A 230686-nucleotide genomic window follows, 5' to 3' on the forward strand; every position below is an offset into this window, starting at 1 on the left:
TAAAAAATTTAAAAAGTGCTGCGGCCAATAATGGTTGACGGTACGGTTTAGCAAACACTCTCAACAAGGTTTTTCCAGCAATGCATTCACTCCAACGTAAAGTTCTGCGTACTATTTGTCCGGACCAAAAAGGTCTGATCGCACGTATTACCAATATTTGCTACAAGCACGAGTTAAATATCGTACAGAACAATGAATTTGTTGATCACCGTACCGGGCGCTTTTTTATGCGCACGGAACTGGAAGGGATTTTTAATGATTCCACCCTGCTGGCGGATCTCGATAGCGCATTGCCAGAAGGCTCCGTGCGTGAGCTGAATCCTGCCGGTCGTCGCCGGATAGTGATTCTGGTCACTAAAGAAGCGCATTGCCTTGGCGATTTGTTGATGAAAGCCAATTACGGCGGCCTGGATGTCGAAATCGCGGCAGTTATTGGTAACCACGATACTCTACGTTCTCTGGTTGAGCGTTTTGATATTCCGTTTGAGCTGGTAAGCCATGAAGGGTTAAGCCGCAACGAGCACGATCAAAAGATGGCGGATGCCATTGATGCTTATCAACCTGACTACGTGGTGCTGGCGAAGTATATGCGGGTATTAACGCCGGAATTTGTGGCACGCTTCCCGAATAAGATCATCAATATTCACCATTCATTCCTGCCAGCGTTTATTGGCGCACGTCCTTATCACCAGGCCTATGAACGTGGTGTGAAGATTATTGGCGCAACCGCTCACTATGTGAATGACAATCTGGACGAAGGCCCAATCATCATGCAGGACGTTATTCATGTCGATCATACCTACACAGCTGAAGATATGATGCGCGCAGGTCGTGACGTCGAGAAAAACGTCTTAAGTCGTGCACTATACAAAGTACTGGCACAGCGCGTCTTTGTTTACGGTAATCGGACGATTATTCTTTAATCGCCAGCAAAAATAACTGGTTACCTTTAATCCGTTACGGATGAAAATTACGCAACCAGTTCGTTTTTCTCAACGTAACACTTTACAGCGGCGCGTCATTTGATATGATGCGCCCCGCTTCCCGATAAGGGAGCAGGCCAGTAAAAAGCATTACCCCGTGGTGGGGTTCCCGAGCGGCCAAAGGGAGCAGACTGTAAATCTGCCGTCATCGACTTCGAAGGTTCGAATCCTTCCCCCACCACCATAATTCACCACAGCGATGTGGTAACTTCGGTGAGATTGTGAAAGTTTGCACTCATCGGGGAAGGGTGAGAACCTTCGACTAAGGTTCGATTCGAGCGAAAGCGAGAGAACGTTGCCACAGGCAACGGCCCGAAGGGTGAGGAGCGAAGCGACGAATAATCCTTCCCCCACCACCATAATTCACCACAGCGATGTGGTAACTTCGGTGAGATTGTGAAAGTTTGCACTCATCGGGGAAGGGTGAGAACCTTCGACTAAGGTTCGATTCGAGCGAAAGCGAGAGAACGTTGCCACAGGCAACGGCCCGAAGGGTGAGGAGCGAAGCGACGAATAATCCTTCCCCCACCACCATCTCAAGCATTACCTCGAAATTTGAATTACCCCTGGTGGGGTTCCCGAGCGGCCAAAGGGAGCAGACTGTAAATCTGCCGTCATCGACTTCGAAGGTTCGAATCCTTCCCCCACCACCATCACTTTCAAAAGTCCCTGAACTCTCAAACGAATCCGTAATTAAATATTCTGCCCAAGCGGGGAAGGATGAGAAGCTTCGACCAAGGTTCGACTTGAGCGCCAGCGAGAGAGCGTTGCCGCAGGCAACGACCCGAAGGGCGAAGCGCGCAGCGCTGAGTAATCCTTCCCCCACCACCATCACTTTCAAAAGTCCCTGAACTCTCAAACGAATCCGTAATTAAATATTCTGCCCAAGCGGGGAAGGACGAGAAGCTTCGACCAAGGTTCGACTTGAGCGCCAGCGAGAGAGCGTTGCCGCAGGCAACGACCCGAAGGGCGAAGCGCGCAGCGCTGAGTAATCCTTCCCCCACCACCATCACTTTCAAAAGTCCCTGAACTCTCAAACGAATCCGTAATTAAATATTCTGCCCAAGCGGGGAAGGATGAGAAGCTTCGACCAAGGTTCGACTTGAGCGCCAGCGAGAGAGCGTTGCCGCAGGCAACGACCCGAAGGGCGAAGCGCGCAGCGCTGAGTAATCCTTCCCCCACCACCATCACTTTCAAAAACCCCTGAATTCCCTTACAAATCCATAATTAAATATTCTGCCCATGCGGGGAAGGACGAGAAGCTTCGACCAAGGTTCGACTCGAGCGTCAGCGAGAGAGCGTTGCCGCAGGCAACGACCCGTAGGGCGAAGCGCGCAGCGCTGAGTAATCCTTCCCCCACCACCATCACTTTCAAAAACCCCTGAATTCCCTTACAAATCCATAATTAAATATTCTGCCCATGCGGGGAAGGACGAGAAGCTTCGACCAAGGTTCGACTCGAGCGTCAGCGAGAGAGCGTTGCCGCAGGCAACGACCCGTAGGGCGAAGCGCGCAGCGCTGAGTAATCCTTCCCCCACCACCATCACTTTCAAAAGTCCCTGAACTTCCCAACGAATCCGCAATTAAATATTCTGCCCATGCGGGGAAGGATGAGAAGCTTCGACCAAGGTTCGACTCGAGCGCCAGCGAGAGAGCGTTGCCGCAGGCAACGACCCGAAGGGCGAAGCGCGCAGCGCTGAGTAATCCTTCCCCCACCACCATCACTTTTCAAAAGTCCGTAAACTCTCAAACGAATCCGCAATTAAATATTCTGCCCAAGCGGGGAAGGATGAGAAGCTTCGACCAAGGTTCGACTTGAGCGCCAGCGAGAGAGCGTTGCCGCAGGCAACGACCCGAAGGGCGAAGCGCGCAGCGCTGAGTAATCCTTCCCCCACCACCATCACTTCCTGAAATACTCAAAACCTGTTACTCCGAGCTAATTTTGCCCGATGGCACCGCGTTTACCGGACCTACAATATCCTCCCCTGTAGGTCGGATAAGCGAAGCGCATCCGACAACTCACCCCGCACCGTGCCCATAAAAAACCCCGCCGAAGCAGGGTCTATGTGAACTAAAATTCGCTTAGTGACGAGCGCGCACCAACTGATACTTACGTGTCAGATACTCCACCGGTACGCTCCAGATGTGCACCAGACGCGAGAACGGGAACAGCAGGAATAACGTCATCCCCAACACCAGGTGCAGACGGAAGATAAACGCCACACCATCGAGGTGTTGAGAAGCGCCACCGTGGAAGGTCACCACCGACTGCGCCCAGCCAACCAGTTTCATCATCTCGCTACCGTCCATATGCTGAGCGGAGAACGGAATGGTCAACAGGCCCAGCGCGCACTGGATAACGAGCAGCGACAGGATCAGGATATCCGCTCCGGTAGTGGTTGCACGCACGCGTGGGCTGAACAGACGACGCTTCAGCAACAGCACGCCGCCAATCAGACACAGCACGCCGCTGGCACCACCAGCAAACATCGCCATTTTCTGTTTCACTTCAATCGGCAGCCAGGCTTCATACATCCAGTGCGGCGTCAGCATACCGAAGAAGTGACCAACAAAAATCCCCAGAATACCGATATGGAACAGGTTCGACGCCAGGTTCATCCCTTTGCGATCCAGCATCTGGCTGGACGCCGCGCGCCAGGTGTACTGCCCGTAGTCATAACGCAGCCAGCTACCAATCAGGAAGACCGCCCCGGCTATGTACGGGTAGATATCAAAGAAGAACATATTCAGGAATTGCATTAGTGCTGTCCTCCGGTGGTGATATTCAGATATTGCGGCGCGACGGCACCGGCAAAGCGACGCTGATGAGCAGTGATTGCTGAATCACCGCAGCCTTTGTCAGCAAAGAATTTAACCTGCTCTTCTTCCCAGACAGCATCCAGCGCCTGCGGCGTATCATCGCGCGCTTCGTCGGCAATTTTTTCCGCCACTTTGTCGCTGTCGATAGCGGTATTGGCCAATTTCAGCAGCAGATCAAACATCACGGCATAACGGCTTTCACGCTGTTGCAGACGCGCGCTCAGCAATGCCAGAATCGGCGCGATATCTTTCAAACCTTCCACGGCTTCGCTTTGCGGCAGCTGCGACAGGTACTCCAGATACAGCGGCAGATGGTCCGGTAATTCGCGGCTGTTTAACTGCAAACCGTGCTGCTCGTACTGCGCCAGCAGGTCCACCATCGCCTGGCCGCGGTCACGGGATTCACCGTGAACATGTTCAAATAGCAACAGTGACGTGGCGCGGCCACGGTCGAACAGTTCGCTGTACTGGGCCTGGGCATCGAGCGGATCCATCGCCGTTAAATCGCGCAGGAAAATGCCCAGCGCATGGGCATCTTCTTTCGACAGATTTTTCGACGCAGCAATCGCCTCAAACATCTCTTGTTGATGCTGCCATAAGGCAGCATCCGGATATTCAAGGAGACGCGATACAATCACGAGTTCGATCATGGATGCGGCTCCGTTTTGCTGGTCACATCGATGGCATCGATACGACGGCTGTTGAACAGATTGAATTTGGTATCTGAACCGTGGCAGCCATCACCAAAGGTAAAGCCGCAGCCATTTTTCTCCGGGAAGGCTTCCCGTGCCAGTTCACGATGACTACTCGGCACCACAAAGCGATCTTCGTAGTTAGCAATCGCCAGATAACGGTACATCTCCTGTGCCTGGGCTTCGGTCAGACCGACCTCTTCCAGCGCACGGGTATCAACTTTACCGTCAACGGTTTCAGCACGTTTGTAATGACGCATCGCCAGCATACGTTTCAGTGCGCGCAGTACCGGTTTGGTATCACCGGCGGTCAGCAGATTCGCCAGATACTGTACCGGAATACGCAAGCTTTCGACGTCTGGCAGAATGCCGTTGCTACCCAGCTCACCCGCGTCTGCTGCAGACTGAATCGGAGACAGAGGCGGCACGTACCAGACCATCGGCAGTGTGCGATATTCTGGATGCAGCGGCAGCGCCAGTTTCCATTCCATTGCCATTTTATAAACCGGCGACTGCTGTGCGGCTTCAATAACGCTCAGCGGAATACCGTCTTTAATCGCCTGCTCGATGACTTTCGGATCGTTCGGATCGAGGAACACCTCCAGCTGACGCTGGTAAAGATCTTTCTCGTTCTCGGTGCTGGCTGCACGTTCAATCGCGTCGGCATCGTACAGCAGCACGCCAAGATAACGGATACGACCGACACAGGTTTCTGAGCACACGGTCGGCTGACCCGCTTCAATACGCGGATAGCAGAAGATGCACTTCTCAGACTTACCGCTCTTCCAGTTGAAGTAGATTTTTTTGTACGGGCATCCGGTGATGCACATACGCCAGCCACGGCATTTATCCTGGTCGATCAGGACGATGCCATCTTCTTCACGCTTGTAAATCGCACCGCTCGGGCAGGTCGCCACACATGCCGGGTTCAGGCAGTGTTCGCACAGGCGCGGCAAATACATCATAAAGGTGTTTTCGAACTGGCTATACATCGCCTTCTGGATGTTGTCGAAGTTCTTGTCTTTCGCCAGTTTGTCAAACTCACCACCCAGGTCATCTTCCCAGTTCGGCCCTTTTTCGATTTTCGCCATCCGTTCCCCGGTAATCAGCGAACGCGGACGGGCAATCGGCTGCGATTTGCTGCCTTCCGGCGCGGTATGCAGGTTCTGATAATCAAAATCGAACGGCTCGTAATAATCGTCGATCCCCGGCAGATGCGGGTTAGCGAAGATTTTACCCAGCAGCATGGCGCGGTTACCCATGCGCGGCTGCAGTTTGCCATTGATTTTACGGATCCAGCCGCCTTTGTATTTTTCCTGGTTTTCCCAGTCAGTCGGGAAGCCCTGACCCGGCTTGGTTTCCACGTTGTTGAACCACGCGTATTCCACGCCTTCACGGCTGGTCCAGACGTTTTTACAGGTAACTGAACAGGTGTGGCAGCCGATGCACTTATCGAGATTCAGCACCATGCCGACTTGTGAACGAATTTTCATTTTACGCTCTCCTGTACCTGGTCATTGCCTTCGCCATCTAACCAGTCAATGTTCTTCATCTTACGCACTACAACAAACTCATCGCGGTTAGAACCTACGGTGCCGTAGTAGTTAAAGCCGTATGCCAGATGGGCATAGCCGCCGATCATATGCGTCGGTTTCGGCGTGATACGGGTGACCGAGTTATGGATACCACCACGCTGTTGGGTAATTTCCGAACCAGGCAGGTTAACGATACGTTCCTGCGCGTGGTACATCATGGTCATCCCTGCCGGAACACGCTGGCTGACAACCGCACGGGCAGTCAGAGCACCGTTGCTGTTGAATACTTCAATCCAGTCGTTATCGGCGATACCCAGATCTTTGGCATCGGCTTCACTCAACCAGACCACCGGACCACCGCGACCTAAAGTCAGCATCAGCAGGTTGTCGCTGTAGGTGGAGTGGATACCCCACTTCTGGTGCGGCGTCAGGAAGTTGAGCGCTTTTTCCGGGTTGCCGTTGGATTTCTGGCCTATCACTTCTTTCACCGAACGGGTGTCGATCGGCGGACGATAAACCAGCTGGCTTTCACCGAAATCACGCATCCACTGGTGATCCTGATACAGTTGCTGACGACCAGAGAGCGTACGCCATGGGATCAGCTCGTGAACGTTGGTGTAACCGGCGTTGTAAGAAACGTGTTCATCTTCCAGACCAGACCAGGTCGGGCTGGAGATAATTTTGCGCGGCTGTGCCTGAATATCGCGGAAGCGGATCTTCTCGTCTTCTTTATTCAGCGCCAGATGCGTATGGTCACGACCGGTAAATTCGCTCAGGGCAGCCCAGGCTTTCACGGCTACCTGACCGTTGGTTTCCGGTGCCAGTGTCAGGATCATCTCTGCCGCATCAATTGCGGTGTTCAGCATCGGCTGGCCTTTCGCCGGACCTTCCGCTTTGGTGTAGTTGAGCTTACGCAGCAGATCCATCTCGCTCTGGGTGTTCCAGGCAATCCCTTTACCGCCGTTACCGATTTTCTCCATCAGCGGGCCGATAGAAGTAAAGCGTTCGTAAGTTGCCGGATAATCGCGCTCTACGACCATAATGTGCGGTGCAGTTTTGCCTGGGATCAGGTCGCATTCGCCTTTTTTCCAGTCTTTCACATCCAGCGGCTGCGCCAGTTCAGCGGCAGAGTCATGCTGGATAGGCAGCGTGACGATGTCGGTTTCTTTACCCAGATGGCCGACGCACACTTCGGAGAATTTCTTCGCGATGGCTTTGTAGATTTCCCAGTCGCTTTTCGCTTCCCAGGCCGGATCGACCGCCGCAGACAGCGGGTGAATAAACGGATGCATATCCGAAGTATTCATGTCGTCTTTTTCGTACCAGGTCGCCGTCGGCAAAATGATGTCGGAATAGAGACAGGTGCTCGACAGACGGAAGTCCAGCGTAACCACCAGATCCAGCTTGCCTTCCAGACCATTGTCCTGCCAGTCCACTTCTTCCGGCTTCACGCCGCCCTGTTGCCCCAGATCTTTACCCTGGATACCGTGCTCCGTCCCCAGCAGGTACTTGAGCATAAACTCATGACCTTTACCGGAAGAACCGAGCAGGTTAGAACGCCAGATGAACAGGTTGCGCGGGTGGTTTTTACCGTTTTCTGGTTGTTCTGCCGCAAAACGGATGGAACCCTCTTTCAGGGATTTCACCGTATAGTCCACCGGATTCATCCCGGCTTTTTCCGCTTCGCCAGCGATAGTCAGCGGGTTAGTGCCTAACTGCGGTGCAGACGGCAGCCAGCCCATGCGTTCCGCACGGACGTTAAAGTCGATCAAGTGTCCGGTATAGCGGGATTTGTCCGCCATCGGTGACAGCAACTCTTCCGCCGTGACGGTTTCATAACGCCACTGGCTGGAGTGGTTATAGAAATAAGAAGTGCTGTTCATGTGACGCGCCGGACGCTGCCAGTCAAGGGCAAACGCCAGCGGCTGCCAGCCGGTTTGCGGACGCAGTTTTTCCTGACCTACATAGTGCGCCCAGCCGCCCCCGCTCTGACCGACACAGCCGCAGAAAATCAGCATGTTGATCAGACCACGATAGTTCATATCGAGGTGATACCAGTGGTTCAGCCCCGCACCGACGATAATCATCGAACGACCGTGCGTTTTATCAGCGTTATCGGCAAATTCACGGGCGATGCGAATAATCTGGCTGCGAGAAACGCCGGTAATCTGCTCGGCCCAGGCCGGGGTATAAGCTTTCACATCGTCATAGCTGGTTGCACAGTTAACGTCGTTCAGGCCACGTTCCAGACCGTAGTTTGCCAGCGTCAGATCATAAACGGTGGTCACCAGGGCGGTGCTGCCATCAGCCAGTTGCAGGCGTTTCACCGGCAGTTTGTGCAGCAGCACGTTTTCCAGTTCCACTTTGTTGAAGTGTTCCGTGCCGTCGCCACCAAAGTACGGGAAGCCTACCTCAGCGATCTCATCCTGACTACCCAGCAGGCTCAGTTGCAGCTCGGTTTCTTCGCCAGTTTTGCCGTCGCGCTGCTCAAGATTCCATTTGCCCTTCTCGCCCCAGCGGAAGCCAATAGAACCGTTCGGCGCAACCATTTCGCCATTGGTATTAAAGGCGACAGTTTTCCATTCCGGATTGTTTTCCTGGCCCAGCGCATCAACCAGATCAGCAGCGCGCAACATACGACCTGCAGCGTAGTAACCGTCGCGTTCTTCCAGCATCACCAGCATCGGCATGTCGGTGTAGCGACGCACATAGTCGGTGAAATACTGGCTTGGGTTGTCGAGGTGGAATTCACGCAGCATTACGTGGCCCATCGCCAGCGCCATTGCCGCATCGGTGCCCTGTTTCGGTGCCAGCCACAGATCGCACAGTTTGGCGATTTCAGCGTAGTCTGGTGTGACGGCAACAGTTTTGGTGCCTTTGTAACGCACTTCAGTAAAGAAGTGAGCATCCGGGGTACGCGTCTGCGGCACGTTTGAACCCCAGGCGATGATGTAGCTGGAGTTATACCAGTCAGCAGATTCCGGTACGTCAGTTTGCTCGCCCCAGGTTTGCGGAGACGCAGGAGGCAGGTCGCAGTACCAGTCGTAGAAGCTTAAGCAAGTACCGCCAATCAGCGAGAGATAGCGTGCACCCGATGCGTAAGAAACCATCGACATTGCCGGAATTGGCGAGAAACCAGCAACACGGTCCGGGCCGTAGTTTTTGATGGTGTAAACGTTAGATGCGGCGATCAGTTCGTTCACCTCCTGCCAGGAAGAACGAACAAATCCACCGCGTCCACGCGCCTGCTTAAAGCTTTTCGCTTTATCGGCGTCTTCAATGATAGAAGCCCATGCCTCAACCGGATCGCTATGCAGCGCCTTCGCTTCACGCCACATTTTCATCAGGCGTTTGCGCATCATCGGGTATTTCAGGCGGTTGGCACTGTAAAGATACCAGGAGTAGCTGGCACCGCGCGGGCAGCCGCGAGGTTCATGGTTTGGCAGATCCGGACGGGTACGCGGATAGTCAGTCTGCTGGGTTTCCCAGGTGACCAGACCGTTTTTGACGTAGATTTTCCAGCTGCAGGAGCCGGTGCAGTTTACCCCGTGGGTAGAGCGGACGATTTTGTCATGCTGCCAACGCTGGCGATATCCATCCTCCCAGTCACGGTTGGTATTGAGAAGCTGGCCATGCCCATCGGCAAAGGTTTCACCCTTCTGTTTGAAGTAGCGAAACCGGTCCAGGAATTTACTCATCGGTTTTCTCCTGTGGGAGCCTGTCGGCCCTCTGATAAATCGACATTGCTAATGTTTAAGGGCAAGGTAACGCTCTGAAACAGCGTGGGAATTGATAACGATCAAGAGTGATGGGGATGAAAAATAAAGTAAATTCCTAAGATACCCCTTTAGGATAATTAACAGCCACCACATAACATACTGTAAATTAAGACGTTTTATACCTGTAGTTATTTAAACTATTAAGATTTTTATGCAGATGGGTATTAAGGAGTATTCCCCATGGGTAACATATTAATGGCTCTTAATGAAATCCGGCGAAATAAACCATATAACATTAGTATGTTGTAACTAAATAACGCATAAAAAAAGCGCGACATCATGCCGCGCAAAGGATAATCAAATATTTTACTCTATATAATTCGGTTTACAGGAAGGCGGCAAGTGAATGAATCCCAGGAGCTTACTAAAGTAAGTGACTGGGGTGAATGAACGCAGCCGCAGCACATGTAACCCGAAGTATGACGAGTAACGGTTTATTTTTTAGAATGCCGACCATATACCGCCCAGGTAATCACTACGCAGGCGATATAGAAAATCAAAAATACCTTCATTGCGCCGACTGGCGAACCCGTTAATGCCAGCGAGCTACCAAACGCTTTCGGGATAAAGAAGCCACCAATCGCGCCAATCGCAGAGATGAAACCCAGCGCCGCCGCCGTGTCGGTTGCCGCTTCACGCATCGCACGTTCGTCAGAACCCCCTTCTGCTTTCACGCGATCCATTGTCAGTTTACGGAAGATCACTGAAATCATCTGGAAAGTGGAACCACTACCCAGCCCAGCTGTCAGGAACAGCGCCAGGAAGACCGCGAAGAACGCCATGAAGCTTCCGCCCTGCCCGTCAGTCGGTAAGGTCAGGAACAGCAGGCCGCTGAAAATCGCCATCAGAATAAAGTTCACCAGCGTGACACGAGTTCCGCCCAGACGGTCAGATAATGCACCACCTGCAGAACGCGCCAGCGCACCAATAAACGGCCCGAAGAAAGCGTATTGCAGAATCTGAACATCCGGGAACTGCGTTTTTGACAGCATTGCAAAGCCCGCGGAGAAGCCGATGAAGGAGCCGAAGGTTGCCAGATACAGCAGGCTCATAATCCACAGATGACCCCGTTTGAGTACCGGCAACTGCTCCTTGATGGAGGCTTTCGAGGTAGCAAGATCGTTCATGCCAAACCACGCCGCAATGGTGAAGATGGCAAGGAACGGCACCCATATCCAGGACGCATTCGCCAGATACAGCTCAGTCCCATCCGGCTGTTTGACGCCCTGGCTACCAAATACTGCGAAAATCGACAGTGATACCACCAGCGGAGCAACCAACTGCATGACGCTGACGCCCATGTTTCCCAGACCACCATTCAGACCCAGCGCGCCACCCTGCTTCTGTTTCGGAAAGAAGAAGCTGATGTTTGCCATACTGGATGCGAAGTTCGCGCCAGCAAAGCCGCATAGCAGAGAGATGATGATGAAGACGCTATAAGGCGTGGAGGTATCCTGCACGGCAAAACCCAGCCAGACGCAAGGAATAATCAGAATACCGGTGCTGAACGCCGTCCAGCGACGACCACCGAAGATAGGAACCATAAAGGAGTATGGAACACGTAATAACGCGCCAGAAACCGAAGGCAGCGCAGTCAACATAAATAGCTGATCGGTCGTAAAATTAAAACCGACTTTCGGTAAGTTCACCGCAACAGCGCTGAACAACATCCATACGCAAAACGCCAGCAGCAGACAGGGAACGGAAATCCACAGGTTGCGGCTGGCAATACGTTGACCGCGTTGTTGCCAGAACGCAGGATCTTCCGGTCGCCAATCTGTAATGACAGCTCCAGTAGCCCTTTCGGGGGCGGATGAGTGACTCATAGACACCTCTGATACTCGTTTCGATGTCTGCCACCTTAGTGTCTGGAGCTAAAGGCAATTTGATGTAAATCAAACGATAAGATAACTTTATCTATCATTGATATTTATCATTACCCATAGTGAGTACAGTGATTTCATAAAAATTATGAGATTTTTCACGGTGCTGTAAAATCCCTACCCTTACCGATGTAAAGCGACTAACCACACGGCAAATAAGGAGTAACTCTTTCCGGGTATGGGTATACTTCAGCCAATAGCCGAGAATACTGCCATTCCAGAATGTATCGTCACATTCATTAAGGTTATTGCTCATTTAAAGCCTGAAGGAAGAGGTTTACATGCTTAAACGTTGTCTCTCTCCGCTCACCCTGGTTAATCAGGTTGCGCTTATTGTGTTGCTTTCTACTGCTATTGGACTGGCAGGGATGGCGGTTTCTGGCTGGCTGGTGCAAGGCGTTCAGGGCAGCGCCCATGCGATCAACAAAGCGGGATCGCTGCGCATGCAAAGTTACCGTCTGTTGGCAGCAGTGCCATTAAGCGAGAAAGACAAGCCCTTAATTAAAGAGATGGAACAAACGGCATTTAGCGCCGAGTTGACTCGAGCAGCAGAACGAGACGGACAACTGGCGCAATTACAGGGTTTACAAGATTACTGGCGTAATGAACTGATCCCTGCACTGATGCGTGCACAAAACCGCGAAACGGTGTCAGCGGATGTCAGCCAGTTTGTTGCCGGGCTTGATCAGCTGGTATCTGGTTTTGACCGCACCACGGAAATGCGCATTGAGACAGTGGTACTGGTCCATCGGGTAATGGCGGTATTTATGGCACTTTTACTGGTGTTCACTATTATCTGGTTGCGGGCGCGACTGCTACAACCGTGGCGGCAACTGCTGGCAATGGCGAGTGCCGTCAGTCATCGCGATTTTACCCAACGCGCGAACATCAGCGGGCGCAACGAAATGGCGATGCTTGGAACTGCATTGAACAATATGTCTGCAGAACTGGCCGAAAGTTATGCCGTACTTGAGCAGCGGGTTCAGGAGAAAACCGCCGGGCTGGAGCATAAAAATCAGATCCTCTCTTTTTTATGGCAGGCTAACCGCCGTTTGCATTCCCGCGCCCCGCTGTGTGAACGCCTGTCACCTGTACTCAACGGCTTACAGAATTTAACCCTGCTACGTGATATCGAATTGCGGGTGTATGACACTGATGATGAAGAGAATCATCAGGAGTTTACCTGCCAGCCAGATATGACTTGTGATGATAAAGGCTGCCAGCTCTGCCCGCGCGGCGTATTACCCGTTGGCGATCGCGGCACAACCCTGAAGTGGCGGCTGGCTGACTCACATACGCAGTACGGTATTTTGCTGGCGACCCTACCGCAGGGGCGTCATCTTAGCCATGATCAACAACAACTGGTGGATACCCTGGTTGAACAACTCACCGCCACGCTGGCGCTGGATCGGCATCAGGAACGTCAGCAACAGTTGATCGTGATGGAAGAGCGTGCCACCATTGCGCGCGAACTGCATGATTCTATTGCCCAATCTCTCTCTTGCATGAAGATGCAGGTGAGTTGTTTACAGATGCAGGGCGATGCGCTGCCAGAAAGCAGCCGCGAACTGTTAAGTCAGATCCGTAACGAACTGAATGCATCCTGGGCGCAGTTGCGTGAATTGCTCACCACATTCCGCTTGCAGCTCACCGAGCCTGGATTACGTCCGGCGCTGGAAGCGAGTTGCGAAGAGTACAGCGCCAAATTTGGCTTCCCGGTGAAGCTGGATTATCAATTGCCGCCTCGTCTGGTGCCTTCACATCAGGCAATCCACTTGTTGCAAATTGCCCGTGAGGCATTAAGTAACGCCCTCAAACATTCGCAAGCGAGTGAGGTCGTGGTGACGGTGGCGCAAAACGATAATCAGGTCAAACTGACCGTCCAGGATAACGGCTGCGGCGTGCCTGAAAATGCCATCCGCAGCAATCACTACGGCATGATAATAATGCGCGACCGTGCGCAAAGTTTACGAGGCGATTGCCGCGTCCGCCGTCGTGAATCAGGTGGCACCGAAGTGGTGGTCACCTTTATTCCCGAAAAAACTTTCACAGACGTCCAAGGAGATACCCATGAGTAATCAGGAACCGGCTACTATCCTGCTGATTGACGATCACCCGATGCTGCGAACTGGCGTAAAACAGCTTATCAGTATGGCACCAGATATCACCGTGGTTGGCGAAGCGAGTAATGGCGAACAGGGTATTGAACTGGCGGAGTCTCTTGATCCCGATCTGATCCTGTTAGATCTCAATATGCCCGGCATGAACGGTCTGGAAACGCTGGATAAACTGCGCGAAAAGTCCCTCTCAGGGCGCATTGTGGTATTCAGCGTCTCTAACCATGAAGAAGATGTGGTCACCGCACTGAAACGCGGCGCGGATGGCTATCTGTTAAAAGATATGGAACCGGAAGATCTGCTGAAAGCATTGCATCAGGCAGCTGCTGGCGAAATGGTATTAAGCGAAGCATTAACGCCTGTTCTGGCCGCCAGCTTGCGCGCTAACCGTGCCACTACTGAGCGCGATGTTAACCAGTTAACCCCACGCGAGCGCGATATTCTCAAGCTGATTGCCCAGGGTTTGCCGAACAAGATGATTGCCCGCCGCCTGGATATCACCGAAAGCACAGTAAAAGTGCACGTCAAGCACATGCTGAAGAAAATGAAGCTCAAGTCTCGCGTGGAAGCAGCGGTATGGGTGCATCAGGAGCGCATTTTCTGATTACGGTTCCCAGCGTAGTTCGTCGTTTGACAATGCGTCGAACGGTTCGACAAGCGTTAGCGTGATCTCATTGGAGGAGACACGCTGCCCCTGGTTATCTTCCACCACCACCGACAATCGCCAGTGATTGCTCGCCCCTTCCCCGTTCTGCCAGTCAGGCATGATCAGCGTCCAGCCCTCCGCGCTGTTGGCTTGTGCGCCTGGCGTCAAACTTAATATCTGCGTATCGCCCTGCCAAATCAGTTGCCGAATACCGTAACGACTGCGGATTTGTAATTTCAGCGGCACTGTTTCGCCAGGTTTTAGATCCCACGGCGGTGTCGCCAGAAACACCGTTAACGTTTTTCGCTGTCGGTACTCAAGAGTCGGTAGATTATTTCGCTGCGGATTATCATAGCGACTACCACGTAACGACTGACTTTCGGCAACCTCGCCCGCAGAAAGTTGTTTTTTGAGCGGTACACCAAAGCGGTAATTAAGATTCAGCCCGAGGTTATTTTGATTCTCGCCACTTTCACCCTGTTTATGCTGGGCCGTCACAGTGACTAATGGCACAGGGGTGTAATTTAATCCCAGACTCAACGCGACGGGATTGTGATAACCCGTACCAGAGTTAAACAAATCAACACGATCACCAAAATACTGTTCTACGCTGACACTGGTATTGAGGTGTTGATAGAACGGCATGCGCATCCGGGCTGTCAGGTCGTACCCGCGCGCCATCCGTTGTTCCTGCGTGGCTGTCTGTTCATGCCATGCAGCAAATGGCTGATAAAAGTTTGCCGATAGTCGCAAATATTCGCCCCACGCTTCGGCACCAAAGCCCGCTCGCTGAAGATTTTCGTCCAGCAAGTTGTCATAAAAAGTGTTATAACCCACCAGCCAGTTGCCGCGCGCCCAGCGTTGCCCAACGCCCACATTGCTCACCAACCCATCATCCTGCTGAGTAAGACCAAGCTGGCTCCAGGTGAGATAACGATCATTATCTTGTAACGGCACAAACCAGCTTCCACGACTGCCGGTAAAATGACCTTCGTTATCCACTTTGACATCAACACTGGCATTTCCCCACGGTGATAGCCAGGACTCTACGTGCTGATTAACCTGTTGACTAAGCGCGTCGCGGACTTTTCCCAATGCGAAAGCTTTTGCCTGCTCGCCAGTATCCAGCCCGTTATCATTCATACTGGTTTCGCCGAAATCTTTCACAATTTCAGCAAAGTGTTTTTCCCCATCATGATTTTCAGGTGCCATGCCTAAATCCGGCAGACCATCATTGTTATTATCAAAGGGATTTGCCGCTTTTTGCTCGAAGGTAGATTGTGCGTTAGCTGTACCGCCTGCCGCCAGCAAGAGTAAATAAAACGAAATAATGCGAGGAACGAAACGGCTCAAAACGTCGGTAACTTCCGGTAAAAAATGAAAAACCATAGCCTTTAAGAATAACGATTACTGGCAACTTTTGTCGTATTTTCTCGCGCTTTCAGGAAAATCCTTAAAAATGTGACCGATTGGTCAGACGCTGCAGAAGCAGTAAGATAGAAGATGAGTGTCTAATTCCCTGAATACAGGAGTAAATAATGCAAAAAATCGTGATCGTTGCCAATGGCGCACCTTACGGGAGCGAATCCTTGTTTAACAGCTTGCGGCTGGCCATTGCGTTACGAGAGCAGGAGAGCAATCTGGATCTGCGTCTGTTCCTCATGTCTGATGCGGTCACAGCCGGGTTGCGCGGGCAAAAACCAGGGGAAGGCTACAACATTCAGCAAATGCTGGAGATCCTTACCGCTCAGAATGTACCGGTGAAATTGTGCAAAACCTGTACCGACGGGCGCGGGATTAGCACACTTCCTCTTATTGATGGGGTGGAAATCGGTACTCTTGTGGAACTGGCGCAATGGACGCTGTCAGCCGATAAAGTGCTCACATTTTAATGTTTGAGGGGGCGTCTGACGCCCCACTATGAGGGAAGTTTACTCAGGCGAATCCCGGCCGTAACACACCATCCGGATAATTCTCCGCCAGCAGTTTTTTTACCGATACCAGCAAATCATTCAGCCCATCGTCCTGCATTCCCAGTTTGATAAGCTCCTGTTCCAGTGAAAACAGGTATTGTGCGTTGGTTCCCAGCGGACCGCTCGCCGCCGCAATCAACGGCGCGATGACCTGAGCGCGAGTGTCAGATTCATATTCTGGATGTCGCGGGTCCATAATAAACACAATGGCGTTTACTGTGCATCCATCATCAAGATCAAGCTGACACCAGGTTGGCAGATAACAGCCGGTAATCATCTCGCGCTTCCACAACAGGGTTAGTTCCTGCTCCAGCGTCTCTTCTGGCAGTCGATAGGCGACGCCTGTAGTGCGTCCGCCCTCTTTCAGTGCAAGCATCCGTCCCGGCTGGTGCGCAGTCCCGCGCCCGGCGGTCAGGCGCAGGTAAAACGCGCGATGCCATCCAACCAGTGTACCGGTGCACGACTCGGTAAACTCCAGTGCCGGATTCCACATCAACGATCCATAACCGAAGATCCACACCGGTCCCTCATCAGGTCGACAAGCCAGCGTCGCCGCCAGCGAAGCCGCCCGTTGCTCTGCTGACCATAAGAGTGATTCTTCAATGGCACCAAATGCCGTTTTACAATCGGCATTCATCAAGAAATCACGCGTTATCACCTTACACCTCCGCCACTGCATACTTCCCTGCGACAACTTTTTGGTGTCTTCCGGACATTTTTACTGCTCATTTTGAAACCACTAACGGGACAATATGCAATCCACGGACCACTTGCAAGGCAACACCGCACGAATAGCTTTAACTAAGCTACCGGTTTTACGATTTTTTATGCCATTTATCATCATCCCCTTTGGCATATTCATGCTTCACAGCAGCCCAGGCCACTTTATGCGCGGTTTCTTCGCGACTGGCGTCATCACGCCGATCCTCTTTATCTTTATATTGATCCCACGCGCTGTTGAACGCTTCTTTATAGATATCCTGGGCATGAGACGGTAGAACGTGCTTTACGCTTTCCGGCAGATCGCTTTTCGTTTTATACGGCATCGTTGACTCCTTTTACAAAGTTGAACATTAAGTGTGGTCAACAATATCTACTCTTGCCAAAACATAAGAATTTTCATGTCAGACTGTTCTTAAGAAACGCTAAAACAAACATTGTCTAAACGTAATACTTATTTTTATGTCCCAATGAGTAAAAAATCGACAGTGGGGTAAAAATTCGTAAAATGTTACCGATATCCAGACACTTTCTGTTATTTTTCCTACCTATTTTTTACATTTTCGATAAATTCATCTGCAAAGGGATAACCATAATGTCAAATGCTCAAGAGGCGGTAAAAACCCGCCACAAGGAGACTTCGCTTATTTTCCCGGTTCTGGCGCTGGTAGTGCTGTTCCTGTGGGGAAGCAGCCAGACACTACCAGTGGTCATTGCCATCAATCTTCTTGCGCTTATTGGTATTTTAAGTAGCGCCTTTAGTGTTGTCCGTCATGCGGACGTATTAGCCCATCGCCTGGGAGAACCTTACGGTTCGCTTATTCTTAGCCTTTCAGTGGTTATTCTTGAAGTCAGTTTGATTTCAGCTTTAATGGCAACCGGCGACGCCGCGCCAACGCTAATGCGTGATACGCTCTATTCAATCATTATGATTGTTACCGGTGGGCTGGTTGGCTTTTCATTATTGTTGGGCGGTCGTAAGTTTGCCACCCAATATATGAATCTGTTTGGTATCAAGCAGTATTTAATTGCGCTGTTCCCCCTGGCGATAATCGTACTGGTATTTCCAATGGCTCTGCCTGCGGCGAATTTTTCAACCGGTCAGGCGTTACTGGTAGCATTAATTTCTGCGGCAATGTATGGCGTATTTTTGCTGATCCAGACCAAAACGCATCAAAGTTTGTTTGTCTACGAGCACGAAGATGACAGTGATGACGACGACCCGCATCACGGTAAACCGTCTGCCCATAGCAGCGTGTGGCATGCTATCTGGTTGATTATCCATCTGATTGCCGTTATTGCAGTCACCAAAATGAATGCCAGCCCGCTGGAGACATTGCTCGACAGCATGAATGCCCCTGTCGCCTTTACTGGCTTCCTGGTGGCTCTGTTGATTCTGTCGCCGGAAGGTTTAGGTGCGTTAAAAGCAGTGTTGAACAACCAGGTCCAGCGCGCGATGAATCTGTTCTTTGGTTCAGTGTTAGCAACCATTTCGCTTACCGTACCTGTCGTCACGCTAATTGCCTTTATGACGGGTAACGAATTACAGTTTGCACTTGGTGCGCCAGAAATGGTGGTGATGGTGGCCTCTTTAGTGCTGTGCCATATCTCCTTCTCCACCGGACGTACTAACGTGCTCAATGGCGCAGCGCATCTGGCACTGTTTGCCGCCTATTTGATGACGATATTTGCCTGACAGTTATATCTCCTCCGATGACGGAAATCGGGGGAGATAAGATAAATTCCTGCTTATTGTATTTCTTCATACTACCTGGACAGCTCGTTAATCAGAATTGCGAGCCTGTACCACAACCTGCACGAAACCACTGCAACAGCTGTTGAAAAGCCGGAATGTACTCTTTATTGCAAACATTTCAGGGATGAAGTGAAGATGAATTGAGAAGTAGTATCCACACCAAGCCGGAATTATCCGGTGAGGCGCAATGTTGCGGGGGCTTTATCCCTGGTGGCATTGGTTGCTGGAAAGAGAAAACCCCCGCACGTTGAGAGGTAAAACCTGACAACAAAACGGGGGCTAATCTTGAAACCAGACACTTCAAGAATAGCCGCAAAATGTTGTCATTACAACAAGGCGGCTATATGACGCTCGCGCAGTTTGCCATGACTTTCTGGCACGACCTGGCAGCACCGATCCTGGCGGGGATTATTACCGCAGCGATTGTCAGCTGGTGGCGTAACCGGAAGTAAGGTGAAAACGGGCGTCAGGCTGCCGTGATGGCAATATGCGCCCGAAACCGGCCGCAGGGGTAACAGCCTGCGGCCATTTTTGTCTTTATCTCTTCCACAAGTAAATATTGGCAACCCGAGCTGGAAGCATCATCCAGAGCACTCATGAAACGACTGCAACAGCTGTTGAAAAGCCGGAATGTACTCTTTATTGCAAACATTTCAGGGATGAAGTGAAGATGAATTGAGACGTAGTATCCACACCAAGCCGGAATTATCCGGTGAGGCGCAATGTTGCGGGGGCTTTATCCCTGGTGGCATTGGTTGCTGGAAAGAGAAAACCCCCGCACGTTGAGAGGTAAAACCTGACAACAGAACGGGGGCTAATCTTGAAACCAGACACTTCAAGAATAGCCGCAAAATGTTGTCATTACAACAAGGCGGCTATATGACGCTCGCGCAGTTTGCCATGACTTTCTGGCACGACCTGGCGGCACCGATCCTGGCGGGAATTATTACCGCAGCGATTGTCGGCTGGTGGCGTAACCGGAAGTAAGGTGAAAACGGGCGTCAGGCTGCCGTGATGGCAATATGCGCCCGAAACCGGCCGCAGGGGTAACAGCCTGCGGCCATTTTTGTCTTTATCACTTCCACAAGTAAATATTGGCAACCCGAGCTGGAAGCCTCATCCAGAGCACTCATGAAATGACTGTAACAGCTGTTGAAAAACCGGAATGCACTCTTCATTGCAAACATTTCAGGGATGAAGTGAAGATGAATTGAGTCGTAGTATCCACACCAAGCCGGCGTTATCCGGTGAGGCGCAATGTTGCGGGGGCTTTATCCCTGGTGGCATTGGTTGCTGGAAAGAGAAAACCCCCGCACGTTGAGAGGTACAACCTGACAACAGAACGGGGGCTAATCTTGAACCAGAACAATTCAAGAATAGCCGCAAAATGTTGTCATTACAACAAGGCGGCTATATGACGCTCGCGCAGTTTGCCATGATTTTCTGGGACGACCTGGCAGCACCGATCCTGGCGGGAATTATTACCGCAGCGATTGTCGGCTGGTGGCGTAACCGGAAGTAAGGTGAAAACGGGCGTCAGGCTGCCGTGATGGCAATATGCGCCCGAAACCGGCCGCAGGGGTAACAGCCTGCGGCCTTTTTTGTATCCGGCACCCATAAAAAAGTCTTAACGCACAACGCTAAGTCTTTATTTTTCAAACAAAAAGATTACTTGCTGGTATCCAGTTCTTCGAAACCTTTCACCAGATCATCAATCGCTTTCATCTGCTTGAGGAACGGTTCCAGTTTAGCCAGCGGCAGCGCGGATGGACCATCACATTTCGCATGTTCCGGATCCGGATGCGCTTCAATAAACAGCCCTGCCAGACCTACCGCCATACCGGCTCGTGCCAGCTCAGCCACCTGAGCACGACGACCGCCGGAAGCTGCGCCAAAAGGATCGCGGCATTGCAGTGCGTGGGTCACGTCGAAAATCACCGGCGAGTTACCAGACACTTTCTTCATAATGCTGAAGCCCAGCATATCGACAACCAGGTTGTCATAGCCGAAGTTAGCACCGCGATCGCAAAGAATCACTTTTTCGTTGCCGCCTTCTTTGAATTTATCAACGATATTACCCATCTGTCCCGGGCTGACAAACTGTGGTTTCTTGACGTTAATTACCGCACCGGTTTTCGCCATGGCTTCAACCAGGTCAGTCTGGCGAGCAAGAAACGCCGGCAACTGAATCACATCCACGACATCAGCAACGGGCTGTGCCTGACTTGGTTCGTGAACGTCGGTGATAATTTTCACGCCAAAAGTCTGCTTCAACTCCTGGAAGATTTTCATCCCTTCTTCCAGGCCCGGTCCACGATAAGAGTGGATGGAGGAGCGGTTGGCTTTGTCAAAAGAGGCTTTGAACACGTAAGGGATACCCAGTTTCTGGGTCACGGTTACGTAGTGCTCGCAAATGCGCATCGCCAGATCGCGAGATTCCAGCACGTTCATACCGCCAAACAGTACGAACGGCAGGTCATTTGCTACGTTGATGTCGCCAATGCTAACCACTTTTTGTTTCATAGGATCGCCTTAATCTTGAGTAAAATGTCGATTAATTAATGCAGCACAATATGTTTATGCGCGATGTTATTTATTTGCGCACGGATCATTTCGCTGATCGGGTCTTCCGGACACTGTTCAACGAAATAACTTAAATCGTTCAACGCAACGTGTTCGCAATCCAGTTGCGCATAAATCAACCCGCGATCGCGAATTTCATAGGGATCTTCAGGGTTGAATTGTAATAAAGCTTCGCTGGTGCGTAACGCCAGCTCCATCTGATTTTCTTCCATCAACGAGGCTTTGAGTGTATCCAGCAATTTGCGAATTACCTCAATGTTATCAGCTTCATCAAGGTCTTCATAAAACAGTTCCGCCGACGGGCTGATATTTCCCTTTAACCATACGTCCAGCATATGTTCGCTTAACGATTCACCGTTAAAAGGATTAATCAGCCAAATTTCGCCATCCGGACATTCAATGCGCAATATCAGCTGCGTAGGGAAAATCACCGGCAGCAGCGGCAAATCGAGACGATTCGCGACCCATAATAAAACCGCACCTAATGATACCGCACTGCCCTGTCGATTCTTTAACACCTGGTCCAGCCATAATGCATCGGAAAGACGATAAACGCCGCGTGAGGCTTTAAATCCCCAGTCGCCGTAAAACAGCGCGATCAGTTTTTCCAGCTGCTCTTCTAAAGGCAGAAGCTGGCTGATTTCTTCCTTCGCCAGACTAACGAGACGCTCCAGTTCGTCGTAAACATCTTGCGAGGGAAAATCGCGGCGGATTGCTTCGCAAGCCAGGATCATGCCTTCGCACAATGGCGCTTTATTAAATTCGAAATCAGCTAACGATCTCATGACTTACCCCAGTAACGGTACTTTTGTGGTGGCGAGTTTAATGATGATGTACAGAACCACCAACGCCAGCGGGAAGGCAAAAATGCGCGCCTGCTGACTGTGCATACGACGATAATCGAGTGCAATAAAACCCAAAACGATATAAATGATAACTCCAAACAGCTTTTCAGTCAGCCACTGTGCCTGCCCGGAAAATGGCAGGATGTGCGCTTTAGCCATCAACGCAATGCCGCTTAACAATAACACCGTATCGACAACCGGCGGCACAATGCGCGTCCAGCGAGCAAATGCCTGTGGATGCTTCTGATAACGTAGCCAGAAACGTAAGGTTAATAGCCCAACAGAAAGCGCGATACTAATAAGATGAACACTAAGCAGTGTAGAAAAACTTGTCATTGATAATAGCGGCCGAGCGTTACGCGCTCGTTATCACCATAGTCACGGCAGGTTTCGACGTCATGATACCCCGCGAGGATAAATGCTTGTCGCACCGCTTCGCCCTGCTGCCAGCCATGTTCCAGAAGCAGAAAGCCGCCGGATACCAGCGCGTTACGCGACTGTTCGATGATATGCACGATGTCTGCCATTCCACTGTCTGCCGCAACCAGCGCAGTGAGCGGCTCAAAGCGGACATCGCCTTGTTGAAGATGTGGGTCCTGCTCGTCAATATACGGCGGATTGCTGACAATCATCGTAAACTGCTGCCCGGCCAGCGCACTAAACCAGTCGCTTTGCAGAATGCGGATATTTTTGATCGCCAGATGCTGGGCATTACGTTGTGCCAGAGCGACAGCATCGGGCATACGATCTACAGCGGTAATTTCGCAGTCCGGGCGCTCGCTAGCCAGCGCAAGCGCAATCGCCCCGGTACCCGTCCCGAGATCGAGAATACGGCAAGGTTGTTCAGGCAACCGCGCCAGTGCCTGCTCCACCAGACACTCCGTATCCGGGCGCGGAATTAAGGTCGCTGGCGAAACAAATAACGGCAACGACCAGAATTCTCGCACCCCGGTTAAATGAGCAATGGGTTCACCATCGCGACGACGTGTCAGTAGCGCATCAAGTTGCTGACATTGTTCGTCAGTCAGCTGCGTTTCACCAAAGGCGAGGATAAAAGTACGCCCTTTGCCGGTAACATGTTCCAGCAGGATTTCAGCATCACGCCGCGGGCTTTCGCTCGCCTGAAGTTGGCTTATTGCTTCACGTAACCAGTGTTGATATTCCATTATTCCTGCTCGGACAACGCCGCCAGTTGGTCGGCCTGATGTTCCTGGATAATCGGTTCAATCAGCATATCCAGCTTACCTTCCATCACTTCATCCAGGCGGTAGAGCGTCAGGTTGATGCGGTGATCGGTAACGCGCCCCTGTGGGAAGTTGTAAGTACGGTTACGGTCGCTGCGATCGCCACTCCCCAGCAGGTTACGACGGGTAGACGCTTCGGCCTGTTGACGTTTTGCCATTTCAGCAGCGTGGATGCGAGCACCGAGTACAGAAAGTGCTTTAGCTTTGTTTTTATGTTGTGAACGTTCGTCCTGACATTCAACAACAATCCCGGTCGGCAAGTGAGTAATACGAATTGCCGAATCGGTGGTGTTAACGTGCTGACCACCCGCCCCTGACGAGCGGAAAGTATCAATGCGTAAATCTGCTGGGTTGATGTCCGGCAGTTCTGCGTCAGGCAGCTCTGGCATTACCGCAACGGTACAAGCAGAAGTATGAATACGCCCCTGCGATTCCGTAGCAGGAACACGCTGCACGCGATGACCGCCAGATTCAAATTTCAGACGACCATACACACCATCACCGCTAATTTTGGCGATGATCTCTTTATAACCACCATGTTCACCCTCGCTGGCGCTCATGATTTCTACCCGCCAGCGGCGGGCTTCGGCATAACGGCTGTACATACGGAACAGATCGCCTGCGAACAGCGCCGCTTCGTCGCCGCCGGTTCCGGCACGGACTTCGAGGAAGGCGTTACGTTCGTCATCAGGATCTTTTGGTAGTAACAGAACCTGTAATTGCTGTTCCAGTTGCTCGCTTTTTTCTTTAGCTTCGCGCAGTTCATCCTGCGCCATCTCACGCATTTCAGGATCATCGAGCATCATCTGTGCGGTTTCGATATCTTCCTGAACCTGTTGCCAGTCGGTAAAACAGCGCGAAACATCACTTAACTGCGCATATTCGCGTGATAATGCGCGAAAACGTTCCTGGTCGGCGATAGTTTGCGCGTCACCCAGCAACGCCTGAACTTCTTCATGGCGTTCATGCAGGGCTTCCAGTTTGGCAACGATAGAAGGCTTCATAGGCGTAAATGCACCCTGTAAAAAAAGAAAATGATGTACTGCTACTCCAGCCCGAGGCTGTCGCGCAGAATATTCAGGCGTTCGTTATCCCCGTCACGGGCGGCCTGTTGAAGTGATTTCGTTGGCGCATGGATCAAGCGGTTAGTCAGTTTCCATGCCAGATCCTGCATAATGGCTTGCGCGTCGCCGCCCTGCTCAAGGGCCGCTAACGCTTTGGCGGTTAACTCATCGCGAACTTGCTCTGCCTGGCTGCGATACTCGCGAATGGTTTCGCTGGCGCTTTGTGCTCGCAGCCACGCCATAAATTCGCTGGTTTCCTGAGCGACAATAGTTTCCGCCTCAACCGCTGCGGCTTTACGCTGCGCCAGGTTGTGCGAAATGATGCTTTGCAGATCGTCCACGCTATAAAGATAAGCATTCGCCAGTTTGCCAACTTCCGGCTCAACATCGCGCGGAACGGCAATATCCACCAACAGCATTGGTTGGTTGCGACGGCTTTTTAATGCGCGCTCCACCATGCCTTTCCCGATAATCGGTAACGGGCTGGCGGTGGAACTGATGATGATATCGGCTTCGCGCAGACGTTCGTCGATCTCACTCAGGGCAATCACTTCCGCGCCAACTTCATCTGCCAGTATTTGGGCACGTTCGCGAGTGCGGTTGGCGATAATCATCTTCTGTACTTTATGTTCGCGCAGATGACGCGCTACCAGCTCGATGGTTTCGCCCGCGCCTACCAGCAACACTGTGACCGTAGAGAGCGATTCAAAGATCTGCCGCGCCAGCGTACAAGCCGCAAAAGCGACAGACACAGCGCTGGCACCGATATCTGTTTCAGTGCGAACGCGTTTCGCTACAGAGAAAGATTTCTGGAACATGCGTTCCAGTTCGCTGGCCTTCATATGGCCTTTTTGCGAATCGGCAAACGCTTTTTTAACCTGACCGAGGATCTGCGGCTCCCCAAGAACCAATGAATCCAGGCCGCTGGCAACACGCATTAAATGGCTAACCGCGTCGTTATCCTGATGCCAGTAGAGGCTTTTACGCAGATCTTCTTCATTAAGATTGTGATAATCGCAAAGCCAGCGGATTAACGCCTCTTGCAGGTTATCCTGCTCTTCAACGCTAAGATAAAGTTCCGTGCGGTTGCACGTCGACAGCACCACGCCGCCCTGCACCATCGGTTGCGCAAGCAGGCTGTCAAGCGCCTGATCGAGCTTATCCGGCGAAAACGATACACGTTCTCGCAGCGATACAGGTGCCGTTTTATGGTTGATACCGAGTGCTAAAAGGGTCATGTCTGCGGGAAATAATACCAACGTTGATAGGGTTAGTCTGCTTGCATCATACAGGATGCGTAAGATCAATAAAAGAGAGCGCCCCCTTTTGGAGTAATTGCCGAAAGCCGTTAGATTCTGGCAATTAAGACAACTTGAACATAGACGATAGCGGACGGTAACGCTAGCATTAAGGGTTATAACTGCAACGTATCTCAAGGACTTGTCATCACTATGCCCCTGCCCGATTTTCGTCTTATCCGCCTGCTACCGCTGGCTGCTCTTGTGCTCACTGCCTGTTCCGTTACCACGCCCAAAGGTCCTGGCAAAAGCCCGGATTCGCCACAATGGCGTCAGCATCAGCAAGACGTGCGCAATCTTAATCAGTATCAGACTCGCGGCGCGTTCGCTTATATTTCTGACCAACAAAAAGTGTACGCCCGCTTTTTCTGGCAGCAAACCGGCCAGGATCGCTACCGTCTGCTGCTCACTAACCCATTGGGCAGCACGGAACTGGAGCTGAATGCTCAACCGGGTAACGTGCAGTTAGTCGACAATAAAGGTCAGCGTTATACCGCCGATGACGCCGAAGAGATGATTGGCAAATTGACCGGAATGCCAATTCCGCTCAACAGCTTGCGCCAGTGGATTTTAGGTTTACCGGGTGATGCAACCGACTACAAACTGGACGACCAGTACCGCCTGAGCGAAATTACCTACAGCCAGAATGGCAAAAACTGGAAGGTTGTTTATGGTGGTTATGACACCAAAACGCAACCTGCGATGCCAGCCAATATGGAACTCACCGACGGTGGTCAACGCATCAAGTTAAAAATGGATAACTGGATAGTGAAATAATGCGGACACAGTGGCCCTCTCCGGCAAAACTTAATCTGTTTTTATACATTACCGGTCAGCGTGCGGATGGTTACCACACGCTGCAAACGCTGTTTCAGTTTCTTGATTACGGCGACACCATCAGCATTGAGCTTCGTGACGATGGGGATATTCGTCTGTTAACGCCCGTTGAAGGCGTGGAACATGAAGATAACCTGATCGTTCGCGCAGCGCGGTTGTTGATGAAAACTGCGGCAGACAGCGGGCGTCTTCCGACGGGAAGCGGTGCGGATATCAGCATTGATAAGCGTTTGCCGATGGGCGGCGGTCTCGGCGGTGGTTCATCCAATGCCGCGACGGTCCTGGTGGCATTAAATCATCTCTGGCAATGCGGGCTAAGCATGGATGAGCTGGCGGAAATGGGGCTGACGCTGGGCGCAGATGTTCCTGTCTTTGTTCGGGGGCATGCCGCGTTTGCCGAAGGCGTTGGTGAAATACTAACGCCGGTGGATCCGCCAGAGAAGTGGTATCTGGTGGCGCACCCTGGTGTAAGTATTCCGACTCCGGTGATTTTTAAAGATCCTGAACTCCCGCGCAATACGCCAAAAAGGTCAATAGAAACGTTGCTAAAATGTGAATTCAGCAATGATTGCGAGGTTATCGCAAGAAAACGTTTTCGCGAGGTTGATGCGGTGCTTTCCTGGCTGTTAGAATACGCCCCGTCGCGCCTGACTGGGACAGGGGCCTGTGTCTTTGCTGAATTTGATACAGAGTCTGAAGCCCGCCAGGTGCTAGAGCAAGCCCCGGAATGGCTCAATGGCTTTGTGGCGAAAGGCGTTAATCTTTCCCCATTGCACAGAGCCATGCTTTAAGCCGGGCAAGCTGAGTTTCGGTGACAACGTCACCTTGTTCCAGACGTTGCATCGCGCTCTTTAATACACCGCCTGGAAAGGATCATGCCTGGCCCGCACAGTTTTCGGCAGATTCTTTCCACCAATGGACGCATGCCTGAGGTTCTTCTCGTGCCTGATATGAAGCTTTTTGCTGGTAACGCCACCCCGGAACTAGCACAACGTATTGCCAACCGCCTGTACACTTCACTCGGCGACGCCGCTGTAGGTCGCTTTAGCGATGGCGAAGTCAGCGTACAAATTAATGAAAATGTACGCGGTGGTGATATTTTCATCATCCAGTCCACTTGTGCCCCTACTAACGACAACCTGATGGAATTAGTCGTTATGGTTGATGCCCTGCGTCGTGCTTCCGCAGGTCGTATCACCGCTGTTATCCCCTACTTTGGCTATGCGCGCCAGGACCGTCGCGTCCGTTCCGCTCGTGTACCAATCACTGCGAAAGTGGTTGCAGACTTCCTCTCCAGCGTCGGTGTTGACCGTGTGCTGACAGTGGATCTGCACGCTGAACAGATTCAGGGTTTCTTCGACGTTCCGGTTGATAACGTATTTGGTAGCCCGATCCTGCTGGAAGACATGCTGCAGCTGAATCTGGATAACCCAATTGTGGTTTCTCCGGACATCGGCGGCGTTGTGCGTGCCCGCGCTATCGCTAAGCTGCTGAACGATACCGATATGGCAATCATCGACAAACGTCGTCCGCGTGCGAACGTTTCACAGGTGATGCATATCATCGGTGACGTTGCAGGTCGTGACTGCGTACTGGTCGATGATATGATCGACACTGGCGGTACGCTGTGTAAAGCTGCTGAAGCTCTGAAAGAACGTGGTGCTAAACGTGTATTTGCGTACGCGACTCACCCGATCTTCTCTGGCAACGCGGCGAACAACCTGCGTAACTCTGTAATTGATGAAGTCGTTGTCTGCGATACCATTCCGCTGAGCGATGAAATCAAATCACTGCCGAACGTGCGTACTCTGACCCTGTCAGGTATGCTGGCCGAAGCGATTCGTCGTATCAGCAACGAAGAATCGATCTCTGCCATGTTCGAACACTAATCGAACCCGGCTCAAAGACCCGCTGCGGCGGGTTTTTTTGTCTGTAATATCCATTTGTATGACCTATGCCTCCTTCACCTGCCATTTAGTTGACAGATGATGCGCTCACGGATGAAACATTATTGTGAACAAAATATTTTCCTCACATGTGATGCCTTTCCGCGCTCTGATCGACGCTTGCTGGAAAGAAAAATATACTGCCGCACGGTTTACCCGTGACCTGATTGCCGGGATAACCGTCGGGATTATTGCTATCCCGCTGGCGATGGCGTTGGCTATTGGTAGTGGTGTGGCACCCCAGTACGGTTTATATACCGCAGCTGTTGCGGGGATTGTCATTGCTCTGACGGGTGGGTCACGCTTTAGCGTTTCCGGTCCGACTGCGGCATTTGTGGTAATTCTCTATCCCGTGTCGCAACAGTTTGGACTGGCAGGACTGCTGGTTGCGACCTTGCTGTCGGGGATCTTTTTGATTCTGATGGGTCTGGCACGCTTTGGTCGCCTGATTGAGTATATTCCGGTTTCCGTCACCTTAGGTTTCACCTCGGGTATCGGGATCACCATCGGTACCATGCAGATTAAAGATTTTCTCGGTCTGCAAATGGCCCATGTCCCGGAACATTATCTACAAAAAGTCGGCGCATTATTTATGGCGCTGCCGACCATTAATGTGGGTGATGCTGCCATTGGCATTGTGACGCTAGGTATTCTTGTTTTTTGGCCGCGTCTGGGCATTCGTTTACCCGGTCACCTTCCGGCCTTGCTGGCTGGTTGCGCGGTGATGGGGATTGTTAACCTGCTCGGCGGACATGTTGCTACCATCGGTTCGCAATTCCACTACGTCCTGGCCGATGGTTCTCAGGGTAACGGTATTCCGCAACTGCTGCCGCAACTGGTGCTGCCGTGGGATCTGCCTAATTCAGAATTCACGCTAACCTGGGATTCTATTCGCACACTGCTGCCTGCGGCATTCTCAATGGCAATGCTCGGCGCAATCGAATCTCTGCTCTGCGCCGTGGTACTGGATGGTATGACCGGGACGAAACACAAGGCGAACAGCGAACTGGTTGGACAGGGACTGGGGAATATTATCGCTCCGTTCTTTGGTGGTATTACCGCTACAGCTGCCATCGCGCGTTCTGCCGCTAACGTCCGTGCCGGGGCAACTTCCCCTATCTCGGCGGTGATCCACTCTATTCTGGTTATTCTTGCCCTGCTGGTACTGGCACCGCTGCTCTCCTGGCTGCCGCTTTCCGCTATGGCAGCCCTGCTGTTGATGGTGGCGTGGAACATGAGTGAAGCGCATAAAGTGGTCGACTTGCTGCGTCATGCACCGAAAGATGACATCATTGTCATGCTGCTGTGCATGTCGCTGACCGTGCTGTTTGATATGGTTATTGCCATCAGCGTGGGGATCGTGCTGGCATCGCTGCTGTTTATGCGTCGTATCGCACGTATGACTCGCCTGGCACCGGTAGTCGTAGATGTTCCAGACGATGTTCTGGTACTGCGCGTTATTGGCCCGCTGTTTTTTGCTGCTGCTGAAGGCTTGTTCACGGACCTGGAGTCACGTCTTGAAGGCAAACGGATTGTGATTCTGAAGTGGGATGCCGTTCCGGTACTTGATGCTGGTGGTCTTGATGCGTTCCAGCGTTTTGTGAAGCGTCTGCCCGAAGGATGTGAACTGCGCGTGTGCAACGTGGAATTCCAGCCACTGCGCACTATGGCTCGCGCAGGCATTCAACCGATCCCGGGACGCCTCGCGTTCTTCCCGAATCGTCGCGCGGCGATGGCGGATTTATAAGTACGAGATTGACCAGTCAGCGCAAACTGACTGGTCAGCAAACTGCATTATTTGTTAGCTATGACGGCGATTATCGCTACGGCGGCAACGTTTGTCATAGTGACGAACCCACCAGTAACGGTCGCACACCTGTTCATGCCCGCCAACACGGGCACCCGCCAGCCAGAGAATGGCACCGACGAAAATACTTAGCACTGCACCATGTGCGAAATACTGGGGCATATTAAACTGTGGTAACTGGTTGAGGATTGAATACCCCACGCCGACCACCATTACCACCAGACCCAACCCCATGAGCACGTTACCGAGTAACGAAGCGTTTTTGCGTTTCATATGTCACCTCCGGAACTTTCTGGGTTGTAACAGGGAATACCCCTCTTCCTTATGTGTAAAGTATAGACAACACCCAGTGGGTTATGTGCGGGCGTGATCACAATTACAACCCTTATTTCAACAAAACTTTACAAATAAACGCCTGAACACCTTGACTTTCTAATAGTCCACTCAGGCAATTATTACGTTATCTGCATTTGATACGCAGTTTTTTGTCAAGCGGGGCCGCAACCAGTAAACTACGCGCCAGTTATGTACACACTCAGGACAAAAAAACGTGACGATTAAATTGATTGTCGGCCTGGCGAACCCCGGTGCTGAATACGCCGCAACGCGACATAATGCTGGTGCCTGGTTCGTTGACTTACTGGCAGAGCGTTTGCGCGCTCCGCTGCGCGAAGAGGCTAAATTCTTTGGTTATACTTCGCGAGTCACTCTTGGAGGCGAAGATGTCCGCCTGTTAGTCCCGACTACATTTATGAATCTCAGCGGCAAAGCCGTTGCGGCGATGGCCAGTTTTTTCCGCATTAATCCGGACGAAATTCTGGTGGCCCACGACGAACTGGATCTGCCTCCTGGCGTCGCCAAATTTAAATTGGGCGGTGGCCATGGTGGTCACAATGGACTGAAAGACATCATCAGTAAATTGGGTAATAACCCTAACTTTCACCGTTTACGCATCGGAATCGGTCATCCGGGCGATAAAAATAAAGTTGTCGGTTTTGTGTTAGGCAAACCGCCTGTTAGTGAACAGAAGTTAATTGATGAAGCCATTGACGAAGCGGCGCGTTGTACTGAAATGTGGTTTACAGATGGCTTGACCAAAGCAACGAACCGATTGCACGCCTTTAAAGCGCAATAAGTCGTTGTCTGCGGCATTTTTGCCGAGTGCCGTGTATAATAGGCAAAGTTATTTCCATTTCTGCAATCTGTTAGCAATAACAGGTTGATTATTAAGATATTAAGGTGATTTAAATCATGGGATTCAAATGCGGTATCGTCGGTTTGCCCAACGTCGGGAAATCTACCCTGTTCAACGCGCTGACCAAAGCCGGTATTGAAGCGGCCAACTTTCCATTCTGCACCATTGAGCCGAACACAGGCGTCGTACCAATGCCTGATCCTCGCCTGGATCAACTGGCTGAAATCGTAAAACCGCAGCGTACGCTTCCCACGACCATGGAATTTGTCGATATCGCCGGTCTGGTAAAAGGCGCATCGAAAGGCGAAGGTCTGGGTAACCAGTTCCTGACCAACATCCGTGAAACCGAAGCGATCGGTCACGTTGTTCGCTGCTTTGAAAATGACAACATCATTCACGTTTCCGGCAAAGTTAACCCGGCTGACGATATTGAAGTTATCAACACCGAACTGGCGCTGGCAGACCTCGACACCTGCGAACGTGCGATTCATCGCGTACAGAAGAAAGCCAAAGGTGGCGATAAAGACGCGAAAGCTGAGCTGGCGGTCCTGGAAAAATGCCTGCCCCAGTTGGAAAATGCAGGTATGCTGCGCGCGCTGGATTTAAGCGCTGAAGAGAAAGCGGCTATTCGTTACCTGAGCTTCCTGACGCTGAAACCAACAATGTACATCGCCAACGTCAACGAAGACGGTTTTGAAAACAACCCATATCTTGACCAGGTGCGTGAAATCGCGGCGAAAGAAGGTTCTGTTGTGGTTCCGGTTTGTGCTGCTGTTGAAGCAGACATTGCCGAACTGGACGACGAAGAACGTGACGAGTTTATGCAGGAGCTTGGGCTGGAAGAGCCGGGCCTGAACCGTGTGATCCGTGCCGGTTATAAACTGCTGAACCTGCAAACTTACTTCACCGCTGGGGTGAAAGAAGTGCGTGCATGGACCATTCCGGTTGGAGCAACCGCGCCGCAGGCAGCGGGCAAAATCCATACTGATTTTGAAAAAGGCTTTATCCGTGCACAAACCATCTCGTTTGAAGATTTCATCACTTACAAAGGTGAACAAGGCGCGAAAGAAGCAGGCAAAATGCGTGCAGAAGGTAAAGATTACATCGTGAAAGATGGCGATGTGATGAACTTCCTTTTCAACGTCTAATTAATTTATTGTCTCATGAGGTTTCGCTAAATCTCATGAAGAGCGCAAAAGTATATAAAATCCACGCAATTGCGTGGATTTTTCATTTCACCGAGTCCTAATCATTCTTGTAACATCCTACACTTTTGTGCTTATTGCCTATAGTGAACCACGAGAATAATTAAAGACATAAGTGTTCAGATGACGGATATCTCATTAGCAGTGATATAACGTAAGTTTTTGTATCACTACACATCAGCCCCCTTCACAGCTGATCAAAATTGATCACGCTCCAATATGCTGGCAAGATGAAAATGATAACCAGTAGCACAATAACAACGATAGGCCAGAAAACCCATTGACCAAAAATGAATATCGATGTTTTTTGCTTTTTCTTATTAGTAATGCAAAAATGGCGCATATTGTTTTTGTTATGCAGATACATCAAGCGAAATTCCCATAACTAATTAGGATTATTACAAAAAATCTTCACCAAATTTTTTAACCGCTGTTTGTTGTAATATTTTTGCCATATTTATAGTAACGAATTGGAATAAGTAACGACAACTTAGGGAATAACTCGATATAAACTCACCTTTGTAAGGGGGATGTTAAATATATATTAACTCCTGTGTTCCTGATTTTGCCCGGTAATAGAGAATTATTCTCTGAGAAGCTCATCATGATTGCACCATACAAATATCATGATGATAAGAGGATATTATTCATTGATTTAAACAAAATGACAAAATCCATAGACCCATAGTCTGGGTACTATATAGGAGTGGTATGGGCATCAAACAACACAATGGGAATACCAAAGCAGATCGTCTCGCTGAATTAAAAATCCGTTCGCCCTCAATTCAACTGATAAAATTTGGCGCTATTGGTTTGAATGCAATTATATTCCCCCCCCTGCTGATAGCTGCTGATACAGGAAGTCAATATGGCACCAATATTACTATTAATGATGGTGACAGAATTACAGGAGATACCGCCGATCCATCAGGAAACCTCTATAGTGTAATGACCCCAGCAGGAAACACGCCTGGCAATATCAACCTGGGTAATGATGTCACCGTCAATGTCAACGACGCCTCTGGATATGCAAAAGGAATCATTATTCAGGGCAAAAACAGCTCCCTGACAGCTAACCGACTCACAGTAGATGTTGTTGGTCAAACCTCTGCCATCGGCATTAACTTAATTGGTGACTATACCCATGCTGACTTAGGCACAGGCAGCACCATTAAGAGTAACGATGACGGCATCATTATTGGGCATAGCTCAACACTAACAGCCACTCAATTCACCATTGAAAACTCGAACGGTATAGGCCTAACCATCAATGACTATGGCACCAGTGTCGATCTTGGAAGCGGAAGTAAAATCACGACCGATGGAAGTACAGGTGTTTATATCGGTGGTCTCAACGGCAATAACGCCAATGGTGCTGCGCGTTTTACGGCTACAGACCTGACAATCGATGTTCAGGGCTACAGCGCCATGGGGATAAACGTACAGAAAAACTCTGTTGTCGATCTCGGAACAAACAGTACCATTAAAACCAATGGCGATAATGCTCACGGCCTCTGGAGCTTTGGCCAGGTTAGCGCGAATGCACTCACTGTTGATGTAACTGGAGCCGCGGCCAATGGCGTCGAAGTTCGTGGTGGTACAACCACTATCGGTGCAGATAGCCATATTTCTTCCGCGCAGGGCGGTGGCCTCGTCACCAGTGGTTCAGACGCGATAATCAATTTTACTGGCACGGCAGCGCAACGAAACAGCATCTTTTCCGGCGGTTCTTATGGTGCCTCGGCCCAGACGGCAACGGCTGTTGTCAACATGCAAAATACCGATATTACAGTTGATCGTAATGGCAGTCTGGCGCTGGGTTTGTGGGCTCTCAGCGGCGGTAGAATAACCGGAGACAGTTTGGCTATCACCGGCGCGGCAGGAGCCAGGGGAATTTATGCCATGACCAACAGCCAGATCGACCTCACGAGCGATCTGGTCATTGATATGAGTACACCCGACCAGATGGCCATCGCAACGCAACATGACGATGGTTATGCCGCCAGCCGCATCAACGCCTCGGGTCGTATGCTTATCAACGGTAGCGTTCTTTCCAAAGGTGGGCTAATCAATCTGGATATGCACCCTGGGTCGGTTTGGACAGGTTCCTCCCTCAGCGATAATGTCAATGGCGGAAAACTGGACGTTGCAATGAATAACAGCGTCTGGAACGTAACAAGTAATTCTAATCTCGACACGCTGGCGCTGAGCCATTCAACTGTCGATTTTGCCAGCCACGGGTCAACTGCCGGCACATTTGCCACATTAAACGTAGAGAACCTGAGCGGTAACAGTACCTTTATTATGCGTGCTGATGTTGTTGGCGAGGGTAATGGCGTTAATAATAAAGGGGATTTATTGAATATCAGCGGGAGTAGTGCTGGTAATCACGTATTGGCTATCCGCAACCAGGGCAGCGAGGCCACAACGGGAAATGAAGTTCTGACAGTGGTAAAAACCACTGACGGCGCGGCCTCGTTCAGCGCGTCTTCTCAGGTTGAGTTGGGGGGATATCTGTACGATGTGCGTAAAAATGGCACTAACTGGGAGCTTTACGCTTCCGGGACAGTTCCGGAACCGACTCCTAATCCTGAACCCACACCAGCTCCCGCTCAGCCTCCCATAGTCAACCCCGATCCTACGCCTGAACCCGCTCCCACGCCTAAACCCACCACGACCGCAGATGCTGGCGGCAATTATCTCAATGTCGGTTACTTATTGAACTATGTTGAAAACCGTACGCTGATGCAACGGATGGGTGACCTGCGAAATCAGAGTAAAGACGGTAATATCTGGTTGCGCAGTTATGGGGGAAGCCTGGACTCCTTTGCCAGTGGCAAACTGAGCGGCTTTGACATGGGTTACAGCGGTATCCAGTTTGGTGGGGATAAACGTCTCTCTGATGTAATGCCGTTGTATGTCGGTCTGTATATTGGCTCAACACATGCATCGCCGGACTATAGCGGAGGCGACGGTACCGCACGTTCAGACTACATGGGAATGTACGCCAGTTACATGGCACAAAACGGTTTTTACAGCGATCTCGTTATAAAAGCATCGCGCCAGAAAAATAGTTTCCACGTACTGGACAGTCAGAACAACGGCGTTAACGCCAACGGCACTGCGAATGGAATGAGCATCTCCCTGGAAGCCGGGCAGAGGTTCAACCTGTCCCCTACTGGTTATGGGTTCTATATAGAGCCGCAAACCCAGCTTACATACAGCCACCAGAATGAGATGACTATGAAGGCGAGTAATGGCCTCAATATACATCTGAATCACTACGAATCGCTGCTGGGGCGTGCCAGCATGATACTGGGGTATGACATCACCGCAGGCAACAGCCAGCTGAATGTCTATGTGAAGACTGGCGCTATCCGCGAGTTTTCAGGGGATACCGAATATCTGTTGAACAACTCCCGGGAGAAGTACAGTTTCAAAGGTAATGGCTGGAATAACGGCGTGGGAGTCAGTGCACAGTATAACAAACAGCACACATTCTATCTCGAAGCGGATTACACGCAGGGTAACCTCTTTGATCAGAAGCAAGTCAACGGAGGATATCGCTTCAGCTTTTAAGTGCGGGATAGACAAGCCCTTAAACGATGCTGAAAATTGTTAGCGTGCGCCGGAATGAAATACAGATCACTCTGATGTATCAGAAATCGTTTCTGTCTTTCATACCCGGCGCTTAAACTGCCCTGCATCAATGCCATGTTGCTTCATTTTCCGCCACAGCGTAGTGCGGCCGATCCCAAGTAAAGCCGACATTTCCTGAATGCGACCGCCTGTGACCTGGGCTGCGTTAATAATTGCCTCTTTTTCAACTTCCGCAAATGACAGACTGGTGGAAAGGCGGGTGGCGCTGACATCATCTGTCGCCTGCTCGGTAAACAGATGTTCCGGCAAATCACTGACGCGAATGCGCCCGTTATCACTACTCAGAGCAAGATTCTCGATGACGCTGTAAAGTTCAAAATCGTTGCCTGGCCATGCACAAGAAACCAGGCGAGCGAGGGCATCGTCATCAATTTTCAGCCGCGTAGAGAAGCGTTTTTCAAGACTGCGTAATTTGTTATTCACCAGCGCCGGAATGCTGCCACGCCGCATACGCAGAGGCGGGATGGTAATTTCAAATGCATGCAGCGCGTAATACAGCTGGCGACTAAAACGATTTTGTTCCACCAGCATTGCGAGGTCCGCGGTCGTTGTTGCAATCACTTTGACATCAATTGGTATTAAACGCCGCGCATCCAGTCGCGTGATAACCCCCTGCTTGATAACCTGAAGCAAAGCAGACTGTAACTCCACCGCCAGATATTCAATCTTTTCAAGAAACAGCGTGCCGCCGTGTGCCAGTTCCAGCCGACTCAGACGGCCATTTTCATTGTCCGTGCGATCGCCACCAATAAATTCTTCCGCCAGCGCAGCATCACCATATAACTCACAATTGACGGCGATATAAGGACCTGCAGCACGCTCGCTTTCATTATGAATTGCCTGACTTAGCAGTGCCTTGCCCACGCCCTCTTCTCCACAAAGCAGGACAGGAAAGCTACTGCGCGCCGCCTGGCGACCAAAATGAATCAAGCGGCGGGTTTGCGGATCGTCCTGTGGCATATGAGCGAAGGTATGGCTGACTTTTCCTAATTGACTGGTCATCAACTGCCGCATCTGTTCCACAGGATGGAGCAACAAAATAAAGCTGGTTCCCTGCGTTTCTATTATCGGTTTAAGGGTTATCACCGCATCAATAAACTGGTGCTGGCTTTCAAAGGTTGCTTCTACGTGTTTGAGCGGATGTGCCTGTTTTATTGCTTGTTGCAATACGGCGGGTAACGTTAAGAGTTCAGTGATTGCCCGTCCCTGACTTGCCGTCGCGTCAAGGCGCAAGACCCGCGCCGCCTGGGCATTAATAAATTGCAAATTACCCTGCTCGTCCCAGCTAATCACGCCATCATCCATACTTTCTAACAGGGCATTAAGTTGATTTAAATGACGGTTAGTTTCAGCGAGCAAACTGTCCGTCAGCAGTAAATTTCCGACCTCGCGGGCGATTGCCAACGTCAACGGCAAATCAGCTGCGGTAGTTTGCTCAACCGGACACGCCAGCGCTATTGTTCCCGTCAATCGGCCCTTGCTGTCAAACAACGGCGTTGCACAAAAGGCCCAGTTCCAGAGTGCCTGTTTGAAATGTTGATCGGCCATCGTTTTCACGGCCTGACCAGAGATAGCCGCTAACGATAGCGCACAAGTACCAATAATTCCCTCGGCGCAATACGTGCCGTCATTGAATCCCAGTGCACTTAGCTGCTGCAAGGTTTGCGGATCGCCATTACGGCTGAGAATGCAGGCGGTTTCATCGAGGATAAACAGCGCACACTCTCGCGGTGCCATATATTCCCAGGCATCTTCCAGCGCAGCCTGCCCGAGCGTCAGCATCGCTTTCTTACGCCGATAAATAGAAGCAAATGTCACGCCCTGGGCCTGATGTGGTACGTTCCATGTCTCCCGTTTCATCAGCTTATTGCATCGCTTCCAGGAGGTTGCAATTAAGGGAGATATGCCCCGACCATCGTTGTTAAAAGCGCCACTCATATCCCGCATCCCTTATGACAAAAGGTGTTCCGGCTCGCAATTTTAAGTATTAATACACGTAAAAGTTTCAATATGGAACATTCATTAAAGCATATGTTTCACTATGAAACATAATTTGGGCTAATTTTCTTTTCCCTTGCCTGATGCACAATGGATTCATCGGCAGTCAGTGGTCGCCGTGTCGTTGAACATCATCCATGCCCTACCGTAATTGCTGGAGCAAAATAATGAAAAAATTGATCAATGATGTGCAAGACGTACTGGACGAACAACTGGCAGGACTGGCGAAAGCGCATCCATCGCTGACACTGCATCAGGATCCGGTGTATGTCACCCGAGCTGATGCCCCTGTTGCAGGAAAAGTCGCCCTGCTGTCGGGTGGCGGCAGCGGACACGAGCCGATGCACTGTGGTTATATCGGTCAGGGGATGCTTTCGGGGGCCTGTCCGGGCGAAATTTTCACCTCACCGACGCCCGATAAAATCTTTGAATGCGCCATGCAAGTTGATGGCGGCGAAGGTGTACTGTTGATTATCAAAAATTACACCGGCGATATTCTTAACTTTGAAACAGCGACCGAGTTACTGCACGATAGCGGCGTAAAAGTGACCACTGTGGTCATTGATGACGACGTTGCGGTAAAAGACAGTCTTTATACTGCCGGGCGACGCGGCGTTGCCAACACCGTATTAATTGAAAAACTCGTAGGCGCAGCGGCGGAGCGTGGCGACTCACTGGACGCCTGTGCGGAACTGGGGCGTAAGCTGAATAATCAAGGCCACTCAATAGGTATCGCTCTCGGTGCCTGTACCGTTCCTGCCGCGGGCAAACCTTCTTTTACCCTGGCGGATAATGAGATGGAGTTTGGCGTCGGCATTCATGGTGAGCCGGGTATTGACCGCCGCCCCTTCTCTTCCCTTGATCAAACCGTCGATGAAATGTTCGACACCCTGCTGGTAAATGGCTCATACCATCGCACTTTGCGTTTCTGGGATTATCAACAAGGCAGTTGGCAGGAAGAACAACAAACCAAACAACCGCTCCAGTCTGGCGATCGGGTGATTGCGCTGGTTAACAATCTTGGCGCAACTCCGCTTTCTGAGCTGTACGGCGTCTATAACCGCCTGACCACACGTTGCCAGCAAGCGGGATTGACTATCGAACGTAATTTAATTGGCGCGTACTGCACCTCACTGGATATGACCGGTTTCTCAATCACCTTACTGAAAGTTGATGACGAAACGCTGGCACTCTGGGACGCCCCGGTCCACACCCCGGCCCTTAACTGGGGTAAATAAGGAGAAAGCAATGTCACTGAGCAGAACTCAAATTGTTAACTGGCTCACTCGTTGTGGCGATATTTTCAGCACCGAGGGCGAGTATCTTACCGGACTGGATCGCGAAATTGGCGATGCTGACCACGGGCTAAATATGAACCGAGGCTTTAGCAAAGTGGTGGAAAAACTCCCTGCTATCGCAGATAAAGATATCGGTTTCATTCTCAAGAATACCGGTATGACGCTGCTTTCCAGCGTCGGTGGTGCCAGTGGTCCGCTGTTCGGTACCTTCTTTATCCGCGCCGCACAGGCGACCCAGGCACGGCAAAGCCTGACACTGGAAGAGCTTTATCAGATGTTCCGCGATGGCGCGGACGGCGTAATCAGTCGCGGGAAAGCCGAACCTGGCGATAAAACCATGTGTGATGTGTGGGTGCCGGTGGTGGAATCGTTACGTCAGTCCAGCGAGCAAAATCTCTCTGTTCCGGTGGCGCTCGAAGCTGCCAGTAGCATCGCCGAATCCGCTGCACAAAGTACGATTACGATGCAAGCCCGCAAAGGCCGCGCCAGTTATCTCGGTGAACGCAGTATTGGTCACCAGGATCCCGGCGCGACCTCGGTGATGTTTATGATGCAAATGTTGGCGTTAGCCGCAAAAGAGTAAGGAATTGGTGATGGTAAACCTGGTCATAGTTTCACATAGCAGCCGACTGGGAGAAGGTGTCGGTGAATTAGCCCGTCAGATGTTAATGAGTGATAGTTGTAAAATCGCCATTGCCGCGGGAATTGACGATCCACAAAATCCCATTGGTACCGATGCCGTCAAAGTGATGGAGGCCATCGAATCTGTTGCTGATGCCGACCATGTGCTGGTCATGATGGATATGGGTAGCGCATTATTGAGTGCTGAAACTGCGCTGGAATTGCTGGCTCCCGAGATCGCCGCAAAAGTACGTTTGTGTGCTGCGCCGTTGGTCGAAGGTACACTGGCAGCAACGGTCAGCGCGGCCTCGGGGGCGGATATCGACAAAGTTATCTTTGACGCCATGCATGCGCTGGAAGCCAAACGTGAACAACTGGGTTTACCGTCCTCCGACACTGAAATCTCTGACACATGTCCTGCGTACGATGAAGAAGCCCGTTCTCTGGCGGTGGTCATAAAAAACCGTAACGGCCTGCATGTACGTCCGGCCTCCCGGCTGGTTTATACCTTATCGACATTTAATGCCGATATGTTGCTGGAAAAAAACGGCAAATGCGTCACACCAGAGAGTATTAACCAGATTGCGTTACTACAAGTTCGCTATAACGATACGCTGCGCCTGATTGCGAAAGGGCCAGAAGCTGAAGAGGCACTGATCGCTTTCCGTCAGCTGGCTGAAGATAACTTTGGTGAAACGGAGGAAGTCGCTCCACCTACTCTGCGTCCCGTTCCGCCTGTTTCGGGTAAAGCCTTTTATTATCAACCAGTTTTATGTACGGTACAGGCAAAATCAACCCTGACCGTGGAAGAAGAACAAGATCGATTACGCCAGGCTATTGACTTCACGTTATTAGATCTGATGACGTTAACAGCGAAAGCAGAAGCCAGCGGGCTTGACGATATTGCCGCAATCTTTTCTGGTCACCATACACTGTTAGATGATCCGGAACTGCTGGCGGCGGCAAGCGAACTCCTTCAGCATGAACATTGCACGGCAGAATATGCCTGGCAGCAAGTTCTTAAAGAACTTAGCCAGCAATACCAGCAACTGGATGATGAATATCTACAAGCTCGCTATATTGATGTGGACGATCTTCTGCATCGCACCCTGGTCCACCTGACCCAAACGAAAGAAGAACTCCCGCAGTTTAACTCGCCAACTATTCTACTGGCGGAGAACATTTATCCTTCCACAGTACTGCAACTGGATCCGGCGGTTGTAAAAGGTATCTGCCTTAGCGCCGGAAGTCCGGTATCCCACAGCGCCCTAATCGCCCGTGAACTGGGGATTGGCTGGATTTGCCAGCAGGGTGAGAAACTGTATGCGATACAACCAGAAGAAACGCTAACGCTGGACGTTAAAACGCAACGTTTCAACCGTCAGGGTTAAGCCACTGTTCGGATGGCATCGTTCTGATGTCATCCGGCAATTTACTCAGCACTAATGGTTTTTAACTACCTGTTATATTTTTCACCAATTTATGATGATTTTTCTTCGCTAATCACGAACCCAACGCCGCTGGCTGGCTAATAAACAGACGTTATTTGATCACTCTATTTCGCCGTTATTTATCCCTTTAATTCCCTTTTCTAAAATGCCTGACAGTTCGCAGAATGAGATTTCGATCATGCAGCTAGTGCAATCCTGAACTAAGGTTTTCTGATACTTGAATACCGTTTTATTCGGTTTCGCCAAAGGAGAATGATTGATGAAATCCCCCGCACCTTCTCGCCCGCAAAAAATGGCGTTAATTCCAGCCTGTATCTTTTTGTGTTTCGCTGCGCTATCGGTGCAGGCAGAAGAAACACCGGTAACACCACAGCCGCCTGATATTTTATTAGGGCCGCTGTTTAATGATGTGCAAAACGCCAAACTTTTTCCGGACCAAAAAACCTTTGCCGATGCCGTGCCGAACAGCGATCCGCTGATGATCCTTGCTGATTATCGGATGCAGCAAAACCAGAGCGGATTTGATCTGCGCCATTTCGTTAACGTCAATTTCACCCTGCCGAAAGAAGGCGAGAAATATGTTCCGCCAGAGGGGCAGTCACTGCGCGAACATATTGACGGACTTTGGCCGGTATTAACGCGTTCTACCGAAAACACCGAAAAATGGGATTCTCTGTTACCGCTGCCGGAACCTTATGTCGTGCCGGGCGGACGCTTTCGCGAGGTATATTACTGGGAGAGTTACTTCACCATGTTAGGACTTGCCGAAAGCGGTCACTGGGATAAAGTCGCGGATATGGTGGCCAATTTTGCTCATGAAATAGACACTTACGGTCATATTCCCAACGGCAACCGCAGTTACTATTTAAGCCGCTCGCAACCGCCCTTCTTTGCCCTGATGGTAGAGTTACTGGCGCAGCATGAAGGCGATGCCGCGTTGAAGCAATACCTGCCGCAAATGCAAAAAGAATATGCTTACTGGATGGACGGTGTTGAAAACCTGCAAGCCGGACAACAGGAAAAACGCGTTGTCAAACTTCAGGATGGTACCCTTCTCAACCGCTACTGGGACGATCGCGATACGCCACGACCAGAGTCATGGGTGGAAGATATTGCCACCGCCAAAAGCAATCCGAATCGACCTGCCACTGAAATTTACCGCGACCTGCGCTCTGCCGCTGCGTCTGGCTGGGATTTCAGCTCGCGCTGGATGGACAACCCGCAGCAGTTAAATACCTTACGCACCACCAGCATCGTACCGGTCGATCTGAACAGCCTGATGTTTAAAATGGAAAAAATCCTCGCCCGCGCCAGCAAAGCTGCCGGAGATAACGCGATGGCAAACCAGTACGAAACGCTGGCAAATGCCCGTCAAAAAGGGATCGAAAAATACCTGTGGAACGATCAACAAGGCTGGTATGCCGATTACGACCTGAAAAGTCATAAAGTGCGCAATCAGTTAACCGCGGCCGCCCTGTTCCCGCTGTACGTCAATGCGGCAGCGAAAGATCGCGCCAACAAAATGGCGACGGCGACGAAAACACATCTGCTGCAACCCGGCGGCCTGAACACCACGTCGGTGAAAAGTGGGCAACAATGGGATGCGCCAAATGGCTGGGCACCGTTACAGTGGGTCGCGACAGAAGGATTACAAAACTACGGGCAAAAAGAGGTGGCGATGGACATTAGCTGGCACTTCCTGACCAATGTTCAGCACACCTATGACCGGGAGAAAAAGCTGGTGGAAAAATATGATGTCAGCACCACCGGAACGGGGGGCGGCGGTGGCGAATATCCATTACAGGATGGCTTTGGCTGGACCAATGGCGTGACGCTGAAAATGCTGGATTTGATCTGCCCGAAAGAGCAACCGTGTGACAATGTTCCGGCGACGCGTCCGACCGTTAAGTCAGCAACGACGCAACCCTCAACCAAAGAGGCACAACCCACACCTTAACCAGCGCTTACTCCGACAACGTCATTCGGCTTCTCCGGATGGCGTTGTCGGCAGATAACACCATAGCTATGGTTTTTTCTACACAGACGGTTTTTCAAGTCCTGGCGGGAAGTATTGCGCAAATGTTTGCCATACGTGGTTGCCGAAGATAGCGTCATTTCTACGGGTAAGTGTTTCACTTTCATCACCCGGCGATTTACGCCGACGTTGGCTATATAAAGCATCAATTGCTACCTGAATATTGTTACGGTGTTCACTCATCAACGTTTTTTTGCTTTCTGGAGTTAAATTAATAATCACATAATCCAGACACTCCAGAGAATTTAGCAACCAAAAAAAGAATTCAGACCATTCCTCTTCGCGTAACTGAAGCATTGCCGAACGGGTATTTTGGCTTAATCTGCCAGAAGGATTGATCAATTCTAAATGTTCAATAAGCGCAGCCAAAACCGCCTCACTATCCGCCCCATTTTTAACGCCTGACTGGCTACTGTCTAAAATATTTATTTTCTGAATCACACCAAAAACAACGAAACAATAATTAAAAAAGGATTCTGTTGTTGTTACCGGGAACCGACTTTATCGGATATCGAAGTGCTATATTGATTTTTTTCACCCGTAAAGCAGGTGTCGAGTATACGTTCTGATGTGAAAGCGGATAGCGGCATCTGTATCGCTATCCGCCTTATGAAAATCTTATTCTCTTCGCAGGAGGCGGAATATGCCCAGAACGAGAATAGCTCCCACCACCGCCACCAGGAAGCTGTGCAGATTAAAACCACTGATGGAGCCGCCAATGCCAAACATGGTCGCCAGCCAGCCGCCGACCACCGCACCGACTATCCCGAGAATACAGGTCAGGAAAAATCCACCACCATCACGCCCCGGCATGATTAGCTTGGCGATAATGCCGGCTATCAGGTCAAAAATAATCCAGGCAATAATTCCCATGTTCAGGCCCTCGTTTCGATGAATCGGACGCAAGAAATGCTTACATCAACGCTCTAAGTATAGGCAAGGGCGGGATCGATGCTGGGCGTATGTCGGCTGATTTAAGAACAACATGTAAAAAATATTCACGCATTTGTATTAAGTTTTGTTAACTGTGACCGATAAACCAAAGACAGTTTGTCAGTCAGGAGTTTTTCCGCGTGAGTCATTACCATGAGCAGTTCCTGAAACAAAATCCGTTAGCCGTCCTGGGCGTGTTACGCGATTTGCACAAAGCCGCAATTCCTTTGCGTCTCAGTTGGAATGGCGGGCAGCTGATCAGCAAATTACTGGCAATAACCCCGGATAAACTGGTGCTGGATTTCGGCAGTCAAGCCGAAGACAACATCGCCGTGCTAAAGGCACAGCACATTACCATTACCGCCGAAACTCAGGGTGCGAAAGTCGAGTTTACTGTTGAACAACTACAGCAGAGTGAATACTTGCAGCTTCCGGCATTTATTACCGTACCGCCTCCCACCTTATGGTTTGTACAACGACGCCGATATTTCCGCATCTCCGCCCCACTCCATCCGCCTTATTTTTGCCAGACCAAACTGGCGGATAACAGTACGTTACGTTTCCGCCTGTATGATTTGTCGTTAGGCGGCATGGGCGCATTACTGGAAACAGCAAAGCCTGCCGAATTACAAGAAGGCATGCGCTTCGCTCAGATTGAAGTCAACATGGGGCAATGGGGTGTTTTTCACTTTGACGCCCAGTTAATCTCCATCAGCGAGCGCAAAGTGATTGATGGCAAGAATGAAACCATCACCACTCCCCGTCTGAGCTTCCGTTTTCTTAACGTCAGCCCGACGGTGGAGCGGCAATTACAGCGGATTATTTTCTCTCTCGAGCGAGAAGCCCGGGAAAAAGCGGACAAAGTGCGCGACTGATTTACATCGCGTCCAGTGCCTGCTCAAGTTTGTAGATATAGCGCGGAGCCTGCGGCGCAGGGTGATTTCGCGCTACGTGTTCGAGGAACTCGTCAGCATCCAAATCGTTGATTTTGCTGATCGCCTTTTTCCGATCTGACGAGAAAGTCCGTAGCAGCGCACCTGCCCCGTTAGCGTATGACACCACCAGCGCATATTGCAGTACCTTCGGATCTTCAATGCCTGCCAGCGGGCCGGTTTCCAGAATATTCAGGTAAGCCGCCCCCATTGAAATATTACGCTCTGGATTTTTCAGCTCGCTGGTCGTCGGCTCACCACTCCAACCCATACGGCGATAAACATCACGTCCGGAGGTTGAAGCTTTTAACTGCATCAAACCAATGGCATTCGATTTACTCACCGCGTTCGGATTACCACCCGATTCGATAGCGATAATCGCCGTGATCAATTGTGGATCGACGCCCCAGGCTGCACCGGCTTTCTGGCTTATTGGCATCCACTGCATCGCACGTTGCACCGGAACTTTCGCGTTCCACGGCGGGTTCGTATAGTCATGCTTTGATGAACAACCCGCTAATAACACAATCAAAAAGGCAAACCATCTCAATTTCACTTCTTCTATCCTTATAGCCTGGAATCGCCGTTGAGGTGACAACGGCACACCTAAGCGGCATGATATACATTTCGTTTCTGTTGTCAGCAAGGAATTGCCATGTCTCTGTTTCACTTAATTGCCCCATCGGGTTACTGCATTAAACAGCACGCCGCGCTGCGTGGTATCCAGCGCCTTACCGACGCGGGGCATCAAGTCAATAACGTCGAGGTTATTGCCCGTCGTTGTGAGCGTTTTGCGGGTACGGAAACAGAGCGTCTGGAAGATCTCAATTCCCTTGCCAGACTGACTACCCCCAACACCATCGTGCTGGCTGTACGCGGCGGTTACGGTGCCAGTCGTTTACTGGCAGATATTGACTGGCAGGCACTGGTGGCTCGCCAACAACATGACCCGTTGCTCATTTGCGGACATAGCGATTTTACCGCCATTCAGTGCGGTCTTCTGGCGCATGGCAATGTCATCACCTTTAGCGGCCCCATGCTGGTAGCAAACTTTGGCGCGGATGAACTGAACGCCTTTACCGAGCACCATTTCTGGCTGGCGTTACGCAATGAAACCTTCACCATTGAATGGCAAGGGGAAGGCCCGACATGTCGGGCCGAAGGCACGTTGTGGGGAGGCAATCTTGCGATGCTGATTTCACTGATCGGTACACCGTGGATGCCAAAAATTGAGAACGGTATTCTGGTGCTGGAAGATATTAACGAGCACCCTTTCCGGGTCGAACGTATGCTATTGCAGCTCTATCATGCGGGAATTTTGCCACGTCAGAAGGCGATTATTCTCGGTAGCTTTAGCGGCAGCACGCCCAATGATTATGACGCAGGTTACAACCTGGAGTCAGTGTACGCGTTTTTGCGTTCCCGCCTGTCGATTCCACTCATTACCGGCCTCGATTTTGGTCATGAACAACGCACGGTTACGCTGCCGTTGGGCGCACATGCCATTCTGAATAACACCCGGGAAGGCACTCAGTTGACGATTAGCGGTCATCCTGTTCTTAAAATGTAAAAAAATCACGCTTCAGGGCTAAGTAAAACGCTGTCTCTGCCGCTAATATGGTAGGGTTTATATAAGAGACAGCGTAATCAGGAGTAACCGACCGTTGGATGCCACAACAATAATTAGCCTTTTCATCTTAGGATCCATCCTTGTCACCAGCAGTATATTACTTAGTTCATTTTCTTCCCGTCTTGGCATTCCTATTCTGGTTATTTTTCTGGCGATCGGCATGCTGGCAGGAGTCGATGGCGTCGGCGGTATCCCGTTTGATAATTACCCCTTCGCCTACATGGTAAGTAACCTGGCACTGGCGATTATTTTGCTCGACGGCGGGATGCGCACTCAGGCCAGTTCCTTTCGTGTGGCGTTAGGACCGGCACTGTCGCTGGCGACGCTGGGCGTGCTTATCACCTCTGGTTTAACCGGCATGATGGCGGCGTGGCTGTTTAATCTTGATTTGATTGAAGGCTTATTAATCGGCGCTATCGTCGGCTCTACCGATGCTGCAGCGGTCTTTTCTCTGCTGGGTGGTAAGGGGCTTAACGAACGTGTTGGCTCGACGCTGGAAATTGAATCCGGCAGTAATGATCCAATGGCGGTCTTTCTGACGATTACCCTGATTGCGATGATCCAGCATCATGAGAGCAATATTAGCTGGATGTTCATTGTCGATATTCTGCAACAATTTGGTCTGGGCATTGTAATAGGTCTTGGCGGCGGTTATTTACTACTGCAAATGATCAACCGCATCGCCCTGCCCGCCGGATTATATCCATTGCTGGCATTAAGTGGCGGTATTCTGATTTTCTCATTAACTACTGCGCTGGAAGGTAGCGGTATTCTGGCGGTGTATCTGTGCGGTTTTCTGCTGGGTAATCGCCCTATTCGCAACCGCTACGGCATCCTGCAAAATTTCGACGGCCTCGCCTGGCTGGCGCAAATCGCCATGTTCCTGGTGCTGGGGCTGTTGGTTAACCCAAGCGATCTGCTGCCTATTGCCATTCCGGCGCTCATTTTGTCCGCATGGATGATATTCTTCGCCCGTCCCCTTTCGGTATTTGCTGGATTGCTCCCCTTCCGCGGTTTCAATCTGCGTGAGCGCGTGTTTATCAGCTGGGTAGGATTACGCGGCGCGGTGCCAATCATCCTGGCCGTGTTCCCGATGATGGCGGGGCTGGAGAATGCACGTCTGTTCTTTAATGTCGCCTTCTTTGTGGTTCTGGTTTCACTGCTCTTGCAGGGAACATCACTCTCGTGGGCGGCTAAAAAAGCCAAAGTGGTGGTTCCGCCAGTGGGACGTCCGGTGTCACGCGTTGGCCTGGATATTCATCCGGAAAATCCGTGGGAGCAGTTTGTTTATCAATTGAGTGCCGATAAATGGTGCGTGGGCGCGGCACTGCGCGATTTGCATATGCCAAAAGAGACGCGTATTGCGGCACTGTTTCGTGATAACCAGTTGCTTCATCCTACCGGCAGCACCCGACTGCGCGAAGGCGATGTGTTGTGTGTAATTGGTCGGGAACGCGATCTTCCGGCGCTCGGTAAACTGTTCAGCCAGTCGCCGCCGGTCGCGCTGGATCAACGCTTCTTTGGTGACTTCATTCTCGAAGCCAGCGCCAAATATGCTGATGTTGCGCTGATATATGGCCTGGAAGACGGGCGAGAATATCGTGATAAGCAGCAAACGCTGGGTGAAATTGTCCAGCAGTTGTTAGGCGCGGCACCGGTTGTCGGTGACCAGGTAGAGTTTGCCGGGATGATCTGGACGGTGGCCGAGAAAGAAGATAATGAAGTGTTGAAGATTGGCGTACGGGTGGCTGAAGAGGAAGCTGAATCTTAAATTTAATGAAGCATCTATCGCCGGTTGCGATGCTTTGCTGAACGCAGCCTGAGCCTGCAATTGTTTGTCGTCCATAATTTAACCTTCATTTGATGTTGAATTGAACATATCAAAATCAGGCAATTACACAAATCTATGTACAGGCTCCATCAAGGGTAAAGCGTGATTTATCTGAAGTCGAGTTCGAGTCAACAATGAAGCGTAAGCGTTTTATGTAGAACGCCTGTGCGGTGAGTTCAGGTTCCGGGGAAATAGTGTCCATCCTTTTAATGGACACTATCATGGGCAATGGCTCTGTCACATTAACAACTACAGTTGCTGACCAGCCGGATGGATGATTTTTTTGCACCCAGAAGACGTTGCCTCCGATCCGGCTTACAACAAGTTACACCGTCACAACCGGGACGCGTAGCGCCAGCGCGCACATCAACTCATAGCCCACCGTTCCGGCAGCGGCGGCGACATCATCAATTTTGATCTCCTTGCCCCACAGCTCAACCGGCGTACCAATACCCGCCTGCGGGCAAGGCGTTAAATCGACCGCTAGCATATCCATCGAGACGGTCCCCACCGTCATGGTGCGCACGCCGTCCACTAAAACAGGGGTACCGGTAGGCGCGTGGCGCGGATAACCGTCGGCGTACCCTGCGGCGACAATGCCGATTCGCTGTTCATCGCGCGCAGTATAGCGACCGCCGTAGCCCACACGCTCGCCCGCTTTTAGCGTCTGGACACCAATAATCTCACTGCTTAGCGTCATCACCGGACGTAATCCGGTATTGGCGATATCACGCCACTGACCGGACGGCGAAGCGCCATACAAAATAATGCCAGGCCGAACCCAGTCAAAATGCGCTTCCGGGTGCCACAGAGTCGCCGCCGAATTGGACAACGAACGCCGACACTCCAGCCCCTCCGCCGCCTGCTCAATACGCGCCATCGCGCCGGAAATTCCATCAGGATGTTCCGCTTCGGCAAAATGCGACATCAGGGTCATTTCGCCAACATTCGCCATTGCCCGCAACTGCTGCCAGACGGTAAGCACGCGATCGGGCTGGAAGCCCAACCGATTCATCCCACTGTTCACTTTAAGATAAATATCCAACGGTGCTTTTAGCCGCGCATTTTGCAGTGCTTTGAGCTGCCAGTTGCTGTGTACGCAGGTGGTCAGGCGGTGCTGGTCATAAATCTCCAGATCCTGAGCATGGAAAAATCCTTCCAGCATCAGGATCGGTCCTTTCCAGCCGCGCTCACGTAACGTTATTGCCTCTTCCAGGTTAAGCAATGCAAAGCCATCGGTGGCCCCGAGCGCGCTCCAGATACGCTCAATACCATGCCCGTAAGCGTTCGCTTTTACCACCGACCAGACGCGCGCGTGCGTCGCGGCCTGGCGGGCAATGGACAGATTCTGTTTTAATGCCTGCAGATCGAGGCTGGCCTGTATCGGACGGGTCATCTCGTTTCCTTAGCTGTGTGCGCCATGTAAATGGCCCGGACGTGATGGCGTAAATCCACGGCTGTAGCGCGCTACGCTTAGATCCTCATATGGGATCGCTGGCGTGCGACCAGAGAGCAGATCGCTTAACAACTGACCGGAACCGCAAGCCATCGTCCAGCCGAGCGTGCCGTGACCGGTATTCAGCCACAGATTTTTAAAGCGTGTACGCCCGACAACCGGCGTGCCGTCTGGCGTCATCGGGCGCAGACCAGTCCAGAAAGTCGCCTGCTCGACATGACCGCCGCGTGGATAGAGATCGCGAACCACCATCTCCAGCGTTTCACGACGCGGTTGCAACAGCTCGGTATTAAAACCAACAATCTCCGCCATTCCGCCAACACGAATGCGGTTATCGAAACGGGTAATGGCGATTTTGTAGGTTTCATCAAGAATGGTGGATACCGGCGCACCATCTTCCTGCGCAATTGGAATGGTCAGCGAGTAGCCTTTCAGCGGATACACCGGAATATCAACAATGCCTTTGAGCATCGCCGTCGAGTAAGAACCAAACGCCATCACATACGCATCGGCCTTAATCACTTCATCGCCACACTTCACGCCGTAGATTTGCTCGCCGTCGCAAAGCAGTTGGTCAACGGGCGTATTAAAGCGGAATTTAACCCCCGCCTGCTCCGCCATCCGCGCCAGATTCTGGGTAAATAGCTGACAGTCTCCGGTTTCATCATTGGGTAACTGCAGGCCGCCCGTCAGTTTGTGCGCCACTTCTGCCAGCGCGGGCTCCACTTCCGCCAGGCGGCTGGATTCCAGCAGCTGATACGGTACGCCGGCATCTTCCAGCACGGCGATATCGCGGGTCGCATTTTCATACTGTTGTTCGGTACGGAACAGTTGCAGCGTCCCACCCTGACGCCCTTCATACTGAATATTGGTTTCGGCGCGCAATGCTTTCAGGCAATCACGGCTGTATTCCGCCAGACGCACCATCCGCCCTTTGTTTTCCATGTAGTGGCTGGTGTCGCAGTTACGTAACATTTGCCACATCCATTTCAACTGGAACTGCGTACCGTCGAGACGAACCGCCAGCGGCGCATGGCGCTGGAACATCCATTTAATCGCTTTTAAAGGCACACCTGGTGCCGCCCACGGTGCAGCATATCCGGGGGAGATTTGCCCGGCATTCGCGGCACTGGTTTCCAGGGCGGCCCCCGGCTCCCGATCAATGACGGTGACCTCATGTCCTGCCTGATTTAAGTACCAGGCGCTGGCAACGCCTACCACACCACTTCCCAGTATGACAACTCGCATAGCCACTCCGATAACGGTAGATACAGTAAAAGAATAATAATCTAATCACATCTTGATAACTCAGTTGAAAATATTATTCAACATACGGCTTTTTTATGGTGAGCTGGCTCACATCTCCCTGACTCTGCGGCAATATGGCGTCTTTAGTATCTCCTGCTGAACGCCCTTTTTATCCAGCATAAAATTCCGTTCAGAAGCGGATTAGTGGCACTCTGATAATAAGAAATCGCAAAGAAAAAAATTCTCCGGCGACGCGGTTTTTAACAGGTGTTCTATGCTTGAAATGAGGTGCTCCACACAGAGAGCGCCGACAACAATGAGGTGCGCGTATGGCGACGATCGATTCTATGAATAAGGACACCACACGTTTGAGCGATGGACCCGACTGGACGTTCGACCTGCTGGATGTTTATCTGGCAGAGATAGACCGGGTGGCGAAACTCTACCGGCTGGATACCTACCCGCACCAGATTGAAGTGATAACCTCAGAACAGATGATGGATGCCTACTCCAGCGTCGGCATGCCAATTAACTATCCGCACTGGTCATTCGGTAAAAAGTTTATCGAGACTGAACGGCTGTATAAGCACGGTCAGCAAGGACTGGCCTATGAAATCGTCATTAACTCTAACCCGTGTATCGCTTACCTGATGGAAGAGAACACCATTACCATGCAAGCGCTGGTGATGGCTCATGCCTGCTATGGGCATAACTCTTTCTTCAAAAACAATTACTTATTCCGTAGCTGGACCGACGCCAGTTCGATTGTCGATTATCTGATTTTTGCCCGTAAATATATTACCGAGTGCGAAGAGCGTTATGGCGTTGATGAAGTAGAACGGCTTCTGGACTCGTGCCACGCGCTGATGAACTACGGCGTGGACCGGTACAAACGCCCGCAAAAAATCTCGCTGCAAGAAGAGAAAGCCCGGCAGAAAAGTCGCGAAGAGTATCTGCAAAGTCAGGTCAATATGCTCTGGCGTACCCTGCCGAAGCGCGAGGAAGAGAAAACGGTTGCTGAAGCGCGCCGCTATCCGTCCGAACCACAAGAAAACCTGCTCTATTTTATGGAGAAAAATGCGCCACTGCTGGAATCATGGCAGCGTGAAATCCTGCGTATTGTGCGTAAGGTGAGCCAGTATTTTTATCCGCAAAAACAGACTCAGGTGATGAACGAAGGCTGGGCGACCTTCTGGCACTACACCATCCTTAACCATCTGTATGATGAAGGGAAAGTAACGGAACGTTTTATGCTGGAGTTTTTGCACAGCCACACCAATGTGGTCTTCCAGCCCCCCTATAACAGCCCGTGGTACAGCGGCATCAACCCGTATGCCCTCGGGTTCGCCATGTTCCAGGATATTAAACGGATTTGTCAGTCGCCAACGGAAGAAGACAAATACTGGTTCCCGGATATCGCCGGTTCCGACTGGCTGGAAACGCTGCATTTCGCGATGCGTGATTTCAAAGATGAGAGTTTTATCAGCCAGTTCCTGTCACCGAAAGTGATGCGTGATTTCCGCTTCTTCACCGTGCTGGATGACGATCGGCATAATTATCTGGAGATTTCCGCTATTCATAATGAAGAAGGTTATCGGGAGATCCGTAACCGGTTATCGTCGCAATATAACTTAAGTAATCTGGAGCCGAATATTCAGATCTGGAACGTGGATTTGCGCGGCGACCGTTCGCTGACGCTGCGTTATATTCCACATAATCGCGCACCGCTGGATCGGGGGCGCAAAGAAGTCCTGAAGCATGTGCATCGCCTGTGGGGATTTGATGTGATGCTCGAACAGCAAAACGAAGACGGCAGCATCGAGTTGCTGGAACGTTGCCCGCCAAGAATGGGAAATCTGTAAAAACAACAAAAAACCCCTCGTTTGAGGGGTTTGCTCTTTAAACGGAAGGGATTATCGCCCCTGAATGGCTAAATCACCCGGCAGATTTTTCTGCATCCGGTGCCAAATCTCGCCACTCTCATGCCCATAGCGACGCACTGTTTCGTACACCTGATCGTGCGCGCCTTCACTGCACAACGCCGACAGTTTGTGGTAGAAGCCCAGCGCCAGACTGCGCGCTTCCGGATTGGCGAAATAGTGACGACCAATACGCGTATACAGCCCTTTCATCCCGTTAAGAATCAGACCGTAAATCGGGTTGCCGGAAGCAAACGCCAGGCCGCGGAATATGTTGTAATCCAGCTCGGCAAAGGCATCGGCGTGATCGGCCACTTCATTAGCGGTAGCCAGCACTTCCTGCGCTTTATCGGGATGCTGACGAAACGCGGTGCGAATAAAAATAGTGGAAATATTGGTACGCACCGACAGCAAATTATCAATAAGCTGCGGCACACTTTCGTGATCCAGTCGCGCCAGTGTTTCAAGGATATTTAAACCGGAAGTTTCCCAGAAATTATTCACCTTCGTCGGCTTGCCATGTTGAATGGTCAACCAGCCATCTCGTGCCAGACGCTGTAACACTTCACGTAACGTAGTACGCGTTACGCCAATTAATTCTGAAAGTTCACGTTCTGCGGGCAAAATAGTCCCGGGAGGGAAGCGGTTATTCCAGATACTTTCAATAATGTACTCTTCCGCGAAACCCGCCGGGCTTTGCGCCTTAATGACCATAGTGAGATTTCCATAACACAGCAAAACAAAGTTGGACTCATCATACCAGAGGGCTAACTACGCTGATAGCAGACAAAAAGAAGAAAAAGGGATCAAGGCTTCATTTTCCGCATCTCTTTCCCCTTGACTATCAAGACTTGCCTCACTCCTGCCTGACCGTTAAGCTTTGCGTTTAAACATAAAAACATCATTGATTATTTGTAAGGTAAGGGAAACCATCATGGAGATCTCCTGGGGCCGCGCGCTATGGCGCAATTTTTTGGGCCAGTCCCCCGACTGGTACAAACTCGCCCTCATCATTTTCTTAATCGTAAACCCGTTAATTTTCCTCATCAGCCCTTTCGTCGCGGGCTGGTTGCTGGTAGCGGAATTTATTTTCACTCTGGCGATGGCCCTGAAATGCTACCCGCTGCTCCCCGGTGGTCTGTTGGCTATCGAAGCGGTATTCATCGGCATGACCAGCGCGGAACACGTCCGTGAAGAGGTGGCGGCAAATCTTGAAGTCTTGCTGTTACTGATGTTTATGGTGGCGGGTATCTATTTTATGAAACAGCTGTTGCTGTTCATATTTACCCGTTTGCTGTTAAGCATTCGCTCCAAAATGCTGCTGTCGCTCTCTTTTTGCGTGGCGGCTGCGTTCCTCTCCGCGTTCCTCGATGCCTTAACCGTCGTGGCGGTGGTGATCAGCGTTGCAGTCGGTTTTTATGGTATTTATCACCGCGTAGCCTCTTCCCGTACCGAAGACACCGACCTGCAAGACGATAGTCATATCGACAAGCATTACAAAGTGGTTCTGGAACAGTTCCGTGGCTTTCTGCGTAGCCTGATGATGCATGCCGGTGTCGGCACCGCATTAGGCGGCGTAATGACCATGGTGGGCGAACCACAGAACCTGATCATCGCTAAAGCGGCTGGCTGGCATTTTGGCGATTTCTTCCTGCGCATGTCGCCGGTGACCGTTCCGGTTCTGATTTGTGGCCTGTTAACCTGCCTGCTGGTAGAGAAGCTGCGTTGGTTTGGCTACGGTGAAACGCTGCCGGAGAAAGTCCGCGAAGTGTTGCAACAGTTTGACGATCAAAGCCGCCACCAGCGTACCCGTCAGGATAAAATCCGTCTGATTGTCCAGGCGATTATTGGCGTCTGGCTGGTGACTGCGCTGGCGTTGCATCTGGCGGAAGTTGGCTTGATTGGTTTGTCAGTCATTATTCTGGCAACATCATTGACCGGTGTCACCGATGAGCATGCTATCGGTAAAGCCTTCACCGAATCTCTGCCATTCACCGCACTGTTGACGGTGTTTTTCTCGGTAGTCGCGGTGATTATCGACCAACAACTGTTTTCGCCAATTATTCAGTTTGTGTTGCAGGCATCGGAACATGCTCAGCTGTCGCTGTTCTATATTTTCAACGGTCTGCTGTCATCCATTTCGGATAACGTCTTCGTGGGGACGATTTATATCAACGAAGCGAAAGCGGCAATGGAAAGTGGCGCTATCACGTTGAAGCAATACGAGCTGCTGGCGGTCGCCATTAATACCGGTACCAATCTGCCCTCCGTCGCTACGCCGAACGGTCAGGCTGCGTTCCTGTTCCTGCTGACCTCTGCACTCGCGCCATTGATTCGCCTCTCTTATGGCCGCATGGTGTGGATGGCCCTGCCTTACACCCTCGTCCTGACACTCGTCGGCTTGCTCTGCGTCGAGTTTACGCTTGCCCCTGTAACCGAATGGTTTATGCAAATGGGCTGGATAGCAACGCTTTGATAACAACTTACCGGGCATATAAATGCCCGGTTTGCCTTTTCGCCCGATAATTGTCCAATTGCGTCCTATTTTTGCTGCCTCCTGGTGGCGCAGCGAATGAATTGGTTTAAACTGCGCACTCTATGCATATTGCAGGGAAATGATTATGTTGCGATTTTTGAACCAATGTTCACAAGGCCGGGGCGCGTGGCTGTTGATGGCGTTTACTGCTCTGGCACTGGAACTGACGGCGCTGTGGTTCCAGCATGTGATGTTACTGAAACCTTGCGTGCTCTGTATTTATGAACGCTGCGCGTTATTCGGCGTTCTGGGTGCTGCGCTGATTGGCGCGATCGCCCCGAAAACTCCGCTGCGTTATGTAGCGATGGTTATCTGGTTGTATAGTGCGTTCCGCGGTGTGCAGTTAACTTACGAGCACACCATGCTTCAGCTCTATCCTTCGCCGTTTGCCACCTGTGATTTTATGGTTCGTTTCCCGGAATGGCTGCCGCTGGATAAGTGGGTGCCGCAAGTGTTTGTCGCCTCTGGCGATTGCGCCGAGCGTCAGTGGGATTTTTTAGGTCTGGAAATGCCGCAGTGGCTGCTCGGTATTTTTATCGCTTACCTGATTGTCGCAGTGCTGGTGGTGATTTCCCAGCCGTTTAAAGCGAAAAAACGTGATCTGTTCGGTCGCTAATCCATTCGGCGCTCCTGCGGGAGCGCTTTTTTCCTGCCGCTATATTTATTTGACCCTCAGTAAATCAGAACTTCGCGTTGTATAACGTGGTGAAAGCATGGCTCGCTTCATCTGCCATTGTTGCTGGATCCCCTGCCCGGCAAAATAGAGTGTTCCTCTGCCCTCTTTAGCATTCAGTGTATCCATTACCGTCATCAATTGCTCACTCCCGGGGCGCGGTGCGTTGTCATCGAATAAATTGAGCTGCGCGACTCCCTGACTGAAGAAATCCCCCAGCATCACGCCCGCTTTTTGGTAACGATGGCCCGCTTGCCAGATGGCATCCAGAGATCGCGTAGCAGCGTTAATGATATCCCTGCTGTCCTGAGTGGGCGTCAGCAGTTTTACCGACGCGCTATTGCCGTAATAAGGTTCATTGAGCGCAAATGGTGACGTCTTAATAAACGTGGAGATAAACCGACAATATTGATGCTCGCTGCGAAGTTTTTCCGCCGCCCGGGCAGCGTAACTACAAATGGCCTGCCGCATCGACGGATAATCCGTGATGCGTTCACCAAACGAGCGGGAACAGATAATTTCCTGCTTCGTCGGTGCAAACTCTTCCAGTTGCAAACAGGGTTCGCCGCGCAGTTCACGCACCGTTCTTTCGAGCACGACATTAAAATGTTTACGGATAAACCGGATATCTGTATCCGCCAAATCGAGAACGGTTTTGATCCCCATCGCGTCCAGTTTTTTGCTGATCCGCCGTCCAATCCCCCAGACGTCATCCACGGGGAGAGCAGACATTAATTTACGCTGGCGTTCCAGATTTGATAAATCCACCACCCCACCCGTCTGCCGCTGCCATTTTTTTGCCGCATGATTGGCAAGCTTAGCCAGCGTTTTGGTCTGGGCGATCCCCACGCCAACAGTAAGATGGGTACGTTGTAGCACCGTTGCGCGAATTTCTCTGCCAAAATCAGTCAGATCGCGACAATTACGCACACCTGTCAGATCGCAGAATGCCTCATCAATACTGTAAATCTCGACGCGGGGCGATAGCTCTTCCAGCGTCGACATCACCCGATTGCTCATGTCTGCGTAAAGCTCATAATTGCTGCTAAAGCAAACCACGCCACAGCGACGAAACAGATCTTTTTGTTTGAACCAGGGATCGCCCATTTTAACACCCAGCGCCTTTGCCTCGGCGTTTCGGGCAATAACGCAACCGTCATTATTCGATAAAACAACCACCGGTTTATCCCATAAATCAGGGCGAAACACCGTCTCACAGCTGGCATAAAACGCGTTTACATCACAGAGGGCAAACATCAGCGCATCGCCTTAACGACGTGGATCACCACACCAAAGACATCCAGCGTATCTTCACTACTGATGGTAATGGGCGAGTACGCGCTGTTCATGGGAATAAGCTGTACCGTCGGGCGTAGTTGCAATTTTTTCACCGTAAACTCGCCGTCAACAGCAGCGATGACAATATCACCATGGCTGGCGGTAATAGCGCTATCGACAATCAGTAAATCACCGTCACTAATTCCACCGTCAATCATAGAATCACCACTTGCTTTGACGAAGTAAGTCGCGCTGGGATGCTGGATCAACAGTTGATTCAGATCGATGCGCTGTTCAACGTAATCTGCGGCCGGTGAAGGAAAGCCACACTGAACAAGATCGCTAAATAGCGGAAAAGTCAAAATTTCGCGGAGATCCGCAGGCTTGATAAACAACATAATAATCTGCCTGAAGTTATACTGTTTTTATATACAGTAGTCTGTTCTTGCCAGCAGATCAATACTGATTCAGGCTATCAATATTTGTCGCTGCATAGACTGCTGATTTTTCGTTCTCTTATCCTGTGCTCACGCGGCCTTCTGGCGACGACGCTCATCCAGCAGAAATGAAAAATATCACCCGGCTAAAAAATAGAATAGAAGCATTCGCCATAATGACATTAAACATTGTTTGATATTTATCATATTAATAGAAATAAAGACATTGACGCATCCCACCCGGCTAACTATGAATTAGATTAAGTAAAATTTATTAATAGTTGTAAAACAGGAGTTTCATTACAATTTATATATTTAAAGAGGCGAATGATTATGACTGGAAATCGTTGCAGATAAAACGGTAGAAGTGGTTAAAAACGCAATCGAAACTGCAGATGGAGCATTAGATCTTTATAATAAATATCTCGATCAGGTCATCCCCTGGCAGACCTTTGATGAAACCATAAAAGAGTTAAGTCGCTTTAAACAGGAGTATTCACAGGCAGCCTCCGTTTTAGTCGGCGATATTAAAACCTTACTTATGGATAGCCAGGATAAGTATTTTGAAGCAACCCAAACAGTGTATGAATGGTGTGGTGTTGCGACGCAATTGCTCGCAGCGTATATTTTTCTATTTGATGAGTACAATGAGAAGAAAGCATCCGCCCAGAAAGACATTCTCATTAAGGTACTGGATGACGGCATCACGAAACTGAATGAAGCGCAAAAATCCCTGCTGGTAAGCTCACAAAGTTTCAACAACGCTTCCGGGAAACTGCTGGCGTTAGATAGCCAGTTAACCAATGATTTTTCAGAAAAAAGCAGCTATTTCCAGTCACAGGTAGATAAAATCAGGAAGGAAGCGTATGCCGGTGCCGCAGCCGGTATCGTCGCCGGTCCATTTGGTTTAATCATTTCCTATTCTATTGCTGCGGGCGTAGTTGAAGGGAAACTGATTCCAGAATTGAAGAACAAGTTAAAATCTGTGCAGAATTTCTTTACCACCCTGTCAAACACGGTTAAACAAGCGAATAAAGATATCGATGCCGCCAAATTGAAATTAACCACCGAAATAGCCGCCATCGGAGAGATAAAAACGGAAACTGAAACAACCAGATTCTACGTTGATTATGATGATTTAATGCTTTCTTTACTAAAAGAAGCGGCCAAAAAAATGATTAACACCTGTAATGAGTATCAGAAAAGACACGGTAAAAAGACACTCTTTGAGGTACCTGAAGTCTGATCAGCGATTATTCTCTCCATGTACTCAAGGTATAAAGTTTATCACATTTAAAAATACAGACGTTTTTTAAAGATTGAGAGTTACCTGTTGATAATAAGGTATCGGGTAACTCTCATTATGACAGAGCGCTTTCAAAAACAGGGCTACGAAATGGCGAGCATCCAGACGTATATTAAGAAAGCCCCATCAACATCTATTAAATTTATCACTGCGCCCAGTCAGGTTTATTTAAGATATGATCCTGCCAGTCAATCACTTCTGATTCTTTCACTGCGATATGACGCACAGAGATACGTTCACCATGCATTGCCGCTTTCGAACCAGTAAGCAGCGGATGCCACGCAGGTAAATCTTTACCTTCCGCCAGCAAACGATAAGCGCAGGTCATTGGTAGCCATTCGAATGTTGGCAGATTTTCACGGGTTAATTTAATGCAGTCGGGTTCAAACTCGAAACGACGTTCGTAGTTCCGACATTGACAGGTTTTAATATTGAGCTGGCGACAGGCGACGTTAGTAAAGTAGATTTCGTCGGTGTCTTCATCCATCAGTTTATGCAGGCAACACTGACCGCAACCATCACACAACGACTCCCATTCCGCATCGCTCATTTCGTCCAGGGTTTTACTTTGCCAGAAAGGTACATCGCTCATCAGGTGTTCCGCCATTACGTTAAAACGCACCTTATAACCAGTCTGGCACAGCGATGCAAGTTTTGCCGCCGCTTTCAGGCGGCAAAAAGTATTACAAAACGCGAGTTGTCAAAGAATGCCCATCGAAAGTGACTGTCAGCTCATCACCGCTTTGCAACGGGCCGACGCCATCAGGCGTGCCTGTCAGCACAACGTCACCGGCTTTGAGGGTAAAAAACTTGCTCATATAAGCGATCAGCGGAACAATTTTATGGATCATGTCCGCAGTCGAACCTTGCTGGCGTTGCTCGCCGTTTACGCTCAGGCCCAGCGTTGTATTTTGCGGGTCGCCGGTGAATTCCGCCGCGGGAATAAACCCGGAAAGCGGACAAGAGTTATCAAACGCTTTAGCCTTTTCCCACGGCTGCCCGGCTTTCTTCATTTTTCCCTGAACATCACGCAATGTCAGATCGAGCGCCACGCCATAACCGGCAATGGCTTTGCGGACATGCTCTTCCGTAGCCTGACGCAGCGTCGCGCCAATCAACACCGCCAGTTCGACTTCATGATGAACTGAACCGAAATCGGATGGGATCGCCAATGGCTGCCGCAGATCGCACAGTGCCGTTTCTGGTTTAATAAACAGCACTGGCTCTTCGGGCACTGCGCTGCCCATCTCTTTAATATGTTTGGCATAGTTACTGCCAACACAGACTACTTTACTCACCGGATAATCCAGCAGCGCACCTTGCCAGTTGTGATGTTGATACATAACGTTCCCCTCACCTTATCGTGGATATGAAAACCCGCGCCGACAAAGATAATGCCACCGCCGGATATCGGTTATTTGTTAGTGTCGTCTGTTTTCTGCCCCATGACGGAAAGATGTTGCTTCAGCAAATCTTCGGGTGGTGGCGGTAACTGCAAATAGTAACCTTGCTCGGTTAATGCCTGTTTAACCTTTTCAATATCGGCATTGACCAGTTTCTTCCGCCCATCCAGCGGCAGAATCATCGCTAACTGAGGCTGACCAAAACCTTTCATCAATTCCTCAGGAACACGCGAAAAATCGTCTTTTTTTTCGACATATAAATAGGTCTGGTCACGCTTGCTGCTTCGATAAATCACACAAAACATACTTTTACTCTTTAAGATGCCAGGTTTTGGCATAAGCTAACATCAATGAAACCCGCGCCACAAGCCAGCCAGCTGTAGATTTCTACGGTTTGTTGAGTCCATGCCCCCTTTATAAGTAATCCCCCCGGCAAAAATGCCGCGACGGGATTTTACCGAACGCAGGAAAGCCACTGGAATTCCCCCGTAAGGGATTGTTATATTATAACAGTTCATCGTACTCATTCTGAACAGGAGACTACCAATGAAAATCAAGAGCATCAGTAAGGCTGTATTGCTGCTTGCACTGCTAACCTCCACGAGCTTTGCTGCGGGTAAGAATGTCAATGTTGAGTTCAGAAAAGGCCATAGCAGCGCTCAGTACTCCGGCGAAATAAAGGGATACGATTACGATACATATACCTTCTATGCCAAAAAAGGTCAGAAAGTGCATGTGAGTATCTCTAATGAAGGCGCTGATACTTACCTCTTCGGGCCAGGAATCGATGATTCTGTTGATTTATCCAGATATTCCCCAGAACTCGATAGTCACGGACAATACTCACTCCCTGCTTCTGGCAAATATGAGCTGCGAGTGCTGCAAACCCGAAACGACGCCCGTAAAAACAAAACTAAAAAATATAACGTCGATATTCAAATTAAGTAAATGTCAACCGACGGGGACTCTCCCCGTCATAAACGTTGACGCCCCACTCCTCTCTGTCGCTCAAGAGGTTAATGACGAATAGAACATAATGTAAACAAGACATCACTCACGACACATAAATAACATCTTTGTGGTGGTTTGATTGATTTTTCCACTCCGCTTACCATCCACACCAAAATAACGATCATCACGACATAATTTTTCTTTAACATCGCAAAATACACCGTTAGCGAATGTAAATTCGCTGGGATCGTAGCCTTGTAATGATTGTAAGTTTTCAGCGGCTTTTTCGCCGAGATATTTCCTTGTTAACGCTGGGGAAATGCCATCTGAGTTCACACAAATATACGGGTCGCAAACAACGCCGCACGCCGGAGATTGAAGTCCGCCAGCGTCATTTCCAGACGCCATTGATGAGAACATCATCCCCACACCTGACAATCCGATATAAAAAATACGCATCATATTCATAGCACATCCTGATAATCCAACCGTACAACACTTATGCTCATTTCATCATCAATCCGTAATCAAAACCGCTGACCTGGACGAGTTACGATGACCTGACAGAAGTATCAGACGTCTTCTGCGGTTTCTATGATAGAGCAATTCTGTGGCGGATATTAAGATAACGGGTATCTGTTCTTTAATGATGCCGCAAAAAATGGAAAGTTAAGAAAGCCTGGCGTGGTGAAAAAATACACTTGCCTCAATACTGGATATTTAAACAGGTCTGGAGATGCTGTCACGATTAGGGTGCGGAAAAAGGAAGCGTAAATAAGAACAATCAAAAGTACGACGGCAATGGGTTGATTGACAAGGGTATTTTTTAAGCTATGAATCAGCGCCATTTATCACAGAATAGACTTTTACTCTGAATAAATGGGAGGGTGACTTGCCTCAATATAATCCAGACTATAACATGCCTTATAGTCTTCGGAACATCATCGCGCGCTGGCGATGATTAATAGCTAATTGAGTAAGGCCAGGATGTCAAACACGCCAATCGAGCTTAAAGGCAGTAGCTTCACTTTATCTGTGGTTCATCTGCATGAGGCAGAACCTAAGGTTATCCATCAGGCGCTGGAAGACAAAATCGCTCAGGCCCCCGCATTTTTAAAACATGCCCCCGTTGTACTCAACGTCAGTGCACTGGAAGACCCGGTAAACTGGTCAGCGATGCATAAGGCGGTTTCGGCAACCGGTTTGCGGGTTATTGGCGTAAGTGGCTGCAAAGATGCGCAACTTAAAGCCGAAATTGAAAAGATGGGGCTGCCTATCCTGACGGAAGGAAAGGAAAAAGCGCCACGTCCAGCTCCCACACCGCAGGCTCCAGCGCAAAATACAACGCCGGTCACAAAAACGCGTTTAATAGATACCCCGGTGCGTTCCGGTCAGCGTATTTATGCTCCACAATGTGATCTGATTGTTACAAGCCACGTTAGCGCTGGGGCCGAATTGATTGCCGATGGGAACATTCATGTCTATGGCATGATGCGCGGTCGTGCGCTGGCAGGGGCAAGTGGTGACCGGGAAACGCAAATATTTTGTACGAACCTGATGGCGGAACTGGTGTCCATCGCAGGTGAATACTGGCTGAGTGATCAAATCCCAGCAGAATTTTATGGCAAAGCGGCGCGACTGCAGTTAGTCGAAAACGCTTTGACCGTTCAACCGTTAAATTGATCCCTTTTTAACAAGGAATTTCTATGGCACGCATTATTGTTGTTACTTCGGGCAAAGGGGGTGTTGGTAAGACAACCTCCAGCGCGGCCATCGCCACTGGTTTGGCCCAGAAGGGAAAGAAAACTGTCGTGATAGATTTTGATATCGGCCTGCGTAATCTCGACCTGATTATGGGTTGTGAACGCCGGGTCGTTTACGATTTCGTCAACGTCATTCAGGGCGATGCAACGCTAAATCAGGCGTTAATTAAAGATAAGCGTACTGAAAATCTCTATATTCTGCCGGCATCGCAAACACGCGATAAAGATGCCCTCACCCGTGAAGGGGTCGCCAAAGTTCTTGATGATCTGAAAGCGATGGATTTTGAATTTATCGTTTGTGACTCCCCGGCAGGGATTGAAACCGGTGCGTTAATGGCACTCTATTTTGCAGACGAAGCCATTATTACCACCAACCCGGAAGTCTCCTCAGTACGCGACTCTGACCGTATTTTAGGCATTCTGGCGTCGAAATCACGCCGCGCAGAAAATGGCGAAGAGCCTATTAAAGAGCACCTGCTGTTAACGCGCTATAACCCAGGCCGCGTAAGCAGAGGTGACATGCTGAGCATGGAAGATGTGCTGGAGATCCTGCGCATCAAACTCGTCGGCGTGATCCCAGAGGATCAATCAGTATTGCGCGCCTCTAACCAGGGTGAACCGGTCATTCTCGACATTAACGCCGATGCGGGTAAAGCCTACGCAGATACCGTAGAACGTCTGTTGGGAGAAGAACGTCCTTTCCGCTTCATTGAAGAAGAGAAGAAAGGCTTCCTCAAACGCTTGTTCGGAGGATAAGTTATGGCATTACTCGATTTCTTTCTCTCGCGGAAGAAAAACACAGCCAACATTGCAAAAGAACGGCTGCAGATTATTGTTGCTGAACGCCGTCGCAGCGATGCAGAACCGCATTATCTGCCGCAGTTGCGTAAAGATATTCTTGAGGTCATTTGTAAATACGTACAAATTGATCCTGAGATGGTAACCGTACAGCTTGAGCAAAAAGATGGCGATATTTCTATTCTTGAGCTGAACGTGACCTTACCGGAAGCAGAAGAGCTGAAATAAGCCCGCTGTAAAAGCGCATTTATCTTCAAGGCAGAGTTATCTCTGCCTTGAGTTTTTCATCCCTCTCATCCACGTTGTGGTAAAGCGGCGAGTATTCTTGCTGATACTCCTCATTGCTATTTCCACCTCCCCCTTTACACCTTAAGGCTGTTCCCACGCACAAAACAAAATGTTTATGCCTGGTTGAGTAAATAACCTTATTGTTAGTATGGATATACTGGGAGATGATAACCCCGCAATTTCATTATTCATTGTTCTCCCATAGGATGAGGTTTCCCGCCGTAACTGGCGGGCTTTTTTTGCCCCAGAATTTTCCCTTTCAACATCCTGTAAACGAAAACTGCGCCGAAGCGCAGTTTAATCGTTGATGGTCAGAACGACCAGTTCACACCAGCCACCGCGTTCCACGGGGATTCCACACCGGCACCATGGCTATACCCCACCCCGAGATGTCCGCTAAACGTACTGCTGAATGAGGCTTTAATAGCTGCCTGGTATATTCCACGTCTGCCCGACAAATCATTGACGAAATTACCGTCATTATTCACCTTCACCCGGTTATCATCGACAAATTCTTTGCGCACAGCCGCCTTCAGCCAGGGTTCATTTCCATACCGTTCCCCAGGCGCATGTTGTAACTCAGCGTTGCACCCAGTTCACGATATATACTGCGGGTATCGACTGATTTCGATTCCATGCCATTGGATAAATGATAGTAGCGTCTAAGTGACCTAAGCTCTGCTGCAACATCAGCCCGCAGGCACCAGACCAGGGGATTCATCCTGAAGAGACAGCGCAGGTGTATTGTGTTCACCGCTCACCAAAGACATCATGATGAAATGATGGGTGATGCTGCCAACTTACTGATTTAGTGTATGATGGTGTTTTTGAGGTGCTCCAGTGGCTTCTGTTTCTATCAGCTGTCCCTCCTGTTCAGCTACTGACGGGGTGGTGCGTAACGGCAAAAGCACCGCCGGACATCAGCGCTATCTCTGCTCTCACTGCCGTAAAACATGGCAACTGCAGTTCACTTACACCGCTTCTCAACCCGGTACGCACCAGAAAATCATTGATATGGCCATGAATGGCGTTGGATGCCGGGCAACAGCCCGCATTATGGGCGTTGGCCTCAACACGATTTTACGTCACTTAAAAAACTCAGGCCGCAGTCGGTAACCTCGCGCATACAGCCGGGCAGTGACGTCATCGTCTGCGCGGAAATGGACGAACAGTGGGGCTATGTCGGGGCTAAATCGCGCCAGCGCTGGCTGTTTTACGCGTATGACAGGCTCCGGAAGACGGTTGTTGCGCACGTATTCGGTGAACGCACTATGGCGACGCTGGGGCGTCTTATGAGCCTGCTGTCACCCTTTGACGTGGTGATATGGATGACGGATGGCTGGCCGCTGTATGAATCCCGCCTGAAGGGAAAGCTGCACGTAATCAGCAAGCGATATACGCAGCGAATTGAGCGGCATAACCTGAATCTGAGGCAGCACCTGGCACGGCTGGGACGGAAGTCGCTGTCGTTCTCAAAATCGGTGGAGCTGCATGACAAAGTCATCGGGCATTATCTGAACATAAAACACTATCAATAAGTTGGAGTCATTACCCACACTCTGTACATATCACAGCCAAAGGACAGACCAGATTGAAGTGGTAAAACCGATCGTGCACACTACGCAGTCTCACAACTAACAAGAGGTTATTATCCTGATGGATCAGGTCGTTGTTTTTCAAAAGATGTTTGAGCAAGTGAGAAAAGAGCAAAACTTCTCCTGGTTTTATTCAGAATTAAAACATCACCGTATTGCACATTACATTTATTATCTGGCTACGGATAACATCAGAATTATTACTCACGATGATACGGTTTTGTTATTAAGAGGAACCAGGAACCTGTTAAAAGTTAGTACGACCAAGAACCCTGCTAAAATAAAAGAGGCCGCATTGCTTCATATTTGCGGAAAATCTACATTTCGGGAATACTGTTCAACACTGGCAGGCGCGGGCGTTTTCCGGTGGGTTACTGATGTTAATCATAACAAACGCAGTTACTACGCCATTGATAATACGCTTTTATATATTGAAGATGTAGAAAATAATAAACCATTAATCTAGCTAAAGTTGGATACTTAAGAAATGCTTCATAATTCAGTAAGGCATTAGCATAATGGAAATAAAAGTGCAGAGACTATCTCTATGGATGATTAATACTGTCTTTTTATTGTCACCCATAAATAATCACCAGACTAATACTATCAACTTGATATTTGAAATGTGATCACTTGACTTTTGATACGTTATTTTATAACGGTTAACATATTTATAAAAACAACGGCCGTGCCACACGTCCGTTTCAATACTTAACGCACATGTATTTTGGTTTAGTCATCATCCGGTTATATGTATTTTAGCCAGGAACAGGTTAAATCATTCCTATATAACTCAAAAATTGAAACCTTATTCTCATGTCATGCTTATATTCATTATTATCGTTATATAAAAAGGCAACCATAATGTTTAGCAAATTGGCACAAAGTAGCATAAAGGCTATGTTTTAATTACAGGATGTTCAGTCATTTGAATGTATAACATTATAGCTAAACAAATCTAAAACGAAGTCAATAATTTATTGCTTTCACAAAATCTCATTTTGTTTAACATCCATTGAGATTCCTTGCTTTAAATTTTAATTTATATAAGCCATCATTTTAATTAATTTATTTTTTTGAGGGGGGGGTAATATACTCATATGCAAAATCAAGAAATAAACATCCTAATGAACCATATTAAATACCGTGGGATAAGACATAACAAATGAAGTGGATAGTAATTGACACGGTAATTCAACCTACATGTGGTATATCTTTTTCAGCCATATGGGGTAATATGAAAATGATCATCTGGTATCAATCTACTATATTTCCCCCTCCTGGCAGTATATTTACACCGGTTAAGTCTGGTATTATCCTTAAGGATAAAGAATATCCTATTACTATTTATCACATCGCACCATTCAACAAGGATTTATGGAGTTTACTCAAAAGCAGTCAAGAGTGTCCTCCAGGAGAAAGCAAAATAACAAATAAATGTTTACATAATAGTTGCATTATAAAAATATGCCCATATGGGCTCAAGTAATGGGCTTCATATAAATATGCTCGATATGCTATTAATAATATCCACATAAATAAAACAACGGGCGTGTTATACGCCCGTTTCAATATTTAACACATGGAGAGATTACATGTTTTCGATGATCGCTTCACCAAACTCTGAACATTTCAGCAGCTTAGCGCCTTCCATCAGACGTTCGAAGTCATAAGTTACGGTCTTGGCATTGATTGCGCCTTCCATACCTTTAACAATCAGGTCAGCCGCTTCAGTCCAACCCATATGGCGCAGCATCATCTCAGCGGAGAGAATAATAGAGCCAGGATTTACTTTGTCCTGACCGGCATATTTCGGCGCAGTACCGTGGGTGGCTTCAAACAGGGCGCATTCGTCACCGATGTTTGCACCAGGGGCGATACCGATACCGCCAACCTGCGCTGCCAGGGCGTCAGAAATGTAGTCACCGTTCAGGTTCATACAGGCGATAACATCATATTCAGCCGGACGCAGCAGGATCTGTTGCAGGAATGCATCAGCAATCACGTCTTTAATGACGATCTCTTTGCCAGTGTTCGGGTTTTTAACTTTCAGCCACGGGCCACCGTCGATCAGTTCACCGCCAAACTCTTCACGCGCCAGCTGGTAGCCCCAGTCTTTAAACGCTCCTTCGGTGAACTTCATGATGTTGCCTTTGTGCACCAGAGTCACAGAGTCACGATCGTTAGCAATTGCGTATTCGATCGCTGCACGAACCAGACGTTTGGTGCCTTCTTCCGAACACGGCTTAATACCGATACCACAATGTTCCGGGAAGCGAATTTTCTTCACCCCCATCTCTTCACGCAGGAATTTAATCACTTTCTCGGCGTCGGCAGAGTCTGCTTTCCATTCGATACCCGCATAAATGTCTTCCGAGTTTTCACGGAAGATAACCATATCGGTCAGTTCAGGGTGTTTAACCGGGCTTGGAGTGCCCTGATAGTAACGTACCGGACGCAGGCAGATGTAGAGATCCAGTTCCTGGCGCAGGGCAACGTTCAGAGAGCGAATACCGCCACCAACCGGAGTGGTCAGCGGACCTTTAATGGCAACGCGATATTCACGAATCAGATCAAGAGTTTCAGCAGGCAGCCAGACGTCCTGACCATAAACCTGTGTGGATTTTTCACCGGTGTAAATTTCCATCCAGGAGATTTTACGCTCGCCTTTATAGGCTTTCTCGACTGCAGCGTCGACCACTTTCAGCATGGCTGGGGTTACATCTACACCGATTCCATCACCTTCAATGTAAGGGATAATCGGATTTTCAGGAACGTTGAGTTTGCCGTTTTGCAGGGTGATCTTCTTGCCTTGTGCCGGAACAACTACTTTACTTTCCATTCACCTCTCCTTCGAGCGCTACTGGTTTGCTCGTCTGCCACCACGTTGCATATGCGTTTGCGTCCTGCGATACGGATGCTTTAGAGCAATTTTTTGTTAATGATTTGTAATTGGCTTGTCAATACTACCCTATTGTTTGCCGTCATGAAAGATGCGCGTTATTAGGCTATAATGCGGCAATTCATAATCTCTGAAAATACCATGCAAAAAACTTCTTTTAGAAATCACCAGGTTAAGCGATTCAGCTCGCAACGTTCTACCAGGCGTAAACCTGAAAACCAGCCCACGCGTGTGATCCTGTTCAATAAACCCTACGATGTTCTTCCGCAGTTCACCGATGAAGCCGGACGCAAAACATTAAAAGAATTCATCCCGGTTCAGGGCGTTTATGCAGCAGGTCGCCTTGACCGCGATAGCGAAGGGTTGCTGGTGCTGACCAATAACGGCGCGTTGCAGGCGCGTTTAACCCAGCCGGGTAAACGCACCGGAAAAATCTATTATGTGCAGGTGGAAGGTATTCCCACACAAGACGCACTTGAAGCCTTGCGCAATGGCGTAACCTTAAATGATGGCCCTACCCTGCCCGCCGGCGCGGAGCTGGTTGACGAACCCGCGTGGTTATGGCCGCGGAATCCACCAATTCGTGAACGCAAAAGTATTCCCACCAGCTGGCTGAAGATCACCTTATATGAAGGACGTAATCGCCAGGTGCGCCGCATGACCGCCCATGTTGGCTTCCCCACGCTGCGACTGATTCGCTATGCGATGGGTGATTACTCTTTGGATAATCTTGCCAATGGCGAATGGCGAGAAGTGACAGATTAAGGATGCAAAATGTTTAAACCGCACGTTACCGTTGCTTGCGTGGTGCACGCAGAAGGCAAATTTTTAGTCGTTGAAGAGACGATTAATGGTAAAGCGTTATGGAACCAACCTGCCGGGCATCTGGAAGCCGATGAAACCTTAGTGGAAGCCGCCGCCCGTGAACTGTGGGAAGAAACCGGCATCAGCGCGCAGCCGCAACACTTTATTCGTATGCATCAGTGGATTGCGCCAGATAAAACGCCGTTTTTGCGTTTCCTCTTTGCCATTGAGCTTGAGCAAATATGCCCGACCCAGCCTCATGACAGCGATATCGACTGCTGCCGTTGGGTCAGCGCCGAAGAAATTTTACAGGCGTCAAATCTTCGTTCGCCGCTGGTGGCGGAAAGTATTCGTTGTTATCAAAGCGGGCAACGTTATCCGCTGGAGATGATTGGCGATTTTAACTGGCCTTTTACAAAGGGTGTCATCTAAAAGGCTGCGTGATAGAATACGCCGCCTTGAAGTTCAATGTCGTGAGTGATCCAATGTCTGAAACCGCAAAAAAAGTAATCGTCGGCATGTCCGGCGGTGTCGATTCCTCCGTTTCTGCCTGGCTGTTGCAACAACAGGGATATCAGGTCGAAGGCCTGTTTATGAAGAACTGGGAAGAAGACGACGGTGAGGAATATTGCACAGCGGCAGCGGATCTGGCTGATGCCCAGGCTGTCTGCGACAAGCTCGGCATTGAACTGCACACCGTTAACTTTGCTGCCGAGTACTGGGACAACGTCTTCGAACTGTTCCTTGCCGAATATAAAGCCGGTCGCACGCCGAATCCGGATATTCTGTGCAACAAAGAGATCAAATTTAAAGCCTTCCTCGAATTTGCCGCCGAAGATTTAGGTGCCGATTATATCGCTACCGGTCATTACGTACGTCGGGCCGATGTCGATGGCAAGAGCCGCCTGCTGCGTGGTCTGGACAGCAATAAAGACCAGAGCTACTTCCTTTATACGCTCAGCCATGAGCAGATTGCGCAAAGCCTGTTCCCGGTCGGCGAACTGGAAAAACCGCAGGTGCGTAAGATTGCTGAAGATCTTGGTCTGGTCACCGCGAAGAAAAAAGACTCTACCGGCATTTGCTTCATTGGCGAACGTAAATTCCGCGAGTTCCTGGGCCGTTATCTCCCGGCGCAACCGGGCAAAATCATTACCGTCGATGGCGATGAAATTGGTGAGCACCAGGGGCTGATGTATCACACTCTCGGTCAGCGTAAAGGTCTGGGTATCGGTGGCACCAAAGAAGGTACCGAAGAACCGTGGTATGTGGTGGACAAAGACGTCGAAAACAACATTCTGGTTGTCGCTCAGGGCCATGAACACCCGCGGCTGATGTCTGTCGGGTTGATTGCCCAGCAGTTGCACTGGGTCGATCGCGAACCATTCACCGGCACTATGCGTTGCACGGTAAAAACCCGCTATCGCCAGACCGATATCCCTTGCACCGTCAAGGCGCTGGACGATGATCGCATTGAAGTGATTTTCGATGAACCGGTTGCCGCCGTGACGCCGGGCCAGTCTGCCGTCTTCTATAACGGTGAAGTGTGCCTCGGTGGCGGTATTATTGAGCAGCGTCTGCCGCTGCCGGTTTGATTATTATCTTTACTTAAAACAAGGAAGCAGTGAACGTGGCAAAGAATTACTATGACATCACCCTCGCCCTGGCCGGTATTTGTCAGTCGGCACGCCTGGTGCAACAACTCGCTCACCAGGGGCATTGTGATGCCGATGCGCTACACGTCTCACTCAACAGTATTATTGATATGAACCCCAGCTCGACGCTGGCGGTTTTTGGCGGTAGCGAAGCCAACCTGCGCGTCGGGCTGGAAACCCTGCTCGGCGTGCTCAATGCCAGCAGTCGCCAGGGCTTAAACGCCGAATTAACCCGCTACACACTCAGCTTGATGGTGCTTGAGCGCAAACTCTCCTCAGCGAAAGGCGCGCTCGACACTCTGGGCAACCGGATCAACGGCCTGCAACGCCAGCTCGAACACTTCGATTTACAGTCCGAAACGCTGATGAGCGCGATGGCTGCTATCTATGTTGATGTGATTAGCCCGCTTGGCCCGCGCATTCAGGTCACCGGTTCCCCTGCTGTACTGCAAAGCCCACAAGTGCAGGCGAAAGTTCGCGCAACCCTGCTGGCAGGCATTCGCGCCGCCGTGCTCTGGCACCAGGTCGGCGGCGGACGTCTGCAACTGATGTTTTCTCGTAATCGCCTGACCACTCAGGCAAAACAAATTCTTGCTCATTTAACCCCGGAGTTGTGATCTATGGAATTATCCTCACTGACCGCCGTTTCCCCTGTCGATGGACGCTACGGCGATAAAGTCAGCGCGCTGCGCGGGATTTTCAGCGAATATGGTTTGCTGAAATTCCGTGTACAAGTTGAAGTACGTTGGCTGCAAAAACTGGCCGCGCACGCAGCGATCAAGGAAGTTCCTGCTTTTGCTGCCGACGCAATCGGTTACCTTGATGCAATCGTCGCCAGTTTCAGCGAAGAAGATGCGGCGCGCATCAAAACTATCGAGCGTACCACTAACCACGACGTTAAAGCGGTTGAGTATTTCCTGAAAGAAAAAGTGGCGGAGATCCCGGAACTGCACGCGGTTTCTGAATTCATCCACTTTGCCTGTACTTCGGAAGATATCAATAACCTCTCCCACGCATTAATGCTGAAAACCGCGCGTGATGAAGTGATCCTGCCATACTGGCGTCAACTGATTGATGGCATTAAAGATCTCGCCGTTCAGTATCGCGATATCCCGCTGCTGTCTCGTACCCACGGTCAGCCAGCCACGCCGTCAACCATCGGTAAAGAGATGGCAAACGTCGCCTACCGTATGGAGCGCCAGTACCGCCAGCTTAACCAGGTGGAGATCCTCGGCAAAATCAACGGCGCGGTCGGTAACTATAACGCCCACATCGCCGCTTACCCGGAAGTTGACTGGCATCAGTTCAGCGAAGAGTTCGTCACCTCGCTGGGTATTCAGTGGAACCCGTACACCACCCAGATCGAACCGCACGACTACATTGCCGAACTGTTTGATTGCGTTGCGCGCTTCAACACTATTCTGATCGACTTTGACCGTGACGTCTGGGGTTATATCGCCCTTAACCACTTCAAACAGAAAACCATTGCTGGTGAGATTGGTTCTTCCACCATGCCGCATAAAGTTAACCCGATCGACTTCGAAAACTCCGAAGGGAATCTGGGCCTTTCCAACGCGGTATTGCAGCATCTGGCAAGCAAACTGCCGGTTTCCCGCTGGCAGCGTGACCTGACCGACTCTACCGTGCTGCGTAACCTCGGCGTGGGTATCGGTTATGCCTTGATTGCATATCAATCCACCCTGAAAGGCGTGAGCAAACTGGAAGTGAACCGTGACCATCTGCTGGATGAACTGGATCACAACTGGGAAGTGCTGGCTGAACCAATCCAGACAGTTATGCGTCGCTATGGCATCGAAAAACCGTACGAGAAGCTGAAAGAGCTGACTCGCGGTAAGCGCGTTGACGCCGAAGGCATGAAGCAGTTTATCGATGGTCTGGCGTTGCCAGAAGAAGAGAAAGCCCGCCTGAAAGCGATGACGCCGGCTAACTATATTGGTCGAGCTATCACGATGGTTGATGAGCTGAAATAAACCTCGTATCAGTGCCGGATGGCGATGCTGTCCGGCCTGCTTATTAAGATTATCCGCTTTTTATTTTTTCACTTTACCTCCCCTCCCCGCTGGTTTATTTAATGTTTACCCCCATAACCACATAATCGCGTTACACTATTTTAATAATTAAGACAGGGAGAAATAAAAATGCGCGTACTGGTTGTTGAAGACAATGCGTTGTTACGTCACCACCTTAAAGTTCAGATTCAGGATGCTGGTCATCAGGTCGATGACGCAGAAGATGCCAAAGAAGCCGATTATTATCTCAATGAACATATACCGGATATTGCGATTGTCGATCTCGGATTGCCAGACGAGGACGGTCTGTCACTGATTCGCCGCTGGCGTAGCAACGATGTTTCACTGCCGATTCTGGTATTAACCGCCCGTGAAAGCTGGCAGGACAAAGTCGAAGTATTAAGTGCCGGTGCTGATGATTATGTGACTAAACCGTTTCATATTGAAGAGGTGATGGCGCGAATGCAGGCATTAATGCGGCGTAATAGCGGTCTGGCTTCACAGGTCATTTCGCTCCCCCCGTTTCAGGTTGATCTCTCTCGCCGTGAATTATCTATTAATGACGAAGTGATCAAACTGACCGCGTTCGAATACACCATTATGGAAACGTTGATACGCAATAATGGCAAAGTGGTGAGCAAAGATTCGTTAATGCTACAACTCTATCCGGATGCGGAGCTGCGGGAAAGCCATACCATTGATGTACTGATGGGACGTCTGCGCAAAAAAATTCAGGCACAATATCCGCAAGAAGTGATTACCACCGTTCGCGGCCAGGGCTATCTGTTCGAATTGCGCTGATGAAAAAATTACTGCGTCTTTTTTTCCCGCTCTCGCTGCGGGTACGTTTTCTGTTGGCAACGGCAGCGGTAGTACTGGTGCTTTCGCTTGCCTACGGAATGGTCGCGCTGATCGGTTATAGCGTCAGTTTCGATAAAACTACGTTTCGGCTGTTACGTGGCGAAAGCAATCTGTTCTATACCCTTGCGAAGTGGGAAAACAATAAGTTGCATGTCGAGTTACCAGAAAATATCGACAAGCAAAGCCCCACCATGACGCTAATTTATGATGAGAACGGGCAGCTTTTATGGGCGCAACGTGACGTGCCCTGGCTGATGAAGATGATCCAGCCTGACTGGCTGAAATCGAATGGTTTTCATGAAATTGAAGCGGATGTTAACGATACCAGCCTCTTGCTGAGTGGAGATCATTCGATACAGCAACAGTTGCAGGAAGTGCGGGAAGATGACGACGACGCGGAGATGACCCACTCGGTGGCAGTAAACGTCTACCCGGCAACATCGCGGATGCCAAAATTAACCATTGTGGTGGTGGATACCATTCCGGTGGAGCTAAAAAGTTCCTATATGGTCTGGAGCTGGTTTATCTATGTGCTCTCAGCCAATCTGCTGTTAGTGATCCCGCTGCTGTGGGTCGCCGCCTGGTGGAGTTTACGCCCCATCGAAGCCCTGGCAAAAGAAGTCCGCGAACTGGAAGAACATAACCGCGAATTGCTCAATCCAGCCACAACGCGAGAACTGACCAGTCTGGTACGAAACCTGAACCGATTGTTAAAAAGTGAACGCGAACGTTACGACAAATACCGTACGACGCTCACCGACCTGACCCATAGTCTGAAAACGCCACTGGCGGTGCTGCAAAGTACGCTGCGTTCTCTGCGTAGTGAAAAGATGAGCGTCAGTGATGCTGAACCGGTAATGCTGGAGCAAATCAGCCGCATTTCACAGCAAATTGGCTACTACCTGCATCGTGCCAGTATGCGCGGCGGGACATTGCTTAGCCGCGAGCTGCATCCGGTCGCCCCACTGCTGGACAATCTCACCTCGGCGCTGAACAAAGTGTATCAACGCAAAGGGGTCAATATCTCTCTCGATATTTCGCCAGAGATCAGCTTTGTCGGTGAGCAGAACGATTTTGTCGAGGTGATGGGCAATCTGCTGGATAATGCCTGTAAATATTGCCTCGAGTTTGTCGAAATTTCTGCAAGGCAAACCGACGAGCATCTCTATATTGTGGTCGAGGATGATGGACCCGGTATTCCATTAAGCAAGCGAGAGGTCATTTTCGACCGTGGTCAACGGGTTGATACTTTACGCCCTGGGCAAGGTGTAGGGCTGGCGGTAGCCCGCGAAATCACCGAGCAATATGAGGGTAAAATCGTCGCCGGAGAGAGCATGCTGGGCGGTGCGCGGATGGAGGTGATTTTTGGTCGCCAGCATTCTGCGCCGAAAGATGAATAAATATGTCCATACTTCACGCATTACGTTAAGCATCCGTTATAATCGGTTGCAGATACCAGCCTGTGGATGCTTAACATGGAATACCAACTCACTCTTAACTGGCCCGATTTTCTTGAACGTCACTGGCAGAAACGCCCGGTGGTGTTAAAACGCGGCTTTAATAATTTTATTGACCCGATCTCTCCAGACGAGTTGGCGGGTCTGGCGATGGAAAGCGAAGTCGACAGTCGACTGGTCAGTCACCAGGATGGCAAATGGCAGGTCAGCCACGGTCCGTTCGAAAGCTACGATCATCTCGGTGAAACTAACTGGTCATTGTTAGTGCAAGCAGTAAATCACTGGCATGAGCCGACCGCCGCGCTGATGCGACCGTTCCGTGAACTACCGGACTGGCGTATTGATGATCTGATGATCTCTTTTTCTGTACCTGGCGGCGGCGTCGGCCCGCATCTCGATCAGTACGACGTGTTTATCATTCAGGGTACCGGACGTCGTCGCTGGCGAGTGGGCGAAAAGCTGCAAATGAAACAGCACTGCCCACACCCGGATCTGTTACAGGTCGATCCGTTCGAAGCCATCATCGATGAAGAGCTGGAGCCTGGCGATATTCTTTATATTCCGCCAGGATTCCCGCATGAAGGCTACGCGCTGGAAAATGCGATGAACTATTCCGTGGGTTTTCGCGCGCCAAATACGCGGGAATTAATTAGCGGATTTGCCGATTATGTGCTGCAACGTGAACTGGGCGGCAACTACTACAGCGATCCTGATGTTCCACCTCGCGCTCATCCTGCGGACGTTCTGCCGCAAGAGATGGATAAACTGCGTGAGATGATGCTCGAATTGATCAACCAGCCGGAACACTTTAAGCAATGGTTTGGCGAGTTTATATCCCAGTCACGTCATGAACTGGATATCGCGCCGCCAGAGCCGCCTTATCAGCCGGATGAAATCTACGATGCGCTGAAACAAGGTGATGTGCTGGTGCGCCTTGGTGGTCTGCGCGTATTGCGCATTGGCGACGACGTGTATGCCAATGGTGAGAAGATCGATTCCCCGCACCGTCCGGCACTGGATGCACTCGCCAGCAACATTGCGCTGACTGCGGAGAATTTTGGCGATGCGCTGGAAGATCCGTCATTCCTCGCGATGCTCGCGGCGCTGGTCAATAGCGGGTATTGGTTCTTCGAAGGGTAAGTTTGGATTTAAGCCGGATGCGGCATCACATGCCGCATCCCTTTTCGCTTACTTCCGTTGCGCCGTTAACTCGGCAATACGGACGATCACCTGCACCGCTTTTTCCATACCTTCCAGAGTCACAAACTCATGCTTACCATGATAGTTGTAACCGCCAGTGAACAGGTTCGGGCACGGTAATCCCATAAACGACAACTGCGCGCCGTCGGTACCGCCGCGGATCGGTTTCAGTTCCGGTTCAATATCGCAGTCACGCATCGCCTGCTGGGCGATATCGAGAATATGCGGATGCTCAACCACTTTCTCGCGCATATTGTAGTAACTGTCTTCAATCACCAGTTCAATGTAGCAATCAGGATGTAACCCTTTGCCCACTTTTTTGGCGATCTCCATCATTTTACGTTTACGCGCTTCAAACTGTTTACGGTCGAAATCACGGATGATGTAGTGCATATCGGCTCGGTCAACGGTGCCTTTCATGCTCGCCAGGTGATAGAAACCTTCATAGCCTTCTGTCATTTCCGGGCTTTCATCCGCCGGAACTTCCGCATGAATACGTGCCGCCAGCGACAGCGCATTTACCATCACTCCTTTCGCCGTGCCCGGATGAACATTGTTACCGACAATTTTGATATTGACCGATGCGGCGTTGAAGTTTTCAAACTCCAGTTCGCCTACGCCACCACCGTCAACAGTGTAAGCCCAGCGGGCATCGAAGGCATCAACATCAAAATGTTTCGCCCCTTTGCCCACTTCTTCATCCGGGGTAAAGGCGACGCGAATATCACCATGCGGAATGTTTTTCTGTTGCAATACCGCCAGCGCGGTCATGATTTCTGCAATACCGGCTTTGTCATCGGCACCTAACAAGGTTTTACCATCGGTGGTAATCAACGTCTGACCCAGTAGCTGATGCAGCACCGGGAACATAACCGGTGATAAAACTTCATCGCCGATACCCAGCGCAATATCGCCACCGCGATAGTTTTCAACAATTTGCGGATTCACATTTTTGCCGCTGCAATCCGGTGAGGTATCCACATGAGAAATAAAGCCAATCGCCGGGATATCGCCAGGGACGTTAGCCGGTAACGTCGCCATCAAAGTGCCCTTCTCACTTAAGGTCACATTGATAAGCCCCATCTCTTCGAGCTGCTCTTTCAGCAGATGCAATAACTTCCATTGGCCTTCCGTGCTGGGAACCTGTCTCACCCCTGCTTTTGATTGGGTATCCAGAGACACGTAGTTCAAAAATCGCTCAAGTAGTTTATCCATGTAGTCACCCTCACTTTTTGTGACAACATTATTAAGAAGCAAGAAAAGACAAATATTGCGTCAGGTCACTTTTACCCCTGCAAGCGGGAATATTTATCAGCATTACCTTAATGAATATAAAGCTAAGCCAGTAATTCACAACAAAGATTGGCGATTCAAGCGGTTTGCCGTAGAATTACCGCCCTCATTAAGAGTCACCAAGGTGGTTAACCACAAACCCCGCATCGGTAAGCCATCCGTTGCGTTTACATGGGACAGAGTAAAAAATTGAATAAACAACCGAGTTCGCTTTCACCGCTGGTGCAATTGGCGGGAATTCGCAAATGCTTTGATGGTAAAGAGGTCATTCCCCAGCTGGATCTGACTATCAACAATGGCGAGTTCCTCACGCTGCTTGGCCCTTCTGGCTGCGGTAAAACAACCGTTCTTCGCCTGATTGCAGGTCTGGAAACTGTTGATTCCGGACGCATCATGCTGGATAACGAGGACATCACCCACGTTCCGGCGGAAAACCGCTATGTGAACACTGTTTTCCAAAGCTACGCACTTTTCCCCCACATGACCGTGTTCGAAAATGTGGCCTTTGGGTTGCGCATGCAAAAAACCCCCGCTGCTGAAATTACGCCCCGCGTGATGGAAGCCCTGCGGATGGTGCAGCTGGAAACCTTCGCTCAACGCAAACCGCATCAGCTCTCTGGTGGTCAACAGCAACGCGTCGCCATTGCCCGCGCGGTGGTTAACAAGCCTCGTCTGTTGTTGCTGGATGAGTCGCTCTCAGCGCTGGATTACAAACTGCGCAAGCAAATGCAGAACGAGCTGAAAGCGTTACAGCGTAAGCTTGGTATTACCTTCGTCTTTGTCACTCACGATCAGGAAGAAGCGCTCACCATGTCAGACAGGATTGTGGTGATGCGCGAGGGTCGTATTGAGCAAGATGGTACACCGCGCGAAATTTACGAAGAGCCGAAAAACCTGTTTGTTGCCGGCTTCATTGGCGAAATCAATATGTTTAACGCCACTGTCATCGAACGTCTCGACGAGCAGCGCGTACGCGCCAACGTTGAAGGCCGCGAATGTAATATCTACGTTAACTTCGCCGTTGAACCGGGGCAAAAACTGCATGTTCTGCTGCGCCCGGAAGACTTACGTGTTGAAGAGATTAACGACGACAACCACGCTGAAGGGCTGATTGGTTACGTTCGTGAGCGTAACTACAAAGGCATGACGCTGGAGTCGGTTGTTGAACTGGAAAATGGCAAGATGGTGATGGTCAGCGAATTCTTCAATGAAGACGACCCTGACTTTGACCACTCTCTCGACCAAAAAATGGCCATTAATTGGGTAGAAAGCTGGGAGGTCGTACTGGCTGATGAAGAACACAAGTAAGTTCCAGAATGTAGTGATTGTCACTATTGTCGGTTGGCTTGTGTTGTTTGTCTTTCTGCCCAACCTGATGATCATTGGCACCAGCTTTTTGACCCGCGACGACGCCAGTTTCGTCAAAATGGTCTTTACGCTGGATAACTACACGCGTCTGCTCGATCCGCTCTATTTTGAAGTGCTATTGCACTCGCTGAATATGGCGCTGATCGCCACCCTCGCCTGCCTGGTGCTGGGCTACCCGTTTGCCTGGTTTCTGGCGAAGCTGCCACACAAGGTGCGTCCGCTGCTGCTGTTTCTGCTGATTGTTCCCTTCTGGACCAACTCATTGATTCGTATCTACGGGCTGAAAATTTTCCTCAGCACCAAAGGCTATCTCAACGAGTTTTTGCTCTGGCTGGGCGTTATCGACACACCAATCCGTATCATGTTCACGCCCAGTGCGGTGATTATCGGTCTGGTTTACATTCTGCTGCCGTTTATGGTGATGCCGCTGTACTCCAGTATCGAAAAACTGGATAAGCCGTTGCTTGAGGCGGCGCGCGATCTCGGTGCCAGCAAGTTACAGACTTTTATCCGCATAATTATTCCACTGACAATGCCGGGGATTATTGCCGGATGTCTGCTGGTGATGCTGCCAGCGATGGGCCTGTTCTATGTGGCCGACCTGATGGGCGGTGCGAAAAACCTGCTGATCGGTAACGTCATCAAGGTACAGTTCCTCAATATTCGTGACTGGCCGTTTGGTGCAGCCACCAGCATTACGCTGACTATCGTAATGGGCCTGATGTTGCTGGTTTACTGGCGCGCTTCTCGTCTGCTGAATAAAAAGGTGGAACTCGAATGATCGGTCGACTGCTTCGCGGCGGTTTTATGACCGCTATCTACGCGTACCTGTATATCCCAATCATTATTTTGATTGTGAACTCCTTTAACAGCTCGCGCTTTGGCATCAACTGGCAGGGTTTTACCACCAAATGGTATAGCCTGCTGATGAACAACGACAGCCTGTTACAGGCAGCGCAGCATTCACTAACAATGGCGGTGTTTTCGGCGACGTTTGCTACGCTTATCGGTTCACTGACGGCAGTTGCGCTGTACCGTTATCGCTTTCGCGGTAAGCCGTTCGTTAGCGGAATGCTGTTTGTGGTAATGATGTCACCAGATATCGTGATGGCAATTTCGCTGCTGGTGCTGTTTATGCTGCTGGGTATTCAGCTTGGCTTCTGGTCGCTGCTGTTCTCGCATATCACCTTCTGCCTGCCATTTGTGGTGGTGACGGTGTATTCGCGCCTGAAAGGTTTTGACGTGCGGATGCTGGAAGCGGCGAAAGATCTCGGTGCCAGCGAATTTACCATTCTGCGAAAAATCATTCTGCCACTGGCAATGCCAGCGGTGGCGGCGGGCTGGGTGTTAAGCTTTACCCTGTCGATGGACGATGTGGTAGTTTCTTCGTTCGTCACCGGACCAAGCTATGAAATTCTGCCGTTAAAAATTTATTCGATGGTCAAAGTCGGCGTATCGCCGGAAGTTAACGCGCTGGCAACCATATTACTGGTGCTGTCGCTGGTGATGGTTATTGCCAGCCAGCTTATTGCTCGTGATAAAACGAAAGGTAACACAGGGGACGTTAAATGAAAAAATGGTCACGCCACCTGCTCGCGGCGGGTGCTCTGGCACTGGGCATGAGCGCCGCTCACGCCGATGACAACAACACGCTGTATTTCTACAACTGGACCGAGTACGTGCCGCCAGGACTGCTTGAACAGTTCACCAAAGAAACCGGTATTAAGGTTATCTATTCGACTTACGAGTCGAACGAAACCATGTATGCCAAGCTGAAAACGTACAAAGACGGTGCCTATGACCTGGTGGTTCCTTCAACCTATTACGTCGATAAAATGCGTAAAGAAGGGATGATCCAGAAGATCGACAAGTCGAAGTTAACGAACTTCAGCAATCTCGATCCAGACATGCTCAATAAGCCGTTTGACCCGAATAACGATTACTCCATTCCGTATATCTGGGGTGCGACGGCGATTGGTGTTAACGGTGATGCGGTGGATCCGAAATCTGTCACCAGCTGGGCCGATCTGTGGAAGCCTGAGTACAAAGGCAGCCTGCTGTTGACCGACGATGCCCGTGAAGTGTTCCAGATGGCGCTGCGTAAGCTGGGCTACTCCGGTAACACCACCGATCCGAAAGAGATTGAAGCTGCATATAATGAGCTGAAAAAACTGATGCCAAACGTCGCAGCGTTTAACTCCGATAACCCAGCTAACCCGTACATGGAAGGCGAAGTTAACCTCGGCATGATCTGGAACGGTTCTGCTTTCGTTGCACGGCAGGCGGGTACGCCAATTGACGTGGTGTGGCCGAAAGAAGGCGGCATTTTCTGGATGGACAGCCTGGCGATCCCGGCAAATGCCAAAAACAAAGAAGGCGCGCTGAAATTGATCAACTTCCTGCTGCGCCCGGATGTGGCAAAACAGGTTGCTGAAACTATCGGTTATCCAACGCCAAACCTTGCGGCGCGTAAGCTGTTAAGTCCGGAAGTGGCGAACGATAAAACGCTCTACCCGGATGCTGAAACCATTAAAAATGGCGAATGGCAGAATGACGTTGGCGCAGCCAGCAGCATTTATGAAGAGTATTATCAGAAGCTGAAAGCAGGACGTTAATTCAGCAAGCGGGCGGTGGCATTACCGCCCGTTTTTTATTTAGCAAGGATGTGGCTAATGAGTCAGGACAGTAAAGTTTTATCCCGCTCTTTCGTCGGTATTGTGGTCCCCTTGCAGGCCTGATAAGCGTAGTGCATCAGGCAATGCTTCCCGCTTTTAATCCCTTCAGCAACTTTTCAACAAACTCAGGCACCACCTGGCTTGCCGGGCCGTAATATTTCTCGGCAAATTCATTACCAACCTGACTCGGTTCAAGATTCAGTTCCACGGTGTGCGCGCCATGCAGTTTCGCTTCGTGAACAAACCCAGCCGCCGGATAAACATGCCCGGATGTGCCAATGGCAATGAAAATATCGGCCATCGACAACGCCATATAAATTTCATCCATGCCGAGTGGCATTTCGCCAAACCACACTACATGCGGGCGCAAGGGTGCCGGAAACTGGCAGCAATGGCATTTATCTTCTGGGGTAACGTCTCCGGTCCAGTCGAGAACCTGACCACTTTGTGAACAACGAACTTTCAGCAGTTCCCCATGCATATGAATCACATTGGTATTACCTGCGCGTTCATGCAGGTTGTCGATATTCTGCGTCACCAGCAAAAAGCGATCGCCGAGGGCGTCTTGCAGTTTAGCCAGCGCAAGATGCGCGGCGTTAGGCTGAATTTCTGGCTGCTGCAGCTGTCGACGACGGGCGTTATAAAACGCTTGCACCAGTTCAGGATCGCGATCGAAACCTTCCGGCGTTGCCACATCTTCAACCCGATGTTCTTCCCACAGGCCATCTGCGGCGCGAAAGGTACGAATACCTGATTCCGCAGAAATTCCTGCCCCTGTCAGTACGAGTACTCTTGGTTTTTCCATTGCTTCCGGCACCACTTTATCTCTGAAAAAAATACGCTGACGCAAACGCTCGCGCAGGCGGCGTTTATTTTTACGAAAACGACTTAACCGATGACCCCGACGCGACAGCATAGCAACCTCTGTTGTTTAATCGGTTAGATGTAGGAAGGCCGCACCACGCATTCCTCCCGCATCACCGTGGCGCGCGCGTTCAATGCGCGGAACACGAGCTACAGGTAAGAGATGACGAGGCAGCCTGTCCGCCAGTTGCGCTGTGATTGCCGGGAAATTCGATAAGCCACCACCAATGACGACCAGGTCAGGGTCAACAATGGTCAGGATATTTCCCAGACAAACCGCTAATAAATCCAGATAACGCTCAACGTGCGCCCTTGCCTGCTCATCGCCTTGATCATAAAGCGCAATAATTTCGGGAGCCTGCAACGGTTGATGATAATAGTGTTGATACAGCCACGCAAAACCGCGACCAGACAGATAATTTTCAATGCAGCCATGCTGACCACAGCCGCAGCGGCGTAACGGGAAATCCAACCCCATCATGGTTAACGCATCAACCGGCAGACGCATATGGCCAAACTCGCCGGTAATGTAGCTTTTACCGGTAATCGGTTTGCCGTTGAAAATCAGCCCGCCGCCAACGCCGGTGCCGAGAATCAACCCCATCACCAGTGGATATTGAGTAAATTCATCATCCCAGGCTTCTGAAAGGGCAAAACAGTTGGCATCGTTATCAAGGCGTACATCGCGATCAAGACGTGCGCTCAGGTCGGCACGCAGCGGTTTACCGCTGGCAGCGGGGACATTGGCGGCATACAGCGTACCATCTTCTGTTTCCGGCATTCCCGGAATACCGATGCCGACAGAACCTTTACAGCCAAAACGTTGGTCAGCTTCAGCTACCAGCTCACACACTGCATCTAAAAATGCGTCATAGCTGTCACGCGGTGTCGGCACCCGCTTTTCCCACTGCAACTGCCGACCGCTATCAAACACGCCAAGCGCAATTTTTGTTCCACCAATATCAAACCCGTAATACATTGCCGCTCCTTGTTTTAATGTACTGCCTTTACTGGCCGCTAAGGACTCGCGCAGGGTCAATATTACTGGCGCGCCGCGCCGGATACCAACTTGCCAAAAGACTCAGCAACAATGCTGTGACCAGTACGTAGAAGACGTCCAGCCAGTGCAATTCCGATGGCAGGAAATCAATAAAATAGATATCGCTGGAGAGGAACTGATGACCGATCAACTTTTCAATCCACTCAATAATCGGGGTAAGTTGCAGTGAAACCACTACGCCGATAATCACACCACACAGGCTGCCGAACAGCCCTGCCAGCAATCCATACCAGACAAAGATGGCGCGAATTAAACCATCTTTCGCCCCCAGCGTTCTTAATACTGCGATATCGCCACTCTTGTCTTTCACCGCCATCACTAAGGTGGAGACGATGTTGAAACAGGCCACGCCAATCACCAGTACCATCGCCAGATACATAATGGCGCGGATCATTTGGATATCGCGATACATATAGCCGTAAGTACCAATCCAGCTTTTAATATAAACATAGCTGTTGGTCACTTCACCCGCATCGCGTACCAGCTTATTGGCGTTGAAAACATCCGTCATTTTAAGGGCAATACCTGACACGCTGGAACCCATATCAAGATATTGTTGGGCATCTGCCAGCGGGATCATGGCAAAACTGTGATCGAGTTGACCACTCAACTGCAAAATACCGGCAACGTGCAAACGCACACGTTTTGGCTGCATCAGTTTATGCTCGGGATTCGAGTTGGGGATCATAATCGACACCCAATCCCCCTGCTTCACTTTCAGCGCATCCGCCACGCCTTTGCCGATGATAATTTGCTGTTCGCCCGCTTTAAAATTGCGCCACGCATCGCCCTGGACAAACGAGGGTAATGCGCTCAGACGCTGTTCCTGTTGCGGGTTAACGCCCTTCACCTGGATTGCGCGAAGATTCGCGCCACTTTCCACCAGCCCGGTGAAATTGATATACGGCGCGGCAGCGGCAATACCCGGCACTTTTTGCACGTGATCCAGTGCTTCCTGCCAGTTAGTCCACGGCTGATCCACCGCCTCGATTTCACCATGCGGCACCACCGCCAGAATACGGTTGTTCAGTTCGCGTTCAAAGCCGTTCATCGCGCTTAAGCCGACGATCAATACCGCCACGCCGAGGGCAATGCCAATGGTAGAAATGACGGAGATCAGCGACACCATGCCGCCGCGCCGCCGTCCGCGACTAAAACGCAGGCCAATTAATAACGATAAAGGCATCGCCATTACTCCGCCCCCATCAGGCTCAGTTCCGCCGTCAGACGACCATCACGCATTTCTAACTGGCGGCTCATACGTTTCGCCAGTTGCAGGTCGTGAGTAACCACCAGGAAGGCGGTGCCCTGCAAGCGATTCAATTCCCCAAGCAACTGGAAGATGCTGTCGGCATTACGCGCATCGAGGTTACCGGTAGGTTCATCCGCCAGTACCAGGCGCGGGTTATTCACCAGCGCACGGGCAATCGCCACACGCTGGCGTTCGCCGCCAGAAAGTTCAGATGGGCGGTGATTCGCACGATGATCCAGCCCCACCGCTTTTAACATCTCAAGTGCACGGCTGTTGATTTCAGCGGGCTTTTTCTTGCCAATCAGCAGCGGCATAGCCACGTTTTCCAGGGCGGTAAAATCCGGCAGCAGGTGGTGAAACTGATAAATAAAGCCCAGCTTCTGGTTGCGCAGTTCAGCTTTCGCTGCCGACGACAGTTTGCTCATTGGCTGACCATTAAAAATCACATCGCCGGAGGTTGGCGTATCCAGCCCGCCCAGCAGGTGCAGCAAGGTACTTTTACCGGAACCAGAGCTACCGACGATCGCCATCATTTCACCTTCGCCGACGCTGAAACTGACATTGTGCAGCACATCGGTTTGCACACTGCCTTCCTGATAGCGTTTGCACAGGTTGTCGCATTGCAACAGGATCTTATTCATAACGTAAAGCCTCAGCGGGTTGAGTGGCGGCAGCGCGCCATGAAGGGTAAAGCGTAGACAGCAGCGCGATAGCCATCGCCACCAGCGCAATAACAATGACCTGTAAAGGTTCGATAGCCACCGGCAGCGCCGCGCCATCAAGCAGGACGCCGATTATCGGCATCAGATTATTTAACTGGCTGGCAAGCAGGGCGCCAAGCGCCGCTCCGAGGATCGCACCGATAATCCCGGCGCTGGCCCCTTGCACCATAAAGACCATCATGATTTGTCGCGGAGTTAAGCCTTGCGTTTGCAGGATCGCTACTTCGCCCTGCTTCTCCATTACCATCAGCCCTAGTGAGGTAATAATGTTAAACGCCGCAACGGCGACAATCAGGCTCAGCAGTAAACCCATCATATTTTTTTCCATGCGTACGGCCTGGAACAACTCGCCTTTACGATCACGCCAGTCCTGCCATTTGCTGCCTTCAGGCAGTTTTTGCTGACTTAATGAGTCGACTTTCAGCGGCTCATCCAGCCACAAACGCCAGCCGGTAATATTGCCTGCCGGATAACGCATCAGACGCGAGGCATCCTCAATATTCACCAGCATTTCATTGCCATCGACTTCACTGTTGGCGGCGAAAGTGCCAATCACATTGAACAGGCGCTGACTTGGAATACGCCCCATCGGCGTGAACTGGCTGGCAGATGGTACCATCACGCGGATTTGATCACCGCGATTAACGCCTAGCTGTGAGGCAAGTTGTTCGCCGAGGATGACATTATATTTCCCCGGCTCGAGGTCAGTTTGTTTCACATTGACCAGATACGGTGTAAGTGGATCTTTTTGCGCCGGGTCGATACCGAGCATCACCCCGACCGCCACGCTGCGCGCGCTTTGCAGTACCACATCACCGGTAGTAATAGGTGCGACGCGATTAACGCCGTCCAGTTTGACTGCCGTTTCCGGGAGTTGCTGCGGGTTAAGAGAGCCATGCTCAGAAGAGAGAATTGCCTGTGGCATCAGGCCAAGGATGTTGTTTTGCAGCTCGCGCTCAAAGCCGTTCATCACTGACAATACTGTGACCAGCGCCATCACCCCGAGGGTAATGCCGATGGTAGAAAGCCAGGAGACGAAACGACCGAAGCGATCCGCTGCACGCCCACGCATGTAACGCAGGCCAATAAATAGAGCGACAGGTTGGTACATGAAATCCGTCTGGTTGCTGTAGCAAAGACACGAGTATATAAGCGAAAGCAAGATGGGTAAACGTCTGAACTGTAAGTGATCGTCAGGGCTAATCTGAAAAGCCCCCGTAAATCAATCGGCTAAATTGCCATGTTTTATCATCAATCTTGCCGCCTGATCTTAATCTGAAAAATCATCCAATACAGACAGATACCCATTACACATAGGGTCATAACCCGCAGGATCAACCGCATGTAAATTAAAAAAGAGCGTGTTGTCCTGATGAAACAAAAAGAGCTATGGATTAACCAGATCAAAGGGTTATGTATTTGTCTGGTGGTGATTTATCACTCGGTCATTACCTTTTATCCGCATCTGACCACTTTTCAGCATCCGTTATCGGAAGTCCTGAGCAAATGCTGGATCTATTTCAATCTTTACCTTGCACCCTTTCGTATGCCGGTTTTTTTCTTTATTTCCGGCTATTTGATTCGCCGCTATATCGACAGCGTACCGTGGGGAAATTGTCTCGATAAACGCATCTGGAGCATCTTTTGGGTGCTGGCGCTTTGGGGCGTGGTGCAGTGGCTGGCGTTAAGTGCGCTGAACCAGTGGCTGGCACCTGAGCGCGATTTAAGCAATGCCTCCAATGCCGCTTATGCCGATTCCACCGGTGAGTTCCTGCACGGGATGATCACCGCCAGCACCAGCTTGTGGTATCTGTATGCGTTAATTGTCTATTTCGTGGTATGTAAAATTTTTAGCCGTCTGGCGCTGCTACTATTCGCCTTGTTTGTACTGCTGAGTGTGGCGGTTAATTTCGTTCCCACGCCGTGGTGGGGAATGAACAGTGTGATCCGCAATTTGCCTTATTACAGCCTTGGCGCATGGTTTGGCACAACAATAATGACCTGTGTTAAAGAGGTGCCGTTGCGCCGCCATCTGCTAATGGCTTCCGTTCTGGCGGTCGGTGCCTGGTTGTTTACTATCTCGCTGCTGTTGTCGCTGGTATCGATTGTGGTGATCATGAAGCTGTTTTATCAATACGAGCAACGATTCGGTATGCGCTCCACCAGCCTGCTGAATGTGATTGGCTCCAACACCATTGCTATCTACACCACCCATCGCATTCTGGTTGAAATATTCAGCTTAACTCTGCTTGCGCAAATGAACGCAGCACGCTGGTCGCCGCAAGTCGAACTGACACTCCTGCTGGTTTATCCCTTTGTCAGTTTGTTCATCTGTACTGTTGCGGGCTTGCTGGTAAGAAAACTTTCACAGCGTGCATTCAGCGATCTGTTGTTCTCCCCGCCTTCACTGCCCGCTGCCGTCAGTTACTCCCGCTAAGCCATCGCCCCAGCCGGGGCGATTCAATTTGCTAAACCATGTCGATTACGGATAATGAACAGCATTGCTTATCAGAGATATGCCCCCATATGTTGAGGCATATCCTAACGAGAATCTGACAACCGTTATGCCTGAACAATATCGTTATACGCTGCCCGTCAAAGCGGGTGAGCAGCGTCTGCTGGGCGAGTTAACCGGCGCAGCCTGTGCAACGCTGGTAGCGGAAATTGCCGAACGTCACGCCGGTCCGGTGGTACTCATTGCACCAGATATGCAAAATGCTCTGCGTTTGCATGATGAAATCAGCCAGTTCACCGATCAGATGGTGATGAATCTGGCGGACTGGGAAACTCTTCCCTACGACAGTTTTTCGCCTCATCAGGACATTATCTCCTCGCGCCTTTCCACCCTTTACCAGCTACCGACGATGCAGCGTGGCGTACTGATTGTTCCGGTGAATACGCTTATGCAGCGCGTTTGCCCACACAGTTTTCTCCACGGTCATGCGCTGGTGATGAAAAAAGGTCAGCGCCTGTCACGAGATGCATTACGAACCCAACTGGACAGCGCCGGTTATCGCCATGTTGACCAGGTGATGGAGCACGGCGAATACGCCACGCGCGGCGCGTTGCTGGATCTCTTCCCGATGGGGAGTGAGCTGCCTTATCGTCTTGATTTCTTTGATGATGAAATCGACAGCCTGCGGGTGTTTGACGTCGACAGCCAGCGCACGCTGGAGGAAGTAGAAGCGATCAATCTGCTGCCCGCGCACGAATTTCCGACCGATAAAGCGGCAATTGAACTGTTCCGCAGCCAGTGGCGCGATACCTTCGAAGTGAAGCGCGATCCGGAACATATTTACCAGCAAGTGAGTAAAGGCACATTACCTGCCGGGATCGAGTACTGGCAGCCATTGTTCTTCAGCGAACCACTGCCGCCGCTGTTCAGTTATTTCCCTGCCAATACCTTGCTGGTGAATACTGGCGATCTGGAAACCAGTGCCGAACGTTTCCAGGCTGACACGCTGGCGCGTTTTGAGAATCGCGGCGTCGATCCGATGCGCCCGCTGTTGCCACCACAATCGCTCTGGCTGCGGGTGGACGAGCTCTTCTCAGAGCTGAAAAACTGGCCCCGGGTGCAGCTAAAAACTGAACATTTACCGACAAAAGCCGCGAATGCCAATTTAGGTTTCCAGAAACTGCCAGACCTGGCCGTTCAGGCGCAACAAAAAGCGCCGCTGGATGCGCTGCGTAAGTTCCTCGAGACTTTCGACGGTCCGGTGGTGTTCTCGGTAGAAAGTGAAGGTCGCCGTGAAGCGCTGGGTGAACTGCTCGCACGAATTAAAATTGCTCCGCAACGCATTATGCGTCTTGATGAAGCCAGCGACCGTGGGCGTTATCTGATGATTGGCGCTGCCGAACATGGTTTTGTCGATACGGTGCGTAATCTGGCGCTGATCTGCGAAAGCGATCTGCTCGGTGAACGTGTTGCCCGCCGTCGTCAGGATTCTCGCCGCACCATCAACCCCGATACACTGATCCGTAACCTTGCGGAGCTGCATATTGGTCAGCCGGTGGTCCATCTGGAGCACGGTGTCGGGCGCTATGCCGGAATGACCACGCTCGAAGCGGGCGGCATTACTGGCGAGTATTTGATGCTCACCTATGCCAACGACGCCAAACTGTATGTTCCGGTGTCGTCACTGCATCTGATTAGCCGTTACGCAGGTGGCGCGGAAGAAAACGCCCCGCTGCATAAACTTGGCGGCGATGCGTGGTCACGCGCGCGGCAGAAAGCGGCGGAAAAAGTGCGTGATGTGGCGGCGGAATTGCTGGATATCTACGCGCAACGCGCCGCCAAAGAGGGCTTCGCGTTTAAACACGATCGTGAGCAGTATCAGTTGTTCTGCGACAGCTTCCCGTTTGAAACCACGCCGGATCAGGCGCAGGCCATTAATGCGGTACTTAGCGACATGTGTCAGCCGCTGGCAATGGATCGTCTGGTGTGCGGCGATGTTGGCTTTGGTAAAACAGAAGTGGCGATGCGCGCCGCTTTCCTGGCAGTAGATAACCACAAGCAGGTAGCGGTGTTGGTGCCTACCACCCTTCTTGCGCAGCAGCATTACGACAACTTCCGCGACCGTTTCGCCAACTGGCCGGTACGTATCGAAATGATCTCCCGTTTCCGCAGCGCCAAAGAGCAGACGCAAATCCTTGCGGAAGTGGCGGAAGGGAAAATCGATATTCTGATCGGTACGCACAAACTGCTGCAAAGTGACGTCAAGTTTAAAGATTTAGGCCTGCTGATTGTCGATGAAGAACACCGCTTCGGGGTGCGTCATAAAGAGCGCATTAAAGCGATGCGCGCGAACGTGGATATTCTGACGCTTACTGCAACGCCGATCCCACGCACGCTGAATATGGCAATGAGCGGAATGCGTGACCTGTCGATTATCGCCACGCCGCCCGCCCGTCGTCTGGCAGTTAAAACCTTTGTCCGTGAGTATGACAGCCTGGTGGTCCGGGAGGCGATCCTGCGTGAAATTTTGCGCGGGGGGCAGGTTTATTATCTCTACAATGATGTGGAAAACATCCAGAAAGCTGCCGAACGGCTGGCAGAACTGGTGCCTGAAGCACGGATTGCCATCGGTCACGGGCAGATGCGCGAGCGCGAACTGGAACGGGTGATGAATGATTTCCATCATCAACGTTTCAACGTGCTGGTTTGTACCACCATTATCGAAACCGGGATCGACATCCCGACAGCCAACACCATTATCATTGAACGTGCGGATCACTTCGGTCTGGCGCAGCTGCACCAGTTACGCGGTCGCGTCGGACGTTCACATCATCAGGCATATGCATGGCTGCTGACGCCGCATCCAAAAGCGATGACTACCGATGCACAAAAACGTCTTGAAGCGATTGCCTCGCTGGAAGATCTCGGTGCAGGCTTTGCGCTGGCAACGCACGATCTGGAGATCCGCGGCGCGGGTGAACTGCTTGGCGAAGAACAAAGTGGCTCAATGGAAACCATCGGTTTCTCGCTGTATATGGAGTTGCTGGAAAACGCCGTCGATGCACTGAAAGCCGGACGCGAGCCGTCGCTGGAAGATCTCACCAGCCAGCAAACAGAAGTCGAGCTGCGGATGCCGTCGCTATTGCCAGATGATTTCATTCCTGACGTGAATACGCGTTTGTCGTTCTATAAACGTATTGCCAGCGCCAAAACGGAAAACGAACTGGAAGAGATCAAAGTCGAGCTTATCGATCGCTTCGGCCTGCTGCCGGATCCGGCGCGTACCCTGCTGGATGTTGCCCGTCTGCGCCAGCAAGCGCAGAAACTGGGGATCAGGAAGCTGGAAGGTAATGAGAAAGGCGGGGTGATCGAATTTGCCGAGAAGAATCACGTTAATCCGGCCTGGTTGATTGGTTTGCTGCAAAAACAGCCGCAGCATTACCGCCTTGATGGTCCGACGCGCCTGAAATTTATTCAGGATTTGAGTGAGCGGAAAACGCGTATCGAATGGGTACGCCAGTTTATGCGTGAACTGGAAGAGAACGCGATCGCTTAATGGTAAATCGGGGGCGTTTCTGCGCCCCCATCTGCAACATTTACAAATTCTTTGCACTTCCCTGCACTATCCGACACTGTCACCATCCATAATTCAGGCTTATCTGTTTATTACAATAACCTTATATTTATTATGGATTTTTGGTGATGATCAAAACGCGTTTTTCTCGCTGGCTAACGTTTTTTACGTTCGCCGCTGCCGTGGCGCTGGCGCTACCGGCAAAAGCCAACACCTGGCCGCTGCCGCCAGCGGGCAGTCGTCTGGTTGGCGAAAACAAATTTCATGTGGTGGAAAATGACGGTGGTTCTCTGGAAGCCATCGCCAAAAAATATAACGTCGGCTTTCTCGCTCTGTTACAGGCTAACCCTGGCGTTGATCCTTACGTACCGCGCGCGGGTAGCGTGTTAACGATCCCGTTGCAAACCCTACTTCCAGATGCGCCGCGCGAAGGCATTGTGATCAATATTGCGGAGCTGCGTCTCTATTACTACCCGCCGGGTAAAAATTCGGTAACCGTGTATCCAATAGGTATTGGTCAGTTAGGTGGTGACACGCTGACACCGACAATGGTGACCACCGTTTCAGACAAACGTGCAAACCCAACCTGGACGCCAACGGCAAACATCCGCGCCCGTTATAAAGCACAGGGAATTGAGTTGCCTGCGGTAGTGCCGGCTGGACCGGATAACCCAATGGGCCATCATGCGATTCGTCTGGCGGCCTATGGCGGCGTTTATTTGCTTCACGGTACGAACGCCGATTTCGGCATTGGCATGCGGGTAAGTTCTGGCTGTATTCGTCTGCGGGATGACGATATCAAAACACTCTTTAGCCAGGTCACCCCAGGCACCAAAGTGAATATCATCAACACTCCGATAAAAGTCTCTGCCGAACCAAACGGTGCGCGTCTGGTTGAAGTACATCAGCCGCTGTCAGAGAAGATTGATGACGATCCGCAGCTGCTGCCAATTACGCTGAATAGCGCAATGCAATCATTTAAAGATGCAGCACAAACTGACGCTGAAGTGATGCAACATGTGATGGATGTCCGTTCCGGGATGCCGGTGGATGTCCGCCGTCATCAAGTGAGCCCACAAACTCTGTAAATCCTGGATAAAAAAAATCCCCGCGACACGGCATGTCGCGGGGAAAAAATCAGCAGTAGCAGGCATTAATGAGGGTTAATGCTTATTTATAAATTACTGCTGTTCCATGGAGGGTATTCGGACCGGTTACAGAAGTAATACGGAAAGATTTTGCGCCCATCTCATCCGCTTTTTGCGCCAGCTGCTCTTCCAGCGATCCCAGATTTGTCCCCGCGTTAGCACTGATTGTACCGACTTTTTGTTGGCCTTCTGGCGTTGACTGAACTTCGACAGCCGCAAAGCTGGCAAATGACATGGAGCTTAAAATCGCCGCAGCGATGAGGGTTTTTACGTTTTTCATAATAGTGGCCTTATGCAGATGAATGACGTCGCAAGCAATTACTTAACGATCGATAACTAAATGATAGATGTGATCTGGATCACATACAAGATATTTTTTATAACAATCATTAATTAATTTAAAAATCTTTAAATTTCAGTTAAATAGAAAGCAATTATTTTTATGGGATCTGGACTGGTGAACGGAGGTGATTATTTTTATAATAACCTTTCATTCACAGTCACCAGGTACAACGGCATCATGGCAACTGACTCAACACAATGTGTAAAAAAAAGCCGTGGCCGCCCAAAAGTGTTCGACAGGGATGCCGCGCTTGATAAGGCCATGAAATTGTTCTGGCAACACGGTTATGAAGCGACTTCTCTTGCGGACCTCGTCGAAGCGACCGGAGCCAAAGCGCCCACGCTATACGCGGAATTTACCAACAAAGAGGGGTTATTTCGTGCCGTTCTCGACCGCTATATCGATCGTTTTGCCGCTAAGCATGAAGCACAGCTGTTTTGTGAAGAGAAAAGCGTGGAGTCTGCGCTGGCTGACTATTTTGCTGCCATCGCCAACTGCTTTACCAGCAAAGACACCCCGGCAGGCTGCTTCATGATCAACAACTGCACCACCCTCTCCCCAGATTCAGGAGATATCGCCAATACGTTGAAATCACGCCATGCGATGCAAGAGCGCACTTTGCAGCAGTTTTTATGTCAACGACAAGCGCGCGGGGAAATCCCGACCCACTGTGACGTGACACATCTGGCAGAATTCCTTAATTGTATTATTCAGGGGATGTCGATCAGCGCACGCGAAGGTGCATCGCTGGAAAAACTAATGCAGATTGCCGGAACGACTTTGCGTTTATGGCCCGAACTGGTGAAATAAGTCGCAAAAAAAGCCCCTCAGCCTGAGCGAATGAGGGGCCAAATTGCAGAGTACAGCCTTGTTATACTTTGTTATTCAAAATCAGTTGCCCATTACTATCTAGCGGGATCTGCGTACCCGGATCGCGGTCCATGCGGATTTTGCCCTGCTGATCGCCAATCTTATAGGTCACATCATAACCGAGCATTTTTTCTGACTTGTCATACACCGTTTTACAACGCTGTTGCGTAGTCGTGTAAGTATCGCTTTCCTGGAGAGAGCCCTGGATCTGGTTACCGGCATATCCACCACCCAGCGCCCCCACAACAGTGGCGACATCTTTACCGCGACCACCGCCAAACTGATGCCCTATCACGCCGCCAGCAACAGCGCCGAGCACCGACCCGGTAATGCGATTTTCATCCTGCACCGGTCGACGATGGGTCACTGTGACGTTGCGACACTCCTGACGCGGTGTTTTAACCGTTTCCTTGATTGGGGTTGCAGAAACAACCTGAGCGTATTGCGGGCCACGTTCAAACACGTTCAGACTGGCCACTGCCGCTACGCCCAGCGCAGCTGCGACACCAATCCCGATACCCGCCAACATTGATTTATTCACGGGAACACCTCCTTCTTTGCAGTTATGCCAATCATGCAAGCGAAGGAGAAAAGCAGCTATCAGACAGAAGATGAAAAGCGCGGGAATGGCTGGAAATACTTAATGATTCGGAGGAGTCTGAAGGAATGCCTGATGCGACGCTTAACGCGTCTTATCAGGCCTACCGCTCGTACCATTTGTCCAGGGCGGATGAGGCGTTTATGCCACATCCGCCAGTGTACGTCGATTAATGCAACTTCAAACGCGGACGGATAACGCGGTTAATACTCCCCACCAGCATCATTAATCCGGTTTTAAAGTAACCATGCAGCGCAATCTGATGCATTCGGTATAGCGAGATATATACAAAGCGCGCAATTCGTCCTTCAATCATCATTGAGCCGCGCGTCAGGTTACCCATCAGGCTACCAACGGTGGAGAAGTTCGACAGCGATACCAGTGAACCATGATCTTTATACTGATAATTTTTCAGCGGCTTACCGTTTATCTGCGCCAGAATATTGTTCATTGCGCAGGTCGCCATCTGGTGTGCAGCCTGAGCACGCGGCGGAACAAAGCCCCCTTCCGGACGCGGGCATGACGCGCAGTCGCCAATAGCGTAAATGTCTGGATCGCGGGTGGTTTGCAGCGTCGGTTCCACCACCAGCTGGTTGATACGGTTAGTTTCAAGACCACCGATATCTTTCAGGAAGTCTGGCGCTTTGATCCCGGCTGCCCATACCATCAGATCCGCCTCAATATATTCGCCATCTTTAGTGTGCAGGCCGCCTTCATCAGCACTGGTGACCATGGTTTGCGTCAGCACGCGAACGCCAAGTTTCGTTAGCTCGTTGTGGGCCGCAGCAGAGATACGTGGCGGTAACGCAGGCAAAATACGTTCTCCCGCTTCTACCAGCGTTACGTTCAGGGCTTCGTTGGTCAGGCCTTTGTAACCGTAGCTGTGCAGTTGCTTGACCGCGTTGTGCAATTCAGCGGAGAGTTCTACACCCGTCGCGCCGCCGCCGACAATCGCAATGTTCACTTTGCCATTCGCGCCCAGGTTGGCGGAGTATTTCAGGAACAGATTCAGCATCTCCTGGTGGAAGCGACGCGCCTGGTGCGGGTTATCGAGGAAAATGCAGTTCTCTTTGACACCTGGTGTATTGAAATCGTTAGAGGTGCTACCCAGCGCCATTACCAGTGTGTCATAGGCGATTTTACGTTCCGGAACCAGCAGTTCACCTTTCTCGTCGCGCAGTTCTGCAATAGTGATTGTTTTCGCTTCACGATCAATATCAATGACGGAACCCAGCTGGAACTGGAAACCATGATTGCGCGCATGGGCCAGATAGCTCAACGCATCGACGCCTTCATCAAGCGAGCCAGTCGCCACTTCGTGCAGCAGCGGTTTCCACAGGTGGCTGTGGTTACGATCGACCAGCGTAATTTTGGCTTTTTTCTTGCGTCCCAGCTTATGCCCCAGCTGTGTTGCCATTTCCAGCCCACCAGCACCGCCGCCGACAATCACAATTTTTTTCAATGGCGTAGTCAACGTGACCCCCTTAAATTTATTAACCAATTGTTAATTAATGGTTATTAACATAGCTCTTAATTAACAACAGGTTACAGCAATGAAAATGTTCTTCGCTATTGAGAATAACATGAATGGTGCATTGGTCATACCAAAATTGATGTTAATCAAGTTTTGTTGCTGAAAAGATAGGCGACTTTACCGGGTGAGATCAAAAAACAGAGTTTATTGTTTATTATTTGAGCGAATTTGTGAGAGTGATATAGAGTGAGGGGTGTATGCAGGGCGTTCGGTAGGCCTGATAAGAGGCGCATCAGGCATTGATGCTCGACTGTCGGATGCGGCGTAAACGCCTTATCCGACTTACAGAATTCGGAGCGCATCAGGTACCGGCAAGGTTACCTGATGCGACGAGGGCATTTACCCGAGGGTTTTGAACGCTTTAATGCGCTGCAAATGCGGGGAGATATTCTTGAATTTGTGCGTCTGCTCTTCGTCCCAGACAATCTCGTAATAATGATGCAACTCTTCAGATGTCCGCTGGCTGTTAAGCGCTTCATCATTACGCGACAAAATCACCAGGCAACGATCGCGATTCTTCTCGCGGAAGTTGGTCACACACTTAGTGGCAATATCGGCATACTCTTCCGGGCGATCAATCTTGCCTTCCATGTTCTCATAAGGGAACAAATTAGGGTTGAAGATCACCTGGCGGATATCGCAAAGAAAACCAATCCGTTCCGCCCAGTATCCGCCCAGACCAACGCCGCAAATCAGCGGACGCTCGTCGACGTTCAGTTGCAACATTTTGTCCACTTCTTTGAGCAGATGCTGCATATCATGTTTCGGATGCCGCGTACTGTAGCTTATCAAGCGTACATCCGGGTCAATAAACTGCAATTGTAAGACTTTCTCGTGGTTACCCGGACTGTTAGAGTCAAAACCGTGTAAATAGATAATCATCGCTTCCTCACATAAGCCAGGGTTAGTGACCTGCTTTCTCTTCCTGCCAGCGTTCATGTAACTGATTCAGACGGGTGCTGATCGCCTTCCAGCGAGCCGAGTCCATCAGTTCCTGTCGCGAAAATGAACCTTTATGATACAAACGTGTAACACGTTCTGCCTTGATCGGTGACAGATTATCTAACACGCTGACGGCCCCTTTACGATTATTGCAGACCAGGATCATATCGCAACCTGCGTCCAGTGATGCCTGCCCGCGTTCGGCATAACTGCCCATAATCGCGGCACCTTCCATCGATAAATCGTCAGAGAAAATCACGCCGTCAAAACACAGTTCCTGACGCAAAACGGTTTTCAGCCAGTAGGAAGAACCGCTCGCCGGACGCGGATCAACATCACTGTAGATCACATGCGCAGGCATAATGGCGTCGAGTTTATTTTCGCGGATTAACGTGCTGAAAACCGACATATCTTTGGCACGAATTTCCGCTTGCGGGCGTGGGTCGCACGGCGTCTCTTTGTGTGAATCTGCAGTTACTGCACCGTGTCCTGGGAAGTGTTTCCCGGTCGTTTTCATTCCGGCTTCATGCATCCCATCAATAAACCGACTGGCGATTGCCAGGGCTTTTTCTGGGTCGGCATGATAAGAACGCTCGCCAATCGCCGCGCTGATATGTCCTACATCCAGCACTGGCGCAAAGCTGATATCAATATCCATAGCGATCATTTCGCTGGCCATCAACCAACCTGCCTCCTGCGCCAGTTTGCCACCCTCTTCCATTCCTGACAGCGCAGCGAATGATTGCGCCGCTGGCAAGCGGGTAAAACCTTCACGAAAACGCTGCACGCGTCCACCTTCCTGATCAACCGCCACCACCAGATGATTGCGCGAAGCTGCGCGGATCTGGCGCACCAGTTCACGTAACTGGGCAGGATCATGATAGTTACGCGTAAAGAGAATCAGCCCTCCCACCAGCGGATGCGCCAGTATTTCACGCTCTTCCGCGTCCAGTTCGTAACCTTCGACATCCAACATTACTGGACCCACACTGCTCTCCTTATTGTTTTATTAATAGCTGCCGCCAGGTGTCATCGGCCAGCCTGATAAATTGTTGATCGCCGGTTTGTCGCCAGCGGTACTCAAACCACCCTGCTTTGAGCATCAGCAGCCAGGGAAACCATCGCCTGACCTGACGCCATAATTGCGCCGGATAAATCTTCGCGCGAGTGGCATAGTCATTGACCAATTGCAGGTGCTGTTCAGTATTTTCCACCCACACCGCCGCCAGTTCCAGCGCGATATCACCATCTCCTGCATACTCCCAGTCGATGAGTTTTAACCCTGACGCGCTATGCACTAAATTTCCGGCGTGGACATCCATATGCAATGGACTTAAGCGTAAAGGCCGTGGTTCCCGCGCTTTGCGCAGACGTTTTAACATTCGCAGCCAACCCACTGTCCGCCGCGCCGGATCGCTTTGCTGCCAGTACAGTTCCAGTAACGGCAACAGCGTTATTCGCCAGCCAAAACGTGGTTGTTGATGTAGATAATACAGCAAGCCTGCCAGTTCGTTGGTATCCGGCAAATACGTTTTTACCGCGCCGGGCAGATAGTCGACTACCATCCAGTCACGGAGATATAAATGCGGCTTCGGTGCAATGCATGCGGGTAGTTGTGATAAAGCCCGATACTGGCGCAAGAACGCGGACTGCGGCGCATCAGGATCGTGCGGCTGACGCACAACAAAACGCTGGCCCTGGTGTTCAATGAGAAAACTCCCGCCACTAAGCCCACTATTAAACGTCGTGACGGGATGAAACTGCGGGAAAAAGCGCGACAGCAATTCGTCGCGCGTGATGGGATTATTGCTGCGAAACGGCACCTTTACCTGACCAGATAATTTCGCCCGTCTGCACCAGCATCAGCTGCATTTGTAGGGTCGGAGCGTTAACGTTGCCAGAGGCGCTGGAGTATAGCACGTAATGAGCGCCGACATTGCGGGCAATGCCTATGGCTTTACTACGGGTACCTAAACTGTCCTGCGGCGACAAACCTAACTGTTGCTTAGCCATCGACAGCTGCTGGGCGGAAACCAGGGTAAATTTACCGTTATTAGCCAGCGCATTTCGCAGCGTTTCGGTCGCTTCTGCGGCATTCAGCGAACCGTTAGTACGGTTGTTAACGCTATCAACCAGCAGGACGCTACCCGCAGTCACCCCGTCAGCCCCAAGCATCTTACTGACCATCGGCTGCATTGCGCCATTCCAGTCATAATGGCGAATATGCGGCGCAGGCGGTGCAGTTTGATCTTCGTGCTCAATTGGGCCTGGCTGCTGCGGGATCGTCGGCACCGAGGGCACTGTGGGGACAGGCTGTTGTGGCTCGGCTGGTTGTTCCGGCGCTGGTTTCACTTCTTCTACCGGTGCAGGTTCACGTTGCCCCACACACCCGGCGAGAAACATCGCCAGCGCGGTAATCAAGGCGTAGCGACTCATTTTTGTCATCAAGATTCACCCCTTACAAATATAGATAAAGTCTGACTTTGTGCGCCCCCAGAAAATTGGCGCTGCCGTACAGCGTTACCGCCGAATGTGCGGGAATGGTAACGCTGCGTGGCCTTTCCAGAGGATGCATCTCCAGCCCTCTGGCGTCATACCAGTAAAAACGATAATGAACGGTAATGGGTTCTTGCCTTTCGTTATAAAGCGTTGAGGATGCTGAAGGTTGAATATCAGACGTCGAAAGGACGGGCTTTTCTGCACTGATGCCCGCAGCCAATAAAGATGACTCCATCACCAGCGATTGCTCATCATTCACCGGAATTTCCGGATGTGAACGACAGCCCACCAGCAGTAACAACGCCAGAGACACCAGCCCAAAGCATCCTTTTCTCATCGTTACAGACCTTTATGCGCCAGCATTGGTCCCAGCGGACGGCCACCCAACAAGTGCATATGGATGTGGTAAACCTCTTGTCCGCCATGGCGGTTGGTGTTCATGATCAGACGATAGCCATCTTCGGCAATACCTTCTTGCTCAGCAATTTTTGCCGCTACGGTGATCATGCGTCCCAGCGCCTGCTCATGCTCAGCTGACACGTCGTTCACAGTCGGTATGAGGATATTCGGAATGATCAGAATATGCGTTGGCGCTTGCGGCGAAATATCGCGAAACGCCGTTACCAGATCATCCTGGTAGACGATATCGGAGGGGATCTCACGACGAATAATTTTGCTGAATATAGTTTCTTCTGCCACGACATTTTCCTTTTTCAAATAGCCATGCGTTGCGCCATGCTACGCCGCGCCACACTGCGAGTATAGAGTATGGTCGAGTTAAACCTGCTCTTTCAACCTTAACTCACGATTTCTTAAGCAAAAAATCGTTTTGCTGCCGTATATATCGCCATTATTCCCATTTCTGCCTGCGAATGCGCTGAAAAGACATTCTCTGTTTGGTTTACACGACAAATATGAATGCGTATATTTCTCATTTGCATTTACAAACAAAATTATTCGCACACTAAATATAACCGCTCATCACCCTCCTCCGGCATGAGCCTGACGACAACATAAACCAAGAGATTTCAAATGCTTTCAACACAATTTAACAGGGATAATCAATATCAAGCCATCACCAAACCCTCACTACTTGCCGGTTGCATAGCATTGGCACTATTACCTTCTGCCGCTTTTGCTGCACCAGCCACTGAAGAAACGGTGATTGTTGAGGGTTCAGCCACAGCTCCAGATGATGGCGAAAATGATTACAGCGTAACGTCTACCTCTGCGGGTACCAAAATGCAGATGACTCAACGTGATATTCCTCAGTCGGTCACTATTGTTAGCCAGCAGCGGATGGAAGATCAGCAGTTACAAACGCTGGGCGAAGTGATGGAAAACACGCTGGGGATCAGCAAAAGTCAGGCGGATTCCGATCGTGCTCTTTATTATTCCCGCGGATTCCAGATCGATAACTATATGGTTGATGGTATCCCCACCTATTTTGAATCGCGCTGGAATCTGGGCGACGCACTTTCTGATATGGCACTCTTTGAACGCGTAGAAGTAGTGCGTGGCGCGACAGGACTCATGACCGGGACGGGTAATCCATCTGCGGCAATTAATATGGTTCGAAAACACGCGACCAGTCGTGAATTTAAAGGCGATGTCTCGGCGGAATACGGTAGCTGGAACAAAGAACGGTATGTGGCGGATTTACAAAGCCCACTCACCGAAGACGGTAAAATCCGCGCGCGAATTGTCGGCGGCTACCAGAATAACGACTCATGGCTGGACCGCTACAACAGTGAAAAGACCTTCTTCTCGGGCATTGTCGATGCTGATTTAGGCGATCTTACGACGCTTTCAGCCGGTTACGAATATCAGCGCATTGATGTTAATAGCCCTACCTGGGGCGGTTTACCGCGCTGGAATACTGATGGCAGCAGCAACAGTTACGATCGTGCACGCAGTACCGCACCTGACTGGGCGTACAACGATAAAGAGATCAACAAGGTCTTTATGACCCTGAAGCAGCGGTTTGCTGATACCTGGCAAGCGACACTGAATGCCACCCACTCTGAAGTCGAATTTGACAGCAAAATGATGTATGTCGATGCCTATGTAAACAAAGCGGATGGTATGCTGGTTGGGCCATACAGTAATTATGGACCTGGCTTTGATTATGTCGGCGGCACCGGTTGGAACAGTGGCAAACGTAAAGTTGATGCGCTGGATTTGTTCGCTGACGGTATTTATGAATTGTTTGGTCGTCAGCACAATCTAATGTTTGGTGGCAGTTACAGCAAACAAAACAATCGTTACTTCAGTTCATGGGCCAACATCTTCCCGGATGAAATTGGCAGTTTCTACAACTTTAATGGCAATTTCCCACAAACCGACTGGTCACCACAGAGCCTGGCACAGGACGATACCACACATATGAAATCGTTATATGCTGCCACTCGAGTCACCCTTGCCGATCCGCTGCATCTGATCCTCGGCGCACGTTATACCAACTGGCGGGTTGATACGCTGACTTACAGCATGGAGAAAAACCACACCACGCCTTACGCTGGTCTGGTGTTTGACATCAATGACAACTGGTCGACCTACGCCAGCTATACCTCTATTTTCCAGCCGCAAAATGATCGTGACAGTTCAGGCAAATATCTGGCTCCAATCACCGGTAACAACTACGAGCTGGGTCTGAAATCGGACTGGATGAATAGCCGTCTGACCACCACGTTAGCCATCTTCCGTATTGAGCAGGATAATTTCGCTCAGTCCACCGGTACACCTATCCCCGGCAGCAACGGCGAAACCGCCTATAAAGCGGTGGATGGGACAGTCAGTAAAGGGGTGGAATTTGAACTCAACGGCGCAATTACCGACAACTGGCAGCTGACATTTGGCGCAACGCGCTATATTGCAGAGGATAACGAAGGAAACGCCGTTAATCCTAATCTGCCACGCACCACGGTTAAAATGTTCACCAGCTATCGGTTGCCTGTCATGCCAGAGTTGACAGTAGGCGGTGGTGTTAACTGGCAAAATCGCGTGTATACCGACACCGTGACACCGTATGGCACCTTCCGCGCCGAGCAAGGTAGCTACGCGCTGGTGGATCTCTTCACCCGCTACCAGGTGACGAAAAACTTCTCGTTACAGGGGAACGTCAATAACCTGTTCGACAAAACCTACGATACCAACGTGGAAGGTTCTATCGTCTACGGCGCACCGCGTAATTTCAGCATTACCGGCACGTATCAATTCTGAATAACACCTGTAAAAAAGGCAGCCATCTGGCTGCCTTAGTCTCCCCAACGTCTTACAGATTAGTGGTTACGGATGTACTCATCCATCTCGGTTTTCAGGTTGTCGGATTTAGTACCGAAAATCGCCTGAACACCAGAACCAGCAACCACTACGCCCGCTGCGCCCAGTTTCTTCAGGCCGGCCTGATCCACTTTAGACACATCAGCAACGCTGACGCGCAGACGGGTAATACATGCGTCGAGGTTAGTAATGTTTTCTTTACCACCAAATGCAGCAACCAGAGCCGGTGCCATTTCGCTGGTACCTGTCGCTTTTGCATCTTCAGTCGCGTCTTCACGACCCGGCGTTTTCAGATCCAGTGCTTTAATCAGCACGCGGAAGATGGTGTAGTAAACAATCGCATAACCGATACCGACGATCGGGAACAGCCACAGTTTGCTGCTGTTACCAGACAGAACGATGAAGTCGATCAGACCGTGCGAGAACGACGTACCGTCACGCATCCCCAGAAGAATACAGATTGGGAATGCCAGGCCTGCCAGAATCGCGTGGATGATGTACAGGATCGGCGCAACGAACATGAAGGAGAACTCGATCGGCTCGGTGATACCGGTCAGGAACGAGGTCAGCGCCGCGGAGATCATAATACCGCCCACTTTCGCGCGGTTTTCTGGTTTAGCAGAGTGCCAGATAGCAATTGCGGCAGCTGGCAGACCGTACATTTTGAACAGGAAGCCACCAGACAGTTTACCCGCAGTCGGGTCACCCGCCATATAACGCGGAATGTCGCCGTGGAAAACCTGACCTGCTGCGTTGGTGTATTCACCAATCTGCATCTGGAAAGGTACGTTCCAGATGTGGTGCAGACCAAACGGTACCAGGCAACGTTCGATGAAACCGTAAATGCCAAACGCAACTACCGGGTTCTGGTAAGCAGCCCACTGAGAGAAGGTCTGGATTGCAGAACCAATCGGCGGCCAAATGAAGGACAGCACAACGCCAGTAAAGATGGCAGCCAGGCCAGAAATGATCGGCACAAAGCGTTTACCGGCAAAGAAGCCAAGATACTCAGGCAGCTTAATACGGTAGAAACGGTTAAACATGTACGCTGCGATCGCACCGGAGATAATCCCTCCGAGTACGCCAGTATCCGCCAGGTGTTTAGAGGCGATTTCTTCAGCAGGTAAATGCAGTACCAGTGGCGCAACCACGGCCATGGTTTTAACCATGATGCCATAGGCAACAACTGCGGCCAGCGCGGATACGCCATCGTTATTGGTAAAGCCGAGGGCGACACCGATCGCAAAAATCAGTGGCATGTTTGCAAAGACGGAACCGCCTGCTTCTGCCATAACATGCGATACAACGGCGGGCAGCCAGCTGAAATTCGCGGAACCGACGCCCAGCAGAATACCTGCGATAGGCAGTACGGATACCGGCAGCATCAGCGATTTACCGACCTTTTGCAGGTTAGCAAATGCATTCTTAAACATAATTGAGAGTGCTCCTGAGTATGGGTGCTTTTTTTACGTTCTCACGCGTGGCAAGGGGGGAGAGCCTCGCCGTGTACAGGGCATCTAAGCGCCCTTTATTTATTACACAGAGTAAAATAATTCAGTGCCAATTTGTTTGACGGCTATCACGTTTCAACTTCAGATCATTGGAGAAGTTGCACATTTTGACAAAACATATGTCACAATATTTCAAACGTGGTTATTCACCGCCCAATTTTCGGCGGTGAACTTTACTCGTTTTAGCCATTAATTACGAGCTTTAAAAAAACTCATTCAACGGATGGATTGAAGGCGGGAAGCGTCGATGTGAAACAGACGGGCGAAGTTATCGGTGGTTACCTGCGCCAGTTCTTCAACGGCAACACCTTTCAACACAGCCATGTATTCTGCAACGTCACGAACCATCGCAGGTTGATTCTCTTTTCCTCGATGCGGTACCGGCGCAAGGTAAGGTGAGTCAGTTTCCACCAGTAACCGATCCAGGGGGACATAACGCGCAGCATCGCGCAGTTGCTCCGCATTACGGAAGGTCACAATGCCGGAAAAGGAGATGTAAAATCCGAGATCCAGTAATTTACCCGCCGTTTCTCTGTCCTCTGTAAAACAGTGTAGTACGCCACCGCAATCCGTCACTTTTTCTTCGCGCAGAATTGCCAGCGTATCGGCACGGGCGTCACGGGTATGGACGATAACCGGCTTGTTCAGTTCACGACCAATCTGGATATGATGGATGAAGGACTCTTGCTGACGTACTTTAGTTTCCGGTGTGTAATAATAATCCAGCCCGGTTTCACCCAGCGCTACAACACCCTCTTCTGCCGCCAGACGGCGTAAATCTTCTACATCGTAGGGATCATTCTGGTTGAGTGGATGCACGCCACAAGAAAATACGACGTTGTCACGTTCGCCTACCAGATCCCGCATATGTAAATAACCCGGTAATGTTGTGGCGACTGCCAGACAAAATTTCACATCGCGTGCGGCGGCTTTCGCCAGAACGTCATCCACGTCCTTATGCAAAGATTCATAATCCAGACCATCGAGATGGCAGTGTGAGTCGACTAAAAACATGATGTCTCTCTTAAAGATGAGGAACCGGTAGCACAACGCCCGGTTGCAGGTAATGCTCAATACGCAGTAAAAGATCGGTGATGAGAAGCTCGCGGTTGATGCCTGTGACAGACATTAACTGTTCACGAATGTGGCAAACATCCCCCAGTATAGCCTGCAGGCGCGAGGGAGAAAGATGGTTTGCCAGTTCGGCGACCAGGCCCGGCACATCAACATTGGTCACCTGCGCAGCGCCATGATGGCGTTTTAGCGCATCCATCAGCAACGTTGCCAGCCAGTGTAAACGCGCCGGAGCTTGTTCATGATTAAGGGCCGCCAGCAGCGAATACCAGTCGCCCGATGGCACGCTATATGCCAACGCCTGACACAATGTTTCACGAGCCTGCCAGTTATCTCCCTGAAACAACGCCAGTGCCGCGCCAGGCGAACCGGCGCTTAAGCGCAATGCGGCAAGTAATGCATCCTGTGACATTGTCACTTCGCGTGAAAGCCAGGTCACGGCGTACTGTTCTGGAGGCGGCGCAAGGTAATGTAACCGACAACGACTACGTAATGTTGCCAGTAAACGTTCAGGCTCGCGGGTAGCCAGGAAAAACCAGGTTTCTGCTGGTGGCTCTTCAAGCGTTTTCAGCAATGCGTTAGCCGCGGCGTCGGTTAGTAAGGCAGCATCGGTTACCCAGACAACTTTCGCACCACCTAAGCGTGCGTGCTCATTCAGCTTTTCGGTGACCTCACGTACCGCATCAATGCCCAACGCATTTTTCCCTTTTTCGGGAGCCAGGGTGTAGTAATCGGGATGCGTGCCAGCCTGCATCAACTGACATCCACGACAGTGACCGCAACTTTTGTGGCCCTGCGGTTGTTGGCAGAGTAAATAACGGCTCAGGGCGTAGATTAAAGCATCATCGCCCATGCCCGGTAACGCCTGAATGAGCAGCGCATGGTGACCTCTTCCGGCCTGATAGCTGGCTACCAGTTTTTCGAAATCAGGTCGTAACCATGGATACCATCTCATGCGTCCAACTCCTTCACCCAGTGGGTCACGGTAGTGCGGATTGCATCCATCACGGCCTCCAGCGGCTGGGTGGCATCAATGGTATGAATGCTTTTATCTTTTGCTGCCAGTTCCAGATAGCGGGCGCGGGTGCGATTAAAGAAATCGAAAGACTCTTGCTCAATACGATCCAGCTCGCCGCGCGCACGCGCGCGTTTTAAGCCAACTTCCGGGGTAACATCGAGATAGAGCGTTAAGTCGGGGCGAAAATCACCGAGAACAGCATCACGCAGTGTTGCCAGCATATGTTGGTCAATACCACGTCCGCCGCCCTGATACGCCTGAGTGGAGAGATCGTGGCGATCGCCAATCACCCAGGTGCCGTTAGCCAGAGCTGGTTTGATGACTGTTTCTACCAGTTGAACGCGCGCGGCATAAAACATCAGAACTTCGGCTTTATCGGTAATGACTTCATCGCCTACCGATTTGATATCCAGCACCAGGCTTCTTAACTTTTCGGCAAGTTGCGTACCGCCAGGTTCCCGAGTGAAAACCATGTCGCGGATACCCAGTTGCTCGAGCGTCTCAACCACCACATTACGCGCGGTAGTTTTGCCTGCGCCTTCCAGCCCCTCAATGACGATATACTTACTGCGCATTTTTTTCCTTAAGCACTTTCAGATAATCCTGCACAGACTTGTTATGGCTGGCAAGATTGGTATTAAACGTGTGACCACCTTTACCATCGGCCACAAAATAGAGATACGGCGTTTTTGCCGGATGCGCAGCAGCCTTCAGCGAATCCGCCCCTGGCGTAGCTATCGCACCCGGCGGTAAACCAGTAATGGTATAGGTGTTATACGCTGTCGGCGTTTCCAGGTCTGCACGAGAAAGTTTGCCATTATAACGCTCTCCCATCCCGTAAATCACGGTTGGGTCGGTCTGCAGGCGCATACCAATGCGTAAACGGTTGATAAATACCGAGGCAACCTGATCGCGTTCACTGGCAACGGCGGTTTCTTTTTCGATAATTGATGCCATCGTCACCAGCTGATTTTTATCTTTATAAGGCAGACCGTCCGCACGCCCTTCCCAGGCGCTATCGACCGCTTTCACCATTTTCTTGTGCGCTCGCTTGAGTAACGCGACATCGGTTGTATTGGCGGTATACATCCAGGTGTCTGGCCAGAACCAACCTTCAATCCACTCCGGGTTTTCCAGTTCAAGTGCCTGCGCTACGGTGGCGTACTTATCGTCGCTCAGCGTATGCTTGATATACGGGGCCTCACGCAATTGCTTGAGGTAATCGCTCAGACGCATCCCTTCTACCAGTCGCAGAGGGAACTGTGCTTCTTTACCGCTTTCCAGCAATTTCAGCATCTCGCGCACGGTCATCTGCGGTGTAAAGCGGTAAGTCCCGGCTTTAAAGTGAGAAAGATCCGGTTCGATACGCAGCAGCCATTGAAAAACCCGTGGGCGATTGATGATCTTATCGGCATAAAGCTGTTCACCGAGCGCCAGACGTCCGGTCCCTGGCTTCAGGGTAAATATCGTCTCTTCTTTGATAAGCAATTTGCTGTCGGCAAGATGGCGAACCTTCCAGACGCCCACACCAGCGGCGATACCCAGTACCACCAGCAATAACAAGATAATCAATAACACTTTTTTCATGACTAATTCGGGCGCTCACAAAGTGGGGCTAAATATTCATATAACGTTGCTGACGAAAAGGAGACATCGCCACAGGCACGTACGGGCATCACTGGCATTAACGCATTACAAATAACCATCTCATCTGCCTGCAACGCCTCTTCCAGAGAGGCTTGCACTTCGACAAGCTGATAAGAGGATTGTGCCAGCAAACGGATACAGAATTGTCGCATAATGCCGTTAACACCTGCCTGATCCAGTCGCGGCGTATAAACTACGTTGCCCTTCCGCCAGAACAAATTAGCCGCACAGCATTCCGTAACCCACCCTTCGCTGTCAAGGACCAGCGCCTCATCAGCGTTTGTCTGCTCAAGATGAGAGCGAATCAATACTTGCTCAAGACGATTGAGATGTTTAATACCTGCAAGATGAGGATTGCGCCCCAGCCGCACCGGGCTTAGCGCCAACCTCATCCCCTCGTTACGCAAACGGTCGTAATGTGCAGGATAAGCCGTAACGGAGAGAATCCGCGTTGCCGGTCCACTGTTCAATGTGCTGTACCCTCGCCCGCCACTACCGCGACTGATCACGACTTTCAGTACACCATTTTGCTGTTCTGCTGCCAGCGTTTTCATCTCTTGTTCAAGCTGTGGCCAGAAGTCACAGGAAATCATCAACCGCTGACAAGCATCCTGTAGTCGCTGGATATGCGCCGATAACAAACTGACTTTACCGTCGATAACTCTGGCGGTGGTAAAACAACCATCACCAAACTGCGTTGCCCGATCGCTTACTGCCAGCGATTCCTGCTTATAACCGTTAATTAAGAACATACCGGCTCCTTATCAGAGAATTGTTAGTGTGGCAGCATGTTCACTACGGAACAAGTCGGAATAAAAGCTAAGAAAAAAGGCCCGCAAGCGGACCTTTTATAAGGGTGGGAAATGACAACTTAGATCTTTTTAAAGATCAAAGAACCATTAGTGCCACCGAAGCCGAAGGAGTTACACAGCGTGTATTCCATTCCGCTGACCTGACGTGCTTCATGCGGTACGAAATCCAGATCGCAACCTTCATCCGGGTTATCCAGGTTGATGGTTGGCGGAACAGCCTGATCGCGCAGCGCCAGGATGGAGTAGATAGATTCTACTGCACCCGCCGCACCTAACAGGTGACCGGTCATAGATTTCGTGGAGCTTACCAACACACGGCTTGCAGCTTCACCGAAGATGGTTTTCACCGCCTGCGCTTCAGCTTTATCGCCAGCCGGCGTAGAAGTACCGTGCGCGTTAACGTAGCCAATCTGACTCGCTTCAATGCCTGCATCACGCAGAGCATTTGCCATTGCCAGAGCTGCGCCTGCGCCATTTTCTGGCGGTGACGTCATATGATAAGCATCGCTGCTCATACCAAAGCCGACGAGTTCAGCGTAAATTTTCGCACCGCGTTTTTTCGCGTGTTCGTACTCTTCAAGTACCAGCATACCGGCACCATCGCCCAGTACGAAACCATCACGCTCTTTATCCCACGGGCGGCTCGCCGCTTGCGGGTTATCATTGCGGGTAGATAATGCACGTGCCGCGCCAAAACCACCAACACCCAGCGGCGTACTGGCTTTCTCTGCGCCACCTGCAACCATCACGTCAGCATCGCCATACGCGATAATACGCGCAGCATGGCCAATGTTGTGCACGCCGGAAGTACAGGCGGTCGCGATAGAGATGCTTGGGCCACGCAGGCCATACATGATAGTCAGATGACCTGCCACCATGTTCACAATCGTTGACGGAACGAAGAATGGGCTGATCTTACGTGGACCACCGTTCATCAGAGATGTGTGGTTTTCTTCGATCAGTCCGAGGCCGCCAATCCCGGAGCCAATTGCGGCACCAATGCGGGTTGCGTTCTCTTCCGTTATTTCAAGGCCAGAATCCTGCATGGCCTGAACGCCAGCGACAATTCCATATTGAATGAAGGCATCCATCTTGCGCTGTTCTTTGCGCGAGATAATGTCCTCACAGTTAAAATCCTTTACTAAGCCAGCAAATTTCGTTGCATAGGCGCTAGTATCGAAATGGTCGATTAGGCTGATGCCACTCTGACCGGCAAGCAGAGCTTTCCAGGTAGACTCTACGGTATTGCCGACAGGAGACAACATGCCCAGTCCGGTCACAACTACACGACGCTTAGACACGTTTGTCCTCCAGGGAGGGAAAAAATGATTCTAGTGGGACAAAAAGATAAAACTCAGGCGGTCGAACGACCGCCTGGAGATGTTCACTTACGCCTGGTGGCCGTTGATGTAATCAATGGCAGCCTGAACGGTGGTGATTTTCTCAGCTTCTTCGTCCGGAATCTCAGTATCAAACTCTTCTTCCAGAGCCATTACCAGCTCAACGGTGTCAAGAGAATCCGCGCCCAGGTCTTCAACGAAAGAAGCATTGTTGGTAACTTCTTCCTGCTTAACGCCCAGCTGTTCGCCGATAATTTTCTTAACGCGTTCTTCGATAGTGCTCATACTCTTAAATTTCCTATCAAAACTCGCTTTCGCGATGGTTTTCGTAGTGTATAAAATGTTGAAAAATTTGCAACTAAATCCCGGCAGGTCTTACCACGATTTTACGTTATTTTGAGGCCTTACCCCCCAATAACGCAAATCATTTTGCACTAATTATTACTCATAACCACGCAGACTGCGCGCAACATGAGCATTTTGTGCAAATCGCGGTCAGACCATGTACATCCCGCCGTTCACATGCAAAGTTTCACCCGTGATGTAAGCTGCTTCGTCGGATGCCAGGAATGCAACCGCGTTGGCGATTTCCTGTGCGCCGCCGAGGCGACCCGCAGGAACCTGCGCCAGGATACCCGCACGCTGGTCATCGCTCAGCGCACGTGTCATGTCCGTTTCAATAAAGCCCGGAGCAACAACGTTTACAGTAATACCGCGTGACGCAACTTCGCGCGCCAGTGATTTACTGAAGCCGATCAAGCCCGCTTTCGCCGCAGCGTAGTTGGCCTGACCGCCATTTCCCATGGTACCAACCACAGAACCGATAGTGATAATACGACCATGACGCTTTTTCATCATAGCGCGCATTACCGCTTTTGACAGACGGAAAACAGATGAAAGGTTGGTTTCGATAATATCGTTCCACTCTTCATCTTTCATTCGCATTAACAGGTTATCACGAGTGATACCGGCATTATTGACCAGGATATCCACTTCACCAAATTCTGCGCGAATTTTTTCCAGAACAGATTCGATAGATGCCGGGTCGGTCACATTCAACATCAGACCTTTGCCGTTGGCACCTAAATAATCACTGATCGCCTGAGCGCCATTTTCACTGGTCGCAGTGCCAATAACTTTCGCGCCACGGGCTGCGAGCGTTTCAGCAATTGCGCGGCCAATTCCGCGGCTTGCACCGGTTACCAGTGCGATTTTTCCTTCAAAATTCATGATTTTCCTCTTTTAAAGCTCGAGCGCCGCTGCCATCGCTGAAGGTTCGTTCAGCGCCGAGGCGGTCAGGGTGTCGACAATGCGTTTCGTCAGGCCAGTAAGCACTTTGCCCGGGCCGACTTCATAGAGATGTTCTACGCCTTGCGCTGCCATGTACTCAACAGACTTCGTCCACTGAACCGGGTTATACAACTGACGTACCAGTGCGTCACGGATGGCATCACCATTGGTTTCGCATTTCACATCAACGTTATTCACAACAGGAACTGTTGGTGCGTTAAAGGTGATTTTCGCTAATTCTACTGCCAGTTTGTCGGCTGCTGGTTTCATCAGCGCACAGTGAGACGGTACGCTCACTGGTAACGGCAGAGCGCGTTTTGCGCCCGCAGCTTTACAGGCAGCGCCAGCACGCTCAACCGCTTCTTTATGACCGGCAATAACCACCTGTCCCGGAGAGTTAAAGTTTACCGGAGAAACGACCTGACCTTCTGCAGCTTCTTCACACGCTTTCGCAATAGACGCATCATCCAGACCGATGATTGCCGCCATAGCGCCCGTGCCTTCCGGTACGGCTTCTTGCATAAACTTGCCGCGCATCTCAACCAGACGCACCGCATCAGCGAAATCAATCACACCAGCGCAAACCAGCGCGGAGTATTCCCCCAGGCTGTGACCGGCCATCATTGCCGGTGCTTTACCGCCCTGCTGCTGCCATACGCGATACAGCGCAACAGAGGCAGTCAACAGCGCAGGCTGAGTTTGCCAGGTTTTATTCAGTTCTTCAGCTGGCCCCTGCTGGGTCAGCGCCCACAGGTCGTAGCCCAGCGCCGCAGAAGCTTCAGCAAACGTTTCTTCGACAATTGGATAGCTCGCCGCCATATCAGCCAGCATTCCAACGGTTTGAGAACCCTGTCCAGGGAACACAAATGCAAATTGCGTCATGTTTTAATCCTTATCCTAGAAACGAACCAGCGCGGAGCCCCAGGTGAATCCACCGCCAAAGGCTTCAAGCAGAACCAACTGCCCCGGCTTAATGCGCCCGTCGCGTACAGCTTCATCCAGCGCGCACGGGACAGAGGCCGCAGAGGTATTACCGTGGCGATCCAGCGTCACCACGACATTGTCCATAGACATACCGAGTTTTTTCGCCGTTGCACTGATAATACGCAGGTTAGCCTGATGCGGAACCAGCCAGTCCAGTTGAGAACGGTCAAGATTATTCGCCGCCAGCGTCTCATCAACGATGTGCGCCAGTTCCGTTACCGCAACCTTGAAGACTTCGTTGCCCGCCATCGTCAGATGAATTGAATTCTCTGGATTCACGCGGTCGGCGTTTGGCAGCGTCAGCAATTCACCATAACTACCGTCGGCATGCAGATGGGTGGAAATGATTCCCGGCTCTTCAGAGGCAGCCAGCACCGCAGCGCCCGCGCCATCGCCAAAAATAATAATAGTCCCACGATCTGTTGGATCGCAGGTGCGCGCCAGTACATCGGAACCGACGACCAGAGCATACTTCACCGCCCCAGATTTCACGTATTGATCGGCTACGCTTAATGCATAGGTGAAACCTGCGCAGGCTGCTGCAACGTCAAATGCCGGGCAACCTTTAATGCCCAACATGCTTTGAATCTGACAAGCTGCGCTCGGGAAAGCGTGCGTAGCAGAAGTCGTTGCCACAACGATCAGGCCAATCTGGTCTTTCTCAATGCCCGCCATCTCAATTGCGCGTGTCGCCGCTTCAAAGCCCATGGTTGAAACGGTTTCGTTTGGCGCGGCAATGTGGCGTTCGCGGATACCGGTACGAGTGACAATCCACTCATCAGAGGTGTCCACCATTTTTTCCAAATCGGCGTTTGTCCGCACTTGTTCGGGCAGATAGCTGCCAGTACCAATAATCTTCGTATACATGTACGCTCAGTCACTTTTCGGTTATATACCGTCACTTGCAAACTGCGAGTTCGCTGGCAGCGTCCTGCTACCGCAGAGTTCCGCTTTTGCCACCGTCCAGCAGCTCAAAACCAGCTGGGTATACAGATTCCAGGCGAGCGGCAATTCGCTGAGGAACTTGTCGCTGCACCGCCTGCACTGCCTGTTCAATCGCGACCGCAAAAGCTCGCTGATTGGCTGCACCATGACTTTTTATCACCGTGCCGCGCAATCCTAACAGACAGGCGCCGTTATACTGGTCGGGGTTGAGGTGACTGAATCGCCTCGTCAGGCTCTTTTGTAGCCAACGCTTTAATAACAGTAGCCACCACGACCGTTTTTTCCCTTCACCCTGAGATTTCAGCAGAGAAAGGAACATCCTGACAACACCTTCCATCGTCTTTAATGTGACATTTCCTGTAAAGCCGTCACAAACCAGCACATCTGTCTTGCCAGTTAACAACTCATTGGCTTCAAGATAGCCGATATAATTGATAGAAGGGATTGTTTTAAGCACCGCTGAGGCATCCCGAATACTGTCGAGACCCTTTACTTCTTCTTCACCAATATTGAGCAACGCCACGCGAGGATTGGGAATTTCCACCACCTCTTCAGCCAGAACTGAGCCCATAATGGCAAATTGCACCAACATTGTACTGTCACAATCGACGTTGGCCCCTAAGTCAAGGACCACCGTTTTGCCCTTTTGCTGATGTGGTAATACCGTCACCAGCGCCGGACGCTCAATCCCCTCCAGGGGCTTGAGTAATAATTTTGCCAGCCCCATCAGTGCCCCGGTATTACCGGCACTGACACAGGCTTGCGCTCGACCTTCTTTCACCAGCTCCAGGGCCACGCGCATTGAACTCCCACGACTGGCGCGGATAGCTTGCGAAGGCCGGGCATCACTGGCGATAACTGACTGCGCAGGAATAATCTGCAGACGCGAACGTTGTTCAAAGTCAGCTTTAGCAAGTAATGGCGTGATGGCGTCGGGATTGCCGACTAAAAGAAGAGTGAGTTGCGAATTAGAATTCAGTGCCTGCAATGCTGCAGGCACTGTCACGGAAGGGCCAAAATCCCCTCCCATGACATCTAACGCCAGGGTTAGACGTGTCAAGGTATCGTCGCCGCCCGGTTTGGTCTTTCCCCAGTTGCCTGGGGAAAATCCTCACTAAGCTTCATCACGCAGACGCGTGATTACTTAGCGATGACCTTGCGGCCGCGGTAGTAACCGTCGGCAGTGATGTGGTGACGCAGGTGTTTTTCACCAGAAGTTTTGTCTACAGACAGGCTGGTGACTGCGGTCAGCGCGTCATGGGAACGACGCATGCCACGTTTGGAACGGGTTGGTTTATTCTGTTGTACGGCCATGGACCTTACTCCTCAATTACGGTTTATCCCCGATCCAACGGGGAGCACCAATTACTTACGCTTTAAGCTGGCTAATACGGCAAATGGGTTTGGCTTTTGCGCTTCTTCAGGCAGTTCACCAAAGACCATGTCCGCTTCGGACACTTCACAGTGTTCAGAATCATGCACCGGAACTACCGGCAAGGCGAGGATGATTTCATCTTCAACCATTGCAAGCAGATCGATTTCACCGAATTCGTTAACCTCAATCGGTTCATACGCTTCCGGCAGTGCTTCAGCCTGTTCGTCTGAACGCACAGGACTAAAACAATACGTTGTGTAGACCTGATGAGTAAACGGCTTCCCGCAACGCTGACACTCGAGCGTTACCGTCACCTTCGCATCGCCGTTTAACACTGCGAGACGTTGGTTATCGATAGCGAACGACATGGAGCATTCCACATCACTGTCCACACTGACTACGGATTCGGCGACGCGCTCAACCTGATCAGGGGTATAGATACCCTGGTAATCAAGGCGTTTTTGAGCCGTACGAACCGGATCGAGAGTCAGGGGTAATTTTACCTTTTGCATAGGGCGCGCATATTAACTTTGTAACGTCATAGAGTCAAAGAAAAAGGCAGCCTGTGGTTGCCTTTTGCCAATAATTCGCACACATTGCGGGTTACTGCTTTATTTTCGTTCAGTGCTGATAACAAACATCAACCTGCAAAACGAAGCGCATAGTTTAAAATGGCTATCATCAATACGCTATATCTGATGGAAAAAAATATGCCTAAACTTATTTTAGCCTCCACCTCGCCATGGCGTCGCGCTCTTCTGGAAAAACTGCAAATCTCTTTTGAATGTGCAGCACCAGAGGTCGACGAAACCCCACGCAGCGACGAATCACCGCGACAGTTGGTGCTTCGACTGGCACAAGAAAAAGCGCAATCTCTGGCGTCACGTTATCCGGATCATTTAATTATTGGTTCAGACCAGGTATGTGTTCTTGATGGCGAAATCACCGGTAAACCGTTAACGGAAGAAAATGCCCGTCTGCAATTACGCAAAGCCAGCGGCAATATCGTCACCTTCTATACTGGACTGGCGTTGTTTAATTCGGCGAATGGGCATCTGCAAACAGAAGTGGAGCCTTTTGACGTCCATTTCCGTCACCTGAGCGAGGCGGAGATTGATAATTACGTGCGTAAGGAGCATCCCCTGCACTGCGCGGGTAGCTTTAAGAGTGAAGGATTTGGCATTACGCTGTTTGAGCGTTTAGAGGGACGTGACCCTAACACGCTGGTTGGTTTACCGCTAATCGCGCTGTGTCAGATGTTACGTCGGGAAGGGAAAAACCCGCTGATGGGATAGTTGTTTGCGCCGGATGCGGTTACGTCGCATCCGGCAATCGGTGCAGGCGGCCTGATGCGGCGTAAACGCCTTATCAGGCCAACCGCCCATTATCAGGCTTATATGCTTGTATTAGCGCGCGTTACGCAGCTTTTGCAAACAACGCTTCAAACCTTCATCCATCGGCGCTTCGATACGCATCACCTCACCGGTCCCCGGATGGGTAAACTTCAACGCTGCGGCGTGCAGGAACAGACGATTTAATCCCGTGCCTGCTTCAGTGAGCTGTCTGTCAAATTCACGGTCACCGTAGCGATCGTCAAAGGCAATCGGATGACCCGCATACTGTGTATGCACACGGATCTGATGAGTACGTCCGGTTACCGGGCTACAACGCACCAGGGTGGCAAATGCATAGCGTTCTTCCACTTTAAAGCGTGTTTCCGACGGTTTGCCTTCCTGACTGACACGCACGATACGTTCGCCGCTTTGCAGAATATTTTTCAATAACGGCGCTTGAACGCTCTTCACATGCGACTGCCACTGACCGCGCACCAGCGCCAGGTAATCTTTTTGCATCCCTTTTTCACGTAATTGCTCATGCAGAGAACGCAACGCCGAGCGTTTTTTCGCTACCAGCAAAACACCTGAGGTGTCCCGGTCAAGACGATGAACCAGTTCAAGGAACCGCGCTTCCGGGCGCAACGCCCGCAAACCTTCAATAACGCCGAAGCTTAAACCACTGCCGCCATGTACCGCCGTACCGGAAGGTTTATTCAGCACCAGGATGTGATCATCTTCATATAAGATGACGTCCGCCAGCGCCGCCACCTTTTGCAGATGTGGCGAAACCGCCTCTTCTTCCCGCTCAGCAACGCGAACCGGTGGAATACGCACCTCATCACCCGCTTCGAGTTTATATTCAGGCTTAATACGTTTTTTGTTCACCCGCACTTCGCCTTTACGCAAAATACGGTAAATCATACTTTTTGGTACGCCTTTCAATTGGGTACGCAAAAAGTTATCGATACGTTGCCCCGCTTCGTCAGCGGTGATAGCAACAATTTTTACGGATGGAGTCTCTGTTTTCATGGTTGGCGATTCTAATTAGCCAACAGGATTCGCGCCACTCATTTTTCTATGCTTATATTTACTTTTGCACCTTATTACTTCACTGCGTGATCACTTTATTGATGGTTATTAAACCAATCACCAGCAAGAAGTGAAAAAACTGTGAGTAAGCGGGTGATAAATGGTAAAAGTCATCTTGCTATAACAAGGCTTGCAGTGGAATAATGAGGCCGTTTCCGTGTCCATCCTTGTTAAAACAAGAAATTTTACGGAATAACCCATTTTGCCCGACCGATCATCCACGCAGCAATGGCGTAAGACGTATTGATCTTTCAGGCAGTTAGCGGGCTGCGGGTTGCAGTCCTTACCGGTAGATGGAAATATTTCTGGAGAGTAATACCCAGTCTGTTTCTTTGATAATTGCGCTGTTTTTCCGCATGAAAAACGGGCAACCGACACTCTGCGCCTCTTTGAGCTGACGATAACCGTGAGGTTGGCGACGCGACTAGACACGAGGCCATCGGTTCACACCCGGAAAGGCGTTACTTTGCCCGCAGCTTAGTCGTCAATGTAAGAATAATGAGTAAGTTACGATGAAAAGAATGTTAATCAACGCAACTCAGCAGGAAGAGTTGCGCGTTGCCCTTGTAGATGGGCAGCGTCTGTATGACCTGGATATCGAAAGTCCAGGGCACGAGCAGAAAAAGGCAAACATCTACAAAGGTAAAATCACCCGCATTGAACCGAGTCTGGAAGCTGCTTTTGTTGATTACGGCGCTGAACGTCACGGTTTCCTCCCACTAAAAGAAATTGCCCGCGAATATTTCCCTGCTAACTACAGTGCTCATGGTCGTCCCAACATTAAAGATGTGTTGCGTGAAGGTCAGGAAGTCATTGTTCAGATCGATAAAGAAGAGCGCGGCAACAAAGGCGCGGCATTAACCACCTTTATCAGTCTGGCGGGTAGCTATCTGGTTCTGATGCCGAACAACCCGCGCGCGGGTGGCATTTCTCGCCGTATCGAAGGCGACGACCGTACCGAATTAAAAGAAGCACTGGCAAGCCTTGAACTGCCGGAAGGCATGGGGCTTATCGTGCGCACCGCTGGCGTCGGCAAATCTGCTGAGGCGCTGCAATGGGATTTAAGCTTCCGTCTGAAACACTGGGAAGCCATCAAAAAAGCCGCTGAAAGCCGCCCGGCCCCGTTCCTGATTCATCAGGAGAGCAACGTAATCGTTCGCGCATTCCGCGATTACTTACGTCAGGACATCGGCGAAATCCTTATCGATAACCCGAAAGTGCTCGAACTGGCACGTCAGCATATCGCTGCATTAGGTCGCCCGGATTTCAGCAGCAAAATCAAACTGTACACCGGCGAGATCCCGCTGTTCAGCCACTACCAGATCGAGTCACAGATCGAGTCCGCCTTCCAGCGTGAAGTTCGTCTGCCGTCTGGTGGTTCCATTGTTATCGACAGCACCGAAGCGTTAACGGCCATCGACATCAACTCCGCACGCGCGACCCGCGGCGGCGATATCGAAGAAACCGCGTTTAACACTAACCTCGAAGCTGCCGATGAGATTGCTCGTCAGCTGCGCCTGCGTGACCTCGGCGGCCTGATTGTTATCGACTTCATCGACATGACGCCAGTACGCCACCAGCGTGCGGTAGAAAACCGTCTGCGTGAAGCGGTGCGTCAGGACCGTGCGCGTATTCAAATCAGCCATATTTCTCGCTTTGGCCTGCTGGAAATGTCCCGTCAGCGCCTGAGCCCATCACTGGGTGAATCCAGCCATCACGTCTGCCCGCGCTGCTCCGGTACCGGTACCGTGCGTGACAACGAATCGCTGTCGCTCTCTATTCTGCGTCTGATCGAAGAAGAAGCGCTGAAAGAGAACACCCAGGAAGTTCACGCCATTGTTCCTGTGCCAATCGCTTCTTATCTGCTGAATGAAAAACGTTCTGCGGTGAATGCCATTGAAACGCGTCAGGACGGTGTTCGCTGCGTGATTGTGCCAAACGATCAGATGGAAACCCCGCACTACCACGTGCTGCGCGTGCGTAAAGGGGAAGAAACGCCGACCTTAAGCTACATGCTGCCGAAGCTGCATGAAGAAGCGATGGCGCTGCCGTCTGAAGAAGAGTTCGCTGAACGTAAGCGTCCGGAACAACCTGCGCTGGCAACCTTTGCCATGCCGGATGTGCCGCCAGCGCCAACCCCAGCTGAACCTGCCGCGCCTGTCGTAGCCCCAGCACCTAAATCTGCACCGGCAACACCAGCCGCTCCTGCCCAACCTGGGCTGTTGAGCCGCTTCTTCGGCGCACTGAAAGCGCTGTTCAGCGGTGGTGAAGAAACCAAACCGTCCGAGCAACCAACACCGAAAGCAGAAGCGAAACCGGAACGTCAACAGGATCGTCGCAAGCCTCGTCAGAACAACCGCCGTGACCGTAATGAGCGCCGCGACACCCGTAGTGAACGTACTGAAGGCAGCGATAATCGCGAAGAAAACCGTCGTAATCGTCGCCAGGCACAGCAGCAGACTGCCGAGACGCGTGAGAGCCGTCAGCAGGCTGAGGTAACGGAAAAAGCGCGTACCACCGACGAGCAGCAAGCGCCGCGTCGTGAACGTAGCCGCCGCCGTAATGATGATAAACGTCAGGCGCAACAAGAAGCGAAGGCGCTGAATGTTGAAGAGCAATCTGTTCAGGAAACCGAACAGGAAGAACGTGTACGTCCGGTTCAGCCGCGTCGTAAACAGCGTCAGCTCAATCAGAAAGTGCGTTACGAGCAAAGCGTAGCCGAAGAAGCGGTAGTCGCACCGGTGGTTGAAGAAACTGTCGCTGCCGAACCAATTGTTCAGGAAGCGCCAGCTCCACGCACAGAACTGGTGAAAGTCCCGCTGCCAGTCGTAGCGCAAACTGCACCAGAACAGCAAGAAGAGAACAATGCTGATAACCGTGACAACGGTGGCATGCCGCGTCGTTCTCGCCGCTCGCCTCGTCACCTGCGCGTAAGTGGTCAGCGTCGTCGTCGCTATCGTGACGAGCGTTATCCAACCCAGTCGCCAATGCCGTTGACCGTAGCGTGCGCGTCTCCGGAACTGGCCTCTGGCAAAGTCTGGATCCGCTATCCAATTGTACGTCCGCAAGATGTACAGGTTGAAGAGCAGCGCGAACAGGAAGAAGTACATGTGCAGCCGATGGTGACTGAGGTCCCTGTCGCCGCCGCTATCGAACCGGTTGTTAGCGCGCCAGTTGTTGAAGAAGTGGCCGGTGTCGTAGAAGCCCCCGTTCAGGTTGCCGAACCGCAACCGGAAGTGGTTGAAACGACGCATCCTGAAGTGATTGCTGCCGCGGTAACTGAACAGCCGCAGGTGATTACCGAGTCTGATGTTGCCGTAGCCCAGGAAGTTGCAGAACAAGCAGAACCGGTGGTTGAACCGCAGGAAGAGACGGCAGATATTGAAGAAGTTGTCGAAACTGCTGAGGTTGTAGTTGCTGAACCTGAAATTGTTGCTCAACCTGCCGCGCCAGTAGTCGCTGAAGTCGCAGCAGAAGTTGAAACGGTAGCTGCGGTCGAACCTGAGGTCACCGTTGAGCATAACCACGCTACCGCGCCAATGACGCGCGCTCCAGCACCGGAATATGTTCCGGAGGCACCGCGTCACAGTGACTGGCAGCGCCCTACTTTTGCCTTCGAAGGTAAAGGTGCCGCAGGTGGTCATACGGCAACACATCATGCCTCTGCCGCTCCTGCGCATCCGCAACCTGTTGAGTAATAATTAGCTCAAAGTAATCAAGCCCTGGTAACTGCCAGGGCTTTTTTATTTCATCTTTGAATCAACATATTAAAATTCATCGAATGGCATCCTTGCTAACCAACAATGCAAAATAGGCAAAAAAATGCCCGCCCCAGCGATCCCAGAGCAGGCAGACAAAACATACCCAGTTTCATGATATGTTTTAAAGCGAAATTATTTGTTGAGCTGGAAGAGCGACAATCCCTGCATATCGGTAAATGCTTTATACGATGCCTGCAATGCCGTTTGCTGCATGATGTAAGATGAAATAGTTGCATTCCAATCCACATCAACCAGATCGCTCATCTGCTGCGTTTGCCCTAAAGCGCGATCGCTACCTAATGAATCCAGCGACTCCAGTTCGTTCAGCTGCGTGCCTAATTCCGCGCGAACAGTCAGCACATTGTTCAGCGAGTTTTTCAGTCCGCGGTTGGTTTTATCTAACGCCGCAGCGGCGGTTTCTTTATCCGCTTCGCTATCCGCGACCGGCGTTTTCAGGGCTGCGATGGCACTATCCAGCATGGCAAAAAGATTGGTTTCAGAAGCGCTACCGTCTGGTTCCGCTACCGCGTTGCTGGTAATACTGTCGAAAATTTTGTCACCCGTGTGCCCTATCACCATCGAACGCGAAGCATCGACCTGTTGCTTAATACTTTCTGTTCCGCCGACATAATCACCGTTAGCCTCACTAAACGGCGCAGTTTCTGTTTTATAACCGGCAAAAATGTAACGCCCGTTACCGTCAGTGGTGTTCGCCAGATTCAGCAACTGGTCACGAAGCCCCTGAATATCCGTAGCCAGCGAGGCCCGGTCATCGTCACTCAAGGTGCCATTGCTGGCGTAGACAATTTTTTCCTGAGCATTCTGGATAGCAGTGGTGACCTGGCTAAGTACACTCTCTTCCAGTGACACTTTTTGAGTGGCGAAAGTACGTGCCAGCGTGTACTGGCTGTTTTGCGCCTGTGCCTGGGAGAGAACTACGGCTTGTGATGCTGCAATGGGATCGTCAGAAGGGTTAACGACTCGCTTACCTGTCGACATCTGCTCGCCGTACTTCATCCATTCTGCCTGAGAATTGGTGATGCCACGCATGTTTTGCTGGTACATCATCTGGGTACTGAAACGCATCTTATCTCCCCTTAGCGAATGTTAATCAGCGCATCAAAAATCGCGTTTGCCGTCTGCAGAACCTGCGCATTCGCCAGGTAATACTGCTGAAAACGTTGCAGATTTCCGTACTCCTCATCGAGATTGACACCGGAAATCGACTGCTGCTGATTGGAAAGCTGCGTCACCACATTACCTTGCGTGGTGCTACTGGTTTTCAACGTCGCGGTTTTATTACCGATATCACTCACTAACGAGGCATAAGCGTCGTTAAAGGATTTCGCACCGCCCACCGTTTTACTGTTGCTTTGCAGATCCAGCAGGGCCTGACCGTTGCGGTTGTCGCTATCACCCGCATCTTCTTCGCTCGCCATCGCGATTTTCGCTTCGTCGGTGATTAATACATCCATGTTGACGATGGCGTCACTTACTGGTTTCAGCGTGAAGCTGTCGTTAACGGCAGGCGTTCCTGTAAACGTCAACTCCAGACCATCAAATGCCACTTTACCGTTGGCATCCGGCGTCACCGTAAAAGTGGTATTGCTGGCAAGGCGGGTGACCTGCCACTGATTATTATCGAACGAGATTTTGTAATCTGTCGCCAGTACCGCGGAGGCATCAGTTACCGTGGCACCGATCGCAACGTCACCTTTGTTTTTCGTGTTTTGCAGAACCGCGGGCTTACCGATAGCAAAGAAATCTTCACCGGCATCGCCGTTAGCATCAAATCCGGCTTTGTGTTGGGTGTTGAAAGCCTCGGCAAATGCCAGCGCCAGTTGTCCAAGCGTATTACGCGTCTGGTCCAGATCCTGAGAACGGAATGTCAGAATGCCGCCCAGCGACCCGGTATTCAGTAATTTCTCCGGGATCTCAATATTGCCTGCCGTCCCATCAACATAAGCGACAGTCGTACGAGAAGGGTCAGCGCTGGAAGGAACTGCCGCCAGTTGCCGCGCCGTACTTCCCTGAACCAGTGAGTAACCATTGGCCATCGTGATGTTATAAGTGCCGCCATCCTGAACGCTGACTTCTACACCAACAATCTGGTTTAATTCGCTCACCAGTTGATCGCGTTGATCCAGCAGATTGTTAGGTGACGCCCCTGCCCCCACGCCTGTCAGGCGCGAGATTTGATCGTTCAGGCTGGCAATTTGTTTAGCGTAGTTGTTGATCTGATCAACGCTGGCACCTATCGCGATATTGACCTGTTTGTCCTGGTCGCGCAGATATTGATCGGTGGTTTTAAACTGATTCACCAATCCTTCTGATTTCCCAATCAGCGCCTGGCGCGCTGCCGGGTCTTCCGCGTTACTCACCAGCGTTTGCAGGCTGGTGAAGAAATCCTGCATCTGTGTTGCCAGCGAAGAGGTACTGGTGGAGAGCATATTGTCGATTTTCGACATCTGCTCATAGCGGGCAGTCAGACCGCTACTTTGCGTCTGCGCCGCACGTAACTGGTTGGTAATAAACGCATCATACTCACGCTGCACACCAGAAACGTAGACACCATTGCCAACCCAGCCGCCAGCGCCCAACGTGCTATTGGCCTGCGCCATAATAGTGGTTTGGCGGGTATATCCGGCAACGTTATAGCTGGAGATATTATTACTTGCCGTATTTAACGCCGCCTGGGCCGCGTTCAGTCCGCTCATGGCGTTATTAATCAAGCTGGACATGGAGGTTCCTTATAAGCCTTCAATTACAGAGTATTATCGGCAGCGACCCGCCGGACTTGAGTTATTCAGAACAGATTATCAATGTTCATACTGTAGGTTTTGCTCACCTTGTCGCTTATCGATTTCATCTGCTGAATCATGTTGGTGAGTTTGCGGGCATAGTGAGGATCGGTGGCATAGCCCGCGTCCTGTAGGGCCTGCGCCCCCTGTTCCGCACTCGCGGCGGTCGTCACGGCGGCGTAGCGCGGGTTACGCGTTAACAGCCCAACGTAATCCGACAAGGCTTCCAGATACGAGCTGTAGACGCGAAACTTCGCTTTTACTTTCTTCGCTTCGCCGTTTTCATATTCAGTCGTGGTGATTTCAGTAACTGGCCCTTTCCAGTTGCCAGAGGCTTTGACACCAAACAGGTTATAGCTCGGCTCGCCGTTTTCGCGGCGGATTTGCCGTTGCCCCCAACCAGATTCCAGTGCCGCCTGAGCGAGGATCAAATGATGTGGCACACCGCTTTGCTGGCTTGCCAGTTGGGCGGGCAGCGAGAGTTGCGCGAGGAATGCTTTACTGTCACCCGGCAGCGAATCATCGTAGTTACGTGGCACGGCCTTTTGCACCAGCTGCGAAAGCGCCTGATTTTGATAACGCACCACAGTTTCGAGCGGGAATTTCATCGGTGCTGCTGGCGTGGACTCCTCTGGCAATGGTTGTTCTGGCGTCATCTGTTTAACCATCATCTCTGCAAGCCCCAGACCTTTGCCCGCCGTCATCTGTTGGGCAATCTGCTGGTCATACATACTGGTATACAGGCGAGTGTGCTCGCTGCTGAACAGGCCATCTTTTGGTAAAGCGTCGCGCATGCTTTTCAACATCATCTGCACGAACATCCCTTCCACCTGACGGGCCACCGGACGGATATTTGCCGCCGGATCTTCGCCCGCTTTCGCCTTTAGTTCGTTGAGTGATTGCGCATCCCAGGCCGCACTTGCCAGTAGTTTGCTGTCGCTGATCATCAGATGATTTCCAGTTTTGCCCGCAGACATCCCGCACTTTGCATTGATTGCAGTATGGACATCAGATCCATCGGCGTAGCGCCCAGCGCATTGAGCGCGCGCACCACGTTATTGAGGCTGGCGCTGGAACGTACGCTTTGCAGCGAACCGCCGCTCTGGCGTAAATCGATCTGCGTTTGTGGAGTAACCACAGTCTGTCCACCACCAAACGGTGTATCTGGCTGGCTGACATTGGCCTGACGATTAACTGTTACTGAGAGATTCCCCTGCGCTACCGCGCAGCTGTCGAGGGTCACTTCGCGATTCATCACCACCGAACCGGTGCGCGAGTTAATCACTACTTTAGCGTCCTGCGGGGTGACATTAACCTGCATATTCTGAATATCGGCAAGGAAGCGGACCTGGGAACTGTTGCCACTCGGTACGCGCACCTGAATAGTCCGCGCATCTAACGCGGTGGCGCTGCCATATCCACGCACGCGGTTGATGGTGTCAGCGATTTGCTGCGCCATGCTGAAATCTTCGTCGTTAAGTTGCAAATTAAGGGTATTCCCGACGCCAAACTGGCTGGGCAATTCACGTTCAATAACCGCACCATTGGTGATCCGTCCACCGTTCAGTTGGTTAACCTGAACACTGCTACCGCCAGCGGAGGCTCCTGCGCCGCCAACCAGAATATTGCCCTGCGCCAGCGCATACACCTGACTGTCAACGCCCTTAAGCGGTGTCATCAACAACGTACCTCCACGCAAGCTTTTGGCATTTCCCATGGAAGAAACCACCACATCGATGGTTTGCCCCTGACGTCCAAACGGAGGAAGTGACGCTGTCACCATTACCGCAGCGACGTTTTTTAGCTGCATATTGGTGCCCGTCGGAACGGTAATTCCCAGCTGTGAGAGCATGTTATTAAGCGTTTGTGTGGTAAACGGCGTCTGGGTTGTCTGGTCACCGGTGCCATCCAGCCCCACCACCAGACCATAGCCAATCAGTGAGTTTTGCCTTACCCCCTGAACACTGGTGAGATCGCGAATACGCTCAGCCTGAGCCGCCGTCGTGACCAGTAGAAGAATTAATGCAGAGAGAAATTTAATCACCACAGCCTCACTTACATTGGCGACAGGTTAAGGAAGAAACGCTGCAACCAGCCCATATTTTGCGCTTCGTTAATGTAGCCATTGCCTACGTATTCAATGCGCGCATCCGCCACCTGAGTAGACGGTACGGTATTGCTGCCGCTGATAGTGCGTGGATTAACCACGCCAGAGAAGCGAATAAATTCGGTACCCTGATTAATGGCAATCTGTTTTTCACCCACCACATGCAGGTTGCCGTTGACCAGTACCTGGTCAACCGTCACCGTCAACGTGCCGCTAAAGGTATTGCTGGCATTGGCCCCGCCCTTTCCGTTGAACGTGTTACCACCGGAGGCTTCGACATCGGCACGAGCGTTACCAAACAGCCCCTGCAAATAGCGCGGCACAGTATCAAAGCCAAAATTAGTTTTACCGTCACGGCTGGCATTCGCAGAGGAGCTTTTGCTGGCGCTGACGTTCTCCTGCAACACGATGGTCAGCGTATCGCCAATATTGCGTGGTCGACGATCTTCAAACAGTGGTTGATAGCCATAGTTAATCGGCTGAGCAGACTGGAAAATAGAACCGTTGGCGACGGGCGTCGGACCGGGAACCGGTTGTGCACTGGTCGCCCCCTGCACCAGCGGCGTGGAGGGTATCCAGGCGCAGCCGGTTAGTGAAAGCACCAACAAGCTGGAAATGGCATAAGTATGCGCAGCGTTTTTTTGCATGGCTATCATCTTCAAAAATCAGTAAACCGGTGAACCTGCCACCGGTTAAGCCTTAGAGTTGCGTCAGTTTTTGCAGCATCTGATCGGTGGTGGACACCGCTTTACTGTTGATTTCGTAAGCGCGTTGCACCTGAATCATATTGACCAGTTCTTCCGCCACGTTGACGTTAGACGTTTCAACATACCCTTGATACAGCAGTCCCGCGCCGTTCAGGCCCGGCGTGCTTTCGTTCGGTGCACCAGAGGATTGCGTTTCGGTGTAGAGGTTTTCGCCAATGCTCTCCAGCCCGGTGTCATTCATAAAGGTGGTGAGATTGAGCTGCCCAACCTGAACCGGAGCTGCCTGGCCTTGTTGGGTTACGCTGACCACGCCATCACGACCGATGGTGATACTTAACGCATTCGCCGGAATGGTGATCGCTGGCTGCACCTGAAAACCACCAGCCGTCACCAGCTGCCCGTTCTGATCCACCTGGAAAGAGCCGTCACGGGTATAGGCTGATGAACCATCTGGCAACATCACCTGGAAAAAGCCCTGCCCTTTAATCGCGACATCTTTGCTGTTGTTGGTCTGCGACAGGTTTCCCTGGCTGTGTAAGCGTTCAGTGGCGACCGGGCGTACCCCCGTGCCGATTTGTAATCCGGAGGGTAAGGTGGTTTGTTCGGAAGACTGTGCCCCCGGCTGGCGAATGGTTTGATAAAGCAGATCTTCAAACACCGCGCGCTGACGCTTAAAACCGTTAGTACTGACGTTTGCCAGGTTGTTGGCAATGACGTCCATATTGGTTTGCTGGGCGTCAAGGCCCGTTTTGGCGATCCATAATGAACTGATCATAAAATGTCCTGTAGTGGATTAGTGACAAAGTGCATATGTCTTCTTGCCGGATGCGGCGTAAACGCCTTATCCGGCCTACAAGTGCTCGCAAAATCGATAAATTGCGATTGCCCCCATAGACCCGATAAACTTGCGCATCGGGCAACTTATACTTGTCATGTATCCTTTCAATTAACTCATCGACAGCAGTTGGTTGGCACGGCCTGCGTTATCATCGACGCTGCTGATCACCTTCATCTGCATTTCAAAACGCCGCGCGCTGGCAATCATGTCGCTCATTGCCGCAACGGCATTGACGTTACTGCCTTCCAGAACCCCCGACATCACACGCAAGGTTGGATCTGCCTGCAGTACCGGCCCACGCGTGGCCTGGGTTTCTGCGCTTAAACGAAAAATGCCGTCGTCACCGCGCTGCACTTCGCTGCCCGTGGCTTTCACCAGTTTAAGACGCCCTACTGGCGCAACCGTATTTGCCGGATCGCCCGGATTGAGCGCCGAGATTGTGCCATCGGCAGCAATAGTGATTTCCGCCCCTTCCGGCACAGCAATTGGCCCAGCCTCGCCTATCACCGGATGCCCCTGAATTGTCAGTTGCCCGGTGGGATCAACCTGAATGCTGCCATTACGCGTATACCCTTCGCTGCCGTCAGCGGACTGCACGGCCAGCCAGCCATCCTGCTGCAACGCAACGTCCAGCGGGCGCGAGGTGTAATCCATCTTGCCGGGCGTCATGTCTGCACCCGGTGTTGACGCCGTTACCAGCGTGCGCGTGGGCAGTGAAAGCCCTTCCACCGGCACTGCACGCAAGGCGTTTAACTGCGCGCGAAAACCGGGCGTAGAGGCATTGGCCAGATTACTGGCGGTTACCGCCTGTTGATTCAGCGTCTGGCTGGCTGCTCCCATCGCGGTATAAATTGCGTGATCCATTGAGCTATCCCGTCAGCGATTAGCGTAAGTTAACCAGCGTGTTGAGGATCTGGTCCTGGGTTTTGATGGTCTGGGCGTTAGACTGATAGTTACGCTGGGCAACGATCATATTGACCAGTTCTTTACTGAGATCGACGTTGGACGCTTCCAACGCACCGTTGGTCAGGGTGCCAAAGTTGCCCGTCCCGGCTGACCCCAACAGCGCCACGCCAGAAGATTGCGTCGCAGACCAGACGTTGTCGCCTTCGGATGCCAGACCTTCGTTGTTGGCAAAGTTCGCCAGTACAATCTGCCCCAGCAGTTGTGTTTGTTCGTTGGAATAGTTGCCGACAACCGTACCGTCATCATTGATTTGATAACTCACCAGATCGCCCGGTTTGTAGCCATTCTGGGTGGTTGCCACAATATTGTTAGCGCCGGTATTTTGCTGCATGGAGTTGAGGAAGCTCAGGCTAAACGTGGCGGGATCTGCGCCGTTAATTGCGCCAGTGGTAATATTCTCTGTTGGATTTGAGGTCAGAACGCCATTGGCATTAAACACCAGCTTCATTGCAGGCTCGGCTGTACCTGTTGGATCACTGCTATCCTGGGTGTAGACCTGCCAGTTATTATCCCCGGTCTTCACAAAGTAGACGCTCATGTCATGAGCATTACCCTGACTGTCGAAAACAGTCACCGAACCTTTTTTGTTATAGCTATCCGCATTGCTGGCGCTGAATGGCGTAACAGTAGGAAGCGGATCGCTGGAATTCAGGTTGATCTGCATCGATGCCGTGGTGGTAGTTTTCGCTGCCATCAGGGTATTCGGGATCGAAATATTAGTCGGATTCGCCCCTTGCTGAATAGTCGGCGGCGTACCGGTTGCCGGGTAACCCGTCAGCTGTAAACCTTGCATATTCACCAGGTTACGGTTTTCATCCAGCTTAAATTGTCCGTTACGGCTGTAGAACACCGAACCGTTGCTGTCTACCAGACGGAAAAAACCGTTCTGGCTGATAGCAACGTCCAGACCTCGCCCGGTGTTGGTGGTCGTGCCATCGGTAAAGTCCTGAGTGATACCGGCAACTTTTACCCCCAGTCCCACTTTCGAACCGGCAAACATATCGGCAAAAGAGGCCGTGCCTGATTTAAAGCCGTAGGTGGCGGAGTTGGCGATATTGTTGCCAATAACATCGAGGTTGGTGGCGGCAGCGTTTAATCCGCTAACCGCTTGAGAAAAGGCCATGACTGACTCCTGAAATGTGAAGGCTTAAATTATCTGCCGTACTTCGTCGAGGGTGGTGGTGCCGTAAGTGCCGAGATCCAGCGTATTACCGTTGTTGCCGCGGATCACACCCTGCACCAGAGCAAACTGCAGCGGCTGGGCAACCAGTTGTGTACCACCGTTACTGGCGCTAATCGCTACATTGTAAGAACCGTTCGGCGCAGTGCTGCCATCAGTCAACGTACCGTCCCAGGTGAAACTGTGAACTCCGGCGGTCAGTTCACCAATATCAATGGTGCGCACAACCGCGCCATTTTTATCGGTGATGGTGGCCGTAACTTTGTCTGCCGCCTGTTGCAGCTCAACACCAAACGGCGTGGTCGTGGTCACAGCCCCTTCTTCACTGCCGGTTCCCGCAAGAATAGTGGTGCCGGGGATCATCACGCCGTGACCGATCAGGTTACTGGCCTGTAACGACTGGCTGTTATCAATCTGTCCGGAAATAGATCCGAGCGTGGTATTGAGTTTTTCAATCCCGCTGACCGTGCTGATTTGTGCCAGTTGCGACGTCAGCTCGTTGTTTTCCATTGGATTGGTCGGGTCCTGGTTTTTCAGCTGCGCCACCAGCAAAGTCAGAAAACTGCTTTGTAAATCTGCGGCGTTGCTGCCCGTGAGCGAACTACTGCTGGTGGTACTGACGCCGGTATTTGTCGGATCGGTGGTGGTTACCGCAATGGACATAGCTTTCTCCTTTATTGACCGAGCGTAAGGGTTTTCAGCATCATGCTTTTCACCGTGTTGAGCACTTCAACATTGGCCTGATAGCTGCGTGACGCCGACATGGTGTTAACCATCTCCCCGACGACATCAACGTTCGGCATTTTTACGTAGCCCTTTGCATCTGCCAGCGGATTACCCGGTTCATAAACCAGTTTGTCCGGGGCCTGACTTTCTATAACATCGGCAACCTTTACGCCGCCTGTCGCAGCACCTGGTGCAGCGTTAACCTGGAATACCACCTGTTTTGCCCGATATGGCTGTCCATCGGGACCGGTCACGCTATCAGCATTCGCCAGATTACTGGCCGCCACGTTCAGGCGCTGGGACTGGGCAGTTAACGCCGACCCGGCGATATCAAAAATATTCAGCAGTGCCATCCGTTAATTTCCGCTCTGTAAAACGTTCATCATGCCTTTGATTTGCCCGCTCAACGCGCTAAGGCTCATCTGGTATTGCAGGCTGTTATCGGCAAACTGGGTGCGTTCGCGATCCATATCGACGGTATTACCGTCAAGCGAAGGCTGGTCCGGAATACGGTATTGCAGTTCTGCGGTAGGAGGCGTCAGCGCCTGCGCCGGGATGTGTTGCGTTGAGGTCATCGTCAGTGCAACCACACTGGTTGCATCCCGTCCACGTTGCATGACTTTTTTAAGTTCACTGGCAAAATCGATATCGCGCGCCTGATAACCAGGGGTATCGGCATTGGCGATGTTTGCTGCCAGCACTTCCTGACGCTGGGCGCGCAGATTGAGCGCCTCTTGTTGAAAACGTAAGGCGGCGTCGAGCTTATCGAGCATATCTCCTCCGCAGGTATCAAAATTCTGCCATCAGCTTAAATGCCTTTACGCGCGCGTTATCGGCGGAATAAACGCAAAATGGGTCGCTATTTATGCCGTTGATGACCATTGCGGACAGGTACAATTCACGTTGTAGAAATGGCTGGGGGGCGAAAATGCTGGCAATAAAACGTAGCGTGGCGATCATTGCGATACTGTTCAGTCCGTTAAGTGCGGCGAGCAATCTCACATCGCAATTGCAAACCTTTTTTAGCGCCCAGCTCGCGGGGGTAAGTGATGAGGTTCGTGTTTCTATTCGTACAGCGCCCAATCTACTACCGCCGTGCGAGCAGCCATTGCTTTCGATGAGCAATAATTCCCGCCTGTGGGGCAATGTGAATGTGTTGGCACGCTGCGGTAACGACAAACGATATTTACAGGTTAATGTACAGGCCACAGGAAATTATGTGGTTGCCGCGATGCCCATTGCGCGGGGAGGAAAGCTGGAAGCTGGCAATGTCAAACTGAAACGCGGACGGCTGGATACCCTGCCACCGCGTACGGTGCTGGATATCAATCAACTTGTTGATGCCATTAGCCTGCGCGATCTATCACCCAATCAACCAATCCAGTTAACCCAGTTTCGCCAGGCATGGCGGGTAAAAGCGGGACAACGCGTCAATGTGATCGCCAGCGGTGATGGGTTTAGCGCCAACGCAGAAGGTCAGGCGCTGAACAATGCAGCCGTCGCACAGAATGCGCGGGTGCGCATGGTATCGGGACAGGTAGTCAGCGGCGTTGTTGATGCAGATGGGAATATTCTTATAAACCTGTAAGCTGTTAAAGATTACCCGTCCCTTGCCGATAAATAAGCAACACATGATAAAAGCGCCCTCAATGAGGAATAAACCATGAGTATTGATCGCACTTCGCCTCTGAAGCCTGTAAGCACCGTTCAACCGCGCGAAACCACTGACGCGCCGGTAACGAACACCCGGGCGGCAAAAACAACAGCCTCCACCAGCACCAGTGTGACGTTAAGCGACGCGCAAGCAAAACTGATGCAACCCGGCAGCAGTGATATCAATCTTGAACGTGTCGAAGCGTTAAAACTGGCGATTCGTAACGGTGAACTAAAAATGGACACCGGCAAAATTGCCGATGCGCTGATCAACGAAGCGCAGCAAGACTTGCAGAGTAACTGATCGTATGACACGTCTTGCAGAGATCCTCGACCAGATGTCCGCTGTGCTTAACGATCTCAAAACGGTAATGGATCAAGAACAGCAACATCTCTCTATGGGGCAGATCAACGGCAGCCAGTTGCAATGGATTACAGAACAAAAAAGCTCACTGCTGGCGACGCTGGATTACCTCGAACAGTTACGCAAGAAAGAACCCAATACAGCAAATAGCGTTGATATTAGTCAACGCTGGCAGGAAATTACTGTGAAAACGCAGCAACTACGCCAAATGAATCAACATAACGGCTGGTTACTGGAAGGACAGATTGAGCGCAATCAACAGGCGCTGGAAATGTTGAAACCGCATCAGGAACCGACGCTATATGGGGCGAACGGTCAGACCTCAACAACCCATCGCGGCGGTAAAAAGATTTCGATCTGAATATTATCTCCGGCCTGCACTGCAGGCCGGAATGCATTGTTACACCGTCCGGCGGGCAAATTCTTTAACTTTGAAGCCCAGTACCGCCAGTGCAGCGAAGTACGCGGCAATCCCCGCCAGCACGACCGCCATTAAACGCAGTAAGCGCCAGGGCATGGTACCCAATGACCACTCCGGCATGATATGTAACATACCTAAAAGCACGCCAGACATCACCAGTACCGCCACCACCAGACGCAACAGAAACGCCATCCAGCCGGGTTGCGGGGTAAAGATTTTCTGCTTACGCAACTGCCAGTAAAGCAGCGAAGCATTCAGACACGCCGCCAGACCAATAGAAAGTGACAGCCCGGCATGTTTCAACGGACCAATAAACGCCAGGTTCATCAATTGCGTTAAAATCAGCGTAACGATGGCAATTTTCACTGGCGTTTTAATGTCCTGGCGGGAATAAAAGCCAGGAGCCAACACTTTCACTACAATCAGGCCAATCAAACCCACCGAGTAGGCAATTAACGCCCGCTGGGTCATCAGCGCATCAAACGCGGTAAATTTACCGTACTGGAACAGCGAAACGGTCAACGGACCGGAAAGAATGCCCAACGCAACCGCACTCGGCAGCGCCAACAGGAAACAAAGACGCAACCCCCAGTCCATCAAACGGTTGTATTCATCATGATTGCCACTGGCAAAACTTTTCGACAGCGACGGCAGCAAAATGGTGCCAAGCGCCACGCCCAGCACACCGGACGGAAACTCCATTAAGCGGTCGGCGTAATACATCCAAGACACCGAACCGGAAGCAAGAAACGAGGCAAAAATGGTGTTGATGATTAAGGAGATCTGGCTCACAGAGACGCCAAGGATCGCCGGTCCCATCTGTTTCACCACGCGCATTGCTCCGGCATCGTGGAAGTTAATGCGCGGCAGGACCAGCATGCCGATCTTCTTCAGGTGCGGTAGCTGATACACCAGCTGCAGGACGCCGCCGACCGTAACAGCCCACGCCAGCGCCAGCACCGGTGGGTTAAAGTACGGTGCGGCAAACAGCGCGAAACCAATCATGCTGATGTTAAGCAGTGTTGGAGCAAACGCCGGAATCGAGAAGCGGTTCCACGTATTCAGAATCGCTCCCACCAGCGACGCCAGGGAGATCAGCAAGATATAGGGAAAGGTAATCTTTAGTAGCTGGCTGGTCAGGGCAAATTTGTCAGCTGTGTCAGCGAAGCCTGGCGCGGTCACCATGATCACCCACGGTGCGGCGAGCATGCCAGCGACCGTCACAACCGCCAGCGCAAGTGTCAGCAGGCCAGAAACATAAGAGACAAAGACCCGCGTGGCGTCTTCACCCTGCTTACTTTTATATTCCGCCAGAATCGGTACAAATGCCTGGGAAAATGCCCCTTCGGCAAAGATACGGCGTAACAAGTTAGGAAGTTTAAAAGCGACGAAAAAGGCGTCGGTTGCCATCCCTGCGCCAAAGATTCTGGCGACAATTGCGTCTCGTGCGAAGCCAAGCACACGCGAAAACATGGTCATCGAGCTGACGGCGGCCAGCGATTTTAATAAATTCATCGGTGTTCTAATCCAGACCCACGGGCAAAACGCCTGCAAGGCAGGCGCTGAAAGAGGCGAATAGTCTACCTGGATTATGGTGAATTGCTACCGCCAGATGTTACAGGGTTTATTCACTCATCGCATCGCGCCAGATCTTGTCAACGATACGTTGCGCCAGCACGGCCTGTTCGCCGGCGGTTTGCGGAACTGTCTGGTTTTGCACACATTCAATGAAGTGCCGCGCACAGCCGACAAACCCACGTTGCTCAAGCGTACTCTGCCAACCAGGAATCGGTTTATGCACTACGCCCTGCCCGCGCTCCTCACGCCATTCGCGCATATCCGTAATGTCGATGAGCGCACCGTCAGTCACGGCCTGCACGGTTTCACGCTGACTTCCGGCACGGCGATGCATACAGGTGGTGATCTGCAAAGGACCAGCCGAAAAATGGTGCTCGGCAAACAGCATTTCGCCAGCGTCGTTAGTCAGTAGCGTACCGCCATCCAGAGAGGCTTTGCCGCCCGACAACCACAGCGCGGTATCCACCACATGCAGATAATCATCCAGCAACGTGAAATAAAGATCGTGTGGCCCGACGCTATTGCTACGATGTTTATCCATTCTTAGCGAGGCTGCGGTGGCGAGTTGCGTTTTTAACTCACCGTAGAGTGGTGCGAAACGACGGTTAAAACCGACCATCAACGTCAGTTTTTTCCGCGCCGCCAGTTCCACCAGCCGTTCAGCATCGCGCAGATTTTCTGCCAGCGGTTTATCGACACAGACATGTACCCCCGCATTGAGTAACGTACTGACCACGTCAAAGTGGCTGGCGGTGCTGGAATGCACAAAAACCGCATCGCAACTGGCGGCAAGGCTGGATAACGAATCGGCATAAGGAATGCGCCAGCTTTCACAAATTGGCAGGGCTTTCGCGCGCGTAGGCGACCAGGCTCCTTGTAACGTCCAGTCAGACGCTGCCGCCAGCACCGGTAACCACGCTTTTTGCGCAATGCCACCTAATCCCACTACGCCGATACGTAATTTTTTCACTTTAATCTCCCAGATGGGCCAGCAACGAATCAAGACGCTGTTTCAGTTCTGCCACTTCGATTTCCAGGGCTTCGACGCGGGCCTGTAAATCACCGTCAACCGCGTTCGACATATCCGTCACCGCCGGCTGATCTTCAACCTCACCACTGAAAAGATGCATGTAGCGGTTTTCGCGTTTACCCGGTTCGCGGGCCAGACGCACCACAAAAGGACCATCTTCGCGATTTGCCAGTTGTTCCAGCGTCGACTCCACTTCCGCCATATCGCTGAATTCATACATTCGCGCGGCGCGGCTGCGCAGTTCACCTGGCGTCTGGGCACCACGCAATAACAACGTGGTGATTAACGCCACTTCCGCTGCGCTCAGTTTCAGATCGCCAAATTCTGAATTACAAAAACGTTGCTCATATTTGGTGACCCGATTACCAAAACCGCTCACTGTGCGTAGATAATGACGTTTGACCAGATTATCCAGCTGTTCCTGCACTTCGGATTCACTCAGATTCATGACCGGTTCACGGTTCGTTTTCTGATTACAGGCCGTGACTACACCATTGACTGAGAGCGGGTATTGCTCCGGCGTGGTCACCTGCTTTTCCAGCAAGCAACCAATCACGCGAGCTTCAAGGGCAGTAAGTTGATATTTCATGAGATTCTCCTTAGCGGCCGGGCGTCCAGTCTGGGGTAGTTAATGCCGTCAGTACGTGATCGCGCCATTGTCCATCAATCAACAGATAGTCTTTCGCATAGCCTTCTTTTTCAAAACCCAGTCGCGCCAGTAAATCACCGCTGCGTTTATTGTGCGGCATATAATTAGCCATAATGCGATGAATATGTTGGGTGCGCTGCATATAACGAATGGCTGCGGTCAGGGCTTCAAACATGAGTCCTTTGCCCTGCCATTTTTGCCCAATCGAATAACCGAGATAGCAGGCATGAAAAGAGCCACGAACAACATTGGAAAAATTGGCAACGCCAATAATCTCTTTTTCGTCCGGGTCGAATAAGCCAAAGTAGAAAGCTGAACCTTGTTTATGAAATTCGTTAATCATCCCCAGCCTGGCCTGCCAGCCTGATGGATAACAGTGGCTTTCGTCGCGCACTGGCTCCCAGGGCTTGAGGAAATGGCGATTCTCTGCGTAATAATCCGCAAGACGCCAGGCATCACGATCATGCACCAGACGCACGACCAGTCGGTCTGTGGTTAAGCGCACTTTTGGCACGTTACTGCGATAGCCAAACATTCTATACCTACTCCTTCCCGTAACGTCTTTAATACGCTGTAAGTATTACTATACCTGCGCAACCAGACCCTGTGAAAAGTCCAAAATGCCATTTTCTGCATTATTCACATATTTGATAAAAACTCTCTATCAAAGCGACGTTTTGATAAAAAAATATTGTCCCCGAAGTGATGGGAAAAGTCTTAGCGGCAATGCAGAATAGAAAGTGCTCATCTTTTATTTCCCGGGAGGGGAAATGTCCCGCGTGTCGCAGGCGAGGAACCTGGGTAAATATTTCCTGCTCATCGATAATATGCTGGTCGTGCTGGGGTTCTTTGTTGTCTTCCCGCTGATCTCTATCCGCTTCGTTGATCAAATGGGCTGGGCCGCCGTCATGGTCGGTATTGCTCTCGGTCTACGCCAATTTATTCAGCAAGGTCTGGGTATTTTCGGCGGCGCAATTGCCGACCGCTTTGGTGCCAAACCGATGATTGTTACCGGTATGCTGATGCGTGCCGCCGGATTCGCCACAATGGGTATCGCCCACGAACCGTGGCTATTGTGGTTTTCATGCCTGCTTTCGGGACTCGGCGGCACGTTGTTTGATCCGCCGCGTTCGGCGCTGGTGGTGAAACTAATCCGTCCACAACAACGTGGTCGTTTTTTCTCGCTGTTGATGATGCAGGACAGTGCCGGTGCGGTCATTGGCGCATTGTTGGGGAGCTGGCTGTTGCAATACGACTTTCGCCTGGTCTGCGCCACAGGGGCCGTTTTGTTTGTACTGTGTGCAGCGTTCAATGCGTGGTTATTACCGGCATGGAAACTCTCCACCGTACGCACGCCCGTTCGCGAAGGCATGACCCGCGTGATGCGCGACAAGCGTTTTGTCACCTATGTCCTGACGCTGGCGGGTTACTACATGCTGGCTGTTCAAGTGATGCTGATGCTGCCAATTATGGTCAACGACGTGGCGGGCGCGCCCTCTGCCGTTAAATGGATGTATGCCATTGAAGCGTGTCTGTCGTTAACGTTGCTCTATCCTATCGCCCGCTGGAGTGAAAAGCATTTTCGTCTGGAACACCGGTTGATGGCTGGGCTGTTGATAATGTCATTAAGCATGATGCCGGTGGGCATGGTCAGCGGCCTGCAACAACTTTTCACCCTGATTTGTCTGTTTTATATCGGGTCGATCATTGCCGAGCCTGCGCGTGAAACCTTAAGTGCTTCGCTGGCGGACGCAAGAGCTCGCGGCAGCTATATGGGGTTTAGCCGTCTGGGTCTGGCGATTGGTGGCGCTATTGGTTATATCGGTGGCGGCTGGCTGTTTGACCTGGGCAAATCGGCGCACCAGCCAGAGCTTCCGTGGATGATGCTGGGAATTATTGGCATCTTCACTTTCCTTGCGCTGGGTTGGCAGTTTAGTCAAAAACGCGCCGCGCGTCGTTTGCTGGAACGCGACGCCTGATTTGATACTCCCCCCTGACTCCTCCATACTGAAAGTGAACTGACAGCCAAATGGAGGAGTCACGTGAAGCTATACATTTACGATCACTGCCCTTACTGCCTCAAAGCCCGCATGATTTTCGGCCTGAAAAATATCCCCGTCGAATTACATGTTCTGCTCAACGACGACGCAGAAACACCCACCCGGATGGTCGGTCAAAAACAGGTTCCCATTCTGCAAAAAGATGACAGCCGCTATATGCCAGAAAGCATGGATATCGTTCACTATGTCGATAAACTCGACGGCAAACCGTTACTGACCGGCAAACGTTCCCCTGCCATTGAAGAGTGGCTGCGCAAAGTCAATGGCTACGCCAACAAACTGCTGTTGCCGCGTTTTGCCAAATCGGCATTTGATGAGTTTTCTACTCCCGCCGCGCGCAAATATTTCGTCGACAAGAAAGAGGCCAGCGCGGGTAATTTTGCCGACCTGCTGGCCCACTCTGACGGTCTGATTAAGAATATCAGCGATGATTTGCGTGCGCTGGACAAACTGATCGTCAAACCGAACGCCGTGAATGGCGAACTTTCGGAAGATGATATTCAGCTATTTCCGCTACTGCGTAATCTGACGCTGGTAGCCGGAATCAACTGGCCAAGCCGCGTTGCTGATTACCGCGATAATATGGCGAAACAGACACAAATCAATTTGTTATCATCAATGGCGATTTAATCCTGACCCGCCGCGGCAGCCTGTATTCGCGGGTTGCCGCCGTTTTCAGTTTTTTCTGCTGGCGAGTTTATCGCTGGTGACACATGCTGCGTTGTGTCAGGATATTGACGCAGATTTCATGTCGAGGACTACCATGAACAAGTTTTTATTTGCCGCTGCATTGATCGTCAGTGGCCTGCTCGTTGGCTGTAATCAACTCACCCAATACACCATCACCGAACAAGAAATTAACCAGTCGCTTGCGAAACATAATAATTTCTCAAAAGATATCGGTTTACCCGGCGTGGCTGACGCCCATATTGTTCTGACAAACTTGACCAGCCAAATTGGTCGCGAAGAGCCGAATAAGGTTACCCTAACCGGAGACGCCAATCTGGACATGAACTCCCTGTTCGGTAGTCAGAAAGCGACCATGAAACTGAAGCTGAAAGCGCTGCCCGTGTTTGATAAAGAAAAAGGTGCGATCTTCCTGAAAGAGATGGAAGTGGTCGATGCGACGGTACAACCGGAAAAAATGCAAACGGTGATGCAAACGTTGCTTCCCTATTTGAACCAGGCATTACGCAATTACTTTAACCAGCAACCTGCTTACGTCCTGCGCGAAGATGGCAGTCAGGGCGAAGCAATGGCGAAAAAACTGGCGAAAGGCATTGAAGTGAAGCCAGGCGAAATTGTCATTCCGTTTACGGATTAATGACGAGGGCGCATTCGCGCCCTTTATTTTTCGTGCAAAGGAAAACGTTTCCGCTTATCCTTTGTGTCCGGCAAAAACATCCCTTCAGCCGGAGCATAGAGATTAATGACTGCACCATCCCAGGTATTAAAGATCCGCCGCCCAGACGACTGGCACCTTCACCTCCGCGATGGCGACATGTTAAAAACTGTCGTGCCGTATACCAGCGAAATTTATGGACGGGCTATCGTAATGCCCAATCTGGCTCCGCCCGTGACCACCGTTGAGGCTGCCGTGGCGTATCGCCAGCGTATTCTTGATGCCGTACCTGCCGGGCACGATTTCACCCCATTGATGACCTGTTATTTAACAGATTCGCTGGATCCTAATGAGCTGGAGCGCGGATTTAACGAAGGCGTGTTCACCGCTGCAAAACTTTACCCGGCAAACGCAACCACTAACTCCAGCCACGGCGTTACGTCAGTTGACGCAATCATGCCGGTACTTGAGCGCATGGAAAAAATCGGTATGCCGCTACTGGTGCATGGTGAAGTGACACATGCAGATATCGACATTTTTGATCGTGAAGCGCGCTTTATAGAAAGCGTGATGGAACCGCTGCGCCAGCGCCTGACTGCACTGAAAGTCGTTTTTGAACACATCACCACCAAAGACGCAGCCGACTATGTCCGTGACGGAAATGAACGGCTGGCTGCCACCATCACTCCGCAGCATCTGATGTTTAACCGCAACCATATGCTGGTTGGTGGCGTGCGTCCGCACCTGTATTGTTTACCCATCCTCAAACGCAATATTCACCAACAGGCATTGCGTGAACTGGTCGCCAGCGGTTTTAATCGAGTATTCCTCGGTACGGATTCTGCGCCACATGCACGTCATCGCAAAGAGAGCAGTTGCGGCTGCGCGGGCTGCTTCAACGCCCCAACCGCGCTGGGCAGTTACGCTACCGTCTTTGAAGAGATGAATGCTCTGCAGCACTTTGAAGCATTCTGTTCTGTAAACGGCCCGCAGTTCTATGGCTTGCCGGTCAACGACACATTCATCGAACTGGTACGTGAAGAGCAACAGGTTGCTGAAAGCATCGCACTGACTGATGACACCCTGGTGCCATTCCTCGCCGGGGAAACGGTACGCTGGTCCGTTAAACAATAAAAATCGTAGCTTCCTGTTGTCATTAGGTTATTTTACCTGTATAAATAACCAGTATATTCAACAGGGGGCTATTATGCGAATTGAAGTCACCATAGCGAAAACTTCTCCATTGCCAGCTGGGGCTATTGACGCCCTGGCTGGCGAACTTTCCCGCCGTATTCAGTATGCGTTTCCTGATAATGAAGGCCACGTATCGGTACGTTATGCCGCAGCGAATAATTTATCGGTTATTGGCGCAACAAAAGAAGATAAACAGCGCATTAGCGAAATTCTCCAGGAAACGTGGGAAAGCGCCGATGACTGGTTTGTCAGCGAATAATATGCAGTGATTTTTGTTTTTGCCGGGTCGCCCCGGCTTTTTTATTTTACTTACGAATTTTGAGTACAAAATTTCTACACTTCCTCAAAATAATTGCACAATATGCTAAAAAAATATGAATGACATGCTGTTTTATTGTTCATATAAATCTTAAAAGCAGAAATTTATCTGTTCCCCCCTTTAAAAATTCGGTGAATACCCTTACTTATTGGTATACTGAAGTTGCTTCAGATAAAAACGCATTGAACCTCGAATAACGTTGTCTAGTAACACGAATTAGGGGGCCATGATGGAAAAAAATAATGAAGTCATTCAGACTCATCCGCTCGTAGGGTGGGACATCAGCACCGTTGATAGCTATGATGCGCTGATGTTGCGTTTGCACTACCAGACCCCAAATAAGTCCGAGCAGGAAGGGACTGAAGTTGGTCAGACGCTCTGGTTAACCACTGATGTTGCCAGACAATTTATTTCGATATTAGAAGCAGGAATCGCCAAAATTGAATCCGGTGATTTCCCGGTAAACGAGTATCGGCGTCATTAACATGACATGACCATCCACCCAAAAGGCACCTCACCGGTGCCTTTACCATTTCTGGGTTGTATATCTGCATTCAGTTAATTACTCTGCTTAAACCATGAGAGCAGAGAGAAAAAAATGAAATACGATCTCATCATTATTGGCAGCGGTTCCGTAGGCGCTGCCGCCGGGTATTATGCAACCCGCGCCGGTTTAAACGTGCTAATGACCGACGCCCATATGCCACCGCATCAACACGGCAGCCACCACGGCGATACGCGATTAATTCGCCATGCTTATGGTGAAGGCGAAAAGTATGTCCCACTGGTACTCCGCGCGCAAACACTGTGGGATGAGCTCTCCCGCCACAACGAAGATGATCCCATTTTTGTACGCTCTGGTGTCATTAACCTCGGCCCGGCTGACTCCGCATTTCTCGCCAACGTCGCCCACAGCGCCGAACAGTGGCAACTCAACGTCGAAAAGCTCGACGCGCAAGGGATTATGGCCCGCTGGCCAGAAATACGCGTCCCGGACAACTACATCGGCTTATTTGAGACTGATTCCGGTTTTTTGCGCAGCGAACTGGCGATTAAAACCTGGATCCAACTGGCGAAGGAAGCGGGCTGTGCGCAGCTGTTCAACTGCCCGGTCACCGCAATTCGTCATGACGATGATGGCGTAACTATTGAAACGGCTGACGGAGAGTATCAGGCGAAAAAAGCGATTGTCTGCGCGGGAACATGGGTAAAAGACCTGCTCCCGGAGCTGCCTGTCCAGCCCGTACGCAAAGTATTTGCCTGGTATCAGGCCGATGGTCGCTATAGCGTGAAGAATAAATTCCCGGCGTTTACCGGTGAACTGCCCAATGGCGATCAATATTATGGTTTTCCGGCAGAAAACGACGCGTTGAAGATTGGCAAACATAACGGAGGCCAGGTTATCCATTCAGCGGATGAACGTGTTCCGTTTGCGGAAGTGGTCAGCGATGGTTCGGAAGCCTTCCCGTTCTTGCGCAATGTCTTGCCGGGTATCGGTTGCTGCCTGTACGGCGCTGCCTGCACCTATGATAATTCGCCTGACGAAGATTTTATTATCGATACCCTACCCGGTCACGATAATACACTGCTCATTACCGGCCTGAGCGGGCACGGTTTTAAATTTGCGTCTGTTTTAGGGGAAATAGCTGCCGATTTTGCGCAAGACAAAAAAAGCGATTTTGATTTAACGCCATTCAGGCTTTCCCGCTTCCAATAATCATCATTACGGCCTCCAGAATGAGGCCGTTTTTACAGGAGTATTTAATGCGTCGGCTGTTGCACTATCTCATCAATAATATTCGCGAGCATCTGATGCTTTATCTTTTTCTCTGGGGATTGTTGGCAATTATGGATCTGATCTATGTGTTTTATTTTTAGTTTTCCGCACTGACATAAACTGACAAATATTTAATCTCCCTTTCATTTAGCGTGAAAAATTGAATGAGATTATTCCTGCTTCTACAGCACTCACCAGACATCTCTGATGCTGAACCCACTAAACTTATGAAGATTCTTTCATTATTAATTCAAAATTATTGAAATAAAAATAAATATCATTCAATTTGTTATTTTTGTGTTGCAATTCATTCTCCGACACGCCATTTTCTTTCTCTCGCAAATTCGTTTTGGATGCACTTATGTCATTCACAAATACCCCTGAACGCTATGGTGTTATATCTGCGGCCTTCCATTGGCTAAGCGCAATTATTGTCTACGGCATGTTTGCTTTAGGTCTGTGGATGGTCACGCTCAGTTATTACGATGGCTGGTATCACAAAGCACCCGAACTGCATAAAAGCATCGGTATTTTGTTAATGATGGGGCTGGTTATTCGCGTTCTGTGGCGTGTCATATCTCCACCGCCGGGTCCGCTGCCGAGTTATTCGCCCATGACTCGTCTTGCCGCAAGAGCTGGACATCTCGCATTGTACCTATTGCTTTTCGCCATCGGCATCAGCGGCTATCTGATCTCAACTGCCGATGGTAAACCGATCAGCGTTTTTGGCTGGTTTGACGTCCCCGCGACCCTTGCCGATGCTGGCGCACAGGCAGACTTTGCCGGTGCCCTGCATTTTTGGCTCGCGTGGAGCGTCGTAGTACTGTCCGTTATGCACGGATTTATGGCCCTGAAGCATCATTTCATCGATAAAGACGACACTCTGAAGCGCATGCTGGGAAAGTCGTCATCTGACTATGGAGTATAAAAAATGAAAAAAAGCCTGCTTGGTTTAACCTTCGCGTCCCTGATGTTCTCTGCCGGTTCAGCGGTTGCCGCCGATTACAAAATTGACAAAGAAGGTCAGCACGCCTTTGTTAATTTCCGCATCCAGCACCTTGGCTATAGCTGGTTATACGGCACCTTTAAAGATTTCGACGGTACTTTTACCTTTGACGAAAAAAATCCGGCTGCCGATAAAGTGAATGTGACAATTAACACCACCAGCGTCGATACTAATCACGCCGAACGCGATAAACATCTTCGCAGTGCAGATTTCCTCAATACCGCAAAATATCCACAGGCAACATTCACCTCCACCAGCGTGAAGAAAGACGGTGACGAACTGGATATTACCGGCGATCTGACGCTGAATGGCGTAACCAAACCCGTCACGCTGGAAGCGAAATTAATTGGTCAGGGCGACGACCCATGGGGTGGTAAACGTGCAGGCTTCGAGGCCGAAGGCAAAATTAAGCTCAAGGACTTCAATATCAAGACAGATTTAGGTCCAGCTTCTCAGGAAGTGGATCTGATTATTTCAGTGGAAGGCGTACAGCAGAAGTAAGCGTGAAATGTTGCCGGATGGCACGCATCCGGCAATGATATTTATTCTGTTGGATCAGGAATGCACAGTGTTGTATTCAGACGTCCACGAGACTTATTAAAGATCTTATTGCCATTTTCACGTCCTGCCCGACGGCGTCGCTGTTCTTCTGGCGGTAACGCGCTTTCTTCGCAGCAAATCTCACTACAACAACCTTTGTATTTTTCCGCGCATACTGGACACTGAATAAACAGCAGGTGGCAGCCATCATTTTTACAGTTGGTATGGCTGTCGCACGGCGCGCCGCACTGGTGGCAATGCGCGATAATCTCATCCGATATACGTTCGCCCATCCGCTCGTCAAAAACAAAATTTTTGCCAATAAAACGCACCGGCAAGCCCTGCTCGCGCGCCTTACGGGCGTATTCAATAATTCCGCCCTCGATATGCCAGACTTTGTTGAATCCGTTATGTTTCATCCAGGCACTGGCCTTTTCACAACGAATGCCGCCGGTGCAGTACATGACGATTTTTTTATCTTTATGTGCCTGCATCATCTCGACTGCTTTTGGCAGCTGCTCACGGAAGGTATCTGCCGGAATTTCGAGCGCGTTTTCAAAGTGCCCCACTTCATACTCATAGTGGTTACGCATGTCGATAAATAGTGCATCGGGATCGTCAAGCATGGCGTTCACTTCCGCCGCTTGCAGATACTCACCAACATTGCTGGCATCAAAGTGAGGATCGTCAATACCGTCGGCAACAATGCGATCGCGTACCTTCATGCGCAGTACCCAGAAGGATTTCCCGTCATCATCCAACGCGATATTCAGGCGTAAACCCTCTAAAGCCGGGTCGAAGGCATAGAGCTGCGCGCGAAATGTTTCAACATTGCTCGCAGGTACGCTGATTTGCGCGTTAATGCCCTCATGCGCCAGATACACTCGCCCAAAAACATTCAGCGCGGTAAACAGCTGATATAAAGCGTCACGGGTCGCCTTAGGATCGGCGATGTGGAAATACTTGTAAAACGAAATGGTGGTTCGCGGTTCGCTCTCAGCCAACATTTTGGCTTTTAGCGCGTCGTTGGAAATGCGGTTGTGTAACACTGGCATGGTGTACGGTTCCTGCGAGATGGGAAAGTAAAAATCCGCGGCATGATATAGCAATTATCGATAATTAACATCCACACATTTTACGCTACATTTGCGCATTAAAAATTATTTGTTATTTACAAGCGCGGCAATTTCGCCCAGTCTTCAGCCACAAATTTTGGTTGCGGGCGAAAAAATGCGACAATACATACAATTGCCCGAATAGGTTGAAAAACAGGATTGATATGACGAATCTACCCAAGTTCTCCACCGCACTGCTTCATCCGCGTTATTGGTTAACCTGGTTGGGTATTGGCGTACTTTGGTTAGTCGTGCAATTGCCCTACCCGGTTATCTACCGCCTCGGTTGTGGATTAGGAAAACTGGCGTTACGTTTTATGAAACGACGCGCAAAAATTGTGCATCGCAACCTGGAACTGTGCTTCCCGGAAATGAGCGAACAAGAACGCCGTAAAATGGTGGTGAAGAATTTCGAATCCGTTGGCATGGGCCTGATGGAAACCGGCATGGCGTGGTTCTGGCCGGACCGCCGAATCGCCCGCTGGACGGAAGTGATCGGCATGGAACACATTCGTGACGTGCAGGCGCAAAAACGCGGCATCCTGTTAGTTGGCATCCATTTTCTGACACTGGAGCTGGGTGCGCGGCAGTTTGGTATGCAGGAACCGGGTATTGGCGTTTATCGCCCGAACGATAATCCACTGATTGACTGGCTACAAACCTGGGGCCGTTTGCGCTCAAATAAATCGATGCTCGACCGCAAAGATTTAAAAGGCATGATTAAAGCCCTGAAAAAAGGCGAAGTGGTCTGGTACGCACCGGATCATGATTACGGCCCGCGCTCAAGCGTTTTCGTCCCGTTGTTTGCCGTTGAGCAGGCTGCGACCACGACCGGAACCTGGATGCTGGCACGGATGTCCGGCGCATGTCTGGTGCCCTTCGTTCCACGCCGTAAGCCAGATGGCAAAGGGTATCAATTGATTATGCTGCCGCCAGAGTGTTCTCCGCCACTGGATGATGCCGAAACTACCGCCGCGTGGATGAACAAAGTGGTCGAAAAATGCATCATGATGGCACCAGAGCAGTATATGTGGTTACACCGTCGCTTTAAAACACGCCCGGAAGGCGTTCCTTCACGCTATTAAATCTCCCATGCCGGATGCTTCAGAATGGCATCCGGCATTACCACAGCAAATCCCCCTGATTTAGCGATAAAAGCTCTCTGGATTGCGCCCCCTGGAAGTCGGGCGCATAATTAGTGTGCTTATCTTTTCTTCTTATGTTCACCGCGCCTGGCGCACCAACAGCGGATTGCTATGTCACCCTGTGAAAATGACACCCCTATAAACTGGAAACGAAACCTGATCGTCGCCTGGCTAGGCTGTTTTCTTACCGGTGCCGCCTTCAGTCTGGTAATGCCCTTCTTACCCCTCTACGTTGAGCAGCTTGGCGTTACCGGTCACTCCGCCCTGAATATGTGGTCCGGTATTGTCTTCAGCATTACATTTTTATTTTCGGCCATCGCCTCACCGTTTTGGGGTGGACTCGCCGACCGTAAAGGCCGAAAACTCATGCTATTACGCTCTGCCCTCGGCATGGGCATCGTGATGGTGTTGATGGGGCTGGCACAAAATATCTGGCAGTTTTTGATCCTGCGGGCGCTTCTTGGGTTACTTGGCGGATTTGTCCCCAACGCTAATGCTCTTATCGCCACACAAGTACCGCGTAATAAAAGCGGCTGGGCGCTGGGTACGCTCTCCACAGGCGGCGTTAGTGGTGCGTTGCTCGGCCCAATGGCTGGCGGCCTGCTCGCCGATAGCTACGGCTTACGTCCGGTATTCTTTATTACCGCCAGTGTGCTCATACTCTGCTTTTTCGTCACCCTGTTTTGCATCAGAGAAAAATTCCAGCCGGTCAGCAAAAAAGAGATGCTGCACATGCGGGAAGTGGTGACATCACTTAAAAACCCGAAACTGGTACTCAGCCTGTTTGTCACTACGTTAATCATCCAGGTGGCGACGGGCTCAATTGCCCCCATTCTGACGCTGTATGTCCGCGAACTGGCGGGTAACGTCAGTAACGTCGCCTTTATCAGTGGCATGATCGCCTCGGTGCCAGGCGTGGCGGCTCTGCTAAGTGCACCACGACTCGGCAAACTTGGCGATCGAATCGGACCCGAAAAGATCCTGATTACAGCGCTGATCTTTTCTGTACTGCTGTTGATCCCAATGTCTTACGTTCAGACGCCATTGCAACTTGGGATTTTACGTTTTTTGCTCGGTGCCGCCGATGGTGCACTACTCCCCGCCGTACAGACACTGTTGGTTTACAACTCGAGCAACCAGATCGCCGGGCGTATCTTCAGCTATAACCAATCGTTTCGTGATATTGGCAACGTTACCGGACCATTGATGGGAGCAGCGATTTCAGCGAACTACGGTTTCAGAGCGGTATTTCTCGTCACCGCTGGCGTAGTGTTATTCAACGCAGTCTATTCATGGAACAGTCTACGTCGTCGTCGAATACCCCAGGTATCGAACTGATTTTTCGCCTTTCATACTTGCAAAAGCGGAGAATCAGCTATCCTTTTCCCTGAAACCTCATCAACTCAAAGGGAGAATCGTGATGACCATGTACGCAACGCTTGAAGAAGCCATTGACGCTGCACGCGAAGAATTTCTTGCAGACAACCCCGGCATCGACGCCGAAGATGCGAATGTGCAACAGTTCAATGCCCAAAAATACGTTTTGCAGGACGGCGACATCATGTGGCAAGTTGAGTTTTTTGCCGACGAAGGGGAAGAAGGTGAATGTTTACCTATGCTTAGCGGTGAAGCCGCGCAAAGTGTTTTTGATGGCGACTATGATGAGATAGAGATACGCCAGGAGTGGCAGGAAGAGAATACATTACATGAATGGGACGAGGGGGAATTTCAGCTTGAGCCACCGCTGGATACCGAGGAAGGACGCGCAGCAGCTGATGAGTGGGATGAACGTTAATCACTCATACGGGCCATGATGAATGTCGATCGGCAGCAGTAAAGTATCAAAAACCAGAGAGAATGGCAGATCAAGGATCGTGACATAACGCCATGCGGAGTCACGCACATCCCATTGCACACCGGGATAATATTGGTTGCCATGCCCCTGCCCCGGTATAGTGCGACTAATAATGCTGCCACAGCCACTCAGCAAGGTCACCATGATGCTCACCACAATTAAACGCATTTGATACCTCTTTCGTAAAAAAATACCGGCATAACGCCGGTATTTTTATTGGCTCGTTGTTTTTGCCGGATGCGGCGTGAACGCCTTATCCGACCCACAAAGTCTTGCAAAATCAATAAATTGCAGGAACGATGTAGGCCTGATAAGCGTAGCGCATCAGGCAACTACGTTTTTATTGCGAAGCCGCATCCGGTTTACGCAATGCCAGTGGATTGAGCTTTATCCCTTCGTAATAACTCACCCATGAAGAATATCTCTCCGGGGAATTCCAGACACGGAAATGCAGACGGGCCATCGTCACCGGATCGCTTAGCAGCACCAGGCGACGATCGCGATTCAGCTTCTCTGGCGTCTCGTTCAGCGCCTGTTCAACGTGGCGGTCACGGGCGATTTCCAGCACCTTACTGGCGCGGTGACGCGCGGTCGCCATTGCGGTTGCCAGAGCGTTAAATGACGGGTTAAACACTGCGTGCATAAAGCCATCATCAAGGGAGCGTTGACGATTCATCTCAAGGAACCGATCGGTATCAACCAGCACCTGCGGCGGCGAATACTCTTCCGGGATCAGGAACAGTTTCCAGCGTTTGGTGCGCAGACCAACGGTGGCACGGCTGGAAATCACCGAAACAAACGGTGACAGGATCAACGAGAAGACAATCGGTGCCAGCCAGAACAGGAAACGCAGATCCAGCCACGCCATCCCAACAGCCCACACTAACCCTAACAGCAGCTGTGAGCCGTGGCGTTTGAACGCTTCACCCCAGGAAGTGGAGTCATCATCACGCTGCGGTGAATTCCACACCACTTCCCAGCCAAGGAACGCGCTGACAACGAAGACCGTATGGAACAGCATGCGTACCGGAGCCAGCAGCACGGAAAAAAGCACTTCCAGCAGCAACGATAATGTAACGCGCCAGAAGCCGCCGTATTCTTTCGTTCCTTTGCACCAGATAAGCAAAATGCTCAATAACTTCGGCAGGAACAACAGCACCATGGTCGAAGCAAAAAGTGCAATCGCCAGCTCAGGACGCCACTGCGGCCACACTGGGAACAACTGCCGTGGTTGCAGGAAGTATTGCGGTTCGGTCAACGCATGCACTACCTGCAATGCAGTAGAGAGCGCGAGGAACATAAACCACAGCGGAGCGGAGAGATAAGACATCACGCCCGTCAGGAACACCGCACGGTGAACCGGGTGCATACCCTTCACCAGGAACAGACGGAAGTTCATCAGGTTACCGTGGCACCATCGGCGGTCACGTTTTAGCTCATCAAGCAAGTTAGGCGGCAATTCTTCATAAGAACCCGGGAGATCGTAAGCAATCCAGACCCCCCAACCTGCACGGCGCATCAACGCCGCTTCCACGAAGTCATGTGACAGGATTGAACCGGCAAAGGAACCTTCGCCCGGCAGCGGAGCCAGTGCGCAGTGCTCGATAAACGGTTTCACGCGGATAATCGCGTTATGTCCCCAGTAGTGCGACTCGCCAAGTTGCCAGAAGTGCAAACCGGCTGTAAACAGTGGCCCATACACGCGGGTCGCGAACTGCTGACAGCGCGCATACAGCGTATCCATACCGGACGCTTTCGGCGACGACTGAATGATCCCGGCGTTCGGGTTGGCTTCCATCAGGCGCACCAGCCCGCACAAACAATCACCGGTCATTACCGAGTCAGCATCCAGCACCACCATGTAGCTGTACTGGCTGCCCCAGCGACGGCAGAAGTCATCGATATTACCGCTTTTACGCTTCACGCGGCGACGGCGGCGGCGATAGAAAATCTGACCTTCGCCACCGACTTCAGCGATAAGCTCCATCCAGGCTTTTTGCTCTGCGACGCAGATATCCGGGTTATAACTGTCACTAAGAATGTAGACATCAAAGTGTTTGGCATTCCCGGTGGCTTTTACTGATTCCCACGTTGCACGCAGGCCAGCAAAAACACGGTTCACGTCTTCGTTACAGATAGGCATGATCAACGCCGTGCGATGCTCCGGGTTTAATGGTTCATCGCCAACTGTTGACGCAGATATACTGTATTTATCGCGACCAATAAGCAGTTGCAGGAAGCCCATTAACGCCGTCCAGAATCCGGCGGACACCCAACAGAACAGTACCGCAAAGAGGATCAGGATACCGGTTTGCAGCATATAAGGCAGAAGCTGCATAAAGGAAACCCACAAATCCTGACCAACCATATCCATAGGATTAATCAGCGCCCAACCCTGATAAGGAAGAATGGTCTTCATATACCAGGTCGCGACGACAGTTTGCGCGAGCGTCAGGATCAACAGAATGTAACGGCGGATGGTACCGACGGTACGCCACTTTTGCTCGCTCTCCTGCTCTTCTTTGGTCAAACGAGCCAGATAGCGCGGCGTGACATCGCGTCCACGCAGGCGATCCCAGAAACGGCCTACCGGGTTGGTACGCCACGGGTCGGGAAACATCGAGGAGCGTTTTGCTTCTGGCATCGCCTTCAGCTGATCGCGCCCTTCGTCGTCTTTAATTAACTGTCCATCAGCAAGTGAATCTGGCCAGGCTTGTTCCAGACGCGCCTTTACCGAGCCTTGCGGGGAATCATCCTCCCGCGCCCAGGTGCGGTGTTCGGCATCCAGCGCCTGATGAACGGCGCGGATATCAGTCTTCGGCAATGCCGCTTTCTCGCTTGCGGCGATGGGCATTGCGTCAATGTACTCAGTTGTCTTATTCATTGGCAGGTAACTGGTAGCTCCAGGTTTCACTCAACGTCTGATCGGCATTCACCAGCGCAGCACGCATTTCAGTGGTTTTCTTGGCATCTTTCACTTTCACACGCATCACCAGACGCCAGCCTTTGGTAACCGGGTTATAGCGCACCGTGCTTTCAACTATCTCACCATTATCACCAATGCTGGTTTGCGCTGTGACCGGGGTATCCTCTGGCAGTTTTTTCATCTCTGCGCCGGTAAAATCGACCACAAAGGCGATAGTACCGTCAGGCTGGCGAATCAGGTTCGACTGCTTCACATCCCCCGTTGAACGACGCGTTTGTTGCACCCATGCGTTATCTGGCGCATGCAGTTTGTCTTCATCACGGCTGAAGGTGATGGTGTATTTAAAGTTCATCTCTTTACCCGGCTCCGGCAGCTGATCCGGCGTCCAGTAAGCGACGATGTTATCGTTGGTTTCATCGTTGGTTGGAATTTCCACCAGCTCAACGCTGCCTTTACCCCACTCCCCTTTCGGAGTCACCCATGCGCTTGGACGGAGATCGTAACGATCATCGAGATCTTCAAAGCGGGAGAAATCACGACCGCGCTGCAACAGACCAAAGCCTTGCGGGTTTTCCATGGAGAAGCTGCTGACCGCTAAATGTTTCGGGTTATTCAACGGACGCCAGATCCATTCGCCATTACCGGCATGGATAGAGAGACCGTTAGAGTCGTGCAACTCCGGACGATAGTTATTTGCAGGCGACGGTTGGTTCGGCCCAAACAGGAACATACTGGTTAACGGTGCAACCCCCAGTTTGCCGACTTTATCGCGCAGATAGATTTTCGACTGCACATCCACAACCGTGTCACGCCCTGGCATAACCACGAATTTGTAAGCACCTGTCGCACGCGGCGAGTCAAGCAATGCATAGATGGTTAAACGTTTATCAGTCGGTTTTGGACGCTCGATCCAGAACTCTTTGAAGCGCGGAAATTCTTCACCCGATGGCAAGGCGGTATCAATTGCCAGGCCGCGGGCAGAAAGGCCATAAACCTGACCTGCACCAATCACGCGGAAATAGCTGGCCCCGAGCATGCTGACGATTTCATCGTTTTTATCTTTGCTGTTGATCGGGTAAAGCACTTTAAAACCGGCAAAGCCAAGGTCTTTTACCGTATCTTTGTCATGCTGAACATCGCCGAAAGTGAAATAATCCGGGCTGTATTTGATTCGTTTGACTGCGGTGGCAGTCACTTCATTTATTTTGACCGGGGTATCGAAGTACATACCCTGATGGTAGAACTCGAGTTTGAATGGGGTCTTCAGATTGTTCCAGTACGCTTTGTCATGATTAAACTGGATCTGCTGATAGTCCGCGTATTTCATATCGCGGAAAACGGAGGGCAAGTTGCTTTTGGGCGTCTCGTAGCCTTTCCCGGCTAAAGATTGAGCTTGCTTTGCGACATCATCAATACTGAAAGCCCAGCTTGAAGATGTATACAGGGTTAACATTACTGCAGCACTCAACCAACGCATTTTCATCATTTGTAGTTTATGTTTCATAATTAGTAAGCACTTCCCCCTTTGTGTGCTTATATCGATCCGATCTATTTTAATGGATAACCAGCCATTCCGACAACAGAATCCCGGTATCGTTCAGCACGCTGGCTCATGGATTAAGCACCTGATTGCAACCGTTTTCACTTTCCGTGCTTCTCCTAAAGACAGAAGCATCGACTTCGTGTAGGGTTTGCCAGCAAATTTATTTATCAACCGTCTTACAGACGCTTCCATTCTGGTTAGTGGTAGCGATGATGCTATGCATAAAAACCTTGAAGCCTGCGCCTGGCGCGGTCAGGTCGGTGTCACTATGGCAACAAGCCTAAAGGCATAACCCGACAGGGATAAGACGAAAAATCCGAGATTAGTTAACCATATATGAACCCAGTACCCGCGCAACGTGAATATTTCCTCGACTCCATCCGCGCCTGGCTGATGTTGTTAGGGATACCTTTTCATATTTCTTTAATCTATTCGAGCCATACATGGCATGTGAATAGCGCCGAACCATCATTGTGGCTGACCCTTTTTAATGACTTCATCCACTCGTTCCGCATGCAGGTATTTTTCGTTATATCCGGCTACTTTTCCTACATGCTTTTTTTACGCTATCCCTTGAAAAAATGGTGGAAAGTACGTGTCGAACGTGTAGGTATCCCGATGTTAACAGCCATCCCCCTACTGACATTACCGCAATTTATTATGCTGCAATATGTCAAAGGAAAAGCGGAAAGTTGGCCTGGGCTGTCATTGTATGACAAATATAATACGTTGGCCTGGGAATTAATATCACACCTGTGGTTTTTACTGGTGTTAGTGGTCATGACGACGCTGTGCGTATGGATATTTAAGCGCATCAGAAATAATTTAGAAAATTCTGATAAAACGAATAAAAAATTCTCGATGGTAAAACTATCGGTGATTTTTTTATGCCTCGGCATCGGTTATGCGGTAATAAGAAGAACGATTTTTATTGTGTATCCGCCCATTCTGAGTAATGGCATGTTCAATTTTATTGTCATGCAAACGCTGTTTTATTTGCCGTTCTTTATCCTCGGCGCACTGGCTTTCATTTTCCCTCATCTTAAAGCCTTGTTTACCACGCCGTCTCGTGGCTGTACCCTTGCAGCAGCATTGGCGTTTGTCGCTTATTTACTCAACCAGCGCTATGGCAGTGGCGATGCCTGGATGTACGAAACCGAGTCGGTGATCACCATGGTCCTCGGTCTGTGGATGGTGAATGTGGTCTTCTCCTTTGGCCACCGTTTGCTTAACTTCCAGTCAGCGCGGGTGACTTATTTTGTTAACGCATCGCTGTTTATCTATCTGGTTCACCACCCGTTAACGCTGTTTTTCGGCGCATACATTACACCGCACATCACCTCCAACTGGCTTGGTTTTCTCTGTGGCCTGATATTTGTAGTAGGGATTGCGATAATTCTGTATGAAATTCATTTGCGCATCCCGTTACTGAAGTTTTTGTTCTCTGGTAAACCGGTTGTTAAGCGTGAGAACGATAAAGCACCAGCCCGTTAAGCCACATTTACAATAACCATTCCACGGGCAATATCGACGCCAGTCTGACCATAACCCGCTTCCAGAAACTGGTGGCGGGTTCTTTTTTGAGAATAATCTCTTTCTTTGCATGACGATCAACCCAGTTGATCCGTCCCCACCTGTCCAGACGGAGCTGCCAGGCCGCATCATACTGGCTCTGAATAAAGCGTTTATCAATTAACTGTGCCAGCGTTTCGCTCTCTATCACGAAGCCCATTTCAGTATTGAGCAATGTTGAACGCGGATCGAAATTGAAAGAGCCGATAAACACCGTTTTACCATCGATGCTAAAGGTTTTAGCATGCAGGCTGGCTCCGGAATTACCGGTTATGCCGCGATCGTGTAACGTACTACTTTGTTCACGCGTCGGCTTGAGTTCATATAATTCCACGCCATAGCGGAGCAATTTTTTGCGCCAGCGCGCGTATCCGGCATGGACGACAGCAACATCGTTAGCGGCAAGAGAATTGGTTAGGATCGCAATCTTTACCCCTTTTCTCACCATCCGTAAGAGTTGCGCCACACCTGCGCGTGTCGGTACAAAATAGGAAGAGATAATATCGATGCGTTCACTGGGTGAGCCCATGATATCGAACAGGCGCTGCGGTAACAGTGAATGCCGTTTTGCCTTGCCCTCCCCTTTCGCCGGATCATCACTTAATAAACGTGTCTTCGCCCAGATAAGCGGCAATGTTCCATCAACCAGATGATTTATAAATGGACTGGATTCCATTTTGCGTAAATAACGATGCGTCATGGCATCGTTATGCCAGGAGGCGGGTAACTCGATGCGATCCGCCATTTCACCCTCCGGGACATCCAGCACCTGCTGTAAGGGTGAAACCGATTTGCAATACCAGTAGCGGGCGAAATCATCGGCAACGTCCTCTACCACGGGTCCTATTGCCATGACATCTAAATCCGAAAAAAGTGGCTCCTCCCCTGCTCCAAAATAGGCATCACCAATATTTCGTCCTCCCACCAGGGTCACCACGCCATCGACAGTGAAACTTTTATTGTGCATACGGCGATTAAGACGGGAAAAGTCGGTGATATAACCAAGCGGACGCAGCAAGCGAAACGAGAAAGGATTAAAAAGCCGGACTTCAATGCGTGGATGACTGTCAAGCAAGCGTAAAATGTCGTCAAGTCCGGGCGTATTGTTGTCGTCCAGCAACAAACGGACGCGAACGCCACGCTTTGCTGCGGCTAACAGGGCGGAAAACAGTAACCGACCCGACATATCGTCCTGCCAGATGTAATACTGAACATCGAGCGTATGCTCTGCCATTTCGGCCAGACGATACCGGGCGGCAAACGCATCCAGACTTTTCTCCAGAGGAAAAAGGCCACACTGACCGGGATGTTGCGAACACAGTGGCAGCACCGCGCTCGCCAGCCGGGGCAAATCATTCATCTCCTTGTTGGGTAAGGAGTCTTTCGTAGAGGTGGGCGTTTTCTTCATCATAACAGACAAAGTATACCTGTTCGGGTAAAGCGTGACGGGTAATAAATTCTGAAACGGTTTTTACTGCGATTTCAGCCGCTGCCGCACGAGGGTAACCATAAACCCCAGTACTGATTGCAGGAAAAGCCACTGACGTATAGCTGTTTGCCGCCACCAGTCGTAGGCTATTGAGATAGGCATCCTGCAAAAGCTGGTCTTCGTTTTGTTCACCACCACGCCAGACTGGCCCGACGGTGTGCACTACGGCTTTAGCGGGAAGATCGCCTGCAAGCGTAATAACGGCATGCCCCGTAGGGCAATCGCCCTGCTGTTGCCTGACTTTTAAACAGGCATCCAGTAGGGCCGGACCCGCTGCGCGATGAATGGCCCCATCGACGCCGCCACCTCCCATTAATGAAGGATTAGCCGCATTCACAATCACATCAACGGCCAGTTTGGTAATATCACCCTGCACAACATGAATACGCGTTTTCATAACGCCTCCTTACACCTTCTTGTTTCTTAAGTGTACAGCAGGCTTTTTGGTTAAATCGCATTTTTCTACTCAGCAACGTGAGTTGTTCAGAAACTTAGTTATATTCGATGTTCATTACAGCCAGCTTTTTCTGTTTATCAATATACTGCACTTTTACTGAGGCTACTTGCGCGTTTTTGACATTGCCGCTCATTAACGCTTTGCTGGAATAGGTTTTTCCCGGAACAGAACCATTCTGTGGGCAGTTCATTTCTACGGGTGATGACTGGGTGCTGACGTCACATGCCGGTTCCACAATTTGGCCATAAAAATGGATCACGCCCCCTTGCGCGGTGCTTCCTGCGATGGCAATAAAAGGAAAAAACAAACTGCCGAGCATAAGAGAGTTTAAAAAAGGTCTGAACATTTATTCTATTTCCTCAATGATTAGTCATCCTTGAGGGTTGTGTTATCCATACTTTCAGGTTGGCTGATTCGCAGCAGACCATTCTCTCCAGATTCATCTTATGCTCGATATTTCAACAAATTAAGACTTTTCTGAAGAGGGCGGCCATTGTTGTGATAAATGAAGTGACTGTCCATCAGAAACAGTAACAACTATTTTCACCCGATCGTCCGGGGAAATATTTAAACTCAACTTCGTCAAAGCAATGGGTTGATTAGCAGGCAATGAAAGGGTCTTTTCTTGCTTCGTCTGACTTTGCCCTGAACTGCCTTCGCGCAGGGACAATATTTGTACTCTGCACAGACAAGATTGAGTAAGAGTGACTTCAGGAATAATGGTATACACATCCCCTTGCTGGGTCGTATTAAAGGTTATCTGACTGGAAAGTGCCGCAAGGAGTAATAACGTATTCATATTCTTCTCCCGAAAAAAAACAGGGCTTGCGCCCTGTTTCTGTAATACAAATGATGTATTAGTACTGATGAGCGGTCGCGTTGTTACCAAAGCCAACCTGAGTCACGTTGACGGAGGAGTTAGATGCAGTCTGGTCAACTGCAGCACCGTTGCCACCACCGAACTGTTTAACCGTCATTTCAGAATTTTTGCCGTTCCACTGATCAAGAGTAGCGCTGTTACCGAAGCCACGTTGGGTCAGATCGATTGAGCTGTCATCTGAGCCCTGACCAACATCTGCACCATTACCGCCGCCATGCTGGGTAATAGTCAAGTCAGAGTTACGGGCATCAGTTTGCAGAGCAAGTGCAGAGTTACCGCCACCGTACTGGTAAATGTTCAGCTCAGAATTTGGGCCGCTATTATTACCGCCACCACCGTGGTTACCGCCGCCGCCGTACTGAGGAACAACACCTGCCAGAGCGCTACCGGAGAATACGATTGCTGCAATTGCTGCTACTTTTAAAAGTTTCATGTAAAACCCCCATCGGATTGATTTAAAAGTCGAATGGAAATTAACGTTGTGTCACGCGAATAGCCATTTGCGACTGTCTCTGCACTACAATTGCCGTTTTTTGAGTACCATACTGTGTAATATTTGCTTTATTACCAGAACCTTTCTGGATAATCATCGCAGTATTACCATAAGCACCTTGCGAAATACTGGCATCGTTGGCACTGCCCGCCTGATCAATATATGCAAGGTTATAATCTCCTGTCTGGTCAATCTTTGCCCGGTTGCTACTACCTTCTTGCGCAACAACCGCCAAAAGTTTTGAGCCTCCCTGCCGTAACTGAGCACTATTATTAGTCCCAGCTTGACCAATTATGGCTGCCTGATTAAATGAAGACTTACTCAATTCATTTACCGCGAAGTTATATTCTGAATTAGCTAAATCATAACCTGCTGCGGCTGCAATCCCAGGCGCACCCAGTATTGTTAACATCATAAATAACAATTTGTTTTTCATGTTGTCACCCTGGACCTGGTCGTACATTTAAGAAATTAAATCATTTCAACTTGGTTGTTAACGCAACCTGTATTTTGTTAACGCTGCGTTACGATGGAAAGTATGTCTGCGGAAATATTTTTAATAACTCACCCGCGCGTTGTATTTTTCTTTTTTAGTTCATACCAAAGTATTAAAACCCACGTAAATACGCTGTTATCTACGCAAAAAAATATTTTGTTTTCTTTTAAATCTCCGTTTTCCGCTATCAAAAAGCACCAGACAGTCATTCTTCTTGCCCGTCGCTGATTGCTGCGATATGTCTTGCGCACAAGCCGTGACAAACCTCGTCTTTTTGCAGTAAAAAATTGTCCACGGAGGTGTGGAGAAAAAACAAGAACGTTTTACATGACGAAAGGACTACACCGAAATATTTTTTATATGCATTATTAGTAAGTTATCACCATTTGTATGATTTTTTAAAATTGTGCAATAAAAACCAAATGTACAACTTTTCTATCATTTCTAAACTTAATAAAACCTTAAGGTTAACATTTTAATATAACGAGTTACATTTAGTTACATGCTTAACACTTGATTTAAGATTTGTAATGGCTAGATTGAAATCAGATGTAATCCATTAGTTTTATATTTTACCCATTTAGGGCTGATTTATTACTACACACAGCAGTGCAACATCTGTCAGTACTTCTGGTGCTTCTATTTTAGAGGCAGCTGTCAGGTGTGCGATCAATAAAAAAAGCGGGGTTTCATCATGTTTAATGAAGTCCATAGTATTCATGGTCATACATTATTGTTGATCACTAAACCTTCTTTGCAGGCGACAGCTCTCTTGCAGCACCTTAAACAATCGCTGGCAATTACAGGAAAATTACATAATATTCAACGTTCTCTGGACGATATCTCTTCAGGCTCTATTATTCTTCTGGATATGATGGAAGCGGATAAAAAGCTTATCCATTATTGGCAGGATACTTTGAGCAGGAAAAACAACAATATCAAAATATTGTTGCTAAATACGCCTGAAGATTACCCGTACCGCGACATTGAAAACTGGCCTCATATCAACGGCGTTTTTTATTCCATGGAGGATCAAGAACGTGTTGTCAATGGGTTGCAAGGCGTCCTGCGCGGCGAATGCTACTTTACGCAAAAGCTTGCCAGCTACCTGATTACGCATTCAGGTAACTATCGTTATAACAGCACGGAATCAGCCCTCCTTACTCATCGGGAAAAAGAGATCCTGAATAAGCTGCGTATCGGCGCGTCTAATAACGAGATCGCTCGTTCGTTGTTCATCAGCGAAAATACGGTTAAAACGCATCTTTATAATCTTTTCAAGAAGATAGCCGTAAAAAACCGGACACAAGCGGTTTCCTGGGCAAACGATAACCTCAGGCGATAAAGCCATGAAACGTTATTTACGCTGGATTGTGGCGGCAGAATTTCTGTTCGCCGCAGGGAATCTTCACGCCGTTGAGGTAGAAGTCCCGGGATTGCTAACTGACCATACTGTTTCATCTATTGGCCATGATTTTTACCGAGCCTTTAGTGATAAATGGGAAAGTGACTATACGGGTAACTTAACGATTAATGAAAGGCCCAGTGCACGATGGGGAAGCTGGATCACTATAACGGTCAATCAGGACGTTATTTTCCAGACTTTTTTATTTCCGTTGAAAAGAGACTTCGAGAAAACTGTCGTCTTTGCACTGATTCAAACTGAAGAAGCACTAAATCGTCGCCAGATAAATCAGGCGTTATTAAGTACGGGCGATTTGGCGCATGATGAATTCTAAATAAAAAATTGTTCGGAGGCTGCAATGCGTGTCAAACATGCAGTAGTTCTACTCATGCTTATTTCGCCATTAAGTTGGGCTGGAACCATGACTTTCCAGTTCCGTAATCCAAACTTTGGTGGTAACCCAAATAATGGCGCTTTTTTATTAAATAGCGCTCAGGCCCAAAACTCTTATAAAGATCCGAGCTATAACGATGACTTTGGTATTGAAACACCCTCAGCGTTAGATAACTTTACTCAGGCCATCCAGTCACAAATTTTAGGTGGGCTACTGTCGAATATTAATACCGGTAAACCGGGCCGCATGGTGACCAACGATTATATTGTCGATATTGCCAACCGCGATGGTCAATTGCAGTTGAACGTGACAGATCGTAAAACCGGACAAACCTCGACCATCCAGGTTTCGGGTTTACAAAATAACTCAACCGATTTTTAAGCCCCAGCTTCATAAGGAAAATAATCATGCAGCGCTTATTTCTTTTGGTTGCCGTCATGTTACTGAGCGGATGCTTAACCGCCCCGCCTAAAGAAGCCGCCAGACCGACATTAATGCCTCGTGCTCAGAGCTACAAAGATTTGACCCATCTGCCAGCGCCGACGGGTAAAATCTTTGTTTCGGTATACAACATTCAGGACGAAACCGGGCAATTTAAACCCTACCCGGCAAGTAACTTCTCCACTGCTGTTCCGCAAAGCGCCACGGCAATGCTGGTCACGGCACTGAAAGATTCTCGCTGGTTTATACCGCTGGAGCGCCAGGGCTTACAAAACCTGCTTAACGAGCGCAAGATTATTCGTGCGGCACAAGAAAACGGCACGGTTGCCATTAATAACCGAATCCCGCTGCAATCTTTAACGGCGGCAAATATCATGGTTGAAGGTTCGATTATCGGTTATGAAAGCAACGTCAAATCTGGCGGGGTTGGGGCAAGATATTTTGGCATCGGTGCCGACACGCAATACCAGCTCGATCAGATTGCCGTGAACCTGCGCGTCGTCAATGTGAGTACCGGCGAGATCCTTTCTTCGGTGAACACCAGTAAGACGATACTTTCCTATGAAGTTCAGGCCGGGGTTTTCCGCTTTATTGACTACCAGCGCTTGCTTGAAGGGGAAGTGGGTTACACCTCGAACGAACCTGTTATGCTGTGCCTGATGTCGGCTATCGAAACAGGGGTCATTTTCCTGATTAATGATGGTATCGACCGTGGTCTGTGGGATTTGCAAAATAAAGCAGAACGGCAGAATGACATTCTGGTGAAATACCGCCATATGTCGGTTCCACCGGAATCCTGACAGATAAAAAAGCCGGAATTATCATCCGGCATTTTACTGTTTAAGCGAAAGCGTGAGTGCCCCTCACGCTTTATTTTTGATTTCCTGCTCACGGTGCGCCGTCTTTGCACTACGCGCCGCCAGCCACAGGCCACTGTTTTTCATTGCGTAACCAAATATCAGCCCAAGCGCCAGCGAAGGTAACACCAGTTTCCAGTCACCCTGCCCGGCAAACGTCGCGCATGCGCCTATAAACGTCCCCGGAACAAATGAAAGCAGCAGCTGTTTGGCCTGAATACACATCAGAAACGCGACAATACCGGTTATGACATAACCGAGAATTTCCAGATGTGGTGCCAGTGCACTACCGTAAATAATGACCATCGCCCACACCACGCCACTAAGCAGGGTTGCAGCGGAGATCGCCAGCCCTTTCAGCCCACCTTGCGGGCAGGCAAAGTAGGCCGTACAGCCCAGGAAGCCCGCCCAGCTTAGTAAGCCCAGGGAAACAGCCACCCATCCCCAGATACCGGAGAGAATGCCTGTTGTGATTGCAATAGAGAGAAGTATGTTCATGCCGCGCATGATAGCAGAAAACGCGGCCATGAATGAGATCGAGCACACATTTTATGCAACAACAAATTATCCGTTGCAGTTATGAGTGACGTAGATCACACTTATTCTTCAGAATCTTCTTCCAGCTCGTCCCACATTGCACTAATGGCATCGCGGGTTAGCGGTGCCATGGTGCGCCAGAAAGGCGTGGTTGCATGGGCCTCCACTTTGCCAAGGAACGCACCACACCAGGGTAACAGATACTCACTGAACAGTGTTTCCAGTGCTTCGCTCTCATCTTCCGTTGACTGATCTTCCAGCCAGGAAGCCGCAAGCAGCAATGTGCCGATGTGATCGGCTGGCGTATCCGCCAGTGGCATCCCTCGTTCGGAAAGAAAAGCGCGCACTTCCGCTTCCGTTGCGTCCTCAACCCATGCGCTACGATATGGCGGCACGGCACATTCATCGCCGATAAACAACGCATTGTAATCGGCAGAGACTTGCGCCATATCACAGCTTTTCTGTAAACGCGTCAGTAACTCATCCTGCTCCAGTGGCCAGTTCGCAGCCAGTTTCCCCTCACGAATCAGGGTAAACAGCGGCACCAGTAAAGGATCTTGCGGTTGGCGGTAATAGAGCGAACCCAGCACACGACAGAGGATAGAAAACTCGTTCATTAATATATTTCCATTACTAGTAATTAAAGGTCTGCAAATTCCGCAATCGGTGCCATACCGCGAGATTCAAGGAAGTTCAGTAAGCGGCGCGGAGAAACATTCAAAATGCGCTCTGGCGGAAAATCTACCGCGTCGAGGATTTTAAGACACTCTTCAAATTCCCCCATGGTAAACGCGGTGTGAGAATCCGAGCCTAATGCCACCCAACCTCCAGCATCACGTACCGCTGCGGCTACCGCACGACAGTTGTCTTCACTGCCCTTACGTGAGTGTAAAAATGAAGAATTATTGATTTCCAGCGCCACCTGATGTTTCGCGGCTGCTTCAGCAACGGCTTTCACATCTATTTCATATTTGGGATTTCCGGGATGGCTTATTATATGCACATTGCCGCTGGCGATAGTGGCGATCATCGCTTGTGTATTGGTCGCTTTGTCATGTGGTGCAAAAACCGGCTCATGAAAACCGGCAATAATCAGATCCAGCGAGTCAAACATTTTACCGCTGCAATCAATTTCACCATCAACATTTTTAATGTTAGCTTCGATGCCGCGCAGGATCCCTACCCCATCAACCACTCGCGGCCAGATACGCATGTTAATGAAGTGCCAGTGATGCGGAGCATCTTCCATATCCGGGCCATGATCGGTGATCGCAAAAAGTTTAATGCCCTTTTGTTTGGCCTGGGCAATGTAATCACTCAATGTGCTATATGCATGTGTGCTGGCAACGGTATGCATATGAAGGTCGACGGGATACATAACTCTCTCCTGTATTCAATTCCCGCCAAGGATAGCAGGAATCCTGATGCTTTATTAGTAGCCGCGTGCGCGGTCGACTTGCCCGCAGACCTTCTCCCCTTTTTCGAGCTGGGCAATAGTGCGAGAAATGTACTCCACAGCTTCAGCGGGACGGGTAATCGCGGCGACATGTGGTGTTATCGTCACGCGTGGATGTTGCCAGAGCGGACTTTCAGGCGGTAAGGGTTCACGATTAAAAACATCCAGCATTGCGCCTTTAACTTTCCCGCTATCCAGCGCCGCGAGCAGGTCATCTTCCACAACATGAACACCACGCGCCAGGTTGAGGAGATACGCGCCATCCGGTAATTTTTCGAGTAATTGTTGATTAATAATGCCGACGGTTTCAGGGGTATTCGGTAACAAATTAATCAATACCCGACATTGGCTCAGAAATGCAGACAGTTCTTCCCGTCCGGCAAAGCTTTGCACGCCAGGCCACGATTTACGGGTTCGACTCCAGCAACGCAGCGGAAAGCGCCAGGTTTGCAGACTCTGAGCAACTTTACTGCCCAGTACGCCTGCGCCCAAAATGCCGATGGTAAAATCTTCCCGATGATATTCAGGCAGCGGTTGCCAATGCGAACTATTTTGCTGGATGCGATAATCGTCAAAACGTCGAAACCAATGCAGCACCTGACTGACAGCATATTCCTGCATTTGCTCGCCCATACCGGTATCTTCCAGGCGAAAAAGTGGAACAGAAGGGTTCAGCATTTCAGGGTGTGCCTGTAGCTTGCTCAAAATAGAATCAACACCGGCCCCGAGTGCGAACACCGCTTTAAGATCGCGCCCTGCCAGCATTTCAACAGGAGGATGCCAGACTAAAGCATAATCAGCAGAGTCATTATCTCCGCTTTTCCATGCTCTGACTCTTGCCTGAGGAATAGCTTTGCGCAGTGCCTCAATCCACCATTGGGTATCGAACGTTGGGTGATAAAAGATGATATCCATACTGACTCCCGAAAAGCGTTGTGCGAAATTTATTCGCACTTATCGTTATGATCTACAAAAGCCACCAGCATAACAAATCCGTGGTCGGTGGCAAAAAAAGCAGATTTCGCTTATTAAAACTGCATATTGATTGAAGTTTGAATAAACGCGCGATTTTTTAAAAAAGTTTGTTGACCTCAGGTCATGATTTCCCTAAATTAGCGCCCGTTCCAGCAAGACAGGAACGACAATTTGGTGAGGTGTCCGAGTGGCTGAAGGAGCACGCCTGGAAAGTGTGTATACGGCAACGTATCGGGGGTTCGAATCCCCCCCTCACCGCCATATTTAAAAAAAAGCCCGTACGAAAGTACGGGCTTTTTTTTCGTATATTGCACACACCGGGGGGGATGAGAAGCCCCGACCGGGGGTCGACAACTGGCGACAGCCAGTTGGACAGACCGTGAACGCAGTGAGCGGGCTGCCCGCAGGGCGAGCGAAGCGAGTCAATCCCCCCCTCACCGCCATATTTAAAGAAGAGCTCGTACGAAAGTACGGGCTTTTTTTTCGTATATTGCACACACCGGGGGGATGAGAAGCCCCGACCGGGGTTCGACAACTGGCGACAGCCAGTTGGACAGACCGTGAACGCAGTGAGCGGGCTGCCCGCAGGGCGAGCGAAGCGAGTCAATCCCCCCCTCACCGCCATATTTAAAGAAGAGCTCGTACGAAAGTACGGGCTTTTTTTTCGTGTATTGCACACACCGGGGGGATGAGAAGCCCCGACCGGGGGTCGACAACTGGCGACAGCCAGTTGGACAGACCGTGAACGCAGTGAGCGGGCTGCCCGCAGGGCGAGCGAAGCGAGTCAATCCCCCCCTCACCGCCATATTTAAAGAAGAGCTCGTACGAAAGTACGGGCTTTTTTTTCGTATATTGCACACACCGGGTGCCCCCGCCCACGTCTGTTAGGGCGAGGGGAAATCGTGCACATCAACTGTCTGGTTACTCAGTCAACAATCAAAATGCGCAAGAGAGTACAGAACATATATGTATTATCTGGTCACTTCCTATCACTTCCTCACTTATTAAAATGCCCCCAACGGAAATACATGTCACATGCCATCATAAAATCGTTATGCCAGAGGAATCGACAATAGAAAAAATAGTAAATTAAGCACGGTACATAGCAGAGTAAAAAATAGGCTTCAAACCAAATCCGCCATTCCACAAGCGTTGCCAATACCGACACCAGCGTAATCCACATCACTTCAATAACCAGCAATATGAATAACCGAAGCCAAAGCGGCTTGGCAAAAAAGGTCGACAACGCATTTTCACTGGAGAAAAACAGATCGATTTCCTGCAAAAAAAGCCTGCCCAGAAAAGCGTACCGCTTGGAGAAGCGCAGAAAAAACAGATTAATCGCCAACACTACGCCACAAAGAATGAGCAATGCAATTATCGATTTAAACGTTAACCACTGCCCCTCTGTCACAAAAGAATCACTGTTACGCAACGGGCTGATAGTAAGCAGGTTAACAACCGTTGAGATGCACACCGAAAGCAGCACATAGCGAGTCAGACTTTTATATTTTACTTTTTTCGCTACTGAAATAGCGACCTGCTTGACATAACTGGTGCGGATCATCCGAAACAGCAGAAAGATGACCAACGGCCCAAGTAACGAAATCAGGAACAGCGCATATAACGAGGGTAGAAGCTGGTATAGCCCCCAACTCATTGCACTCAACATGATTAACGACAGAAATCCTGCCACCAGAGGTTGTGTAAGAAATAATTCTATTTTGTGGTTCTGCTTTTTCTTAAACCACGAAAAATCGATATTCTTCGTGACGCATTTATAAGCCCAGTACGCCTTGAGATCAAAAATAAAATTATACAGCACCAGAGCCAGAATCCCACTAACTACACCAATATCCTCTGATGGAAAAGTAAACCCTGCATTCTTCCAATAAAAGCCTATCAGAATAAGTCCAATAGCATAAATGTATATCAGATTTCGTTTATCCTGAAAGCGAATAAAAGTTAAATAATCAGGAATCATTTGAATACCTTTGCATCACTAGGTAATGACTCCAACTTATTGATAGTGTTTTATGTTCAGATAATGCCCGATGACTTTGTCATGCAGCTCCACCGATTTTGAGAACGACAGCGACTTCCGTCCCAGCCGTGCCAGGTGCTGCCTCAGATTCAGGTTATGCCGCTCAATTCGCTGCGTATATCGCTTGCTGATTACGTGCAGCTTTCCCTTCAGGCGGGATTCATACAGCGGCCAGCCATCCGTCATCCATATCACCACGTCAAAGGGTGACAGCAGGCTCATAAGACGCCCCAGCGTCGCCATAGTGCGTTCACCGAATACGTGCGCAACAACCGTCTTCCGGAGCCTGTCATACGCGTAAAACAGCCAGCGCTGGCGCGATTTAGCCCCGACATAGCCCCACTGTTCGTCCATTTCCGCGCAGACGATGACGTCACTGCCCGGCTGTATGCGCGAGGTTACCGACTGCGGCCTGAGTTTTTTAAGTGACGTAAAATCGTGTTGAGGCCAACGCCCATAATGCGGGCTGTTGCCCGGCATCCAACGCCATTCATGGCCATATCAATGATTTTCTGGTGCGTACCGGGTTGAGAAGCGGTGTAAGTGAACTGCAGTTGCCATGTTTTACGGCAGTGAGAGCAGAGATAGCGCTGATGTCCGGCGGTGCTTTTGCCGTTACGCACCACCCCGTCAGTAGCTGAACAGGAGGGACAGCTGATAGAAACAGAAGCCACTGGAGCACCTCAAAAACACCATCATACACTAAATCAGTAAGTTGGCAGCATCACCGCATCACTAAATGCTTTACGACAATGCATAACTCGTTGCTGATCCACGCCAGCAAAATCATTTAACATATTCCCCAAATAGGGCTTATTACTTATTTCAAGGAAAGCTACCGGGGTTGGCATATTCAGAAATGTATCGAGAGATTCAGTCCATTTCACCGTATGAGTTAAGTGTAATGAGAGATTTTCTTTGATAATTGACGGAGCGACCTCGCTTTTTGCTGTTACGTTCATCAGAACCTGATGCTCTGGCGAAGCGATATCCAGTCCGGCAAGATAATCGCGCATTGCCTGAACGCCGTCTTCCATCAAACGCGTGTGCCAGGCACTGATCTTACACAGCAATAGTGGACACGCGGCTAAGTGAGTAAACTCTCAGTCAGAGGTGACTCACATGACAAAAACAGTATCAACCAGTAAAAAACCCCGTAAACAGCATTCGCCTGAATTTCGCAGTGAAGCCCTGAAGCTTGCTGAACGCATCGGTGTTACTGCCGCAGCCCGTGAACTCAGCCTGTATGAATCACAACTCTACAACTGGCGCAGTAAACAGCAAAATCAGCAGACGTCTTCTGAACGTGAACTGGAGATGTCTACCGAGATTGCACGTCTCAAACGCCAGCTGGCAGAACGGGATGAAGAGCTGGCTATCCTCCAAAAGGCCGCGACATACTTCGCGAAGCGCCTGAAATGAAGTATGTCTTTATTGAAAAACATCAGGCTGAGTTCAGCATCAAAGCAATGTGCCGCGTGCTCCGGGTGGCCCGCAGCGGCTGGTATACGTGGTGTCAGCGGCGGACAAGGATAAGCACGCGTCAGCAGTTCCGCCAACACTGCGACAGCGTTGTCCTCGCGGCTTTTACCCGGTCAAAACAGCGTTACGGTGCCCCACGCCTGACGGATGAACTGCGTGCTCAGGGTTACCCCTTTAACGTAAAAACCGTGGCGGCAAGCCTGCGCCGTCAGGGACTGAGGGCAAAGGCCTCCCGGAAGTTCAGCCCGGTCAGCTACCGCGCACACGGCCTGCCTGTGTCAGAAAATCTGTTGGAGCAGGATTTTTACGCCAGTGGCCCGAACCAGAAGTGGGCAGGAGACATCACGTACTTACGTACAGATGAAGGCTGGCTGTATCTGGCAGTGGTCATTGACCTGTGGTCACGTGCCGTTATTGGCTGGTCAATGTCGCCACGCATGACGGCGCAACTGGCCTGCGATGCCCTGCAGATGGCGCTGTGGCGGCGTAAGAGGCCCCGGAACGTTATCGTTCACACGGACCGTGGAGGCCAGTACTGTTCAGCAGATTATCAGGCGCAACTGAAGCGGCATAATCTGCGTGGAAGTATGAGCGCAAAAGGTTGCTGCTACGATAATGCCTGCGTGGAAAGCTTCTTTCATTCGCTGAAAGTGGAATGTATCCATGGAGAACACTTTATCAGCCGGGAAATAATGCGGGCAACGGTGTTTAATTATATCGAATGTGATTACAATCGGTGGCGGCGGCACAGTTGGTGTGGCGGCCTCAGTCCGGAACAATTTGAAAACAAGAACCTCGCTTAGGCCTGTGTCCATATTACGTGGGTAGGATCAAAATGCCGCTTTATGGTGACTCACAAAAATTCACCACATCCCTCACAACCACCTTATTACGCCCGGTCTCTTTCGCCTCGTAAAGTGCGTTATCAGCCAGTCGATAGATCTCATTTGGGTTTAACGCATTTTCCTGAGTCACAACAGCGCCAATACTAATCGTCACTTTTTGTGGTATAGCGTATTCAGGATTATCGCCAGTTAAACGCTCAACATTTTCCCGAATCCTTTCCGCTAAAGCTTTCGCACGTTCAGTATCGATGTCCGTCAGCAAGACGCCAAACTCTTCGCCGCCGACGCGCGCTAAAAGGTCATCTGGTCGTATGCTTTTCCCAATGATATTCACCACTGTTTTTATCACCTGATCGCCAACCGGATGCCCCCAGGTGTCGTTGACTTTTTTGAAGTGGTCGATATCCATAATCATGACGCAATAAGGCGTTTTTTGGGCTGATGCTGATTGAACTGTCAGTTCATTAAAAAAATAATTTCTGTTAAATATATTGGTTAAGGGATCGCGATGTGCAATGTTCTTTGTTACTCGTAGCGCACTGAATATATGGCACATAAATATTACCATAACGGTTAACTTACTGACTACTTCAATAGTGCGACTAATATACCAAGTGGACACGCTATACCTGCTCATAAATAACAGAGAGATATTGTACAGTACGGCACAAAAAGCAATCACCGTCACTCCATTCCAGATATCATAGCGTAAACCATTAAAGTATAGATTAACCGAAAGCAAGGTTAACCACATGAAAATCATTATGGTAACATATGAGGCTTTCCAAACCACCTGACCATTTTCATTGGTTAACTCGGCAATGTGTAAATTGTAGCTCTCATAATGACTAGAAAGTATGTGAGCAACTATCGGCCCCCCAAAAACAAAAAACAAACTTATGCACAAAGTCATTTTTTTGGAAAATAAATTGCGCTGTTTTGTGTTTTCACTAACTTTATTCACCAATGCCAGAAATATTAATATGCACAAACTCATCTGACGAAACAAATAATAGATTGCAATGTCATTTTGGACAACACTGCTTGTCAAACGCTCCTCAATAATTTGCTGAATGATAATGACGGTTTTAACAAAGTAAATCAAACAACTCAGAAAAGCCAAACTAAGTACACAGTTTGAAAATTGCCTACGGTCATAAATGAAATACAACTGCATAAAAATAAATGCAACAGTATCGATAAAAAATAAAGCAATCATTACCATCAGATAGGTTGATCGTGGAACAACTTCCTCAACGCCTGGCTGATTAAACCAACTATTCACCAAAACCAAAGCAAGCCCAAACAATAAGCTCACTAATACAGTACTACTAATTCTCAAATAGTCTTTTTCCATAAAGCTACACCAATCTGTAGGTTGTAGATCCCTTTCTATTATTAATAGATATAAGAACTGTACTGTTGTCAATATGAAATTCCGCCCACAAACAATACCGATGATGATAGTTGCTGAATGTAATTATTATTGCCTAAGTGCTTTATACATTGTTTGCAACAAGCCAGGCTTGAAAATACTTATAAATGGTTATAGAAAATCCTTATAAAACATTAATTCATAGATACATTAGGAATAACAATTAAATCCGTGAGTGCCGTAGCGCAGCCTTTCATCAGGACTTTCGAAAAATCCGAAATCATGCATCGGAATTTACTGATTTAATTATTTTAATCCTAATTTATTTTGAAAAAGGCATTGGGATTTATGCCGTATTCCTGAAGATCCTCATCATTGGAATGGATTTTCGGGCGAGAAAAGGATTTTATATGGACACTCTGCTCATCATTTCTTCTTCTCATCATCAACAATTCACGTCTCTCTTCCGCGTTTAATAACGGATTATGAGGTGCAAAAATATCTTTCTTTTCAGTTACCTGTAATTAGATACAGAGAGAGATTTTGGCAATACATGGAGTAATACAGGATGTATTCAAGTAGCAGAAAAAGGTGCCCGAAAACCAAATGGGCTTTGAAACTTCTTACTGCCGCATTTTTAGCAGCGAGTCCCGCGGCGAAGAGTGCTGTTAATAACGCCTATGATGCATTGATTATTGAAGCTCGCAAGGGTAATACTCAGCCAGCTTTGTCATGGTTTGCACTAAAATCAGCACTCAACAATAACCAAATTGCTGACTGGTTACAGATTGCCTTATGGGCCGGGCAAGATAAACAGGTTATTACCGTTTACAACCGCTACCGTCATCAGCAATTACCAGCGCGTGGTTATGCAGCTGTCGCCGTCGCTTATCGTAACCTGCAACAATGGCAAAACTCGCTTACACTGTGGCAAAAGGCGCTCTCTCTGGAGCCGCAAAATAAGGATTATCAACGGGGACAAATTTTAACCCTGGCAGATGCTGGTCACTATGATACTGCGCTGGTTAAACTTAAGCAGCTTAACTCTGGAGCACCGGACAAAGCCAATTTACTCGCAGAAGCCTATATCTATAAACTGGCGGGGCGTCATCAGGATGAATTACGGGCGATGACAGAGTCATTACCTGAAAATGCATCTACGCAACAATATCCCACAGAATACGTGCAGGCATTACGTAATAATCAACTTGCTGCCGCGATTGACGATGCCAATTTAACGCCAGATATTCGCGCTGATATTCATGCCGAACTGGTCAGACTGTCGTTTATGCCTACGCGCAGTGAAAGTGAACGTTATGCCATTGCCGATCGCGCCCTCGCCCAATACGCTGCATTAGAAATTCTGTGGCACGATAACCCAGACCGCACTGCCCAGTACCAGCGTATTCAGGTTGATCATCTTGGCGCGTTATTAACTCGCGATCGTTATAAAGACGTTATTTCTCACTATCAGCGATTAAAAAAGACGGGGCAAATTATTCCGCCCTGGGGGCAATATTGGGTTGCATCGGCTTATCTCAAAGATCATCAGCCGAAAAAAGCACAGTCAATAATGACCGAGCTCTTTTATCACAAGGAGACCATTGCCCCGGATTTATCCGATGAAGAACTTGCGGATCTCTTTTACAGCCACCTGGAGAGTGAAAATTATCCGGGCGCGCTAACTGTCACCCAACATACCATTAATACTTCGCCGCCTTTCCTTCGGTTAATGGGCACGCCTACGAGCATCCCGAATGATACCTGGTTACAGGGGCATTCGTTTCTCTCAACCGTAGCAAAATATAGTAATGATCTTCCTCAGGCTGAAATGACAGCCAGAGAGCTTGCTTATAACGCACCAGGAAATCAGGGACTGCGCATTGATTACGCGAGTGTGTTACAAGCCCGCGGTTGGCCTCGTGCAGCAGAAAATGAATTAAAAAAAGCAGAAGTGATCGAGCCACGTAATATTAATCTGGAGGTTGAACAAGCCTGGACAGCATTAACGTTACAAGAATGGCAGCAGGCAGCTGTCTTAACGCACGATGTTGTCGAACGTGAACCGCAAGATCCCGGCGTTGTACGATTAAAACGTGCGGTTGATGTACATAATCTTGCAGAGCTTCGTATCGCTGGCTCAACAGGAATTGATGCCGAAGGCCCGGATAGTGGTAAACATGATGTCGACTTAACCACCATCGTTTATTCACCACCGCTGAAGGATAACTGGCGCGGTTTTGCTGGATTCGGTTATGCCGATGGACAATTTAGCGAAGGAAAAGGGATTGTTCGCGACTGGCTTGCGGGTGTTGAGTGGCGGTCACGTAATATCTGGCTCGAGGCAGAGTACGCTGAACGCGTTTTCAATCATGAGCATAAACCCGGCGCGCGCCTGTCTGGCTGGTATGATTTTAATGATAACTGGCGTATTGGTTCGCAACTGGAACGCCTCTCTCACCGCGTTCCATTACGGGCAATGAAAAATGGTGTTACAGGCAACAGTGCTCAGGCTTATGTTCGCTGGTATCAAAATGAGCGGCGTAAGTACGGTGTCTCCTGGGCTTTCACTGATTTTTCCGACAGTAACCAGCGTCATGAAGTCTCACTTGAGGGTCAGGAACGCATCTGGTCTTCACCATATTTGATTGTCGATTTCCTACCCAGTCTGTATTACGAACAAAATACAGAACACGATACCCCATACTACAACCCTATAAAAACGTTCGATATTGTTCCGGCATTTGAGGCAAGCCATTTGTTATGGCGAAGCTATGAAAATAGCTGGGAGCAAATATTCAGCGCAGGTGTTGGTGCCTCCTGGCAAAAACATTATGGCACGGATGTCGTCACCCAACTCGGCTACGGGCAACGCATTAGTTGGAATGACGTGATTGATGCTGGCGCAACGCTACGCTGGGAAAAACGACCTTATGACGGTGACAGAGAACACAACTTATACGTTGAATTCGATATGACATTCAGATTTTAAGGATAAATATGTTACGTAATGGAAATAAATATCTCCTGATGCTGGTGAGTATAATTATGCTCACCGCGTGCATTAGCCAGTCAAGAACATCATTTATACCGCCACAGGATCGCGAATCTTTACTCGCCGAGCAACCGTGGCCGCATAATGGTTTTGTAGCGATTTCATGGCATAACGTTGAAGACGAAGCTGCCGACCAGCGTTTTATGTCAGTGCGGACATCAGCACTGCGTGAACAATTTGCCTGGCTGCGCGAGAACGGTTATCAACCGGTCAGTATTGCTCAAATTCGTGAAGCACATCGAGGAGGAAAACCGCTACCGGAAAAAGCTGTAGTGCTGACTTTTGATGACGGCTACCAGAGTTTTTATACCCGCGTCTTCCCAATTCTTCAGGCCTTCCAGTGGCCTGCTGTATGGGCCCCCGTCGGCAGTTGGGTCGATACGCCAGCGGATAAACAAGTAAAATTTGGCGATGAGTTGGTCGATCGAGAATATTTTGCCACGTGGCAACAAGTGCGAGAAGTTGCGCGTTCCCGGCTCGTTGAGCTCGCTTCTCATACATGGAATTCTCACTACGGTATTCAGGCTAATGCCACCGGCAGCTTATTGCCTGTATATGTAAATCGTGCATATTTTACTGACCACGCACGGTATGAAACCGCAGCAGAATACCGGGAAAGAATTCGTCTGGATGCTGTAAAAATGACGGAATACCTGCGTACAAAGGTTGAGGTAAATCCACACGTTTTTGTTTGGCCTTATGGCGAAGCGAATGGCATAGCGATAGAGGAATTAAAAAAACTCGGTTATGACATGTTCTTCACCCTTGAATCAGGTTTGGCAAATGCGTCGCAATTGGATTCCATTCCGCGGGTATTAATCGCCAATAATCCCTCATTAAAAGAGTTTGCCCAGCAAATTATTACCGTACAGGAAAAATCACCACAACGGATAATGCATATCGATCTTGATTACGTTTATGACGAAAACCTCCAGCAAATGGATCGCAATATTGATGTGCTAATTCAGCGGGTGAAAGATATGCAAATATCAACCGTGTATTTGCAGGCATTTGCTGATCCCGATGGTGATGGGCTGGTCAAAGAGGTCTGGTTTCCAAATCGTTTGCTACCAATGAAAGCAGATATTTTTAGTCGGGTTGCCTGGCAATTACGTACCCGCTCAGGTGTAAACATCTATGCGTGGATGCCGGTATTAAGCTGGGATTTAGATCCCACATTAACGCGAGTAAAATACTTACCAACAGGGGAGAAAAAAGCACAAATTCATCCTGAACAATATCACCGTCTCTCTCCTTTCGATGACAGAGTCAGAGCACAAGTTGGCATGTTATATGAAGATCTTGCCGGACATGCTGCTTTTGATGGCATATTGTTCCACGATGATGCTTTGCTTTCAGATTATGAAGATGCCAGTGCACCGGCTATCACGGCTTATCAGCAAGCAGGCTTTAGCGGGAGTCTGAGCGAAATTCGACAAAACCCGGAGCAATTTAAACAGTGGGCCCGCTTTAAAAGTCGTGCGTTAACTGACTTCACTTTAGAACTTAGTGCGCGCGTAAAAGCCATTCGCGGTCCACATATTAAAACTGCACGAAATATTTTTGCACTTCCGGTAATACAACCTGAAAGTGAAGCCTGGTTTGCACAGAATTATGCTGATTTCCTAAAAAGCTATGACTGGACCGCTATTATGGCTATGCCTTATCTGGAAGGTGTCGCAGAAAAATCGGCTGACCAATGGTTAATACAATTGACCAATCAAATTAAAAACATCCCTCAGGCTAAAGACAAATCTATTTTAGAATTACAGGCACAAAACTGGCAGAAAAATGGTCAGCATCAGGCTATTTCTTCGCAACAACTCGCTCACTGGATGAGCCTATTACAACTGAATGGAGTGAAAAACTATGGTTATTATCCCGACAATTTTCTGCATAACCAACCTGAAATAGACCTTATTCGTCCTGAGTTTTCAACAGCCTGGTATCCGAAAAATGATTAATCGCATCGTATCGTTTTTTATATTATGTCTGGTGTTATGCATACCCCTATGCGTAGCGTACTTTCACTCTGGTGAACTGATGATGAGGTTCGTTTTCTTCTGGCCGTTTTTTATGTCCATTATGTGGATTGTTGGCGGCGTCTATTTCTGGGTCTATCGTGAACGCCACTGGCCGTGGGGAGAAAACGCACCAGCTCCCCAGTTGAAAGATAATCCGTCTATCTCCATTATCATTCCCTGTTTTAATGAGGAGAAAAACGTTGAGGAAACCATACACGCCGCTTTAGCACAGCGTTATGAGAACATTGAAGTTATTGCCGTAAATGACGGTTCAACAGATAAAACCCGTGCCATCCTGGATCGCATGGCTGCACAAATTCCCCATTTGCGGGTCATTCATCTGGCGCAAAACCAGGGGAAAGCTATTGCGCTTAAAACCGGAGCTGCCGCGGCGAAAAGTGAATATCTGGTGTGCATTGATGGCGATGCGTTATTAGACCGCGATGCGGCGGCATATATTGTGGAACCGATGTTGTACAACCCGCGTGTGGGTGCCGTAACCGGTAATCCTCGTATTCGAACACGTTCTACCCTGGTGGGTAAAATTCAGGTTGGCGAGTATTCCTCAATTATTGGTTTGATCAAGCGAACCCAGCGTATCTATGGAAACGTATTTACCGTTTCCGGTGTTATTGCCGCATTTCGTCGCAGCGCCCTGGCAGAAGTGGGTTACTGGAGTGACGATATGATCACCGAAGATATTGATATTAGCTGGAAGCTGCAGTTGAATCAGTGGACGATTTTTTACGAGCCACGGGCACTGTGCTGGATATTAATGCCTGAAACGTTAAAAGGGCTGTGGAAACAGCGCCTGCGCTGGGCTCAGGGCGGTGCAGAAGTATTCCTCAAAAATATGACAAGGTTGTGGCGCAAAGAAAACTTTCGAATGTGGCCGCTGTTTTTTGAATACTGCCTGACGACAATATGGGCCTTCACCTGCCTGGTCGGTTTCATTATTTACGCAGTCCAACTTGCCGGTGTACCGTTAAATATTGAATTGACACATATCGCTGCGACACATACTGCCGGAATATTATTGTGTACGTTATGTTTACTGCAATTTATTGTCAGCCTGATGATCGAGAATCGCTATGAGCATAATCTGACTTCATCGCTTTTCTGGATTATTTGGTTCCCGGTTATTTTCTGGATGCTGAGCCTGGCAACGACATTGGTATCATTTACACGAGTCATGTTGATGCCTAAAAAGCAACGCGCCCGTTGGGTAAGTCCCGATCGCGGGATTCTGAGAGGTTAATATGAACAATTTAATTATTACGACCCGACAATCACCAGTACGTTTACTGGTTGATTATGTTGCCACAACCATCTTGTGGACATTATTTGCGTTGTTAATATTCTTATTCGCCATGGATCTGCTGACGGGTTATTACTGGCAAAGCGAGGCCAGAAGCCGACTTCAGTTCTATTTTTTGCTGGCAGTGGCGAATGCCGTCGTGTTAATTGTCTGGGCGCTGTACAATAAGCTGCGTTTTCAAAAACAGCAGCATCATGCAGCCTACCAATATACGCCGCAAGAATATGCAGAGAGCTTAGCAATACCTGATGAGCTCTATCAGCAACTACAAAAAAGCCACAGGATGAGCGTACACTTCACCAGCCAGGGGCAAATAAAAATGGTTGTTTCAGAAAAAGCGCTAGTCCGGGCATAAACACCCAAAACAAAGCCCGGTTCGCCCGGGCTCTGCACCGATAACACACTTAACTGTAGGCATGCAGCGTACGTTGGCAAAGTGCCGAACGTACGCAGTCCTCTTTACCGAACCGGACGATCCCAACCATTTCATCTTCTTCGAAACGTTCCAGCGCGTCACTTAATCCGGAGCACACGCCGCGAGGCAAATCGCATTGCGTGATATCACCGTTGACGATAACCGTCACGTTCTCCCCGAGGCGGGTTAAAAACATTTTCATTTGCGCGGCAGTCACATTCTGCGCCTCGTCAAGAATGACGACTGCATTTTCAAAGGTACGTCCACGCATATAGGCGAACGGCGCAATTTCCACCTTCCCTATTTCCGGTCGCAGGCAGTACTGCATAAAGGAAGCCCCTAAGCGCCGGACCAGCACGTCGTAGACCGGGCGAAAATAGGGAGCAAACTTTTCTGCGATATCTCCAGGTAAGAAGCCAAGATCTTCATCGGCTTGCAGAACTGGACGGGTGACGATAATCCTGTCGACATCCTTATGTATCAGGGCCTCTGCCGCTTTTGCTGCGCTGATCCAGGTTTTTCCGCACCCGGCTTCGCCCGTGGCGAATATCAGCTGCTTACTCTCAATAGCCTTCAGATAGTGCAATTGCGCTTCATTTCGCGCGAGGATGGGCGAAGTATCGCGACTGTCGCGGGCCATACCAATGGCTTCTACGCCGCCCATCTGCACAAGCGAGGTGACCGATTCTTCTTCACGCTGCTTATGGCTGCGCGAATCCCGTCTCAGCACACGTTTTGCCTCGCGACGAGCTTTGATCACTGCTTTTTGTCTTCCCATGGAGAGCACCTTGAGTTGTTTGTATTCATCACACGCGCCGTTGGCAGCGCGATTATGCGCACGAACATCAGAGGGTTGGCTTCCTTGTAAGCCATAGTTTGCTTTTGGATAAAATGCCGAAAAACGGCTACGCGCACCGTTTACGGCGTCGGTAACACATGAAAAGAAAGGATGAGGTTGAAAATGCAAAGTGACGAGATGACTACCGGAGGAGAAAACTCCGCGAGTGGTGGCGCGTTGATTATCTAAAACATGTCCAGTACAGGACGTTACCATCCGCGATCTCCATAGTGACTGACTATCACTGCCGGGAACTTCCGCTGCTACTTAATAAGTACAACAGATCTCGCATTTATTGCAACAATATCTTTACTTATATTTAACTATAAAACACCATTTCAGTGACATTAGTTTCTACTGGAAAGATGACAGAGTGATGACAGTGATGAAAAAAGCTGTGTGCTTTCAGCAGGATTTGCATCAGGCATCAGTGCACGATCGCCGGATGCGGCGTGAACGCCTTATCCAGCCTACCAAACCCGCACTGATTGTAGGCATGATAAGACGCGCAAGCGTCGCATCAGGCATCTGCGCACAAATGCCTTATCCGCCTAAAAACATTAAACCCGCAATAACGCGCTTCCGAAATAATCGTTCGCGTCCTTCACCCCCGGCAGCGCAAAAAAATAACCGCCGCCGATAGGTTTAACGTATTCCTCCAGCGCTTCGCCATTGAGCCTTTTTTGTACTGTCAGGAAGCCTTTTTCCAGATCGTGTTGGTAGCAGACAAACAGCAACCCCATATCCAGTTGCCCGGAGTTGGTGACGCCCAGTGAATAACTGTAGCCACGACGCAGCATCAGGCTGGACTCACTCTCCGCCGTGCGGGGATTCGCCAGCCGGATATGGCTGTCCAGCGCGATCACCTTCCCTTCCGGGTCGCTGGCGTAATCAGGCACATCATGCTCATGCTGCATTCCCAGCGGCGCACCGGTTTGCTTATCACGGCCAAAAATCGTCTGCTGTTCTTTCAGCGGCGTTCTGTCCCAAAATTCCACTCGAAACTGAATCAAGCGTACTGCCTGATAGCTGCCACCGATTGTCCACGCAGGCTCCTGCTGATCTGCCGTTACCCACACCACTTTTTGCATCAACTTATCATTCTGGCTATCGGGATTGGCAGTGCCGTCTTTGAAACCCAGCAAATTAATCGGCGTCTCTTTGCCTTTACTACGCGCCGCGTGATCGGAAATAAACCCTTCCCGCTTCCAGCGCACACTGAGCAAATCCGGCGTGTGTTTGATGATATCGCGCAGCGCATGGATAACCGTGTCCTGGGTGTTGGCGCAAATCTGTAGCAACACATCACCATGACATAACGCCGCATCCAGCGAGTCGTTGGGGAAACGCGTCATCTTCTGCAGCTTTTTTGGCATCTGTGGCGCAAGGCCAAAGCGCTCATCAAACAATGAGTGACCCACCGATAACGTGATGGTGAGATTATCGGGCGCAATGTAGCCGCCAAGAATGCCGGAATCGAGTGGTGGCAGGCGCGGATTTGGCGTTTCTGGTGCTGCTCCGCCCTGAGTCAGAAAAGCAAAACGCTGAGTCAACAAGCGAAACAACCGCTCAAGATCGGCTTTATCGCTGGCAAGCACATCAAACGCCACCAGCATCATTGCGGCCTGTTGTGGCGTCAGGATCCCTGCCTGATGCTCACCATAAAACGGCTGTTTCTCATTGCGAGCATCCGGTGAAAGCGTACCCGGCGCACTTTGCGTTTTTTGTGCATGAGCGACCGGACAACTTCCCGCCAGCGCCAGTGCACCTATCACTTTCAGTAAACGTCGGCGTGACGGTTCATTCACGCCGTTTTCATCTTTATACTGCATAACGCTTAATCCAGTCCCAGCACACCGCGAAGTTGCGCCAGATCTTCCGCCAGCGCAGTAATCGGTCCTTTCAGTGCATTCCGGTCGGCATCGGTCAATTTGTCGTAGGTTTCAAAACCGTCTTTAGTACGGTATTTCGCCAGAATGGTATCGACCTTTTTAAAGTTGGCATCGACTTTTGCCAGCAGTTCCGGGTTGGCTTTTTGCAGTTGTGGACGCAGCAAATCGACAATTTTCTGCGAGCCTTCAACGTTAGCCTGGAAATCCCACAGATCGGTGTGGCTGTAGCGATCTTCTTCACCGCTAATTTTGCTGGCTGCCACTTCCTCAATCAGTCCGGCTGCGCCGCCGACCACTTTTGAAGGTGGGAAAGCCAGTTCACTGATGCGTTTTTGCAAATCGACCACATCGGTATAAAGCTGCTCAGCGTACTGATCCATCCCTTTGGTGGTGTTGTCGCCAAACAATGCTTTTTCCAGACGGTGGAAACCAGTGAATTTTGGGTCGGCGGCTTTTTGCTCGTAATCATCTTCACGGGCGTCAATGCTGCCATCCAGATCGGAGAACAGTTCAGCAATCGGTTCAATACGCTCATAGTGCTGGCGCGTCGGTGCATACAGTGCTTTCGCTTTTTCGATATCGCCTGCTTTAATCGCGTCGGTAAAGGCTTTGGTGTCGGTCACCAGCTGCGTGGTTTCCGCCATGACATACGCTTTATATGCAGTAATTGCACCACCAAGACTTAACAGCGCATCACTTTGCGCCGCATCCGCCGTTGCCTCACCTTTGACGATCAACTTCCCTTTCGGGTTAGTCAGCAGACCGCAGGTCATATCGTATTCGCCAGGCTGTAAATTCGCCGTCATTTTCTGGCTAAAGCCAGGGGCGATATTTTCCCGCTCTTCCACCACCATCACGCCTTTGAGGATCTCCCACTCCAGCGCCTTCTGGCTGTGGTTCTGAATAATGAACTGTGTTTTCCCGGCGTTAACCGTAATGGTCATCGGTTCGCACTGCTTATCCGTCACGGTCACTTTGACCTGCGGCACATCAGCGGCGTTAGCCATAAAAGCAGAAGAAAACAGCGCAGCCACGCTCAACTGCAATGCGTTACGGCGGAAGTTAATGGTCATAACGAGACTATCCCTTTAAAGTATGTTGTAACTAAGCAAGAGTTTGCGTCGTATTTGTTACGCGGAGCGAGACGCTGTCGCCCCTGCGCGTGGTGGCAGAGCAAATGCCACCAGCGCCGGGATGAGATAAATAAACCAGACGGCGACTTCGCTGACGCTCGGCGCTTCCTGATAGCCAAAAATCCCTTCCATCAGCGTGCCAAACAGCGAGTGAGTTGAGAGCACCGCACTCATATCGAAGGCGATTTCCTGAAAGTGGTTCCACAATCCGGCTTCATGAAATGCGCGAATGGCACCAGCTGCCAGCCCTGCGGCGACGAAGAGAATAAACAGGCTGGTCCATTTAAAAAATGCACCAAGATTGAGGCGAATACCGCCCCAGTAGAGCAGGAAGCCTAGCACCACGGCAGTAGCAAGACCGAGCATTGCACCCAGCGGCGGCCAGATCCCGACATCTTGTTGAAATGCCGCCAGCAGGAAAAAGACCGACTCCAGCCCTTCCCTTGCAACGGCAAAAAAGACCATCATCACCAGCGCCCAGCCATGATGATTTCCACGCTGCAATGCGCTATCGACTGCCTGTTCCAGTTGCACTTTGACGTTGCGCGACACTTTGCGCATCCAGAAAACCATCCAGGTAAGGATCACCACGGCGATCACCGCCACGATACCTTCAAACAGTTCCTGTTCTTTTTGCGGAAATTCGCCGGTGGTTTCGTTAATGAAGATACCCAAGCCCAGGCACAACGCAGCGGCAAGCAACACGCCAATCCACATCACACCAATCCATCGGCCTCGCTGGGTACGCTTAAGATAGCTGGCAATCAAACTGACAATCAGCGCGGCTTCAAGTCCTTCGCGCAACATAATGAGAAACGGAACAAACATGCCACCCACCCTTAAACGTTTTTCTGAGTCAATCTATGCAAAGAAAAGTAAATCGCAGTGATAGCGATTATCATTACGGTAAAGAAAAATACAAGCGGAATGTTTATAAAATGATGTTGAAATGTAAACAAAGAGAGGTAATGCCAGGGGATATAAACGATTATTCCAGGTACAAAGATGGGATTGTTTACAACGAGCCATGTGTTCTTGCCGGATGCCGCGTAAACGCCGTATCCAGCCGACAAAACTGTCCAGACTCAATGCATCAGAGCTTCCATGTAAAACTGATAAGCGGGTGTATCAAGCAATTTCGTCCATCCGCGATTATCAAATCTAACTTTTTGCCCGGAACATAATAACAGCTCGGGTGTTGGTGGCGTCAAAATCGCTCAAGCGTTCCCCGAAGGCCGGGACAGCAGGGGGCGGCGGCGATTGGCCGCCCCCTGCGCGCTCCCTGCACCATTCAATTTATATGGCGAGGCACATTAAGGGAGCGCAACCCGCTGCTGAAGCCAAACAAAACCGCCGCAGGCTAAGTCCCTTAGCTTTCCTGCAACCGTGACGGCGGAGCCGAATGATAGTGCGCATCGGCCTCGGCAAAGCGTTTTTGCATCGCCGCTGACGGCGCTTTACCCAGCAAACTAAACACTACAATCCCAATACTGCTGAAGATAAAGCCCGGAATAATTTCGTACAGTCCCAGCCAGCCGAACTGTTTCCAGACGATAACCGTCAGCGCCCCGATGATCATCCCCGCCAGCGCACCGTTGCGCGTCATGCGTGACCACATCACCGAGAACAGCACCACCGGACCAAACGCCGCGCCAAAGCCTGCCCACGCATAGCTCACTAGCCCCAGCACACGGTTTTCCGGGTTTGCCGCCAGCGCAATGGCCACCAGCGCCACCACCAGCACCATCACACGACCTACCCACACCAGCTCTTTCTGGCTGGCATGTTTACGCAGAAACGCTTTGTATAAATCTTCGGTAATCGCACTGGAGCACACCAGCAGCTGGCAACTTAAGGTTGACATTACCGCCGCCAGAATTGCCGACAGCAGAATCCCGGCAATCCACGGGTTAAACAGAATTTGCGCCAGTTCGATAAACACGCGCTCAGCATTCTGGTTTACCGCACCTGCTACCGCCGGGTGCTCATTAAAGTAAGCAATACCAAAGAAGCCGACAGCTACCGCCCCTGCCAGGCAGAGGATCATCCAGGTCATACTGATACGACGCGCATGGACAATGCTGTGGTGAGAGTCTGCCGCCATAAAACGCGCCAGGATGTGCGGTTGCCCGAAGTAACCCAGCCCCCACCCCATCAGTGAGATAATGGCGACAAAGTTCAGCCCTTTGAGCATATCAACGTTTTCGATGCTCTTTTGTTTGATCACTTCCAGCGAGTCACCAAAGCCACCGACACTGATAATGACGATAACCGGCGTCAGGATCAGGGCAAAAATCATCAGGCTGGCCTGTACAGTGTCAGTCCAGCTCACCGCGAGGAAACCGCCAATAAAGGTGTAAAGGATCGTCGCCGCAGCTCCCGCCCACAGAGCCGTTTCGTAGCTCATGCCAAAGGTACTTTCAAACAGACGCGCGCCTGCCACAATGCCCGAAGCGCAATAAATGGTGAAGAACAGCAAAATCACCAGCGCGGAGATAATGCGCAAAATGCGGCTTTTATCTTCAAAGCGCCCGGTGAAATAATCCGGCAATGTTAAGGCGTTATTGTTGTATTCGGTATGCACACGCAACCGCCCCGCCACCAGCTTCCAGTTGATCCACGCGCCTAATGTCAGGCCAATGGCGATCCAACTTTCGGAAATCCCGGAAAGAAAAACCGCGCCCGGCAACCCCATTAACAGCCAGCCGCTCATATCCGACGCACCCGCCGATAATGCCGTCACGAATGGCCCAAGGCTACGACCGCCCAGAATATAGTCGTCAAAGTTTTTCGTTGATCGCCAGGCGATAAACCCAATCAATATCATGCCAAAGATATAGACACAAAATGTCACCAACATCGGTGTGCTAATAGCCATCTAAAGTCTCCAAAAAATTATTATCGGCAATGTCGAAACTTGCCGTTATATCTGCCACCGGAACGGGGTAACAGAGTTTATGTTTTACCAGGGCGACCGTATCCTGCCGGAAGCGCTGGTTATTCACAATCGATTTAACACACCATTTACATTAAATTTTAGTGCTCAGCGACACTATTTTTCATCAGGTTGCACTCTCTCACATTTTTTGCGGTTGCACCTTTCAAAAATGTTAACTGCCGCAGAGAAAAAGTCTGAGTTATTTTTTTAATCCCTGTCATATCGATTTCTTTTATTAACATTTCATTCATTTTTAAGCTTGCTACGCATGTCACATTTAACATGGTTGCACAAAGTTGCAACATCATGGATATTTCACGATAACGTTAAGTTGCACCTTTCAGAACAACAGGAGTAATGGCATGGGAACCACCACCATGGGGGTTAAGCTGGACGACGCGACGCGTGAGCGTATTAAGTCTGCCGCGACACGTATCGATCGCACGCCACACTGGTTAATTAAGCAGGCGATTTTTTCTTATCTCGAACAACTGGAAAACAGCGATACTCTGCCGGAGCTACCTGCGCTGCTTTCTGGCGCTGCCAATGAGAGCGATGAAGCACCGACTCCGGCAGAGGAACCACACCAACCATTCCTCGACTTTGCCGAGCAAATTTTGCCCCAGTCGGTTTCCCGCGCCGCGATCACAGCGGCCTATCGCCGCCCGGAAACCGAAGCGGTTTCTATGCTGCTGGAACAAGCCCGCCTGCCGCAGCCAGTTGCTGAACAGGCGCACAAACTGGCGTATCAACTGGCCGATAAACTGCGTAATCAAAAAAACGCCAGTGGTCGCGCAGGTATGGTTCAGGGGTTATTGCAGGAGTTTTCGTTGTCATCGCAGGAAGGCGTGGCGCTGATGTGTCTGGCGGAAGCGTTGTTGCGTATTCCCGACAAAGCCACCCGTGATGCGTTAATTCGCGACAAAATCAGCAACGGTAACTGGCAGTCACACATTGGTCGTAGCCCGTCACTGTTTGTTAATGCCGCCACCTGGGGGCTGCTGTTTACTGGCAAACTGGTTTCCACCCATAACGAAGCCAGCCTCTCCCGCTCGCTGAACCGCATTATCGGTAAAAGCGGTGAACCGCTGATCCGCAAAGGTGTGGATATGGCGATGCGCCTGATGGGCGAGCAGTTCGTCACTGGCGAAACCATCGCGGAAGCGTTAGCCAATGCCCGCAAGCTGGAAGAGAAAGGTTTCCGTTACTCTTACGATATGCTTGGCGAAGCTGCACTGACTGCCGCAGATGCACAAGCGTATATGGTTTCCTATCAGCAGGCGATTCACGCCATTGGTAAAGCGTCCAATGGTCGTGGCATCTATGAAGGTCCGGGCATTTCAATCAAGCTGTCGGCGCTGCATCCGCGTTACAGCCGCGCCCAGTATGACCGGGTAATGGAAGAGCTTTACCCACGTCTGAAATCACTCACCCTGCTGGCGCGTCAGTACGATATTGGTATCAACATTGACGCCGAAGAGGCCGATCGTCTGGAGATCTCCCTCGATCTGCTGGAAAAACTCTGTTTCGAGCCTGAGCTGGCAGGCTGGAACGGTATCGGTTTTGTTATTCAGGCTTATCAAAAACGCTGCCCACTGGTGATTGATTACCTGATTGATCTCGCCACCCGCAGCCGTCGCCGTCTGATGATTCGCCTGGTGAAAGGCGCGTACTGGGATAGTGAAATCAAGCGTGCGCAGATGGACGGCCTTGAAGGCTATCCGGTTTATACCCGCAAGGTGTATACCGACGTTTCATATCTCGCCTGTGCGAAAAAGCTGCTGGCGGTGCCGAATCTAATCTACCCGCAGTTCGCGACGCACAACGCCCATACGCTGGCAGCGATTTATCAACTGGCAGGTCAGAACTACTATCCGGGTCAGTACGAGTTCCAGTGCCTGCATGGTATGGGCGAGCCACTGTATGAGCAGGTCACCGGGAAAGTTGCCGACGGCAAACTTAACCGTCCGTGTCGTATTTATGCTCCGGTCGGTACCCATGAAACGCTGTTGGCGTATCTGGTGCGTCGCCTGCTGGAAAACGGTGCTAACACCTCGTTTGTTAACCGTATTGCCGACACCTCTTTGCCACTGGATGAACTGGTCGCCGATCCGGTCACTGCTGTAGAAAAACTGGCGCAACAGGAAGGGCAAACTGGATTACCGCATCCGAAAATTCCCCTGCCGCGCGATCTTTACGGTCACGGGCGCGACAACTCGGCAGGGCTGGATCTCGCTAACGAACACCGGCTGGCCTCGCTCTCTTCTGCCCTGCTCAATAGTGCACTGCAAAAATGGCAGGCCTTGCCAATGCTGGAACAACCGGTAGCGGCAGGTGAGATGTCGCCCGTTATTAACCCTGCGGAACCGAAAGATATTGTGGGCTTTGTGCGTGAAGCCACGCCGCGTGAGGTAGAACAGGCGCTGGAAAGTGCGGTTAATAACGCGCCAATCTGGTTTGCCACTCCTCCGGTTGAACGCGCGGCGATTTTGCATCGCGCTGCCGTGCTAATGGAAAGCCAGATGCAGCAACTGATTGGTATTCTGGTGCGTGAAGCCGGAAAAACCTTCAGTAACGCCATTGCCGAAGTGCGCGAAGCGGTCGATTTTCTCCACTACTATGCCGGACAGGTGCGGGATGATTTCGCTAACGAAACCCACCGTCCATTAGGGCCTGTGGTGTGTATCAGTCCGTGGAACTTCCCGCTGGCTATTTTCACCGGGCAGATTGCTGCCGCACTGGCGGCAGGTAACAGCGTGCTGGCAAAACCGGCAGAACAAACGCCGCTGATTGCCGCGCAAGGGATCGCCATTTTGCTGGAAGCGGGTGTACCGCCAGGCGTGGTGCAGTTGCTGCCAGGTCAGGGGGAAACCGTGGGCGCGCAACTGACGGGTGATGATCGCGTACGCGGGGTGATGTTTACCGGTTCAACCGAAGTCGCTACGTTACTGCAGCGCAATATCGCCAGCCGCCTGGACGCTCAGGGTCGCCCTATTCCGCTCATCGCTGAAACCGGCGGCATGAACGCGATGATTGTCGATTCTTCAGCACTGACCGAACAAGTAGTAATAGATGTGCTGGCCTCGGCGTTCGACAGTGCGGGTCAGCGTTGTTCGGCGCTGCGCGTGCTGTGCCTGCAAGATGAGATTGCCGACCACACGTTGAAAATGCTGCGCGGCGCAATGGCCGAATGCCGGATGGGTAATCCGGGTCGCCTGACCACCGATATCGGTCCGGTGATTGATAGCGAAGCGAAAGTCAATATTGAGCGCCATATTCAGACCATGCGTAGCAAAGGCCGTCCGGTGTTCCAGGCGGTGCGGGAAAACAGTGAAGATGCCCGTGAATGGCAAAGCGGCACCTTTGTCGCCCCGACGCTGATCGAACTGGATGACTTTGCCGAATTGCAAAAAGAGGTCTTTGGTCCGGTGCTGCATGTGGTGCGTTACAACCGTAACCAGCTACCAGAGCTGATCGAGCAGATTAACGCTTCCGGTTATGGTCTGACGCTTGGCGTCCATACGCGTATTGATGAAACTATCGCCCAGGTCACTGGCTCGGCCCATGTTGGTAACCTGTATGTTAACCGTAATATGGTGGGCGCAGTGGTTGGTGTGCAGCCGTTCGGCGGCGAAGGGTTGTCCGGTACCGGGCCGAAAGCAGGCGGTCCGCTCTATCTCTACCGTCTGCTGGCGAATCGCCCGGAAAGTGCGCTGGCAGTAACGCTCGCGCGTCAGGATGCAGAGTATCCGGTCTATGCGCAGTTGAAAGCCGCATTGACTCAGCCGCTAAATGCACTGCGGGAATGGGCAGCAAATCGTCCAGAATTGCAGGCGTTATGTACGCAATATGGCGAGCTGGCGCAGGCAGGAACACAACGATTGCTGCCGGGGCCGACGGGTGAACGCAACACCTGGACGCTGCTGCCGCGTGAGCGCGTGTTGTGTATTGCCGATGATGAGCAGGATGCGCTGACTCAGCTCGCCGCCGTGCTGGCGGTGGGCAGCCAGGTACTGTGGCCGGATGACGCGCTGCATCGTCAGTTAGTGAAGGCATTGCCATCGGCAGTCAGCGAACGTATTCAACTGGCGAAAGCGGAAAATATAACCGCTCAACCGTTTGATGCGGTGATCTTCCACGGTGATTCGGATCAGCTTCGCGCATTGTGTGAAGCCGTTGCTGCGCGGGATGGCGCAATTGTTTCGGTGCAGGGTTTTGCCCGTGGCGAAAGCAATATCCTTCTGGAACGGCTGTATATCGAGCGTTCGCTGAGTGTGAATACCGCTGCCGCTGGCGGTAACGCCAGCTTAATGACTATAGGTTAAACAGGTAGCCGGAGGATGTTACAACCTCCTCCGGCATCTTTAACGTGGTCGAATCCCCTCAATAATAATCCGCTGCACGTTTTCAACCGTTTGATTGAAAAATACCTCATCGCGCAACGTCGCGCCTGTCACCGCCTCCACCTGAGGGGCGAAATCGGCGTAATGTTGAGTGGAAGCCCAAATCATAAAAATCAAATGCTGCGGATCAATCGGCGCGAGTTTGCCGCTTTTGACCCAACCGGCAATCAGCGCCGATTTCTCATCAATTAATGCCTTCAAATCGCCCGTCAGTTCATCCATTAACAGCGGCGCGCCTGCCAGCATCTCCATACAGAACAGGCGCGAAGCCTGCGGATAATCGCGTGAGACTTCCAGCTTCAGACGGATGTACTCTTTGATCGCCGCCAGCGGGGCGAAATCTTCTCGAAACGCTTTTAACGGTGCCAGCCAGATATCGAGAATCTGCCGCAGCACGGCAATATACAGCGCCTCTTTTGACGGAAAGTAATACAGCAGATTGGTTTTTGAAACACCCGCCAACTCTGCGATCTGCTCCAGCCTTGTGCCGTGAAAACCGAATTGTGAAAAAGTGTCCAGTGCTGCGCTAAGAATCGCTTTTTTCTTCGCGCTTACTACGCGCGAACGTTTACCCGTTGTTTTCACTGCGCCTTGCGTCATGCGCTCTCCCCTCTTGTAGATTGGCAACAGGATAGCAAAACCCCCGCCCGGCCTCGACCTTCTGCACTCTCATCGCGCACGGATGCATGTTTTATGTGCAACTGTTTTGACCGTTTAGTCCGCTTTTTACCAGATATTTTAGATAACTTAACATTAACACATTAATAATATTCACTTTTTAAAAACTGGCATCCACTTTGCAAACAAGCCATTACGCGGCTGAAAAGGATATGCAGGACGCAGTGCCCCGTCTGACTTTCACTTTACGAGACGAAGAGAGGTTGATGATGAAAATTGGCGTATTCGTACCTATTGGCAACAACGGCTGGCTCATTTCGACCCACGCGCCGCAGTACATGCCGACCTTTGAACTGAATAAAGCCATCGTGCAAAAAGCGGAGCACTACCATTTCGATTTCGCCCTGTCGATGATCAAACTGCGTGGCTTTGGCGGCAAAACTGAGTTCTGGGATCACAACCTTGAGTCGTTCACCTTGATGGCGGGGCTGGCGGCCGTGACCTCGCGCATTCAGATTTACGCCACCGCCGCCACCTTAACGTTACCTCCAGCAATCGTCGCCCGTATGGCCGCAACCATCGACTCAATCTCTGGCGGGCGTTTTGGCGTCAACCTCGTGACTGGCTGGCAAAAGCCCGAGTATGAGCAGATGGGTATCTGGCCTGGCGATGACTATTTCTCCCGTCGTTACGACTATCTCACCGAGTATGTTCAGGTGCTGCGCGACCTGTGGGGCACGGGAAAAAGCGATTTTAAAGGCGATTTTTTCACCATGAATGATTGTCGCGTCAGTCCGCAACCGAGTGTCCCTATGAAAGTGATCTGCGCCGGGCAAAGCGACGCTGGCATGGCGTTCTCCGCCCAGTATGCCGATTTCAACTTCTGTTTCGGCAAAGGCGTAAATACACCCACGGCTTTCGCCCCGACCGCTGCGCGGATGAAACAGGCCGCAGAGCAAACCGGGCGCGACGTTGGCTCTTATGTATTGTTTATGGTGATTGCCGATGAAACCGACGATGCCGCTCGCGCCAAATGGGAACACTACAAAGCGGGCGCGGATGAAGAGGCGTTAAGCTGGCTAACCGAACAAAGTCAGAAAGATACCCGCTCAGGTACTGACACCAACGTCCGTCAGATGGCCGATCCCACTTCGGCGGTAAACATCAATATGGGGACGTTAGTCGGTTCTTACGCCAGTGTCGCGCGCATGTTAGATGAAGTCGCAAGCGTGCCTGGTGCCGAAGGCGTGCTGTTAACCTTCGACGATTTTCTGTCGGGAATCGAAACCTTCGGCGAGCGCATTCAACCACTGATGCAGTGCCGCGCCCATCTCCCTGTGCTGACTCAGGAGGTGGCATGATGACGACATTAACCGCTCGACCGGAAGCCATTACCTTCGATCCGCAGCAAAGTGCGCTGATCGTGGTGGATATGCAAAACGCCTATGCCACGCCAGGCGGCTACTTAGATCTCGCCGGGTTTGATGTCTCAACCACTCGCCCGGTCATTGCCAACATTCAAACCGCCGTGACTGCAGCGCGAGCGGCAGGGATGTTGATCATCTGGTTTCAAAATGGCTGGGATGAACAGTATGTCGAGGCTGGCGGCCCTGGCTCACCGAATTTTCATAAATCGAACGCCCTGAAAACCATGCGTAAACAGCCGCAGCTGCAGGGGAAATTGCTGGCGAAAGGCTCCTGGGATTATCAACTGGTGGATGAACTGGTGCCGCAGCCTGGCGATATTGTGCTGCCGAAGCCGCGCTACAGCGGTTTCTTCAATACGCCGCTGGACAGCATTTTGCGCAGCCGCGGAATACGCCATCTGGTTTTCACCGGCATCGCTACCAACGTCTGCGTCGAATCGACGCTACGCGACGGCTTTTTTCTGGAGTATTTCGGCGTGGTGCTGGAAGACGCAACTCACCAGGCGGGGCCGGAATTTGCGCAGAAAGCTGCGTTGTTCAATATCGAAACCTTTTTTGGCTGGGTCAGCGACGTCGAAACGTTCTGCGACGCGCTTTCTCCCACGTCCTTTGCTCGTATCGCTTAAGGAGTTTAACGATGCCAAAATCCGTAATTATTCCCGCTGGCAGCAGCGCACCGCTGGCCCCCTTCGTTCCCGGCACGCTGGCTGATGGAGTGGTGTATGTCTCCGGTACGCTGGCTTTTGATCAACATAATAACGTGCTGTTTGCCGATGACCCAAAGGCGCAAACCCGCCACGTTCTGGAAACCATCCGCAAGGTGATCGAGACGGCGGGTGGCACGATGGCGGATGTGACCTTCAACAGCATCTTTATTACCGACTGGAAAAATTACGCCGCGATTAACGAAATCTACGCCGAGTTTTTTCCGGGTGATAAACCGGCGCGATTCTGCATTCAGTGCGGACTGGTAAAACCTGACGCGCTGGTGGAAATCGCCACAATTGCGCATATCGCCAAGTGAGGCCGCGATGAAACTTTCACTCTCACCTCCCCCTTATGCTGATGCACCCGTAGTGGTGTTGATTTCGGGTCTTGGCGGTAGCGGCAGTTACTGGTTACCGCAACTGGCGGTGCTGGAGCAGGAGTATCAGGTAGTCTGTTACGACCAGCGCGGCACCGGCAATAATCCCGACACACTGGCAGAAGATTACAGTATCGCCCAGATGGCAGCGGAACTGCATCAGGTGCTGGTAGCCGCAGGGATTGAGCATTACGCGGTGGTCGGCCATGCGCTCGGTGCGCTGGTGGGAATGCAGCTGGCGCTGGATTATCCCGCGTCGGTAACTGTGCTGGTCAGCGTTAACGGCTGGCTACGAATAAACGCCCATACGCGCCGCTGTTTTCAGGTTCGCGAACGATTACTGTATAGCGGTGGCGCGCAGGCATGGGTGGAAGCGCAGCCGTTGTTCCTCTATCCCGCCGACTGGATGGCGGCCCGCGCACCTCGCCTTGAGGCAGAAGACGCGCTGGCACTGGCGCATTTTCAGGGCAAAAATAATTTACTGCGTCGACTTAACGCCCTCAAACGCGCTGACTTTAGTCACCATGCGGATCGCATCCGCTGCCCGGTGCAAATCATCTGCGCCAGTGATGATCTGCTGGTGCCATCAGCATGTTCCAGTGAACTTCATGCCGCCCTGCCCGATAGCCAGAAAATGGTGATGCGCTATGGCGGACACGCCTGCAACGTGACCGATCCCGAAACGTTTAATGCTCTGTTACTCAACGGGCTTGCCAGCCTGTTACATCACCGTGAAGCCGCCCTGTAAGGAATTGCTATGAACGAAGCCGTTAGCCCAGGTGCGCTTAGCACCCTGTTCACCGATGCCCGCACTCACAATGGCTGGCGGGAGACACCCGTCAGCGATGAGACGTTACGGGAGCTTTATGCCCTAATGAAATGGGGGCCGACATCAGCTAACTGTTCTCCGGCACGTATCGTGTTTATCCGCACTGCAGAGGGAAAAGAACGTCTGCGCCCGGCGCTTTCCAGCGGCAATCTGCAAAAAACCCTGACCGCGCCCGTCACCGCTATCGTCGCATGGGACAGTGAATTTTATGAACGGTTACCGCAACTGTTTCCTCACGGCGATGCCCGCAGTTGGTTTACCTCCAGCCCACAACTTGCCGAAGAAACAGCGTTTCGCAACAGTTCCATGCAGGCGGCCTATCTTATCATCGCTTGCCGTGCGCTGGGACTGGATACCGGCCCGATGTCGGGTTTTAACCGTCAACACGTTGACGACGCCTTTTTTGCGGGCAGCACGCTGAAGAGCAATCTGCTGATTAATATCGGCTATGGCGATAGCAGCAAACTTTTTGCGCGCCTGCCACGTCTGTCCTTTGAAGAAGCCTGCGGGCTGTTGTAAGGAGCAAACTATGAACATTGTCGATCAACAAACTTTTCGCGATGCGATGTCCTGCATGGGCGCGGCGGTCAATATCATCACCACGGACGGTCCAGCCGGGCGCGCCGGGTTCACCGCCAGCGCCGTCTGCAGCGTGACCGACACGCCGCCCACATTACTGGTGTGCCTGAATCGTGGGGCGTCCGTCTGGCCGGTATTCAATGAAAATCGAACGCTGTGTGTAAATACACTTAGCGCCGGGCAGGAGCCGCTTTCAAACCTTTTTGGCGGCAAAACGCCCATGGAACACCGCTTTGCCGCCGCCCGCTGGCAGACTGGTGTGACCGGATGCCCGCAACTGGAAGAGGCGCTGGTTTCGTTTGACTGCCGTATCAGCCAGGTGGTGAGCGTCGGCACCCACGACATTTTGTTTTGCGCCATCGAAGCGATTCATCGTCACGCCACACCCTACGGGCTGGTGTGGTTCGATCGCAGTTATCACGCGCTGATGCGCCCTGCTTGTTAACCTCCTTAAGGAGACAGCTGATGGCAATGTTCGGTCTTCCTCACTGGCAGTTAAAATCGACCTCTACAGAGAGCGGCGTGGTCGCGCCGGATGAACGATTGCCGTTTGCTCAGACGGCAATAATGGGCGTTCAACACGCGGTGGCGATGTTTGGCGCGACGGTGTTAATGCCGATTCTGATGGGGCTGGATCCCAATCTTTCCATTTTAATGTCGGGGATCGGCACATTACTGTTTTTCTTTATTACCGGCGGGCGCGTCCCCAGTTATCTCGGTTCCAGCGCGGCTTTTGTCGGCGTGGTGATTGCCGCGACGGGCTTTAACGGTCAGGGCATTAACCCGAATATCAGCATTGCGCTGGGCGGGATTATCGCCTGTGGGCTGGTTTATACCGTCATTGGCCTGGTGGTGATGAAAATCGGTACACGCTGGATTGAACGGCTAATGCCGCCGGTGGTGACGGGTGCGGTGGTGATGGCGATTGGCCTGAACTTAGCGCCTATCGCAGTGAAAAGTGTATCGGCTTCGGCCTTTGATAGCTGGATGGCGGTAATGACGGTGCTGTGTATTGGGCTGGTGGCGGTGTTTACCCGTGGCATGATCCAGCGATTATTGATTCTCGTAGGATTAATTGTCGCCTGTCTGCTGTATGGCGTGATGACCAACGTTTTAGGGCTGGGAAAAGCCGTCGATTTTACTCTCGTCAGCCATGCTGCCTGGTTCGGTTTGCCACATTTTTCCACTCCTGCTTTTAATGGTCAGGCAATGATGCTGATTGCGCCCGTGGCGGTGATTCTGGTGGCGGAAAACTTAGGCCATCTCAAGGCGGTCGCCGGGATGACCGGACGCAATATGGATCCATATATGGGACGGGCATTCGTCGGTGATGGGCTGGCGACGATGCTTTCTGGTTCTGTCGGTGGCAGCGGCGTAACCACCTACGCCGAGAATATCGGTGTAATGGCCGTGACAAAAGTCTACTCGACGCTGGTGTTTGTCGCTGCTGCCGTCATCGCCATGCTGTTGGGCTTTTCACCGAAATTTGGCGCGCTGATTCATACCATTCCGGCCGCGGTGATTGGTGGTGCATCAATTGTTGTGTTCGGGCTGATTGCCGTCGCAGGCGCAAGGATCTGGGTACAAAACCGTGTCGATTTAAGCCAGAACGGTAATTTGATTATGGTCGCAGTAACCTTAGTGCTGGGCGCGGGTGATTTTGCTCTCACGCTGGGCGGTTTTACGTTGGGAGGGATTGGTACAGCAACCTTTGGCGCGATTTTACTCAATGCGTTGTTAAGCAGAAAGTTGGTTGACGTTCCACCGCCAGAAGTTGTTCATCAGGAGCCATAAACAGAAAACCGCCGGGATTACCCGGCGGTGCAGATTGTTGACAACGTACGCATTGTTCATGCCGGATGCGGCGTAAACGCCTTATCCGGCCTACAAAACAGTGCAAATTCAATATATTGCAATCTTCTGGTAGGCCTGATAAGCATCGCGCATCAGGCAAGCTTACATTTGTCATCAGTATCAACCACCGGGTAACCGGCGGTGATGGCTTTTTGACGAGCTACAGACAAAAATGCATTCGTCATTGATTAGCCCGGCTAGTTGTCGCTTTTGCCGTGACTGCTCTTGCCACCTTTTTTACCTGCTTCAGATGCGCGCTGCGGGTCATTCTTGAAATTACCCCCGCTGTGCTGTCCACCTTTTTTACCTGCTTCTGATGCTCTTTCGCGGTCTTCTGCAAAATTGCCGGAACCGCCTCGATGGTTTGCCATTACTGACCTCCGTCTGGGTATAGACATCATATTGCATAGAATTAACGCGGCGTATGGCGGCTGCCATATTTTCGCTACGTGGGACTAAGCTTAGTGAACTGACGCGGGCAGACCCGCGTTTGGTAATATCCTGCAACAGCTTCTTAGCGAGAATAGATATCATCTCCAATAATTATCCATAAGCCGCTCTTATGATTAAAAAAACGCGATGAGATAAAAATGTGTCATTTTGCGACAAAATTGCGTGCTTGTGAAAGTTGTTATAAATCAAATAAGTGGTTGTGAAATTTGCACTCTGAAAAGGACGTCTTATCTTTAAATAAGTGGTAGCGAATCGCTACGGAATAGAGATAACACGAGGAGTGGTTAGAAATGGCTAAAGTTCTGGTGCTTTATTATTCCATGTACGGACATATTGAAACGATGGCACGCGCAGTCGCTGAGGGTGCAAGCAAAGTGGATGGCGCTGAAGTTGTCGTTAAGCGTGTACCGGAAACCATGCCGCCGCAATTATTTGAAAAAGCAGGCGGTAAAACGCAAACTGCACCGGTTGCAACCCCGCAAGAACTGGCCGATTACGACGCCATTATTTTTGGTACACCTACCCGCTTTGGCAACATGTCCGGTCAAATGCGTACCTTCCTCGACCAGACGGGCGGCCTGTGGGCTTCCGGCGCACTATACGGAAAACTGGCGAGCGTCTTTAGTTCCACCGGTACTGGCGGCGGTCAGGAACAAACCATCACATCCACCTGGACGACCCTTGCGCATCACGGCATGGTAATTGTCCCCATTGGCTACGCAGCGCAGGAATTATTTGACGTTTCACAGGTTCGCGGCGGTACGCCGTACGGCGCAACAACCATCGCAGGCGGTGACGGCTCACGCCAGCCAAGCCAGGAAGAACTGTCTATTGCTCGTTATCAAGGGGAATATGTCGCAGGTCTGGCAGTTAAACTTAACGGCTAATCTTCAACAGGAGGATACGCATGCCAACTCAAGAAGCGAAAGCTCATCACGTCGGTGAATGGGCATCTCTGCGCAATACGTCGCCGGAAATAGCCGAGGCCATTTTCGAAGTCGCCGGGTACGACGAAAAAATGGCGGAAAAGATTTGGGAAGAAGGTAGCGATGAAGTGTTAGTCAAAGCCTTTGCTAAGACCGATAAAGATTCGCTTTTTTGGGGCGAACAGACCATCGAACGTAAAAACGTTTAACCAGCGGCTCCCCCGCTTCACGCGGGGGGGCTTTCAAATTGTTGACAAAGTGCGCTTTGTTCATGCCGGATGCGGCGTGAACGCCTTATCCGGCCTACATGATCGTGCAAATTCGATATAGTGCAATTCTCGGGTAGGCCTGATAAGCGTAGCGCATCAGGCAATCTCACGTTTGTCATCAATCTCATACTCCCCCGCTTCTCGCGGGGGAGTTTTCTGTTATTTCACCGCTTCATTCAACACGCTATCAAATTTATCCATCGGGCAGAAACCGTTGGCATCTATCGGGCAACCGCTTAATTCCAGCGTCACACGCTGAGCAGGTGCCTGCAGGGTTAACGCATCGGCATTACGTAACTGTTCCGCACTCTGGTACACATATTCAATTTTCATCAAATCGCGATTGGCTTTGCTGTCATGCCAACGCTGGAAAACGATTTTGCCGCCAATCGGCGTGCGTTCGTTCTGGTCATGCAACTGATACGGTTTGAAATCCAGCGCCGTTAACAGAGAGGCAATGTTGGAGTCATGCCCAACTAACACCGTGATTTTTGGTGCACTGGTGCGATCGGTGACCAGGGCTTTGTCGATATAACTGACCAGCGGTTTCGCAACATTGCGCGCCACTTCCGGTGAGGTAAACAGGCTGTCCTGGTAACCGTTTTTCAGCTTCGACAACACCTTCCATTGCTGGTCAGATTTGATTTCTCCCCAGGCCACCTGATCCATCGGAAAACCTTCGTAGTATTGCAAAGTAAACGCATCTACCAGCGAGTTGCCGACTTTCAGCGGCCCGGAAACACCTGGTTCTTGTTGATACTTCGCGCTAAAGGTATTTTTGCCATCCACCAGCGAACACTGTTGTTTCTCTTTACAGGCAGGGGAATCTTTATAGTTAACGATTTTTTCCAGTAGCTGGTAGCTGTCGGTAAGCTGGAGTTTGCTGAGCTCTTTCTCCATTGCCGCAACCGCCTGTTCACTGAATGCGGCGGAATCATCGGTGATCACCGGGTTAAAGGTTGGGTCCATGGTGCCCATTTTTTCCTGGTGATGCACAGGAATATCACACCCCGGGAATGCGCCGGTAATAAAGAACTGTGCGGTCGCGACAGTACGTTGCAGACTATTGGCATAGGCATAAACGGTGTCCGGCGGCGGGCATTCCCCCGATTTCACCATTCCCTGCTCTGCCAGCCATTCACGCATGTAATGGCCCATATACACTTCGAGCACACCACCTTTGGTGGTGAGTTGCCCACCGGGGACGTCCCATTCGGGCCATTTATTCGGCGTCGACTGTTCCAGAACACTGCCATTGTTCGCCAGCGGCGCACGTAAGTTATGGCGGCTCATCATGAGCACTTGCTGTAGCTGATAGCCTTCCGGTACGGTTTGTGCCTGAGCATTTGAAGCGAGTAAAACTATCCCTGCCACAGTTGCGGTGATTAGCGTTTTGTTCATTCCTGGCACCTCTTTTGTTATCAATCACTAAAGAGTGTGACAGAAATATGACTTTTTTCCGGGAACAGGTTCGCAAAATGGCTTGTTGAACACCTGTTTTTCTATATACATCTTTAAAAACAGGCAAACTATGCCAGATTAGCCTCTGCCTCGCGTACGCCGCTGATGATTACACCTGTGGCTAAATAGAATATCAGCGGCGTTACTAATACAGAGGCAATAGTACCAATAATAAGAGAAGTGAGGCTAATAACAATGGTTTATAACACATGCCTTTGTCATTAAATTGCATAACGATTTAAATAGTCAAGTTGTGCATTCATTTCCTTATTGTTTAACTTGTAAGCCTGAGCAAAAAGTTCAGGAGGGAGGTAAACGTCATAATGATTGCCAGTGTTTATTAAATAACCATACTCAAGATCTTCATCTGTTGAAAAGGATTCATTCCCTAAGGAGATTGATGCTACATTACTATTAACAATAAATAATGAGCAAATGCTATCTGAAAGAACAGCAAGAAAATTCTTCACCGCATTAATCCTATCCGACGTGTCGGTATCTAAAGCAAGCAAATTATTGTTATCATTAAATATAAACTCGGGTAAATGCAGGATACATTTTTCGTTATTCAAGCAACTATCAATGAATTGTTTTTTAAAAAACAGAAAGCTCCATGACATATGACTACCCACACCCTGAATTTTGTTGTCAGATTGCAGATCAACGCCAAATAATGTCTTAACATCTTCCCTGAGATCATAGAATGCCGCATCAACAAGAGCCTCGATCGTTTGTTTATCAACAATTTTAATAAACTCTTCGTATACTTCCTTTTGCGTCTTATGACTGCCCAGCGCCCATGAATAATCATGTTGTTTTAAAACCAGTATGGCTCTTAACAGACAATATCCATCGCCATCTACTGGAGCGTATTTTAATTCATAAGTTTTATTAATTTCACTCTGAATAAAAGATATATCAGACAAATCAATACCAGTATCTAAATCAGATATTCCCGGTGTATTTATCCATTCTGGCTGAACACTAATATTTTCATCATCTAAACAATACTCAGAAAAAACATCATCACACAAACCTTCAATAAATTTTATAAAATTAAGCCAACAATAACCTTTAAAATCTGCGATAGTCTCTGAACTTCTGTCCGGCAATGATATAATAACAAGCTCTCTCTCTTGAGAATATTTTATAGTATATGTAAAACCTCCTGAAACTCCTGAATAAATTTGCGTATCTTTAGTATGCAATGTTTTCAAAAATGAAGATAAATCATTATCATTCTGCATTTCCTCAAATTCTTTTTCTAGTGATTCACATTCCAGACATGGAGTATCCTCTTCATTTACTTTACGTCTGAGTTCATTGTATAACCGCATAAAACACACCAGTGTGTTTTCAAAAAGCGTGATTGAATATGTTTGATTTTTTTCGTACTCATTTTTTATATCGTTCCAGGCCTGTTTCAAATAATTATTTGCAGTGCAACTAATTCCATGTATATTACTACCCATATATAGCGTCTATAAAATTTAATAAATAATGACGCCCTAGTTAAACTTAAAGTGCCTGGTTCCACTATCAAAAATCGCTCACCCTTTTTCACCTGTTTAAAATATGTTCAGCAACCCATCTTGATGGCGACCTCCTCTCCGCGATGATTTCAATAACATATTCTGTGTTGGCATATGAAATTTTGAGGATTACCCTACACTTATAGGAGTTACCTTACAGGGGTTCCTTCAATTTGTGTTGATTTACGCGAGATAACGCTATGGAATTAAAGGATTATTACGCCATCATGGGCGTGAAACCGACGGACGATCTCAAGACAATCAAGACCGCCTATCGTCGACTGGCCCGTAAATACCATCCTGATGTCAGCAAAGAACCGGATGCCGAAGCCCGCTTCAAAGAGGTCGCTGAAGCCTGGGAAGTGTTAAGTGATGAACAACGTCGCGCTGAGTATGATCAGATGTGGCAACATCGCAACGATCCGCAATTTAACCGTCAGTTCCATCATGGCGACGGTCAGAGTTTTAATGCCGAAGATTTTGACGATATCTTCTCGTCAATTTTCGGTCAGCATGCCCGCCAGAGCCGTCAACGCCCCGCCACACGCGGCCACGATATTGAAATCGAAGTGGCGGTATTCCTCGAAGAAACGCTGACTGAGCATAAGCGTACCATCAGCTATAACCTGCCGGTTTATAACGCCTTTGGCATGATCGAACAGGAAATCCCGAAAACGCTGAATGTGAAGATCCCGGCGGGCGTCGGCAATGGTCAACGCATCCGTCTGAAAGGCCAGGGGACGCCGGGCGAAAACGGTGGTCCAAATGGCGATTTGTGGCTGGTGATTCATATTGCGCCACATCCGCTGTTCGATATTGTCGGCCAGGATCTGGAAATTGTGGTGCCGGTTAGCCCGTGGGAAGCGGCGCTGGGTGCTAAAGTCACCGTTCCAACACTGAAAGAAAGCATTTTGCTGACTATCCCGCCAGGCAGCCAGGCCGGGCAACGATTGCGCGTTAAAGGCAAAGGTCTGGTGAGCAAAAAACAGACCGGCGATCTGTATGCGGTACTGAAAATCGTGATGCCGCCGAAACCGGATGAAAACACTGCCGCGCTGTGGCAGCAACTGGCAGACGCCCAGTCGTCTTTTGATCCACGTAAAGATTGGGGGAAAGCATAATGGCTAATGTTACGGTGACTTTTACTATTACCGAATTTTGCCTGCATACCGGCATCTCTGAAGAGGAGTTGAATGAAATTGTCGGTTTGGGGGTGGTTGAACCGCGTGAGATCCAGGAAACAACCTGGGTATTTGACGACCATGCCGCCATCGTGGTGCAACGCGCAGTACGCCTGCGTCATGAACTGGCTCTGGACTGGCCTGGGATCGCGGTGGCGCTGACGTTAATGGATGATATTGCGCACCTGAAGCAGGAAAACCGCCTGCTGCGCCAGCGACTTTCCCGGTTTGTAGCTCATCCGTGATGTGTGTTTGCCGGATGTGATGACGCATCCGGCAACTGCCCCATAATGCCTGATGCGACGCTAAACGCGTCTTTTCAGGCGCACAAACGACGTTATCTGTTTTGGTGGTCGCTCTCCACTAACACCAGCAATAACTGGCTTAGTGCCGCGTAAAAACCAAAGCTGTCATACTGACGACAACGCGCAACAAACTCTGGTAACCATTGCCACAGCGCCGTCAGTGTTTTTTGCCGCAAACTGTCGATTCTTCGCGCAGGAACGGTCCCCTCTCCCAGCGAAAAATGCAGATGGCTGAGCAATTCGAGATAGATCGCCAGATGATCTGCCGGTTCGTTGAAATTGCCGCTGGTTTCCATCCCTGCCTCAACTAACAAGCGTTTAATCTCTTGCTCGTCCTGTTTGTAGGCCGATGCATACGGCAGCGCCGCTTGTTTGTCGGTCATCAGAAACAGGCCGCAAAAGTCAGCGGCCAGTTCCAGACGGGCATCGTCACGTACTGTCAGCGTGGCAATACAGTTTTCCAGCTCATTCACCGCCGCAGCCAGCGGCGGTTCGCTTTTCAGCAACGAAAACCATTCAGCCATCTGCGCACTGGCGATTTGCGTCAGTTGTTCATCGTCCAGCTCACGGGAGAACAACTGCGCTAGCCAGGCGTAAACACAGGCAATCTGTTGTGCTGTCAGCGTGGTCATGATTTCACCTGCGACGCGGGAACATATTCGCACTGCGCCACCATCTCCACGGGGCCGTTAAACGCCGTCACCTGCTCCACTGTTCCGTTGTACTTCTCAATTTCCACCAGCGTAGTGTGCGCACTGGTCGCCTGCGCCAGCTGCGATGTACCGATGTCGATGGTCAACACGTTGGGGTTACCGTATTTGCACAGCGCACCAGGCTCGCCGCCTTTATCTGGATCGTACCATGCCCCTTCGTGAATTCGTGCCACGCCGGGTGCATAGCGGTCAGAAACCACTGCCCCTGCCAACACCTGACCGCGAGCGTTAAAGACGCGTACCACATCACCGTTACGAATACCGCGCGCGCTGGCATCCTGCGGGTTAATGAATACTGGCTCTTTACCCGCTACCGTATATTGCTGACGCAGCGTTTCCGACTCACATAACTGCGAGTGAAGTCGGAAATCCGGATGCACAGATTGCAGATGCAACGGATACTTTTGCGAGCCAGGCCCACCGTGGGAGCGTTCGATTTTCTCAAACCACATCGGATGCCCCTGACAATCGTCGTAGTTCATATCGGCGATAGTTTTCGAGTAGATCTCAATCAGGCCACTCGGCGTGCCCAGCGGTTCGAGATCCGGATCTTCGCGGAATGCCTGGTGGCGAACAAACATCTGCGGATGGTCAAACTCGACGTACTCTTTGTTATTCCAGAAGTCATCAAACGCTGGCAGATGAACGCCGCGTCCTTTGCCTTGCTGTACACCTTCCTGCCAGATGCGTTTCAGCCAGCCCATTTCGTCCAGCCCTTCGGTAAAGGCTTCTTCGCGATTAAAGCGACGGCACAGCTCGCGGAAAATATCGAAGTCGTTGCGCGCCTCGAACTGCGGCGGCACCACCTGTTTCATGGCGATAATGCCACGGTTGGAGTGATTGCCGTACTGGTCGAGATCGTTACGCTCAAACTGCGTGGTCGCAGGCAGTACGATATCGGCAAAGCGGCAGGTTGAGGTCCACTGGTTATCTATGGCGATAACCGTTTCCAGCTTGCGCCAGCCTTCAATAATGCGGTTGATCTGCTGATGGCGATGGAATGGGTTAGTTCCGGCAAAAATACACATTTTCAGCGGCGGCAGTTTTACCGATTTACCGTTCCAGTTGATCACTTTCCCCGGTTCGAGGATCGCATCGATAAAACGGGCAATCGGAATAGTGCTGCTGTAGCCTTTGTAGTCACTGTTGTCGTGAACAGGCGGAATCGACGTAGAGCCGGAGAAACCACTCAGAATAACGCCTTTACGCCCCGGCGTGCCTGCGCCGTTGTAGTGCCAGCCAAAACCAAAACCACCACCTGGCAGGCCAATTTGCCCCAGCATCGCCGCCAGAACCACAATCATCCACGCCCACTGTTCACCGTGCTGCATACGCTGCACGCACCAGCCAGCAATAATTTGCGTTCTGTTCGCCGCCATCTGCCGCGCCAGCCCACGAATGGTTTCGGCATCAATGCCGGTCAGTTTTTCAGCCCATGCGGCATCTTTCGGCTGACCGTCTTTCTCACCCAGCAGATACGGCAGGAACTGCTCAAAACCCACACAGTAGTTAGCAAGGAAGTTTTTGTCGTACAGGTTTTCACTGTACAGCGTATGTGCCAGCGCCAGTTGCAGCGGCACGTCAGTTTGCGGGTTAACCGCAATGTGCTTCACATGCTCGCGCCCCAGATACTCATGGGTGGATGTGACAACCGGATCGATGCTGATGACCTCAATTTCACCGGCGGCGACTTTCGCTTTTAGCTGCGCGTAATATTCATAAACATCGTGATCCGGGCACCACCAGTTCGCTTGCTGGTTTTTCAGCAAATCGGAGCCCCACAGCACAATGGTTTTGCTGTTCTGCAATACCAGCGGCCAGGAGGTTTGCTGTTCATACACTTCCATCGAACCGACTACGCGCGGCAGGATCACCTGCGCAGCACCGGTAGAGTAATCTCCGCCCGTACCAACGCTATTACCATGCAAGGCAATAGCTTTCGCCAGCATCCCCGAAGCGTTATGGAACATCCCCGTCGATTGCCAACCACTGGCGGTCAGCAAGGCACTCGGCCCGTGAGTTTTCTGCACGCGTTCCAGTTCTTCATAGAACATGTCGAGGGCTTCATCCCAGCTCACGCGCACAAAACGGTTATCACCGCGCTGGGAGGTATCGCTGAGATGGCGCTTACGCAGCCAGTCCACGCGTACCATCGGATAACGAATACGCGCCGCGTTGTGTACGTGATCCGGCAATCCGGCAATCATTTTCGACGGATATTTATCCAGTTCGAACGGTTTTGCCGCCACAAAGCGACCATCCTTCACCGTCGCGCGGATAGCCCCCCAGTGCGACCCGGTAAGAATGCCCTCTTTCGAGATGACAGCGTCAGTCGCCGCTTGCGCCGCAGTCGCACGTCGCGGCGTTAACAATGACGGCCCCAGCATCCCGGCGACGGTTAAGCCGCCGAGTTGTGCCAGAAAACGCCGACGTGATGCCTGAAAGAGATCGTTATTGTTCATTATTTTTCTTCCTTCTTATCGCCGTGAGCCTTACCTGCGGTGTCAGACGCATTCATTTGCAGATATTTCAACAAGGTGCGTTCTTCACGTTTATCGAGACTGGTAAAGCCAATCATGCCGTTGAGCGTGCCGATCCAACCGTTAGCGTCAAAGTGGGCGATTTCCGGTGCGCCGTGGCACTGGTTACAGGTGCCGTTGTACAACGAATCCGCATAAGCCCAGATCGGTTTGATATCGTTCACCATGTCGCCTTTCTTCATCCACGCAGTGGCCTGCAACTTGCTCCACTCGGTATTGGTGTCGGCAACGGTGGTTTTCTCCAGCGTTTTTACCTGCTGCTGCACATCACCACGAATCGAGGCAACAAAGATGCGTTTACCTGGGAATTGGGTGAGTACACGCTGACGTCCGGCGCTTTCCGTCCAGCCGGTAATTTCAATTTGCAGCCAGTCGCCGTCACGTTTAAGGACTTTCACTTCCGAAGCAGGCAGCAGAGAACCAGAGGCTTCTTTATCGCCTTTCGCCGCATAAATTGGCTTAATATCAATAGAGTACAGCGTGTCACCACTGTCATTAGCACTGGCGCGCAGCTCATCGAACTGCTTACGGAAGCCGCTACTCATATCCGGTAACTGGTGGGCAATACCTTTATGACAGTCGATGCAGGATTGATTATCTTTCGCTGCCACCTTCATCTGACGTGCCGCTTCAGGATGCTGCTTCGCATGATCCATCGCATCGTAGTTATGGCAGGAGCGGCAGGTTGCCGAGTTGTTTTCTTTCATTCGCGCCCATTCACGCTCGGCAAGTTCCGCGCGTTTGGCTTCGAATTTTTCAGGTGTATCAATGGAGTGAGCAATAAAGGTCTGGTAGATATCATTGCTCGCTTCCAGTTTGCGCTTCACCATGCCTGGAATATCCGGCGGGATATGACAGTCATGGCATTCAGCTCGCACGCCGGAGGCGTTCTGGAAATGCACCGACTGTTTATATTCTTCATACACCGGTTGCATACTGTGGCAACTGACACAAAATTCGGTTGTGCTGGTGACTTTGATCCCAACGTGTGGCAATACAATCAGCGCAATGCCAATCACAATCCCAATTGCGACCAGCGCCAGTACCGACCAACGAGCACTGGGTCGGCGTAGCGCGTTCCAGAGTTTCCGCATAATAGCCCCTGTAAAATTATGGTTTAGTGAAGCGATCTTAATGAGCAAATATGAACAGCGGCACTGGTCAGGATGAACGGCTTACGGCAGAATATGAACAGATATGAACAGAATGAGTAAAACCCTCTGATGCCACATCACATTGTTATTGTTGAAGATGAGCCGGTTACCCAGGCGCGATTACAATCTTACTTCACTCAGGAGGGGTATACCGTTTCCGTTACAGCGAGCGGTGCCGGGCTGCGGGAAATTATGCAGAATCAGCCGGTAGATTTAATTCTGCTGGATATCAACTTACCCGATGAAAATGGCCTGATGTTAACCCGCGCCCTGCGAGAACGCTCAACGGTGGGGATTATTCTGGTTACCGGACGCAGCGATCGGATTGACCGTATTGTTGGGCTGGAAATGGGCGCAGACGATTACGTCACCAAACCGCTGGAACTGCGCGAACTGGTAGTACGGGTGAAAAATCTGCTCTGGCGAATCGACCTCGCGCGACAAGCTCAACCGCACACTCAGGACAACTGCTATCGCTTTGCCGGTTATTGCCTGAATGTGTCGCGCCATACGCTGGAGCGGGATGGCGAGCCGATTAAACTGACCCGCGCAGAGTATGAAATGTTGGTGGCATTTGTGACGAATCCGGGCGAAATTCTCAGCCGTGAACGTCTGCTACGTATGCTTTCTGCGCGTCGGGTGGAAAACCCTGACCTGCGCACCGTCGATGTGTTAATTCGTCGTTTACGTCATAAACTCAGCGCGGATTTACTGGTGACGCAACATGGTGAAGGTTATTTCTTAGCCGCTGATGTGTGCTGATAAAAATAGACCGGACGAAATCCCCCTGGTGACAGCGAGCGGCGAATATGTTCACGGTCGGCATTTTTCGGCGTCAGAACTAAAATCGGTGGGCTGACATTATCAGACACCGATTGCCCCTGTAATTGCCTGATGGCCTGCTCAACCGCCAGTTCCCCCTGCCAGACCATTTGATCGCTGGCAGCCATAATCACTCTTCCCCGCTTCAGCCCGCGATACACCTGATGTGAAAGATAAAACGACACCACGGTAAGCGGCGTTTTCAGGTTACGCCCTTCACCCATTGCCGCCTCTGCCGCAATGGCCGTTCCGGCAACGACGTCGATTTCTGGGTGGCGTTCCAGCATCTCCTGCAACAGGTTACGCTGGATTTCAATATCGTTATCACCAAGCGCAATATCAACAATACGCACCGGGCTTCCGGCAATGGCTGCGCGAAAACCCTCGACCATCTCTTTACTGCCCCCGGCATTATCGGGTCCGGGCATCAACAGCACGTTCAGTGGTTTACCGTGCGTCCATTGCACCAAATATCGCCCAGGTTGATAGCCCATCTGAAACCAGGGTACACCAACGCGACTTTTCACCTGGGGAGCATCAATAGCATTTACCAGTTCGATCACCGGCAGACTTGCTACCTGCTTTTGCAGATCGGGAAATGAGGTCGTGCTACTACCGAGTAAAATGGCCTCTGCGCCCCACTGTTTACACTGGTCGATTTGTGCTTGCTGGGTAGCCAACTGGCTGTAGCCGCCTGCCTCCAGCACTTTTAAATCCACACCATAACGGCGAGCTGCCTCCTGCATACCATAGTTCAACGATAACCAGTATGAATCTTTCAGGCTGGGATAAAGCGCGCACAGTTTCCATGCGCGTTTGGCTTTAAGCGGCATAGAGGCTTGCACCGTGTAATGCTGCGCATCATGCCAGCGCAACAGGTTATCAGCCGAAAATGCCGATAACATGAAAAGGGAAAGAAGTAAAAATAGCAGTACGCGCATGATAGCCTCATCAATAATAAGGCTTTATGCTAGATGCATTCTGCTTTGCGACTCAACCTTTTTCACCTTAAGTGCACCGACCGTGAATTTAACCCTGACCCGAAGACTCTGGATGGGCTTTGCCCTGATGGCGCTGTTAACCCTGACCAGTACCCTGGTGGGATGGTACAACCTGCGCTTTATCAGCCAGGTGGAAAAAGACAACACTCAGGCATTGATTCCTACCATGAATATGGCGCGCCAGTTGAGCGAAGCCAGCGCCTGGGAACTTTTCGCCGCGCAGAACCTGACCAGTGCCGATAACGAAAAGATGTGGCAGGCGCAGGGGCGAATGCTCACCGCACAAAGCCTGAAGATTAATGCGTTGCTGCAAGCGTTACGGGAACAAGGTTTTGATACCACCGCTATTGAACAACAGGAGCAGGAGATCTCCCGTTCGTTACGTCAGCAAGGGGAACTGGTGGGGCGGCGTCTGCAACTACGCCAGCAACAACAGCAACTCAGTCAGCAGATAGTCGCTGCCGCCGATGAGATCGCACGCCTGGCGCAAGGTCAGGCGAATAATGCGACAACTTCCGCTGGAGCGACCCAGGCCGGGATTTACGATTTGATCGAACAAGATCAGCGTCAGGCTGCTGAAAGTGCACTCGATCGGCTGATTGATATCGATCTTGAGTATGTTAACCAGATGAATGAACTGCGCCTTAGCGCTCTGCGGGTGCAGCAAATGGTGATGAATCTGGGGCTGGAGCAGATCCAGAAAAATGCACCAACGCTGGAAAAGCAGCTCAATAATGCGGTGAAAATTCTGCAACGTCGGCAAATACGCATTGAAGATCCGGGTGTTCGTGCGCAGGTCGCAACAACGTTAACTACCGTTAGCCAATATAGCGATTTGCTGGCGCTGTATCAGCAGGACAGTGAAATCAGCAATCACCTACAAACTCTCGCACAAAATAACATCGCCCAGTTCGCGCAGTTTAGTAGCGAAGTCAGTCAGCTGGTCGACACCATTGAGCTGCGTAATCAGCACGGACTGGCGCATCTGGAAAAAGCCAGTGCACGCGGGCAATACAGCCTGTTATTGCTGGGGATGGTTTCACTTTGCGCACTGATTCTGATCCTCTGGCGCGTGGTTTATCGCTCAGTCACGCGTCCACTTGCCGAACAAACGCAGGCGCTGCAACGGCTGCTGGACGGTGATATTGACTCCCCTTTCCCGGAAACCGCTGGCGTACGGGAGCTGGATACCATCGGGCGGCTGATGGATGCGTTTCGCAGCAATGTTCATGCACTGAATCGCCACCGCGAACAGCTGGCGGCGCAGGTCAAAGCGCGTACAGCTGAATTGCAGGAACTGGTGATAGAACACCGACAGGCACGGGCGGAAGCAGAAAAAGCCAGCCAGGCAAAATCGGCGTTTCTGGCGGCGATGAGCCATGAGATCCGCACACCGCTGTACGGTATTCTCGGCACCGCACAGCTACTGGCAGATAACCCCGCACTTAACGCCCAGCGTGATGATTTGCGGGCAATTACCGACTCCGGCGAATCGTTGCTGACTATCCTCAACGATATTCTCGATTATTCGGCTATCGAAGCAGGTGGCAAGAATGTTTCGGTCAGCGATGAGCCCTTTGAACCGCGCCCGCTGCTGGAAAGTACCCTGCAATTAATGAGCGGACGGGTGAAAGGTCGCCCGATTCGCCTGGCAACGGCAATTGCCGATGATGTACCGAGCGCGTTAATGGGCGATCCGCGACGTATTCGTCAGGTTATAACCAACCTGTTGAGCAACGCCCTACGTTTTACTGACGAAGGGCAGATCGTTTTACGTAGCCGCACTGATGGTGAGCAATGGCTGGTCGAAGTGGAAGACAGCGGCTGCGGTATTGATCCCGCGAAACTGGCAGAAATCTTCCAGCCATTTGTGCAGGTAAGCGGCAAACGCGGCGGCACCGGGCTGGGACTGACTATCAGTAGCCGTCTGGCCCAGGCGATGGGCGGCGAACTGAGCGCCACCAGCACGCCGGAGGTTGGAAGCTGTTTTTGTTTACGCTTGCCGTTACGTGTTGCCACGGCACCCGTGCCAAAAACAGTCAATCAGGCGGTGCGTCTTGACGGTTTACGTTTGCTGTTAATTGAAGATAACCCGCTAACCCAGCGAATTACCGTTGAGATGCTGAACACCAGTGGTGCGCAGGTTGTTGCTGTTGGCAATGCCGCGCAGGCTTTAGAGACACTGCAAAATAGCGAACCGTTTGCTGCCGCACTGGTGGATTTTGATCTGCCGGATGTCGACGGCATTACGCTTGCCCGACAACTGGCACAGCAATATCCGTCGCTGGTTTTGATTGGCTTTAGCGCCCATGTCATTGACGAAACGCTGCGCCAGCGTACCAGTTCATTATTCCGCGGGATTATCCCTAAACCGGTGCCGCGTGAAGTGCTCGGTCAGTTACTGGCGCACTATCTCCAACTGCAAGTCAATAACGATCAATCGCTGGATGTATCGCAACTCAATGAAGATGCTCAGTTAATGGGGACGGAGAAGATCCACGAATGGCTGGTATTATTTACACAACATGCCCTGCCGCTTCTCGATGAAATCGACATTGCCCGCGCCAGTCAGGATAGCGAGAAAATAAAGCGTGCCGCGCATCAGCTAAAAAGCAGTTGCTCGAGTCTGGGAATGCGTAGCGCCAGTCAGCTATGCGCACAACTGGAGCAGCAGCCATTATCTGCCCCCCTTCCACACGAAGAAATTACATGCAGTGTTGCCGATCTGGAAGCATGGTTGAATAAGAAAGACCTGAACGCGATTTGAATCAATATCAGCCAGTTAAGAACAACTAGAATAGTGGCATTTGGTATGCAACTTAACGGACTGGCAAAATCATGGCAGAGAAAAAAAGAACCCGCTGGCAGCGGCGGCCAGGCACGACGGGCGGCAAATTACCGTGGAATGACTGGCGCAATGCCACGACCTGGCGTAAAGCGACGCAATTATTACTGTTGGCAATGAATATTTATATTGCCATCACGTTCTGGTATTGGGTGCGCTATTACGAAACGGCAAGTAGCACGACATTTGTCGCCAGACCGGGAGGTATCGAAGGCTGGCTACCGATTGCCGGTCTGATGAATCTGAAATATAGCCTTACAACAGGTCAGTTACCGTCCGTCCACGCCGCCGCGATGCTGTTATTGGTCGCTTTTATCGTCATCAGTCTATTACTCAAAAAGGCCTTTTGCTCATGGTTATGCCCGGTTGGTACGCTTTCTGAATTAATCGGCGATCTCGGTAACAAACTGTTTGGTCGGCAATGTGTCCTTCCCCGCTGGCTGGATATTCCTCTGCGCGGCGTGAAGTATTTGCTGTTGAGTTTTTTTCTCTATATCGCGTTATTGATGCCCGCTCAGGCGATTCACTATTTTATGTTGTCGCCCTACAGCGTGGTGATGGACGTAAAAATGCTCGATTTCTTTCGTCATATGGGGACCGCGACATTAATCAGCGTGACCGTTTTGCTGATTGCCAGCCTGTTTATTCGCCATGCCTGGTGTCGTTATCTTTGCCCATATGGCGCGCTGATGGGCGTGGTTTCGCTATTATCGCCGTTTAAGATTCGTCGCAATGCCGAAAGTTGTATCGGCTGTGGCAAATGCGCAAAAAATTGCCCATCACGGATCCCGGTAGATAAATTAATTCAGGTACGAACAGTGGAATGTACCGGCTGTATGACTTGCGTAGAGTCATGTCCGGTAGCCTCAACATTGACCTTTTCACTGCAAAAACCTGCGGCAAATAAAAAAGCTTTTGCGTTGTCTGGCTGGTTAATGACGCTACTGGTTCTGGGGATTATGTTCGCGGTGATTGGTTACGCAATGTATGCGGGAGTATGGCAAAGCCCGGTGCCGGAGGAATTGTACCGACGCTTAATTCCACAAGCGCCAATGATTGGTCACTAAATTAGCAACAAGCGGAACATCACCTCGCACGGGGTGATGTTCACAAAATCACATTATTTTGATTTTGATATCATAACTTTCAAGCCCGGTCATTTTTTCTCGTGCGGTGAAGCGAATTTCAGAGACTTCTTTCCCTGTATTCTTGTTCAGCTCGGCGATTTTTTGCGCGATAAAGTCGGCGATTTCCGTTTCGGCTTGTTTTTTTAACTCTTCAATATTCACTGTTAACCTCTTCTGGTCTTAAAAGACAGCAACACGCCAGTAAGGTGTTGGTTCCCGGTACCCTGGTCAGGTAAGAAATGTTATAAGCCATCTCCCCGAAAGATTCAATAATCAACAGGTTATCGCTTACTATACATACAGCGTTGAAGAAAAATAAGGCAGATATAAAAAAGGCTCCACGAGGGAGCCTGATATTATTTTGTGAAATCCAGCGGCGCATGGTCAGTGCGTATTTGCAGCGCGACGTTATCAAAGGTGATCATCGTCGATTTACAAAAAATACACTTAGCGCCCAAAGGGTTTCGCTCCGTCACATCGAATGCCGATGTGCGGTACTGTGAACCATGACAACATGGACAGCGGAAATGGAGATGTTGAGTAATAACGGCAACCTTAGAGCGTAACAACGTTCGCTGCCGCGGGGCCACGTTGCCCCTGCTCAATAGAAAATTCAACTTTCTGATTTTCGTTCAGCGTGCGGAATTCATTGCTCTGGATGGCGGTGAAATGGACGAAAACGTCTTTGCTGCCATCATCAGGAGTGATAAAGCCAAAACCTTTATCTGCGTTAAACCATTTTACTAAACCAGTCATTTTATTAGACATATTTTACTTCCTTCATTTTGGGCCTTTCGGCAAACAGGGCTTTAATACAGAAACTACTTAGTGTTCAGGAGAGAGACTCAAAAGAAGGGGATAATGCCTGATAATGAGAACTGCTTTAGTAAACTACTTTGTATGCTGTCTGTCTTTCAAACCGACGCAGCTATTAACGCATGATAATTGAGATTAAGCAAATTTTATTTTAGCCGTCCGGCGGTCTTAAATATCGCTGGCTTTATTTTATTAACCCCGTATAGTGCAGCGCAGTATTTTCAGTAAGGAATTTGTTTGTCCCGTAAAATGACAGGAATTGTCAAAACCTTTGATCGCAAAAGCGGCAAAGGATTCATTATCCCCTCCGACGGTCGTAAAGAAGTTCAGGTCCATATTTCCGCATTCACTCCCCGCGACGCAGAAGTGCTTATACCAGGATTACGTGTGGAATTTTGCCGCGTAAATGGCCTGCGAGGACCAACAGCGGCAAATGTTTATCTCTCTTAATATGACGCTGCTTGTTTAAAGCTGACTGGTTTTATTGGAATAGTGCAATAGTCAACATCATACATTATAACATCAGTTACTTTTCCACAAAGAAACTAATCCATTTAAGCGAATATCTCTGCACCTAATAGTTATAAATGCCATTTAACAGCCAGTTATAGTACCACTTGAAACTATATTACCAATAATAATTAATAGCTTTCGTAACAATTTCCTTATCTTTAATTTGTATTTTGCTAAGATTTATCTTATGCCACAAGTCGTATTTCCAGAGGGGGATAGTTAACAATCTTATATTTCCCTCTGCGCGCCTTTCCTACCCGCAGTATATAGTGCAAGCGGTATGAGGAAAGGGAGATTTCACAAGGATGTTATACTCAAAGTAGACAATCCTGATCTCAAGCGTACGTATTGTCCATGCGATGAATAAAGGAAAAGTTATGAAACACAAGCTTTCTGCAATCCTTATGGCCTTCATGTTGACGACGCCAGCTGCGTTTGCTGCCCCTGAAGCAGCAAACGGGACCGAGGCAACGACGGGTACTACTGGCACCACAACGACCACTACAGGTGCAACCACGACTGCTGCTACCACTGGTGGCGTGGCTGCTGGCGCTGTCGGCACGGCGACAGTTGTCGGTGTGGCAACAGCTGTTGGTGTGGCGACGTTGGCAGTAGTTGCAGCAAATGACAGTGGCGATGGCGGTTCTCATAACACCTCAACCACCACGTCCACTACGCCCTAATACTGCTTTAACGCGTCGAAATTAAAGCTAAATAATACCCGGTTGCGATATTCGTACCGGGCTTTAGAGATTTGCATTTTTTTAATTAACCTTTCAAGGATTAAAGGTGCGCCCTCTTATTTTATCGATTTTCGCACTATTTCTTGCGGGATGTACGCACAGCCAGCAAAGTATGGTCGATACATTTCGCGCCAGCCTTTTCGATAATCAGGATATCACCGTAGCGGATCAGCAGATCCAGGCGTTGCCTTATTCCACGATGTATTTACGCCTTAATGAAGGGCAACGAATCTTTGTGGTACTGGGATATATAGAACAAGAACAAAGCAAATGGTTATCCCAGGATAACGCCATGCTGGTTACCCACAATGGACGTCTTTTAAAGACCGTCAAACTTAATAATAATCTGCTGGAAGTGACAAATTCCGGGCAGGACCCTCTGCGTAACGCGCTGGCAATAAAAGATGGCAGCCGCTGGACGCGCGATATTCTCTGGAGTGAAGACAACCATTTTCGCTCTGCGACCCTGAGTTCTACTTTTTCCTTTGCTGGATTAGAGACGCTGAATATTGCGGGTCGCAATGTGCTGTGTAATGTCTGGCAGGAAGAGGTGACTTCCACGCGGCCAGAAAAACAGTGGCAAAACACATTCTGGGTCGATTCGGCTACTGGCCAGGTTCGTCAAAGTCGGCAAATGTTAGGCGCAGGGGTTATTCCCGTAGAAATGACGTTTCTTAAACCCGCACCATGAATAAATTACAGTCGTATTTCATTGCCAGCGTACTTTACGTAATGACACCCCATGCCTTTGCGCAAGGAACGGTGACTATTTATCTGCCTGGCGAACAACAGACACTTTCCGTTGGCCCCATGGAAAATGTTGTCCAGTTGGTGACACAACCGCAACTGCGCGATCGCCTCTGGTGGCCTGGTGCCTTGCTGACCGACTCTGCGGCGAAAGCTAAAGCGCTTAAAGACTACCAACATGTCATGGCACAGCTTGCTTCCTGGGAAGCAGAAGCTGACGACGATGTGGCGGCAACGATTAAATCCGTGCGCCAGCAGTTACTCAATCTCAATATCACTGGTCGCTTACCGGTCAAACTGGACCCTGATTTTGTACGAGTGGATGAGAACAGCAATCCCCCGTTGGTCGGGGACTATACGCTCTATACCGTACAGCGTCCGGTGACTATTACTCTGCTGGGTGCGGTTTCTGGGGCCGGGCAATTGCCCTGGCAGGCAGGCCGTAGCGTTACCGATTATCTGCAAGATCACCCCCGCCTTGCAGGCGCGGACAAGAATAACGTTATGGTGATTACGCCTGAGGGTGAGACTGTCGTCGCCCCTGTTGCCCTGTGGAATAAAAGACATGTGGAACCACCGCCTGGCAGCCAGCTTTGGTTGGGCTTTTCTGCGCATGTACTGCCCGAAAAATATGCTGATTTAAATGACCAGATTGTGTCTGTTTTAACGCAACGTGTTCCTGACTGATGAAGAAGAATTCTTATCTTTTAAGCTGCCTGGCCATTGCCGTCTCCAGTGCCTGTCATGCTGAAGTATTAACCTACCCGGATCCGCTGGGTTCGTCGCAATCAGACTTTGGCGGCACAGGATTGTTGCAGATGCCAAATGCGCGCATCGCACCGGAAGGTGAATTCAGCGTCAACTACCGGGATAACGATCAATACCGGTTCTACTCCACCTCCGTGGCGCTGTTCCCATGGCTGGAAGGCACCATTCGTTATACGGATGTGCGCACACGCAAATATAGCCAGTGGGAAGATTTCAGCGGCGATCAGTCATACAAAGACAAATCATTCGATTTTAAACTTCGCCTGTGGGAAGAAGGTTACTGGCTACCGCAAGTGGCGTTTGGTAAACGTGATATTGCTGGTACGGGTCTGTTTGACGGTGAGTATCTGGTGGCCAGCAAGCAAGCGGGGCCATTTGATTTCACCCTCGGGATGGCATGGGGCTACGCCGGTAATGCGGGCAATATTACCAACCCGTTTTGCCGGGTGAGCGATAAATATTGTCATCGCGCAGAGTCTCACGATGCGGGCGATATCAGCTTTAGCGATATCTTTCGTGGCCCGGCTTCCATCTTTGGCGGCATTGAGTATCAAACGCCGTGGAATCCCCTGCGTCTGAAACTCGAATACGATGGCAACAATTACCAGAATGATTTCGCTGGCAAACTGCCTCAGGCAAGCCATTTCAACGTCGGCGCAGTTTATCGCGCTGCCAGCTGGGCAGATCTCAACCTGAGTTATGAACGCGGTAACACGTTGATGTTTGGCTTCACGTTACGGACCAATTTCAACGATCTGCGCCCTGCCCTGCGCGATACGCCAAAACCGGCATATCAACCTGCGCCTGAATCTGAAGGATTGCAGTACACCACAGTAGCGAACCAACTTACCGCGCTGAAGTACAACGCAGGTTTTGAAGCACCGGAAATTCAGCTGCGCGATAAGACGCTGTATATGTCTGGTCAACAATACAAATACCGTGATTCTCGCGAAGCGGTCGATCGTGCCAACCGGATTCTGGTGAATAACCTGCCGCAAGGCGTTGAGAAGATTAGCGTGACGCAAAAGCGCGAGCATATGGCGATGGTGACTACCGAAACCGACGTAGCCAGCCTGCGCAAACAGCTGGCTGGTACAGCGCCTGGTCAATCAGAGCAACTTCAACAACAACGTGTTGAAGCAGAAGATCTTTCTGCCTTTGGTCGGGGCTACCGTATTCGTGAAGATCGCTTTAGCTACTCTTTCAACCCAACACTTTCACAGTCGCTGGGCGGCCCGGAAGATTTCTATATGTTCCAGCTGGGGCTGATGTCCAGTGCCCGCTACTGGTTTACCGACCACCTGCTGCTTGATGGCGGTATTTTCACCAATATTTACAACAACTACGACAAGTTTAAGTCTTCGCTGTTGCCCGCGGACTCTACCCTGCCCCGCGTGCGCACGCATATCCGTGACTACGTTCGCAATGACGTTTATCTCAACAACTTGCAGGCGAACTATTTTGCTGACTTAGGCAATGGTTTCTATGGCCAGATGTATGGCGGTTATCTGGAAACGATGTATGCCGGTGTCGGTTCCGAGCTGCTTTATCGCCCGCTAGATGCCAGCTGGGCGCTGGGTGTGGACGTTAACTACGTGAAGCAGCGTGACTGGGACAACATGATGCGTTTCACCGATTATTCCACGCCAACAGGTTTCGTGACGGCTTACTGGAACCCGCCGACGCTCAATGGCGTACTGATGAAACTTAGCGTTGGGCAATATCTGGCAAAAGATAAAGGCGCAACGATCGACGTCGCCAAACGCTTTGACAGCGGCGTGGCGGTAGGGGTATGGGCGGCAATCAGTAACGTATCTAAAGATGACTACGGCGAAGGCGGCTTTAGTAAAGGTTTTTATATCTCGATTCCATTCGACTTGATGACCATTGGACCTAACCGCAACCGCGCGGTGGTTTCGTGGACACCATTGACGCGTGATGGTGGACAAATGCTGTCACGCAAATACCAGCTCTATCCAATGACGGCAGAGCGAGAAGTACCGGTTGGACAATAACCTGACGTAATTCATAACATTACATTGACTGATAAATATAAACCAATGAAAAAGAACATTTTTAAGTTTTCGGTACTGACATTGACTGTTCTGTCTTTGACAGCATGTACCCTTGTTCCTGGTCAGAATTTATCGACCAGTAACAAGGATGTCATTGAACTACCTGACAATCAGTATGACCTGGACAAAATGGTCAATATCTATCCCGTCACGCCAGGATTGATTGATCAGTTGCGCGCCAAACCGATTATGTCGCAGGCTAACCCGGAGCTGGAGCAGCAAATCGCAAACTATGAATATCGTATCGGGATTGGTGATGTGTTGATGGTTACGGTCTGGGATCACCCGGAACTAACCACCCCCGCAGGGCAATACCGTAGCGCCAGTGATACCGGCAACTGGGTTAACGCCGATGGTGCGATTTTCTACCCCTATATTGGTCGCCTGAAAGTGGCCGGGAAAACACTTACCCAGGTACGCAACGAGATTACAGCGCGTCTCGATTCAGTCATTGAAAGCCCGCAAGTCGATGTCAGCGTCGCGGCGTTCCGATCGCAAAAAGCGTACGTCACCGGCGAAGTCAGCAAATCGGGTCAGCAGCCGATTACCAATATTCCTCTGACCATCATGGATGCGATTAACGCCGCGGGCGGTCTGACCGCAGATGCAGACTGGCGCAACGTGGTGCTCACCCAGAATGGCGTAAAGACCAAAGTGAACCTCTATGCGCTGATGCAGCGTGGCGACTTGCGCCAGAACAAACTGCTGCACCCGGGCGATATTTTATTTATTCCGCGCAACGATGATCTGAAAGTCTTCGTGATGGGTGAAGTGGGTAAACAGAGCACGCTGAAAATGGACCGCAGCGGTATGACCCTGGCGGAAGCGCTGGGTAACGCTGAGGGTATGAATCAGGATGTCGCTGATGCGACGGGGATTTTTGTTATTCGTGCAACGCAAAACAAGCAGAATGGCAAAATCGCCAATATTTATCAGCTGAATGCGAAGGACGCATCGGCAATGATACTCGGAACGGAATTCCAGCTTGAACCTTACGACATTGTTTATGTCACTACCGCGCCGCTGGCTCGTTGGAACCGTGTGATTTCTCTGCTGGTACCGACGATTTCCGGGGTGCATGACCTGACAGAGACTTCACGGTGGATTCAAACATGGCCCAACTAAAATTTAACTCAATCCTGGTGGTTTGTACCGGCAACATTTGCCGTTCGCCCATTGGCGAGCGCTTGCTGCGTAAACGTCTGCCGGGCGTAAAAGTCAAATCGGCAGGTGTTCATGGTCTGGTAAAACACCCTGCAGATGCGACAGCGGCAGATGTTGCCGCTAATCATGGCGTATCTCTTGAAGGACATGCCGGACGTAAGCTCACTGCTGAGATGGCACGAAATTACGATCTGATTCTGGCAATGGAGTCGGAACATATTGCTCAGGTTACCGCAATCGCTCCCGAGGTCCGCGGGAAGACAATGCTGTTTGGGCAATGGCTGGAACAGAAAGAGATCCCGGATCCCTATCGTAAAAGTCAGGACGCATTTGAACATGTCTACGGTATGTTGGAGCGCGCCAGTCAGGAATGGGCGAAGCGCCTCAGCCGGTAATTTGAGTTTATAAGATACGATGACAACTAAAAATATGAATACGCCACCAGGCAGCACTCAGGAAAATGAGATCGATCTGCTTCGTCTGGTCGGCGAGTTATGGGATCACCGTAAGTTTATTATCAGCGTGACCGCGTTATTCACGCTGATCGCTGTCGCTTACTCGCTGTTAAGCACGCCAATTTATCAGGCAGATACTCTGGTCCAGGTTGAGCAGAAACAGGGCAACGCCATTCTCAGTGGCCTGAGCGATATGATCCCTAACTCATCGCCCGAGTCTGCACCGGAGATCCAACTGCTGCAATCGCGCATGATTCTCGGTAAAACCATTGCTGAACTGAATCTGCGCGACATGGTTGAGCAGAAGTATTTTCCGATTGTGGGTCGCGGCTGGGCGAGATTAACCAAAGAGAAACCAGGTGAGCTGGCGATCAGCTGGATGCATATTCCACAACTGAATGGTCAGGATCAGCAACTGACACTCACGGTTGGGGAAAACGGCCACTATACGCTGGAAGGTGAAGAGTTCACCGTCAATGGTATGGTCGGCCAGCGTCTGGAAAAAGATGGCGTTGCGCTGACTATCGCGGACATTAAGGCCAAACCAGGAACACAGTTTGTCCTGAGCCAGCGTACCGAACTGGAAGCGATTAACGCATTGCAGGAAACCTTTACCGTTAGCGAACGCAGTAAAGAAAGCGGGATGCTGGAACTTACCATGACTGGTGATGATCCCCAGTTGATTACTCGTATTCTGAACAGCATCGCTAACAACTATTTGCAACAGAATATCGCTCGCCAGGCGGCGCAGGATTCACAAAGCCTTGAATTCTTACAGCGCCAGTTACCTGAAGTGCGCAGCGAGCTGGACCAGGCGGAAGAAAAACTCAACGTTTATCGCCAGCAGCGCGATTCGGTTGACCTTAACCTGGAAGCCAAAGCCGTTCTTGAGCAGATTGTGAACGTTGATAATCAACTCAATGAGCTGACCTTCCGCGAGGCAGAGATCTCCCAGCTGTATAAGAAAGATCACCCAACTTATCGTGCGCTGCTGGAAAAACGCCAGACGCTGGAGCAAGAACGCAAACGCCTGAATAAGCGGGTATCGGCAATGCCTTCCACTCAACAGGAAGTGTTACGTTTAAGCCGTGACGTAGAAGCGGGCCGTGCGGTATATCTGCAATTACTTAACCGCCAGCAGGAGTTGAGTATTTCGAAATCCAGTGCCATTGGTAACGTGCGGATTATCGACCCGGCAGTCACTCAGCCGCAGCCAGTGAAACCGAAAAAAGCGTTGAACGTGGTGCTTGGTTTTATTCTTGGCCTGTTTATTTCTGTGGGTGCCGTGCTGGCGCGTGCGATGTTGCGTCGTGGTGTAGAAGCCCCGGAACAACTGGAAGAGCACGGCATCAGCGTTTATGCCACTATCCCAATGTCCGAGTGGCTGGATAAACGCACCCGTCTGCGTAAGAAAAATTTATTTTCTAATCAGCAGCGCCATCGTACTAAAAATATCCCCTTCCTGGCGGTGGATAACCCGGCGGATTCTGCTGTGGAAGCCGTACGTGCGCTACGAACCAGTCTGCATTTCGCTATGATGGAGACGGAGAATAACATTCTGATGATCACCGGTGCGACGCCAGACAGTGGTAAAACGTTTGTCAGTTCAACTCTGGCAGCGGTGATCGCCCAGTCCGATCAAAAAGTGTTATTTATTGATGCCGACTTACGCCGTGGTTATTCGCATAACCTGTTTACCGTGAGTAATGAACATGGCTTGTCGGAATATCTGGCAGGTAAAGATGAGCTCAACAAAGTGATCCAGCATTTTGGCAAAGGAGGCTTTGATGTGATTACTCGCGGTCAGGTGCCACCTAACCCGTCTGAACTGCTGATGCGCGATCGGATGCGTCAATTACTGGAATGGGCGAACGACCATTACGATCTGGTGATTGTCGATACGCCGCCGATGCTGGCGGTGAGTGATGCCGCGGTCGTGGGGCGTTCTGTTGGCACCAGCCTGCTGGTTGCGCGTTTTGGCTTGAACACCGCCAAAGAGGTGAGTTTGTCAATGCAGCGTCTGGAACAGGCAGGCGTCAATATTAAAGGCGCTATCCTCAATGGTGTGATTAAACGCGCCAGCACCGCTTACAGTTACGGCTATAACTACTACGGTTATAGTTACTCCGAGAAAGAGTAAAACTGAAAGTGGCCGGATGCGGCGTGAACGCCTTTTCCGGTCTACGCATTAGACAGTTCTTCGTTTGTCATCAGCCTCAGAGCATTCAGGTAACTGAATGCTCTTTTTTATGCATTACAAACTGCACGCCGGTATGCGTGCTTCATTCACGATTTGCGTAAAACCTGCCAACGAACACATGCCCTGCGCATTTCGCTCTTCACATCCTGCCAGGGTCAGTTTCACCTCTCCGGGCGGCGTATTTAATGACAGCGGCGTTTTATCACGCATCTGCTGTAAAGTCTGGAAGACCAGCGAAACCTGAATCCACTGGCTGTTATCGCTTAGCCGACGCCAGCGTTCAAACACCAGTTCACCACCTGGCGGCGTGTTATCCGGCTGACCGGGAAGCGTCCAGTTGAGCTCCAGTGCGCCGCCGAGATTTGCCAGATTAGTATCGTGTCCGGCGATAAACAGCACTGAAGTGGGTAATGTCACACCATACGCCTGTTTTTGCGGTGGATGGGGCGTCAACGCTGTCTTGATCAAATCTAATAACGGGGTGGCGCGGCTGCGGGCAACCTCTGGCGTGCGTTGTAGCAAATAAAATTGCGCGTTATGCAAACTTAGCAAGGTGTTCCACTGGTGTGAATCGGTGATCCTTCCCCACCCCGGCTCCGGCATTCCCTGTGCTTGTTGCAGGAGAAATATCTCCGTCAGCATTGATGCGAGGCTTACCGCACCGGTTAATGAGACATTGTCGGCGCTCACCTTGAGTTCCGATGGTAATGCCTGCGTTAATGAACAGCTTTCGTCCTGTTTCTCACGTTTAAGGCACAAGTTTGATTGCGGAAAATTAAGCACCCGTTCCAGTTCGCGAAACGCCGTTTGCCGATGCCCGGTAAAGTCAGCAATTGACCCTCCTGCCCTGCTGAGGATCGCGTCAGTCACGTTCGCGTTATCCAGTTGGCAAACGCCAGTTTTTAGAGGATTAAATAACGGATCGGGACTGGACGTATCTGCCTGGGTATGTACGGTTATTGCACAGTCAGGTGCCAGCCCGGCGGCGAAGGCTTCGCCTGTTTTACGGGTACGCTCGTCGACATCAGCAATAATCGCGACCTGACCAGACTGCGGGCAGCCCTTTTTCGCCAGCAATCCGTCGGCTACCAGACGCTGGCGTTGGTAATGTCCGAGATAGGCGATTAGCTCACCACCGCGCGGTGTCAGCCAACCCAGTTTTACCGGCCAGGTTGGCCATGCGTCTGGGGTGACATCCTGCATCAGTTGCGTGGCCTTGGTTGGAGCACGCACACCATGACGACTGACAATCACCACACTTTCCAGCTTCAGCTCCGGCTCACTCTGAGCGAATGCAGATTGCGGGGTTAACGGAATCAGAAGAGATAAAAATGGGATTAAGATCGCTTTCATCGATATGTTTCCGCTTTTCATATCTGACATTATTGATTGCCTGATGCGATGCTAATGCGCCGCATCAGGCCTACGTTCGTTAACTTTTCAGACGCGGGTCCAGCCATACCAACACAAGGGTGGAGAGCGAACACATCAACAAAATGCCGACGAACCAAAGTAAATACCACATTGTTCCTGCTCCTTAGTACAACTCGTTTTCGTTACGGCGGAGAGTTTCTGTTGTCATGCGTCCCCACATTTTGTAGTAGCTCCAGAGAGTGTAGAGCAACACAATGGGCAAAAATATCAGCACGATTACCAACATAATGCTCAGCGTCAGCTGACTGGAAGTGCTGTCCCACAACGTCAGGCTGGAGATTGGACTCACGCTTGACGGCATGACAAAGGGGAACAGCGTGATGCCTGCCGTGAAAATCACGCCAAATTGCATCAATGACGCCATTAAAAATCCCCAACCCGGGCGACCACGATAAATCGCCATCACCGTCAGCAATGGGCAGAAGAACCCCAGCAGCGGGAAGATCCACAAAACGGGCGATTCGACGAAATTATTCATCCAGGCACCAGGTAGCACTGCCACCAGTTTCATTAACGGATTGGAAGGACCGTTAGCATCCTGGGCGAGCAGTACAAAGCCATCAATACCGACCCACAGCCAGTAACCCGCCAGCAAAAAGCACAGCATCACCAACAGTGCAGCGCGTTTGGTGGCCAGCTGTGAACGCAGATGAATCACACCAACAGTTTTCAGTTGTAACCAGACGCCACCTTGCAAAATCACCATCCCAAGGCTGAGCAATCCGCACAATAAAGGGAATGGCGTCAGCAGTTGCCAGAAGCTGCCGAGATACTCCACGCGTAATTGCGGTGTGAAGGCAAACGGCACGCCGAGCAACAAGTTGCCGAAGGCGATACCGAAGACTACCGGCGGCACCAGACTGCCGATGACCAGACCGGCGTCCCACATTTTACGCCAGCGTGCATCGGCGATTTTTCCGCGATAATCAAAGGCCAGCGGGCGGAAGAACAGTGAGCACAGCACCAGGATCATCGCCACATAAAAGCCGGAAAACGCCGCTGCATACACTCTGGGCCAGGCGGCAAATAATGCCCCACCAGCGAGGATCAACCAGACCTGGTTGCCTTCCCAGTGTGCACCAACGCTGTTTATCACTATCCGGCGTTCATCATCATTACGCGCCACCAGCGGCAGCAGACAGCCGATCCCCATGTCAAATCCGTCGGAGATCATAAAGACCACCAGGATCACGCCAATCAGCAGCCACCAGATGAAGCGCAATGTTTCATAATCAAACATGATTTTCTCCTTTACCCCTGTTGCTGCGTCGGTTGTTCACTCTGCATCGCGCTCGGCCCCAGACGGGCATATTTCTGCATCAGGTAGACTTCGGCGATTAAGAACAGGGTGTAAAGCCCTACGATCATGATCAGTGAGAAAGCCAGTTGTCCTGTGGTTAAAGCGGAGTGCGCGGAGTATGTCGGTAAGATGTCCTGTATCGCCCACGGCTGACGACCAAACTCGGTCATAAACCACCCGGCTTCAATCGCAATCCACGGCAACGGCAAACTCCAGAGCGCCATTTTCAGCACCCAGCGATGCTGGTCGATTTTGCCACGCAGCGTCTGGACAAGCGCAATCAGCATCACCAGTAGCAGCAGGGAACCACAGCCCACCATGATGCGGAAACTCCAGAATACCGGCGCAACCTGAGGTATCGCGCCACGCATCGCCGCCTGGTACTGTGCGGCTGTGACATGATTCATATCCGGCGCATAGCGGGAGAGCAACATGCCGTAGCCCAGGTCACCTTCCAGTCCCCGGAATGCCTGCAACACATGCGGCTCACGATTGCCTTGCGATATTTCCTGCATTAACAGCCAGGCCATACGTCCGCGTTGCAAGCGTGGGTAGGTTTCAGCCATCAAATTCTTCAGACCCGGCACGGGTTTATCTAATGAGTGAGTGGCGAGGATCCCTAGCAGCGCGGGAATTTTGAGGGCAAAGGCGTTACGCTCTTGATCCTGTTCCGGCCAGGCAACCACATGGAACGGTGCAGGTGCAGGTTCCGTTTGCCACTCCCCTTCCATCGCCGCCAGTTTTACCGGTTGTACTTGCGCGACTTCATACGCAGAACTGTCTCCGAGTTGCAGGGTACCGATAATCGCCAGAGTACCGAAGACGGAACCGATGGCAAACGAGCGTAATGCGACATCGCGCTCCCGTCCGCGCAGTAAATACCAGGCGCTGATCGCCATAATAAACATGGCCCCGGTCACGTAGCCCGCCATTACGGTGTGCACAAATTTCACCTGGCTGACCGGATTAAAGACCAGCTCGCTGAAGCTGGTCATCTCCATACGCAGGGTGTCGATATCAAAATGCGCACCGGTCGGGTATTGCATCCAACCGTTGGCATTCAATATCCACAACGCAGAGAGATTTGAACCGAACGCCACCAGCCACGTCACCAGCAGGTGCTGGTATTTATTCAGCCGTTGCCAGCCGAAGAAGAACAGCCCGACAAAGGTGGATTCGAGGAAGAAGGCCATTAATGCTTCCATCGCCAGCGGTGCGCCAAAAATATCGCCCACATAGTTGGAATAGAATGACCAGTTAGTACCAAACTGAAACTCCATGGTCAGGCCGGTAGCCACGCCAAGAGCAAAATTGATACCGAAGAGCTTACCCCAGAAGCGCGTCATATCGCGGTAGATTGTTTTGCCGGTGACCACGTAAATGGTTTCCATGATAGCCAGCAAAAAAATCAGCCCCAGGGTAAGGGGTACAAATAAAAAGTGATACAGCGCGGTCAGAGCAAACTGCCAGCGCGATAAATCAATGACATCCCACATGCGCACTCCTGTAGGCGAAGAGAGAAAAATAACCCGATAATGGTAGATCTCCCTCTTTATCCTGAAACTCTACGACCAGAGGTATTCGCCGATTGCGATATTCATAAGACTGAAAGCGATACTTACCGTCTTTTTACGTCGGTGCAGCTTCCGCCAGCCACTGACATACCTCGCTAAGCCGCTGCGCAGAGTCGACCAAATCTTCTGGCGCTGCCAGCACCACTTCCGGTATTGGGCAGATTTCATAACTTTCCAGTAACGGGCCTTTTAAGGTGTCCGTACAGCGTAAATGCCAGACATGGCGTAACCCCGTGGCGTTGATATAGCTCTCGCCATAGCCAATGGTACGAATCTGAATATTTCCCGGCCCACAGAGACGTGAGAGAAAAAGCCGATCAGCCTCGCTGATGGGTAATTGCGTCAGATTAATGCTGTGCGGCTGCGCGTCGGGGTTACGTACATGTGCCAGTAACTCATGCGCCAACGGTAGGCCATTCATCAGGCCATCAATGGGCGGCGGTAACAGCGAATCTGTCGGCAAGAGATTTTGCGTTGCCGCCTGCCACAACGCCAGCGGCGCGCAGCCAGCCTCCAGTTTGTCCTCCAGCAACTTTTCGCCGCGACGTCTGCGCACCCGCCATAATCCGCAGAAGATCGCCTCCTGTATTTCACTTTCACTGTCGTCAGCCTGCTGAATGCGCACTGACACTTCCCCTTCCCCGAGAAGCGTATTGATAAAGTGACGATCGTCGGCGTTGAGATTTAACAGATCGACTGCCAGCACCTCGCCCAACGGCGGTTGGCGTTCGCTTAGTTGATGTTGTAACTCGTTTAACAGCGCAATCACCTGCGGGCTGTGAGCACATTGCTCCAGGGCCGCCATACTCGGTTCATCATTCACCTGACAGGTGATCGGCAGTGGATTCATGCTGAAACTGTCATCGTTCGGTTGCGTTCCTGGCCCCAGCAGATGGAAAAAAGTTTCGCTCATGAGGCACGCTCCTGCTGCGGTTCGACAAGCCCGCGCATCAGGTTTATCAGTTCCGCCCACGGGTGAATACCATTCAGCACGCCGCGATAGTTTCCGCCGGTAAACACTAAAGTGGCAGGAAAGCGAAAGACGCCAAAGCGATCGCCGATGGCTTCGCTCTGCTCAAGGTCAGCAATCGCCACCTGCCATGTATAGTCGGGAAACTCGCGCAGTAATTCGCCAATCATTACCGGATTATCGCTGACCTCTGGCGTGCGTTTCGGGTCACTGCTTAATAACACCACGCCGTCTGGCGCTTGCGTAAGCCAGTCGTCAAGACGGGATTCACTGACTGGCGTCCAGCCGCGCGCCAGCATTCGTTGCCACAACGCATCAAATGGCGTGTCGTTGCTCATCCCTGCTCCTCCTGTGTCATCCGGTACTGGCGCAAGCGAACGCCTTCGTAATTTTCCATCGACAGACAGTCATAATTGAGACAGCGCGATTCATTAGCCGGTTGCGGCACAATTCCCCACGCAGCAAGCTGCGCCAGCGCCGCCTGTTCCGCAGCGGGCAGTTGCTCCCGTGCCAGTTCGCTCAGGCTACCGCCGTAGTCGTCGAGCATTGCGGGTTGCAGACCGACGAGGGCAATATGTGCTGGCAGATGTCCGCGGATATCCGCCAGCGCCAACACTTCGGAGAAACTGTTCTGATGCAGGCTCATTTTCTTCGCGCTGAGATAAGCCGGAATGCGTTCTCCGGCATAGGTTCGCAGCGTTCCAGGTTCCAGCCCGTAGTCAATGGCATCGAGAATCAACAGATGGCTGGCGCTTTCGACATACCCCAGCAAGTTCAGTCCCTGAGTACCGCCATCGACAATCTCCACATACTCGGGCCAGTGGTAATGGGCATACAGCCGTTCCGCCACCCGCACGCCGAAGCCTTCATCGGCCCACAGCAGGTTGCCCAGCCCCATGACCACCACGCGTTGCTCGCTCATGAACGCTCCTTGTTACTTATTTTGCCAAATTTGTGGCTACGGTAGCCGTTGACCATGGTGGAGATCACCGTGTCGTCGGACATGATGTCTTCACGCAGCGCCATGTAGACATGACCGATCACAAACGCGCCAATCAGCCACATCCCCAGCCGATGCCAGCTGTGAATGTCCATTGAGTTGCCACCCGTCCAGTAGAAAAATTCCACCACATAACGGAACGGCGCAAAAATAGCGTACTGGCTGTGTTCGCTGTACAGCGCAAAACCAGTGATGATCATAAAGACCGACATCAGGAAATAGCCGAACATCGCCGCCTGGGCGATGGGATTATGGCCTATATCGGCACTCGGACGTTTTGCCAGAAACAGATACCAGCGGATTTCATACCACACGCCCTGCCACCAGCTTTTACGCCATACCGGCACGATAAACAGCTCGCGGGAGTATCGATTGCCAACAAAAGCCCAGTAGATCCGCATCAGCAAAACCACGGTAAAAACCATCCCGGCGCTGAAGTGAATTAACCTGATGTAGCCCATATAGAACAGATACGTCGCCTCGCCGCTGACGGAAGGTAGCGGCTTGCCGATAAAGTATCCGGTGACCATCAACACCGCCATGCATAACACCGTCAACCAGTGCCAGATGCGCACTGGCGCTTCAAAGACATAGTGGCTGACAACGTTGTCGCTTTTCTGTTGCATGATGATTCTCCTTCGCTGTTAACGCACCTGCACGGAGATCAGCTCGCTACCGTCGTCGCCCAGCACGTGTGTTGAACAGGCGAGGCACGGGTCAAAGCTGTGCAGAGTACGCAGGATCTCCAGCGGTTGCTCGGGGATCGCCATTTTGGTGTTCATCAGCGCCGCTTCATAAGCGCCAATCTGCCCTTTGGGATCGCGCGGGCTGGCGTTCCAGGTGGTCGGCACCACGCACTGGTAGAGATCAATCTTGCCATCGCGAATGGCGGCCCAGTGGCCTAACGCCCCGCGCGGCGCTTCGGTAAAACCGACACCACGGCACTCTGTCGGCCAGGTTGCAGGTTCCCATTTTTCCGTGGAAGCAGTGGCGAGATTGCCGTTTTTCAGGTTGGTCATCAGCTTGTCGAAGAAATACTGCAACTTACCTGCGGCCCACTGCGCTTCGTGCGCGCGGCACAAAATGCGGCCTAACGTTGACTGGATACCGGAAAGCGGCAGGTTCAACGCCGACATCATGCGATCGACCGACTCAACGGTCGCAGCATCGCCTTTGTGATAAGCGATTAACGTGCGCGCCAGCGGCCCCACTTCCATCGCGTTACCGCGCCAGCGTGGCGCTTTGATCCACGAGTAGCGTTCCTGTTCATTCAGCTGCTGAATGTTGGTATCGCTGCCTTTGACATCGCCGGGGTTGTACCACGGGTCGGTGATGCCATCGAACGGATGACGCCCGACCTGATCGTTGGGATATCGATACCAGGCGTGGTCGACAAACTCCTGCACCTGCTGCGGATCAACCAAATCCACTGGCAGCACATTGTTGAAGTCGCCGTTAATCACCGCGCCGCCAGGCATCAGCAGACTTTTCTCGCCAAAGTCGTTGGCAATATCCGGGAATGCGCCGTAGCTGAGAACGCATTTATCAGAAAGACCAGTGCCGATTTCGCTCCACGGTTTGTTGAACTGACCGATGGCTAAGGCGTCGGGGATCATCACGTTGTTAATGAAGTCCGCCGTGCGGGTGATAATTGACTGCACCAGGTTCAGGCGTTCCATATTGACTGCCCCGACCGCGCCGCTTTCGTCAATGTTGATGGCGCAAGGCATCCCGCCGACAATCCAGTTTGGATGCGGGTTTTTACCGCCAAAGACCGCGTGGATTTTGACAATTTCACGCTGGAAATCGAGAGCTTCGAGATAGTGGGCAAAGCCCATCAGGTTAGCTTCTGGCGGCAGTTTGTACTGCGGGTGCCCCCAGTAGCCATTGCGGAAGATCCCCAACTGCCCGCCTTCAACAAATTTTTTCAGGCGGTTTTGTACGTCGAAGAAATAGCCAGGGGATGATTTCGGCCAAGAGGAGAGACTTTGCGCCAGTTCGGAGGTTTTCCGCGGGTCGGCTTTCAGCGCATCTAACACATCGATCCAGTCCATCCCGGCAAGCTGATAGAAGTGCACCAGATGATCGTGGCACCAGAGCGTTGCCAGCATAATGTTGCGGATGATATTGGCGTTGTCCGGCACTTTAATACCGATAGCATCTTCGATGGCGTAAACCGAAGCCAGGGCGTGTACGCCAGTACAGACGCCGCAGATACGTTCAACGAACGCCCACGCATCGCGCGGGTCGCGCCCTTGTAGGATGATCTCCAGCCCGCGAAACATGGTGCCGCAGGAGACGGCATTGGTGATCACATTCTGATCGTTAATATTCACTTCGCAGCGCATGTGGCCTTCGATGCGCGTAATCGGGTCGACCACCAGGCGGCGTCCGGCATTATTGATGGTGTATCCCTGAGTTTCGTACTGAGTGCTCATGCCTGTTTATCCTCATTGCCTGGCTGATGTTCGGTTTCTGTAGGTTGCTGGTTATGACGTCTGCGCTGGTCAACGGCGCTGGCGACTGCGTGCACACCAACAGCCGCTGCCACCACGCCAAGCGCGGTTAAACCGACGGTATCGGCGGTGGAATGAGTACCCATTTGCGGAATATCG

The 230686-nt window shown here is 50.7% G+C and carries 224 protein-coding genes, 3 tRNA genes, 10 other RNA genes and 3 pseudogenes (2 of these 240 cut by a window edge); 117 read left to right on the forward strand and 123 right to left on the reverse strand.

Features of this window, described 5'->3' with window-relative positions; translation table 11 throughout:
- The 13 genes from ACU8XX_RS14310 to ACU8XX_RS14370 form a co-directional block, all read left to right on the forward strand.
- On the forward strand, positions 1 to 31 hold the end of the coding sequence (locus ACU8XX_RS14310) for a YchJ family protein (protein ID WP_001362540.1). The gene continues 428 nt to the left of window position 1, outside the view; the window shows 31 of its 459 coding nt (coding positions 429–459); its start codon lies off the left edge, out of view; it ends in the stop codon at positions 29 to 31.
- A gap of 49 nt (positions 32 to 80) precedes the next feature.
- Entirely contained in the window at positions 81 to 923 is an 843-nt protein-coding gene (gene purU / locus ACU8XX_RS14315) for a formyltetrahydrofolate deformylase (RefSeq protein ID WP_000555849.1), read from the forward strand.
- 159 nt (positions 924 to 1082) lie between these two features.
- Positions 1083 to 1167 (forward strand) — tRNA-Tyr (locus ACU8XX_RS14320).
- Positions 1168 to 1210: 43 nt separating this feature from the next.
- Positions 1211 to 1342: non-coding RNA, RtT sRNA (locus ACU8XX_RS14325), on the forward strand.
- A gap of 43 nt (positions 1343 to 1385) precedes the next feature.
- Positions 1386 to 1517, forward strand: a non-coding RNA gene (locus ACU8XX_RS14330) — RtT sRNA.
- Positions 1518 to 1551: 34 nt separating this feature from the next.
- Positions 1552 to 1636: transfer RNA gene (locus ACU8XX_RS14335), tRNA-Tyr, on the forward strand.
- Between the two features lie 46 nt (positions 1637 to 1682).
- Positions 1683 to 1814, forward strand: a non-coding RNA gene (locus tag ACU8XX_RS14340) — RtT sRNA.
- Between the two features lie 46 nt (positions 1815 to 1860).
- A non-coding RNA gene (locus ACU8XX_RS14345) (RtT sRNA) lies at positions 1861 to 1992 on the forward strand.
- A gap of 46 nt (positions 1993 to 2038) precedes the next feature.
- Positions 2039 to 2170, forward strand: a non-coding RNA gene (locus ACU8XX_RS14350) — RtT sRNA.
- Positions 2171 to 2216: 46 nt separating this feature from the next.
- Positions 2217 to 2348, forward strand: a non-coding RNA gene (locus tag ACU8XX_RS14355) — RtT sRNA.
- Positions 2349 to 2394: 46 nt separating this feature from the next.
- Positions 2395 to 2526: non-coding RNA, RtT sRNA (locus ACU8XX_RS14360), on the forward strand.
- Positions 2527 to 2572: 46 nt separating this feature from the next.
- Positions 2573 to 2704: non-coding RNA, RtT sRNA (locus ACU8XX_RS14365), on the forward strand.
- Positions 2705 to 2751: 47 nt separating this feature from the next.
- A non-coding RNA gene (locus ACU8XX_RS14370) (RtT sRNA) lies at positions 2752 to 2883 on the forward strand.
- A gap of 182 nt (positions 2884 to 3065) precedes the next feature.
- Here ACU8XX_RS14370 and narI read toward each other — a convergent pair.
- The 5 genes from narI to narK form a co-directional block, all read right to left on the reverse strand.
- Positions 3066 to 3743 carry a respiratory nitrate reductase subunit gamma gene (gene narI, locus ACU8XX_RS14375; RefSeq protein WP_001160110.1) on the reverse strand — a complete coding sequence of 226 codons (678 nt, stop codon included), beginning with the start codon at positions 3741 to 3743 and terminating at the stop codon, positions 3066 to 3068.
- On the reverse strand, positions 3743 to 4453 hold the full coding sequence (narJ, locus tag ACU8XX_RS14380) for a nitrate reductase molybdenum cofactor assembly chaperone (protein WP_000571699.1): 711 nt from the start codon (positions 4451 to 4453) through the stop codon (positions 3743 to 3745). The genes narI and narJ overlap by 1 nt, the downstream gene beginning before the upstream one ends.
- Positions 4450 to 5988, reverse strand: a complete 1539-nt coding sequence (narH, locus tag ACU8XX_RS14385) for a nitrate reductase subunit beta (protein ID WP_000702660.1) — start codon at positions 5986 to 5988, stop codon at positions 4450 to 4452. The genes narJ and narH overlap by 4 nt, the downstream gene beginning before the upstream one ends.
- Positions 5985 to 9728 carry a nitrate reductase subunit alpha gene (locus tag ACU8XX_RS14390; protein ID WP_096314226.1) on the reverse strand — a complete coding sequence of 1248 codons (3744 nt, stop codon included), beginning with the start codon at positions 9726 to 9728 and terminating at the stop codon, positions 5985 to 5987. Before ACU8XX_RS14390 ends, narH begins: the two co-directional genes overlap by 4 nt.
- A gap of 515 nt (positions 9729 to 10243) precedes the next feature.
- Positions 10244 to 11635, reverse strand: coding sequence for a nitrate transporter NarK (gene narK, locus ACU8XX_RS14395; RefSeq protein WP_000019827.1), 1392 nt, complete (start codon positions 11633 to 11635; stop codon positions 10244 to 10246).
- 338 nt (positions 11636 to 11973) lie between these two features.
- On the opposite strand from narK, the gene narX reads away from it, so the two are divergent.
- Both narX and narL read left to right on the forward strand, forming a co-directional pair.
- Entirely contained in the window at positions 11974 to 13770 is a 1797-nt protein-coding gene (gene narX / locus ACU8XX_RS14400; RefSeq protein WP_000918073.1) for a nitrate/nitrite two-component system sensor histidine kinase NarX, read from the forward strand.
- Positions 13763 to 14413, forward strand: coding sequence for a two-component system response regulator NarL (gene narL, locus ACU8XX_RS14405; RefSeq protein ID WP_000070491.1), 651 nt, complete (start codon positions 13763 to 13765; stop codon positions 14411 to 14413). Before narX ends, narL begins: the two co-directional genes overlap by 8 nt.
- Here narL and ychO read toward each other — a convergent pair whose 3' ends face one another.
- Complete coding sequence (gene ychO / locus ACU8XX_RS14410) at positions 14414 to 15808, reverse strand: inverse autotransporter invasin YchO (protein ID WP_001400233.1); 1395 nt, start codon at positions 15806 to 15808, stop codon at positions 14414 to 14416.
- A gap of 185 nt (positions 15809 to 15993) precedes the next feature.
- On the opposite strand from ychO, the gene ychN reads away from it, so the two are divergent.
- Positions 15994 to 16347 (forward strand): DsrE/F sulfur relay family protein YchN, encoded by a 354-nt coding sequence (gene ychN, locus ACU8XX_RS14415; protein ID WP_001169669.1) that lies wholly within the window; start codon positions 15994 to 15996, stop codon positions 16345 to 16347.
- 43 nt (positions 16348 to 16390) lie between these two features.
- Here the strand turns inward: ychN and chaC are convergent, their stop codons facing one another.
- Entirely contained in the window at positions 16391 to 17086 is a 696-nt protein-coding gene (gene chaC, locus ACU8XX_RS14420; protein ID WP_097466815.1) for a glutathione-specific gamma-glutamylcyclotransferase, read from the reverse strand.
- A 157-nt stretch (positions 17087 to 17243) separates the two neighbouring features.
- Positions 17244 to 17474 carry a putative cation transport regulator ChaB gene (chaB, locus tag ACU8XX_RS14425; RefSeq protein WP_001146444.1) on the reverse strand — a complete coding sequence of 77 codons (231 nt, stop codon included), beginning with the start codon at positions 17472 to 17474 and terminating at the stop codon, positions 17244 to 17246.
- 269 nt (positions 17475 to 17743) lie between these two features.
- Between chaB and chaA the strand changes: the two genes are divergently transcribed.
- The 4 genes from chaA to ACU8XX_RS14445 all read left to right on the forward strand — a co-directional run bounded on the left by chaA (position 17744) and on the right by ACU8XX_RS14445 (position 20426).
- Positions 17744 to 18844 (forward strand): sodium-potassium/proton antiporter ChaA, encoded by a 1101-nt coding sequence (gene chaA, locus ACU8XX_RS14430; protein ID WP_001295620.1) that lies wholly within the window; start codon positions 17744 to 17746, stop codon positions 18842 to 18844.
- 404 nt (positions 18845 to 19248) lie between these two features.
- Positions 19249 to 19356, forward strand: a complete 108-nt coding sequence (locus ACU8XX_RS14435; RefSeq protein WP_000170965.1) for a type I toxin-antitoxin system toxin Ldr family protein — start codon at positions 19249 to 19251, stop codon at positions 19354 to 19356.
- A gap of 427 nt (positions 19357 to 19783) precedes the next feature.
- The gene (locus ACU8XX_RS14440) at positions 19784 to 19891 is read left to right on the forward strand and encodes a type I toxin-antitoxin system toxin Ldr family protein (protein WP_000170963.1); all 108 of its coding nucleotides are present in this window, start codon (positions 19784 to 19786) and stop codon (positions 19889 to 19891) included.
- Positions 19892 to 20318: 427 nt separating this feature from the next.
- Positions 20319 to 20426 (forward strand): type I toxin-antitoxin system toxin Ldr family protein, encoded by a 108-nt coding sequence (locus tag ACU8XX_RS14445; RefSeq protein WP_000170951.1) that lies wholly within the window; start codon positions 20319 to 20321, stop codon positions 20424 to 20426.
- A gap of 146 nt (positions 20427 to 20572) precedes the next feature.
- Here the strand turns inward: ACU8XX_RS14445 and kdsA are convergent, their stop codons facing one another.
- From kdsA to hemA, 6 genes are read right to left on the reverse strand one after another with little or no spacing between them, the layout of a single operon-like run.
- Positions 20573 to 21427: a 3-deoxy-8-phosphooctulonate synthase gene (gene kdsA, locus ACU8XX_RS14450; protein WP_000811065.1), complete on the reverse strand. Its 855-nt coding sequence runs from the start codon at positions 21425 to 21427 to the stop codon at positions 20573 to 20575.
- Between the two features lie 35 nt (positions 21428 to 21462).
- Positions 21463 to 22272, reverse strand: a complete 810-nt coding sequence (sirB1, locus tag ACU8XX_RS14455) for an invasion regulator SirB1 (protein WP_001257044.1) — start codon at positions 22270 to 22272, stop codon at positions 21463 to 21465.
- A gap of 3 nt (positions 22273 to 22275) precedes the next feature.
- Entirely contained in the window at positions 22276 to 22668 is a 393-nt protein-coding gene (gene sirB2 / locus ACU8XX_RS14460) for an invasion regulator SirB2 (protein WP_001409175.1), read from the reverse strand.
- Positions 22665 to 23498, reverse strand: a complete 834-nt coding sequence (gene prmC / locus ACU8XX_RS14465; protein WP_000456454.1) for a peptide chain release factor N(5)-glutamine methyltransferase — start codon at positions 23496 to 23498, stop codon at positions 22665 to 22667. The genes sirB2 and prmC overlap by 4 nt, the downstream gene beginning before the upstream one ends.
- On the reverse strand, positions 23498 to 24580 hold the full coding sequence (prfA, locus tag ACU8XX_RS14470; RefSeq protein ID WP_000804726.1) for a peptide chain release factor 1: 1083 nt from the start codon (positions 24578 to 24580) through the stop codon (positions 23498 to 23500). The genes prmC and prfA overlap by 1 nt, the downstream gene beginning before the upstream one ends.
- Positions 24581 to 24621: 41 nt before the next feature.
- Positions 24622 to 25878 carry a glutamyl-tRNA reductase gene (gene hemA / locus ACU8XX_RS14475; protein WP_001295619.1) on the reverse strand — a complete coding sequence of 419 codons (1257 nt, stop codon included), beginning with the start codon at positions 25876 to 25878 and terminating at the stop codon, positions 24622 to 24624.
- Positions 25879 to 26091: 213 nt separating this feature from the next.
- Here hemA and lolB point away from each other — a divergent pair, with 213 nt between their 5' ends.
- The 4 genes from lolB to dauA all read left to right on the forward strand — a co-directional run bounded on the left by lolB (position 26092) and on the right by dauA (position 30468).
- The gene (gene lolB, locus ACU8XX_RS14480; protein ID WP_001130692.1) at positions 26092 to 26715 is read left to right on the forward strand and encodes a lipoprotein insertase outer membrane protein LolB; all 624 of its coding nucleotides are present in this window, start codon (positions 26092 to 26094) and stop codon (positions 26713 to 26715) included.
- Positions 26715 to 27566 (forward strand): 4-(cytidine 5'-diphospho)-2-C-methyl-D-erythritol kinase, encoded by an 852-nt coding sequence (gene ispE / locus ACU8XX_RS14485; protein WP_001260323.1) that lies wholly within the window; start codon positions 26715 to 26717, stop codon positions 27564 to 27566. The genes lolB and ispE overlap by 1 nt, the downstream gene beginning before the upstream one ends.
- Before the next feature lie 150 nt (positions 27567 to 27716).
- Positions 27717 to 28664 (forward strand): ribose-phosphate diphosphokinase, encoded by a 948-nt coding sequence (gene prs / locus ACU8XX_RS14490; protein ID WP_001298109.1) that lies wholly within the window; start codon positions 27717 to 27719, stop codon positions 28662 to 28664.
- Between the two features lie 124 nt (positions 28665 to 28788).
- Positions 28789 to 30468, forward strand: a complete 1680-nt coding sequence (gene dauA, locus ACU8XX_RS14495; protein ID WP_001033352.1) for a C4-dicarboxylic acid transporter DauA — start codon at positions 28789 to 28791, stop codon at positions 30466 to 30468.
- A gap of 54 nt (positions 30469 to 30522) precedes the next feature.
- Here dauA and ychH read toward each other — a convergent pair whose 3' ends face one another.
- The gene (gene ychH / locus ACU8XX_RS14500; RefSeq protein WP_000823885.1) at positions 30523 to 30801 is read right to left on the reverse strand and encodes a stress-induced protein YchH; all 279 of its coding nucleotides are present in this window, start codon (positions 30799 to 30801) and stop codon (positions 30523 to 30525) included.
- 277 nt (positions 30802 to 31078) lie between these two features.
- Between ychH and pth the strand changes: the two genes are divergently transcribed.
- From pth to ACU8XX_RS14515, 3 genes are all read left to right on the forward strand, one after another.
- Complete coding sequence (gene pth, locus ACU8XX_RS14505; RefSeq protein ID WP_000152933.1) at positions 31079 to 31663, forward strand: aminoacyl-tRNA hydrolase; 585 nt, start codon at positions 31079 to 31081, stop codon at positions 31661 to 31663.
- 116 nt (positions 31664 to 31779) lie between these two features.
- Positions 31780 to 32871, forward strand: a complete 1092-nt coding sequence (gene ychF, locus ACU8XX_RS14510; RefSeq protein ID WP_000505866.1) for a redox-regulated ATPase YchF — start codon at positions 31780 to 31782, stop codon at positions 32869 to 32871.
- Positions 32872 to 33639: 768 nt separating this feature from the next.
- Complete coding sequence (locus tag ACU8XX_RS14515; RefSeq protein WP_001328993.1) at positions 33640 to 36507, forward strand: autotransporter outer membrane beta-barrel domain-containing protein; 2868 nt, start codon at positions 33640 to 33642, stop codon at positions 36505 to 36507.
- A 99-nt stretch (positions 36508 to 36606) separates the two neighbouring features.
- Here ACU8XX_RS14515 and dhaR read toward each other — a convergent pair whose 3' ends face one another.
- Positions 36607 to 38526 carry a dihydroxyacetone kinase operon transcriptional regulator DhaR gene (gene dhaR / locus ACU8XX_RS14520; RefSeq protein ID WP_240765190.1) on the reverse strand — a complete coding sequence of 640 codons (1920 nt, stop codon included), beginning with the start codon at positions 38524 to 38526 and terminating at the stop codon, positions 36607 to 36609.
- Between the two features lie 227 nt (positions 38527 to 38753).
- Between dhaR and dhaK the strand changes: the two genes are divergently transcribed.
- The 4 genes from dhaK to treA all read left to right on the forward strand — a co-directional run bounded on the left by dhaK (position 38754) and on the right by treA (position 43913).
- The gene (dhaK, locus tag ACU8XX_RS14525) at positions 38754 to 39824 is read left to right on the forward strand and encodes a dihydroxyacetone kinase subunit DhaK (RefSeq protein ID WP_000733715.1); all 1071 of its coding nucleotides are present in this window, start codon (positions 38754 to 38756) and stop codon (positions 39822 to 39824) included.
- 10 nt (positions 39825 to 39834) lie between these two features.
- Positions 39835 to 40467, forward strand: coding sequence for a dihydroxyacetone kinase subunit DhaL (gene dhaL, locus ACU8XX_RS14530; RefSeq protein ID WP_016242051.1), 633 nt, complete (start codon positions 39835 to 39837; stop codon positions 40465 to 40467).
- Positions 40468 to 40477: 10 nt separating this feature from the next.
- Positions 40478 to 41896, forward strand: a complete 1419-nt coding sequence (dhaM, locus tag ACU8XX_RS14535; protein ID WP_001301101.1) for a dihydroxyacetone kinase phosphoryl donor subunit DhaM — start codon at positions 40478 to 40480, stop codon at positions 41894 to 41896.
- Between the two features lie 319 nt (positions 41897 to 42215).
- A complete protein-coding gene (treA, locus tag ACU8XX_RS14540; protein WP_240765192.1) occupies positions 42216 to 43913 on the forward strand; it encodes an alpha,alpha-trehalase in 1698 nt (565 codons plus the stop codon).
- Positions 43914 to 43991: 78 nt separating this feature from the next.
- Here the strand turns inward: treA and ycgY are convergent, their stop codons facing one another.
- Together ycgY and ACU8XX_RS14550 are read right to left on the reverse strand one after the other, a co-directional pair.
- Positions 43992 to 44432 (reverse strand): protein YcgY, encoded by a 441-nt coding sequence (ycgY, locus tag ACU8XX_RS14545; protein WP_000615067.1) that lies wholly within the window; start codon positions 44430 to 44432, stop codon positions 43992 to 43994.
- A gap of 177 nt (positions 44433 to 44609) precedes the next feature.
- Positions 44610 to 44864 carry a GlsB/YeaQ/YmgE family stress response membrane protein gene (locus ACU8XX_RS14550; protein ID WP_001310727.1) on the reverse strand — a complete coding sequence of 85 codons (255 nt, stop codon included), beginning with the start codon at positions 44862 to 44864 and terminating at the stop codon, positions 44610 to 44612.
- Positions 44865 to 45064: 200 nt separating this feature from the next.
- On the opposite strand from ACU8XX_RS14550, the gene ycgR reads away from it, so the two are divergent.
- Positions 45065 to 45799 carry a flagellar brake protein YcgR gene (gene ycgR, locus ACU8XX_RS14555; RefSeq protein WP_000020169.1) on the forward strand — a complete coding sequence of 245 codons (735 nt, stop codon included), beginning with the start codon at positions 45065 to 45067 and terminating at the stop codon, positions 45797 to 45799.
- A 1-nt stretch (position 45800) separates the two neighbouring features.
- Here the strand turns inward: ycgR and emtA are convergent, their stop codons facing one another.
- Positions 45801 to 46412, reverse strand: coding sequence for a membrane-bound lytic murein transglycosylase EmtA (gene emtA, locus ACU8XX_RS14560; RefSeq protein WP_001301104.1), 612 nt, complete (start codon positions 46410 to 46412; stop codon positions 45801 to 45803).
- A 99-nt stretch (positions 46413 to 46511) separates the two neighbouring features.
- Between emtA and ldcA the strand changes: the two genes are divergently transcribed.
- Both ldcA and ACU8XX_RS14570 read left to right on the forward strand, forming a co-directional pair.
- Positions 46512 to 47426, forward strand: coding sequence for a muramoyltetrapeptide carboxypeptidase (gene ldcA, locus ACU8XX_RS14565; protein ID WP_000051560.1), 915 nt, complete (start codon positions 46512 to 46514; stop codon positions 47424 to 47426).
- A 94-nt stretch (positions 47427 to 47520) separates the two neighbouring features.
- Positions 47521 to 49257 carry a potassium/proton antiporter gene (locus ACU8XX_RS14570; protein ID WP_000340194.1) on the forward strand — a complete coding sequence of 579 codons (1737 nt, stop codon included), beginning with the start codon at positions 47521 to 47523 and terminating at the stop codon, positions 49255 to 49257.
- Here the strand turns inward: ACU8XX_RS14570 and ACU8XX_RS14575 are convergent.
- The 3 genes and pseudogenes from ACU8XX_RS14575 to dadA all read right to left on the reverse strand — a co-directional run.
- Positions 49192 to 49332: pseudogene (locus ACU8XX_RS14575) on the reverse strand (hypothetical protein); the annotation flags it as partial. The gene ACU8XX_RS14570 and the pseudogene ACU8XX_RS14575 sit on opposite strands and share 66 nt — an antisense overlap.
- 310 nt (positions 49333 to 49642) lie before the next feature.
- Positions 49643 to 50713 carry a catabolic alanine racemase DadX gene (gene dadX, locus ACU8XX_RS14580; RefSeq protein WP_096976316.1) on the reverse strand — a complete coding sequence of 357 codons (1071 nt, stop codon included), beginning with the start codon at positions 50711 to 50713 and terminating at the stop codon, positions 49643 to 49645.
- 9 nt (positions 50714 to 50722) lie between these two features.
- Complete coding sequence (gene dadA, locus ACU8XX_RS14585) at positions 50723 to 52021, reverse strand: D-amino acid dehydrogenase (protein ID WP_001266908.1); 1299 nt, start codon at positions 52019 to 52021, stop codon at positions 50723 to 50725.
- Between the two features lie 329 nt (positions 52022 to 52350).
- Between dadA and ACU8XX_RS14590 the strand changes: the two genes are divergently transcribed.
- Positions 52351 to 53883, forward strand: a complete 1533-nt coding sequence (locus ACU8XX_RS14590; protein WP_000190854.1) for a SpoVR family protein — start codon at positions 52351 to 52353, stop codon at positions 53881 to 53883.
- Positions 53884 to 53934: 51 nt separating this feature from the next.
- On the opposite strand, the gene fadR is transcribed toward ACU8XX_RS14590, so the two are convergent.
- A complete protein-coding gene (gene fadR / locus ACU8XX_RS14595) occupies positions 53935 to 54654 on the reverse strand; it encodes a fatty acid metabolism transcriptional regulator FadR (protein ID WP_000234823.1) in 720 nt (239 codons plus the stop codon).
- A gap of 220 nt (positions 54655 to 54874) precedes the next feature.
- Here fadR and nhaB point away from each other — a divergent pair, with 220 nt between their 5' ends.
- Together nhaB and dsbB are read left to right on the forward strand one after the other, a co-directional pair.
- Positions 54875 to 56416 carry a Na(+)/H(+) antiporter NhaB gene (nhaB, locus tag ACU8XX_RS14600; protein WP_000406391.1) on the forward strand — a complete coding sequence of 514 codons (1542 nt, stop codon included), beginning with the start codon at positions 54875 to 54877 and terminating at the stop codon, positions 56414 to 56416.
- 145 nt (positions 56417 to 56561) lie between these two features.
- On the forward strand, positions 56562 to 57092 hold the full coding sequence (gene dsbB, locus ACU8XX_RS14605; protein WP_000943459.1) for a disulfide bond formation protein DsbB: 531 nt from the start codon (positions 56562 to 56564) through the stop codon (positions 57090 to 57092).
- A 45-nt stretch (positions 57093 to 57137) separates the two neighbouring features.
- Here the strand turns inward: dsbB and umuC are convergent, their stop codons facing one another.
- Together umuC and ACU8XX_RS14615 are read right to left on the reverse strand one after the other, a co-directional pair.
- Positions 57138 to 58406 carry a DNA polymerase V catalytic protein gene (umuC, locus tag ACU8XX_RS14610; protein ID WP_029404088.1) on the reverse strand — a complete coding sequence of 423 codons (1269 nt, stop codon included), beginning with the start codon at positions 58404 to 58406 and terminating at the stop codon, positions 57138 to 57140.
- Positions 58406 to 58825: a translesion error-prone DNA polymerase V autoproteolytic subunit gene (locus tag ACU8XX_RS14615; RefSeq protein WP_000897370.1), complete on the reverse strand. Its 420-nt coding sequence runs from the start codon at positions 58823 to 58825 to the stop codon at positions 58406 to 58408. The genes umuC and ACU8XX_RS14615 overlap by 1 nt, the downstream gene beginning before the upstream one ends.
- A gap of 376 nt (positions 58826 to 59201) precedes the next feature.
- Here ACU8XX_RS14615 and hlyE point away from each other — a divergent pair, with 376 nt between their 5' ends.
- Positions 59202 to 60110 (forward strand): hemolysin HlyE, encoded by a 909-nt coding sequence (gene hlyE, locus ACU8XX_RS14620; RefSeq protein ID WP_240765522.1) that lies wholly within the window; start codon positions 59202 to 59204, stop codon positions 60108 to 60110.
- 205 nt (positions 60111 to 60315) lie between these two features.
- On the opposite strand, the gene ACU8XX_RS14625 is transcribed toward hlyE, so the two are convergent.
- The 3 genes from ACU8XX_RS14625 to ACU8XX_RS14635 all read right to left on the reverse strand — a co-directional run bounded on the left by ACU8XX_RS14625 (position 60316) and on the right by ACU8XX_RS14635 (position 61878).
- Complete coding sequence (locus ACU8XX_RS14625; protein ID WP_001306825.1) at positions 60316 to 60762, reverse strand: YcgN family cysteine cluster protein; 447 nt, start codon at positions 60760 to 60762, stop codon at positions 60316 to 60318.
- A 91-nt stretch (positions 60763 to 60853) separates the two neighbouring features.
- The gene (locus tag ACU8XX_RS14630) at positions 60854 to 61513 is read right to left on the reverse strand and encodes a fumarylacetoacetate hydrolase family protein (RefSeq protein WP_000284273.1); all 660 of its coding nucleotides are present in this window, start codon (positions 61511 to 61513) and stop codon (positions 60854 to 60856) included.
- Between the two features lie 71 nt (positions 61514 to 61584).
- Positions 61585 to 61878 (reverse strand): YcgL domain-containing protein, encoded by a 294-nt coding sequence (locus tag ACU8XX_RS14635; protein ID WP_001295992.1) that lies wholly within the window; start codon positions 61876 to 61878, stop codon positions 61585 to 61587.
- A gap of 241 nt (positions 61879 to 62119) precedes the next feature.
- Between ACU8XX_RS14635 and pliG the strand changes: the two genes are divergently transcribed.
- Positions 62120 to 62521 carry a g-type lysoyme inhibitor PliG gene (gene pliG / locus ACU8XX_RS14640; RefSeq protein WP_000695220.1) on the forward strand — a complete coding sequence of 134 codons (402 nt, stop codon included), beginning with the start codon at positions 62120 to 62122 and terminating at the stop codon, positions 62519 to 62521.
- A gap of 102 nt (positions 62522 to 62623) precedes the next feature.
- Here pliG and ACU8XX_RS14645 read toward each other — a convergent pair whose 3' ends face one another.
- A complete protein-coding gene (locus ACU8XX_RS14645) occupies positions 62624 to 62992 on the reverse strand; it encodes a YcgJ family protein (RefSeq protein ID WP_001056837.1) in 369 nt (122 codons plus the stop codon).
- A gap of 519 nt (positions 62993 to 63511) precedes the next feature.
- Between ACU8XX_RS14645 and minC the strand changes: the two genes are divergently transcribed.
- The 3 genes from minC to minE are packed head-to-tail and all read left to right on the forward strand — an operon-like array spanning position 63512 to position 65313.
- Complete coding sequence (minC, locus tag ACU8XX_RS14650) at positions 63512 to 64207, forward strand: septum site-determining protein MinC (RefSeq protein ID WP_001301105.1); 696 nt, start codon at positions 63512 to 63514, stop codon at positions 64205 to 64207.
- 23 nt (positions 64208 to 64230) lie between these two features.
- Complete coding sequence (gene minD, locus ACU8XX_RS14655; RefSeq protein WP_000101055.1) at positions 64231 to 65043, forward strand: septum site-determining protein MinD; 813 nt, start codon at positions 64231 to 64233, stop codon at positions 65041 to 65043.
- A 3-nt stretch (positions 65044 to 65046) separates the two neighbouring features.
- A complete protein-coding gene (gene minE, locus ACU8XX_RS14660; protein ID WP_001185665.1) occupies positions 65047 to 65313 on the forward strand; it encodes a cell division topological specificity factor MinE in 267 nt (88 codons plus the stop codon).
- 371 nt (positions 65314 to 65684) lie between these two features.
- Here minE and ACU8XX_RS14665 read toward each other — a convergent pair.
- Positions 65685 to 66028, reverse strand: a pseudogene (locus ACU8XX_RS14665) (autotransporter outer membrane beta-barrel domain-containing protein); the annotation flags it as partial.
- Positions 66029 to 66062: 34 nt separating this feature from the next.
- Positions 66063 to 66164, reverse strand: a complete 102-nt coding sequence (locus ACU8XX_RS14670) for an ATPase (RefSeq protein WP_240765524.1) — start codon at positions 66162 to 66164, stop codon at positions 66063 to 66065.
- Positions 66165 to 66213: 49 nt separating this feature from the next.
- Here ACU8XX_RS14670 and ACU8XX_RS14675 point away from each other — a divergent pair.
- The 5 genes from ACU8XX_RS14675 (at position 66214) to ACU8XX_RS14695 (ending at position 68457) form a co-directional block, all read left to right on the forward strand.
- A protein-coding gene (locus ACU8XX_RS14675; protein ID WP_103215986.1) for an IS1-like element IS1A family transposase occupies positions 66214 to 66911 on the forward strand; the annotation gives its coding sequence in 2 pieces (ribosomal slippage) (positions 66214 to 66463 and positions 66463 to 66911; 699 coding nt in all).
- Positions 66912 to 67029: 118 nt separating this feature from the next.
- Positions 67030 to 67434 (forward strand): DUF1398 domain-containing protein, encoded by a 405-nt coding sequence (locus tag ACU8XX_RS14680; protein ID WP_000373101.1) that lies wholly within the window; start codon positions 67030 to 67032, stop codon positions 67432 to 67434.
- Positions 67435 to 67486: 52 nt separating this feature from the next.
- Positions 67487 to 67597 (forward strand): protein YmgL, encoded by a 111-nt coding sequence (ymgL, locus tag ACU8XX_RS14685; protein WP_032082692.1) that lies wholly within the window; start codon positions 67487 to 67489, stop codon positions 67595 to 67597.
- A gap of 235 nt (positions 67598 to 67832) precedes the next feature.
- Positions 67833 to 67877 carry a protein YmgK gene (locus ACU8XX_RS14690; RefSeq protein WP_120795380.1) on the forward strand — a complete coding sequence of 15 codons (45 nt, stop codon included), beginning with the start codon at positions 67833 to 67835 and terminating at the stop codon, positions 67875 to 67877.
- Positions 67878 to 68133: 256 nt separating this feature from the next.
- Positions 68134 to 68457: an anti-adapter protein IraM gene (locus ACU8XX_RS14695; RefSeq protein ID WP_023157285.1), complete on the forward strand. Its 324-nt coding sequence runs from the start codon at positions 68134 to 68136 to the stop codon at positions 68455 to 68457.
- Positions 68458 to 68559: 102 nt separating this feature from the next.
- Here ACU8XX_RS14695 and icd read toward each other — a convergent pair whose 3' ends face one another.
- A complete protein-coding gene (icd, locus tag ACU8XX_RS14700) occupies positions 68560 to 69810 on the reverse strand; it encodes an NADP-dependent isocitrate dehydrogenase (protein ID WP_000444488.1) in 1251 nt (416 codons plus the stop codon).
- A gap of 171 nt (positions 69811 to 69981) precedes the next feature.
- Between icd and rluE the strand changes: the two genes are divergently transcribed.
- The 8 genes from rluE (at position 69982) to roxA (ending at position 77814) form a co-directional block, all read left to right on the forward strand.
- Positions 69982 to 70635 (forward strand): 23S rRNA pseudouridine(2457) synthase RluE, encoded by a 654-nt coding sequence (rluE, locus tag ACU8XX_RS14705; RefSeq protein WP_001248691.1) that lies wholly within the window; start codon positions 69982 to 69984, stop codon positions 70633 to 70635.
- 9 nt (positions 70636 to 70644) lie between these two features.
- Positions 70645 to 71106: a phosphatase NudJ gene (gene nudJ, locus ACU8XX_RS14710; protein ID WP_000476093.1), complete on the forward strand. Its 462-nt coding sequence runs from the start codon at positions 70645 to 70647 to the stop codon at positions 71104 to 71106.
- Between the two features lie 53 nt (positions 71107 to 71159).
- A complete protein-coding gene (gene mnmA, locus ACU8XX_RS14715) occupies positions 71160 to 72266 on the forward strand; it encodes a tRNA 2-thiouridine(34) synthase MnmA (protein WP_001297484.1) in 1107 nt (368 codons plus the stop codon).
- 35 nt (positions 72267 to 72301) lie between these two features.
- Complete coding sequence (gene hflD, locus ACU8XX_RS14720; RefSeq protein ID WP_001297479.1) at positions 72302 to 72943, forward strand: high frequency lysogenization protein HflD; 642 nt, start codon at positions 72302 to 72304, stop codon at positions 72941 to 72943.
- 3 nt (positions 72944 to 72946) lie between these two features.
- Positions 72947 to 74317, forward strand: coding sequence for an adenylosuccinate lyase (gene purB / locus ACU8XX_RS14725; RefSeq protein WP_000423742.1), 1371 nt, complete (start codon positions 72947 to 72949; stop codon positions 74315 to 74317).
- Positions 74318 to 74485: 168 nt separating this feature from the next.
- Positions 74486 to 75157: a two-component system response regulator PhoP gene (phoP, locus tag ACU8XX_RS14730; protein ID WP_001265471.1), complete on the forward strand. Its 672-nt coding sequence runs from the start codon at positions 74486 to 74488 to the stop codon at positions 75155 to 75157.
- Complete coding sequence (gene phoQ / locus ACU8XX_RS14735; RefSeq protein WP_000735409.1) at positions 75157 to 76617, forward strand: two-component system sensor histidine kinase PhoQ; 1461 nt, start codon at positions 75157 to 75159, stop codon at positions 76615 to 76617. Before phoP ends, phoQ begins: the two co-directional genes overlap by 1 nt.
- 75 nt (positions 76618 to 76692) lie before the next feature.
- The gene (roxA, locus tag ACU8XX_RS14740; RefSeq protein WP_001295435.1) at positions 76693 to 77814 is read left to right on the forward strand and encodes a [50S ribosomal protein L16]-arginine 3-hydroxylase; all 1122 of its coding nucleotides are present in this window, start codon (positions 76693 to 76695) and stop codon (positions 77812 to 77814) included.
- A gap of 48 nt (positions 77815 to 77862) precedes the next feature.
- Here the strand turns inward: roxA and pepT are convergent, their stop codons facing one another.
- On the reverse strand, positions 77863 to 79089 hold the full coding sequence (pepT, locus tag ACU8XX_RS14745; RefSeq protein ID WP_000359441.1) for a peptidase T: 1227 nt from the start codon (positions 79087 to 79089) through the stop codon (positions 77863 to 77865).
- A 249-nt stretch (positions 79090 to 79338) separates the two neighbouring features.
- On the opposite strand from pepT, the gene potA reads away from it, so the two are divergent.
- The 4 genes from potA to potD are packed head-to-tail and all read left to right on the forward strand — an operon-like array spanning position 79339 to position 83150.
- Positions 79339 to 80475 (forward strand): spermidine/putrescine ABC transporter ATP-binding protein PotA, encoded by a 1137-nt coding sequence (gene potA, locus ACU8XX_RS14750; RefSeq protein WP_000531601.1) that lies wholly within the window; start codon positions 79339 to 79341, stop codon positions 80473 to 80475.
- Positions 80459 to 81316 (forward strand): spermidine/putrescine ABC transporter permease PotB, encoded by an 858-nt coding sequence (gene potB, locus ACU8XX_RS14755; protein WP_016242046.1) that lies wholly within the window; start codon positions 80459 to 80461, stop codon positions 81314 to 81316. Before potA ends, potB begins: the two co-directional genes overlap by 17 nt.
- On the forward strand, positions 81313 to 82107 hold the full coding sequence (gene potC, locus ACU8XX_RS14760; RefSeq protein ID WP_000580316.1) for a spermidine/putrescine ABC transporter permease PotC: 795 nt from the start codon (positions 81313 to 81315) through the stop codon (positions 82105 to 82107). The genes potB and potC overlap by 4 nt, the downstream gene beginning before the upstream one ends.
- Positions 82104 to 83150: a spermidine/putrescine ABC transporter substrate-binding protein PotD gene (potD, locus tag ACU8XX_RS14765; protein ID WP_000759317.1), complete on the forward strand. Its 1047-nt coding sequence runs from the start codon at positions 82104 to 82106 to the stop codon at positions 83148 to 83150. The genes potC and potD overlap by 4 nt, the downstream gene beginning before the upstream one ends.
- A 136-nt stretch (positions 83151 to 83286) precedes the next feature.
- Here potD and cobB read toward each other — a convergent pair whose 3' ends face one another.
- Genes cobB through lolC form a run of 5 tightly spaced genes read right to left on the reverse strand, consistent with a single transcriptional unit; the run spans position 83287 to position 88219 of the window.
- Positions 83287 to 84126 carry a Sir2 family NAD+-dependent deacetylase gene (cobB, locus tag ACU8XX_RS14770; protein ID WP_000952737.1) on the reverse strand — a complete coding sequence of 280 codons (840 nt, stop codon included), beginning with the start codon at positions 84124 to 84126 and terminating at the stop codon, positions 83287 to 83289.
- A 15-nt stretch (positions 84127 to 84141) separates the two neighbouring features.
- Positions 84142 to 85053: an N-acetylglucosamine kinase gene (gene nagK, locus ACU8XX_RS14775; RefSeq protein ID WP_000291268.1), complete on the reverse strand. Its 912-nt coding sequence runs from the start codon at positions 85051 to 85053 to the stop codon at positions 84142 to 84144.
- Positions 85054 to 85081: 28 nt separating this feature from the next.
- Positions 85082 to 86326, reverse strand: a complete 1245-nt coding sequence (lolE, locus tag ACU8XX_RS14780) for a lipoprotein-releasing ABC transporter permease subunit LolE (RefSeq protein WP_001251348.1) — start codon at positions 86324 to 86326, stop codon at positions 85082 to 85084.
- Positions 86326 to 87027, reverse strand: a complete 702-nt coding sequence (gene lolD / locus ACU8XX_RS14785) for a lipoprotein-releasing ABC transporter ATP-binding protein LolD (RefSeq protein ID WP_001033694.1) — start codon at positions 87025 to 87027, stop codon at positions 86326 to 86328. Before lolD ends, lolE begins: the two co-directional genes overlap by 1 nt.
- A complete protein-coding gene (lolC, locus tag ACU8XX_RS14790; RefSeq protein ID WP_001300689.1) occupies positions 87020 to 88219 on the reverse strand; it encodes a lipoprotein-releasing ABC transporter permease subunit LolC in 1200 nt (399 codons plus the stop codon). The genes lolD and lolC overlap by 8 nt, the downstream gene beginning before the upstream one ends.
- Positions 88220 to 88480: 261 nt before the next feature.
- On the opposite strand from lolC, the gene ACU8XX_RS14795 reads away from it, so the two are divergent.
- The 3 genes from ACU8XX_RS14795 (at position 88481) to ldtC (ending at position 94225) form a co-directional block, all read left to right on the forward strand.
- Entirely contained in the window at positions 88481 to 89545 is a 1065-nt protein-coding gene (locus tag ACU8XX_RS14795; protein WP_240765194.1) for an acyltransferase family protein, read from the forward strand.
- Between the two features lie 127 nt (positions 89546 to 89672).
- Positions 89673 to 93119, forward strand: coding sequence for a transcription-repair coupling factor (gene mfd, locus ACU8XX_RS14800; protein WP_001338472.1), 3447 nt, complete (start codon positions 89673 to 89675; stop codon positions 93117 to 93119).
- Between the two features lie 143 nt (positions 93120 to 93262).
- Entirely contained in the window at positions 93263 to 94225 is a 963-nt protein-coding gene (gene ldtC / locus ACU8XX_RS14805) for a L,D-transpeptidase LdtC (protein ID WP_001300895.1), read from the forward strand.
- A gap of 82 nt (positions 94226 to 94307) precedes the next feature.
- Here ldtC and bhsA read toward each other — a convergent pair whose 3' ends face one another.
- Positions 94308 to 94565 carry a multiple stress resistance protein BhsA gene (gene bhsA, locus ACU8XX_RS14810; RefSeq protein WP_000800153.1) on the reverse strand — a complete coding sequence of 86 codons (258 nt, stop codon included), beginning with the start codon at positions 94563 to 94565 and terminating at the stop codon, positions 94308 to 94310.
- Positions 94566 to 94805: 240 nt separating this feature from the next.
- Here bhsA and comR point away from each other — a divergent pair, with 240 nt between their 5' ends.
- The gene (comR, locus tag ACU8XX_RS14815) at positions 94806 to 95438 is read left to right on the forward strand and encodes a TetR family copper-responsive transcriptional repressor ComR (protein WP_000179805.1); all 633 of its coding nucleotides are present in this window, start codon (positions 94806 to 94808) and stop codon (positions 95436 to 95438) included.
- Between the two features lie 61 nt (positions 95439 to 95499).
- Here comR and ACU8XX_RS14820 read toward each other — a convergent pair whose 3' ends face one another.
- From ACU8XX_RS14820 to hinT, 8 genes are all read right to left on the reverse strand, one after another.
- Entirely contained in the window at positions 95500 to 96039 is a 540-nt protein-coding gene (locus ACU8XX_RS14820) for a glycine zipper 2TM domain-containing protein (protein ID WP_001043459.1), read from the reverse strand.
- A gap of 226 nt (positions 96040 to 96265) precedes the next feature.
- Entirely contained in the window at positions 96266 to 97570 is a 1305-nt protein-coding gene (gene ndh / locus ACU8XX_RS14825) for an NADH-quinone dehydrogenase (protein WP_001295439.1), read from the reverse strand.
- Positions 97571 to 97969: 399 nt separating this feature from the next.
- On the reverse strand, positions 97970 to 98512 hold the full coding sequence (ycfP, locus tag ACU8XX_RS14830; protein ID WP_000587933.1) for an alpha/beta hydrolase YcfP: 543 nt from the start codon (positions 98510 to 98512) through the stop codon (positions 97970 to 97972).
- A 22-nt stretch (positions 98513 to 98534) separates the two neighbouring features.
- Complete coding sequence (gene nagZ, locus ACU8XX_RS14835) at positions 98535 to 99560, reverse strand: beta-N-acetylhexosaminidase (protein ID WP_000529314.1); 1026 nt, start codon at positions 99558 to 99560, stop codon at positions 98535 to 98537.
- 10 nt (positions 99561 to 99570) lie between these two features.
- On the reverse strand, positions 99571 to 100395 hold the full coding sequence (thiK, locus tag ACU8XX_RS14840; RefSeq protein ID WP_001116565.1) for a thiamine kinase: 825 nt from the start codon (positions 100393 to 100395) through the stop codon (positions 99571 to 99573).
- On the reverse strand, positions 100376 to 101017 hold the full coding sequence (gene lpoB / locus ACU8XX_RS14845) for a penicillin-binding protein activator LpoB (RefSeq protein WP_000164439.1): 642 nt from the start codon (positions 101015 to 101017) through the stop codon (positions 100376 to 100378). The genes thiK and lpoB overlap by 20 nt, the downstream gene beginning before the upstream one ends.
- 13 nt (positions 101018 to 101030) lie before the next feature.
- Positions 101031 to 101408: a YcfL family protein gene (locus ACU8XX_RS14850; RefSeq protein ID WP_001225276.1), complete on the reverse strand. Its 378-nt coding sequence runs from the start codon at positions 101406 to 101408 to the stop codon at positions 101031 to 101033.
- Positions 101409 to 101410: 2 nt separating this feature from the next.
- The gene (gene hinT, locus ACU8XX_RS14855) at positions 101411 to 101770 is read right to left on the reverse strand and encodes a purine nucleoside phosphoramidase (protein WP_000807125.1); all 360 of its coding nucleotides are present in this window, start codon (positions 101768 to 101770) and stop codon (positions 101411 to 101413) included.
- Between the two features lie 333 nt (positions 101771 to 102103).
- Between hinT and fhuE the strand changes: the two genes are divergently transcribed.
- On the forward strand, positions 102104 to 104293 hold the full coding sequence (gene fhuE, locus ACU8XX_RS14860) for a ferric-rhodotorulic acid/ferric-coprogen receptor FhuE (RefSeq protein ID WP_016242045.1): 2190 nt from the start codon (positions 102104 to 102106) through the stop codon (positions 104291 to 104293).
- Positions 104294 to 104352: 59 nt separating this feature from the next.
- Here the strand turns inward: fhuE and ptsG are convergent, their stop codons facing one another.
- The 14 genes from ptsG to yceD all read right to left on the reverse strand — a co-directional run bounded on the left by ptsG (position 104353) and on the right by yceD (position 116861).
- Positions 104353 to 105786 carry a PTS glucose transporter subunit IIBC gene (ptsG, locus tag ACU8XX_RS14865; RefSeq protein WP_000475719.1) on the reverse strand — a complete coding sequence of 478 codons (1434 nt, stop codon included), beginning with the start codon at positions 105784 to 105786 and terminating at the stop codon, positions 104353 to 104355.
- A 294-nt stretch (positions 105787 to 106080) separates the two neighbouring features.
- Positions 106081 to 106878 carry a metal-dependent hydrolase gene (locus tag ACU8XX_RS14870; protein WP_000480245.1) on the reverse strand — a complete coding sequence of 266 codons (798 nt, stop codon included), beginning with the start codon at positions 106876 to 106878 and terminating at the stop codon, positions 106081 to 106083.
- A 10-nt stretch (positions 106879 to 106888) separates the two neighbouring features.
- Positions 106889 to 107893: a DNA polymerase III subunit delta' gene (gene holB / locus ACU8XX_RS14875; protein WP_001267920.1), complete on the reverse strand. Its 1005-nt coding sequence runs from the start codon at positions 107891 to 107893 to the stop codon at positions 106889 to 106891.
- Positions 107890 to 108531, reverse strand: coding sequence for a dTMP kinase (gene tmk, locus ACU8XX_RS14880; protein WP_001338468.1), 642 nt, complete (start codon positions 108529 to 108531; stop codon positions 107890 to 107892). The genes holB and tmk overlap by 4 nt, the downstream gene beginning before the upstream one ends.
- Positions 108521 to 109543 carry a cell division protein YceG gene (yceG, locus tag ACU8XX_RS14885; RefSeq protein WP_000756838.1) on the reverse strand — a complete coding sequence of 341 codons (1023 nt, stop codon included), beginning with the start codon at positions 109541 to 109543 and terminating at the stop codon, positions 108521 to 108523. The genes tmk and yceG overlap by 11 nt, the downstream gene beginning before the upstream one ends.
- 2 nt (positions 109544 to 109545) lie before the next feature.
- Positions 109546 to 110355 (reverse strand): aminodeoxychorismate lyase, encoded by an 810-nt coding sequence (gene pabC, locus ACU8XX_RS14890; protein WP_112033975.1) that lies wholly within the window; start codon positions 110353 to 110355, stop codon positions 109546 to 109548.
- Between the two features lie 119 nt (positions 110356 to 110474).
- A complete protein-coding gene (gene fabF, locus ACU8XX_RS14895) occupies positions 110475 to 111716 on the reverse strand; it encodes a beta-ketoacyl-ACP synthase II (RefSeq protein ID WP_000044679.1) in 1242 nt (413 codons plus the stop codon).
- 87 nt (positions 111717 to 111803) lie between these two features.
- The gene (acpP, locus tag ACU8XX_RS14900) at positions 111804 to 112040 is read right to left on the reverse strand and encodes an acyl carrier protein (RefSeq protein WP_000103754.1); all 237 of its coding nucleotides are present in this window, start codon (positions 112038 to 112040) and stop codon (positions 111804 to 111806) included.
- Between the two features lie 210 nt (positions 112041 to 112250).
- Complete coding sequence (gene fabG / locus ACU8XX_RS14905) at positions 112251 to 112985, reverse strand: 3-oxoacyl-ACP reductase FabG (protein ID WP_001008535.1); 735 nt, start codon at positions 112983 to 112985, stop codon at positions 112251 to 112253.
- Positions 112986 to 112997: 12 nt separating this feature from the next.
- Positions 112998 to 113927 carry an ACP S-malonyltransferase gene (fabD, locus tag ACU8XX_RS14910; RefSeq protein ID WP_000191372.1) on the reverse strand — a complete coding sequence of 310 codons (930 nt, stop codon included), beginning with the start codon at positions 113925 to 113927 and terminating at the stop codon, positions 112998 to 113000.
- A 15-nt stretch (positions 113928 to 113942) separates the two neighbouring features.
- A complete protein-coding gene (gene fabH, locus ACU8XX_RS14915) occupies positions 113943 to 114896 on the reverse strand; it encodes a beta-ketoacyl-ACP synthase III (protein WP_000288132.1) in 954 nt (317 codons plus the stop codon).
- Positions 114897 to 114963: 67 nt separating this feature from the next.
- Complete coding sequence (plsX, locus tag ACU8XX_RS14920; protein ID WP_000197578.1) at positions 114964 to 116034, reverse strand: phosphate acyltransferase PlsX; 1071 nt, start codon at positions 116032 to 116034, stop codon at positions 114964 to 114966.
- 80 nt (positions 116035 to 116114) lie between these two features.
- On the reverse strand, positions 116115 to 116288 hold the full coding sequence (rpmF, locus tag ACU8XX_RS14925; RefSeq protein WP_000290727.1) for a 50S ribosomal protein L32: 174 nt from the start codon (positions 116286 to 116288) through the stop codon (positions 116115 to 116117).
- A gap of 51 nt (positions 116289 to 116339) precedes the next feature.
- Positions 116340 to 116861 carry a 23S rRNA accumulation protein YceD gene (gene yceD / locus ACU8XX_RS14930; RefSeq protein WP_001174481.1) on the reverse strand — a complete coding sequence of 174 codons (522 nt, stop codon included), beginning with the start codon at positions 116859 to 116861 and terminating at the stop codon, positions 116340 to 116342.
- Between the two features lie 198 nt (positions 116862 to 117059).
- On the opposite strand from yceD, the gene yceF reads away from it, so the two are divergent.
- Positions 117060 to 117644 (forward strand): 7-methyl-GTP pyrophosphatase, encoded by a 585-nt coding sequence (gene yceF / locus ACU8XX_RS14935; RefSeq protein WP_001125202.1) that lies wholly within the window; start codon positions 117060 to 117062, stop codon positions 117642 to 117644.
- A 111-nt stretch (positions 117645 to 117755) separates the two neighbouring features.
- Here the strand turns inward: yceF and rluC are convergent, their stop codons facing one another.
- Positions 117756 to 118715, reverse strand: a complete 960-nt coding sequence (rluC, locus tag ACU8XX_RS14940; protein ID WP_000846343.1) for a 23S rRNA pseudouridine(955/2504/2580) synthase RluC — start codon at positions 118713 to 118715, stop codon at positions 117756 to 117758.
- A 572-nt stretch (positions 118716 to 119287) separates the two neighbouring features.
- On the opposite strand from rluC, the gene rne reads away from it, so the two are divergent.
- On the forward strand, positions 119288 to 122473 hold the full coding sequence (gene rne, locus ACU8XX_RS14945; RefSeq protein ID WP_112033974.1) for a ribonuclease E: 3186 nt from the start codon (positions 119288 to 119290) through the stop codon (positions 122471 to 122473).
- 195 nt (positions 122474 to 122668) lie between these two features.
- Here rne and flgL read toward each other — a convergent pair whose 3' ends face one another.
- The 11 genes from flgL to flgB form a co-directional block, all read right to left on the reverse strand.
- Entirely contained in the window at positions 122669 to 123622 is a 954-nt protein-coding gene (gene flgL / locus ACU8XX_RS14950; RefSeq protein WP_001212776.1) for a flagellar hook-associated protein FlgL, read from the reverse strand.
- Positions 123623 to 123633: 11 nt separating this feature from the next.
- On the reverse strand, positions 123634 to 125277 hold the full coding sequence (gene flgK / locus ACU8XX_RS14955) for a flagellar hook-associated protein FlgK (RefSeq protein WP_000096480.1): 1644 nt from the start codon (positions 125275 to 125277) through the stop codon (positions 123634 to 123636).
- Between the two features lie 65 nt (positions 125278 to 125342).
- Positions 125343 to 126284, reverse strand: coding sequence for a flagellar assembly peptidoglycan hydrolase FlgJ (gene flgJ / locus ACU8XX_RS14960; RefSeq protein ID WP_001295441.1), 942 nt, complete (start codon positions 126282 to 126284; stop codon positions 125343 to 125345).
- Positions 126284 to 127381 (reverse strand): flagellar basal body P-ring protein FlgI, encoded by a 1098-nt coding sequence (flgI, locus tag ACU8XX_RS14965; protein ID WP_000589326.1) that lies wholly within the window; start codon positions 127379 to 127381, stop codon positions 126284 to 126286. The genes flgJ and flgI overlap by 1 nt, the downstream gene beginning before the upstream one ends.
- A gap of 11 nt (positions 127382 to 127392) precedes the next feature.
- Positions 127393 to 128091: a flagellar basal body L-ring protein FlgH gene (flgH, locus tag ACU8XX_RS14970; protein WP_001295442.1), complete on the reverse strand. Its 699-nt coding sequence runs from the start codon at positions 128089 to 128091 to the stop codon at positions 127393 to 127395.
- Between the two features lie 52 nt (positions 128092 to 128143).
- Positions 128144 to 128926, reverse strand: coding sequence for a flagellar basal-body rod protein FlgG (flgG, locus tag ACU8XX_RS14975; RefSeq protein ID WP_000625837.1), 783 nt, complete (start codon positions 128924 to 128926; stop codon positions 128144 to 128146).
- Between the two features lie 171 nt (positions 128927 to 129097).
- Positions 129098 to 129853 carry a flagellar basal-body rod protein FlgF gene (gene flgF / locus ACU8XX_RS14980; RefSeq protein ID WP_000349302.1) on the reverse strand — a complete coding sequence of 252 codons (756 nt, stop codon included), beginning with the start codon at positions 129851 to 129853 and terminating at the stop codon, positions 129098 to 129100.
- 19 nt (positions 129854 to 129872) lie between these two features.
- Entirely contained in the window at positions 129873 to 131078 is a 1206-nt protein-coding gene (gene flgE, locus ACU8XX_RS14985; RefSeq protein WP_001400210.1) for a flagellar hook protein FlgE, read from the reverse strand.
- A 24-nt stretch (positions 131079 to 131102) separates the two neighbouring features.
- On the reverse strand, positions 131103 to 131798 hold the full coding sequence (gene flgD / locus ACU8XX_RS14990) for a flagellar hook assembly protein FlgD (protein WP_000020467.1): 696 nt from the start codon (positions 131796 to 131798) through the stop codon (positions 131103 to 131105).
- 11 nt (positions 131799 to 131809) lie between these two features.
- Positions 131810 to 132214 carry a flagellar basal body rod protein FlgC gene (gene flgC, locus ACU8XX_RS14995; protein WP_001196460.1) on the reverse strand — a complete coding sequence of 135 codons (405 nt, stop codon included), beginning with the start codon at positions 132212 to 132214 and terminating at the stop codon, positions 131810 to 131812.
- Positions 132215 to 132217: 3 nt separating this feature from the next.
- Positions 132218 to 132634 (reverse strand): flagellar basal body rod protein FlgB, encoded by a 417-nt coding sequence (flgB, locus tag ACU8XX_RS15000; RefSeq protein WP_000884702.1) that lies wholly within the window; start codon positions 132632 to 132634, stop codon positions 132218 to 132220.
- 155 nt (positions 132635 to 132789) lie between these two features.
- Here flgB and flgA point away from each other — a divergent pair, with 155 nt between their 5' ends.
- The 3 genes from flgA (at position 132790) to flgN (ending at position 134239) form a co-directional block, all read left to right on the forward strand.
- Positions 132790 to 133449 (forward strand): flagellar basal body P-ring formation chaperone FlgA, encoded by a 660-nt coding sequence (gene flgA / locus ACU8XX_RS15005; protein WP_446908305.1) that lies wholly within the window; start codon positions 132790 to 132792, stop codon positions 133447 to 133449.
- Positions 133450 to 133524: 75 nt separating this feature from the next.
- Positions 133525 to 133818 (forward strand): flagellar biosynthesis anti-sigma factor FlgM, encoded by a 294-nt coding sequence (gene flgM, locus ACU8XX_RS15010; RefSeq protein WP_000020884.1) that lies wholly within the window; start codon positions 133525 to 133527, stop codon positions 133816 to 133818.
- Positions 133819 to 133822: 4 nt separating this feature from the next.
- Positions 133823 to 134239, forward strand: a complete 417-nt coding sequence (gene flgN / locus ACU8XX_RS15015; protein WP_000197340.1) for a flagella biosynthesis chaperone FlgN — start codon at positions 133823 to 133825, stop codon at positions 134237 to 134239.
- A gap of 39 nt (positions 134240 to 134278) precedes the next feature.
- Here flgN and murJ read toward each other — a convergent pair whose 3' ends face one another.
- The 4 genes from murJ to rimJ form a co-directional block, all read right to left on the reverse strand.
- Positions 134279 to 135814: a murein biosynthesis integral membrane protein MurJ gene (gene murJ / locus ACU8XX_RS15020; RefSeq protein ID WP_001050683.1), complete on the reverse strand. Its 1536-nt coding sequence runs from the start codon at positions 135812 to 135814 to the stop codon at positions 134279 to 134281.
- Positions 135815 to 135923: 109 nt separating this feature from the next.
- Complete coding sequence (locus ACU8XX_RS15025; protein WP_000736158.1) at positions 135924 to 136847, reverse strand: Gfo/Idh/MocA family protein; 924 nt, start codon at positions 136845 to 136847, stop codon at positions 135924 to 135926.
- A 1-nt stretch (position 136848) separates the two neighbouring features.
- The gene (locus ACU8XX_RS15030) at positions 136849 to 137496 is read right to left on the reverse strand and encodes a YceH family protein (protein ID WP_000877107.1); all 648 of its coding nucleotides are present in this window, start codon (positions 137494 to 137496) and stop codon (positions 136849 to 136851) included.
- 10 nt (positions 137497 to 137506) lie between these two features.
- Complete coding sequence (gene rimJ / locus ACU8XX_RS15035) at positions 137507 to 138091, reverse strand: ribosomal protein S5-alanine N-acetyltransferase (RefSeq protein ID WP_000468186.1); 585 nt, start codon at positions 138089 to 138091, stop codon at positions 137507 to 137509.
- A gap of 235 nt (positions 138092 to 138326) precedes the next feature.
- On the opposite strand from rimJ, the gene mdtH reads away from it, so the two are divergent.
- The 10 genes from mdtH to ACU8XX_RS15085 all read left to right on the forward strand — a co-directional run bounded on the left by mdtH (position 138327) and on the right by ACU8XX_RS15085 (position 145755).
- Positions 138327 to 139535, forward strand: a complete 1209-nt coding sequence (gene mdtH / locus ACU8XX_RS15040; protein ID WP_000092206.1) for a multidrug efflux MFS transporter MdtH — start codon at positions 138327 to 138329, stop codon at positions 139533 to 139535.
- Between the two features lie 63 nt (positions 139536 to 139598).
- Positions 139599 to 140246, forward strand: a complete 648-nt coding sequence (gene grxB / locus ACU8XX_RS15045; protein ID WP_000780912.1) for a glutaredoxin 2 — start codon at positions 139599 to 139601, stop codon at positions 140244 to 140246.
- Between the two features lie 133 nt (positions 140247 to 140379).
- A complete protein-coding gene (locus ACU8XX_RS15050) occupies positions 140380 to 140940 on the forward strand; it encodes a lipoprotein (RefSeq protein WP_001295443.1) in 561 nt (186 codons plus the stop codon).
- Positions 140941 to 141045: 105 nt separating this feature from the next.
- Complete coding sequence (pyrC, locus tag ACU8XX_RS15055; RefSeq protein WP_000126543.1) at positions 141046 to 142092, forward strand: dihydroorotase; 1047 nt, start codon at positions 141046 to 141048, stop codon at positions 142090 to 142092.
- 73 nt (positions 142093 to 142165) lie between these two features.
- Positions 142166 to 142411: a DNA damage-inducible protein I gene (gene dinI, locus ACU8XX_RS15060; RefSeq protein WP_001217754.1), complete on the forward strand. Its 246-nt coding sequence runs from the start codon at positions 142166 to 142168 to the stop codon at positions 142409 to 142411.
- Positions 142412 to 142700: 289 nt separating this feature from the next.
- Positions 142701 to 142955, forward strand: coding sequence for a biofilm formation regulator BssS (bssS, locus tag ACU8XX_RS15065; protein ID WP_000414437.1), 255 nt, complete (start codon positions 142701 to 142703; stop codon positions 142953 to 142955).
- A 114-nt stretch (positions 142956 to 143069) separates the two neighbouring features.
- Positions 143070 to 144188 (forward strand): N-methyl-L-tryptophan oxidase, encoded by a 1119-nt coding sequence (gene solA, locus ACU8XX_RS15070; protein ID WP_000872811.1) that lies wholly within the window; start codon positions 143070 to 143072, stop codon positions 144186 to 144188.
- A gap of 47 nt (positions 144189 to 144235) precedes the next feature.
- Positions 144236 to 144349 carry a YceO family protein gene (locus ACU8XX_RS15075; protein WP_001253418.1) on the forward strand — a complete coding sequence of 38 codons (114 nt, stop codon included), beginning with the start codon at positions 144236 to 144238 and terminating at the stop codon, positions 144347 to 144349.
- Positions 144350 to 144609: 260 nt separating this feature from the next.
- Positions 144610 to 145176: a cytochrome b gene (locus ACU8XX_RS15080; RefSeq protein ID WP_000011114.1), complete on the forward strand. Its 567-nt coding sequence runs from the start codon at positions 144610 to 144612 to the stop codon at positions 145174 to 145176.
- A gap of 3 nt (positions 145177 to 145179) precedes the next feature.
- The gene (locus ACU8XX_RS15085; protein WP_000749261.1) at positions 145180 to 145755 is read left to right on the forward strand and encodes a YceI family protein; all 576 of its coding nucleotides are present in this window, start codon (positions 145180 to 145182) and stop codon (positions 145753 to 145755) included.
- Positions 145756 to 145796: 41 nt separating this feature from the next.
- Here the strand turns inward: ACU8XX_RS15085 and trhO are convergent, their stop codons facing one another.
- A complete protein-coding gene (gene trhO / locus ACU8XX_RS15090; protein WP_001144615.1) occupies positions 145797 to 146849 on the reverse strand; it encodes an oxygen-dependent tRNA uridine(34) hydroxylase TrhO in 1053 nt (350 codons plus the stop codon).
- A gap of 224 nt (positions 146850 to 147073) precedes the next feature.
- Here trhO and lpxL point away from each other — a divergent pair, with 224 nt between their 5' ends.
- From lpxL to ACU8XX_RS15105, 3 genes are all read left to right on the forward strand, one after another.
- Positions 147074 to 147994: a kdo(2)-lipid IV(A) lauroyltransferase gene (gene lpxL / locus ACU8XX_RS15095; RefSeq protein ID WP_000183364.1), complete on the forward strand. Its 921-nt coding sequence runs from the start codon at positions 147074 to 147076 to the stop codon at positions 147992 to 147994.
- A 171-nt stretch (positions 147995 to 148165) separates the two neighbouring features.
- Positions 148166 to 149392, forward strand: coding sequence for a multidrug efflux MFS transporter MdtG (gene mdtG, locus ACU8XX_RS15100; RefSeq protein WP_000074172.1), 1227 nt, complete (start codon positions 148166 to 148168; stop codon positions 149390 to 149392).
- Positions 149393 to 149474: 82 nt separating this feature from the next.
- Positions 149475 to 149849 carry a MysB family protein gene (locus tag ACU8XX_RS15105; protein WP_000180056.1) on the forward strand — a complete coding sequence of 125 codons (375 nt, stop codon included), beginning with the start codon at positions 149475 to 149477 and terminating at the stop codon, positions 149847 to 149849.
- Here ACU8XX_RS15105 and ACU8XX_RS15110 read toward each other — a convergent pair whose 3' ends face one another.
- The 3 genes from ACU8XX_RS15110 to mdoG form a co-directional block, all read right to left on the reverse strand.
- Positions 149850 to 150077 carry a YceK/YidQ family lipoprotein gene (locus tag ACU8XX_RS15110; protein ID WP_001237205.1) on the reverse strand — a complete coding sequence of 76 codons (228 nt, stop codon included), beginning with the start codon at positions 150075 to 150077 and terminating at the stop codon, positions 149850 to 149852.
- Positions 150078 to 150249: 172 nt separating this feature from the next.
- Entirely contained in the window at positions 150250 to 152793 is a 2544-nt protein-coding gene (mdoH, locus tag ACU8XX_RS15115; RefSeq protein WP_001295445.1) for a glucans biosynthesis glucosyltransferase MdoH, read from the reverse strand.
- A complete protein-coding gene (mdoG, locus tag ACU8XX_RS15120; protein ID WP_001343212.1) occupies positions 152786 to 154321 on the reverse strand; it encodes a glucans biosynthesis protein MdoG in 1536 nt (511 codons plus the stop codon). The genes mdoH and mdoG overlap by 8 nt, the downstream gene beginning before the upstream one ends.
- A gap of 393 nt (positions 154322 to 154714) precedes the next feature.
- Between mdoG and mdoC the strand changes: the two genes are divergently transcribed.
- Positions 154715 to 155872 carry a glucans biosynthesis protein MdoC gene (mdoC, locus tag ACU8XX_RS15125; protein WP_001070350.1) on the forward strand — a complete coding sequence of 386 codons (1158 nt, stop codon included), beginning with the start codon at positions 154715 to 154717 and terminating at the stop codon, positions 155870 to 155872.
- A gap of 7 nt (positions 155873 to 155879) precedes the next feature.
- Here mdoC and clsC read toward each other — a convergent pair whose 3' ends face one another.
- The 6 genes from clsC to csgB all read right to left on the reverse strand — a co-directional run bounded on the left by clsC (position 155880) and on the right by csgB (position 159705).
- Positions 155880 to 157361 (reverse strand): cardiolipin synthase ClsC, encoded by a 1482-nt coding sequence (gene clsC, locus ACU8XX_RS15130; RefSeq protein WP_001307714.1) that lies wholly within the window; start codon positions 157359 to 157361, stop codon positions 155880 to 155882.
- On the reverse strand, positions 157303 to 157836 hold the full coding sequence (gene ymdB, locus ACU8XX_RS15135; protein ID WP_000857405.1) for an O-acetyl-ADP-ribose deacetylase: 534 nt from the start codon (positions 157834 to 157836) through the stop codon (positions 157303 to 157305). The genes clsC and ymdB overlap by 59 nt, the downstream gene beginning before the upstream one ends.
- Before the next feature lie 94 nt (positions 157837 to 157930).
- Complete coding sequence (gene ymdA, locus ACU8XX_RS15140) at positions 157931 to 158242, reverse strand: protein YmdA (RefSeq protein WP_000489579.1); 312 nt, start codon at positions 158240 to 158242, stop codon at positions 157931 to 157933.
- 120 nt (positions 158243 to 158362) lie between these two features.
- Entirely contained in the window at positions 158363 to 158695 is a 333-nt protein-coding gene (gene csgC, locus ACU8XX_RS15145) for a curli assembly chaperone CsgC (RefSeq protein ID WP_001094300.1), read from the reverse strand.
- 58 nt (positions 158696 to 158753) lie between these two features.
- Complete coding sequence (gene csgA, locus ACU8XX_RS15150) at positions 158754 to 159209, reverse strand: curli major subunit CsgA (RefSeq protein WP_000771437.1); 456 nt, start codon at positions 159207 to 159209, stop codon at positions 158754 to 158756.
- Between the two features lie 40 nt (positions 159210 to 159249).
- Positions 159250 to 159705, reverse strand: a complete 456-nt coding sequence (csgB, locus tag ACU8XX_RS15155) for a curli minor subunit CsgB (protein WP_000791650.1) — start codon at positions 159703 to 159705, stop codon at positions 159250 to 159252.
- A 754-nt stretch (positions 159706 to 160459) separates the two neighbouring features.
- On the opposite strand from csgB, the gene csgD reads away from it, so the two are divergent.
- The 4 genes from csgD to csgG are packed head-to-tail and all read left to right on the forward strand — an operon-like array spanning position 160460 to position 162805.
- A complete protein-coding gene (gene csgD / locus ACU8XX_RS15160; protein ID WP_000481505.1) occupies positions 160460 to 161110 on the forward strand; it encodes a biofilm master transcriptional regulator CsgD in 651 nt (216 codons plus the stop codon).
- Between the two features lie 4 nt (positions 161111 to 161114).
- A complete protein-coding gene (csgE, locus tag ACU8XX_RS15165; RefSeq protein ID WP_000833288.1) occupies positions 161115 to 161504 on the forward strand; it encodes a curli production assembly/transport protein CsgE in 390 nt (129 codons plus the stop codon).
- 24 nt (positions 161505 to 161528) lie between these two features.
- Entirely contained in the window at positions 161529 to 161945 is a 417-nt protein-coding gene (csgF, locus tag ACU8XX_RS15170; protein WP_001264088.1) for a curli production assembly/transport protein CsgF, read from the forward strand.
- A 26-nt stretch (positions 161946 to 161971) separates the two neighbouring features.
- Complete coding sequence (gene csgG / locus ACU8XX_RS15175) at positions 161972 to 162805, forward strand: curli production assembly/transport protein CsgG (protein WP_001189321.1); 834 nt, start codon at positions 161972 to 161974, stop codon at positions 162803 to 162805.
- Between the two features lie 63 nt (positions 162806 to 162868).
- Here the strand turns inward: csgG and ACU8XX_RS15180 are convergent, their stop codons facing one another.
- From ACU8XX_RS15180 to ghrA, 4 genes are all read right to left on the reverse strand, one after another.
- On the reverse strand, positions 162869 to 163360 hold the full coding sequence (locus ACU8XX_RS15180; RefSeq protein ID WP_001300785.1) for a DUF1097 domain-containing protein: 492 nt from the start codon (positions 163358 to 163360) through the stop codon (positions 162869 to 162871).
- Between the two features lie 101 nt (positions 163361 to 163461).
- On the reverse strand, positions 163462 to 164016 hold the full coding sequence (gene ycdY / locus ACU8XX_RS15185) for a molecular chaperone YcdY (RefSeq protein ID WP_001001902.1): 555 nt from the start codon (positions 164014 to 164016) through the stop codon (positions 163462 to 163464).
- Between the two features lie 23 nt (positions 164017 to 164039).
- A complete protein-coding gene (gene ycdX / locus ACU8XX_RS15190) occupies positions 164040 to 164777 on the reverse strand; it encodes a zinc-binding phosphatase (RefSeq protein WP_000283664.1) in 738 nt (245 codons plus the stop codon).
- A gap of 54 nt (positions 164778 to 164831) precedes the next feature.
- Positions 164832 to 165770 (reverse strand): glyoxylate/hydroxypyruvate reductase GhrA, encoded by a 939-nt coding sequence (ghrA, locus tag ACU8XX_RS15195; RefSeq protein WP_000351315.1) that lies wholly within the window; start codon positions 165768 to 165770, stop codon positions 164832 to 164834.
- 233 nt (positions 165771 to 166003) lie between these two features.
- Between ghrA and ACU8XX_RS15200 the strand changes: the two genes are divergently transcribed.
- A tRNA-Ser gene (locus tag ACU8XX_RS15200) sits at positions 166004 to 166091 on the forward strand.
- Positions 166092 to 166317: 226 nt separating this feature from the next.
- A non-coding RNA gene (locus ACU8XX_RS15205) (RtT sRNA) lies at positions 166318 to 166454 on the forward strand.
- 373 nt (positions 166455 to 166827) lie between these two features.
- On the opposite strand, the gene ycdU is transcribed toward ACU8XX_RS15205, so the two are convergent.
- From ycdU to ACU8XX_RS15220, 3 genes and pseudogenes are all read right to left on the reverse strand, one after another.
- Positions 166828 to 167814 (reverse strand): protein YcdU, encoded by a 987-nt coding sequence (gene ycdU / locus ACU8XX_RS15210; protein WP_000611859.1) that lies wholly within the window; start codon positions 167812 to 167814, stop codon positions 166828 to 166830.
- Positions 167815 to 167850: 36 nt separating this feature from the next.
- Positions 167851 to 168548 (reverse strand): IS1-like element IS1A family transposase gene (locus ACU8XX_RS15215; protein WP_103215986.1). Its coding sequence is split into 2 segments (ribosomal slippage): positions 167851 to 168299 and positions 168299 to 168548, totalling 699 coding nucleotides; the frame shifts between segments, so codons are not numbered across the junction.
- Positions 168549 to 168581: 33 nt separating this feature from the next.
- Positions 168582 to 168935 (reverse strand): annotated as a pseudogene (locus ACU8XX_RS15220) (ACP S-malonyltransferase); the annotation flags it as partial.
- A 61-nt stretch (positions 168936 to 168996) separates the two neighbouring features.
- On the opposite strand from ACU8XX_RS15220, the gene ACU8XX_RS15225 reads away from it, so the two are divergent.
- A protein-coding gene (locus ACU8XX_RS15225) for an IS3-like element IS3 family transposase (protein WP_085947771.1) occupies positions 168997 to 170159 on the forward strand; the annotation gives its coding sequence in 2 pieces (ribosomal slippage) (positions 168997 to 169258 and positions 169258 to 170159; 1164 coding nt in all).
- Between the two features lie 40 nt (positions 170160 to 170199).
- On the opposite strand, the gene ACU8XX_RS15230 is transcribed toward ACU8XX_RS15225, so the two are convergent.
- Positions 170200 to 171558: a GGDEF domain-containing protein gene (locus ACU8XX_RS15230; protein WP_000409883.1), complete on the reverse strand. Its 1359-nt coding sequence runs from the start codon at positions 171556 to 171558 to the stop codon at positions 170200 to 170202.
- 586 nt (positions 171559 to 172144) lie between these two features.
- Between ACU8XX_RS15230 and pgaA the strand changes: the two genes are divergently transcribed.
- The 4 genes from pgaA to pgaD are packed head-to-tail and all read left to right on the forward strand — an operon-like array spanning position 172145 to position 178328.
- Positions 172145 to 174568: a poly-beta-1,6 N-acetyl-D-glucosamine export porin PgaA gene (pgaA, locus tag ACU8XX_RS15235; RefSeq protein ID WP_016242040.1), complete on the forward strand. Its 2424-nt coding sequence runs from the start codon at positions 172145 to 172147 to the stop codon at positions 174566 to 174568.
- Positions 174569 to 174576: 8 nt separating this feature from the next.
- Entirely contained in the window at positions 174577 to 176595 is a 2019-nt protein-coding gene (gene pgaB, locus ACU8XX_RS15240; protein WP_000945561.1) for a poly-beta-1,6-N-acetyl-D-glucosamine N-deacetylase PgaB, read from the forward strand.
- On the forward strand, positions 176588 to 177913 hold the full coding sequence (gene pgaC / locus ACU8XX_RS15245) for a poly-beta-1,6-N-acetyl-D-glucosamine synthase (RefSeq protein ID WP_000610451.1): 1326 nt from the start codon (positions 176588 to 176590) through the stop codon (positions 177911 to 177913). Before pgaB ends, pgaC begins: the two co-directional genes overlap by 8 nt.
- 1 nt (position 177914) lies before the next feature.
- A complete protein-coding gene (pgaD, locus tag ACU8XX_RS15250) occupies positions 177915 to 178328 on the forward strand; it encodes a poly-beta-1,6-N-acetyl-D-glucosamine biosynthesis protein PgaD (RefSeq protein WP_240765197.1) in 414 nt (137 codons plus the stop codon).
- A 49-nt stretch (positions 178329 to 178377) separates the two neighbouring features.
- On the opposite strand, the gene phoH is transcribed toward pgaD, so the two are convergent.
- From phoH to ACU8XX_RS15280, 6 genes are all read right to left on the reverse strand, one after another.
- The gene (phoH, locus tag ACU8XX_RS15255; protein WP_000533522.1) at positions 178378 to 179166 is read right to left on the reverse strand and encodes a phosphate starvation-inducible protein PhoH; all 789 of its coding nucleotides are present in this window, start codon (positions 179164 to 179166) and stop codon (positions 178378 to 178380) included.
- Positions 179167 to 179786: 620 nt separating this feature from the next.
- Positions 179787 to 181058 carry an iron uptake transporter deferrochelatase/peroxidase subunit gene (gene efeB / locus ACU8XX_RS15260; protein WP_001199471.1) on the reverse strand — a complete coding sequence of 424 codons (1272 nt, stop codon included), beginning with the start codon at positions 181056 to 181058 and terminating at the stop codon, positions 179787 to 179789.
- A 5-nt stretch (positions 181059 to 181063) separates the two neighbouring features.
- Positions 181064 to 182191: an iron uptake system protein EfeO gene (gene efeO, locus ACU8XX_RS15265; protein WP_000154398.1), complete on the reverse strand. Its 1128-nt coding sequence runs from the start codon at positions 182189 to 182191 to the stop codon at positions 181064 to 181066.
- Positions 182192 to 182248: 57 nt separating this feature from the next.
- Positions 182249 to 183079: an iron uptake transporter permease EfeU gene (gene efeU / locus ACU8XX_RS15270; RefSeq protein WP_000497942.1), complete on the reverse strand. Its 831-nt coding sequence runs from the start codon at positions 183077 to 183079 to the stop codon at positions 182249 to 182251.
- Positions 183080 to 183620: 541 nt separating this feature from the next.
- Positions 183621 to 185129: a sodium/proline symporter PutP gene (putP, locus tag ACU8XX_RS15275; protein WP_001018489.1), complete on the reverse strand. Its 1509-nt coding sequence runs from the start codon at positions 185127 to 185129 to the stop codon at positions 183621 to 183623.
- A 158-nt stretch (positions 185130 to 185287) separates the two neighbouring features.
- Positions 185288 to 185497, reverse strand: coding sequence for a hypothetical protein (locus tag ACU8XX_RS15280; RefSeq protein WP_000979516.1), 210 nt, complete (start codon positions 185495 to 185497; stop codon positions 185288 to 185290).
- 54 nt (positions 185498 to 185551) lie between these two features.
- Here ACU8XX_RS15280 and putA point away from each other — a divergent pair, with 54 nt between their 5' ends.
- On the forward strand, positions 185552 to 189514 hold the full coding sequence (putA, locus tag ACU8XX_RS15285; RefSeq protein ID WP_016242037.1) for a trifunctional transcriptional regulator/proline dehydrogenase/L-glutamate gamma-semialdehyde dehydrogenase: 3963 nt from the start codon (positions 185552 to 185554) through the stop codon (positions 189512 to 189514).
- A gap of 39 nt (positions 189515 to 189553) precedes the next feature.
- Here putA and rutR read toward each other — a convergent pair whose 3' ends face one another.
- On the reverse strand, positions 189554 to 190192 hold the full coding sequence (gene rutR, locus ACU8XX_RS15290; RefSeq protein ID WP_001301219.1) for an HTH-type transcriptional regulator RutR: 639 nt from the start codon (positions 190190 to 190192) through the stop codon (positions 189554 to 189556).
- Between the two features lie 287 nt (positions 190193 to 190479).
- Between rutR and rutA the strand changes: the two genes are divergently transcribed.
- From rutA to rutG, 7 genes are read left to right on the forward strand one after another with little or no spacing between them, the layout of a single operon-like run.
- Positions 190480 to 191571 carry a pyrimidine utilization protein A gene (rutA, locus tag ACU8XX_RS15295; protein ID WP_001301233.1) on the forward strand — a complete coding sequence of 364 codons (1092 nt, stop codon included), beginning with the start codon at positions 190480 to 190482 and terminating at the stop codon, positions 191569 to 191571.
- Positions 191571 to 192263, forward strand: coding sequence for a peroxyureidoacrylate/ureidoacrylate amidohydrolase RutB (gene rutB, locus ACU8XX_RS15300; protein ID WP_001307708.1), 693 nt, complete (start codon positions 191571 to 191573; stop codon positions 192261 to 192263). The genes rutA and rutB overlap by 1 nt, the downstream gene beginning before the upstream one ends.
- An 11-nt stretch (positions 192264 to 192274) precedes the next feature.
- Entirely contained in the window at positions 192275 to 192661 is a 387-nt protein-coding gene (rutC, locus tag ACU8XX_RS15305; protein ID WP_001126780.1) for a 3-aminoacrylate deaminase, read from the forward strand.
- A 7-nt stretch (positions 192662 to 192668) separates the two neighbouring features.
- On the forward strand, positions 192669 to 193469 hold the full coding sequence (gene rutD / locus ACU8XX_RS15310; RefSeq protein ID WP_001619304.1) for a pyrimidine utilization protein D: 801 nt from the start codon (positions 192669 to 192671) through the stop codon (positions 193467 to 193469).
- 9 nt (positions 193470 to 193478) lie between these two features.
- The gene (locus ACU8XX_RS15315) at positions 193479 to 194069 is read left to right on the forward strand and encodes a malonic semialdehyde reductase (RefSeq protein WP_240765199.1); all 591 of its coding nucleotides are present in this window, start codon (positions 193479 to 193481) and stop codon (positions 194067 to 194069) included.
- 10 nt (positions 194070 to 194079) lie between these two features.
- Entirely contained in the window at positions 194080 to 194574 is a 495-nt protein-coding gene (rutF, locus tag ACU8XX_RS15320; protein WP_001028095.1) for an NADH-dependent FMN reductase RutF, read from the forward strand.
- 20 nt (positions 194575 to 194594) lie between these two features.
- Entirely contained in the window at positions 194595 to 195923 is a 1329-nt protein-coding gene (gene rutG / locus ACU8XX_RS15325) for a pyrimidine utilization transport protein G (RefSeq protein ID WP_012304885.1), read from the forward strand.
- 257 nt (positions 195924 to 196180) lie between these two features.
- On the opposite strand, the gene ACU8XX_RS15330 is transcribed toward rutG, so the two are convergent.
- Positions 196181 to 196354: a con-10 family general stress protein gene (locus tag ACU8XX_RS15330; protein ID WP_001273658.1), complete on the reverse strand. Its 174-nt coding sequence runs from the start codon at positions 196352 to 196354 to the stop codon at positions 196181 to 196183.
- A gap of 372 nt (positions 196355 to 196726) precedes the next feature.
- Here ACU8XX_RS15330 and wrbA point away from each other — a divergent pair, with 372 nt between their 5' ends.
- Together wrbA and ACU8XX_RS15340 are read left to right on the forward strand one after the other, a co-directional pair.
- Positions 196727 to 197323 (forward strand): NAD(P)H:quinone oxidoreductase, encoded by a 597-nt coding sequence (gene wrbA / locus ACU8XX_RS15335; RefSeq protein WP_001151437.1) that lies wholly within the window; start codon positions 196727 to 196729, stop codon positions 197321 to 197323.
- Between the two features lie 20 nt (positions 197324 to 197343).
- Complete coding sequence (locus ACU8XX_RS15340) at positions 197344 to 197571, forward strand: YccJ family protein (protein WP_001143120.1); 228 nt, start codon at positions 197344 to 197346, stop codon at positions 197569 to 197571.
- 219 nt (positions 197572 to 197790) lie between these two features.
- Here ACU8XX_RS15340 and agp read toward each other — a convergent pair whose 3' ends face one another.
- The gene (gene agp / locus ACU8XX_RS15345) at positions 197791 to 199032 is read right to left on the reverse strand and encodes a bifunctional glucose-1-phosphatase/inositol phosphatase (protein ID WP_001717989.1); all 1242 of its coding nucleotides are present in this window, start codon (positions 199030 to 199032) and stop codon (positions 197791 to 197793) included.
- 281 nt (positions 199033 to 199313) lie between these two features.
- Positions 199314 to 200564 (reverse strand): YccE family protein, encoded by a 1251-nt coding sequence (locus ACU8XX_RS15350; RefSeq protein WP_016242036.1) that lies wholly within the window; start codon positions 200562 to 200564, stop codon positions 199314 to 199316.
- Positions 200565 to 200824: 260 nt separating this feature from the next.
- Here ACU8XX_RS15350 and cbpA point away from each other — a divergent pair, with 260 nt between their 5' ends.
- Together cbpA and cbpM are read left to right on the forward strand one after the other, a co-directional pair.
- Positions 200825 to 201745 (forward strand): curved DNA-binding protein, encoded by a 921-nt coding sequence (cbpA, locus tag ACU8XX_RS15355; protein WP_000420621.1) that lies wholly within the window; start codon positions 200825 to 200827, stop codon positions 201743 to 201745.
- A complete protein-coding gene (gene cbpM, locus ACU8XX_RS15360) occupies positions 201745 to 202050 on the forward strand; it encodes a chaperone modulator CbpM (protein ID WP_000024560.1) in 306 nt (101 codons plus the stop codon). The genes cbpA and cbpM overlap by 1 nt, the downstream gene beginning before the upstream one ends.
- A 92-nt stretch (positions 202051 to 202142) precedes the next feature.
- On the opposite strand, the gene torD is transcribed toward cbpM, so the two are convergent.
- Genes torD through torC form a run of 3 tightly spaced genes read right to left on the reverse strand, consistent with a single transcriptional unit; the run spans position 202143 to position 206457 of the window.
- Positions 202143 to 202742: a molecular chaperone TorD gene (gene torD / locus ACU8XX_RS15365; RefSeq protein WP_001408950.1), complete on the reverse strand. Its 600-nt coding sequence runs from the start codon at positions 202740 to 202742 to the stop codon at positions 202143 to 202145.
- The gene (gene torA / locus ACU8XX_RS15370; protein WP_001408948.1) at positions 202739 to 205285 is read right to left on the reverse strand and encodes a trimethylamine-N-oxide reductase TorA; all 2547 of its coding nucleotides are present in this window, start codon (positions 205283 to 205285) and stop codon (positions 202739 to 202741) included. Before torA ends, torD begins: the two co-directional genes overlap by 4 nt.
- Entirely contained in the window at positions 205285 to 206457 is a 1173-nt protein-coding gene (gene torC / locus ACU8XX_RS15375; RefSeq protein ID WP_001230242.1) for a pentaheme c-type cytochrome TorC, read from the reverse strand. Before torC ends, torA begins: the two co-directional genes overlap by 1 nt.
- Positions 206458 to 206586: 129 nt before the next feature.
- On the opposite strand from torC, the gene torR reads away from it, so the two are divergent.
- Entirely contained in the window at positions 206587 to 207279 is a 693-nt protein-coding gene (torR, locus tag ACU8XX_RS15380) for a two-component system response regulator TorR (RefSeq protein ID WP_001120112.1), read from the forward strand.
- Here torR and torT read toward each other — a convergent pair.
- Entirely contained in the window at positions 207252 to 208280 is a 1029-nt protein-coding gene (torT, locus tag ACU8XX_RS15385; protein ID WP_016242035.1) for a TMAO reductase system periplasmic protein TorT, read from the reverse strand. The two genes, torR and torT, sit on opposite strands and share 28 nt — an antisense overlap.
- 82 nt (positions 208281 to 208362) lie before the next feature.
- On the opposite strand from torT, the gene torS reads away from it, so the two are divergent.
- The gene (gene torS / locus ACU8XX_RS15390; RefSeq protein ID WP_071998935.1) at positions 208363 to 211107 is read left to right on the forward strand and encodes a TMAO reductase system sensor histidine kinase/response regulator TorS; all 2745 of its coding nucleotides are present in this window, start codon (positions 208363 to 208365) and stop codon (positions 211105 to 211107) included.
- Positions 211108 to 211178: 71 nt separating this feature from the next.
- Positions 211179 to 212252 carry a 4Fe-4S binding protein gene (locus ACU8XX_RS15395; protein ID WP_000818477.1) on the forward strand — a complete coding sequence of 358 codons (1074 nt, stop codon included), beginning with the start codon at positions 211179 to 211181 and terminating at the stop codon, positions 212250 to 212252.
- Positions 212253 to 212300: 48 nt separating this feature from the next.
- Here ACU8XX_RS15395 and ACU8XX_RS15400 read toward each other — a convergent pair whose 3' ends face one another.
- The 4 genes from ACU8XX_RS15400 to cspG are packed head-to-tail and all read right to left on the reverse strand — an operon-like array spanning position 212301 to position 213080.
- Positions 212301 to 212474: a GnsA/GnsB family addiction module toxin gene (locus ACU8XX_RS15400; RefSeq protein WP_001019196.1), complete on the reverse strand. Its 174-nt coding sequence runs from the start codon at positions 212472 to 212474 to the stop codon at positions 212301 to 212303.
- Positions 212464 to 212694, reverse strand: a complete 231-nt coding sequence (gene ymcE, locus ACU8XX_RS15405; protein WP_001309400.1) for a protein YmcE — start codon at positions 212692 to 212694, stop codon at positions 212464 to 212466. Before ymcE ends, ACU8XX_RS15400 begins: the two co-directional genes overlap by 11 nt.
- Entirely contained in the window at positions 212669 to 212857 is a 189-nt protein-coding gene (ymcF, locus tag ACU8XX_RS15410; RefSeq protein ID WP_071524879.1) for a cold shock small protein YmcF, read from the reverse strand. Before ymcF ends, ymcE begins: the two co-directional genes overlap by 26 nt.
- Positions 212858 to 212867: 10 nt before the next feature.
- Complete coding sequence (gene cspG, locus ACU8XX_RS15415) at positions 212868 to 213080, reverse strand: cold shock protein CspG (protein WP_000066490.1); 213 nt, start codon at positions 213078 to 213080, stop codon at positions 212868 to 212870.
- Between the two features lie 285 nt (positions 213081 to 213365).
- Between cspG and cspH the strand changes: the two genes are divergently transcribed.
- The 8 genes from cspH (at position 213366) to etk (ending at position 221733) form a co-directional block, all read left to right on the forward strand.
- Complete coding sequence (cspH, locus tag ACU8XX_RS15420; RefSeq protein ID WP_000087763.1) at positions 213366 to 213578, forward strand: cold shock-like protein CspH; 213 nt, start codon at positions 213366 to 213368, stop codon at positions 213576 to 213578.
- Positions 213579 to 214018: 440 nt separating this feature from the next.
- Positions 214019 to 214324 carry a hypothetical protein gene (locus tag ACU8XX_RS15425; protein ID WP_000681082.1) on the forward strand — a complete coding sequence of 102 codons (306 nt, stop codon included), beginning with the start codon at positions 214019 to 214021 and terminating at the stop codon, positions 214322 to 214324.
- 106 nt (positions 214325 to 214430) lie between these two features.
- Positions 214431 to 215075 (forward strand): lipoprotein GfcB, encoded by a 645-nt coding sequence (gfcB, locus tag ACU8XX_RS15430; protein WP_001247610.1) that lies wholly within the window; start codon positions 214431 to 214433, stop codon positions 215073 to 215075.
- Positions 215072 to 215818 carry a capsule biosynthesis GfcC family protein gene (locus ACU8XX_RS15435; protein ID WP_001038062.1) on the forward strand — a complete coding sequence of 249 codons (747 nt, stop codon included), beginning with the start codon at positions 215072 to 215074 and terminating at the stop codon, positions 215816 to 215818. The genes gfcB and ACU8XX_RS15435 overlap by 4 nt, the downstream gene beginning before the upstream one ends.
- On the forward strand, positions 215818 to 217914 hold the full coding sequence (locus ACU8XX_RS15440) for a YjbH domain-containing protein (RefSeq protein WP_001543612.1): 2097 nt from the start codon (positions 215818 to 215820) through the stop codon (positions 217912 to 217914). The genes ACU8XX_RS15435 and ACU8XX_RS15440 overlap by 1 nt, the downstream gene beginning before the upstream one ends.
- Positions 217915 to 217959: 45 nt before the next feature.
- On the forward strand, positions 217960 to 219099 hold the full coding sequence (locus ACU8XX_RS15445) for a polysaccharide export protein (protein ID WP_001468533.1): 1140 nt from the start codon (positions 217960 to 217962) through the stop codon (positions 219097 to 219099).
- Positions 219087 to 219533 (forward strand): protein-tyrosine-phosphatase Etp, encoded by a 447-nt coding sequence (etp, locus tag ACU8XX_RS15450; RefSeq protein ID WP_000057871.1) that lies wholly within the window; start codon positions 219087 to 219089, stop codon positions 219531 to 219533. Before ACU8XX_RS15445 ends, etp begins: the two co-directional genes overlap by 13 nt.
- Positions 219534 to 219552: 19 nt before the next feature.
- A complete protein-coding gene (gene etk, locus ACU8XX_RS15455; protein ID WP_000208668.1) occupies positions 219553 to 221733 on the forward strand; it encodes a tyrosine-protein kinase in 2181 nt (726 codons plus the stop codon).
- A 114-nt stretch (positions 221734 to 221847) separates the two neighbouring features.
- On the opposite strand, the gene appA is transcribed toward etk, so the two are convergent.
- From appA to hyaA, 10 genes are all read right to left on the reverse strand, one after another.
- Complete coding sequence (gene appA, locus ACU8XX_RS15460; RefSeq protein ID WP_001300464.1) at positions 221848 to 223146, reverse strand: bifunctional acid phosphatase/4-phytase; 1299 nt, start codon at positions 223144 to 223146, stop codon at positions 221848 to 221850.
- A 79-nt stretch (positions 223147 to 223225) separates the two neighbouring features.
- Positions 223226 to 223318 (reverse strand): cytochrome bd-II oxidase subunit CbdX, encoded by a 93-nt coding sequence (cbdX, locus tag ACU8XX_RS15465; protein ID WP_000270305.1) that lies wholly within the window; start codon positions 223316 to 223318, stop codon positions 223226 to 223228.
- Between the two features lie 12 nt (positions 223319 to 223330).
- On the reverse strand, positions 223331 to 224467 hold the full coding sequence (gene appB / locus ACU8XX_RS15470) for a cytochrome d ubiquinol oxidase subunit II (RefSeq protein WP_000460803.1): 1137 nt from the start codon (positions 224465 to 224467) through the stop codon (positions 223331 to 223333).
- Between the two features lie 11 nt (positions 224468 to 224478).
- Entirely contained in the window at positions 224479 to 226023 is a 1545-nt protein-coding gene (appC, locus tag ACU8XX_RS15475; RefSeq protein ID WP_000263577.1) for a cytochrome bd-II oxidase subunit 1, read from the reverse strand.
- Positions 226024 to 226156: 133 nt separating this feature from the next.
- The gene (locus tag ACU8XX_RS15480) at positions 226157 to 227014 is read right to left on the reverse strand and encodes a hydrogenase expression/formation protein (protein WP_000004899.1); all 858 of its coding nucleotides are present in this window, start codon (positions 227012 to 227014) and stop codon (positions 226157 to 226159) included.
- A complete protein-coding gene (gene hyaE, locus ACU8XX_RS15485; RefSeq protein WP_000063978.1) occupies positions 227011 to 227409 on the reverse strand; it encodes a hydrogenase-1 operon protein HyaE in 399 nt (132 codons plus the stop codon). Before hyaE ends, ACU8XX_RS15480 begins: the two co-directional genes overlap by 4 nt.
- The gene (gene hyaD / locus ACU8XX_RS15490; protein WP_000003671.1) at positions 227406 to 227993 is read right to left on the reverse strand and encodes a hydrogenase 1 maturation protease; all 588 of its coding nucleotides are present in this window, start codon (positions 227991 to 227993) and stop codon (positions 227406 to 227408) included. Before hyaD ends, hyaE begins: the two co-directional genes overlap by 4 nt.
- Positions 227990 to 228697 (reverse strand): Ni/Fe-hydrogenase b-type cytochrome subunit, encoded by a 708-nt coding sequence (gene hyaC / locus ACU8XX_RS15495; protein ID WP_001186424.1) that lies wholly within the window; start codon positions 228695 to 228697, stop codon positions 227990 to 227992. Before hyaC ends, hyaD begins: the two co-directional genes overlap by 4 nt.
- An 18-nt stretch (positions 228698 to 228715) precedes the next feature.
- Positions 228716 to 230509 carry a Ni/Fe-hydrogenase large subunit gene (gene hyaB, locus ACU8XX_RS15500; RefSeq protein WP_000107384.1) on the reverse strand — a complete coding sequence of 598 codons (1794 nt, stop codon included), beginning with the start codon at positions 230507 to 230509 and terminating at the stop codon, positions 228716 to 228718.
- Positions 230506 to 230686: the 3' portion of a hydrogenase 1 small subunit gene (gene hyaA / locus ACU8XX_RS15505; protein WP_001058323.1), read on the reverse strand. It continues 938 nt past the right edge of the window; only the last 181 of its 1119 coding nucleotides appear in the window; the start codon falls outside the window, past its right edge; its stop codon occupies positions 230506 to 230508. The genes hyaB and hyaA overlap by 4 nt, the downstream gene beginning before the upstream one ends.

The organism is Escherichia sp. MAL-1, assembly GCF_052948035.1.

Coding starts and splice junctions, on each gene's coding strand:
- sirB2 (WP_001409175.1), bottom strand. CDS start 22,668: ATGACAAGTTTTTCTACACTGCTTAGTGTTCATCTTATTAGTATCGCG.
- csgD (WP_000481505.1), top strand. CDS start 160,460: ATGTTTAATGAAGTCCATAGTATTCATGGTCATACATTATTGTTGATC.
- efeB (WP_001199471.1), bottom strand. CDS start 181,058: ATGCAGTATAAAGATGAAAACGGCGTGAATGAACCGTCACGCCGACGT.
- ychF (WP_000505866.1), top strand. CDS start 31,780: ATGGGATTCAAATGCGGTATCGTCGGTTTGCCCAACGTCGGGAAATCT.
- lpxL (WP_000183364.1), top strand. CDS start 147,074: ATGACGAATCTACCCAAGTTCTCCACCGCACTGCTTCATCCGCGTTAT.
- pliG (WP_000695220.1), top strand. CDS start 62,120: ATGAAAATCAAGAGCATCAGTAAGGCTGTATTGCTGCTTGCACTGCTA.
- bssS (WP_000414437.1), top strand. CDS start 142,701: ATGGAAAAAAATAATGAAGTCATTCAGACTCATCCGCTCGTAGGGTGG.
- narL (WP_000070491.1), top strand. CDS start 13,763: ATGAGTAATCAGGAACCGGCTACTATCCTGCTGATTGACGATCACCCG.
- pgaC (WP_000610451.1), top strand. CDS start 176,588: ATGATTAATCGCATCGTATCGTTTTTTATATTATGTCTGGTGTTATGC.
- ACU8XX_RS15315 (WP_240765199.1), top strand. CDS start 193,479: ATGAACGAAGCCGTTAGCCCAGGTGCGCTTAGCACCCTGTTCACCGAT.
- cobB (WP_000952737.1), bottom strand. CDS start 84,126: ATGCTGTCGCGTCGGGGTCATCGGTTAAGTCGTTTTCGTAAAAATAAA.
- dhaL (WP_016242051.1), top strand. CDS start 39,835: ATGTCACTGAGCAGAACTCAAATTGTTAACTGGCTCACTCGTTGTGGC.
- torR (WP_001120112.1), top strand. CDS start 206,587: ATGCCACATCACATTGTTATTGTTGAAGATGAGCCGGTTACCCAGGCG.
- icd (WP_000444488.1), bottom strand. CDS start 69,810: ATGGAAAGTAAAGTAGTTGTTCCGGCACAAGGCAAGAAGATCACCCTG.
- ACU8XX_RS15110 (WP_001237205.1), bottom strand. CDS start 150,077: ATGCGTTTAATTGTGGTGAGCATCATGGTGACCTTGCTGAGTGGCTGT.
- dhaM (WP_001301101.1), top strand. CDS start 40,478: ATGGTAAACCTGGTCATAGTTTCACATAGCAGCCGACTGGGAGAAGGT.
- nagK (WP_000291268.1), bottom strand. CDS start 85,053: ATGTATTACGGGTTTGATATTGGTGGAACAAAAATTGCGCTTGGCGTG.
- ycfP (WP_000587933.1), bottom strand. CDS start 98,512: ATGATTATCTATTTACACGGTTTTGACTCTAACAGTCCGGGTAACCAC.
- rutG (WP_012304885.1), top strand. CDS start 194,595: ATGGCAATGTTCGGTCTTCCTCACTGGCAGTTAAAATCGACCTCTACA.
- hyaD (WP_000003671.1), bottom strand. CDS start 227,993: ATGAGCGAGCAACGCGTGGTGGTCATGGGGCTGGGCAACCTGCTGTGG.
- mdtG (WP_000074172.1), top strand. CDS start 148,166: ATGTCACCCTGTGAAAATGACACCCCTATAAACTGGAAACGAAACCTG.
- putA (WP_016242037.1), top strand. CDS start 185,552: ATGGGAACCACCACCATGGGGGTTAAGCTGGACGACGCGACGCGTGAG.
- narH (WP_000702660.1), bottom strand. CDS start 5,988: ATGAAAATTCGTTCACAAGTCGGCATGGTGCTGAATCTCGATAAGTGC.
- torA (WP_001408948.1), bottom strand. CDS start 205,285: ATGAACAATAACGATCTCTTTCAGGCATCACGTCGGCGTTTTCTGGCA.
- murJ (WP_001050683.1), bottom strand. CDS start 135,814: ATGAATTTATTAAAATCGCTGGCCGCCGTCAGCTCGATGACCATGTTT.
- ACU8XX_RS14615 (WP_000897370.1), bottom strand. CDS start 58,825: ATGTTGTTTATCAAGCCTGCGGATCTCCGCGAAATTTTGACTTTTCCG.
- flgL (WP_001212776.1), bottom strand. CDS start 123,622: ATGCGTTTCAGTACCCAGATGATGTACCAGCAAAACATGCGTGGCATC.
- potB (WP_016242046.1), top strand. CDS start 80,459: ATGAAGAACACAAGTAAGTTCCAGAATGTAGTGATTGTCACTATTGTC.
- phoH (WP_000533522.1), bottom strand. CDS start 179,166: ATGGGAAGACAAAAAGCAGTGATCAAAGCTCGTCGCGAGGCAAAACGT.
- rutA (WP_001301233.1), top strand. CDS start 190,480: ATGAAAATTGGCGTATTCGTACCTATTGGCAACAACGGCTGGCTCATT.
- ACU8XX_RS15180 (WP_001300785.1), bottom strand. CDS start 163,360: ATGAACATACTTCTCTCTATTGCAATCACAACAGGCATTCTCTCCGGT.
- ycdY (WP_001001902.1), bottom strand. CDS start 164,016: ATGAACGAGTTTTCTATCCTCTGTCGTGTGCTGGGTTCGCTCTATTAC.
- ACU8XX_RS15075 (WP_001253418.1), top strand. CDS start 144,236: ATGCGTCGGCTGTTGCACTATCTCATCAATAATATTCGCGAGCATCTG.
- ACU8XX_RS15350 (WP_016242036.1), bottom strand. CDS start 200,564: ATGGGTAGTAATATACATGGAATTAGTTGCACTGCAAATAATTATTTG.
- efeO (WP_000154398.1), bottom strand. CDS start 182,191: ATGACCATTAACTTCCGCCGTAACGCATTGCAGTTGAGCGTGGCTGCG.
- dsbB (WP_000943459.1), top strand. CDS start 56,562: ATGTTGCGATTTTTGAACCAATGTTCACAAGGCCGGGGCGCGTGGCTG.
- phoQ (WP_000735409.1), top strand. CDS start 75,157: ATGAAAAAATTACTGCGTCTTTTTTTCCCGCTCTCGCTGCGGGTACGT.
- ACU8XX_RS15050 (WP_001295443.1), top strand. CDS start 140,380: ATGAACAAGTTTTTATTTGCCGCTGCATTGATCGTCAGTGGCCTGCTC.
- ACU8XX_RS15435 (WP_001038062.1), top strand. CDS start 215,072: ATGAATAAATTACAGTCGTATTTCATTGCCAGCGTACTTTACGTAATG.
- potC (WP_000580316.1), top strand. CDS start 81,313: ATGATCGGTCGACTGCTTCGCGGCGGTTTTATGACCGCTATCTACGCG.
- mdoH (WP_001295445.1), bottom strand. CDS start 152,793: ATGAATAAGACAACTGAGTACATTGACGCAATGCCCATCGCCGCAAGC.
- phoP (WP_001265471.1), top strand. CDS start 74,486: ATGCGCGTACTGGTTGTTGAAGACAATGCGTTGTTACGTCACCACCTT.
- comR (WP_000179805.1), top strand. CDS start 94,806: ATGGCAACTGACTCAACACAATGTGTAAAAAAAAGCCGTGGCCGCCCA.
- minE (WP_001185665.1), top strand. CDS start 65,047: ATGGCATTACTCGATTTCTTTCTCTCGCGGAAGAAAAACACAGCCAAC.
- wrbA (WP_001151437.1), top strand. CDS start 196,727: ATGGCTAAAGTTCTGGTGCTTTATTATTCCATGTACGGACATATTGAA.
- ACU8XX_RS14850 (WP_001225276.1), bottom strand. CDS start 101,408: ATGAGAAAAGGATGCTTTGGGCTGGTGTCTCTGGCGTTGTTACTGCTG.
- etk (WP_000208668.1), top strand. CDS start 219,553: ATGACAACTAAAAATATGAATACGCCACCAGGCAGCACTCAGGAAAAT.
- flgH (WP_001295442.1), bottom strand. CDS start 128,091: ATGCAAAAAAACGCTGCGCATACTTATGCCATTTCCAGCTTGTTGGTG.
- fhuE (WP_016242045.1), top strand. CDS start 102,104: ATGCTTTCAACACAATTTAACAGGGATAATCAATATCAAGCCATCACC.
- ACU8XX_RS14695 (WP_023157285.1), top strand. CDS start 68,134: ATGAAGTGGATAGTAATTGACACGGTAATTCAACCTACATGTGGTATA.
- holB (WP_001267920.1), bottom strand. CDS start 107,893: ATGAGATGGTATCCATGGTTACGACCTGATTTCGAAAAACTGGTAGCC.
- fabG (WP_001008535.1), bottom strand. CDS start 112,985: ATGAATTTTGAAGGAAAAATCGCACTGGTAACCGGTGCAAGCCGCGGA.
- ACU8XX_RS15340 (WP_001143120.1), top strand. CDS start 197,344: ATGCCAACTCAAGAAGCGAAAGCTCATCACGTCGGTGAATGGGCATCT.
- lpoB (WP_000164439.1), bottom strand. CDS start 101,017: ATGACAAAAATGAGTCGCTACGCCTTGATTACCGCGCTGGCGATGTTT.
- pgaD (WP_240765197.1), top strand. CDS start 177,915: ATGAACAATTTAATTATTACGACCCGACAATCACCAGTACGTTTACTG.
- ACU8XX_RS15440 (WP_001543612.1), top strand. CDS start 215,818: ATGAAGAAGAATTCTTATCTTTTAAGCTGCCTGGCCATTGCCGTCTCC.
- mdoC (WP_001070350.1), top strand. CDS start 154,715: ATGAACCCAGTACCCGCGCAACGTGAATATTTCCTCGACTCCATCCGC.
- umuC (WP_029404088.1), bottom strand. CDS start 58,406: ATGTTTGCCCTCTGTGATGTAAACGCGTTTTATGCCAGCTGTGAGACG.
- flgK (WP_000096480.1), bottom strand. CDS start 125,277: ATGTCCAGCTTGATTAATAACGCCATGAGCGGACTGAACGCGGCCCAG.
- flgA (WP_446908305.1), top strand. CDS start 132,790: ATGCTGGCAATAAAACGTAGCGTGGCGATCATTGCGATACTGTTCAGT.
- ymdA (WP_000489579.1), bottom strand. CDS start 158,242: ATGTTCAGACCTTTTTTAAACTCTCTTATGCTCGGCAGTTTGTTTTTT.
- ACU8XX_RS15280 (WP_000979516.1), bottom strand. CDS start 185,497: ATGATGTTGCAACTTTGTGCAACCATGTTAAATGTGACATGCGTAGCA.
- rpmF (WP_000290727.1), bottom strand. CDS start 116,288: ATGGCCGTACAACAGAATAAACCAACCCGTTCCAAACGTGGCATGCGT.
- ycdU (WP_000611859.1), bottom strand. CDS start 167,814: ATGATTCCTGATTATTTAACTTTTATTCGCTTTCAGGATAAACGAAAT.
- ACU8XX_RS14515 (WP_001328993.1), top strand. CDS start 33,640: ATGGGCATCAAACAACACAATGGGAATACCAAAGCAGATCGTCTCGCT.
- minD (WP_000101055.1), top strand. CDS start 64,231: ATGGCACGCATTATTGTTGTTACTTCGGGCAAAGGGGGTGTTGGTAAG.
- flgE (WP_001400210.1), bottom strand. CDS start 131,078: ATGGCCTTTTCTCAAGCGGTTAGCGGATTAAACGCTGCCGCCACCAAC.
- dhaK (WP_000733715.1), top strand. CDS start 38,754: ATGAAAAAATTGATCAATGATGTGCAAGACGTACTGGACGAACAACTG.
- lolB (WP_001130692.1), top strand. CDS start 26,092: ATGCCCCTGCCCGATTTTCGTCTTATCCGCCTGCTACCGCTGGCTGCT.
- dhaR (WP_240765190.1), bottom strand. CDS start 38,526: ATGAGTGGCGCTTTTAACAACGATGGTCGGGGCATATCTCCCTTAATT.
- ACU8XX_RS14390 (WP_096314226.1), bottom strand. CDS start 9,728: ATGAGTAAATTCCTGGACCGGTTTCGCTACTTCAAACAGAAGGGTGAA.
- prfA (WP_000804726.1), bottom strand. CDS start 24,580: ATGAAGCCTTCTATCGTTGCCAAACTGGAAGCCCTGCATGAACGCCAT.
- rutR (WP_001301219.1), bottom strand. CDS start 190,192: ATGACGCAAGGCGCAGTGAAAACAACGGGTAAACGTTCGCGCGTAGTA.
- putP (WP_001018489.1), bottom strand. CDS start 185,129: ATGGCTATTAGCACACCGATGTTGGTGACATTTTGTGTCTATATCTTT.
- narI (WP_001160110.1), bottom strand. CDS start 3,743: ATGCAATTCCTGAATATGTTCTTCTTTGATATCTACCCGTACATAGCC.
- kdsA (WP_000811065.1), bottom strand. CDS start 21,427: ATGAAACAAAAAGTGGTTAGCATTGGCGACATCAACGTAGCAAATGAC.
- csgG (WP_001189321.1), top strand. CDS start 161,972: ATGCAGCGCTTATTTCTTTTGGTTGCCGTCATGTTACTGAGCGGATGC.
- flgD (WP_000020467.1), bottom strand. CDS start 131,798: ATGTCCATTGCGGTAACCACCACCGATCCGACAAATACCGGCGTCAGT.
- solA (WP_000872811.1), top strand. CDS start 143,070: ATGAAATACGATCTCATCATTATTGGCAGCGGTTCCGTAGGCGCTGCC.
- hyaC (WP_001186424.1), bottom strand. CDS start 228,697: ATGCAACAGAAAAGCGACAACGTTGTCAGCCACTATGTCTTTGAAGCG.
- rutC (WP_001126780.1), top strand. CDS start 192,275: ATGCCAAAATCCGTAATTATTCCCGCTGGCAGCAGCGCACCGCTGGCC.
- ACU8XX_RS15030 (WP_000877107.1), bottom strand. CDS start 137,496: ATGAAATATCAACTTACTGCCCTTGAAGCTCGCGTGATTGGTTGCTTG.
- mfd (WP_001338472.1), top strand. CDS start 89,673: ATGCCTGAACAATATCGTTATACGCTGCCCGTCAAAGCGGGTGAGCAG.
- ACU8XX_RS15080 (WP_000011114.1), top strand. CDS start 144,610: ATGTCATTCACAAATACCCCTGAACGCTATGGTGTTATATCTGCGGCC.
- potD (WP_000759317.1), top strand. CDS start 82,104: ATGAAAAAATGGTCACGCCACCTGCTCGCGGCGGGTGCTCTGGCACTG.
- dadX (WP_096976316.1), bottom strand. CDS start 50,713: ATGACCCGTCCGATACAGGCCAGCCTCGATCTGCAGGCATTAAAACAG.
- rluE (WP_001248691.1), top strand. CDS start 69,982: ATGCGGCAATTCATAATCTCTGAAAATACCATGCAAAAAACTTCTTTT.
- potA (WP_000531601.1), top strand. CDS start 79,339: ATGGGACAGAGTAAAAAATTGAATAAACAACCGAGTTCGCTTTCACCG.
- pgaB (WP_000945561.1), top strand. CDS start 174,577: ATGTTACGTAATGGAAATAAATATCTCCTGATGCTGGTGAGTATAATT.
- csgC (WP_001094300.1), bottom strand. CDS start 158,695: ATGAATACGTTATTACTCCTTGCGGCACTTTCCAGTCAGATAACCTTT.
- flgM (WP_000020884.1), top strand. CDS start 133,525: ATGAGTATTGATCGCACTTCGCCTCTGAAGCCTGTAAGCACCGTTCAA.
- efeU (WP_000497942.1), bottom strand. CDS start 183,079: ATGTTTGTTCCGTTTCTCATTATGTTGCGCGAAGGACTTGAAGCCGCG.
- lolE (WP_001251348.1), bottom strand. CDS start 86,326: ATGGCGATGCCTTTATCGTTATTAATTGGCCTGCGTTTTAGTCGCGGA.
- ACU8XX_RS15105 (WP_000180056.1), top strand. CDS start 149,475: ATGACCATGTACGCAACGCTTGAAGAAGCCATTGACGCTGCACGCGAA.
- bhsA (WP_000800153.1), bottom strand. CDS start 94,565: ATGAAAAACGTAAAAACCCTCATCGCTGCGGCGATTTTAAGCTCCATG.
- ACU8XX_RS15480 (WP_000004899.1), bottom strand. CDS start 227,014: ATGAGCGAAACTTTTTTCCATCTGCTGGGGCCAGGAACGCAACCGAAC.
- roxA (WP_001295435.1), top strand. CDS start 76,693: ATGGAATACCAACTCACTCTTAACTGGCCCGATTTTCTTGAACGTCAC.
- flgJ (WP_001295441.1), bottom strand. CDS start 126,284: ATGATCAGCGACAGCAAACTACTGGCAAGTGCGGCCTGGGATGCGCAA.
- csgA (WP_000771437.1), bottom strand. CDS start 159,209: ATGAAACTTTTAAAAGTAGCAGCAATTGCAGCAATCGTATTCTCCGGT.
- dadA (WP_001266908.1), bottom strand. CDS start 52,021: ATGCGAGTTGTCATACTGGGAAGTGGTGTGGTAGGCGTTGCCAGCGCC.
- ycdX (WP_000283664.1), bottom strand. CDS start 164,777: ATGTATCCCGTCGACCTTCATATGCATACCGTTGCCAGCACACATGCA.
- yceF (WP_001125202.1), top strand. CDS start 117,060: ATGCCTAAACTTATTTTAGCCTCCACCTCGCCATGGCGTCGCGCTCTT.
- rluC (WP_000846343.1), bottom strand. CDS start 118,715: ATGAAAACAGAGACTCCATCCGTAAAAATTGTTGCTATCACCGCTGAC.
- ychH (WP_000823885.1), bottom strand. CDS start 30,801: ATGAAACGCAAAAACGCTTCGTTACTCGGTAACGTGCTCATGGGGTTG.
- ACU8XX_RS14680 (WP_000373101.1), top strand. CDS start 67,030: ATGGATCAGGTCGTTGTTTTTCAAAAGATGTTTGAGCAAGTGAGAAAA.
- ACU8XX_RS15445 (WP_001468533.1), top strand. CDS start 217,960: ATGAAAAAGAACATTTTTAAGTTTTCGGTACTGACATTGACTGTTCTG.
- mdoG (WP_001343212.1), bottom strand. CDS start 154,321: ATGATGAAAATGCGTTGGTTGAGTGCTGCAGTAATGTTAACCCTGTAT.
- ldcA (WP_000051560.1), top strand. CDS start 46,512: ATGTCTCTGTTTCACTTAATTGCCCCATCGGGTTACTGCATTAAACAG.
- ACU8XX_RS14590 (WP_000190854.1), top strand. CDS start 52,351: ATGGCGACGATCGATTCTATGAATAAGGACACCACACGTTTGAGCGAT.
- torD (WP_001408950.1), bottom strand. CDS start 202,742: ATGACCACGCTGACAGCACAACAGATTGCCTGTGTTTACGCCTGGCTA.
- minC (WP_001301105.1), top strand. CDS start 63,512: ATGTCAAACACGCCAATCGAGCTTAAAGGCAGTAGCTTCACTTTATCT.
- ACU8XX_RS14435 (WP_000170965.1), top strand. CDS start 19,249: ATGACGCTCGCGCAGTTTGCCATGACTTTCTGGCACGACCTGGCAGCA.
- cbpM (WP_000024560.1), top strand. CDS start 201,745: ATGGCTAATGTTACGGTGACTTTTACTATTACCGAATTTTGCCTGCAT.
- sirB1 (WP_001257044.1), bottom strand. CDS start 22,272: ATGAGATCGTTAGCTGATTTCGAATTTAATAAAGCGCCATTGTGCGAA.
- rutB (WP_001307708.1), top strand. CDS start 191,571: ATGACGACATTAACCGCTCGACCGGAAGCCATTACCTTCGATCCGCAG.
- ACU8XX_RS14550 (WP_001310727.1), bottom strand. CDS start 44,864: ATGGGAATTATTGCCTGGATTATTTTTGACCTGATAGCCGGCATTATC.
- ptsG (WP_000475719.1), bottom strand. CDS start 105,786: ATGTTTAAGAATGCATTTGCTAACCTGCAAAAGGTCGGTAAATCGCTG.
- csgF (WP_001264088.1), top strand. CDS start 161,529: ATGCGTGTCAAACATGCAGTAGTTCTACTCATGCTTATTTCGCCATTA.
- agp (WP_001717989.1), bottom strand. CDS start 199,032: ATGAACAAAACGCTAATCACCGCAACTGTGGCAGGGATAGTTTTACTC.
- nudJ (WP_000476093.1), top strand. CDS start 70,645: ATGTTTAAACCGCACGTTACCGTTGCTTGCGTGGTGCACGCAGAAGGC.
- ACU8XX_RS14795 (WP_240765194.1), top strand. CDS start 88,481: ATGAAACAAAAAGAGCTATGGATTAACCAGATCAAAGGGTTATGTATT.
- ACU8XX_RS15085 (WP_000749261.1), top strand. CDS start 145,180: ATGAAAAAAAGCCTGCTTGGTTTAACCTTCGCGTCCCTGATGTTCTCT.
- trhO (WP_001144615.1), bottom strand. CDS start 146,849: ATGCCAGTGTTACACAACCGCATTTCCAACGACGCGCTAAAAGCCAAA.
- chaB (WP_001146444.1), bottom strand. CDS start 17,474: ATGCCGTATAAAACGAAAAGCGATCTGCCGGAAAGCGTAAAGCACGTT.
- mdtH (WP_000092206.1), top strand. CDS start 138,327: ATGTCCCGCGTGTCGCAGGCGAGGAACCTGGGTAAATATTTCCTGCTC.
- hyaE (WP_000063978.1), bottom strand. CDS start 227,409: ATGAGCAACGACACGCCATTTGATGCGTTGTGGCAACGAATGCTGGCG.
- purB (WP_000423742.1), top strand. CDS start 72,947: ATGGAATTATCCTCACTGACCGCCGTTTCCCCTGTCGATGGACGCTAC.
- rimJ (WP_000468186.1), bottom strand. CDS start 138,091: ATGTTTGGCTATCGCAGTAACGTGCCAAAAGTGCGCTTAACCACAGAC.
- flgC (WP_001196460.1), bottom strand. CDS start 132,214: ATGGCACTGCTGAATATTTTTGATATCGCCGGGTCGGCGTTAACTGCC.
- ACU8XX_RS14625 (WP_001306825.1), bottom strand. CDS start 60,762: ATGAGCGATGTACCTTTCTGGCAAAGTAAAACCCTGGACGAAATGAGC.
- narK (WP_000019827.1), bottom strand. CDS start 11,635: ATGAGTCACTCATCCGCCCCCGAAAGGGCTACTGGAGCTGTCATTACA.
- cbpA (WP_000420621.1), top strand. CDS start 200,825: ATGGAATTAAAGGATTATTACGCCATCATGGGCGTGAAACCGACGGAC.
- appA (WP_001300464.1), bottom strand. CDS start 223,146: ATGAAAGCGATCTTAATCCCATTTTTATCTCTTCTGATTCCGTTAACC.
- hyaB (WP_000107384.1), bottom strand. CDS start 230,509: ATGAGCACTCAGTACGAAACTCAGGGATACACCATCAATAATGCCGGA.
- lolC (WP_001300689.1), bottom strand. CDS start 88,219: ATGTACCAACCTGTCGCTCTATTTATTGGCCTGCGTTACATGCGTGGG.
- treA (WP_240765192.1), top strand. CDS start 42,216: ATGAAATCCCCCGCACCTTCTCGCCCGCAAAAAATGGCGTTAATTCCA.
- flgG (WP_000625837.1), bottom strand. CDS start 128,926: ATGATCAGTTCATTATGGATCGCCAAAACGGGCCTTGACGCCCAGCAA.
- appC (WP_000263577.1), bottom strand. CDS start 226,023: ATGTGGGATGTCATTGATTTATCGCGCTGGCAGTTTGCTCTGACCGCG.
- rutD (WP_001619304.1), top strand. CDS start 192,669: ATGAAACTTTCACTCTCACCTCCCCCTTATGCTGATGCACCCGTAGTG.
- prmC (WP_000456454.1), bottom strand. CDS start 23,498: ATGGAATATCAACACTGGTTACGTGAAGCAATAAGCCAACTTCAGGCG.
- narX (WP_000918073.1), top strand. CDS start 11,974: ATGCTTAAACGTTGTCTCTCTCCGCTCACCCTGGTTAATCAGGTTGCG.
- csgB (WP_000791650.1), bottom strand. CDS start 159,705: ATGAAAAACAAATTGTTATTTATGATGTTAACAATACTGGGTGCGCCT.
- ACU8XX_RS14445 (WP_000170951.1), top strand. CDS start 20,319: ATGACGCTCGCGCAGTTTGCCATGATTTTCTGGGACGACCTGGCAGCA.
- csgE (WP_000833288.1), top strand. CDS start 161,115: ATGAAACGTTATTTACGCTGGATTGTGGCGGCAGAATTTCTGTTCGCC.
- etp (WP_000057871.1), top strand. CDS start 219,087: ATGGCCCAACTAAAATTTAACTCAATCCTGGTGGTTTGTACCGGCAAC.
- ymgL (WP_032082692.1), top strand. CDS start 67,487: ATGGAAATAAAAGTGCAGAGACTATCTCTATGGATGATTAATACTGTC.
- torT (WP_016242035.1), bottom strand. CDS start 208,280: ATGCGCGTACTGCTATTTTTACTTCTTTCCCTTTTCATGTTATCGGCA.
- pyrC (WP_000126543.1), top strand. CDS start 141,046: ATGACTGCACCATCCCAGGTATTAAAGATCCGCCGCCCAGACGACTGG.
- ACU8XX_RS15330 (WP_001273658.1), bottom strand. CDS start 196,354: ATGGCAAACCATCGAGGCGGTTCCGGCAATTTTGCAGAAGACCGCGAA.
- ghrA (WP_000351315.1), bottom strand. CDS start 165,770: ATGGATATCATCTTTTATCACCCAACGTTCGATACCCAATGGTGGATT.
- fabD (WP_000191372.1), bottom strand. CDS start 113,927: ATGACGCAATTTGCATTTGTGTTCCCTGGACAGGGTTCTCAAACCGTT.
- pepT (WP_000359441.1), bottom strand. CDS start 79,089: ATGGATAAACTACTTGAGCGATTTTTGAACTACGTGTCTCTGGATACC.
- yceG (WP_000756838.1), bottom strand. CDS start 109,543: ATGAAAAAAGTGTTATTGATTATCTTGTTATTGCTGGTGGTACTGGGT.
- dinI (WP_001217754.1), top strand. CDS start 142,166: ATGCGAATTGAAGTCACCATAGCGAAAACTTCTCCATTGCCAGCTGGG.
- acpP (WP_000103754.1), bottom strand. CDS start 112,040: ATGAGCACTATCGAAGAACGCGTTAAGAAAATTATCGGCGAACAGCTG.
- ychN (WP_001169669.1), top strand. CDS start 15,994: ATGCAAAAAATCGTGATCGTTGCCAATGGCGCACCTTACGGGAGCGAA.
- narJ (WP_000571699.1), bottom strand. CDS start 4,453: ATGATCGAACTCGTGATTGTATCGCGTCTCCTTGAATATCCGGATGCT.
- ACU8XX_RS15395 (WP_000818477.1), top strand. CDS start 211,179: ATGGCAGAGAAAAAAAGAACCCGCTGGCAGCGGCGGCCAGGCACGACG.
- hemA (WP_001295619.1), bottom strand. CDS start 25,878: ATGACCCTTTTAGCACTCGGTATCAACCATAAAACGGCACCTGTATCG.
- ACU8XX_RS15230 (WP_000409883.1), bottom strand. CDS start 171,558: ATGGAAAAAGACTATTTGAGAATTAGTAGTACTGTATTAGTGAGCTTA.
- torC (WP_001230242.1), bottom strand. CDS start 206,457: ATGCGGAAACTCTGGAACGCGCTACGCCGACCCAGTGCTCGTTGGTCG.
- rne (WP_112033974.1), top strand. CDS start 119,288: ATGAAAAGAATGTTAATCAACGCAACTCAGCAGGAAGAGTTGCGCGTT.
- ymdB (WP_000857405.1), bottom strand. CDS start 157,836: ATGAAAACGCGTATTCATGTTGTGCAGGGTGATATTACCAAACTGGCC.
- ACU8XX_RS15425 (WP_000681082.1), top strand. CDS start 214,019: ATGAAACACAAGCTTTCTGCAATCCTTATGGCCTTCATGTTGACGACG.
- ispE (WP_001260323.1), top strand. CDS start 26,715: ATGCGGACACAGTGGCCCTCTCCGGCAAAACTTAATCTGTTTTTATAC.
- rutF (WP_001028095.1), top strand. CDS start 194,080: ATGAACATTGTCGATCAACAAACTTTTCGCGATGCGATGTCCTGCATG.
- nhaB (WP_000406391.1), top strand. CDS start 54,875: ATGGAGATCTCCTGGGGCCGCGCGCTATGGCGCAATTTTTTGGGCCAG.
- ACU8XX_RS14440 (WP_000170963.1), top strand. CDS start 19,784: ATGACGCTCGCGCAGTTTGCCATGACTTTCTGGCACGACCTGGCGGCA.
- fadR (WP_000234823.1), bottom strand. CDS start 54,654: ATGGTCATTAAGGCGCAAAGCCCGGCGGGTTTCGCGGAAGAGTACATT.
- cbdX (WP_000270305.1), bottom strand. CDS start 223,318: ATGTGGTATTTACTTTGGTTCGTCGGCATTTTGTTGATGTGTTCGCTC.
- tmk (WP_001338468.1), bottom strand. CDS start 108,531: ATGCGCAGTAAGTATATCGTCATTGAGGGGCTGGAAGGCGCAGGCAAA.
- pabC (WP_112033975.1), bottom strand. CDS start 110,355: ATGTTCTTAATTAACGGTTATAAGCAGGAATCGCTGGCAGTAAGCGAT.
- ymcE (WP_001309400.1), bottom strand. CDS start 212,694: ATGCGCCGCTGGATTTCACAAAATAATATCAGGCTCCCTCGTGGAGCC.
- ACU8XX_RS14635 (WP_001295992.1), bottom strand. CDS start 61,878: ATGTTTTGTGTGATTTATCGAAGCAGCAAGCGTGACCAGACCTATTTA.
- lolD (WP_001033694.1), bottom strand. CDS start 87,027: ATGAATAAGATCCTGTTGCAATGCGACAACCTGTGCAAACGCTATCAG.
- ACU8XX_RS14630 (WP_000284273.1), bottom strand. CDS start 61,513: ATGTATCAACATCACAACTGGCAAGGTGCGCTGCTGGATTATCCGGTG.
- chaA (WP_001295620.1), top strand. CDS start 17,744: ATGTCAAATGCTCAAGAGGCGGTAAAAACCCGCCACAAGGAGACTTCG.
- ACU8XX_RS14870 (WP_000480245.1), bottom strand. CDS start 106,878: ATGTTTTTAGTCGACTCACACTGCCATCTCGATGGTCTGGATTATGAA.
- flgF (WP_000349302.1), bottom strand. CDS start 129,853: ATGGATCACGCAATTTATACCGCGATGGGAGCAGCCAGCCAGACGCTG.
- fabH (WP_000288132.1), bottom strand. CDS start 114,896: ATGTATACGAAGATTATTGGTACTGGCAGCTATCTGCCCGAACAAGTG.
- cspG (WP_000066490.1), bottom strand. CDS start 213,080: ATGTCTAATAAAATGACTGGTTTAGTAAAATGGTTTAACGCAGATAAA.
- purU (WP_000555849.1), top strand. CDS start 81: ATGCATTCACTCCAACGTAAAGTTCTGCGTACTATTTGTCCGGACCAA.
- flgN (WP_000197340.1), top strand. CDS start 133,823: ATGACACGTCTTGCAGAGATCCTCGACCAGATGTCCGCTGTGCTTAAC.
- appB (WP_000460803.1), bottom strand. CDS start 224,467: ATGTTTGATTATGAAACATTGCGCTTCATCTGGTGGCTGCTGATTGGC.
- clsC (WP_001307714.1), bottom strand. CDS start 157,361: ATGATGAAGAAAACGCCCACCTCTACGAAAGACTCCTTACCCAACAAG.
- ACU8XX_RS14645 (WP_001056837.1), bottom strand. CDS start 62,992: ATGAATATGATGCGTATTTTTTATATCGGATTGTCAGGTGTGGGGATG.
- yceD (WP_001174481.1), bottom strand. CDS start 116,861: ATGCAAAAGGTAAAATTACCCCTGACTCTCGATCCGGTTCGTACGGCT.
- pgaA (WP_016242040.1), top strand. CDS start 172,145: ATGTATTCAAGTAGCAGAAAAAGGTGCCCGAAAACCAAATGGGCTTTG.
- mnmA (WP_001297484.1), top strand. CDS start 71,160: ATGTCTGAAACCGCAAAAAAAGTAATCGTCGGCATGTCCGGCGGTGTC.
- flgB (WP_000884702.1), bottom strand. CDS start 132,634: ATGCTCGATAAGCTCGACGCCGCCTTACGTTTTCAACAAGAGGCGCTC.